The organism is Stakelama portus (assembly GCF_003171655.1).
Classification (GTDB): Bacteria; Pseudomonadota; Alphaproteobacteria; order Sphingomonadales; family Sphingomonadaceae; genus Sphingomonas; species Sphingomonas portus.
Window position 1 is genome coordinate 1 of the sequence record NZ_QFZL01000006.1, and the last position, 185,969, is coordinate 185,969.

The 185,969-nt window shown below is 64.0% G+C and carries 177 protein-coding genes, 2 tRNA genes and 3 pseudogenes; 77 read left to right on the forward strand and 105 right to left on the reverse strand.

Annotated elements, in window-relative coordinates:
* A partial coding sequence (locus tag DKB74_RS18960) for a hypothetical protein (RefSeq protein WP_205007890.1) occupies window positions 1-205 on the reverse strand: 205 nt, incomplete at its 3' end.
* Window positions 206-355: 150 nt separating this feature from the next.
* On the opposite strand from DKB74_RS18960, the gene DKB74_RS15190 reads away from it, so the two are divergent.
* Window positions 356-1,561 carry a toxic anion resistance protein gene (locus DKB74_RS15190; protein WP_109809044.1) on the forward strand — a complete coding sequence of 402 codons (1,206 nt, stop codon included), beginning with the start codon at window positions 356-358 and terminating at the stop codon, window positions 1,559-1,561.
* Window positions 1,562-1,567: 6 nt separating this feature from the next.
* A complete protein-coding gene (locus tag DKB74_RS15195; protein ID WP_109809045.1) occupies window positions 1,568-2,278 on the forward strand; it encodes an HAD family hydrolase in 711 nt (236 codons plus the stop codon).
* Here DKB74_RS15195 and DKB74_RS15200 read toward each other — a convergent pair.
* The 5 genes from DKB74_RS15200 to DKB74_RS15220 are packed head-to-tail and all read right to left on the reverse strand — an operon-like array spanning window position 2,254 to window position 6,707.
* On the reverse strand, window positions 2,254-3,375 hold the full coding sequence (locus tag DKB74_RS15200; RefSeq protein ID WP_109809046.1) for an FUSC family protein: 1,122 nt from the start codon (window positions 3,373-3,375) through the stop codon (window positions 2,254-2,256). The genes DKB74_RS15195 and DKB74_RS15200 overlap by 25 nt on opposite strands.
* Complete coding sequence (locus DKB74_RS15205) at window positions 3,372-4,151, reverse strand: 3'(2'),5'-bisphosphate nucleotidase CysQ (protein ID WP_109809047.1); 780 nt, start codon at window positions 4,149-4,151, stop codon at window positions 3,372-3,374. Before DKB74_RS15205 ends, DKB74_RS15200 begins: the two co-directional genes overlap by 4 nt.
* A complete protein-coding gene (locus DKB74_RS15210; RefSeq protein WP_109809048.1) occupies window positions 4,144-5,490 on the reverse strand; it encodes a TldD/PmbA family protein in 1,347 nt (448 codons plus the stop codon). Before DKB74_RS15210 ends, DKB74_RS15205 begins: the two co-directional genes overlap by 8 nt.
* A 45-nt stretch (window positions 5,491-5,535) precedes the next feature.
* On the reverse strand, window positions 5,536-6,444 hold the full coding sequence (ubiA, locus tag DKB74_RS15215) for a 4-hydroxybenzoate octaprenyltransferase (protein WP_109809049.1): 909 nt from the start codon (window positions 6,442-6,444) through the stop codon (window positions 5,536-5,538).
* Complete coding sequence (locus tag DKB74_RS15220) at window positions 6,441-6,707, reverse strand: hypothetical protein (protein WP_109809050.1); 267 nt, start codon at window positions 6,705-6,707, stop codon at window positions 6,441-6,443. The genes ubiA and DKB74_RS15220 overlap by 4 nt, the downstream gene beginning before the upstream one ends.
* A 385-nt stretch (window positions 6,708-7,092) precedes the next feature.
* Here DKB74_RS15220 and DKB74_RS15225 point away from each other — a divergent pair, with 385 nt between their 5' ends.
* The 3 genes from DKB74_RS15225 to DKB74_RS15235 all read left to right on the forward strand — a co-directional run bounded on the left by DKB74_RS15225 (window position 7,093) and on the right by DKB74_RS15235 (window position 9,940).
* Window positions 7,093-7,710 carry a 2OG-Fe(II) oxygenase gene (locus DKB74_RS15225; RefSeq protein WP_161956887.1) on the forward strand — a complete coding sequence of 206 codons (618 nt, stop codon included), beginning with the start codon at window positions 7,093-7,095 and terminating at the stop codon, window positions 7,708-7,710.
* A 40-nt stretch (window positions 7,711-7,750) separates the two neighbouring features.
* Window positions 7,751-8,494, forward strand: a complete 744-nt coding sequence (locus tag DKB74_RS15230) for a 16S rRNA (uracil(1498)-N(3))-methyltransferase (protein WP_109809052.1) — start codon at window positions 7,751-7,753, stop codon at window positions 8,492-8,494.
* Between the two features lie 72 nt (window positions 8,495-8,566).
* Complete coding sequence (locus DKB74_RS15235) at window positions 8,567-9,940, forward strand: glutamate--cysteine ligase (RefSeq protein ID WP_109809053.1); 1,374 nt, start codon at window positions 8,567-8,569, stop codon at window positions 9,938-9,940.
* A gap of 129 nt (window positions 9,941-10,069) precedes the next feature.
* On the opposite strand, the gene DKB74_RS15240 is transcribed toward DKB74_RS15235, so the two are convergent.
* Window positions 10,070-11,383, reverse strand: coding sequence for a methyltransferase family protein (locus DKB74_RS15240; RefSeq protein ID WP_193504482.1), 1,314 nt, complete (start codon window positions 11,381-11,383; stop codon window positions 10,070-10,072).
* Between the two features lie 333 nt (window positions 11,384-11,716).
* On the opposite strand from DKB74_RS15240, the gene DKB74_RS15245 reads away from it, so the two are divergent.
* On the forward strand, window positions 11,717-13,633 hold the full coding sequence (locus DKB74_RS15245; protein ID WP_109809054.1) for a M61 family metallopeptidase: 1,917 nt from the start codon (window positions 11,717-11,719) through the stop codon (window positions 13,631-13,633).
* Window positions 13,634-13,647: 14 nt separating this feature from the next.
* Window positions 13,648-14,187 carry an inorganic diphosphatase gene (gene ppa, locus DKB74_RS15250; RefSeq protein WP_109809055.1) on the forward strand — a complete coding sequence of 180 codons (540 nt, stop codon included), beginning with the start codon at window positions 13,648-13,650 and terminating at the stop codon, window positions 14,185-14,187.
* 69 nt (window positions 14,188-14,256) lie between these two features.
* Here the strand turns inward: ppa and DKB74_RS15255 are convergent, their stop codons facing one another.
* Genes DKB74_RS15255 through ispG form a run of 5 tightly spaced genes read right to left on the reverse strand, consistent with a single transcriptional unit; the run spans window position 14,257 to window position 17,859 of the window.
* The gene (locus DKB74_RS15255; protein WP_109809056.1) at window positions 14,257-14,607 is read right to left on the reverse strand and encodes a TfoX/Sxy family protein; all 351 of its coding nucleotides are present in this window, start codon (window positions 14,605-14,607) and stop codon (window positions 14,257-14,259) included.
* Window positions 14,594-15,508: a GNAT family N-acetyltransferase gene (locus tag DKB74_RS19100; RefSeq protein WP_109809057.1), complete on the reverse strand. Its 915-nt coding sequence runs from the start codon at window positions 15,506-15,508 to the stop codon at window positions 14,594-14,596. Before DKB74_RS19100 ends, DKB74_RS15255 begins: the two co-directional genes overlap by 14 nt.
* A complete protein-coding gene (locus DKB74_RS15265; protein ID WP_109809058.1) occupies window positions 15,505-16,395 on the reverse strand; it encodes a DMT family transporter in 891 nt (296 codons plus the stop codon). Before DKB74_RS15265 ends, DKB74_RS19100 begins: the two co-directional genes overlap by 4 nt.
* Before the next feature lie 5 nt (window positions 16,396-16,400).
* Window positions 16,401-16,718 (reverse strand): hypothetical protein, encoded by a 318-nt coding sequence (locus DKB74_RS15270; RefSeq protein ID WP_145961025.1) that lies wholly within the window; start codon window positions 16,716-16,718, stop codon window positions 16,401-16,403.
* Between the two features lie 10 nt (window positions 16,719-16,728).
* Window positions 16,729-17,859: a flavodoxin-dependent (E)-4-hydroxy-3-methylbut-2-enyl-diphosphate synthase gene (gene ispG, locus DKB74_RS15275; RefSeq protein ID WP_109809060.1), complete on the reverse strand. Its 1,131-nt coding sequence runs from the start codon at window positions 17,857-17,859 to the stop codon at window positions 16,729-16,731.
* A 98-nt stretch (window positions 17,860-17,957) separates the two neighbouring features.
* Between ispG and DKB74_RS15280 the strand changes: the two genes are divergently transcribed.
* The 3 genes from DKB74_RS15280 to DKB74_RS15290 all read left to right on the forward strand — a co-directional run bounded on the left by DKB74_RS15280 (window position 17,958) and on the right by DKB74_RS15290 (window position 21,132).
* Window positions 17,958-19,169, forward strand: coding sequence for an acyltransferase family protein (locus tag DKB74_RS15280; protein WP_109809061.1), 1,212 nt, complete (start codon window positions 17,958-17,960; stop codon window positions 19,167-19,169).
* 110 nt (window positions 19,170-19,279) lie between these two features.
* Window positions 19,280-20,260, forward strand: coding sequence for an isoaspartyl peptidase/L-asparaginase family protein (locus DKB74_RS15285; protein WP_109809199.1), 981 nt, complete (start codon window positions 19,280-19,282; stop codon window positions 20,258-20,260).
* A 23-nt stretch (window positions 20,261-20,283) separates the two neighbouring features.
* Complete coding sequence (locus DKB74_RS15290; RefSeq protein WP_109809200.1) at window positions 20,284-21,132, forward strand: S1/P1 nuclease; 849 nt, start codon at window positions 20,284-20,286, stop codon at window positions 21,130-21,132.
* A gap of 48 nt (window positions 21,133-21,180) precedes the next feature.
* On the opposite strand, the gene DKB74_RS15295 is transcribed toward DKB74_RS15290, so the two are convergent.
* The 11 genes from DKB74_RS15295 to DKB74_RS15345 form a co-directional block, all read right to left on the reverse strand.
* On the reverse strand, window positions 21,181-21,453 hold the full coding sequence (locus tag DKB74_RS15295) for a hypothetical protein (RefSeq protein WP_109809062.1): 273 nt from the start codon (window positions 21,451-21,453) through the stop codon (window positions 21,181-21,183).
* 117 nt (window positions 21,454-21,570) lie between these two features.
* Window positions 21,571-21,885, reverse strand: coding sequence for a hypothetical protein (locus tag DKB74_RS15300; protein WP_109809063.1), 315 nt, complete (start codon window positions 21,883-21,885; stop codon window positions 21,571-21,573).
* Window positions 21,882-22,094, reverse strand: a complete 213-nt coding sequence (locus DKB74_RS15305) for a type II toxin-antitoxin system antitoxin (RefSeq protein WP_109809064.1) — start codon at window positions 22,092-22,094, stop codon at window positions 21,882-21,884. Before DKB74_RS15305 ends, DKB74_RS15300 begins: the two co-directional genes overlap by 4 nt.
* Before the next feature lie 16 nt (window positions 22,095-22,110).
* The gene (locus DKB74_RS15310) at window positions 22,111-23,010 is read right to left on the reverse strand and encodes an SPFH domain-containing protein (protein ID WP_109809201.1); all 900 of its coding nucleotides are present in this window, start codon (window positions 23,008-23,010) and stop codon (window positions 22,111-22,113) included.
* Window positions 23,011-23,120: 110 nt separating this feature from the next.
* Window positions 23,121-24,092, reverse strand: a complete 972-nt coding sequence (locus DKB74_RS15315; protein ID WP_109809065.1) for a mechanosensitive ion channel family protein — start codon at window positions 24,090-24,092, stop codon at window positions 23,121-23,123.
* Window positions 24,093-24,205: 113 nt separating this feature from the next.
* A complete protein-coding gene (gene pal, locus DKB74_RS15320; protein ID WP_109809066.1) occupies window positions 24,206-24,718 on the reverse strand; it encodes a peptidoglycan-associated lipoprotein Pal in 513 nt (170 codons plus the stop codon).
* A gap of 77 nt (window positions 24,719-24,795) precedes the next feature.
* Window positions 24,796-26,202 (reverse strand): Tol-Pal system beta propeller repeat protein TolB, encoded by a 1,407-nt coding sequence (gene tolB / locus DKB74_RS15325; protein WP_109809202.1) that lies wholly within the window; start codon window positions 26,200-26,202, stop codon window positions 24,796-24,798.
* 62 nt (window positions 26,203-26,264) lie between these two features.
* Window positions 26,265-27,077, reverse strand: coding sequence for a cell envelope integrity TolA family protein (locus DKB74_RS15330; protein WP_109809067.1), 813 nt, complete (start codon window positions 27,075-27,077; stop codon window positions 26,265-26,267).
* Window positions 27,078-27,087: 10 nt separating this feature from the next.
* Complete coding sequence (tolR, locus tag DKB74_RS15335) at window positions 27,088-27,531, reverse strand: protein TolR (protein WP_109809068.1); 444 nt, start codon at window positions 27,529-27,531, stop codon at window positions 27,088-27,090.
* Window positions 27,531-28,229 (reverse strand): protein TolQ, encoded by a 699-nt coding sequence (gene tolQ / locus DKB74_RS15340; RefSeq protein WP_109809069.1) that lies wholly within the window; start codon window positions 28,227-28,229, stop codon window positions 27,531-27,533. The genes tolR and tolQ overlap by 1 nt, the downstream gene beginning before the upstream one ends.
* Before the next feature lie 6 nt (window positions 28,230-28,235).
* Window positions 28,236-28,694 carry a YbgC/FadM family acyl-CoA thioesterase gene (locus DKB74_RS15345; protein ID WP_109809070.1) on the reverse strand — a complete coding sequence of 153 codons (459 nt, stop codon included), beginning with the start codon at window positions 28,692-28,694 and terminating at the stop codon, window positions 28,236-28,238.
* A gap of 143 nt (window positions 28,695-28,837) precedes the next feature.
* Here DKB74_RS15345 and DKB74_RS15350 point away from each other — a divergent pair, with 143 nt between their 5' ends.
* From DKB74_RS15350 to DKB74_RS19055, 3 genes are all read left to right on the forward strand, one after another.
* The gene (locus DKB74_RS15350; protein WP_109809071.1) at window positions 28,838-29,254 is read left to right on the forward strand and encodes a hypothetical protein; all 417 of its coding nucleotides are present in this window, start codon (window positions 28,838-28,840) and stop codon (window positions 29,252-29,254) included.
* Between the two features lie 82 nt (window positions 29,255-29,336).
* Window positions 29,337-29,789, forward strand: a complete 453-nt coding sequence (locus DKB74_RS19050; RefSeq protein WP_109809072.1) for a hypothetical protein — start codon at window positions 29,337-29,339, stop codon at window positions 29,787-29,789.
* Window positions 29,782-29,988, forward strand: coding sequence for a helix-turn-helix transcriptional regulator (locus tag DKB74_RS19055; RefSeq protein WP_109809073.1), 207 nt, complete (start codon window positions 29,782-29,784; stop codon window positions 29,986-29,988). The genes DKB74_RS19050 and DKB74_RS19055 overlap by 8 nt, the downstream gene beginning before the upstream one ends.
* On the opposite strand, the gene ruvB is transcribed toward DKB74_RS19055, so the two are convergent.
* The 3 genes from ruvB to ruvA form a co-directional block, all read right to left on the reverse strand.
* Entirely contained in the window at window positions 29,989-31,017 is a 1,029-nt protein-coding gene (ruvB, locus tag DKB74_RS15365; RefSeq protein ID WP_109809074.1) for a Holliday junction branch migration DNA helicase RuvB, read from the reverse strand.
* A 103-nt stretch (window positions 31,018-31,120) separates the two neighbouring features.
* On the reverse strand, window positions 31,121-31,495 hold the full coding sequence (locus tag DKB74_RS15370; RefSeq protein WP_239987551.1) for a GIY-YIG nuclease family protein: 375 nt from the start codon (window positions 31,493-31,495) through the stop codon (window positions 31,121-31,123).
* Window positions 31,496-31,719: 224 nt separating this feature from the next.
* Complete coding sequence (ruvA, locus tag DKB74_RS15375) at window positions 31,720-32,319, reverse strand: Holliday junction branch migration protein RuvA (protein WP_109809075.1); 600 nt, start codon at window positions 32,317-32,319, stop codon at window positions 31,720-31,722.
* A 213-nt stretch (window positions 32,320-32,532) separates the two neighbouring features.
* On the opposite strand from ruvA, the gene DKB74_RS15380 reads away from it, so the two are divergent.
* Window positions 32,533-33,000 (forward strand): hypothetical protein, encoded by a 468-nt coding sequence (locus tag DKB74_RS15380; protein ID WP_109809076.1) that lies wholly within the window; start codon window positions 32,533-32,535, stop codon window positions 32,998-33,000.
* Here DKB74_RS15380 and ruvC read toward each other — a convergent pair.
* Complete coding sequence (ruvC, locus tag DKB74_RS15385) at window positions 32,970-33,485, reverse strand: crossover junction endodeoxyribonuclease RuvC (RefSeq protein WP_109809077.1); 516 nt, start codon at window positions 33,483-33,485, stop codon at window positions 32,970-32,972. The two genes, DKB74_RS15380 and ruvC, sit on opposite strands and share 31 nt — an antisense overlap.
* A 110-nt stretch (window positions 33,486-33,595) precedes the next feature.
* Between ruvC and DKB74_RS15390 the strand changes: the two genes are divergently transcribed.
* Window positions 33,596-34,159: a hemerythrin domain-containing protein gene (locus DKB74_RS15390; protein ID WP_109809078.1), complete on the forward strand. Its 564-nt coding sequence runs from the start codon at window positions 33,596-33,598 to the stop codon at window positions 34,157-34,159.
* A gap of 24 nt (window positions 34,160-34,183) precedes the next feature.
* Here DKB74_RS15390 and DKB74_RS15395 read toward each other — a convergent pair whose 3' ends face one another.
* The 3 genes from DKB74_RS15395 to DKB74_RS15405 all read right to left on the reverse strand — a co-directional run bounded on the left by DKB74_RS15395 (window position 34,184) and on the right by DKB74_RS15405 (window position 35,735).
* On the reverse strand, window positions 34,184-34,927 hold the full coding sequence (locus DKB74_RS15395) for a YebC/PmpR family DNA-binding transcriptional regulator (RefSeq protein WP_109809079.1): 744 nt from the start codon (window positions 34,925-34,927) through the stop codon (window positions 34,184-34,186).
* Between the two features lie 147 nt (window positions 34,928-35,074).
* Window positions 35,075-35,395, reverse strand: coding sequence for a heavy metal-binding domain-containing protein (locus DKB74_RS15400; RefSeq protein ID WP_109809080.1), 321 nt, complete (start codon window positions 35,393-35,395; stop codon window positions 35,075-35,077).
* 100 nt (window positions 35,396-35,495) lie between these two features.
* Complete coding sequence (locus tag DKB74_RS15405) at window positions 35,496-35,735, reverse strand: DUF2312 domain-containing protein (RefSeq protein WP_109809081.1); 240 nt, start codon at window positions 35,733-35,735, stop codon at window positions 35,496-35,498.
* 683 nt (window positions 35,736-36,418) lie between these two features.
* Here DKB74_RS15405 and DKB74_RS15415 point away from each other — a divergent pair.
* Window positions 36,419-36,928, forward strand: a complete 510-nt coding sequence (locus DKB74_RS15415; RefSeq protein ID WP_109809083.1) for an Lrp/AsnC family transcriptional regulator — start codon at window positions 36,419-36,421, stop codon at window positions 36,926-36,928.
* 93 nt (window positions 36,929-37,021) lie between these two features.
* Here DKB74_RS15415 and DKB74_RS15420 read toward each other — a convergent pair.
* Window positions 37,022-37,324, reverse strand: a pseudogene (locus DKB74_RS15420) (DUF1244 domain-containing protein); the annotation flags it as partial.
* Window positions 37,325-37,393: 69 nt separating this feature from the next.
* Here DKB74_RS15420 and pyk point away from each other — a divergent pair.
* Window positions 37,394-38,848, forward strand: coding sequence for a pyruvate kinase (gene pyk, locus DKB74_RS15425; RefSeq protein ID WP_109809085.1), 1,455 nt, complete (start codon window positions 37,394-37,396; stop codon window positions 38,846-38,848).
* Between the two features lie 146 nt (window positions 38,849-38,994).
* Complete coding sequence (locus DKB74_RS15430) at window positions 38,995-39,714, forward strand: NlpC/P60 family protein (protein WP_109809086.1); 720 nt, start codon at window positions 38,995-38,997, stop codon at window positions 39,712-39,714.
* A gap of 42 nt (window positions 39,715-39,756) precedes the next feature.
* On the opposite strand, the gene DKB74_RS15435 is transcribed toward DKB74_RS15430, so the two are convergent.
* Both DKB74_RS15435 and ykgO read right to left on the reverse strand, forming a co-directional pair.
* A complete protein-coding gene (locus DKB74_RS15435) occupies window positions 39,757-40,389 on the reverse strand; it encodes an HAD family hydrolase (protein WP_239987552.1) in 633 nt (210 codons plus the stop codon).
* A gap of 90 nt (window positions 40,390-40,479) precedes the next feature.
* Window positions 40,480-40,605 carry a type B 50S ribosomal protein L36 gene (gene ykgO, locus DKB74_RS15440; RefSeq protein ID WP_055755695.1) on the reverse strand — a complete coding sequence of 42 codons (126 nt, stop codon included), beginning with the start codon at window positions 40,603-40,605 and terminating at the stop codon, window positions 40,480-40,482.
* Between the two features lie 163 nt (window positions 40,606-40,768).
* Between ykgO and DKB74_RS15445 the strand changes: the two genes are divergently transcribed.
* The 4 genes from DKB74_RS15445 (at window position 40,769) to DKB74_RS15460 (ending at window position 43,510) form a co-directional block, all read left to right on the forward strand.
* Window positions 40,769-41,365, forward strand: coding sequence for a DUF4136 domain-containing protein (locus DKB74_RS15445; protein WP_109809087.1), 597 nt, complete (start codon window positions 40,769-40,771; stop codon window positions 41,363-41,365).
* Window positions 41,362-42,480 (forward strand): M14 family metallopeptidase, encoded by a 1,119-nt coding sequence (locus DKB74_RS15450; protein WP_109809088.1) that lies wholly within the window; start codon window positions 41,362-41,364, stop codon window positions 42,478-42,480. Before DKB74_RS15445 ends, DKB74_RS15450 begins: the two co-directional genes overlap by 4 nt.
* On the forward strand, window positions 42,480-42,935 hold the full coding sequence (locus DKB74_RS15455; protein ID WP_109809089.1) for a GNAT family N-acetyltransferase: 456 nt from the start codon (window positions 42,480-42,482) through the stop codon (window positions 42,933-42,935). Before DKB74_RS15450 ends, DKB74_RS15455 begins: the two co-directional genes overlap by 1 nt.
* Window positions 42,936-43,054: 119 nt before the next feature.
* Window positions 43,055-43,510, forward strand: a complete 456-nt coding sequence (locus DKB74_RS15460; protein WP_109809090.1) for a GNAT family N-acetyltransferase — start codon at window positions 43,055-43,057, stop codon at window positions 43,508-43,510.
* A 13-nt stretch (window positions 43,511-43,523) separates the two neighbouring features.
* On the opposite strand, the gene DKB74_RS15465 is transcribed toward DKB74_RS15460, so the two are convergent.
* A complete protein-coding gene (locus tag DKB74_RS15465; RefSeq protein WP_109809091.1) occupies window positions 43,524-44,249 on the reverse strand; it encodes a dienelactone hydrolase family protein in 726 nt (241 codons plus the stop codon).
* Window positions 44,250-44,408: 159 nt separating this feature from the next.
* Here DKB74_RS15465 and gpmA point away from each other — a divergent pair, with 159 nt between their 5' ends.
* From gpmA to DKB74_RS15480, 3 genes are all read left to right on the forward strand, one after another.
* A complete protein-coding gene (gpmA, locus tag DKB74_RS15470; RefSeq protein WP_109809092.1) occupies window positions 44,409-45,095 on the forward strand; it encodes a 2,3-diphosphoglycerate-dependent phosphoglycerate mutase in 687 nt (228 codons plus the stop codon).
* Window positions 45,096-45,172: 77 nt separating this feature from the next.
* Window positions 45,173-45,661 carry a 5-(carboxyamino)imidazole ribonucleotide mutase gene (gene purE / locus DKB74_RS15475; RefSeq protein ID WP_109809093.1) on the forward strand — a complete coding sequence of 163 codons (489 nt, stop codon included), beginning with the start codon at window positions 45,173-45,175 and terminating at the stop codon, window positions 45,659-45,661.
* Window positions 45,658-46,731, forward strand: coding sequence for a 5-(carboxyamino)imidazole ribonucleotide synthase (locus DKB74_RS15480; RefSeq protein ID WP_109809094.1), 1,074 nt, complete (start codon window positions 45,658-45,660; stop codon window positions 46,729-46,731). Before purE ends, DKB74_RS15480 begins: the two co-directional genes overlap by 4 nt.
* 112 nt (window positions 46,732-46,843) lie before the next feature.
* Here the strand turns inward: DKB74_RS15480 and DKB74_RS15485 are convergent, their stop codons facing one another.
* Window positions 46,844-47,143: a hypothetical protein gene (locus DKB74_RS15485; RefSeq protein ID WP_109809095.1), complete on the reverse strand. Its 300-nt coding sequence runs from the start codon at window positions 47,141-47,143 to the stop codon at window positions 46,844-46,846.
* 23 nt (window positions 47,144-47,166) lie between these two features.
* Window positions 47,167-50,040, reverse strand: coding sequence for a M16 family metallopeptidase (locus tag DKB74_RS15490; protein ID WP_109809096.1), 2,874 nt, complete (start codon window positions 50,038-50,040; stop codon window positions 47,167-47,169).
* Window positions 50,041-50,191: 151 nt separating this feature from the next.
* Between DKB74_RS15490 and DKB74_RS15495 the strand changes: the two genes are divergently transcribed.
* On the forward strand, window positions 50,192-51,850 hold the full coding sequence (locus DKB74_RS15495; protein ID WP_109809097.1) for a M28 family peptidase: 1,659 nt from the start codon (window positions 50,192-50,194) through the stop codon (window positions 51,848-51,850).
* A gap of 61 nt (window positions 51,851-51,911) precedes the next feature.
* Here DKB74_RS15495 and DKB74_RS15500 read toward each other — a convergent pair whose 3' ends face one another.
* Window positions 51,912-52,430 (reverse strand): hypothetical protein, encoded by a 519-nt coding sequence (locus DKB74_RS15500; RefSeq protein ID WP_109809098.1) that lies wholly within the window; start codon window positions 52,428-52,430, stop codon window positions 51,912-51,914.
* A gap of 67 nt (window positions 52,431-52,497) precedes the next feature.
* On the opposite strand from DKB74_RS15500, the gene clpB reads away from it, so the two are divergent.
* On the forward strand, window positions 52,498-55,077 hold the full coding sequence (gene clpB, locus DKB74_RS15505) for an ATP-dependent chaperone ClpB (RefSeq protein ID WP_109809099.1): 2,580 nt from the start codon (window positions 52,498-52,500) through the stop codon (window positions 55,075-55,077).
* Window positions 55,078-55,092: 15 nt separating this feature from the next.
* Here the strand turns inward: clpB and DKB74_RS15510 are convergent, their stop codons facing one another.
* The 6 genes from DKB74_RS15510 to xseA all read right to left on the reverse strand — a co-directional run bounded on the left by DKB74_RS15510 (window position 55,093) and on the right by xseA (window position 64,088).
* Window positions 55,093-56,544: a tetratricopeptide repeat-containing sulfotransferase family protein gene (locus DKB74_RS15510; RefSeq protein ID WP_109809100.1), complete on the reverse strand. Its 1,452-nt coding sequence runs from the start codon at window positions 56,542-56,544 to the stop codon at window positions 55,093-55,095.
* Window positions 56,545-56,596: 52 nt separating this feature from the next.
* Window positions 56,597-58,081 (reverse strand): tetratricopeptide repeat-containing sulfotransferase family protein, encoded by a 1,485-nt coding sequence (locus tag DKB74_RS15515; RefSeq protein ID WP_109809101.1) that lies wholly within the window; start codon window positions 58,079-58,081, stop codon window positions 56,597-56,599.
* 79 nt (window positions 58,082-58,160) lie between these two features.
* Entirely contained in the window at window positions 58,161-61,247 is a 3,087-nt protein-coding gene (locus tag DKB74_RS15520; protein WP_109809102.1) for a TonB-dependent receptor, read from the reverse strand.
* 302 nt (window positions 61,248-61,549) lie between these two features.
* Window positions 61,550-62,470, reverse strand: coding sequence for a M23 family metallopeptidase (locus DKB74_RS15525; RefSeq protein ID WP_239987553.1), 921 nt, complete (start codon window positions 62,468-62,470; stop codon window positions 61,550-61,552).
* 2 nt (window positions 62,471-62,472) lie between these two features.
* On the reverse strand, window positions 62,473-62,670 hold the full coding sequence (locus DKB74_RS15530; RefSeq protein ID WP_109809103.1) for a DUF2093 domain-containing protein: 198 nt from the start codon (window positions 62,668-62,670) through the stop codon (window positions 62,473-62,475).
* Window positions 62,671-62,708: 38 nt separating this feature from the next.
* A complete protein-coding gene (xseA, locus tag DKB74_RS15535) occupies window positions 62,709-64,088 on the reverse strand; it encodes an exodeoxyribonuclease VII large subunit (protein ID WP_109809104.1) in 1,380 nt (459 codons plus the stop codon).
* Here xseA and purD point away from each other — a divergent pair.
* Window positions 64,087-65,352 carry a phosphoribosylamine--glycine ligase gene (purD, locus tag DKB74_RS15540; RefSeq protein WP_109809105.1) on the forward strand — a complete coding sequence of 422 codons (1,266 nt, stop codon included), beginning with the start codon at window positions 64,087-64,089 and terminating at the stop codon, window positions 65,350-65,352. The two genes, xseA and purD, sit on opposite strands and share 2 nt — an antisense overlap.
* On the opposite strand, the gene DKB74_RS15545 is transcribed toward purD, so the two are convergent.
* Window positions 65,349-65,975, reverse strand: a complete 627-nt coding sequence (locus DKB74_RS15545) for a DUF998 domain-containing protein (protein WP_145961026.1) — start codon at window positions 65,973-65,975, stop codon at window positions 65,349-65,351. The genes purD and DKB74_RS15545 overlap by 4 nt on opposite strands.
* 155 nt (window positions 65,976-66,130) lie before the next feature.
* On the opposite strand from DKB74_RS15545, the pseudogene DKB74_RS15550 reads away from it, so the two are divergent.
* Window positions 66,131-67,786 (forward strand): annotated as a pseudogene (locus tag DKB74_RS15550) (M28 family metallopeptidase).
* A 220-nt stretch (window positions 67,787-68,006) separates the two neighbouring features.
* Complete coding sequence (locus tag DKB74_RS15555; RefSeq protein ID WP_109809107.1) at window positions 68,007-68,984, forward strand: agmatine deiminase family protein; 978 nt, start codon at window positions 68,007-68,009, stop codon at window positions 68,982-68,984.
* Here DKB74_RS15555 and DKB74_RS15560 read toward each other — a convergent pair.
* A complete protein-coding gene (locus DKB74_RS15560) occupies window positions 68,971-69,369 on the reverse strand; it encodes a low affinity iron permease family protein (RefSeq protein WP_109809108.1) in 399 nt (132 codons plus the stop codon). The genes DKB74_RS15555 and DKB74_RS15560 overlap by 14 nt on opposite strands.
* Before the next feature lie 114 nt (window positions 69,370-69,483).
* Here DKB74_RS15560 and DKB74_RS15565 point away from each other — a divergent pair, with 114 nt between their 5' ends.
* From DKB74_RS15565 to DKB74_RS15580, 4 genes are read left to right on the forward strand one after another with little or no spacing between them, the layout of a single operon-like run.
* On the forward strand, window positions 69,484-69,678 hold the full coding sequence (locus DKB74_RS15565) for a hypothetical protein (protein ID WP_109809109.1): 195 nt from the start codon (window positions 69,484-69,486) through the stop codon (window positions 69,676-69,678).
* Between the two features lie 44 nt (window positions 69,679-69,722).
* Complete coding sequence (aguB, locus tag DKB74_RS15570; RefSeq protein ID WP_109809110.1) at window positions 69,723-70,586, forward strand: N-carbamoylputrescine amidase; 864 nt, start codon at window positions 69,723-69,725, stop codon at window positions 70,584-70,586.
* A 2-nt stretch (window positions 70,587-70,588) separates the two neighbouring features.
* Window positions 70,589-71,302, forward strand: coding sequence for a VIT1/CCC1 transporter family protein (locus DKB74_RS15575; RefSeq protein ID WP_109809111.1), 714 nt, complete (start codon window positions 70,589-70,591; stop codon window positions 71,300-71,302).
* Window positions 71,303-71,323: 21 nt separating this feature from the next.
* Window positions 71,324-71,974: a sulfite oxidase-like oxidoreductase gene (locus DKB74_RS15580; RefSeq protein ID WP_109809112.1), complete on the forward strand. Its 651-nt coding sequence runs from the start codon at window positions 71,324-71,326 to the stop codon at window positions 71,972-71,974.
* A 6-nt stretch (window positions 71,975-71,980) separates the two neighbouring features.
* On the opposite strand, the gene DKB74_RS15585 is transcribed toward DKB74_RS15580, so the two are convergent.
* From DKB74_RS15585 to DKB74_RS15595, 3 genes are read right to left on the reverse strand one after another with little or no spacing between them, the layout of a single operon-like run.
* Complete coding sequence (locus DKB74_RS15585; RefSeq protein WP_109809113.1) at window positions 71,981-72,160, reverse strand: hypothetical protein; 180 nt, start codon at window positions 72,158-72,160, stop codon at window positions 71,981-71,983.
* Window positions 72,161-72,163: 3 nt separating this feature from the next.
* Window positions 72,164-72,502, reverse strand: coding sequence for a low molecular weight protein tyrosine phosphatase family protein (locus DKB74_RS15590; protein WP_109809114.1), 339 nt, complete (start codon window positions 72,500-72,502; stop codon window positions 72,164-72,166).
* Window positions 72,499-73,155: a uracil-DNA glycosylase gene (locus DKB74_RS15595; RefSeq protein WP_109809115.1), complete on the reverse strand. Its 657-nt coding sequence runs from the start codon at window positions 73,153-73,155 to the stop codon at window positions 72,499-72,501. Before DKB74_RS15595 ends, DKB74_RS15590 begins: the two co-directional genes overlap by 4 nt.
* Before the next feature lie 23 nt (window positions 73,156-73,178).
* Between DKB74_RS15595 and folK the strand changes: the two genes are divergently transcribed.
* The 3 genes from folK (at window position 73,179) to DKB74_RS15610 (ending at window position 75,944) form a co-directional block, all read left to right on the forward strand.
* Window positions 73,179-73,682: a 2-amino-4-hydroxy-6-hydroxymethyldihydropteridine diphosphokinase gene (gene folK / locus DKB74_RS15600; RefSeq protein ID WP_109809116.1), complete on the forward strand. Its 504-nt coding sequence runs from the start codon at window positions 73,179-73,181 to the stop codon at window positions 73,680-73,682.
* Window positions 73,673-73,748: transfer RNA gene (locus DKB74_RS15605), tRNA-Lys, on the forward strand. Before folK ends, DKB74_RS15605 begins: the two co-directional genes overlap by 10 nt.
* Window positions 73,749-73,874: 126 nt before the next feature.
* Window positions 73,875-75,944, forward strand: coding sequence for a TonB-dependent receptor (locus tag DKB74_RS15610; protein ID WP_109809117.1), 2,070 nt, complete (start codon window positions 73,875-73,877; stop codon window positions 75,942-75,944).
* A 183-nt stretch (window positions 75,945-76,127) separates the two neighbouring features.
* On the opposite strand, the gene galE is transcribed toward DKB74_RS15610, so the two are convergent.
* Window positions 76,128-77,126, reverse strand: coding sequence for a UDP-glucose 4-epimerase GalE (gene galE, locus DKB74_RS15615; RefSeq protein ID WP_109809206.1), 999 nt, complete (start codon window positions 77,124-77,126; stop codon window positions 76,128-76,130).
* A gap of 67 nt (window positions 77,127-77,193) precedes the next feature.
* On the opposite strand from galE, the gene msrA reads away from it, so the two are divergent.
* Window positions 77,194-77,745, forward strand: a complete 552-nt coding sequence (gene msrA / locus DKB74_RS15620; RefSeq protein ID WP_109809118.1) for a peptide-methionine (S)-S-oxide reductase MsrA — start codon at window positions 77,194-77,196, stop codon at window positions 77,743-77,745.
* Between the two features lie 16 nt (window positions 77,746-77,761).
* On the opposite strand, the gene aqpZ is transcribed toward msrA, so the two are convergent.
* Both aqpZ and DKB74_RS15630 read right to left on the reverse strand, forming a co-directional pair.
* Window positions 77,762-78,493: an aquaporin Z gene (aqpZ, locus tag DKB74_RS15625; RefSeq protein ID WP_109809207.1), complete on the reverse strand. Its 732-nt coding sequence runs from the start codon at window positions 78,491-78,493 to the stop codon at window positions 77,762-77,764.
* A 120-nt stretch (window positions 78,494-78,613) separates the two neighbouring features.
* On the reverse strand, window positions 78,614-79,567 hold the full coding sequence (locus DKB74_RS15630) for an L-threonylcarbamoyladenylate synthase (protein WP_109809208.1): 954 nt from the start codon (window positions 79,565-79,567) through the stop codon (window positions 78,614-78,616).
* Window positions 79,568-79,614: 47 nt separating this feature from the next.
* Between DKB74_RS15630 and DKB74_RS15635 the strand changes: the two genes are divergently transcribed.
* Window positions 79,615-81,330, forward strand: coding sequence for an acyl-CoA dehydrogenase family protein (locus tag DKB74_RS15635; protein WP_109809119.1), 1,716 nt, complete (start codon window positions 79,615-79,617; stop codon window positions 81,328-81,330).
* A 32-nt stretch (window positions 81,331-81,362) separates the two neighbouring features.
* On the opposite strand, the gene DKB74_RS15640 is transcribed toward DKB74_RS15635, so the two are convergent.
* Entirely contained in the window at window positions 81,363-81,779 is a 417-nt protein-coding gene (locus tag DKB74_RS15640) for a DUF1801 domain-containing protein (RefSeq protein ID WP_109809120.1), read from the reverse strand.
* A gap of 66 nt (window positions 81,780-81,845) precedes the next feature.
* On the opposite strand from DKB74_RS15640, the gene DKB74_RS15645 reads away from it, so the two are divergent.
* The 7 genes from DKB74_RS15645 to DKB74_RS15675 all read left to right on the forward strand — a co-directional run bounded on the left by DKB74_RS15645 (window position 81,846) and on the right by DKB74_RS15675 (window position 91,728).
* A complete protein-coding gene (locus DKB74_RS15645) occupies window positions 81,846-83,174 on the forward strand; it encodes an MATE family efflux transporter (RefSeq protein ID WP_239987554.1) in 1,329 nt (442 codons plus the stop codon).
* Between the two features lie 46 nt (window positions 83,175-83,220).
* Complete coding sequence (locus DKB74_RS15650) at window positions 83,221-84,438, forward strand: argininosuccinate synthase (RefSeq protein ID WP_109809121.1); 1,218 nt, start codon at window positions 83,221-83,223, stop codon at window positions 84,436-84,438.
* Window positions 84,362-84,871: a hypothetical protein gene (locus DKB74_RS15655; protein WP_161956888.1), complete on the forward strand. Its 510-nt coding sequence runs from the start codon at window positions 84,362-84,364 to the stop codon at window positions 84,869-84,871. Before DKB74_RS15650 ends, DKB74_RS15655 begins: the two co-directional genes overlap by 77 nt.
* A gap of 84 nt (window positions 84,872-84,955) precedes the next feature.
* Window positions 84,956-86,803 (forward strand): M61 family metallopeptidase, encoded by a 1,848-nt coding sequence (locus DKB74_RS15660; RefSeq protein ID WP_109809123.1) that lies wholly within the window; start codon window positions 84,956-84,958, stop codon window positions 86,801-86,803.
* 46 nt (window positions 86,804-86,849) lie between these two features.
* The gene (locus DKB74_RS15665) at window positions 86,850-88,565 is read left to right on the forward strand and encodes a hypothetical protein (protein ID WP_109809124.1); all 1,716 of its coding nucleotides are present in this window, start codon (window positions 86,850-86,852) and stop codon (window positions 88,563-88,565) included.
* Window positions 88,562-90,055, forward strand: coding sequence for a hypothetical protein (locus DKB74_RS15670; protein WP_109809125.1), 1,494 nt, complete (start codon window positions 88,562-88,564; stop codon window positions 90,053-90,055). The genes DKB74_RS15665 and DKB74_RS15670 overlap by 4 nt, the downstream gene beginning before the upstream one ends.
* Before the next feature lie 41 nt (window positions 90,056-90,096).
* Window positions 90,097-91,728 carry a hypothetical protein gene (locus tag DKB74_RS15675; protein ID WP_109809126.1) on the forward strand — a complete coding sequence of 544 codons (1,632 nt, stop codon included), beginning with the start codon at window positions 90,097-90,099 and terminating at the stop codon, window positions 91,726-91,728.
* Here DKB74_RS15675 and DKB74_RS15680 read toward each other — a convergent pair.
* The 4 genes from DKB74_RS15680 to DKB74_RS15695 form a co-directional block, all read right to left on the reverse strand.
* Window positions 91,709-92,860, reverse strand: coding sequence for a GNAT family N-acetyltransferase (locus DKB74_RS15680; RefSeq protein WP_109809127.1), 1,152 nt, complete (start codon window positions 92,858-92,860; stop codon window positions 91,709-91,711). The genes DKB74_RS15675 and DKB74_RS15680 overlap by 20 nt on opposite strands.
* A 422-nt stretch (window positions 92,861-93,282) precedes the next feature.
* Window positions 93,283-94,593, reverse strand: a complete 1,311-nt coding sequence (locus DKB74_RS15685) for a mechanosensitive ion channel family protein (RefSeq protein WP_109809128.1) — start codon at window positions 94,591-94,593, stop codon at window positions 93,283-93,285.
* Entirely contained in the window at window positions 94,590-95,783 is a 1,194-nt protein-coding gene (metC, locus tag DKB74_RS15690; RefSeq protein WP_239987555.1) for a cystathionine beta-lyase, read from the reverse strand. Before metC ends, DKB74_RS15685 begins: the two co-directional genes overlap by 4 nt.
* Complete coding sequence (locus DKB74_RS15695) at window positions 95,780-96,616, reverse strand: sulfurtransferase (RefSeq protein WP_109809130.1); 837 nt, start codon at window positions 96,614-96,616, stop codon at window positions 95,780-95,782. The genes metC and DKB74_RS15695 overlap by 4 nt, the downstream gene beginning before the upstream one ends.
* Window positions 96,617-96,713: 97 nt before the next feature.
* On the opposite strand from DKB74_RS15695, the gene queF reads away from it, so the two are divergent.
* The 3 genes from queF (at window position 96,714) to DKB74_RS15710 (ending at window position 100,897) form a co-directional block, all read left to right on the forward strand.
* Window positions 96,714-97,160, forward strand: coding sequence for a preQ(1) synthase (gene queF / locus DKB74_RS15700; protein WP_109809131.1), 447 nt, complete (start codon window positions 96,714-96,716; stop codon window positions 97,158-97,160).
* A 143-nt stretch (window positions 97,161-97,303) separates the two neighbouring features.
* Window positions 97,304-99,577 (forward strand): glycosyltransferase, encoded by a 2,274-nt coding sequence (locus tag DKB74_RS15705; RefSeq protein WP_109809132.1) that lies wholly within the window; start codon window positions 97,304-97,306, stop codon window positions 99,575-99,577.
* A 36-nt stretch (window positions 99,578-99,613) separates the two neighbouring features.
* Window positions 99,614-100,897, forward strand: a complete 1,284-nt coding sequence (locus DKB74_RS15710) for a glycoside hydrolase family 130 protein (RefSeq protein ID WP_109809133.1) — start codon at window positions 99,614-99,616, stop codon at window positions 100,895-100,897.
* Between the two features lie 88 nt (window positions 100,898-100,985).
* Here the strand turns inward: DKB74_RS15710 and DKB74_RS15715 are convergent, their stop codons facing one another.
* From DKB74_RS15715 to hflK, 3 genes are all read right to left on the reverse strand, one after another.
* Window positions 100,986-102,491, reverse strand: coding sequence for a Do family serine endopeptidase (locus DKB74_RS15715; protein ID WP_109809134.1), 1,506 nt, complete (start codon window positions 102,489-102,491; stop codon window positions 100,986-100,988).
* 108 nt (window positions 102,492-102,599) lie between these two features.
* Entirely contained in the window at window positions 102,600-103,466 is an 867-nt protein-coding gene (gene hflC / locus DKB74_RS15720) for a protease modulator HflC (protein ID WP_109809135.1), read from the reverse strand.
* Window positions 103,466-104,623 (reverse strand): protease modulator HflK, encoded by a 1,158-nt coding sequence (hflK, locus tag DKB74_RS15725; RefSeq protein WP_109809136.1) that lies wholly within the window; start codon window positions 104,621-104,623, stop codon window positions 103,466-103,468. The genes hflC and hflK overlap by 1 nt, the downstream gene beginning before the upstream one ends.
* Before the next feature lie 70 nt (window positions 104,624-104,693).
* Here hflK and DKB74_RS15730 point away from each other — a divergent pair, with 70 nt between their 5' ends.
* Window positions 104,694-105,632 (forward strand): Mrp/NBP35 family ATP-binding protein, encoded by a 939-nt coding sequence (locus DKB74_RS15730; RefSeq protein WP_109809137.1) that lies wholly within the window; start codon window positions 104,694-104,696, stop codon window positions 105,630-105,632.
* Window positions 105,633-105,642: 10 nt separating this feature from the next.
* A complete protein-coding gene (locus DKB74_RS15735; protein WP_109809138.1) occupies window positions 105,643-106,071 on the forward strand; it encodes a CoA-binding protein in 429 nt (142 codons plus the stop codon).
* 55 nt (window positions 106,072-106,126) lie between these two features.
* Here the strand turns inward: DKB74_RS15735 and DKB74_RS15740 are convergent, their stop codons facing one another.
* The 4 genes from DKB74_RS15740 to DKB74_RS15755 form a co-directional block, all read right to left on the reverse strand.
* Window positions 106,127-107,284, reverse strand: a complete 1,158-nt coding sequence (locus tag DKB74_RS15740) for an aminotransferase class V-fold PLP-dependent enzyme (RefSeq protein ID WP_161956889.1) — start codon at window positions 107,282-107,284, stop codon at window positions 106,127-106,129.
* A complete protein-coding gene (locus DKB74_RS15745; protein WP_109809139.1) occupies window positions 107,281-108,054 on the reverse strand; it encodes a tryptophan 2,3-dioxygenase in 774 nt (257 codons plus the stop codon). Before DKB74_RS15745 ends, DKB74_RS15740 begins: the two co-directional genes overlap by 4 nt.
* Before the next feature lie 76 nt (window positions 108,055-108,130).
* Window positions 108,131-108,952, reverse strand: a complete 822-nt coding sequence (dapD, locus tag DKB74_RS15750; protein WP_109809140.1) for a 2,3,4,5-tetrahydropyridine-2,6-dicarboxylate N-succinyltransferase — start codon at window positions 108,950-108,952, stop codon at window positions 108,131-108,133.
* On the reverse strand, window positions 108,949-109,620 hold the full coding sequence (locus DKB74_RS15755) for a pyrimidine 5'-nucleotidase (protein WP_109809141.1): 672 nt from the start codon (window positions 109,618-109,620) through the stop codon (window positions 108,949-108,951). The genes dapD and DKB74_RS15755 overlap by 4 nt, the downstream gene beginning before the upstream one ends.
* A gap of 131 nt (window positions 109,621-109,751) precedes the next feature.
* Between DKB74_RS15755 and DKB74_RS15760 the strand changes: the two genes are divergently transcribed.
* Both DKB74_RS15760 and DKB74_RS15765 read left to right on the forward strand, forming a co-directional pair.
* Complete coding sequence (locus DKB74_RS15760) at window positions 109,752-112,100, forward strand: S8 family peptidase (RefSeq protein WP_239987556.1); 2,349 nt, start codon at window positions 109,752-109,754, stop codon at window positions 112,098-112,100.
* Window positions 112,101-112,145: 45 nt separating this feature from the next.
* Window positions 112,146-113,144, forward strand: a complete 999-nt coding sequence (locus DKB74_RS15765; RefSeq protein ID WP_109809142.1) for an LLM class flavin-dependent oxidoreductase — start codon at window positions 112,146-112,148, stop codon at window positions 113,142-113,144.
* A gap of 54 nt (window positions 113,145-113,198) precedes the next feature.
* On the opposite strand, the gene DKB74_RS15770 is transcribed toward DKB74_RS15765, so the two are convergent.
* The 4 genes from DKB74_RS15770 to DKB74_RS15785 form a co-directional block, all read right to left on the reverse strand.
* Entirely contained in the window at window positions 113,199-114,656 is a 1,458-nt protein-coding gene (locus tag DKB74_RS15770) for a hypothetical protein (protein ID WP_109809143.1), read from the reverse strand.
* A gap of 118 nt (window positions 114,657-114,774) precedes the next feature.
* Entirely contained in the window at window positions 114,775-116,082 is a 1,308-nt protein-coding gene (locus DKB74_RS15775) for a sensor histidine kinase (RefSeq protein ID WP_109809212.1), read from the reverse strand.
* A gap of 113 nt (window positions 116,083-116,195) precedes the next feature.
* Window positions 116,196-116,870 carry a response regulator gene (locus DKB74_RS15780; protein WP_109809144.1) on the reverse strand — a complete coding sequence of 225 codons (675 nt, stop codon included), beginning with the start codon at window positions 116,868-116,870 and terminating at the stop codon, window positions 116,196-116,198.
* Window positions 116,871-116,893: 23 nt separating this feature from the next.
* Entirely contained in the window at window positions 116,894-117,238 is a 345-nt protein-coding gene (locus DKB74_RS15785; protein WP_109809213.1) for a hypothetical protein, read from the reverse strand.
* A 92-nt stretch (window positions 117,239-117,330) separates the two neighbouring features.
* On the opposite strand from DKB74_RS15785, the gene DKB74_RS15790 reads away from it, so the two are divergent.
* Together DKB74_RS15790 and DKB74_RS15795 are read left to right on the forward strand one after the other, a co-directional pair.
* Window positions 117,331-119,112: an ABC-F family ATP-binding cassette domain-containing protein gene (locus DKB74_RS15790; RefSeq protein ID WP_109809145.1), complete on the forward strand. Its 1,782-nt coding sequence runs from the start codon at window positions 117,331-117,333 to the stop codon at window positions 119,110-119,112.
* Window positions 119,113-119,197: 85 nt separating this feature from the next.
* Window positions 119,198-119,533, forward strand: coding sequence for a glycine zipper 2TM domain-containing protein (locus DKB74_RS15795; protein ID WP_109809146.1), 336 nt, complete (start codon window positions 119,198-119,200; stop codon window positions 119,531-119,533).
* 5 nt (window positions 119,534-119,538) lie between these two features.
* On the opposite strand, the gene DKB74_RS15800 is transcribed toward DKB74_RS15795, so the two are convergent.
* The 6 genes from DKB74_RS15800 to DKB74_RS15825 are packed head-to-tail and all read right to left on the reverse strand — an operon-like array spanning window position 119,539 to window position 128,260.
* Window positions 119,539-120,570, reverse strand: coding sequence for a sensor histidine kinase (locus tag DKB74_RS15800; RefSeq protein ID WP_109809147.1), 1,032 nt, complete (start codon window positions 120,568-120,570; stop codon window positions 119,539-119,541).
* A gap of 47 nt (window positions 120,571-120,617) precedes the next feature.
* Window positions 120,618-121,433, reverse strand: coding sequence for an ATP-binding protein (locus DKB74_RS15805; protein ID WP_109809148.1), 816 nt, complete (start codon window positions 121,431-121,433; stop codon window positions 120,618-120,620).
* 42 nt (window positions 121,434-121,475) lie between these two features.
* A complete protein-coding gene (locus tag DKB74_RS15810; protein WP_109809149.1) occupies window positions 121,476-123,476 on the reverse strand; it encodes a tetratricopeptide repeat protein in 2,001 nt (666 codons plus the stop codon).
* Window positions 123,460-124,818 carry a PEP-CTERM-box response regulator transcription factor gene (gene prsR, locus DKB74_RS15815; protein WP_109809150.1) on the reverse strand — a complete coding sequence of 453 codons (1,359 nt, stop codon included), beginning with the start codon at window positions 124,816-124,818 and terminating at the stop codon, window positions 123,460-123,462. The genes DKB74_RS15810 and prsR overlap by 17 nt, the downstream gene beginning before the upstream one ends.
* Entirely contained in the window at window positions 124,815-126,872 is a 2,058-nt protein-coding gene (prsK, locus tag DKB74_RS15820; protein WP_109809151.1) for an XrtA/PEP-CTERM system histidine kinase PrsK, read from the reverse strand. Before prsK ends, prsR begins: the two co-directional genes overlap by 4 nt.
* Complete coding sequence (locus DKB74_RS15825) at window positions 126,872-128,260, reverse strand: TIGR03013 family XrtA/PEP-CTERM system glycosyltransferase (protein ID WP_109809152.1); 1,389 nt, start codon at window positions 128,258-128,260, stop codon at window positions 126,872-126,874. The genes prsK and DKB74_RS15825 overlap by 1 nt, the downstream gene beginning before the upstream one ends.
* A 302-nt stretch (window positions 128,261-128,562) precedes the next feature.
* On the opposite strand from DKB74_RS15825, the gene DKB74_RS15830 reads away from it, so the two are divergent.
* Window positions 128,563-128,811: an HNH endonuclease gene (locus DKB74_RS15830; protein ID WP_109809214.1), complete on the forward strand. Its 249-nt coding sequence runs from the start codon at window positions 128,563-128,565 to the stop codon at window positions 128,809-128,811.
* 18 nt (window positions 128,812-128,829) lie between these two features.
* Here DKB74_RS15830 and DKB74_RS15835 read toward each other — a convergent pair whose 3' ends face one another.
* Window positions 128,830-130,455 (reverse strand): DUF6311 domain-containing protein, encoded by a 1,626-nt coding sequence (locus tag DKB74_RS15835; protein ID WP_109809153.1) that lies wholly within the window; start codon window positions 130,453-130,455, stop codon window positions 128,830-128,832.
* A 419-nt stretch (window positions 130,456-130,874) separates the two neighbouring features.
* On the opposite strand from DKB74_RS15835, the gene DKB74_RS15840 reads away from it, so the two are divergent.
* Complete coding sequence (locus DKB74_RS15840) at window positions 130,875-133,061, forward strand: TonB-dependent receptor (protein ID WP_239987557.1); 2,187 nt, start codon at window positions 130,875-130,877, stop codon at window positions 133,059-133,061.
* A gap of 69 nt (window positions 133,062-133,130) precedes the next feature.
* Entirely contained in the window at window positions 133,131-134,699 is a 1,569-nt protein-coding gene (locus DKB74_RS15845) for an alkaline phosphatase D family protein (protein ID WP_109809155.1), read from the forward strand.
* A gap of 114 nt (window positions 134,700-134,813) precedes the next feature.
* On the opposite strand, the gene groL is transcribed toward DKB74_RS15845, so the two are convergent.
* The gene (gene groL / locus DKB74_RS15850) at window positions 134,814-136,460 is read right to left on the reverse strand and encodes a chaperonin GroEL (protein ID WP_109809156.1); all 1,647 of its coding nucleotides are present in this window, start codon (window positions 136,458-136,460) and stop codon (window positions 134,814-134,816) included.
* Window positions 136,461-136,515: 55 nt separating this feature from the next.
* Window positions 136,516-136,803 carry a co-chaperone GroES gene (groES, locus tag DKB74_RS15855; protein WP_109809157.1) on the reverse strand — a complete coding sequence of 96 codons (288 nt, stop codon included), beginning with the start codon at window positions 136,801-136,803 and terminating at the stop codon, window positions 136,516-136,518.
* 331 nt (window positions 136,804-137,134) lie between these two features.
* On the opposite strand from groES, the gene sppA reads away from it, so the two are divergent.
* A complete protein-coding gene (sppA, locus tag DKB74_RS15860; protein WP_109809158.1) occupies window positions 137,135-139,027 on the forward strand; it encodes a signal peptide peptidase SppA in 1,893 nt (630 codons plus the stop codon).
* Entirely contained in the window at window positions 139,024-139,578 is a 555-nt protein-coding gene (locus DKB74_RS15865; protein WP_109809159.1) for a GNAT family N-acetyltransferase, read from the forward strand. Before sppA ends, DKB74_RS15865 begins: the two co-directional genes overlap by 4 nt.
* 3 nt (window positions 139,579-139,581) lie before the next feature.
* Here DKB74_RS15865 and DKB74_RS15870 read toward each other — a convergent pair whose 3' ends face one another.
* Entirely contained in the window at window positions 139,582-140,214 is a 633-nt protein-coding gene (locus tag DKB74_RS15870; protein WP_109809215.1) for a trimeric intracellular cation channel family protein, read from the reverse strand.
* Window positions 140,215-140,293: 79 nt separating this feature from the next.
* On the opposite strand from DKB74_RS15870, the gene DKB74_RS15875 reads away from it, so the two are divergent.
* Window positions 140,294-140,974 carry a YoaK family protein gene (locus DKB74_RS15875; protein ID WP_109809160.1) on the forward strand — a complete coding sequence of 227 codons (681 nt, stop codon included), beginning with the start codon at window positions 140,294-140,296 and terminating at the stop codon, window positions 140,972-140,974.
* Between the two features lie 3 nt (window positions 140,975-140,977).
* Here the strand turns inward: DKB74_RS15875 and DKB74_RS15880 are convergent, their stop codons facing one another.
* The 18 genes from DKB74_RS15880 to sdhC form a co-directional block, all read right to left on the reverse strand.
* Window positions 140,978-141,739: a hypothetical protein gene (locus tag DKB74_RS15880; RefSeq protein ID WP_109809161.1), complete on the reverse strand. Its 762-nt coding sequence runs from the start codon at window positions 141,737-141,739 to the stop codon at window positions 140,978-140,980.
* 45 nt (window positions 141,740-141,784) lie between these two features.
* Complete coding sequence (locus DKB74_RS15885) at window positions 141,785-142,270, reverse strand: DUF2314 domain-containing protein (protein WP_109809162.1); 486 nt, start codon at window positions 142,268-142,270, stop codon at window positions 141,785-141,787.
* Between the two features lie 28 nt (window positions 142,271-142,298).
* A complete protein-coding gene (lpdA, locus tag DKB74_RS15890; protein ID WP_109809163.1) occupies window positions 142,299-143,690 on the reverse strand; it encodes a dihydrolipoyl dehydrogenase in 1,392 nt (463 codons plus the stop codon).
* A 115-nt stretch (window positions 143,691-143,805) separates the two neighbouring features.
* Window positions 143,806-145,029 (reverse strand): 2-oxoglutarate dehydrogenase complex dihydrolipoyllysine-residue succinyltransferase, encoded by a 1,224-nt coding sequence (gene odhB / locus DKB74_RS15895; RefSeq protein WP_109809164.1) that lies wholly within the window; start codon window positions 145,027-145,029, stop codon window positions 143,806-143,808.
* A gap of 4 nt (window positions 145,030-145,033) precedes the next feature.
* Window positions 145,034-147,964 (reverse strand): 2-oxoglutarate dehydrogenase E1 component, encoded by a 2,931-nt coding sequence (locus DKB74_RS15900; protein WP_109809165.1) that lies wholly within the window; start codon window positions 147,962-147,964, stop codon window positions 145,034-145,036.
* A gap of 217 nt (window positions 147,965-148,181) precedes the next feature.
* Window positions 148,182-149,066: a succinate--CoA ligase subunit alpha gene (sucD, locus tag DKB74_RS15905; RefSeq protein ID WP_109809166.1), complete on the reverse strand. Its 885-nt coding sequence runs from the start codon at window positions 149,064-149,066 to the stop codon at window positions 148,182-148,184.
* A gap of 51 nt (window positions 149,067-149,117) precedes the next feature.
* Complete coding sequence (locus DKB74_RS15910; protein WP_275658174.1) at window positions 149,118-149,384, reverse strand: GIY-YIG nuclease family protein; 267 nt, start codon at window positions 149,382-149,384, stop codon at window positions 149,118-149,120.
* A gap of 111 nt (window positions 149,385-149,495) precedes the next feature.
* The gene (mdh, locus tag DKB74_RS15915) at window positions 149,496-150,458 is read right to left on the reverse strand and encodes a malate dehydrogenase (RefSeq protein WP_109809168.1); all 963 of its coding nucleotides are present in this window, start codon (window positions 150,456-150,458) and stop codon (window positions 149,496-149,498) included.
* A 185-nt stretch (window positions 150,459-150,643) separates the two neighbouring features.
* Window positions 150,644-151,210, reverse strand: coding sequence for a hypothetical protein (locus DKB74_RS15920; RefSeq protein WP_109809169.1), 567 nt, complete (start codon window positions 151,208-151,210; stop codon window positions 150,644-150,646).
* Window positions 151,211-151,219: 9 nt separating this feature from the next.
* On the reverse strand, window positions 151,220-152,335 hold the full coding sequence (gene zapE / locus DKB74_RS15925; RefSeq protein ID WP_109809170.1) for a cell division protein ZapE: 1,116 nt from the start codon (window positions 152,333-152,335) through the stop codon (window positions 151,220-151,222).
* On the reverse strand, window positions 152,332-152,778 hold the full coding sequence (locus DKB74_RS15930) for a PaaI family thioesterase (RefSeq protein WP_109809171.1): 447 nt from the start codon (window positions 152,776-152,778) through the stop codon (window positions 152,332-152,334). Before DKB74_RS15930 ends, zapE begins: the two co-directional genes overlap by 4 nt.
* Window positions 152,779-152,795: 17 nt before the next feature.
* The gene (locus DKB74_RS15935) at window positions 152,796-153,227 is read right to left on the reverse strand and encodes a GFA family protein (RefSeq protein WP_161956890.1); all 432 of its coding nucleotides are present in this window, start codon (window positions 153,225-153,227) and stop codon (window positions 152,796-152,798) included.
* A gap of 31 nt (window positions 153,228-153,258) precedes the next feature.
* Window positions 153,259-154,041, reverse strand: a complete 783-nt coding sequence (locus DKB74_RS15940; protein WP_109809173.1) for a succinate dehydrogenase iron-sulfur subunit — start codon at window positions 154,039-154,041, stop codon at window positions 153,259-153,261.
* Window positions 154,042-154,155: 114 nt separating this feature from the next.
* Complete coding sequence (locus DKB74_RS15945; RefSeq protein ID WP_476715123.1) at window positions 154,156-155,082, reverse strand: ATP-dependent Clp protease proteolytic subunit; 927 nt, start codon at window positions 155,080-155,082, stop codon at window positions 154,156-154,158.
* Window positions 155,083-155,090: 8 nt separating this feature from the next.
* Window positions 155,091-156,128, reverse strand: coding sequence for a C13 family peptidase (locus DKB74_RS15950; protein WP_109809174.1), 1,038 nt, complete (start codon window positions 156,126-156,128; stop codon window positions 155,091-155,093).
* A 363-nt stretch (window positions 156,129-156,491) separates the two neighbouring features.
* Entirely contained in the window at window positions 156,492-158,294 is a 1,803-nt protein-coding gene (sdhA, locus tag DKB74_RS15955) for a succinate dehydrogenase flavoprotein subunit (protein WP_109809175.1), read from the reverse strand.
* Window positions 158,294-158,680, reverse strand: coding sequence for a succinate dehydrogenase, hydrophobic membrane anchor protein (sdhD, locus tag DKB74_RS15960; RefSeq protein ID WP_109809176.1), 387 nt, complete (start codon window positions 158,678-158,680; stop codon window positions 158,294-158,296). The genes sdhA and sdhD overlap by 1 nt, the downstream gene beginning before the upstream one ends.
* A complete protein-coding gene (sdhC, locus tag DKB74_RS15965) occupies window positions 158,673-159,026 on the reverse strand; it encodes a succinate dehydrogenase, cytochrome b556 subunit (protein WP_239987558.1) in 354 nt (117 codons plus the stop codon). The genes sdhD and sdhC overlap by 8 nt, the downstream gene beginning before the upstream one ends.
* A 313-nt stretch (window positions 159,027-159,339) precedes the next feature.
* Between sdhC and DKB74_RS15970 the strand changes: the two genes are divergently transcribed.
* Genes DKB74_RS15970 through DKB74_RS15990 form a run of 5 tightly spaced genes read left to right on the forward strand, consistent with a single transcriptional unit; the run spans window position 159,340 to window position 164,668 of the window.
* Complete coding sequence (locus tag DKB74_RS15970) at window positions 159,340-160,665, forward strand: methyl-accepting chemotaxis protein (RefSeq protein WP_193504486.1); 1,326 nt, start codon at window positions 159,340-159,342, stop codon at window positions 160,663-160,665.
* Window positions 160,666-160,682: 17 nt separating this feature from the next.
* The gene (locus DKB74_RS15975; RefSeq protein WP_109809178.1) at window positions 160,683-162,047 is read left to right on the forward strand and encodes a methyl-accepting chemotaxis protein; all 1,365 of its coding nucleotides are present in this window, start codon (window positions 160,683-160,685) and stop codon (window positions 162,045-162,047) included.
* A 56-nt stretch (window positions 162,048-162,103) separates the two neighbouring features.
* Complete coding sequence (locus DKB74_RS15980; RefSeq protein WP_109809218.1) at window positions 162,104-162,805, forward strand: SDR family NAD(P)-dependent oxidoreductase; 702 nt, start codon at window positions 162,104-162,106, stop codon at window positions 162,803-162,805.
* Window positions 162,795-163,700, forward strand: a complete 906-nt coding sequence (gene bla, locus DKB74_RS15985; protein ID WP_239987559.1) for a subclass B3 metallo-beta-lactamase — start codon at window positions 162,795-162,797, stop codon at window positions 163,698-163,700. The genes DKB74_RS15980 and bla overlap by 11 nt, the downstream gene beginning before the upstream one ends.
* Window positions 163,697-164,668 (forward strand): 50S ribosomal protein L11 methyltransferase, encoded by a 972-nt coding sequence (locus DKB74_RS15990; RefSeq protein WP_109809180.1) that lies wholly within the window; start codon window positions 163,697-163,699, stop codon window positions 164,666-164,668. The genes bla and DKB74_RS15990 overlap by 4 nt, the downstream gene beginning before the upstream one ends.
* A 102-nt stretch (window positions 164,669-164,770) precedes the next feature.
* On the opposite strand, the gene phhA is transcribed toward DKB74_RS15990, so the two are convergent.
* Window positions 164,771-165,643: a phenylalanine 4-monooxygenase gene (gene phhA / locus DKB74_RS15995; RefSeq protein ID WP_109809181.1), complete on the reverse strand. Its 873-nt coding sequence runs from the start codon at window positions 165,641-165,643 to the stop codon at window positions 164,771-164,773.
* 40 nt (window positions 165,644-165,683) lie between these two features.
* Here phhA and DKB74_RS16000 point away from each other — a divergent pair, with 40 nt between their 5' ends.
* Window positions 165,684-166,361, forward strand: coding sequence for a TIGR02117 family protein (locus DKB74_RS16000; RefSeq protein ID WP_109809219.1), 678 nt, complete (start codon window positions 165,684-165,686; stop codon window positions 166,359-166,361).
* A complete protein-coding gene (locus DKB74_RS16005) occupies window positions 166,358-167,083 on the forward strand; it encodes an esterase/lipase family protein (RefSeq protein WP_239987560.1) in 726 nt (241 codons plus the stop codon). Before DKB74_RS16000 ends, DKB74_RS16005 begins: the two co-directional genes overlap by 4 nt.
* Window positions 167,084-167,096: 13 nt before the next feature.
* Here DKB74_RS16005 and DKB74_RS16010 read toward each other — a convergent pair whose 3' ends face one another.
* Window positions 167,097-167,378: a hypothetical protein gene (locus DKB74_RS16010; RefSeq protein ID WP_109809182.1), complete on the reverse strand. Its 282-nt coding sequence runs from the start codon at window positions 167,376-167,378 to the stop codon at window positions 167,097-167,099.
* Window positions 167,379-167,395: 17 nt separating this feature from the next.
* Window positions 167,396-168,406: a glycerophosphodiester phosphodiesterase gene (locus DKB74_RS16015; protein ID WP_109809183.1), complete on the reverse strand. Its 1,011-nt coding sequence runs from the start codon at window positions 168,404-168,406 to the stop codon at window positions 167,396-167,398.
* Between the two features lie 239 nt (window positions 168,407-168,645).
* Here DKB74_RS16015 and DKB74_RS16020 point away from each other — a divergent pair, with 239 nt between their 5' ends.
* On the forward strand, window positions 168,646-169,560 hold the full coding sequence (locus DKB74_RS16020; RefSeq protein WP_109809184.1) for an XdhC family protein: 915 nt from the start codon (window positions 168,646-168,648) through the stop codon (window positions 169,558-169,560).
* Window positions 169,550-170,131: a nucleotidyltransferase family protein gene (locus tag DKB74_RS16025; protein WP_109809185.1), complete on the forward strand. Its 582-nt coding sequence runs from the start codon at window positions 169,550-169,552 to the stop codon at window positions 170,129-170,131. Before DKB74_RS16020 ends, DKB74_RS16025 begins: the two co-directional genes overlap by 11 nt.
* A gap of 35 nt (window positions 170,132-170,166) precedes the next feature.
* Here the strand turns inward: DKB74_RS16025 and DKB74_RS16030 are convergent, their stop codons facing one another.
* From DKB74_RS16030 to DKB74_RS16045, 4 genes are read right to left on the reverse strand one after another with little or no spacing between them, the layout of a single operon-like run.
* On the reverse strand, window positions 170,167-171,369 hold the full coding sequence (locus DKB74_RS16030; protein WP_109809186.1) for an ABC transporter permease: 1,203 nt from the start codon (window positions 171,367-171,369) through the stop codon (window positions 170,167-170,169).
* Entirely contained in the window at window positions 171,369-172,085 is a 717-nt protein-coding gene (locus DKB74_RS16035) for an ABC transporter ATP-binding protein (RefSeq protein ID WP_109809187.1), read from the reverse strand. Before DKB74_RS16035 ends, DKB74_RS16030 begins: the two co-directional genes overlap by 1 nt.
* Window positions 172,078-173,388, reverse strand: coding sequence for an efflux RND transporter periplasmic adaptor subunit (locus DKB74_RS16040; RefSeq protein ID WP_109809188.1), 1,311 nt, complete (start codon window positions 173,386-173,388; stop codon window positions 172,078-172,080). Before DKB74_RS16040 ends, DKB74_RS16035 begins: the two co-directional genes overlap by 8 nt.
* Window positions 173,388-174,827, reverse strand: a complete 1,440-nt coding sequence (locus tag DKB74_RS16045) for an efflux transporter outer membrane subunit (RefSeq protein WP_109809189.1) — start codon at window positions 174,825-174,827, stop codon at window positions 173,388-173,390. The genes DKB74_RS16040 and DKB74_RS16045 overlap by 1 nt, the downstream gene beginning before the upstream one ends.
* A gap of 172 nt (window positions 174,828-174,999) precedes the next feature.
* Here DKB74_RS16045 and acs point away from each other — a divergent pair, with 172 nt between their 5' ends.
* Window positions 175,000-176,940, forward strand: coding sequence for an acetate--CoA ligase (acs, locus tag DKB74_RS16050; protein WP_109809190.1), 1,941 nt, complete (start codon window positions 175,000-175,002; stop codon window positions 176,938-176,940).
* Between the two features lie 292 nt (window positions 176,941-177,232).
* Window positions 177,233-179,668: a glycoside hydrolase family 3 protein gene (locus tag DKB74_RS16055; RefSeq protein ID WP_109809191.1), complete on the forward strand. Its 2,436-nt coding sequence runs from the start codon at window positions 177,233-177,235 to the stop codon at window positions 179,666-179,668.
* Window positions 179,669-179,677: 9 nt separating this feature from the next.
* On the opposite strand, the gene DKB74_RS16060 is transcribed toward DKB74_RS16055, so the two are convergent.
* On the reverse strand, window positions 179,678-180,403 hold the full coding sequence (locus tag DKB74_RS16060; protein WP_109809192.1) for an NAD-dependent deacylase: 726 nt from the start codon (window positions 180,401-180,403) through the stop codon (window positions 179,678-179,680).
* A 127-nt stretch (window positions 180,404-180,530) separates the two neighbouring features.
* Here DKB74_RS16060 and DKB74_RS16065 point away from each other — a divergent pair, with 127 nt between their 5' ends.
* Window positions 180,531-181,367 carry a tetratricopeptide repeat protein gene (locus DKB74_RS16065; protein ID WP_109809193.1) on the forward strand — a complete coding sequence of 279 codons (837 nt, stop codon included), beginning with the start codon at window positions 180,531-180,533 and terminating at the stop codon, window positions 181,365-181,367.
* Between the two features lie 67 nt (window positions 181,368-181,434).
* On the opposite strand, the gene DKB74_RS16070 is transcribed toward DKB74_RS16065, so the two are convergent.
* Window positions 181,435-182,349, reverse strand: a complete 915-nt coding sequence (locus tag DKB74_RS16070; protein WP_109809194.1) for a hypothetical protein — start codon at window positions 182,347-182,349, stop codon at window positions 181,435-181,437.
* 296 nt (window positions 182,350-182,645) lie between these two features.
* Here DKB74_RS16070 and dapB point away from each other — a divergent pair, with 296 nt between their 5' ends.
* The 4 genes from dapB (at window position 182,646) to DKB74_RS16090 (ending at window position 184,571) form a co-directional block, all read left to right on the forward strand.
* Entirely contained in the window at window positions 182,646-183,374 is a 729-nt protein-coding gene (gene dapB / locus DKB74_RS16075) for a 4-hydroxy-tetrahydrodipicolinate reductase (RefSeq protein ID WP_109809195.1), read from the forward strand.
* A 13-nt stretch (window positions 183,375-183,387) separates the two neighbouring features.
* Window positions 183,388-184,071 (forward strand): endonuclease III, encoded by a 684-nt coding sequence (gene nth, locus DKB74_RS16080; RefSeq protein WP_109809196.1) that lies wholly within the window; start codon window positions 183,388-183,390, stop codon window positions 184,069-184,071.
* Entirely contained in the window at window positions 184,068-184,436 is a 369-nt protein-coding gene (locus tag DKB74_RS16085) for a hypothetical protein (protein WP_239987561.1), read from the forward strand. The genes nth and DKB74_RS16085 overlap by 4 nt, the downstream gene beginning before the upstream one ends.
* A 58-nt stretch (window positions 184,437-184,494) precedes the next feature.
* Window positions 184,495-184,571, forward strand: a tRNA-Arg gene (locus DKB74_RS16090).
* 705 nt (window positions 184,572-185,276) lie between these two features.
* Here the strand turns inward: DKB74_RS16090 and DKB74_RS16095 are convergent.
* Window positions 185,277-185,837, reverse strand: a pseudogene (locus DKB74_RS16095) (recombinase family protein); the annotation flags it as partial.
* Window positions 185,838-185,969: the final 132 nt, after the last annotated feature.

The window sequence follows — 185,969 nt, forward strand, 5'->3', positions numbered from 1 at the left end:
CGGCGATATCCTGGTCTGGAAATTTGCGCGCAGACCAGGATATCGCCGTGGCACGAAACACTGCGATATGCAACGCAGGTCTGTCGGAACGCACAGCGAACGGCAGCACGCGCAGCGCCGATCGCAGCGCCATCGCCCTCGCCCAATCGACCGGCTTATTGTCTAGCCAGTCGCGCAGTTTTTCGTGGTTACGAATCGCGACCATCGCCTCTCCCCGGCCATCACCATGCCGCACCCCCGCACCCCCCGCAACGGCGCGCCCATTGCATCACCCTCCGTATTACCCATATAATACAGTTGAACGCATACCCCGGCGCAAACTATGGAAGGGCGAACAGATTTGGAGTCCGCGACAATGGCGACGACTGCGACCGCGACTGAAGAAGAAACGCTGAACCTCACGCCGCCCGATCCGGTGCCGGCGGTGAAGCCGGAAAAGGCGGCGGGGCTGGTGCCCGTCGACGATGCTAAAAAGACCGAACTGGAAGCCCGCGTCGATGATTTCATCGATCAGCTGGTGGCGCAGGACGTGAATTCGCCCGAATTCGGCAAGCGCGTCGATGCGATCACTGCGATGGGGCAAAAGGAAATCCGCGCCGCGGCCGGCCAGTCGAACCGTTTTCTCGATCGCCCGGTCAAGGCAATGGGCAAGGATGATGGCGTCGGCGCCGACCTCCTGCAGCTGCGCAAGACGGTCGAGGATCTCGATCCCAGCAAGAATGGCAAGCTGATCGGCGGCAAGGGCGGTTTCCTCAGCCGCGTGTTCGGTTCGCCGATGAAGACCTATTTCCGCAAATATCAAAGCTCGCAGACGCACATCAACGGCATCCTCAAGAGCCTGGCCAACGGCAAGGACGAGCTGTTGCAGGACAATGCCGCGATCGGCACCGAGCGCGAGAATCTGTGGAACGCGATGGGGCGGCTGGAACAGATGATCTATCTGTCCAAGGCGATGGACGAGAAGCTGACGGCCAAGGCCGAGGAGCTCGACGCGACCGATCCCGCCAAGGCCAAGGCGATCCGCGAAACCGCGCTCTTCTATGTCCGCCAGCGCACCCAGGACCTGCTGACGCAGATGGCGGTTACGGTGCAGGGCTATCTCGCGCTCGATCTGGTCAAGAAGAACAATGTCGAGCTGATCAAGGGCGTCGATCGCGCATCGACCACCACCGTCTCGGCGCTGCGCACGGCGGTAACGGTCGCGCAGGCGCTGACCAACCAACGCCTTGTGCTCGATCAGATCACTGCGCTGAACACGACCACTGCGGGCCTGATCGATTCGACCGGACAATTGCTCAAGAGCCAGTCGGCGGAGATCCACGAACAGGCGGCGTCCTCGACCATTCCGGTCGAAACGCTCCAGCGCGCGTTCCAGAATATCTATGACACGATGGATGCGATCGACACGTTCAAGCTGAAGGCGCTCGATTCGATGAAAACCACGGTCACCGTGCTGTCGGACGAAGTCGAAAAGTCGAAAGGCTATATCGCGCGTGCCGAAGGCGCGAACCAGAATGCAGTCGCGGGGCCGGACGAAACCTTCAAGCTGGAGGCACTGTAAGCCACCATGCCCACCGACGTCGATCGCCAGCTGGCGCGCAGCAGCGAGTTTCTGGATCGCACCCGCGAACGTTATGGGTCGCTCAGCAAGCGCGCCAGGAAGCGGCGCGATGCGGAGATATTGAAGCGGTTGGGCCGGATCGCGGGCGCCGATTTCGTCATCGTTATCGCTGCGATGGTCTTTGGCTGGTTCGTGCCGCTCGGCATGGGCGGCGCGCTGGTGGTGATGGCATTGTTGATCGCCGCGACGCTGGCATTCGCGGTATTCCCGCTGGTCGAGCCGCCGAGCGCCGAGAAACTGGTTCAGGTGCCGCTCAAGGCGCTGCCGCTGCGCACGGAGCAATGGCTGGAAACGCAGCGCCCCGCCCTGCCCGCGCCCGCCCGCACGCTCGCCGATTCGATCGGCGTGAAGCTGGAAACACTGTCGCCGCAGCTTGCCGAACTCAGCGAAGAAAGCCCGGCGGCGAACGAAGTCCGCAAGCTGGTCGGCGAACAACTGCCCGAACTGGTAAAGGGCTATCAGCGGGTTCCCGAACCGCTGCGCGCAGTGGAACGCAACGGCCGCACGCCCAATCAGCAGCTCGAGGACGGGCTCAAGCTGATCGATGATGAAATCGCACAGATGTCGGCACAGCTGGCCGAAGGCGATCTCGATCTGCTGGCGACCAAGGGCCGCTATCTCCAGATCAAATATCAGGGCGACGAAGGCATCGTCTGATCGCCACGCCGCCCGAACAGCCGATGCTGTGCGGGTTCGGCAGCGGCTTCGTCGATACGGGCGATCAGATCGGTAAAGTTGCGGTGCAATTGCTGGAGCGCGAAGATTTCGCCGAACAGCCGCCCGATCATTTCAAAATCGAGCCCCTTTGCGACCTGCGCCGCGCGCAGCTGGGCGATGGCGTCGGCGAATTCGGCATAGTGGCGCTCGCTGTCCAGCGGCACCACGCGTCTGCGTTCGGCAAATGCCTGACGGCACGCCGCAGCGACATCGGCTTCGTGGCGGAGCAAACGAGCTGCGGCGGGGTGAAAATAGGCACCGACCGCGTCCGGCAGCCGCGATTCAAGTCCGCGCGTGACATGCACCAGATCGTTCCGGATCCGCCATAATGTGCGCGGCACCGCGCGCGGCACGCCGTGATCGGCAAGCCGCGACTGACGCTCGCGCTCGGCATCCTTCATCGCCGTTTCCACTGCACCCAGCGCCGCGCGAAGCGGCGCCTGTTGCGGCACGCCGGGCGGCGAAGCCCCGCTCTCCATCGCATCGGCGGCAGACCGCATCAGCGATTCGCACTGTTCGAGCACGTCGCCGACACGCTGTGCCAGCACGCCACGCGACCGGGCCGGAAAGATGATCAGGCTGATCGCAACGCCGATCACGCCGCCCAGGGCGATCTCGGCGATCCGATCGACCGCAAATTGTCCGGGCGAATTCCCCGGCAGATTGCCGAGCAAGGCGATGATCGCAGTGACCGGCGCGATCCGCAATTGCGGCCGAACCGCCGCAGCATAGGCGGCAAGCGCGGTTACCAGCGCCAGCCCCACACCCGTCCCGATCAGGGTATGTGGCAACAACATCGCCGCGATTGCGCCGATGATCGCGCCGACAATCGTGCCGATCAGCCGGTCAAAGGCCGCGCCCATCGTTCCCCCGACCGAGCTTTGCAACACAAGCACGACCGTGATGACTGCCCAGAATCCCTGTTCGAGGTGCAACAGGCGATAGGCAAGATAGGCGATCACCGCGCCGACCATCACGCGCACTGCCTGCCGAAACTCGGTGCCGCGACCGACGAACAGGCCGCGCGGTTCGATCATCTTGCGGCGGCCGCCTGTGCCCGATCGGCGAGCCGCGCGACTGCTTCGGCATGAATGCCCGGCGTGGTTGCGAGTATCCCGAATGCCTGAGCCTGCGGCGTGTTGAAGGCGAGCGGCTGGCCAAGCGCGTCGCTGACCGTCGCGCCCGCTTCCTGTGCCACCAGCGTCGCGGCGGCGACATCCCACTCATATCCCCAGCGCAGCGTCGCGACCATATCGGCTTCGGCGGCAGCCACCATCGCGATACGCAGCGCGATCGAATTGGGCTTTGCGACCATGATAAGGTCGCGGTCGATCTTGGGCAGCGCATCGGCGGGCACACGCGCTCCCGACAGCAGGTTGCGTGTCGCCACCTGAATGCGCTCGCCGCCGCGATAGGCGCCTTTCCCGGCTTCGGCGCGCCAATGCTCGTTTCGGGCAGGCGCATCGAGGATTCCGATCACCGGACGGCCATCTTCGATCAACGCGACCGACACCGCCCAGCCCGTGCGCTCGCGCAGGAAATCGCGCGTGCCGTCGATCGGATCGACCACCCATAACCGTCTGGCGGCAAGCCGATCGTCATTGTCGACCGTCTCTTCGGATAGCCAGCCGGCATCGGGAAGCAACGCGCTCAGCCGGCCGCGAAGCATCGCGTCGACTTCCAGATCGACTTCGCACACCGGATTCCCGGGTGATTTCTCCCAACGGCGGAAATCGGTGCCGAACCGCGCCATCGCCAGTCTGCCGGCATCGGCGGCGACTGCCGCAACAGCGTCGGCAAGCGTGTCAGTCACCGGCGATCGTCATCCCGTCGACGCGCAGCGAAGGCGCATTGAGCCCATATCGGAAATCGAGATCGCTGGCGGGCGTCATCTGGCGGAACATGTCGGTCAGGTTGCCTGCGATGGTGATTTCCGAAACCGGACGCGTAATCTCCCCCTTCTCGATCAGGAACCCGGCCGCCCCGCGACTATAATCGCCGGTAACGCCATTGACGCCCTGTCCGATCAGTTCGGTCACCAATATGCCAAGCTCGATCTCTCCGATCAGCGTTTCGCGCGGCACATGTCCGGCGGCCATATAGAGATTGCTTGCCGAAGCGCCCGGATTGCCGCCGATCCCGCGCGCGGCATGCCCTGTCGGCTCAAGGCCGAGCTGGCGCGCGGCGGCACTGTCGAGCAGCCAGGTTTCGAGCATTCCGTCGGCAATGATCGCCATCGGCTGCACCGGCAGCCCCTCGCCATCGAACGCGCGGCTGCGCAGGCCGCGCGGAATATGCGGGTCGTCATGGATCGAAATGCCGCTGGCGAAGACCTGCGTTCCCAACGCGTCCTGAAGGAAGCTGGTCTTGCGCGTGATCGCACCGCCCGAAATCGCCGCCATCAAATGGCCGAGCATGCTCCCGGACACCCGCGGATCGAACACAACCGGCATCGCGCCGCTGGGCACCCGCGCCGGATTGAGGCGCGCAACGGCGCGCTGCCCCGCGCGCGTGCCGATGGTTTCGGGCGATTCGAGCATCGATTCGTGCCGCGCGCTATGATGCGCGTGATCGCGCTCCATCGCGCTGCCGCTGCCCGCCAGCACGCTTGCCGAAAGCCCGTGGCTGGTAACGGCATAGGCCCCCGCGAACCCGTGGCTGGTGGCAAGCGCGATGATCGTGCGGTTGGCGCCTGCGCCGGCGCCTTCGCTGTTGGTCACGCCGGGCACGGCACGCGCGGCTTCCTCGGCGATCAACGCGCGTTCCTTCAGCGCGTCGGGCTCGACTTCGGCGCCATCGTCCAGGTCGAGCAGCGGCGGATCGCCGTGCATCAGCCGATCCTGCGGGGCCAGGCCCGCCCAGCGATCCTCCGGCGCCTCGCGCGCCATCTTGAGCGCACGTTCGACTGCCTCGTCGAGCGCGTCGGGCACCAGGTCGGTGGTGGAAATCGTCGCGGAACGCTGGCCGACAAAAACGCGCACGCCCATTTCTTCGCTCTCGGAACGCCCGACATCCTCGAGCGCGCCCATGCGCACCGATACCGAAAGCGACCGGTTGCGCACCAGCATCGCATCGGCCGCGTCGGCCCCGGCGCGAACCGCCCGCGCAACTGCATCCTGAACGCGCTCGCGCGCCTTATCGATGGTCAACATCCCAGCGACTTAGGGAGCGTCGGGGCCAACGTCAAAGCGGTCCGCCTATAAGGAGAGCCCGACCACCGCGCAGGCAGCGAACATCAGCAGCCCCGCATTGCGATTCGAGCGGAAGCGCACCAGCGGATTGGCGCCATCGCGAGCGTCGAGCGTCAGCACCTGCCAGCCAAGGTGGCAAGCCATCGGCGCGAGTGCGAGCAGCGCAAGCAGATCGGGACGCATCGTCCAGATCGCCCCCGCCCACAGCCCGATCGCGGCAAGGTAGCAAAGCCCCACGCCGGGCTGAACGAATCGCCCCATCGCCCGTGCCGAAGAACGCACGCCGACCAGCGCGTCATCCTCCACATCCTGCAGCGCATAGATCGTGTCGTAACCGATCACCCAGAAGATACAGCCGGCATAGAGCAACAGCATCGGCGCGAGCACGCCGGTATCCATCTCCACCCACCCGACCGGTGCCGCCCAGGAAAAGACGAGACCCAGCCAGGCCTGCGGCCACCAGGTGATGCGCTTCATGAAGGGATAGGCAGCGACCAGCGCCAGGCTGGCGAGCGCGACCAGCGCCGCGGCGGGGCGCAGCTGCACCAGCACGATGAGCCCCACAAGGCTGAGCATGCCGAGCCATATCCACGCGCTTTTCAGCGATACCGCACCGCTCGCGAGCGGACGGCTCGCCGTGCGCGCCACCTGGCGATCCAGGTCGCGGTCGACGATGTCGTTATAAACGCACCCTGCCCCGCGCATCGCAATGCTGCCGAGCAGAAACCACAACAGCATGTCCCAGCGTTCACGCATATTGCCCGACAGGGCGATCGCCCAGGCACCGGGCCAGAAGAGCAGCCACCAGCCGATCGGCCGGTCGAACCGTGCCAACAACGCATAGGGCCGGGCGGCGGCGGGCAACAGCCCGATCAGGCCGCGATGCTGGGTATCGGGAAGCGTCTCGGCGCTCATGATTCACGCCCCGCGGCGCGATCGGCGGCCCAGGCGAAATCGCGTGCCGCAATGCGTTCCTGCGGATTCTCGAACGCGTCATCCGGATCGGGGGCGACTCCCAGCGCATGCAGCAGCGCCCAGAGCGCGAAACGCCGTCCCGGCTCCTGTTCCACGCCCATGTCCGTGCGCAACCGCGAAATGCCGGCCTCCAATGCCGCCGGGTTTTCAGCGTCGAGCCCTTCGGGACCGAAATAGTGATGAAGAAGCGTGTCGAGGTCCATCCGTTGCTGGTGGCCCCGGCCGCGACGCGACGCAACCCCAAAGCTGGCGGCGCGACGCCGGGACTCCCGCCCGACGCGCCACCGCCCGATATTTGCACAGACCGCATCGCGCGGCGCTTGTCCGGTCGCTGCAAGCGGCTATGGTGCGGGAATGTCTCTGCTCGACCGACTGCTGCGACGCAATTCCGCCGATGCGTCGGATTCGCAAGCGCCGGCATTGGATACGCCTCCTGTCGCGGAACCGGTAACGATACCGGCTGAACCGCAATATTTCCGTCCTCTGTTCGTGCTTCAGCATGGCGGACGCGCTTTCGACCCGCTGCCGGGATCCGACCCTTCCGCTCTGGCAGCTATTGGTTCGGCGACCGCACGCAGGCTCGATGCAATGCCGAACGCCGTCCGTGCTCCGGTCAACGGCCTGGCCATGTTCGCAATACCCGGTTTTCTGGACGATGCCGAATGCGATGCGCTGATCGCCCTGATAGATCTGGACGTGAAACCTTCAACCAGCCTGAACGCGGCCAAACGCAAGTCGCGGACAAGCGAGACCTGTCATTTGTCGAGTGACGATCCGCTGGTCACGCACGTCGAAACGCGAATGAATGCGATGCTTGGCCTTCCCGCGAGCCATGGCGAAACGGTACAGGGGCAGCGCTATCATCCCGGGCAGCAGTTCATGCTGCACAACGACTATTTCGCCGGCGGCCAGATCTATTCCGAAGCGGTCGCGTCCGAAGGGGGACAGCGAACCTGGACCGCAATGGTCTATCTCAACGAGCCTGAGGCCGGCGGCGAGACTCGCTTCCCCTATGCGATGATCGAAGGCGTGCCGACCCGTGGCACCTTGCTCACCTGGTTCAATCTCACGCCGCAGGGCCTGCCCAACAAATTGGCGCATCATCAGGGCTGCCCGGTCGAGGCCGGCGTGAAACATGTGCTCACCAAATGGTATCGCGAGCGCGAATGGCAGGGCAGCGCCGCATCGGACGCGCTACGCACCTGATACGTTGCGACGGACAGCACAGCGGCGTTAAAGGCAGCGGATGCCCGCAACCCCCGCCTGGCCGCCCGATTCGACTCCGCGGTTGTTCGTCACCGAGCCGATTTCGCCCGGCCAGATGCTACGCATCGATGCCGCGCAGGCGCATTATCTGATCGCGGTCATGCGACTGAAGCCGAACGATCCGGTGCGCCTGTTCGACAATGTCAGCGGCGAGTGGATCGGTATCGCGCGCGAAGTGCGCAAGCGCGACCTGACCCTCGAAGTCACCGAACATCTGACCGAGCGCGAGCCCGTCCCTGACCTCTGGCTATGCGCTGCGCCGATCAAGAAAGGCCGGATCGACTGGCTGATCGAAAAGGCATGCGAGCTGGGCGTCGATCGCGTCGTTCCGGTGTTCACCCGCCGCGCGGTGGTCGACCGGCTCAATCTCGATCGCCTCACCGCGCATATGATCGAAGCCGCCGAACAATGCGGGCGCACCGCGCTGCCCAGCCTTGCCGAACCGGTGAAACTCCCCGCATTGCTGCGCGACTGGCCGAGCGAGCGCGCCTTGTTTTTCGCGGATGAAGCAGGCGGCGTGAACGCGCTTGAAGCCATGGCCGCGTACAAGGGTCCGGCGGCGATCCTGATCGGCCCGGAAGGCGGGTTCGACGATGAGGAACGCGCCGCGATCAAGGCGTTGCCGCAAGCCGTCGGCATTGCGCTGGGGCCGCGCATCCTGCGTGCCGACACTGCCGCCGCCGCTGCGATTTCGCTGTGGATGGCGGCCGCGGGGGATTGGTAACGCGCCCCTCCCTCCCCATCTGAGGGCCGAGAGGGGCTGGCGCAGGGGCATGCCTCACCGTAAAGGGCGGCCATGAGCACGAAAACGGTTTCGGAAAGCAACGCACCGGTCATCGAGGATCATGCCCAGCTGATCGACTATTTCGCGAGCGGGGAAAAGCCGAAGGACCGCTGGCGCATCGGCACCGAGCATGAGAAATTCGTCTATCGCACCCAGGACCTGCGCGCGCCCAGCTATGACGAGCCGGGCGGCATCCGCGACCTGCTCAACGCACTGACCGAGTTCGGCTGGAAACCGGTCGAGGAAGGCGGCAAGGTGATTGCGCTTTCCGGCCCGGACGGCACGGTCAGCCTCGAACCGGCAGGCCAGCTCGAACTGTCGGGCGCGCCGCTCGAAACCATCCATCAGACCTGCGGCGAAGCCGATCGCCACCTTCAGCAGGTGAAGGCAGTCGGCGAGAAGCTGGGCCTGGGCTTCCTCGGCCTTGGCATGTGGCCGGACAAGGCGCGCGAAGACCTGCCGATCATGCCGAAGGGGCGGTACGGCATCATGCTGAACCATATGCCGCGCGTCGGCTCGCTCGGCCTCGACATGATGCTGCGCACCTGCACGATCCAGGTGAATCTCGATTATTCGAGCGAAGCCGACATGGCGAAGAAATTTCGTGTCGGCCTCGCGCTCCAGCCGCTGGCGACGGCATTGTTCGCCAACTCGCCCTTCACCGAAGGCAAGCCCAACGGCTTTCTGAGCTATCGCAGCCATATCTGGTCGGACACCGATCCGGCGCGCACCGGCATGCTGCCCTTCGTGTTCGAAGACGGCTTCGGATACGAACGCTATGCCGACTATGCGCTCGATGTGCCGATGTACTTCGTCTATCGCGACGGCAAATATATCGACGCGGCGGGCCTCAGTTTCCGCGATTTCCTGAAGGGACGCCTGCCGGTTCTCGAAGGCGAGCTGCCGACGATCGACGATTGGGCCGATCACCTGTCGACCGCCTTCCCCGAGGTGCGTCTCAAGACTTTCCTCGAAATGCGCGGCGCCGATGGCGGACCGTGGAACCGCATCTGCGCACTGCCCGCGCTCTGGGTCGGCTTGCTGTACGATCAGGGCGCGCTCGATGCTGCCTGGGATCTGGTCAAGGACTGGTCGATGGACGAGCGCGAGGCGCTGCGCAACGCGGTGCCCAGGCTCGCGCTCGATGCGCCGTTGCCGGGCGGTGGCAAATTGCGTGATATCGCCGGCGAGGTACTCGACATCGCCAATGCGGGGCTCACCGCGCGCGCGCGCCTCAACGCCTCGGGCGACAACGAAACCGGCTTCCTCGACCCGCTGCGCGAGATCGTGCGCACCGGCAAGGTGCCCGCGCAGGTGCTGCTCGAAAAATATGCCCGCGACTGGGATGGCGACGCTTGTGGCATTTATGGCGAGACGAAGTTCTGATCAGTTGGCGTCGGTCAGACTGTCCTGAAAAAATGTCAGCAACCGCTGGCGGAATTCGGGTGGGGTGGCGTGGCTATTGACGACCATCTCCGCCTGATTGTCGGGACGATCGCAGGACAAACGCGCGCTTCAGCCGGCGGGCCGTTCCGATTTCTTTCCAGTCAGCCATGCGAAGAACAGCGGCACCACGCCGTTGCGCTTCATCCATGCGTCATAGGCGACATAATCGGGATCGAGCTTCAGATGCTTTTCCTCGGTCTTGGCGCGCCAGTAATAGACCCCGCTCACCACGCCCATCAGCAACGTGTTGCGCACGGCGTCGGCAAGGCTGCCGGTCGTGGCGAGGAACGGAAGCGTCGCAACCCACCAGAACAGGTTCTTTGACAGATAGGCCGGGTGGCGGCTGAGCGCATAGGGACCATGGGTCAGGATGCCGCGATTGGTGAGGTTCGAAAAACGGAAGCCGAACGCCACCGTCGCCCAGGCATAGATGCCGGTTAGTGCCACCAGCACCGTGCCGAACGCCCACATCGCCGGCATGCTGTCGCCGAACCATTGGAACCAGCCATCCTGGCCATAGGTGCCCTGATGATAATCGAGCGGCCCGCCATCGCCCATCATGATGAAGGGCGGATAGCAGATCAACGCCGCCGCCCAGCCGCTGGCGAACGGATTGGCCGAACGGATATGCGAATCGAGCGGGCGAAAAGTAAGAATGTACCCCGCCGTCGCAAAGGCGACGTCGACGACGAACATGAAGCTGATCAGCCAGTTGGCGAGGCTGACCGGGTGCGCGAAGATGGCGCCGGTATCCCAGCGGATGAAATCGCCGAAATTGGGCGGCACGATCGCAAGCATGAAGGCGAGGAAGAAACCCTTCACTGCCCAGCTGCGCAGATGATTGGCGATCGCCGCGCGATCGACGCCTTGCTGATACCCCATCAGCCAGGCACCCAGCGACCAGCATCCGTCCTTCGGCTCCACCATCCGGCGGTCGAGCCACAGGACATAGGGTACCGACAGCACGAACAGCCAGGGCGCGGCCATTTCGAAACACCACATGGCAAAGGCGAAATTGCCTTCCCAATAAAAGCGCCCGGTCGCGTAGATCACGCCGATCCCGCCCCAGGTGAGCCAGAGCCCGGCCAGCTTGGTCAGGCTGATGTCGAATGTTTCGCGCCAGGGGCGCTTGATCGACCAGTCGATACCGGTCGAAGGGCTGCGATGCACCTTGTCGACGAAAATCGACCAGAGCACCATCGGCAAGGCACAGGCAAGGACGTTGGTCAGTGCCGAAAACGGCCCGTCCATCCCATAGGTGCGCGCAATCACCACCCAGGCGATCATACCCGCCATGCCGACGATCCCGACCGCGCCGCTTACCGCCGAACGGGGTCGCGGATCGGCCTTGGCCGGGGCTGCCAGTGCTGCATCATGATACATGAGCAAAGGCTGTACTCGCCAATGGTAAGCAAGCCGTGAAGGCCGTTTCGGGCGCGGGACGGGCCGAGATCGCCGTCGCCCCAGCGCAGGCAGGCCCATGACTTTCCAATTCGCATGACTGGCTGACACAGAAGCATTGGCTGATGTGTCGGTCGATGCGCGACGCGATCCCGACATGGGGGGCCCGCCTGCGCAGGAAGCGAAGAGCAAGGCGGAATCTCATGACGCCAGGCCAGGTCGTGAACCGATAAACGGCGCCGCCCCCTTTACCTTGTGCAGCGCAGCGGCTTAATTGCGCGCCATCCTTCTCCTTCCCCGAAAGGCAATTGCTTCATGCGCCGTTCGTTCGTTCTTGCCGCGCTCCTGTTCACTACGGTCACGCCCGCCTTCGCTCAGAACAGCGCTCCGCAGCCGGTGCCGATCGTCGACACGATCCCGGCGGCGAAGGATATTCCCTATCCCGGCACGATCACGCTGAACGTCGATGCGACCGATGTCGAACAGGGGATTTTCCGAGTCGAGGAGACCATTCCGGTGGCACAGGCCGGGCCTATGGTGCTGCTCTATCCATCGTGGCTGCCCGGCAAACATGCGTCGCGCGGCGAGATCGAGAAGCTGGCCGGCCTGACCATCACCGCCAATGGCAAGACGATTCCCTGGGTCCGCGATACGGTCGATGTATTCGCCTTTCACATCGACGTTCCTGAAGGAGCGGACAAGCTGGAGCTTTCCTTCCAGTTCACGTCCGCAGTGTCGGGCAGTCAGGGCCGCGTCGTCGTCGCGCCGAGCATGATGAACCTGCAATTCCCGTCGGTCAGCCTCTATCCGGCGGGTTATTTCGCGCGACAGATTCCGATCGAAGCGACCGTCACCTATCCCGAAGGCTGGACCGCGCGTTCGGGCCTTCCCGCGATCAATCAAGGCTCGGTCTATCGCTATCAGCCGACCAATTATCAGGTGCTGGTCGACTCCCCGGTCTTTGCCGGTCGTTATTTCCGCGAATGGGAACTGACGCCGCGCGTCGACCTCAATGTCTTTGCCGACAGCCAGGCGGATCTCGACGCCGCCAAGCCCGAAATGATCGATGCGCATCGCCGCCTGGTCGAACAGGCGGTCAAGCTGTTCGGCACCGAGCAATATGACCATTATGAATTCCTGCTGGCGATGACCGACGAAATGGGCGGCATCGGGCTGGAGCATCACCGCAGCTCGGAAAATGGCGTCGATCCCGACTATTTCCGGAACTGGGACAATGCGCTGGGCGACCGCGATCTGTTGCCGCATGAATTCACGCATAGCTGGAACGGCAAATATCGCCGCGGCGCGGATCTGTGGACGCCCGATTACCGCATGCCGATGCGGGACAGCCTGATGTGGGTCTATGAAGGCCAGACCCAATTCTGGGGCGTGGTGCTGGCGGCACGTTCGGGCATGCTGCCCAAGGACGATGTGCTCGGCCTGCTCGCTTATTATGCCGCGCTCTATGGAGAGGGCCGCCCCGGCCGCGAATGGCGCCCGCTGGTCGATACCACCAACGATCCGATCATCGCGGCGCGCCGGCCCAAGCCCTGGACCAGCTGGCAGCGTTCGGAGGATTATTATGTCGAAGGGCTGCTGATCTGGCTCGAAGCCGATGCCAAGATACGCGAGCTCTCCCATGGCACAAAGTCGATGGACGATTTCGCCCGCGCTTTCTTCGGCAGCGGCCGGGACGGCGACTGGGGCGAAGTCACTTATGATTTCGACACGGTGGTCGCGACGCTGAACAGCGTCGTCGCATGGGACTGGGGCAAATTCCTCACCGAACGCGTGCTCGACGTGAACCCGCAAGTGCCGCTCGCCGGCTTTACCGAAAATGGCTATCGCCTGATCTTCACCGACAAGCCCACTCACTGGATGCAGAATTACGAATCCTCGAGCGGTCGGGCGCATCTCGGCTTCTCGCTGGGTCTGGTCATGCGCAACAGCGGCAGCATTGCCGAAGTCGTCTGGGGAAGCCCCGCATTCGAAGCGGGAATCGACGTCGCCGACGAGATCGTGGCGGTAAACGGGGCCCCCTATAGCAACCAGGTTCTGAAGGACGCGGTGACCGCCGCAAAGGACAGCAAAGAGCCGATTCGGCTCGTCATCCGCTCCGAAGAACGCCTCCGCCAAGTCACCATCGACTATCATGGCGGCCTGCGCTATCCGCGCCTCGAAAAGACAGCCACGGGAGAGGCTGGCCTGGATCGGCTTCTGCAAGCCAAATAGGAACCGAAAACACAATGAGAATCGACATGGTGCCGGTGGGCGACAATCCGCCCCACAGCCTGAATGTGATCATCGAAGTTCCCATCGGCGGCGAGCCGGTGAAATATGAATTCGACAAGAGCTCAGGCGCTTTGTTCGTCGACCGGATTCTGCACACGCCGATGCGCTATCCGGCCAATTACGGCTTCGTGCCGCACACGCTGTCGCCCGACGGCGACCCGCTCGACGCGCTTGTCGTCGCGCGTTCGCCGTTCATTCCGGGCTGCGTGGTGCGCGCGCGTCCGATCGCGGTGCTCAACCTCGAAGACGAGCATGGCGGCGACGAAAAGCTGGTCTGCGTGCCGGTGGATTCGACCTTCCCTTATTATACGAAGGTCGAGGAAATGGAGGATCTGCCCGAAATCGTGTTCAAGCAGATCGAGCATTTCTTCACCCATTATAAGGACCTGGAAGCCGAAAAATGGGTGCGGGTCGGCACCTGGGGCGGCGCCAAGGAAGCGCAGCAGATCGTGATCGAAGCGATCGAGCGCGCGAAGCAAGCCAAGGCGGCCTGACATCGGATCTGTCCGTTGGTGCTAAGCTTGGCGACGCACCAACGGATTTTCCCTCCGCCAGCGCGCGGTTCAGCGTTTCCGCTTTTTTACCGGCGCCCGCAGGCCCGCTTCCAGCCCCAGAGCGGCCCAGCGCCGCATCGCATCGGCATCGTCATAGACATCGTCCGGCGCGCGACGATAATTCATCGACGTCGGCTTGCCCTTCATGTCCACGGTAAAGCGCTCGCAGCCCTCGGCATCCCAGAGCGCATCGCTTTCTGCGTCCGATTTGAACCACAGGCCACCATCGCTCGACTGAATCGCGAAGATGGTGCCATCGCAATAGAGCGTTGCGCCGCCCATCATGCGGCGCATGGTAACACGCCCCATCGGCTCCAGCGCCTCGCCGATCCACGCGATCAATGCGTCATCGACTGCCATCTTTGCCATTTCTTCTCTGGCCGGGAGCCTCCCCGCGCTGCGACATGCGATAGAGTTTTGCAGGCTTGATCGCTGCGCGCTCCTCCGAAATACGCTGTCGCATCCCAGCTTCCAACGCCAGCCGCGCCCATTTCAGAAATGCATCGGCATCCCGTAGCGCCTCGTCCGGCGCCGCACGATATCCCAGTTTCACATGGGTCCCGTCGCTGAACCGGACATGCCAGGGATCACAGCGGGCGGCATCCCAGACAGGCGCGGTTTCATCGTCCTCGACGAACCACAGTCCCGCTTCATCGACCAGAGCGAAATGGACGCCGTCGCAATCGAGCGCATGACCGAAACGCCAGCGCTTCGTGATCGTCCCCAGCGGCGCCCCCAGTACCGACACCCGATCGACCAGCTGCTCTTCCATCAACTTGTTGAAACGATAGGACAGATGGTAGAGCGAATCCCCGCCCAGGCGCCAATGCTCCCAATGGTCGCTCTGCTGCGCGGCGCCCATTTTGCGATAGAATTGCTTCGCCGGTTCGTTCCAGCTGAGCACCGACCAGTCGAGCCGGTCCGCACCGCGATCGACGGCGATCTCGGCTAGCCGCGACAGCAGCGCCAGACCGATATTGCGGCCGCGCATATCCTGATCGACGAACAGATCCTCCAGATAAACGCCCGGCCGCGCCGCAAAGGTGGAAAAGGTCTTGTAGAACAGCGCGAAACCGGCCGGTTTTCCCTCCCATTCGGCGATCAGCACCTCGGCAGAGGTACGTTCGCCGAACAGATGCTCGCCCAGCGTCGCTTCCTCGAACCGGATATCCGCTTCCATCCGCTCATATGTCGCGAGCTTGCGGATGAAGTCGGCGATGACCGCAAGATCTTCCGGCACTGCTTCGCGTATATGGATCATGGCATCGCCTCCGCTTCCTGAGGCGGTATTCGCCCCCCTGCGCCCCAGATGCAGCCGCCGATGATCAGCAATGCCCCTGCAAGCGTGAATAGCGAAACCTGCTCGCCGAAGAGCATCCAGCCATAGAAGGCCGCCCACAGAAAGGAAGTGAATTCCGTGGGCGCAAGATAACTCGCCTCGGCTCTGGCATAGGCCCAGCTGAGCAGCATCAGCGACAAGGTCGCCAGCCCCGCCCCCAACAGGATCGCCGGCCAATGTTCCGGCGCAGGGACCCCGCCCCAGAACGGCATGCCCAGCGCGAGGAACAGCGTTACGAAGACGCTTTGGAAAAAGGCGATTTCCAATGGCCCCGCCACCTGTGCCTGTTGCCGCATCAATATGATGTTCCAGCTATAGCAGATCGCCGAACCGAGGATCGCCAGCGCTCCCCAGAACGCCGCGTCGCCCAGATCCGCCCGCGCCTGTCCGATCAGGATCGTGCCGACTCCGGCTGCGGCGACCAGCGATGCGGCGATCGTCCGCCCGCGCACCCGCTCGCCCAGCAACAGCGCGGCAAGAAACAGGGCAATCAGCGGCGCGACATAGGTCAGCGCGATCGCCTGTGCCATCGGAACCCGCGCCAGCCCCCAGAAGAAAAGCAACGCCATCACCGTCGACACCGCGCTGCGCACCAGATGCAGCCGCAGCGCCACGCGCGAGGGCCGGGTGGCGCCTGCGATCCACCATGCGGCGCCGCCAAAGCCCACACCCGCCGCCGTCCGCCAGAACAAAGCCAGATAGACGCCGAGCGCGATGGTCAGCCCCTTCATCACGGCGTCCATCGCCGAAAACACGCCGATGCCCAGCGATGCGATCACGAAGGCAAAGGCCGGAGAGGCGGCGCGCATGGCTTTCAGCGGTTCCGGGAAAGGACCTGGCGGCGCGCCCGTCGCAAGAACGCGGCAATCGGTGCGTCCGCGAACGCGAGCAGCACGACCACCGCAAGGATCGCCATGCCGGCGACGAACAGGTCCGATCGCATCGCCGGGTCCGCGACACGGGAAGTCACTAGCATCCGCAACCCGGGCAACAGCGCGAACAGCGCGGCGATCCGGCCCGTCCAGCGGATCACCCGGCGTGGCATGCCGGGCACGAATATCAGCGAATGGCGCAGCAACAAAAGGATGGCAGCCGTCGCCAGTACATCCCCGGCGGCGGTCACATGCGCCATGGCCGGCATGTTATTCGGCGGCCTGCACCTGCGCCGCTGCCGCTTCGGCCGCATCGATCTCCGCCGCCTTGGCTTCGACCAGACTGACGATATGCTCGATCATGTCGGCATCCTGCACATGATGATCGGTGACGCCGGACAGATAGACCATATGTTTGCCCGCGCCGCCGCCGGTTATCCCGATATCGGTTTCGCGCGCCTCGCCGGGCCCGTTGACGACGCATCCCAGCACCGAAAGCGACATCGGCGTGCGAATATGGCTCAACCGTTCCTCGAGCGCCTGCACCGTGCGGATCACGTCGAAGCCCTGGCGGGCGCAGCTGGGGCAGCTGACGACACGGACGCCGCGATTGCGGATGCCGAGCGCCTTGAGGATTTCAAAGCCGACGCGCACTTCCTCTTCGGGTTCCGCCGACAGCGAAACACGGAGCGTGTCGCCGATGCCGAACCACAGCAGATTGCCGATGCCGATCGCGCTTTTCACCGTGCCGCCGACGAACCCGCCGGCTTCGGTGATGCCCAGATGCAGCGGGCAATCGACCGCTTCGGCAAGCTGCTGATAGGCGGCGACGGCCAGAAACACGTCCGACGCCTTCACCGCGACCTTGAATTCGTGGAAATCATGGTCCTGGAGCAGCTTGATATGATCGAGCGCGCTTTCGACCAGCGCCTCGGGACACGGCTCGCCATATTTTTCGAGCAGGTCCTTTTCGAGACTGCCGGCATTGACGCCGATGCGAATCGAACAGCCATTGGCCTTGGCCGCGTCGACCACTTCCTTCACGCGCGCCGCCGAACCGATATTTCCCGGATTGATCCGCAGGCAGGCCGCACCCGCCTCGGCCGCTTCGAGCGCGCGCTTATAATGGAAATGGATGTCCGCAACGATCGGCACCCGCGCGGCGCGGACGATCTGCTTGAGCGCGGTCGTGCTTGCGACATCGGGGCACGAAACGCGGATGATATCGGCGCCCGCTTCCTCGCACCGGCGAATCTGATCGATCGTCGCCTTCGCGTCGGCAGTGACCGTGTTGGTCATCGTCTGGACGCTGACGGGCGCATCGCCGCCGACGGGAACGTCGCCGACCATGATCTGGCGGCTTTTTCGGCGCGTGATATCGCGCCAGGGACGGACTGACATGAAAAGTTGCTCGCTAACGCTTCGCTTACATCTGTGCCTTATAGCGACCCGCAGCAGCACGTGAAAGGCGCCAGCGCGCCTTTAGAGAAAGACAATGGATGGACGCCAGCACGGGCACCATCGGGACCGCATTTCGAAGCCAGCGCCATTACGGGCTCGACTGGCTGCGCATAGCCGCGTTCGGGCTGCTGATCTTCTATCACATCGCCATGGTGTTCGTGCCGGGCAGCTGGGTGATCAAGAGCCAGACCACCTATAGCTGGCTGATCGTGCCGATGACGCTGCTCAGCCCCTGGCGGCTGACGCTGTTGTTCGCAGTGTCGGGTTTTGCGTCGGCGATGCTGCTGGCCCGTATGCCCAGCGTCGGCGCCTTTGCATGGTCGCGCGCAAAGCGGCTGCTGATCCCGCTCGCTTTCGGCATGGCCGTATTGGTGCCGGTCGAGATGTGGGTGCGCGTGCTCGAACATGGCTATGCGCACAGCTATCTCCATTTCTGGCTGGTCGATTACTGGCGCTGGGGCGACTGGATGGGGTATGAATTCCCCAGCTGGGAGCATCTGTGGTTCGTCGCCTATCTGGCGGCCTATACCTTTCTGCTCTCGCTGCTGCTGGCATGGCTGCCCGAGCGCATGGACCGGGCCGGCGACGCGCTCGCCGATTGGCTCGACTACAAGTCCCGGCTGCTCTGGGCCCCTGCCGCGCTGCTTGCGACGATGAAGCTGGGGCTGTTGTTCATCGTTCCCGAAAAACAGGGGCTGTTCACCGACTGGTCGGGGCATGCGCTCTATGTTCCGCCCTTTCTCTTCGGCTTTCTGCTCGCACGGCATCCCCGATTGTGGCGGCCGATGGAACGGCTGTGGAAACCCGCGCTGGCGGCATCGGCCGTGGCGGGAGCGATACTCGTGACGGTGGAGCTGATCTGGCAGGGCGACATATGGCCGCCGCACGCTGTGATGGCGCTCGACCGGGCCGCCCGTTCGGCGATGGGATGGACGATGACGATCGCGCTGTTCCGGCTGGCCGACCGGATGTGGAATCACGACCACCCGCTGCGCAAGACTCTGGGCGAAGCGGTATTCCCTTTCTACCTGATCCATCACGGCACGATCATCCTGACCGCTTGGTATCTGCTGCCGCTCGGGCTGTCGGCCCCGCTCGAGTTCCTGATCCTGTCGGCCGTCACCACTGCGGCATGCCTGATCTTCTATCTCGGCGGCCGTGAAATCGGGCCGCTGCGCCCGCTGATCGGGCTCGGCCCGCGTAAGGCGAAACCGACCCGGTCCGGCGATCCGGCCGTCTCTACAGCCTGAACGCAAAGCCCGATCGCCGGTCCGACGCAGCGCCCCGATCGCCCCGCTGCGGGTAGCCAAAGACACGCAATCTGCTAGGACTGCCCCGGCCCTCTGGCCCGGAGAGCATGATGCGTTTTCTACTATGGATCGGAGCCTTTTTGATGCCGCTCGCCGCTCAGGCACAGGACAAGCCGAAATGGACGCTGGTGATCCATGGCGGCGCGGGAATCATCCAGCGCGATCGGATGACGCCCGAACGCGAGGCAGCGACACAGGCCGGTCTTGAAGCGGCATTGAAGGCGGGATCGGACGTGCTCGCAAACGGCGGCAGCGCAATGGACGCCGTCGAGGCGGCGATCCGGGTGCTCGAGGACGACCCCAGTTTCAATGCCGGGCGCGGCGCCGTGTTCACCTGGGACGGACGCAACGAACTCGATGCGTCGATCATGGACGGCAGCAATCGCGCGGCGGGCGCGGTCGCGGGGCTGACCACCGTCCGCCACCCGATCAGCGCCGCACGCGCGGTGATGACGGACAGCCCGCACGTGCTGCTGAGCGGCGAAGGCGCCGAGCAATTCGCCCGTGGCGCGGAGCTTGAAATCGTCGATCCAAGCTGGTTCGCGACGCCGGAGCGTCTGCGCCAGCTGGAGGAATTCAAATCGCGCCGCGCCGACTGGTTCGACGTCGATCTGAAATATGGCACCGTGGGCGCTGTCGCGCTCGACAGCCAGGGCCATGTCGCGGCGGGCACATCGACCGGGGGCCTTACCGGCAAGCGCTGGGGCCGGATCGGCGATTCGCCGATCATCGGCGCGGGCACCTATGCCGATGATCGCGGCTGTGCGATCTCCGCCACCGGCGCGGGCGAGTTTTTCATCCGCGAGGGCGTCGCCCACGAAATCTGCGCGCGGGTGCGCTTTACCGGCGAAACGCTGAAACAGGCGGCCGATATCGTGCTGGGCGAAACCGAGGAACTGGGCGGAAAGGGCGGCGTGATCGTCACCGGCCCCAGCGGCGAAATGGCCTGGAGTTTCACTACGCCGGGCATGTATCGCGGACGCGTTTCGTCCGATACCGCGCCCGAAGTGGAATTTTACGAAGACGAATGAGTTCGAAAGGGTCGTTCCGGATCATGTTGCGTCGTTTTTTCCTGCCGCTGCTGGCGCTTGCCGGCGCTTTCGTGACCACGCCTGCCGCCGCCTATTGGGAATATGGGCATGAAACGGTGGCGGCGATCGCCTATCGCAACATCGACGCACGGACGCGCGCGGCGGTCGATCGGTTGCTGGCGCAATCTTCGCTGCTCGAGACGCCAAGCTGTCCGGCGCGGACGATCGAACAGGCGAGCGTGTGGGCCGACTGCATCAAGACGCTCGGGCCGCGGTTCAGCTATGCCTATAGCTGGCATTATCAGAACGTGAATATCTGCGAACCGTTCGACCTGAAAAGCGCGTGCAAGGACGGCAATTGCGTCTCCGCGCAGATCGAACGCGACATGAAATTGTTGCAGGACGACAGCGTGCCGCTGCGCGAAAAGGTTCAGGCGCTGGCGTTCCTGATCCATTTCGTCGGCGACCTGCACATGCCGCTGCATGCCGGCGACCATGATGATCTGGGCGGCAATCGCGTGCGCGCGGGATATGGCATCTATGTCACCGACCGGCTGAATCTGCACAGCATCTGGGACGGGCCGCTTGCCGAACGCGCGATTACCACGCCCCCTGCCATCGTCCGCCGCTATCCGGCGGCGGAAGCCGCGGAAATTGAAGCGGGCACTGTCGAGGACTGGAGCCGCGAAAGCTGGGAAGTCGCCCGCGACGTCGTCTATGCGAGTGCGATGGACAAGCCGTGCGAACCGCATGACGAACGCGTGATGCTGAGCAACGAGACGATCGACAAGCTGGTGCCGGTCGCGAAGCTGCAGATCGAGCGCGCCGGCCTGCGCCTCGCGCGCCTGTTGGGCGAAGCGCTGGGCAGCTGAGCAAGCGCGGAACCGGGGCGTCCCCCTGCACAGCCAGGGGCGGCGCCCTCACCGCTTGCGCGGCCCCCAGCTCCAGTGAAATCCGCCCTCGGTCTTGCGCCACACCAACAGCACGAAGCCGAGCGTGATCGGAACCGCCACCGCCAGCTTGATATAGCTGCCCGGCATGAACCGGACGGCTAGCAGCATGACTGCGGCATAGACAAAGGTAGCGAGCCACCCCTGCCAGGTGACCGGCGTAGCGCCCCAGCCGAACATTTTCGGCGCAAACCAATAGCCCGGCTTCACGTCATAATGCTCCCGTATGCGGCGCAGCTTCATGGCATCGCCACCATTGCGACTACCCCGCCGATCAGCAGCAATATCGCTGCCGCGAAAAGCAGGGGGCGATGCGATTTCTTTGCGAAAACAGCCATCAGCATTGCGTTTCTCCCTGGTTCAGCGGCGGCGGTTTTCCTGTTCCCGCCACGCTTTGAATTCGCGAAGGTCGCGTGCCATTTCGCGCAGGTCGATCACTTCGGCATGGCGCCGCGCGGTACGCAGCATCCAGAAGATCGCGACCGCGAAGAGAGCCAGATACAGCGCCAGCAGCCAATAGCTGACCGTGCTCGCCAGCCACATTACCAGCGGCAGCGGCACCAGCCCGCCGAGCAGCACGCCCAGGAACAGCGCCATTCCCTTGCGGCTCGTCGGCACCAGCCGATACTGGCCAGGACCGCGATACAGAGTGAACATCGGATCGCCGTCGCTCACTGACCCTCTCCTTCGCTTCTGGGCGGGCGGCCGCGTTTGCGCACGACCGGGTCCGCCAGCTTGACGCCACGTTTCGCCAGCGCCTCGCGCAGCAAAACCTCCACCTGCGCATTCACACTGCGCAGGTCGGAGGCCGCAGCGCGCTCGATCGCGGCATAGAGCGCCGGATCGAGCCGCAATGGAAACGCCTTTTTAGGAGGTGCTGCCATGCCCTACGCCTTACACCTACTGATAGAGCGAACCCGAGTTGATGACCGGCTGCGTGTCGCGTTCCGAACACAATACGACCATCAGGTTCGACACCATCGCGGCGCGTCGTTCGTCGTCCAGCTCGACCACTTGCTTCTCGGACAGTTGCGCGAGCGCCATTTCGACCATGCCCACCGCGCCTTCGACCAGCTTGGCGCGCGCCGCGACCACGGCTTCGGCCTGTTGCCGCCGCAGCATCGCCTGCGCGATTTCCGAGGCATAAGCGAGGTGCGTCAGCCGGCATTCCTCGATCGACACGCCCGCCAATGCGACACGGTCCTGAAGCTCCTGCTTGATCTCGTCGCTCACGATATCCGCGTCGCCGCGCAGCGTGATCTTGGCATCATCGAAATCGTCATAGGGATAGCGCGAACCAATCGCGCGCACTGCGCTTTCGATCTGGATGTTCACGAATTCCTTGTAATCATCGACGTCGAACAAGGCCTGTGCCGTATCGGCGACGCGCCACACGACGTTCGAAGCGATCTCGATCGGATTGCCGCGCAGGTCGTTCACTTTCAATCGCTCGGAAGTGATGTTGTGGATCCGCACCGAAATCTTCTGCTTGGTGAGCCATGGCCAGGTCCAGCGCAGGCCCGTCGTGCGGTCGCTCCCCTGATAATCGCCGAACAACAGGATCGCCGCAGCCTGATTGGGCTGAAGCAGATAAAATCCGGCCGCAACGAACAATATGGCAAACGCGCCGATGCCGATGCCGATCGCAACCATCCAGTTGGGCCAGACATCGATCTGAAGCGTTATCGAACCGGTGCCCAGCGCCAGCAACGCCGCCAGCGCAAGCATTCCGTACCCGCTTATCGTCCGCGCGCCGCGTTCCTTGCTGTGCCGCAGCGCATAGGCCGAGAAATCATTCATCTCCACCTCCATTAAAGTGATATCATATTTATATCGCTCAAAAGCGTTGCGCAAGCGAAATCGGATTGTTGAAGGACGAAAGGCCCCAGCCTGCGCAGGGGCGATGGCGGTTATTCCGCGCGCTCGTCCCGCTCCACGGCTGCCGTCCGCCGCGGCCTGGGCGGATTCCTGCCCGCCGGCCAGCCTTCGCGCTGGCGGGTACGGTCGCCATCGCTTTCCTCGGTCTGGTCGTGGAACAACAGCACCTGCGTCGGGAAGGGCAAGTCGATCCCATGCGCCTTGGCCGCTTCGTACACGCCCAGCACCACGCGCGAGCGCACATGGACGACATCGGTGCGCGTCGAATCGGTCCACCAGCGCAGCTTGAGCACCACCGCGCTGTCTTCGAGCGCCCAGGGCAGCACTTCCGGCGCGGGTTCAGGCACGACGCCGTCGGTTGTGCGCAACACGTCGAGAAACGCCTGCGCCGCTTCCATCGGATGATCGCCGAACCCGATTCCGACATCATATTCGTCGCGCCGCGTCGGCCAGGCGGTGTTCACGATCACCGGCGAGGTATAAATGTCGGCATTGGGAATGATGACGCGGCGGCCGTCATAGGTGCGCATCACCGTGGCGCGGCTTTCGATATGCTCGACCGTGCCTTCATACCCCTGCACCACGATCTGATCGCCGCGCAGAAAGGGCCGCCGCAACAGGATCAGGACGCCCGCGAACAGATTCTGCAATATGTCCTTGAAGGCGAAGCCGACCGCCACCGATCCGATGCCGAGCGCGGCAAGGATGTCGCCGGGATGGACACTGGGAAAGATGATCGCAGCCGCGACCATCAACGCCGCGATCATCGCGCTGCCAAAGGTCAGCGAAGCCAGCAGCTGGCCCAGGTCGGGCCGCCCCCTGCGGATCGCGACGCGCCGGACCACCAGTGCGAGCAGCTTGCCCAGAACCCAGGCGAGCAGCAGGAAAATAAGCCCGGCGATGATGTTGGGCAGCTGAATGTAAAAGCCGTCGATCCAGTCGCGAATCGTCCCGCTGACCAGATCGACTGGCGCACGGATATGAGCGGCGGCATCGGTGGACATCGCCACAGCCTAGCGAAGTCGTCGCGCAAGCGCGATGGCCCTTGGCACGAAAAAGGGGAGCGCCCGGCCGGGCACTCCCCTTTCAGTTCCCATGCCGCTGGAGCAGCGGGAGATCAGTTGATGACGATCGTCACCGCGCGGCGGTTCTGCGCCCAGGCCGCCTCGTTCGAACCGAGCGCGATCGGGCGTTCCTTGCCATAGCTGATCGTCGTGATGCGCGACGGCGAAACACCGCGTGCGGCGAGATAGTTCTTGGCCGCATTGGCACGGCGATCGCCGAGCGCGAGATTATATTCGCGCGTGCCGCGTTCATCGCAATGGCCTTCCAGCGTGATCCGGACGTTCGGATACTGGCGCAGCCAGTCGGCCTGGCTATCGAGAACCGCGCGCGATTCGGGATCGATATCATAGGCGTCGAGCGCGAAATGGATCGTGTCGCTGACCACGGTGCGACGGAAATCCTCCGCCGAACCCGGCACCACACCGGTTCCCGGCCCGGGACCCGGCGTCGGGGTGGGCGTGACGGGGCCGGGCGCGGGCGGCACGACATCGGGACGTTTCTTGGTGCAGCCGGCGGTGGCGACAAGCGCAGCACCGGCGACCAACGCAATCGTCAGCTTGTTCATTATGAAACTCCTCTTTGGTTTCCCTGTTCGATCCCGTTTCCTGCGGATCGCTACGCGCTACAGCTGGAAAGGTTCAATTATTCGCGGATCGGCCCCCAGCTCGGGTCCGATCCGTCTAGCGGCGTCGGAATGCGCCGCGCGTTCACGCCGGTGAGATCCACCGACCACAAATCCGCCTGTCCAGAGCCCTGGGACGAGCGGAAGAACATCAATACGCGCCCGTTGGGCGACCAGCTCGGGCCTTCGTCGCCCCAGCTGTTGGTCAGCAGGCGCTCGCCATCGCCGCGCGGGCTGATCACGCCCACCCGGAACGATCCGCCCGCGATCTTGGTAAAGGCGATCAGGTCGCCGCGCGGGCTCCACACCGGCGTTGCATAACGCCCGCCGCCGAAGCTGATGCGATGCTGGTTCGAACCATCCGAGTTCATCACATAGATTTGCTGCGAACCGCCGCGATCGCTTTCGAACACGATCTGGCTGCCGTCGGGCGAATAGCTGCCGCCGGTATCGATGCCGGGGGAATTGGTCAGCCGTTGCGGCGTGCCGCCCGAGGACGACACGCGATAGATATCGGCATTGCCGCCGACCGACATGGTGAACAACACCCAACGGCCATCGGGCGAGAAACGCGGTGCAAAGGAAAGGCTGACGTCACTGACCAGCAGCCGCTGCCGCCCGCTGCCCAGTTCATAGATGTACAGCGCCGGGCGATCGTTCTGATAGCTCATATATACGATCGACTGCTGATTGGGCGCGAAGCGCGGGGTCAGCACGATCGACTGGCCATTGGTCAGGAAGCGATGATTGGCGCCGTCCTGATCCATGATCGCCAGCCGCTTGATGCGATGATCCTTGGGTCCGGTTTCGGAGACATAGACGATGCGGCTGTCGAAATAGGGGCCTTCGCCGGTCAGCCGGGTATAGATGGCGTCGGCGCATTTATGCGCGGCACGGCGCCAGTCACCGGCACCGACAACGAAACCCTGCCGCACCAGCTCGCTCTGCAACGCGACGTCATACAGGTAACAGCCGACGGTCAGTCCGTCGCCATTCGCGCGGACATAGCCCTGCACCAGCGCCTGCGCCGATCCCGAATACCAGAAGGGGAAATCGGGGGCGGTTACCTGACCGTAGGGAATCTGCGGCGTCTGATCGGGGCCGATGGTGCGGAACAGGCCGGTATTGCGCAGATCGGCTTCGATCACCGAAGCGATCTGACGTCCCAGATCGGCAGTCGATCCCGCCGCCGTCTGCTGATTGGCGGAGGTCGGCATCGCGGGGATCGCGATGACGAGCTGGTCGGAGCCGACATCTGCCGTCACGTCGACCTGTAAACGACCGTCCTGTGAACGTCCGCCTTGCGTCGCGCCATCCTGTCCGCTCGAAGGCGAGGTCGGAACAGGACTTGGTACATCAACGTCCTGCGCCATCGCAGGGACAGCAACCAGCGACAGGCCAGCAGCAAGGGTAAGCAGGAACTTCATTGGATCGAGCCTTTTTGCCGGTTCGAGAAAATCGCGGATAAAATGACCGAAGCGATCGCGCATCACAATGCCAGCCGCTGATCGAGAGAAATGTCGAAATCTTTCCAGGCGTCATAAAACTGGTCTGGGAGCCGGAAGGGAGCAGCCAGCTCGACTGCGCGAATTGCACGCTCCTGATGCAGCGAGACCTGACCACGATTGCTGGCCGTCTGTCCCGTAGTACGGATCACCACCGGGCGTGAAGCAATCGTGCCATCGCGATTGAGGCGTACCCGCAGAAACGTCACCAACTTATCTGCATCGGCGCCGGTCGGCGGCGACCAGTGCGGCTTCAGCTGGCGGCGGATTTCGGCAATCAGCGAAGCTACTTCGCGATCGCCCAGCGTCGCTGCCGGAGCGGTGTTCGACCGGCTCTGCGACGCGGTGTCCGAACGCCCCACATCCAGCCCGTCCAGACGCCCGGTCGGCCGCACGTCGCGGCGTGTCGGCTGTTGCTGGGGCTGGCGGCGCGTGGTTTCGGCCGCGCGTGGCGGCTGGGTGGGTTGCGGCTGCGGGCGCGTTGTCGGCGCGCGCGTCGGGGCAGGCGGTTGCTCGGTACGCGGTTTCGGCACAGGCTCCGGTTCGGACTCGACCGGTTCGGGGACCGCATGTTCGACCGGCCCTTCCTCTTCGGCAAGGCGCGCTGCGGGCACTTCGGCATCGGGCACCTGCGACGCGCTGACCAGCGCAACGTCGTCGGTCAGCGATACCTCGATCGGCTGTTGTTCGAAACTGACCGGATTGGGCGTTGCCAGAAAGCCGAGCGAAAGCCCGCCGAACAGCAGGACGTGGCCGAGTACAGCTACTCCCAATCCGGTGCCCTCGCTGCTGTCCATCGCCGCGCCCCTACTCGCCGCCGGTTTGCGACGTGGTGACCAGCGACACGCGGTTCAGGCCCGCGCGATTAAGCTCGCCCATCACCTGCATCACCTTGCCATAGCCCAGCGTCTGATCGCCGCGCAGATAGATTTGCGGCGGCTTGCCATTGTCGCCGACCTTCGCCGCGATGGCGTCGAGCTTTGCAGCAAGGGCCGCCTGCGGCACGGCTTCGCGATCGATGAACACCGCGCCGGTATCGTCGATCGAAATCTGCACCGGCTCCTGATCCTGCTCCAGCGGCTTGGCGCGGCTTTCTGGCAAGTCGATCGGTACCCCGGCGGTGAGCAGCGGCGCGGTCACCATGAAGATGATCAGCAGCACCAGCATCACGTCGACCAGCGGCGTGACGTTGATATCCGCCATCGGCGCGCGCCGGCCCTTGCCGCGCTGCGAGGGAAGCTGCATCGCCATCAGCCTTCATTCTCCAGACGTCGGCTGAGCGTGGCATGGAACCCATCGGCAAAACGATTGAGCCGCGCCTCGACCTTGTTCACCCGGTGGCTGAACCGGTTATAGGCGATGACGGCGGGAATCGCGGCGAACAGGCCGATCGCCGTCGCGAACAGCGCCTCGGCAATGCCCGGCGCGACCACCGCGAGCGAGCTGTTCTGCTCCGCCGCGATGCTGGTGAAGCTGCGCATGATGCCCCAGACCGTGCCGAACAGCCCGACGAACGGCGCAACCGCCCCGATCGTCGCCAGCCAGTTGAGCCGATCGGCCAGCTTGTCGACTTCGGCGGCCACAGTCGCGCCCATCGCCGTCGCCAGCCGTTCGCGCGTGCCCTCGCGGTCGATCCCCTTGCCGGAGGTCGAGCGGCGCCATTCGGTTACGCCTGCGGAAAACACACGCGCGATCGGCGTATCGCGTCCGGCGACGCGGCGATGAAACTCGTCCATGTCGTCCGCATCGCGATATTCGTCTTCGAACTGGTCGATCCGCCGGCGCGTCTTTCCCATGCGCAGCGCAAAGCCGATGATGATCGCCCAGGTCCAGATGCTGGCAAGCAACAGGCCGATCATCACGCCCTTCACGACCCAGTCGGCCTGAAGGAACAGCGCGACCGGCGAAAGGGTCGCCGCTTCGGTATTCAGATTGGCGAAGACGTCCATCGAAATTCAGTTCCCCTTCCACACCAGCGGCTCGAACACCGCCATCCATTCGACCGGCTGGCGGCGCGGGCGACCGGATGGTGCGACGAACACCGCCTCGACTTCCGCTTCCGCCAATATGGTCTCCGCCCGCATGACTCGCTGATGAATAACTACCGCCGCAGAACGAAGTGCCATGACCCGACTCACCACCGTCAGCACGTCGCCGAGCCGGGCCGGCGCCGTGTATCGTATCGACAGGTCGCGTATCGCATAGGCGCCCAGCCCCGCCTCGAATGTCGCCCGCTGATCGATCCCGACAATTTCGAGCATATCGGAACGCGCGCGTTCCAAATAGCGCAGATAATTGGCGTGATAGACCACCCCGGTCAGGTCGGTGTCCTCGAAATAGACACGCAGGACAAAGCGGTGCTCGCCATCGGCGAAGCGGCCGGCAGGTGCAGATTCGTTCGCATCGGTCGCCATGAACCGGCCGCACTAGCCGACCAGCGAGGCGGAAGGAAGGCGGCGGCATGGCGCAGAAGGCTCGTTTCGGCGCGTAAAAACTTCCGCTTGACGATGTCACCCAAAGGTTACATGTAACGCAAAGGTTACATGGAGTCGTATCGATGAGTAATGTCGAACGGGCCGATCGGCTCGGCAATATCCGCGCGGTGCTGTTTCTGGCGATGGCCGGTCTGTTGGTGCTCAACCTTGCCATCAGCATAAACGAATTCGATCGCCCTGCCCGATTTGGCGCCTGGACGTTCATGGTCGGCATCATGGCGATGAACCTGACCGGCATCGGCGGCTGTTTCAAAAATCCCGGGCTGCGGCGCCTGCTCAACGATGAAGTAGTGCAGATGCACCGCCGTATCGCCGTGACGACCGGCTTCTGGGTGGGGCTGGTGAGCATGATTGCGGCACTGTTTGCGACCATCGCCGACCCGTCGCTCGCCATCCCCGCGCTGGCCACCGCGATCACCGCGACGCTGACGCTGGCGCTGCTGCATTTCGCCGTTCTGGAACTGCGCGCTGCATATTGAGCCACGGGGCCGATCTGCAGGCTGAAACAATCCCGGCGGAGCCGGTCAAACGGGCCGGGATACGCCCTTTGAGGAGAATATCATGTCCGCTGCAATCCATGAAAAAGCCGAGCGTCTGGGCCGCAAGCGCGTGCGGACATGGACGGTGCTTGCAATCCTCCTGCTCACGCAAGAGGCGGTCTATTTCACTTCGGATCGCCCCGATCTGATGCTGCGCGCGGGGGATTGGATGAAGACCGCCGCGTGGATGATCCTGTCGCTGGTGCTGCTGGCGGCATTGTGGACCGGCGGAACCTGGTTCGCCAGCCGCGCGATGCGCGCGCTGATCGACGATGAGGGCACCCGTGCCAACCGCGCGGATGCGCTCTCGCTCGGCTTTGGTGTCGCGATACTGACCGCGCTGGCAATCTATGCCGTCTCGCTGTTCGAACCGGTGCGGGCCAATCTGGTCGTGCATCTCGTGGTCAGCATGGGGCTGCTGTCGGCGGTGCTGCGCTTCGGACTCCTCGAACAGCGTGCCTATCGCGGTGGCTGAAACGCTGCGAAATGCCATCCGCGCTGCGCGCGAGGCGCGTGGATGGACACAGGCCGACCTCGCCGAGCGAGTCGGCGTGTCGCGAAAGACCGTCAACACCGTTGAAAACGGCGTGTTCGTGCCGTCCACAGTGATCGCGCTCAAGATGGCGCGCGCCTTTGACGTGGCGGTCGAGGATCTTTTCTCCCTCGAAGACTGATCAGCCGGCGTCGAACAGCCCGTCCTGACCGCCTTCGGGCGGGTTGAGGCCAAGATGCTTCCACCCCGCCGGGTTGAGACAGCGGCCGCGCGCCGTGCGGGCGATCATGCCGATCTGGATCAGATAGGGCTCGATCACTTCCTCGATCGTGTCGCGCGGTTCGGAAAGGCCTGCCGCGAGGGTTTCCACGCCGACCGGCCCGCCGCGATAAATGTCGGCAATCATGGTCAGATAGCGCCGGTCCATCGCATCGAGGCCCAGTGCATCGACTTCCAGCCGGTTGAGCGCACGGTCCGCCGTCGGTGCGTCGACGGTTTCGACACCCGCTACATTGGCGAAATCGCGCACCCGCCGCAGCAGCCGCCCCGAAATGCGCGGCGTACCGCGCGAGCGTTTGGCAATCTCCCGCGCACCATCGGGCGCGACATGCAGGTCGAGCAGATTGGCAGCGCGCGTCACCACCTTTTCCAGTTCCTCGACCGTGTAGAAATTGAGCCGCACCGGAATGCCGAAACGGTCGCGCAGCGGCGTCGACAACAGCCCCTGCCGCGTCGTCGCGCCGACAAGGGTGAAGCGCGGCAAATCGATCCGCACCGATCGCGCTGACGGCCCCTCGCCGATCATCAGGTCGAGCGCACGGTCCTCCATCGCGGGATAGAGCACTTCCTCGACCGCCGGATTGAGCCGGTGAATCTCGTCGATGAACAGGACGTCGCCGTCTTCCAGATTGGTGAGCAGCGCGGCGAGATCGCCCGATTTGGCAATCACCGGTCCGGACGTCGCGCGAAAACCGACACCCATTTCACGCGCCATGATCTGCGCCAGCGTCGTCTTGCCCAGCCCCGGCGGGCCGAAGAACAGGACATGGTCGAGCGCCTCGTCGCGCCCCTTCGCTGCCTGAATGAAGACGCGCAAATTATCACGCGCCGCCGCCTGCCCGACAAATTCGTCGAGCGATTTGGGCCGCAGCGCGGCGTCGACATCGTCGGCACGGCGCGCCGGCGTGAGGATGCGGTCGGGGTCAGTCATACGTGGCCAAACCGCCTGTGACATTCGTGGCGCATCAAGCGCAAGCTGCGGAGCGATGCTCCGAAAAAGCTCACCCGGCAAAAATCGTCATGCTGAACTTGTTTCAGCATCCACTTTTCCGCACATCCAACCTCGGCGCTTCGAACCCAAGCCCCACCGCCAGATCGAGCCAATCCGGATTGTCCGATTCGATCAGATTGAGTTTCCATTCGCGCCGCCAGCGTTTCAGCCGCTTCTCGCGCGCGATTGCTTGCTCCATTGTGCCAAACAGCTCGAAGCGAACCAGGCGATCGACGCTGTATTTCGACGTGAACCACGGCACGGTCCCGGCGCGGTGTTGATGCAGCCGCGCGATCAGATCGGATGTGACACCGATATAGATCGTCCCGACCCGACCACTCGCGAGAATGTAGACGCAGGGTTGCCTCTCCATGGTCCGCTCTCCGAGGCCGGGTGGATGCTGAAACAAGTTCAGCATGACGATGAAAGTCGAATAGCATCAGCTCGACGCTTGCCAGCGAGCGTCGGAAACGATTGCCCGGCAATGATAGCAAGCCGAACGATTGCCATCGTGATTATACCATTCGTGTTTTCCGCCAGCCGCTTCGCAGTCTCGGCCTTTGGGAAACAAGCCTATCCAAGACCACGGCATTTGCCGACGCAGGAATGTGCGCCACCGGTAGGGCCGCTTTGTATGCTCGCTCACTTCGCCGCCTTTCGCAGCGCCAGCCGCACCAGCGCGTCGAGGCTCGCGCCAATCCCCAGTTCGTCGTCCGCCGCCTTCACTGCCGCGCTTGCCTCGGCGGGTTTGAAGCCGAGGTTGAGCAGCGCCGACACGGCATCCTGCGCCGCGCCCGCCGCCGGAGCCGCCGCGCCTGCTTCCGCGCCGCCGCCCAGCGCGACGCCTGCCTTGTCCTTCAACTCGTTGCAGATGCGCTGCGCCAGTTTCGGGCCGACGCCGTTCGCCCGCGCGATCATCGCGCTGTCGGCCCGGGCGATCGCGCCTTGTACTTCGGCGGGGGCAAGGATCGAAAGGATCGCCAGCGCCACTTTCGCGCCCACGCCCTGCACGCTGGTGAGCAGGCGGAACCAGTCGCGTTCCTCGGCGCTGGCAAAGCCCATCAGCCGGATCGAATCCTCGCTGACCAGCATCTCGGTATGCACGGTCACATGGTCGCCGGTGATCCCGAGTTTCTCCAGCGTCTTGGCCGACGCCCCGACCAGATAGCCCACGCCGCCCACGTCGATCACCGCATGATCGGCGCCCGAAAAGGCAAGTTTGCCGGTAAGATGCGCGATCATGCCGGAGCCCGCAAAGACATGGCGAGAGAGAAAGTGCCGGAAATCATGCGCGGTACATAAGCGGAACGAAGGGTCCTGGGAAAGCGAAAAGCCGTATCGGGGAGATTACTTAAGGAGATCATCCGGGCAGAGAAGCGCCGCGCGGCAGGCTATAATCCTACGTGTCAGGGGAAGCTCCCCGACAAGCGCGTCAGGACGCGAGGGGATTACGGCATGTTCAGGGCGGAGATTCCGGCACAGGGCGAGCGCACACGGCTTCCGATATTCGTCTCGATGGACGATACTGCGGAAAGCACGGCGCTCGATATCCGCGCGACGTTCGAAGATGGCGTGCTCCGGGTCACCGGCAGCGGCGCCTGGAACCGCATGCAATTGACCGGGCATTTCGCCCGGCTGCACGAACTGATCCGCCCGGTCCGCGAACGCGGCGAGCCATTGCTGGCGCTTATCGACATGCGCGGCATCACCGAAATGCCCGATGAGATCGTAGCGGTGATCGATCGCGAAACCGCGCGCCTCTATCAGGAACAGGATCGCGTGGCGGTGATGGTCGCGTCGTCGCTGGTGAAGATGCAGATGAAGCGTGCCGCCGAAAAGGCGCAGCGCGAATTCTTTCTCTCTGCCAAGGCAGCACTCACCTGGCTCACTGCCTATCGCGATATTCCCGCCGGACGCGCCTGAACGCCCAGCGAACGCGCGCTCGCCAGGTGATGCGCGTGACAGATGGCGACCGCGAGCGCATCGGCGGCATCCGGCCCGTCAATCTTCACGCCCGGCAGCAATCGCGCGACCATCGCATGGACCTGCGCCTTTTCGGCATTCCCGACGCCCACCACCGATTTTTTGACGAGGCGGGCCGCATATTCGCCAACGCCGATCCCGGTCCGCGCCACTGCGCACAGGGCAACGCCGCGCGCCTGCCCCAGCTTTAGCGTCGATTGCGGGTTGGAATTGACGAACACTTCCTCGATCGCCGCGCCATCGGGCGCGTGATCGGCGATCAGCGCGGTGAGCATCGAATCGAGATGCGCCAGGCGCTGCGCAAGCGGGGCCTGCGTATCGGTTTTGAGCCGCCCATTGCCGATATGCGAAAGGCGATTGCCTTCCGCCCGGATGAGCCCCCAGCCGGTCGTCCCCAGGCCCGGATCGATACCGAGCAGGATCATGGATCCGCCCGCAGCCGCAACAGCAGAGATTTGAAAGTCGGTTTGAGACCGGTCCTGTCCATCAATTCGTCCTAAAAGACTCTGGAGGGCAGCTCCAGCCCCGCCTGGGAATGGCTCGCCGGCCTTTCCAGGCTGCCGATTTCAAGGACCCGTCGTTCAACGTGTCAAAGCTGGACATCTTCTTTGCCGAACACCGCAACCTGCGTGAACGTACCGCAGAAATGGAAGCATTGGCGACACAATTGGAACAACCGAGCATCGCCCAGCTCAACGATGCGCGCTGGCGCTTCACCCGTACGCTGCTGCGTACCCTGACGATGAAGGAACGCATCGTCTATCCTCGGCTGCGACTGCACCCCGACCCGAAGGCGCGCGAAATCGCAAGGCGATTCAGCGAATCGACTGCCGTCGATTATGAGCGGTTCGCCAACCATACAAAGCGCTTCCCACCCGAGACGGTGATCGATCACTGGCCAGCCTATGCTGCCGCCGTCCGGTTGCGAACCGCCGAAATGCACGAGCGCATGGATCGCGAGGAACGCGATCTTTTTCCGCTGCTCGAAAATGCGCCGGAAATCGACGCATTGCCGATCCCGGAGAAAAACTGGGCAGCCGATGGCTGGCGTGTCCGGGACATGCTGGGGCTCGACTCGCCCGACGACCGGGTGGCCTGACGCCGCCCGGCCAATCCAGACAAATCAGCCGAGCTTTTCCATCACCTCGTCGGGAACTTCGTAATTGCCCCACACGGTCTGGACGTCGTCATCATCGTCCAGAATGTCGATCAGCTTGAACAAGGTCTGCGCGTCGGATTCATCGAGCGTCACCACTGTCTGCGGACGCCAGGCGAGCTTTGCGCCTTCGGGTTCGCCGAGCACCGGTTCGAGCGCGCTGGCGACTTCGTGCAGGCCGTCGGCGGCGGTCCAGATTTCATGGCCGTCCTCGCTCGATTCGACATCTTCTGCGCCGGCTTCCAGCGCCGCCTCGAATATTTTTTCGGCGTCGCCCGCGCTGGCGGGATAGGAAATCAGGCCGAGCCGGTCGAACCCATGCGTCACCGATCCCGACGCGCCCAGATTGCCGCCATTCTTGCTCATCGCCGTGCGCACATTGGTCGCGGTGCGATTGCGATTGTCGGACAGTGCCTCGACGATCAGCGAAACCCCGCCCGGGCCGAAGCCTTCGTACCGGATCTCTTCATAATTGTCGGTGTCGCCGCCCGACGCCTTGTCGATCGCGCGCTGGATATTGTCCTTGGGCATCGACTGCGCCTTGGCGGCATTGACCGCCGCGCGCAGGCGCGGGTTCATGTCCGGATCGGGCGTACCCATTTTCGCGGCGACGGTGATTTCGCGGCTCAGCTTGGAAAAGAGCGAGCTGCGCTTCTTATCCTGCGCACCCTTGCGGTGCATGATGTTCTTGAATTTGGAATGGCCTGCCATTGGTGTTCCATGAAATCCATTTGGGCCGGGCCTGTCGAAGCCCCGCTCTTCTTCCGGCTCGCACTAGAAGAAAAACCGGGCCTTCGACAAGGCTCTGCCGCGCCTGCAGGCAGCACGCGCCGCAAGCGGCGCCTTGCCAAACCGGGATCAGCTGACGGTAACCGCCGTACCCGAAATCGACACCATCAGCATCGATCCCTGCTCGCCGATCACTTCATAATCGATGTCGATGCCGACGATCGCATTGGCGCCGACATCCTTGGCCTGATCCGAAATTTCCTCGAGCGCCATTTCGCGTGCCTTGCGCAGCGGCTTTTCATAACTGCCCGAACGCCCGCCGACGAAATCGCGAATGCCGGCGAAAATGTCGCGAAAGACATTGGCGCCCAGGATCACTTCCGATGCCACGATGCCGTGATAGCGGGTGATAGCCTTGCCTTCGATGCTGTTGGTCGTGCTGAGGATCATAGCGTCTCTCCCGATCTGGTCGCCTCGCCCACCAAGTTAGGCGGCGAGGCGTCCGGATCAAGCGAGCGGCAATGCGACGATCCAGGCCGGACGACCCCAATCAGTCGAGACCCAGCGCCGCCTTATAGGTTTCGAGCAGCGCTTCGGCTTCGTCGCGGTGATGTTTTTCCATTTTGCGCAGACGGACGATCGCACGCATCGTCTTGACGTCGAAACCGGTCGATTTGGCTTCGTTATAGACGTCCTTGATATCGTCGGCGATGCCCTTCTTCTCTTCCTCCAGCCGCTCGATGCGCTCGATGAACAGGCGCAGCTGATCGGCAGCGATGATCTCGCTCATGTCATGCTCCCAGATGGTGAGCGAGCGCGTCTAGGGCCAAGCGGTGCGAAGGGCAACGCCGCGAATCGATCAATGCGCCAGCGGAACGCGCCGGGCCATCGGTTCGCCCGGAACATGGCTGGCCGAAAGCGCCTCGGCCGGTTCGCGAGGGACGCCCGAAAGCACCAGCGCCTCGGTCAGCGCCTGTTCGGGCGCGACGGCGATATCGGGAACCGGCCCCTTCCCGGCCCTGGGTGCCGGGGAAATAGCTGTGGCCCAAGGGAATGAACGCGCTGTAGCCGCCGGGCAGATCGGCCGGCGCGCTATTGCAATGGCAGCCTGGGCTTGCCGCCGCAGGGATCCACCGCCATCAATATCATTCCCGTGCGACATGCTGGCTTGCGCTGCTCGCGCGCCTGCGCGCCCCGGCTCGCTGCGCGACCCTGCGCCTTGATTGTTGCCGTATCTGTCGTTGCGCTGGCCGCGCATCCCGACGCGGAGAGGTGGCGGTGGGAACCGTCGCCCGCATTGGCCGCAGCAGTGCAGGCAAATGTCGCCGCGATCAGTGCCGATACTCGATACGCTATCATTTTTCAGTCCCACGCTTCGTTTCGACTACGAATGTGGTCAACGTAGCGAATCTTGCTGCAGGCTGCAGGCGTTTTATCTAGGCAACACGCCTAAATTCGGCATAAAGTTTCAAAATGAGTAGCACATCCGTCACATTCCGTTCGTCCAACCGTCTCGACGCTTTCGATCTCCAATTGCTCGATCTTCTTCAGGCTGATGCGCTGATGACGGCGGAAAAGCTGGCCGATCACGTCGCTTTGTCGGCTTCGGCGATCACGCGACGGGTACGGCGAATGCGCGAAACCGGCGTGATTCGCGCCGACGTTGCGGTGCTGGCGCGCGAATTTACCGACATGCGGCTCAATGCGCTGGTGCTGGTGCAGGCCCGCGAACATGCCGAGGAGCGCGGCATCGCCGCGCTGCGCGCGCTGCTGACGGCGACACCCGAAGTGCAGACCGTCCTCGACATCAGCGGCGAATATGATCTGGCGCTGCAGATTTCGGCACGCGACATGAACGATTTCAACGCGCTGACCGATCGCCTGCTCCAGAGCAACGCCACCGTGCAGCGCTATGAAACGCGCTTCGTCAAGCGCACGCACAAGCAGAGCCTGTTCATTCCGATGGTCGCCGACGCCGACTGACCGAAACCGTCAGCGGGTGGGGTCGGTCATTGCCGGCGGGTCGCTTGCCGGGAAACTTTCGTCGAGCGCTTCGTCGAGCAGCGCCTCGTCATGCGCGTTCTTCGCCACGCTTTCCTGCATCCGCGCAAGCTGCTCGGGCGTGGCCTCGCCCTGATGCTCCGCCTTCCACTGGCTATAGGGCATGCCATAGATGATCGCGCGCGCATCGTCCTTGTCGAGCGGCGTACCCTGCGCAGCGCTCGCTTCGGCGATCCAGTCCGACAGACAGTTGCGACAAAAGCCCGACAGGCCCATCAAGTCCACATTCTGCGCATCGGTACGGTGACGCAAATGCCGGACAAGGCGACGGAATGCCGCCGCTGCCACCTTGTCGTCGAGCGAATTCAGGTCGGTCACTATCGCCTCCGTGGTTGATCCGTTCCGAGTTATGATTAGAGGCGGGCAGGTACAAGGCGAGGATGCCAGATGACCAAGGCGATGACCCCCCGATCGCGTAAAGTAAGAGTGTTGGCGACGCTGGGTCCGGCCAGCAATTCGCCGGAAATGATCGAGCGGCTGTTCGAGGCGGGCGCCGATGCGTTCCGCATCAATATGAGCCATGGCGATCAGGATTCGAAAATTCCGGTCATCAAGGCGATTCGCGGACTGGAAAAGCGGCTGGGCCGCCCGACCACGATTCTGGCCGACCTGCAGGGACCCAAGCTGCGCGTCGGCAAATTCGCCGAAGGATCGGCGATGCTCGCCGCTGGCCATGAATTCACGCTGGATCGCAATCCGGAACCGGGCGATGCGACCCGCGTCGAATTGCCGCACCGTGAGATTTTCGAAGCGATCGAGGAAGGCGCCCGGCTGTTGCTCGACGACGGCAAGCTGGTGCTGCGCGTCGTGTCGCACGGGCATGACTGGATCACGACGCGCGTCGAAGTCGGCGGCAAGCTTTCCAATTCGAAGGGCCTCAATGTGCCCGACGTGGTGCTGCCGATGGCCGCGCTCACCGACAAGGATCGCAGCGATCTGGCCTTTGCGATCGATCAGGGTGCGGACTGGATCGCGCTCTCCTTCGTCCAGCGCCCGGAGGATCTGGCCGAAGCGCGCAAGCTGATCGGCGGGCGCGCGGCGCTGCTGGCGAAGATCGAAAAGCCGAGCGCAGTGGCGCGGCTCGAGGAAATCGTCGAAATGTGCGACGGCGTAATGGTCGCGCGCGGCGATCTGGGCGTCGAACTGCCGCCCGAATCGGTGCCGCCGCTGCAGAAGCGCATTGTCGAAGTCGCGCGCCGCATGGGTCGCCCCGTGATCGTCGCGACGCAGATGCTCGAATCGATGATCACTGCGCCGACGCCGACCCGCGCCGAAGTGTCCGACGTCGCGACCGCCGTTTATGACGGCGCCGATGCGATCATGTTGTCGGCGGAAAGCGCGGCAGGCGATTTCCCGGTCGAATCGGTCGCGATGATGAATTCGATCGCCGATTCGGTCGAGCGCGATCCCGCGCATGGCGACCGCGTCCACTTCACCGTCACTCGGCCCGACCCGACCACCGCAGACGCGATCGCAGAGGCGGCGAAATCGATTTCGGCAACCGTTTCGGCAACTGCCATCGTGTGTTTCACCAGTTCGGGATCGACCGCGCGGCGTATCGCGCGCGAGCGTCCGGCGGTGCCGATCCTGGTCCTGACGCCGAGCCTCGAAACCGCGCGGCGGCTGGGGCTGCTATGGGGCGTCCATGCCGTCCATACCAAGGACGTCGGATCGTTCGAGGAAATGGTCGCCAAATCCAAGCGCATGGCGTTGCGGCACAATATCGCCGAGGCCGGAGACCGGATGGTCGTGTGTGCCGGTGTTCCGTTCGGCACGCCGGGCGCGACCAATGTGGTGCATGTCGTCCGCTTGCTGGGCGATGAGCTTCGCGGGCGCGACTGAAACCGTACAATATTGATATCGAATCAGCTTGGCGAAAGCTGCGGGAGGCTGGTACAGAGCCGTAACGAATAGTTCGGGCGCAAATAAAAGAATCTCGGGCGCATTGTATCTGCGTTTCCCAAACCCCGCATCAGGGAGCCGAGAGAATGCCCAGCTATTCGCGCGACGAAGTCGTCAAGATTCAACATACGCTCGCCCGCAAGGGCTTTGATCCCGGACCCGTCGATGGCGTCTGGGGACGCAGGACCGAAGCCGCCGTCCGCGCCTTTCAGGCCGCAAGCGGACTGATCGCCGACGGTATCGTCGGCCCCAGGACCCGCAAGGTCCTGTTCGGGGATGACAGCCAGCCGGCGCCGGTCGACGATCCGGGCTTTCCCTGGTTTCAGGAAGCCCGCCACCTGCTGGGCGTGCGCGAGGACACCTCGGCGCGCAGCAATCCGCAGATACTCGATTGGGCGAGCGATATCGGCATCCCCTATCGCTCGGACGATATCGCCTGGTGCGGGCTGTTCGTCGCGCATTGCGTCGCCGCGACGATGGCGCACGAACCATTGCCCACCAATCCGCTTGGCGCGCGCAACTGGCTGAAGTTCGGTGCGCCATGCCAGCCTCAGGTCGGGGCGGTCCTGGTCTTCTGGCGCGGCAGCGCTTCGGGCTGGAAAGGCCATGTCGGCTTCTATGCCGCACAGACGCCGGGCGGCGATTTCTATGTGCTTGGCGGCAACCAGTCCGACAAGGTCAGCATCGCCAAAATCGCCAGGAATCGGTTGCTCGGCGCACGATGGCCGGCCACCGCGCCCGAGCTGCATTCGGCGCCGCATGTGGCGGCCGACGACGGGAGCATATTTTCCACCGATGAATCCTAAGGGCCGCGCGCGCGGAAAGGCCGAACCAAGGGCGCCGGTGGCCTAGGTCGTGAGCAGGCCCAGGCGCACCAGTTCGGCGCGGAAATCGCTGCTGTCGGTAAACAGCACGGCGTGAATCCCCGCCGCGCGCGCCGCGTCCACATTGGGCGGCGAATCGTCGACGAACACGGCGTCCGGCCCGGCAAGTCCGAACCGTTCGAGCGCGAGCGCATAGATTGCCGGGTCGGGCTTCACCATTTTCTCGTCGCCCGAAACGACGATGTCGCGGAACGGCGCGAACAACGCGGCTTCGCGCGCACGAAAGGGCGGCCAGAATTCATGGCTGAAATTGGTGATGCCGAAAATCGGCACGCCTGCCGCATCAAGATCGGCGACGATCTGCGGCATGCCCGGCACCGGGCCGGGCAGTGTTTCGTTGAAACGCGGGCCCCATGCCGCGATCAGGTCGGCATGCTGCGGATATTGCGCGCTTAGTTCCGCGCTGGTGTCCGCGAAATCGCGCCCGGCATCATGCTGGAAATGCCATTCCTTGGTGCAGACATTTTCCAGAAACGCATCGAGCGCCTGATCGCTATCGATCAGACGCTCATAGAGAGCACGCGGCTCCCAGCGATACAGGACATTGCCGACGTCAAAAATGACGGCGTGCGGCATTTTCGTCGTTTGATTCGGCATCGGCCCACTCCCCCACCCGGCCTCCCAGCACGGCTACCCTGAAATGGGAGGCCGGGTGGGGGAGTGGGCCGGAGCGGTTACCCGTTCAAATCAGCCCTGGCGGGCCTTGAAACGACGGTTGGTCTTGTTGATGACATAGATGCGCCCACGACGACGGATCACGCGGTTGTCGCGATGCCGATCCTTGAGCGACTTCAGACTGTTCACGATCTTCATGACCGAGCTCACTTCTCGAATAAATTGGAATTGCCGGAAAGAGGCGACCGCCTATAGTCGCGTCCGCTCCGAGTCAAGGCAAACCGCACCAGGGAACCGACTCCCGCGGAGTCGGGTTGAAGCCAGGACATTGTTACGCATGCGCCACAGAAAGGGCCGCCCGATGACTCGCTTCGCCACCATTGCCGTTGCCCTTGCCGTGCTGGCAACCGGCGGATGCACTTCGACTGCCGCGCGTCTCCAGCCGGTCGACGTCTCGCGCTATCATCTGGGCACCCCGATGCCGCACGGCACGGTATCGATAGAGCCGCTGTCGAGCACGGATACGATCAGCATGAGCTATCAGGCCTATGCCGACGCCGTGGCGGCACAGCTTCAGGCACAGGGATTCACGCCGATGCCGGCGGGTAGCGATTCGGACTATATCGCCGGCGTGTCGTTCCGGCGCACCGACGCGGGCACCTATCGCGAGCGCTCGCCGGTGACGATCGGCATCGGCGGCGGAACGGCGCCGCGCAGCGGCCTGGGTATCGGCGGCGGGATCAGCACCGGGATCGGCGGCAAGGATCGCCGCGTCATCCTGTCCGAGCTGTCGGTCCACCTGCGCCGCCGCGGCGACGGCACCACCGTTTGGGAAGGCCGCGCCCAGACGCACTCGCTCGAAGGCGTCCCCGAAAGCCAGCCCAGCGCAGAACGTCTCGCATCGGCGTTGTTCAAGGGGTTTCCCGGAGAGTCAGGCATCACTATCACGGTGCCATGAGCATTCAGATCTGCGCCGCATTCGATAGCGGCAATATTCGCGTCGTCGGGATCGAAGGGGATCGGGTCGACCTGGAAATCGTCACCGATCACCAGTCCGATTTCTATCAATGGTTCCATTTCCGCGCCGCCGGCGCAAAGGGGCGGACGGTTACATTCCGTATCCTGAACGCGGGCGGATCGGCCTATGCGTTCGGCTGGCCGGGCTATCGCACCCGCGTGTCGACCGACCGCCGGGCATGGCGGATGACCGACACCAGCTATGCCGACGGCGTGCTGACCTTTACCCACAGTTTCGACAGCGACATCGCCTGGTTCGCTTATTTCGCGCCCTATTCGATGGAGCGGCATCACGATCTGGTTAGCCGCATCGCGCTGCAACCGGGCGTTACGCATCGCGAACTCGGCCGCACGCTCGACGATCAGCCACTCGATTGCCTGACGATCGGCGACGGCCCCAAACATGTCTGGCTCTATGCACGTCAGCACCCGGGCGAGAGCATGGCCGAATGGTGGATGGAAGGCGCGCTGGAAAAACTGACCGACGCCGGTGATGCGACCGCCAGCGCGCTGCGCGAAAAAGCAACGCTGCATATCGTGCCGAACATGAACCCGGACGGGTCGCGCCGCGGCCATCTGCGCACCAATGCAGCGGGCGTGAACCTCAACCGAGAATGGCATGCGCCGACCCCGGAACGGAGCCCCGAAGTGCTCGCCATACGCAACGCGATGGATAAGGCCGGCTGCGTCTTCGCCATGGACGTCCATGGCGACGAGGCGATCCCGGCAAATTTCCTCGCCGGTTTCGAAGGCATTCCGAGCTGGACCGACGAACTGGGCGGGAAATTCTACGAATATGGCCGCCGGCTGGCCGCCAACACACCGCTGTTCCAGCTCGAACAGGGTTATGACAAGGCCGCGCCGGGCAAGGCCAATCTGTCGATGTCGACCAATCAGGTTGCGGAGCGGTTCGGCGCCGTGGCGATGACGCTGGAAATGCCGTTCAAGGATCACGACCCCAGCCCCGATGCGGAATTCGGCTGGTCGCCCGACCGTTGCAAGCAGCTGGCGCATGCGTGCCTCGACACGCTGGCCGGGATGATCGACGAAATCTGATGGAGATACGCCAGGGCGGGCTAGACCATCCCGATGTGGTCGCATTGCTGCAGCTCCATTTCGAAGCGATGCTCGCCAATTCGCCGCCGGGCACGTGCCATTTCCTCGACCTGTCGGGGCTGGCGGGGCGCGACGTGCGTTTCTGGACCGTGTGGGATGGCGAGACGCTGCTCGGTTGCGGCGCGATGAAGCAACTCGCGCCCGACCATGGCGAGATCAAATCGATGCGGACGACGCCCGCTGCGTTGCGCCGGGGCGTGGCGACGGCATTGCTCGTCCATATCATGACCGATGCACGCCAGCGGGGGATCTGCCGGCTGAGCCTGGAAACCGGCACCGGTCCGGAATTCGAAGCCGCGCATGCATTGTATCGCCGCCATGGGTTCGAAGCGTGCGGCCCGTTCGGCGCCTATCAGGCGACCGATTTCAATACCTATATGACACGATCCATCTGATTTCCGCCTCTCGACATTTGCCGCATCGCAACGATAGGTTGATCTGAATCAACGATCCGGGGGGACGCAAAAATGATAAACAGGATCGCCGGAGCCCGGCGGACGGGTCTCGCGCACTAATGGAAATTCGTGAAGGCGGGCTGGACGAGCCCGCGGTGATGGCGCTGCTGGCAGCGCATCTTGAGGATGTGCGCAGCAATCCGACGCCCGGAGGCGTGCATGTGCGCAGCCGGGATCAGCTGAAGGCGGGCGACATCACCTTCTGGAGCGCATGGCGCGGCGATGCATTGCTGGGATGTGCGGCATTGCGCGAAATCGAGCCGGGCCATGGCGAGATCAAATCGATGCGCACCGCTCCCGATCAGCTGCGGCGCGGCGCGGGCGCCGGTCTGATGGCGCACATCCTGGGGGTCGCACGCCAGCGCGGTTATCGCAGGATCAGCCTGGAAACCGGCACTACGGCGGCGTTCGAAGCGGCGCAGGCGCTATATCGCCAGTTCGGCTTCACGCCGGGCGACGCATTTGGCGAATATTCGCCCGATCCGCAGAGCCTGTTCCTGACGCGCGTGCTCTGAACGCCGCGCCGGTTCAGGCGAAACATGCCTCCAGAAACGCCGCCATCGCCGCCCAGCTGCGGCGATCGGCGCGCGGTTCATAGGCGACGGCGGGATTGCCCGTATCCTTGCGGTCGACATCGGTGAAGGCGTGCCCGGCATTGCCATAGGCATGGAGCTGCCAGTCTGCGCCTGCCTCGGTCAGTTCGGCCGCCAGCGCGACGACCGCGTCGGGCGGCGCGATCGGATCGTCCCAGCCGTGACAGACAAGCAGCTTCGCCGTGATCGGACTCTGCGTCGCATAATCGGGACGATCATAGACGCCATGGAACAGGACACCGCCCAATATGGGTAGCCCGGCGCGCGCCATGTCGAGCACGCATTTGCCGCCGAAGCAGAAACCGATCGCAGCCAGCTTGTGCGCGTCGGTTTGCGGCAGGGATTTGAGCATATCGAGCGACGACGCCATCCGATCGCGGAGCAGCCCGCGATCGGCATTGAGTTCGTTCATATATCTCGCGCTGTCGGGCGCGCCGAGCTGTGTCCGCTTGCCCTGCCCGTACACATCGGCGGCAAGGACGGTATAGCCCAGCGATGCAACCGCTTCGGCCTTTACGAAATCGGCTTCCTTAAGCCCCAGCACATTGGGGAGCAGCAGCACCCCCGGACGCGGCCCCGGCGCATCGGCATCGAACACCGCCAGTGCTTCGAACGGACCGCCGGGTCCGTCATGAACGATCGTCTCGCGTTCGATACGCATGAAGCCGCTCCTTTTGTATGCTATCTATAACAAATGATCGCATCCGGTTTGGCATGCCGGCAATGACCGCGCAAGTTGCCCTTGGCGCAGCAGACGCTACAGAGGCGGCGAACCAAAGGCCCGTTGTCGCGGGCAGGCTGAACCAGACCGGGAGACATCATGCCCACGCTCGTCCTGATCCGCCATGGCCAGTCGGCCTGGAACCTGGAAAACCGCTTCACCGGATGGTGGGACGTCGACCTGACCGACAAGGGCGTGGCAGAGGCGAAGGCGGCGGGCGAAATGCTCGCCGAAAAGGGGTTCGATTTCGACCTCTGCTTCACCAGCTATCAGACGCGCGCGATCAAGACGCTCAACATCGCGCTTGAGGCGATGGGCCGGCTGTGGCTGCCGGTCGAAAAGGACTGGCGGCTGAACGAGCGCCATTATGGCGGGCTGACCGGCCTCAACAAGGCAGAGACCGCCGAAAAGCATGGCGATGAACAGGTGCATATCTGGCGCCGCAGCTTCGACACGCCGCCGCCGCCGATGGAGGATGGCAGCCCGTTCGATCTGCGCAAGGACCGCCGTTACGACGGCATCGACATCCCCGATACCGAAAGCCTGAAGGATACGATCGCGCGCGTCCTGCCTTATTGGCAAAGCCGCATCGTGCCCGAACTGAAAGCGGGCAAGCGTGTGGTAATTTCCGCCCATGGCAACTCGCTGCGCGCGCTGGTCAAGCATCTGTCGAACATTCCCGACGATGAAATCACCGGACTGGAAATCCCGACCGGCCAGCCGATCGTCTATCAACTCGACGATGCGATGGGCGCGACCGACCGTTATTATCTGAGCGAGCGCTGACCGCGGCGTTCACAGCCATTGCCCTGCCCCCGCACCGGCGATAGGAGGCAGGGCTTCTCATCGCAGCGCGGACGGCAATGACTGAACAAGCACCTCTTGTCGGCATCATCATGGGCAGCACTTCCGATTGGGAGACGATGTCGCATGCCGCCGAAAAGCTGACGGCGCTCGGCATCCCGCACGAATGCAAGGTCGTGTCGGCGCATCGCACGCCCCAGCGGCTGTACGATTATGCCAATGCGGCCGCCGGTCGCGGCCTGAAAGTCATCATCGCTGGCGCGGGCGGCGCTGCGCATCTGCCCGGCATGGCGGCATCGATGACGCATCTGCCGGTGCTGGGCGTGCCGGTACAGTCCAAGGCGCTGAAGGGTATGGATAGCCTGCTTTCGATCGTTCAGATGCCCGCCGGTATTCCGGTCGGCACGCTGGCGATCGGCAATGCGGGTGCGGCCAATGCGGGCCTTCTCGCCGCGGCGATCCTTGCCACCGGCGATCCGGATCTGGCGCAACGGCTGCAGGACTGGCGCGCGGCGCAGACCGAATCGGTGGCAGACGCGCCCGAATGAAGCCCCTCCCGCCCGGCACCACGATCGGTATCATCGGCAGCGGCCAGCTTGGCCGGATGTTGAGTGTCGCCGCCGCGCAACTGGGTTATCAGACGCACATCTTCGCCCCGGTGACCGGGCCGGCCAATGATGTCAGCGCGGGATTCACGCGCGGCGCCTATGACGATGAAGAAGCGTTGGGCGTGTTCGCCAGCCACGCCGATGTCGTCACCTATGAATTCGAGAATATCCCTGCCGACCCGATCCGGGAGCTGGCCAGACATGTGCCGGTTCACCCCTCCCCCGCAGCATTGGCGGTGGCGCAGGACCGGATCGCGGAAAAAAGCTTTGCCGAGAAGCTGGGCGGCCGCGCCGCGCCGTGGCGCCGGGTGGGCAATCAGCGCGAGCTGGAAGCCGCGCTGGGTGAGATCGGCTATCCCGCAATCCTGAAAACGACGCGCTTCGGCTATGACGGCAAGGGACAGGCGCGGCTGATGAAGCCCGAGGACGCGGTCGGCGCGTGGGACGCCATCGGCGGCCGCCCCGCGATCCTGGAAGGGTTCGTCACCTTCGAAGCCGAATTTTCGATCCTTCTCGCGCGCAGCACCGACGGCAGCATCGCCACCTGGCCCGCGCCGAAGAACGAGCATAAAAACGGCATCCTGGCGCTTTCCACCGTTCCCGCCTCACCCGAAATTGCTGCGCAGCATGCGGAAGCAGCCGGGCTGGCGAGCAGGATCGCGCAGGAACTCGATTATGTCGGTGTGCTGACGCTCGAATTCTTCGCTTCCGCCGATGGGCCGGTGTTCAACGAAATGGCGCCGCGCGTGCACAATAGCGGCCATTGGACGATCGAAGGCGCGGTTACGTCGCAGTTCGAAAACCATATTCGCGCGATTTGCGGCCTGCCGCTCGGCCCCACCGGCCTGACCGGCAAGAAGGTCAGCATGGAGAATCTGATCGGCGAGGATGCGCTGCCCGAAAATGTCGCGCATCTGCTCGCCGAACCGGGAGCGCATCTGCACCTCTACGGCAAGCATGAAGTCCGCGAAGGCCGCAAGATGGGGCATGTCACGCGCGTCAAACGCTGAACGCGCGCCGGGCGGCGATGCCGCGCGTTACCGACCGAAAGCGCACAGAAAAAAGGCCCGCTCCGGCATCCCGGAGCGGGCCTTTTCCGTTTCGATACCGGCCAGGCCGATGTCAGGCGCGGACACCCGTCAGCGGGAAGCTGCCGAACGCCCCGGCGGTTACCTTGCCCTCGAGCGAATCACCGTCGACAGTCGCTTCGCAATCGAGCGTCAGCGGCATCGGGACAGTGATGTCCATCTTCCAGGTCAGCGTATCGCCATTGACCTTGCCGTCCTTGACTTCGGCCGAACCCATCCCGCCGTTGAAATTGCCGGTGAAGGTGTCGCCCGAGCTGACCACGGTCAGCGTCGCCTTCTGGTCGCCCATCGGGGTCTTGGCCACCGTTTCCCAGCTTCCGTCCACATTCGCCATTGCCGTTACTCCAGTTGGGGGTGTTACTCTGCCGCGGGTTTTTCGCCCGCGACCTCTTCTGCGGAAATCACCTCAACAGGCAGCCCCAGACTGTCAAGCTGAGGCCGGACGGTTTCGGCGTCGCCGACCACCACCCAGACGAAGTTATCGGGGTCGAGAGCCTCGCGTGCCGCAGCGTCGAGCTCCTCACGCGACAGCGCGCGATATTTTTGCGCGATCGTGTCGTAATAATCGTCCGGACGGCCGAACAGGTCGTTGCTCTGCATCGCGCCAAGCACCGAGTCGCTGGTTTCGAACGCACCCGAAAGCTCGCGGATATTGCCCTTGATCGTCAGATCGAATTCCTCGGGCGTGATCCCCTTGGTCGACAGGAAGCTGGTGACGTCCTGCTGAAGCGAGGCGATCGATTCCCCGGTCTTGTCCGCCTGAACCGGCGCGACGATCATATAGGGGACGCTGTTTTCGTACCGGCGGAAGATGCCATAGGCGCCATAGGACCAGTGTTTTGCCTCACGCAGGTCCATGTTGATCCGGCTGAGGAAATCGCCGCCGAGCACATCGTTGGCAGTCAGCACCGGCAGCAATTCGCCCTGCGCGGAAAGCGATGTGAGCTGTCCGCCCAGAATCACCGACTGCGGCGAATCGGGACGATTCACCAACAGGATGTGCGGCGTCGACTGAACGGCGGCGGCGCTGAAATCCTTGACGCCGGCATCGCCGGTCGCGGTCCAGTTGCCGAAGCCGGCTTCAAGCGCCGACACGATTTCGGAAAGCGGCCGGTCCGATACGACGAAGACCTTCGCCTTGTCCGGGCGCACCCAGGCATCGTGGAAGGCGACGAGGTCGTCCCGCGACAATGCCGCGACCGCTGCGGGATCGCCGCGCCCTGCGCCCAGCTTCGCATAGGGCGAGGCCGAGCCGTACACGAGCGGCGGCAATGCACGCATCGCAATGCCCTGCGGATTGGTCAGCTCCTGCGAAATCGACGCAAGCAGCTGATTGCGCAGCCGTTCGACTTCCTCAGGCGCGAACGCCGGATTGCGGACGATATCGGAAAAGAGATCGACCGAAGCGGTGAGGTTCGGGCTGGGCGTCGACAATGTCGCGGTCGTACGATCGGCCGAAGCGCCAAGACTGATGCTCGCGCCAAGCCGCTCCTTGGCTTCGGCGAGCTGGATCGAATCCATGTCGTCGGTGCCTTCGTCCATGACGCTGAGCATCAGCGACTGGGTGCCGAGCGCATCGGCGGGATCCGCCACCATGCCCGCATCGAAGCTCAGGGCGATCTGTGTCACCGGCACCGCGTCGCGATGCGCGTAGATTACTTCGACGCCGTTCGACAGCGTCGTGCGCGTGACATCGGGGAAGTCGAGATCGGAAAGCTGGCCGACATCGGGCATCGGATCGCGCTTGACCGTCGCTTCCTGCTCGGCGGCAGGAGTTTCGGTGGCATCGGGCTCCGCCGAACGATCGGCCTGTTCGGACTCAGCATAGGCTTCGCGATCGCCCGGCGAAATGACCAGCTGATAATAAGGCTGTCCCAGCCATTTCTGTGCGGCGGCCTGCGCCATTTCCGGCGTCGTTGCAGCCAGCGCCTCGAGCTGCTTGGCATAGAAGCCCGGATCGTTCGAATAGAGTGCGCCTTCGGCAAGCGTCACTGCCTTGCCGCCGAAGCCACCGACCGATTCAAGGCTTTCGAGCTGGCTCGCCACGGTGCTGGTCGCATAGCGCTGCACTTCGTCCGCCGTGGGGCCGTTGGCGAGATAATCGGCGATGATCTCATCCAGCCGCTTTTCGACCAGCGCCGGATCGACGCCGGGGCGAACATTGATGATGATGTCGAACGTGCCCGCCTGCGCCATCGAATCGGCGCCCGCCTGGACGCTGACCGCGAGCTTTTCCTGACGCACGAGAATATTGTCGAGGCGCGAGGACGAGAGTCCACCCAGCACGCCGCCGGCGACCTGAAGCGGCACCGAATCGGGATCGTTGACGCCGGGAATCTGCCAGATGCGATAGATGCGCGTCGCGGCGACGTGATCGGTCATCGTTTCCTTGACCGTCTGCGTCATCGGCCGCGCCGTCACTTCGGGCAGCTCGCTTTTCGGCCCGCGCGGGATCGCACCGAAATATTTTTCGACCAGCGGGCGCGCTTCGGCCGCATCGATGTCGCCGGCGAGTACCAGCACCGCATTGTTCGGACCATAATGCGAGCGGAACCAGTTCTTCACCGTTTCCAGGCTGGCGGCATCGAGGTCGGCCATCGAACCGATGACATTGTGGCCATAGGGATTGTCGGGGCCGAACACCCCTTCCATGATCTTGTACCAGGCAAGGCCATAGGGGTTGTTGTCGCCCTGACGCTTTTCGTTCTGGACGACGCCGCGCTGTTCATCGAGCACGTCCTGAGTCACTGCGCCGAGCAGATAGCCCATGCGGTCGCTTTCCAGATACAGCGCCTTTTCGAGCGCCGGACGCGGGACCGTTTCGAAATAATTGGTGCGATCGAACGAGGTGGTGCCGTTCAGGTCGGTCGCGCCCACTTCGCGCAGCGGCGCGAAGAAATCGCCCGGTGCATTTTCCGATCCATTGAACATCAGATGTTCGAACAGATGCGCGAAACCCGTTTCGCCCTCCGGCTCATGCTTCGAACCGACATCATACCAGACCGAGAGCGCGACGATCGGCGCCTTGCGATCGGTGTGCACGATGACGCGCAGACCGTTGTCGAGCGTGAATTCCTGATAAGGAATGTCGATCGCCGAAACCAGTTCGGCCACCGACGCCGGTTCGGGAGCGTCAGCCTGCTGGGCGACGGCCACCGGCACGGCAAACGGAACAGCCGCGGCGACAAGCGCGCAGGCAGCCGCACGGCAAAGGAGATGCGAAGTTTTCATGAAGCGAGTCCCCGGTACTTGGAATGCCGGGGAACATACTCCGCGCAACGATTGCCGCAAGCGGTGACCGTATTATTTCCACAAATCACCCTTGCGGCGACGCGATTCAGCATTAGGGTCGCGCGCAACAATCAAATTTCCGGGGGCACCAATGCGATTTTCCTTATTCCTGACAGCCGTGTCGCTGGCGCTTGCGCCGACGATGGCGGTCGCCCAGACGGCCGAGGAGCCGACCTTCTCCGCCGAGCGGGTAAAGGCCGACATCACGTTCCTTGCGAGCGACGAGCTGGAGGGCCGCAATGCCGGCGACCGCGGTTATGACGTTGCCGCGCGCTTCGTCGCGACGCGCTTCGAATCGATGGGCCTTGTTCCCGGCGGCCCCGACGGCAGCTGGTATCAGATGGTTCCCTTTGCCGAAGTCGGGCTGGAAGGCACGCCGGTCATGACCGTCGACGGCAAGCCGCTGGAACAGGGCAAGGACATGCTGATCGGCGCGGGCAGCGCGCTGGATGGCGGCGAACAGTCAGTCGTCGGCAACGCGGTCTTCGTCGGCCATGGCATGGTTTCGGAAGAGCTGGGCATCGACGATTATGCCGGCATCGACGCGACCGGCAAGATCGTCGTCTATTTCGTCGGCCCGCCCGCCGACCTGACCCCGCAACAGGTCGGCGCGCTGCGTTCGGTCAACCGCGTTCAGGTTGCCGCCGATCACGGCGCGGTCGGCGTGCTGATGGTGCTGCGTCCCGAGGATGTGCGCATCCCGTGGGAAGAACTGGGCCATTATGTCACCGGTTCGAGCACGCAGCTGCTCAATGCCGATGGCACGTCGCGTCAGGAAGCGGCACCCGGCGGCATCAAGATGTCTGCCTATATCCGCCCCGAAACGCTGGCGCCGCTGTTTGAAGGTACCGACATGACCGTCGAAGGCGCGCTGGAAGCAGCCAAGAGCCTGGAGACGACTGCAGTCGAATTGCCGCATCAGGTGATGCTGTCGCGCAATGTGTCGGTCCGCCGGTTCCAGTCGCCCAACGTCATCGGCCTGTTGCCGGGTTCGGATCCCGTGCTGAAGAACGAATATGTGCTGCTGACCGCGCATCTCGATCACAACGGCATCGATCCGGGACTGGAAGGCGACCAGATCTATAACGGCGCGATGGACAATGCGTCGGGCACCGCGACGATGCTGGAGGCCGCGCGCGCCTTCATGTCGACCGGCACGGCGCCGCGCCGTTCGATCATGTTCGTGTCGCTGACGGCGGAAGAGGACGGCCTGCTCGGTTCGACCTTCCTTGCCAACAACTGGTTCGTCGAAGGCGGCAAGATGGTCGCCGACGTCAATCTCGACATGCCGGTGCTGACCTATGACTTCAAGGATGTGGTCGCGTTCGGTGCGGACCATTCGACGCTGGGCCCGATCGTCGCGGCCGCCACGGCCAAGGCGGATGTCAGCCTGTCGCCCGATCCGATGCCGGAGGAAAATCTGTTCGTCCGTTCGGACCACTACAGCTTCGTAAAAGCTGGCGTCCCGTCGGTATTCCTCGTCACCGGTTTCCAGAATGGCGGCGAGGAAGCGTTCCGCCACTTCCTGGCGACCGATTATCACAAGGTGAGCGATCAGATTGACCTTCCCTTCAACTGGGAAGCCGCCGCCAAGTTCGCGCGGATCAACTTCCTGATCGCCCGCGAAATCGCCAACGCCGATACGGCGCCGATGTGGTATGAAGGCGACGAATATGGCGACCGTTATGCGCCCGATGCACCCAAGGCACCGGCGCCCGCCGAGGAACCGGCAGCCGAAGCCGCCGAATAAGGCGCTTCACTATACCTGAAACGAAACGGCGCGTGTCCCCCGGGACGCGCGCCGTTTCGTTTCAGGGGTTGGCGGCGGGAGCCATGACCAGGCCGACCCGATCGATCAGGTCATGACCGCGAAGCACCTCCAGCGCCTGGGAAAGGCAGAGGTAGGAAGCGTCGCGATCGGCATGCAACTGCACTTTCACCTTACCCGCTTGCGCAGCGGCGGCCAGCGCGGGCAGATCCTCGATCGCCAGCGCGGCATCGTTTACGGTGAGCCGGCAAGGCGCCCCCGCCAGCACCGCGATCCGCAGGGGTTCAGGCTCGCGGACCTGTTCAACCCTTGCGATTCCCGCCTGCTGTAATGCGAACACCGTCGCCGTAACGCATGATTCCGGCGCGTCATCGCTATCCACCACGCGGACGTCCCGGTGATCGGCGGCCCAGCCAGACGCCCGCGCCATCACTTCGTCGACGCCGAATGGCTCACCATCCGAAACGACCGTGCATTGCGTGCCGTCAAACCCTATCTTCAGCGATACGAGCTCAGGTGCGTCCTGAAGCGTCGACAGGCCGAGCATCAGCGCAAAAATCATCGCACACCCCTCTTGTGTTGCAAATATACAACACCATCTTGAGCGCATAGGATAGCAGGGACATCTAATGAATCTCGAAAAATTCACCGATCGCGCCAAGGGCTTTCTCCAGTCGGCGCAGACCGTCGCGATCCGCATGAACCATCAGCGGATCACGCCCGACCATCTGCTCAAGGCGCTGCTCGAAGATAATGAGGGCATGGCCGCGGGGCTGATTCAGAAGGCCGGCGGCAATCCCGCACGCGCGGTACAGGAAACCGATGCCGCACTGGCGCGCATCCCCGCCGTTTCGGGGTCGGGCGCGCAGCAGACACCGGGGCTGGACAATGATGCCGTGCGCGTGCTCGATTCGGCCGAACAGGTCGCGCAAAAGGCCGGCGATTCCTATGTCACGGTCGAACGGCTGCTGCTCGCGCTGGTGCTCGCTTCCACGACCAATGCCGGCAAGGCACTGGCGGCGGCGGGCGTGAAGGCCGAAGCGCTCAACGCCGCGATCAACGAACTGCGCGGCGGCCGGACTGCCGACACCTCGAGCGCCGAGGACCGCTATGACGCGCTCAAGAAATTCGCGCGCGACCTGACCCAGGCGGCGCGCGACGGCAAGCTCGATCCGGTGATCGGCCGCGACGAGGAAATTCGCCGCACCGTCCAGATCCTTGCCCGCCGCACCAAGAACAACCCGGTGCTGATCGGCGAACCGGGCGTCGGCAAGACCGCCATCGCCGAAGGGCTGGCGCTGCGCATTGCCAATGGCGATGTGCCCGACAATCTGAAGGACCGGCAGCTGATGGCGCTCGACATGGGCAGCCTGATCGCCGGCGCCAAATATCGCGGCGAATTCGAAGAGCGGCTGAAGGGCGTGCTCGACGAAGTGAAAGGCGCCGAAGGGCAGATCATCCTGTTCATCGACGAGATGCACACGCTGATCGGCGCGGGCAAGACCGAAGGCGCGATGGATGCCGGCAACCTTTTGAAGCCCGCCCTCGCACGCGGCGAGCTGCATTGCATCGGCGCGACCACGCTCGAGGAATATCGCAAATATGTCGAGAAGGACGCGGCGCTCCAGCGGCGGTTCCAGCCCGTATTCGTGGGTGAACCCACGGTCGAGGATACCATTTCGATCCTGCGCGGCCTGAAGGAAAAATATGAGCTGCACCATGGCGTGCGGATCACCGATGGTGCGCTGGTTTCGGCGGCGACGCTTTCCAATCGCTACATCACCGACCGGTTCCTGCCCGACAAGGCGATCGACCTGATGGACGAGGCGGCGAGCCGCATCCGCATGGAAGTGGAGAGCAAGCCCGAAGAGATCGAAGCGCTCGACCGGCGGATCATCCAGCTCAAGATCGAGCGCGAGGCGCTGAAGAAGGAAACCGATGCGGCGTCGCGCGATCGGCTGGAAAAGCTCGAAGCCGAGCTCGACGGGCTGGAAAGCGAATCCGCGCAGCTGACCGAGCGCTGGCAGGCCGAGAAGGTGAAGATCCAGTCCGAAGCGAAGCTGAAGGAACAGCTCGATGCGGCGCGGCTGGAACTGGAACAGGCGCAGCGTTCGGGCGATCTGGCCCGCGCAGGCGAGCTTTCCTATGGCACCATCCCGGCGCTGGAAAAGCAGGTTGCCGAAGCGCAGGGCGCCACCGAAGGCGCGATGCTGCGCGAGGAAGTGACCAGCGACGATATCGCCGCGGTGGTGAGCCGCTGGACCGGCATTCCGGTCGACCGGATGCTGGAAGGCGAGCGCGAGAAGCTGCTCAACATGGAAAGCGCGCTCGGCGCGCGGGTGATCGGCCAGGCGGATGCCGTGAAGGCGGTGTCGACTGCCGTCCGCCGGAGCCGCGCGGGGCTTCAGGACCCGAACCGACCGCTGGGCAGCTTCCTGTTCCTGGGGCCGACCGGCGTCGGCAAGACCGAGCTGACCAAGGCGCTCGCCGAGTTCCTGTTCGACGATCCGAACGCGATGGTGCGCATCGACATGAGCGAATTCATGGAGAAGCACGCGGTTGCGCGGCTGATCGGCGCGCCTCCCGGCTATGTCGGCTATGAGGAAGGCGGCGTGTTGACCGAAGCGGTACGGCGGCGCCCTTATCAGGTCGTCCTGTTCGACGAAGTCGAGAAGGCGCATGGCGACGTGTTCAACATATTGTTGCAAGTGCTCGACGACGGGCGCCTGACCGACGGTCAGGGACGCACGGTCGATTTTTCGAACACGATCATCATCATGACATCGAATCTGGGATCGAACTTCCTCACCAATCTGGGCGAGGGCCAGTCGGTCGACAGCGTCGAACCCCAGGTGATGGAAGTCGTCCGGGCGCATTTCCGCCCCGAATTCCTCAATCGGCTGGACGAGATCATCCTGTTCCACCGGCTGGGCCAGGAACATATGGGTCCGATCGTCGATATTCAGGTCGCGCGGGTGCGCAAGCTGCTCAAGGATCGCAAGATCACGATCGATCTCAGCGATGCTGCGCGCGAATGGCTGGGGCGGGTCGGATACGACCCGGTCTATGGCGCTCGCCCGCTCAAACGCGCGGTACAACGCTATCTGCAGGATCCGCTCGCCGATCTGATCCTGAAGGGCGAAGTGAAGGACGGATCGACCGTGCAGGTCGGCGAAGGCGATGGTCAGCTGGTGCTGCGCGTCGAATGATCGGTGGGTTCGACGTCAGTCGTTGAGATAGGCATCGATAAAGGGTTGCAGATGGCTGCGATAGGGCTCGGCATTGCCGAGCCCGGCCCGATTGATCGGCTGGCGTACTTGCATCACGCTTGCAGTCGAGACAACCCGCTCGGTCTTGTGCGGAGCGAACGGAGCCTCCTCTTGTGCCAGGCCGCAAAAGTCGAGAATCCGGGCGATCTCATGCTCAGGATCAGTTACAAGCTGCGCATAGTCGACTGTCAGAATACGGTCGGGCAACAGCTGTGACCAATATGCATAGAGCGCGTCCTCAAGCTGGAAATAATAAGCGATATCAGCAAGCTTCCAGCTCCAGTCCACACCGCTGGCAAAATAGGTGCGGAACGCCGACCATGCGCAATCGAGCGGATCACGCCGTATCCAGATGACTGGGGATTGCGGCAGCAGGCTGGCGATAAGTCCTATGTGCCGCGAACTGTTGAGTCCCTTGTCGACGAAGCGCCCGCGTTCTGAAAAGCGCTCCCGGCAAAGATGAAGATACAGTCTACTCAGGGTATCAGCGGGACTGCGCGCCAGATATGCCTGTAGTCCGGCAATCGAATTTTCCGGAAGGTCGCGCACGACGATGTTCATCCGGCCAAGCTCTTCCCCGCCAATTACCGCCGAATGGCTGGCCAATATCTGTTCGACCAGCGTGGTGCCCGACCGGGGCAAGCCGGTGACGAAAATTGCATCACTGCTGTCGGCGCGAACGGTCGCGGCGATGCGATCGATCGCCGCGCGGCCGAATTCGGCACGGCTTTGCTCCGCGTCCTTGCGATCGGTCGCCCGATCATAGGGGCGCTGAGTAGCCGCCAAGCGAGCGCCCTCGGCAAAATGACCAAAGGCCGGTTCGACCGCCGTGCGATCGAAGTAAAGCGCGCCGGCGGCATAGTGATATTGGCTGCGCTCCAGCGGATGCGCCGTGGCAAGCTTCGGCCCGGCGTCGAGAATGCGCGCCGAGACGGGATCGTCCCACTCGCGTTTGCGGCATGCCGAAAGCGCAAGCATTGCCTGACCCGATTTAGGGTTCGCGTCGAGTGCGGTGAGTAGATGGCGCTCGGCATCGTCTATCCGCCCGAGATTGAGTGCGATGGTACCGAGCAGAAAGGCATGGCCGGCAGGATCGGGAATATGCGGCGGCAACGTCTGAAGGAGCGCCCGGGCATCGTCGAGCCTGCCGGTCTGCGCGGCCAGCGCGGCCTGCTCGAACACCAGCGAAGCGCTCCCGCGCCCCTGTGCAGCCAGAAGCTCCATGGCGCGGTTGGCGTCGCCAAGCTCGCCATTGGTCTGCATCACTTTCGCCACGGCCCGCCACTTTTCGCCAAGCGGCCCGCCGCGATCGATCAGGGTGCGCGCGGCATCGTTCACTGCGGCGCGGTTGCGGGACTGAAGCGCGGTAACAAACTGTCGCAGCAAGGTCAGATCAGGGTCGCTCACAATATCAGGTCGCTCTTGCAAAATCCTCTAAGATCAAGATACCCGTCCGACATCAATGGTGGGACTGGCTGCCGAAGGCGGGAAGCGCACTATCGCCGCAATAGGCCGATTCGAACGCAGCCATGAAGGGGCGATAGGGTTCCGAGACGCCTAGACCGCTCCTATTGACCGGACGGCGAACCTGCATCGCGCTGGCGGTCGTCACGGCGCTTTCATTGCGATGAAAATCGATCTGCTGCGCCTCGGGTTCAAGGCCGCAGTGCCGGGTGATCCGCTCCACCCACGCCGGAGGGTCGGCCACCAGTTCCCCATAGGGCACTTCCAGGAGCCTTCCGCCCAGTTGCTTGCGCCAATGCGCGAACAACTGATCCTCGATCAGCATATGATCGGCGATGTCGCCAAATTCCCATGCGCCAACGACGCTATTGGCCAGCCAAGCGCGATAGATCGACCAGGCATTGTCCATCGGGTCACGGCGCAGCCAGATGACCGGCGCATCGCGGAAGAGAACCGAAAACGGCCCGAGCGAACGGCTCTGGTTGAGGCTTTTGTCGATAAACATGCCGCTGCCCGACAGGCGCTCGGTTGCGAGCCGGAGATAGAGCTGGCGCAGCGTATCAATGTGGCCGCCGCTGCGCAGATACCGGTCGAAATCTTCCGGCGCAAAACCGTTGGCTGTTGCTTCGATCTGGACGGCCAGGCCGAGTTCTCCCCCACCGTCGACGCCGCTATGGGCGGAAAGAATCCGTTCGACCAGCGTCGTACCGCTCCGGGGGATCCCGCTAACGAAAATCGGCCTGCGCTCCGCCTCCGGCTGCGGCCGGGCGTATCTGGCGATAAGACCGGCATCCCATCGGCGCGCCACATTCGCTGACGCACGGTTGTCGGATGCATTGTATCGCAACAGCTTGCCGAGTATTTCGGTCGATTGGCGGTAATGCGCGAATGCCGCCGCATAATCGCCTCGGCCATGATCGAGGAGCCCCAGCGCGTTTTCGACCGCAGCCTGATCCGTCTCGCCCTTGAAAAGAGCAGATTGCGCCATCCTGCGCAGTTGCGCTTCTTCCTCTCTGGAAATCGGCCCGGACTGCGCCAATCCAAGCCATGAGCGGCCCGAGCCGTGATCAGCAGCAATAGCGCGACGGAACTGGCGCTGCGCTTCGGCAGCGTCGCCCAGATTGGTGGCAATCGATCCGCGCAAATAGGCATTTGCGACGATACTGGGCTGGTCATCCGGCATCCCCTTGAGGCAGGCGAGCGCCTCCGCGCTCCTGCCGCTTCGGGCCAGCAAAACAGCCTTTTCATGGTCGGCGGCAAATGCCGGCGCGCCCTGCTCGTTCCAGAAATGCAGCGCCTTGAGCGCAAGAGTAAGCTCCCCCCAGCGCGACAATTGCAGGGCCGCGCCCAGCCATTGCGAATTCAGCGGCGCCTTCTGGTCGATCAGAATGTTCGCAGCGGCAACGAGATTGGTGCGGTCGTCGCGCTGGAGCGCCTGCTTGAATTGAGCCGCAGCATTTTTGAGCAGTTCGATGTCCATCGCGCTTCCGTAGCAGATAAAAAAGGGGCGGCATCCTGCCGCCCCTTCCAGTTCGAGAAATATGGTCTCGGTGTGTCGATCAGTTGTCCCCACCGAAACGCAGGAACGCCGTCAGACGAACCGAACGCGGCGCTTGATAGCCGGTGACATACCCATAGTTGGGGTTGACACCGCCCTGCGTGATGTCGCCGAACTCGTTGCGATCGAGCACCGACTTCCAGTTGAAGACGTTGAACACGTCGACACGGAACTTCACGCCCGGCATAGTTTCCTGGAACGGAGCGATCGTGAAACCGAGGTCCACACTCTTGTTCCAATCCGATTCGAACGCCGTGCCGCGCGGGACGAGGACCGAACCGGTGCCCGTGCCGTCTGCCGGACCCGAGTCCAGACCATCGCCCCCGAAACGAGCCTGACGGCAATAGTAGGATGCGGCGCCGTACGAATATTCGAACGTGCTCGAGTCGTTCTGGTAATTACCGATGCAGCTGAATTTACGCGGCGATTCAACCACCACGTTCACGCCGATGTCGAGCCAGTCGGTCGGCATGATGTGCCCGTAGAACTTGAACGAATGTTCGCGACCGTTGGCGAGATCGCCATAGGCACCGTCCAGGAAGCCCGGCTGGTCGAAGTCCTGAGTCAGGCCGGTATCGGTCTGGTTGTTGTCGGACTTCACGCCACCTTCGAAGTTGCCGCGCAGACGCGTGAAGGTATAGTTGAAGGTGAAGCCATAAACGCCGTTGAAGGCCTTTTCGACTTCAAACTCGATGGCGTCATAGTTACGCGTAGCCGCCGGATAGCCCAGATCGGCTGCATTCAGCGTCACGACATCGCACTGACCAGCGATCGTGCAATCACCGTCCAGACGCACCGTCACGTCGCTGCCCGGGTTGAGCAGCGTGTACTGATGGAAACCGCTCCACACCGATGCGCAGCCCGCGATGCCGTTGGCATTGCAATATGCAATGACCGCGGCGTCGATGGCAGCGTCTTCGAGCGTGTCGCCCAGGCGACGGTTGATGTAGTTGATGCCGACACGCCAATCACCGAAGCGGTGCTCGGCACCGATGATGAATTCGTCGGTATAGCTCGGCTTCAGGCTCGCAGACACGAGCGTGTCGACCGCACCCAAGGTACCATCACCATAGACGGTGTAGCAAATTTCACCCGCATTCGGCGAACCGGCGGGGCAGATGTTGCCGCCAAAGTTCGACACGAAACCGACCATGTCGCCGTTCGCGTCCAGCGTGTAGAAATCAGGGATACCGTTGCCGTCAGCGTCGGTCGACGTACCGTAGTTGTCGATCTGGCGATAATAGGTTTCCGCACCGCCGAGACGAATGTTCGTATTCGTTGCGATCGGCAGGTAATAGCGGCCCCAATAGCCCTTGATCTTCGTACGACCGTCACCGAACACGTCGAACGACGCACCCAGACGCGGAGCCCAAAGGTCACCCGAGTCATAATATTTGTCACCATTGACGGTGTAGTTCTGGAAGCGGTCGTTACGAACGCCGAGCTGCAGGTTCAGGCGGCCGTCGAGCGCTGACCAGCTGTCCTGAATGTAGAAGGCGCGCTGATCCGTTTTGAACGAACCCACATTGTTATAGTAATAACGAATGTTGAGGTTCGAACGAACGTCGTAGCGATAACCCGTACCATTGTAGGTGGTGTTTTCTTCCGCCGCCAGCTTCTCGAGGTCGAAGCCGACACGGAAGTGATGCTCACCCAGGAAGTTGACATAGACGTCGGCGTCGGCGCGATAGATTTCGCGCTTATCCTTGTCGGCAAGCTTGCCGGTCACAGTACCGCCGGCCACAAACTGACCACCGATGCGCGACAGGATATAGGCTTGGTCGGGGTTGGCGACCTGCGTACCGATATTGTTGTACTGACCATAGGATGCCGACAGCGTCAGCCAATCGCTGAACTGGCCGGTATACGATCCGATGAAGTTGTCACCGCCATATTCGGAAATGACGCCGCCCTGCGAAGCGCCGATCGAATCGGTGGCAGCATCATATTCGTAATAATTGGTGTACTGAGTCGCACGGTCGCGGAAATAGGTACCTTCCAGACGGTGGCCGTCGGTGATCACGAAGTCGACCTTGCCGCCAAAGAACGGGCTGTTGTTCTCGGTGATCGTGTGGCGCCCGCCCGACGAGCTCGTGCTCTTCGTCTTCGTCCAGCGCGGGTTGTAGAGCGCATAGAAGAACAAGCGATCCTTGATGATCGGACCCGACAGGTAGAAATTAGCTTCGACCCGGTTCGAGTAATCGTCTTCGTTCAGCGCACCGATGACGTCACCGCTCGTCGCAGCAAGGTTATCTGCGTCGACATAGGTGTTCGGCGAATCGCTACGCAGGCCATCTGGCGAGTAGATCAGGACAGCACCGGCTTCGAGGTTATTCGAACCCGAACGCGTAACGGCCGAGGTCACACCACCGAGCGCGCGACCATATTCGGCCTGATAGCCGCCGGTTTTGACATCGATGGTGCGATAAAATTCGAACGGAATGATCGACGAACCCAGGAAGCTCCGGAAGTCCGTGATGTTCAGGCCGTTCACATAATAGGCATTTTCAGCAACGGTGGCGCCGCCGATCGAAGCTAGGTTGCCGAAACCGGCGTCACCGGCAGTCGTACCCGGAGCGAGCAGGATCAGCGAAGTCTGGTCGCGGCCAACGGGAACCGTTTCCGCAAGCGTGGCGACGTCGAGCGTCACACCGGTCTGGGTCGCCGCAAAGTCGTTAACTTCGACGCGCTGACCGACGACTGTGATTTCGTCACCCACGGCAACCGAGCTGTCCGAAACAGCGACATAGCGCGACGGGTTGGTCTGGCCGGCGACGACGCGAACGCTCGGATCGCTGGCGATAACCGAACCACCGCGCGTGATCGTCACCTGATAGGTGCCGGTCGGAAGGCCGTTGATGCGGAACGCACCCGAGCCATCGGTCATCGCGGTGTTCGTGAAGCCCTGTTCGTTCGAAGTGATCGAAACGGACGCTCCCGAAACCGGCACGCCGGCTTGGTCGACCACGGTGCCGCTCAGCGTACCGCGCGTGTAATCCTGCGCCGCAGCCGGAGCCGCGAACGCGACGGCTGCACCAGCACCCGCGCCGATGAGCGCAAGTGCTCGAAGCGCGGTCCCCGCGCGCAACGACTTGCGTGTGTTATGAAGAGTGTTCTTCACGATGTTTTCCCTCGTCTATTCCGGTCGACCCGCAAAGGAGCGCCCCTGACCGGAGTTTGCCCGTCTCTCAAAAAAAGCGCGCGAAAGCGCATTGAGAAACATGTTGCAGAGGGATGAAGGTCCGCTTTCCGGCTGTAAAGGTGACATTCAGGTTGAAGCACCGCCTTTTGGGTCAGGTGTAGCCAAAATGCCACAACTTCGTCGTCAGGCCGTCTCCGAACGCGCCTAGTGCAGCCGATTTTTTGTGCAGGTGCGAAAAGCCTGCCGCCTTATTGCGCAGCGGGCATCGGCCCGGCGATCAACAGCGGATCGATCCGCGCCGCGCGCCATTTCATGCTCCAGTGGAGATGCGGGCCGGTGGCAGATCCGGTCATCCCGATCGCGCCGACCGGCTGGCCACGGCGAACATGCTCACCCACCTTCACATCGATTCGCGACAAGTGGAGAAAGGCGCTGTTGAGCCCCATGCCATGGTCGAGCATCAGGAGATGCCCTTCGAGGGAAAAGGGCGTTTCGGCAGCCAGAATCACGACGCCGTCGGCGGGCGCAAGCACGGTGGTGCCAGTCGGCCGGGCGATATCGACTCCCGAATGATAGGAAGCCGGTTCGCCGCCATAGATGCGCTGGGAACCGAATAGACCCGAAATCCGGCCGGTTACGGGCCAGAGAAAGTCCTGGCGCCACCCGTCTGCGCCGGTCTGCATCGCACGCGCGGCGACGATCTGCTCGATTTCGCCTGCACGGCGCCGGCGCCACGCATCGGACACCTGTGAACGCGGCGGCAGCCGGTCGATTCGCTCGATATGCCAGGCGCGCGGGCTGACGGTCAGATCGTCGCGAACTTCGGTCCCGTCGCGCAGCCGCGCGACCAGCGTTGCGCTGCCCGCCGCATCCCGATCGAATGCGATCAGGAATTCGCCATCCGCAGCGACCGGCACCGAATCGCCGTTGAAGGTTAGGAACGTCGTGCCCTCCGGCGCCGTGCCTCGCACCACGCCGCCCTGAGTCATCGGCCCGTGCAGCGTGAAATGCGGCGCGGCCTGTTGCGGCGCGACAGGCGCAGGCGCGGCCGGCGCAACGACGGGCACCGACAGTGGCGCCGCCGCCACAGGTTCCCCCGCCGGCATTTTCATGCAGGTGGTCAGCGCAACAAGCGCGACGGCTCCGCCAATCAGCTTTCCCCCCGGCATCGTCAGCCCCTCATCGCCTTTCCGGCGATTTCGGCAGAGGCATAGGGCTCCTGCCTTTCCACGCTCCAATAGCGCAGCTCGTCGAGCGCGATATGTTCGCCCGACACGGCACAGACGACATGGTCGCCGGCGGTCAGCACCCGGAACCCATTGGCCATATAATGAAGCCGCGCGGCACGGCTGGACTTGGACATCAGCATCGCTGGCGACCTCCTGAAAAGACTTCGGATCATGCGCATCAGAGCAGCGTCGGCTGCTCGGCTTTGGGTTCAGGATAGGATCTGCCGCCCGATCGCTCAACCCGCGCGTCGACACTTCCGTCGATGAAGCGCAGCGTCAGCGCGCCGGCGGCGCGCGCCGCATCGGCATTGGGCAGCACCTTGCCGGTCCCGCGCCCCTCGACCCACGCATAGCCTTTTTCGAGCGGCCGGTTGGGGTGGACGAGATCGAGATGCCGTCCCACGCCCTCGAGCCGCTGGCGCGCAGCGGCGAGCCGCTGGACCAGCATCGCCGGGCGCAGCGCGCCCGCCGCGCGATCAAGGTCGCGGCGCCCGCGCGTCAGGCGGTTTTCGAGGCCGCGATCGAGCCGCGCACCGATATCGTCCAGCTTCTGCCGCTGCGGCCCGAGCAGCGCGTCGCGTTTCGGCAACACGCGCACCAGCGCCGCCAGCCGCTCGCCCGCGCGCTCGTGATAGCGCCGCGCACAGCGTTCGCTGCGCAGCCCCAGCGTCGCCAGGTTATTCGCCAGCTCTGCGAGAACCGGCACTGCGATTTCCGCCGCTGCCGTCGGCGTCGGCGCGCGCAGATCGGCGGCATAGTCGGACAGGCTGGTGTCGGTTTCATGCCCCACCGCCGAAATGATCGGGATGCGGCAATCGGCAATCGCGCGCACCACCGGCTCTTCGTTGAACGCCCAGAGATCCTCGATCGAACCGCCGCCCCGCGCGACGATCAGCAGATCGGGCTTTGTCACCGGGCCGTTGCCGGGCATCGCATCGAACCCGCGGATCGCGGCGGCGATTTCGGCCGCCGCGCCTTCCCCCTGCACCTTCACCGGCCAGAGCAGCACATGGCTGGGGCAGCGATCCTCAAGCCGGTGGAGAATGTCGCGGATCACTGCGCCGGTCGGCGACGTGACGACGCCGATGGTGCGCGGCATGAACGGCAGCGGCTGTTTGCGGTTTTCGTCGAACAGGCCTTCGCTCGCCAGCTGGCCCTTGAGCTTTTCGAACAGCGCCATCAGCGCGCCTTCGCCCGCCAGTTCCATCCGCTCGACCACCATCTGGTATTTCGACCGGCCGGGATAGGTAGTCAGCTTGCCGGTGACGACGACTTCGATCCCGTCCTGCGGATTGAAGGCGAGCCGCTGGGCCGTGCCGCGCCACATCACCGCGTCGATAACCGCATCGGCATCCTTCAGCGCCAGATAGCAATGGCCCGAAGCTGCTCTTTTCCATCCCGAAATTTCACCGCGCACGCGGACATGGCCGAACTCTCCCTCGACCAAGCGCTTGAGTCGCGAAGAGATTTCGCCGACGCTCCACGGCGCGGCGTTGTCCCCGGGCGCCTGCTCGGCTACCAGCCGTTGCGAATCTGAATCGAATGGGGAATCGGCCATGAACGTCCTGCTGATCGGGTCGGGAGGGCGCGAACATGCGCTGGCATGGAAGCTGGCGCAATCGCCGCTGCTCGACAAACTTTATGCCACGCCGGGCAATCCCGGCATCGGCAACCATGCCCAACTGGCCGATATCGCCGCCGAAGACCAGCGGTCGATCATCGATTTCTGTCTGCGCAATTCGATCGACTTCGTCGTGGTCGGACCGGAAGCGCCGCTGGTCGCCGGGCTTGCCGACAATCTGCGTACGATGAAGATCGGCGTGTTCGGGCCGGGCCGCGATGCCGCGCAGCTCGAAGGATCGAAGGGGTTCACCAAGGATCTGTGCCGCCGCGAAAAGATCCCGACCGCCGCCTACAGCTTCGTAACGTCAAAGGATGGCGCGCGCGCCGCGCTCGACGAATTCGGCATTCCGGTGGTGGTCAAGGCCGACGGCCTTGCCGCGGGCAAGGGCGTCACGGTCGCCCGCACGCGCGAAGAGGCAGAGCAGGCCATCGCCGCGATCTTTACCGGCCATGGCGCGACTGCCGTGATCGAGGAATTTCTGGAGGGCGAGGAAGCAAGCCTGTTCGTCCTGACCGATGGCAAGACGATCATGCCGATCGGTTCGGCGCAGGACCATAAATGCGTCGGCGAAGGCGATACCGGCCCCAATACCGGCGGCATGGGCGCGTACAGCCCCGCGCCGGTGCTGACGCCCGCGCTGGAACAGCAGGCGCTCGATACGATCGTGCGTCCGACGGTGGAAGCGCTGGCGCGGGCAGGGTCGCCCTATTCGGGCGTGCTCTATGCCGGGCTGATGCTGACTGCCGATGGTCCCAAGCTGATCGAATATAATGTCCGGTTCGGCGATCCCGAATGCCAGGTGCTGATGCCGCGGCTCAAAAACGATCTGCTGGCGATCATGGTCGCAATCGAGGAAGGGCGGCTCGCCGATCAGCCCGCGCCCGAATTTGTCGACGAGACTGCGTTGGGCGTCGTGCTGGCGGCGCGCGGCTATCCCGGCACCCCCGAAAAGGGCGGCGTCATCTCCGGTATCGACGCTGCCGAAGCGACCGGTGCGCTCGTTTTTCATGCGGGTACCGTTGCAGAGGACGGCGCGCTCAAGGCGAATGGCGGCCGCGTGCTGACGGTCGTCGGCACGGGCGGCGATATCCGCGCGGCGCAACAGGCGGCCTATCGCGGCGTCGATGCCATCGATTTCCCGACCGGCTTCTGCCGTCGCGATATCGGGTGGCGCGAAGTGGAACGGGCGGACGCTTAGGTCGACCAGTTCGCGCCGATGCGCCCCCGGTCGGAGCGACGCCAGAGCGAAAATGCCGCCAGGGCGAACCAGCCGAGCATCAGCAGCGCCAGTGCGCGTTCGTAAAGGCCATCCCATCCGGTCGGCATGAGATAGAGCGGCGGGGCAGCCACTGCCCAGATTGCTGCGAACAGGCGCAATGCCCATTTCGCGCGCGGGTCCGCCGTCAGTCCGCGCGACGTCAGCCATACCTCCAGTGGAAAGCAGATGGCGAGCAGGCCGACGAAATAGAGATGCAGATCGGGTCCGCCGCCGGGCCGGTTATAGGCTTCATAAGCGGCGATCGCGACCACGGCTCCGGCGAGCACGGCCAGCAATATCCGGCCGATCGCCCAGTCCCATCCCGCGACCTTCCAGAGCGAAATCCCGCCCGCGACTGCGAGCACCGCGACCACGAAGCTGTAAAGGCCGGCGTCTTCAAGCCAGTCATAGCGGCCACCTGCCGCGACATTGCTGATCGTCTCGGCAATCGGTCCGATATTGTGCGCCAGCGTGACTCCGATCAGGTCCGCACCGGCCACGATCGCACAGCCGATCAGCGCCACCACCCCGCATGCCTGTGCCAGTCTCTTCCGGTTCGTCATCGCGGCCCTTCGGGTTGGTTTCCGACTGGCAGAGCGATCGAGCGCGGCAAGTCGTTCCTCGGGCGATATGGTTGCGGCATTGCCGGCGGCGCCTTGTCGCGGCGGCACTGCGCTGTCATGATCGCGGCAATTCCCAATTTCGCTGAGGTATTTGCATGCGCCCGTTGATTGCTGCCCTGATGCTGTTGCCGCTCGCGGCCTGCACCACCGGTGACAAGCCCGAGACCGTCACGGCACCCGAAATCTCGCTGCAGACGCTGAAGGATGTCACCAAAACGCTGTCTTCAGACGCATTCGAAGGCCGCGCGCCGGGCAGTGCGGGCGAGGAAAAATCGCTCGCCTATATCGTCGAACAGTTCAAGGCGGCCGGGCTGCAACCGGGCAATAACGGCAGCTGGTTTCAGGACGTGCCGCTGGTCGAAATCAGCGCGAAGAATGTCTCGCCGCTGACCTTTACCGGCGGCAGCGAAAACCTCTCGCTCGCTTATGGTCCCGACATGGTCGTCAGCACCTATCGCGTCACCCCGCATATCGAAGTGAAGGACAGCCCGGTCGTCTTCGTCGGCTATGGCATCAACGCGCCCGAGCGCGGCTGGAACGATTATGAAGGCGTCGACGTCAAAGGCAAGACAGTCATCATATTGGTCAACGATCCCGATTGGGAAACCGAAGGGCTGGATGGCACATTCGGCGGCCGCGCCATGACCTATTATGGCCGCTGGACCTACAAATATGAAGAAGCCGCGCGTCAGGGCGCTGCGGCAGCGATCATCGTCCACCAGACCGAACCAGCCGCCTATGGCTGGAACGTCGTCCAGTCGAGCTGAACCGGTGCGCAACAGGTCGCCGATGCCGAAAACGGCCATATGGATCAGTCCGCCGCCGATGGTTGGATCCAGCTGGAATATGCCAAAAAACTGTTCGCCAGCGCGGGACAGAATTTCGACGAACTGGCGCAGGCCGCCAAGCAGCCGGGGTTCAAGGCCGTACCGCTGACCGGGGTGCAGGCATCGGTGTCGTTCGACAATGACATCCGCAAGCACAGCTCGAAAAACGTCATCGGCATCCTGCCCGGCAGCGAGCGGCCCGACGAATATGTCCTCTATGCTGCGCATTGGGATCATCTGGGCCACTGCGAAGCGGCGCCCGATGGCGATGACATCTGCAACGGCGCCGTGGACAATGCGACCGGCGTCGCATCGCTCGTCGCGCTGGCCAAGGCGAACAGCGAAGCCGGACCCGCGCCGCGCAGCCAGGTGTTCCTTGCCGTCACTGCCGAGGAATCGGGCCTGCTCGGTTCGGCCTATTATGGCGACCATCCGGTCTTTCCGCTGGCACAGACGGTGGGCGGCGTGAACATCGATGCGCTGCAGCCGGTCGGCCCGTCGCGCAACGTGGTCGTGGTCGGCAAGGGCAAGTCGGAACTCGACGGATTTCTGGAACGCGCGCTCACCACCCAGGGCCGGGTCGCGTCGGACGAACCGACGCCCGAAAAGGGCTTTTATTACCGGTCGGATCATTTCAGCTTCGCCAAACATGGCGTGCCGATGATCTATTTCGAAGGCGGCGAGGATCTGGTCGAAGGCGGCACCGAAGCCGGCAAGGCGGCAGCCGAGGATTATACCGAAAACCGCTATCATGGCCCCAAGGACGAATATTCGGACGATTGGGACTGGTCGGGAATTCTGCAGAACGAGCAGCTTTACTATCTCGTCGGACGGTCGCTGGCGGAATCGGACGCATGGCCCAATTGGGTCGAAGGCGACGAATTCCGCGCCATTCGCGACCGGAGCCGCGCGCAAGCGAAGTAACGCACGCCCTCAGCGTCGCCCCTGCGCAGGCAGGAGCCTGTCGCTGCCGGGTACACAGATATGGCTGACACAGACGCGCGCCGCCTGTGTCAGCCTATCCCCCTGACGCAATAGACATGGGCCCCTGCCTGCGCAGGGGCGACGGCCGATAGGGCAAGCTATCGGCACACATGAAGATCGCCCGTTTCCCTTCGCGCGCGGCGATACTAAATACCAGTCCATGACGACCCCGCCTCCCCCCGAATGGGCGCCGCACGATGCCGTATGGATCGGCTTTCCCAGCCATCCCGAACTGTGGCTGGAAGATCTGGATCCGGCGCGCGCCGAAGTGACGGCCTTTGCCCGCGCAGTGCATGCCGGCGGCAGGGGCGAGCGCGTGATCCTTGTCGCCGCCGACGAACAATCCGCTCAGGCCGCCCGCGACCATGCCGGCGATGCCGCCGAAGTGGTGGTCGCACCGTTCGGCGATATCTGGTTGCGCGACACCGGCTGCATCCTCGATGGCGACGGCGTCGCGCATGATTTTCAATTCAACGGCTGGGGCGGCAAATACGACCTGCCCGGCGACGATGATGTCGGTGCACGGCTGGCCGCGGCACGCAGCCTGCGCACGGTCGAGCATGACTGGATCCTCGAAGGCGGCGCGATCGACGGCGACGGCACCGGGCTGGTGGTGACGACCGAGCAATGCCTGCTCAACCGCAATCGCAACGCAACGCTGTCACAGACCGATGTCGAAGCGCGGTTGCTGAGCGATCTTGGCTATGATCGCGTGCTGTGGCTGGGCAACGGCCTCGCCAACGATCATACCGACGGGCATGTCGACAATCTTGCCCGCTTCGTCGGCCCCAACCGGTTGCTGATCCCCGAACCGGCGGAGAATGACCCCAATTGGCGCGTCTATCAGGATGCGGTTTCGCGGGCGCAGGCATTCGGTGTCGACGTCGTCCGCATGCCCTCGCCCGGTCGCGTGCTGAATGAGGACGGCGGCGTGATCCCGGCAAGCTATATGAACTTCTATATCGGCAATGCCGCCGTGGTGGTGCCGCTATACGGCCAGCCCAATGACGTGGCGGCGGTGACGACGCTCGAAGCGATCTTCCCCGATCGTCAGATCGTCGGAATGGAAGCCGGGCATATCCTGACCGGCGGCGGCAGCTTTCATTGCATCAGCCAGCAGATTCCTAGCGTCGGCTGAGGAAGCGCGCGAGCGCCGCAGTGCGAACGCTCCCGCTTCCGAATTCATTTTCGAGCAGGTGGCGTATCTTTTCCAGCTCCGCCTGCGTCAAATGCTCGATGCCGATGAATTCATCCCGTGCGCCGTCGACCGCGCGGATCAGCTCGTCGAGCTTGGCCTGCATCGCGCTGGCATCGCGATTCTGGGCGTTCTGGATCAGGAACACCATCAGGAAGGTGACAATCGTCGTCCCGGTGTTGATCACCAGCTGCCAGGTATCGGACCAGCGGAATATCGGGCCGCTCACGCCCCAGAACAGGATGACGCCCAACGCGACCACGAAGGCGAAGGGGCGTCCCGCCCATGCCGCCACCGCCTGCGCGAACCGTTCGAACGCTCGCTCCATATCGCACTCCGCACCCGGCGCCCGCGAATCGAACGCACGCCCCGAGACAATGCCGCCAAACGCGCCTAGGGCAAGCGTCCCGTCCGCATTCGTCCCGCAAAAGGAGGTTTTCCAATGACCGTTTTCACGATGCTGGTCCTCGCACTGGTGACCCTCTATTGTTTCGCGCGCGGCATCACCGATTTCCGGGCCGGTCGGCGCTATTGGGGAACCATCGGGATCATGCTGGGATTGGGCCTGGCACTCATACCGATGCCACAAACGGTGGTGTCCATAGATATTCCCGCGCGGACCCAGGCGCGTCAGTAACAACCGCCATTTGCCAGACGCGCGCGCTCGCTTACATAGCAGCCATGACCGACATTACCGTAGCCGCGCTCCAACTGGCATTCTCCAACGATATCGACGCCAATATCGCCGCCGTTTCGCAAATGGTGCGCGAAGCGGCGGGCAAGGGCGCGCAGGTCGTGCTGCCGCCCGAATTGTTCGAAGGCGAATATTTCTGCCGGGTCGAGGACGAAGGGTTGTTCGCCACCGCCAAGCCGACGGGCGAGCATAAGGCCGTGCTGGCGATGCAGAAGCTGGCGGCGGAGCTCGGCATCTGGATCCCCACCAGCTTTTTCGAAGCCGATGGCCCGCATCATTATAACAGCCTTGCGATGGTCAACCCCGACGGCAAGGTCGCGGGCGTGTACCGCAAGAGCCATATCCCCGACGGACCGGGATATGAGGAGAAATTCTATTTCCGCCCCGGCAATACCGGGTTCAAGATCTGGGACGGGCCGGCCGAAAACGGAAAGACGACGAAGCTGGGCGTCGGCATCTGCTGGGACCAATGGTATCCCGAAACCGCGCGCGCGATGATGCTGATGGGCGCGGAAATCCTGTTCTACCCCACTGCGATCGGCAGCGAACCGCATGATGAGGCGCTCGACACCGCGCGGCTGTGGCGCCGGGCGATGGTGGGCCACGCGGTATCCAATGTCGTGCCGGTGGTTGCCGCAAACCGTATCGGGAACGAGTATGGCCAGACATTCTACGGCACCAGCTTCATCACCGATGAACGCGGCGACATCCTCGCCGAACTGGGCCGTGAGGAAACCGGCGTGATCACCGCGACGCTCGATCTGGATCGCGTGAAGCGCCATCGCGCCGCCTTCGGCTTTTTCCGCGACCGCAGGCCCGAGCTCTACGGTCGGCTGGTGCAGGATATCTGAGCGTGTCGCGCGGCAGCAAATCACCGTCGCATTCCGAAGTGCATCTGGTTCACCGCATCGGCTGGCTGCGCGCGGCGGTGCTGGGTGCCAATGACGGGATCGTTTCGACCGCCAGCCTGATCGTCGGCGTCGCCGCCGCTACGCCCGATCATCAGTCGGTGCTGATCGCCGGGGTTTCGGCGCTGCTCGCCGGCGCACTGTCGATGGCGGCGGGCGAATATGTGTCGGTCAGCTCGCAGTCGGACACCGAAACTGCCGATCTGGAGCGGGAGAAGCGCGAACTGCGCGACGATCCCGAGTTCGAGCTGCAGGAACTGTCGCAAATCTATCGTGCGCGCGGGCTGGACGCCGATCTGGCGGACAAGGTGGCGGCACAGCTGATGGCGAAGGATGCGCTTCACGCCCATGCCCGTGACGAGCTGGGCATCAACGATGCGACTGTCGCGCGCCCGGTTCAGGCGGCGCTGACATCCGCGGTGACCTTTACATTGGGCGCCGCCGCGCCGTTGCTGGTCGCGCTGATCGCCCCGGTGTCGGCAATCGTTCCGGCGGTGTTCGTCGCGGCCCTGCTCTATCTCGCGCTGTTGGGCGCGATCGGCGCGCGTACCGGAGGCGCTCCGATCGCTCGCGCGGTACTGCGCGTCACCTTCTGGGGCGCACTGGCCATGGCAGTGACTGCGGGGATCGGCAGCCTGTTCGGCACCACGCCGGGCTGAACCAGCGCAAGGAGCGCAGCGATGGACGAGCTTCCCGAAGACAGCAAGCTGACGCGATCCAAGCGCGGATGGGCCGAGCAGGGCAAGTTCCTGACCGGACGGCATGCGCGACCCGAGGAAGAACGCCTGCCGCCCGGCCAGCATCTGGTGCGCGACTGGCCAGTGCTCGATCTGGGGCGTCAGCCGGACATTTCGCGCGATCGCTGGCGGCTGGAACTGCGCGGGATGGTCGAAGCGCCGCTGACGCTCGACTGGGCGGCACTGATGGCATTCCCCCAGAGCGACTTCACCAGCGACATCCACTGCGTCACCACCTGGTCGCGCTATGACAATCGCTGGCAGGGCGTGGCGACGCGCGACTTGATCGCGGCGGTGCGCCCGCGCGACGAAGCCGTCGCGGTGATGCTGCACGGCTATGACGGCTATACCACCAATGTGCCGCTCGCCGATTTCGCCGCGCCCGACGCGCTGATCGCGCATCATTGGGAGGGCAAGCCGCTGACTCGCGATCATGGCGGCCCGGCGCGGCTGGTGATCCCGCACCTCTATTTCTGGAAAAGCGCCAAATGGATTTCGGCCATCGAATTCATCGGCGCCGACAGGCCGGGCTTCTGGGAAGTCAACGGTTACCATATGCGCGGCGACCCATGGGCCGAGCAACGCTATCGCTGACGTGATTTAGCGTCGGGCGCCACGCGCCTTTCTGAGCGACAGGAACATCGCGACGGGGACAGCGCTGCCCAGCAGCACGCCGGCAACGCCGCCCCACAACGCGCCCTGCGATCCGCCCAGCACCGCGCCGAGCACGACACCGCCAAGCAGCAGGAAGACCGGAACGAAGCAACCGATCGCCGCCATCCGTCACGCCCCGACAGGAAGGCTGGGCAGATAGCGTGCCATGCGCGCATCGAGCAGCCGGATCAGACCGGGGTCCATGAAGTCATATTCGTCGGGAATATCGAGCACGATGATCCGCGCCCGCAATGCCCGGCGAAACCGCTTCTGGATTTTCGAACGGTGCTGACGCTCCATCGCGAAGATCAGATCGGCCCAGGCGACCAGTTCGTCGGTCAATGGATTTTCCACATCGTGGTTCGTCCCCGCCGAATCAACTTCGATATCGGGGCGCGCGGCGAAATGCTGTTCCGCGGTCGGGCTGCGCAGCCGGTTCTGGCTGCAGACGAACAGGACGCGCTTCATCGGTCGCGCAGCTCGAGCGCGCGGGCAAACACCGCCTCGAACATTTCGGGCGTCAGCCGCCCGGTATTCTGGTTGTAGCGGCTGCAATGATAGCTATCGATCAGGATGCGCCCGTCAGGCATGCGATGTTCGGCGAGATGACCGAAGCGGCATTTGGGCAGCTTTCCGCCCATCACTTTCACGGCCGACTGGTGCGCGATCTGGCCCAGCGCGACGAAGATGCGCGCGTTCGGCAACACCTCCGCCTGCCCCTCCAGGAACGGGCGACAGGTGCGGATTTCCTCGGGCGTCGGCTTGTTCTGCGGCGGCAGGCATTTGACTGCATTGATGATGATCGCGCCGCTAAGCGCCAGATCGTCCTCCGGCGTCCCGTCATAGCTGCCGGTCGCCAGCCCGTATTTGCCGAGCGTATCGAACAGCAGATCGCCCGAATAATCGCCGGTAAAGGGCCGCCCGGTGCGATTGGCGCCATGCTTGCCCGGCGCAAGGCCGACGATCGCCAGCCAGGCATCGGGATCGCCGAACGCATTGACCGGCGCATTCCACCAATCGGGATGTTCGTCCTGCAATTCGCGGCGCAGCGCCACCAGACGCGGGCAGCGCGGGCAATCGCGGGGCGGTTCGGTTTCGGGGATCGGGCTTGGCGCGAACATCGCAGCGGGATAGGCGCACGATCATGGTCGCATCAACCTATCTGATCGCGCTGGGATCGAATCGGCCGGGGAAGGCAGGGCCGCCGCGCGCGCAGCTTGCCGCCGCGCTGACGCGGATCGGCGGCGTCGTCGCGGCGTCGCGCATTCGCGATACGCCGCCGGTCGGCCCGTCGATCCGGCGCTTTGCCAATATGGCGGCGCTGGTGAAAAGCGACGCGAGCCCGCCCGAGATGCTGCGCCGCCTGAAACAGATCGAACGCGAATTCGGGCGGCGGCGCGGACAGCGCTGGGGTGCGCGGTCGCTCGATCTCGACATCATCCTCTGGTCGGGCGGCACCTGGGCTTCTCCCGGCCTTATCGTGCCGCATCCGGCCTTTCGCGAACGCGATTTCGTGATCGGCCCCGCCAGCGAAATCGCCGCCGACTGGCGCGACCCGATCAGCACCCTCTCGCTGCGACAGCTTCACGCCCGGTTGACCAGGCCGCGCCCGGCCCTTAGGTGCGTCCCGCTTGGTGCGGGTCCGTAGCTCAGTCGGTAGAGCAAGCGACTTTTAATCGAGAGGTCCCGGGTTCGAGCCCCGGCGGACCCACCAACACTTTCCCCTCGGACAAATCGAAGCGCAAAATGCGACGAGTCGCATTACCGAGCCAAATGCAGGACTTGATACTTTATATCATCACGTCTATTGCGACGCAGCAAATTCCATAAAGGGGTCTTCATGTTCCGTTTCGCGCTGCTTGCTTCCGCCTGTCTGATCGCCTTCCCCGCAGCCGCCCAGCAGGCACAGGATGACAGCAAACCCGATCCCCATCAGGAAGCATCTCCCGAAATCATCGTCACCGCTCCCTTTGCCCGGGCTCAGGCGGATGTATTGTCGGGAACCTCGATCGTTTCCGGCATCGACCTTACGCGCGCGCTGAAGCCCACCATCGGCGAAACGCTGGCATCGCAGCCGGGCGTTTCGGCTTCGAGCTTCGGCCCCAATGCCTCGCGCCCCGTGCTGCGCGGCTTTCAGGGCGGTCGCGTCGCGGTGATGACCGACGGGATCGGCAGCATCGACGCATCGACGGCGTCGGCCGACCATGCGGTCGTCATCAATCCGCTGACTGCCGAGCGTATCGAAGTGCTGCGCGGCCCCGCCGCGCTGCTGTACGGCAGCTCGGCGATCGGCGGCGTCGTCAACGTGATCGACAATCGCATCCCGCGCCGCGCGGCCGAAGTGCCGCTGCACCTTGATGCGATCGGCACGCTGGGCTCGGCGGCAAAGGAACGTTCGATCGGCGGCGTGGCGGATGTGCCCGTGGTCGGCCCGCTCCAGCTCCATCTCGACGGCAGCTTTTCCGAAACCGACGATCTGCGCACCGGCGGCTATATCCTGACGCCCGCACTGCGCGCGCAGGCCGCCGCCAGCGCCGATCCGGAGATTCAGGAACTGGCCGATCTGAAGGGCGACCTGCCCAACAGCGCCGCGCGCACCTGGGACGTGGGTGGCGGCCTGGCGGTTGTCGATGGCGATAATAATCTCGGCTTCGTCGTCAGCCATTATGACAGCCTGTATGGCGTTCCCATCCGCTATTCGCTCGACCCGGCGATCGAGGCAGAAGCGGTACAGCTTCATGTCCGCCAGACGCGGTTCGACATGCGCGGCGAAGTCGCCACCGGCGGCGGGCTGCTCGACAAGATCCGTCTGCGCGTGGGCGCCGCCGATTATCAGCACAGCGAAATCGAAGATACCGGCGAAGTCGGCACGACCTTTTATAATCAGGGCTATGAAGGCCGACTGGAACTCGTCCAGGCGCGCCATGGCGTATGGGAAGGCGCCGTCGGCGGCCAGTTCGTGATCCGCGACTTCAACGTGGTCGGCGAAGAGAAATTCCTGCCGCGCAACCGGACGCAGCAATATGGCGTCTTCACGCTCCAGTCGTTCGACTGGGGTGCGTTCAAGGCGGAAGCCGGCGCGCGCTATGAAACCGCCAGTCTGCACGCCTTTGCCGACTACGATCTGGGCAATCCCCAGATGCAGCGCGATTTCGACAGCGTTTCGCTTTCGGCCGGTGCCAGCTATGCCATCGCACAGGGGCTGCGGCTGGGCGTGAACCTGTCGCGCAGCGAGCGCGCACCTTCGGCTGAAGAGTTGTTCGCCGATGGCCCGCACGCCGGAACCCAGGCCTATGAAGTCGGCAATCCCGATTTCACCACCGAAAAAAGCTGGGGTGCCGAAGCGACGCTGAAGGGCAGCGGCGACGGCTGGTCGTTCGCCACCTCGCTCTATGCCGACTGGTTCCACGATTATATCTATGACGCGCCGACCGGCACGATCGAGGACGATCTGCCCGTCTTCGCCTATTTCCAGTCGGACGCCACCTATTACGGCTTCGAAGCCGAAGCATCGGTGCGCGTCGCCACGGTCGGCACCTATGCGATCAATGTCGACGGCCTGGCCGATTATGTCCACGCCGAACTGGACGACGGCAGCGCGGTGCCGCGCATCCCGCCGCTGCGCCTGCTCGGCGGGATCGAGGCCCAGTCCGATCTGTTCAACGCCCGGGTCGAAGTCGAACATAGTTTCGAACAGAATCGCATCACCGCGTTCGAGACACCGACCAACGGTTTCACGCTGGTCAACGCGTCGGTTTCGTGGAAACCGTGGGGAACCAACGGCACGAGCCTGACCTTGTCCGCGAATAATATCTTCGACGTTGTCGCACGCCGTCACGCCAGCATTCTCAAGGATTATGCTCCGCTGGCGGGTCGCGACATCCGGCTTACGGCGCGCATCCAGCTCTAAGAACAGAGCCGCGCCAGTCTTACTCCGTGTTCCCGCGCAATGGCGGGAACCCAGGGCTTCCTCCCCCCAATTCGGGCCCTGGGCTCCTGCTTTTGCGCAGGAGCACGGGGGCTGATGTAACCGGTTTCAAGGTCTGTCCTGCGAGACTGTAGCCGGCCCGGCGACTGCGCCTCGATACCGCAATCAGCCGTCGCGTTCGGAAAGCTTGCGTTCCCACGCCAGCGCATCGGATACGATCAGATCCAGATCGTCGCGCTGCGGCCGCCAGGGCAGCGTTGCCAGGATGCGGCTGTTGTCGGCCACCAGCTCGCCCGGATCGCCTGCACGCCGCGGGCCCATGCGACGGTCGAGTTTCCTGTTGGTGACGCGATCGACCGCATCGAGCACTTCGAGCACCGAATAGCCGCGGCCATAGCCGCAATTCATCCTGTGGCTTTCCGTCGGCCTGGCCATCAGCAGGTCGAGTGCATGGACATGCGCGGCGGCCAGATCGCTGACATGGATATAGTCGCGCACGCCGGTGCCGTCGCGCGTATCGTAATCGGTGCCGAACACGCTGACATGATCGCGCTTGCCGGTCGCGGCCTCGACTGCGATCTTGATGAGGTGCGTCGCACCGGCTGTCGACTGGCCGCTGCGCCCCTGCGGATCGGCGCCCGCGACATTGAAATAGCGCAGCGCGCAATAGTTGAAGCGATGCGCCGCCGCGACGTCGCGCAGCATCGTCTCCGTCATCAGCTTCGACATGCCATAGGGATTGATCGGCACCTGGGGCGAATCTTCGGCCACCGGCACGATTTCCGGCGTTCCATAGGTGGCGGCAGTCGAGGAAAAGATGAAATGCTTCACGCCGCAAACCACCGCGCTTTCGATCAGCGATCGGCTCGCCGCGGTATTGTTGCGATAATATTTGAGCGGATCGGAAACCGATTCAGGCACGACCACCGATCCGGCGAAATGCATCACTGCGCGGACGTCATGATCGCGCATCGTTGCGCGGACCAGCGCATCGTCCTCGATCGCGCCTTTCACCAGCGTGGCGCGGGAGTCCACGGCCCAGTCGAACCCGGTCACCAGATTGTCGATCACGACGACACGCCACCCCGCATCGAGCAGCGCCAGCACCGCGTGACTGCCGATATATCCCGCTCCGCCCGTGACGAGTATCGATCCCTCGCGCATCATGTTCCCCTGCCTGCGATTGCGCCTCGCCTAGCCCATCCTATGTTACAAGGCCAAGGAGACAATAATGGCAAGCGAACAGGCAATTCTCGCCGGAGGCTGCTTCTGGTGCACCGAAGCGGTGTTCAACGACGTTATCGGCGTCGAGAAAGTGGAAAGCGGCTATATCGGCGGAAGCGTCGACAATCCTACCTATAAGCAAGTGTGCGACGGCGATACCGGCCATGCCGAGGCGATCCGCGTCACCTATGATCCCGAACAAATCGGTTTCGACGAGCTGCTCGACATTTTCTTTGCGACTCACGACCCGACGCAGCTCAACCGTCAGGGCAACGATGTCGGCACGCAATATCGCAGCGCGATCTTCCCGCTTTCGACGCAGCAGGCGCAAAAGGCGATGATGGGGATCGAACGCAATCAGCGCGAATGGCCCCAGCCGATCGTCACCGGCATCGAACAGCCCGGCACGTGGTGGCCCGCCGAGGACTATCACCAGGAATATTGGGAAGGCGAAGGGCAGCGTAATCCCTATTGCCTGGCGGTGATACCGCCCAAGCTCCAGAAGCTGCGCAAAAGCTTCGCCAATCGCGTGAAGGAAGCGGGCGCCACCACCGCGTAGCAGCGCCCACTCGCCGTTATTCGGCGGGCAGCGCTTCCCCTTCGATCGGGGGACGCGTGCCCGCTTCGGCACCCAACGCCTTATAGGCCAGCCCGCCGAGCAGACCGCCGACGATCGGCGCGATCCAGAACCAGACAAGCTGGCTGAGGGCGATGCCGCCCTCGATCAGCGCCGGCCCGGTGCTGCGTGCGGGATTGACCGACGTATTGGTCACCGGAATCGAAATGAGGTGGATCAGCGTCAGTGCCAGACCGATGGCGATCGGTGCGAATCCCGCCGGTGCGCGCGTGTCGGTCGATCCCATGATGACCAGCAGGAAGATGAAGGTGAGCGTCACTTCGATCGTCATGCCGGCGGCAAAGCTGAAATTGCCGGGCGAATGTTCGCCGAACCCGTTCGTCGCGAGTCCGCCAGTATAGCCGGGCGCGCCCGAGGCGATGAAGTAGAGCAGCAACGCCGCGATAATCGCGCCGACCACCTGCGCCGCGACATAGAGCGGAATATCCTTTGCCGGGAACCGTCCGCCCGCCCAGAGTCCGATCGTCACGGCCGGATTGAGATGGCAGCCCGAAATATGGCCGATCGAATAGGCCATGGTGAGCACGGTAAGGCCGAATGCCAGCGAAACGCCGAGCAGGCCGATCCCGACATCGGGAAAAGCCGCGGCCAGCACCGCGCTGCCGCATCCGCCGAATACCAGCCAGAAAGTTCCGATAAGCTCTGCAAGTCCGCGCTGAACCGACGTCATGCGCATCTCCCCCATCGTCGCATGTTGTAGGAACGCGCACGCGATGCCGATGCTGCGACGCCATCGGAACCCCGGCCAGTCTAAACCTCGTTGCGAAGGTGTAAAGAAATTCAGCCCCGCTCAGCCGCGATGCGCGGCGCGACGCAGCCGGTCGTTGATCGCCGCGCCGATGCCGGTTTCGGGTATCGGCGCGACTGCGATCGCCATGGCCCGGGCGGCGTCCGCACGATGCAGCGCATCGAACAGGCGCGACGCCGCCTCGACCGGATCGCCGGCGGCAGACAGCGTATCGTCCCCGGCCACATCGCCATATCCGATCAGCCATTCGCCATCGCGCCGGTCGATCGCGTGCAGCCGCACCGGCTTTGACGGGGCATAATGGCTCGACAATTGACCGGGCGCTTCGATCGCGTCCCCCGCCCCACCGACCGGCTGATTCAGCAGCACGCCGATTTCCTCGGCAGTGATCGGGCCGGGGCGGAGCAGTCGCGGCACGGGCGATGGCGCGACGATGGTCGATTCGATGCCGCCCGGCGTCGGTCCGTCGTCAAGGATCAACGCGATCCGTCCGTTCAGGCTTTTGGCGACATGTTCGGCACGGGTCGGACTGATCGACCCGCTGGCATTGGCCGAGGGCGCGGCCAGCGGCACGCCGCTCTCGCGCAACAATGCCTGCATCGCGCGGTGGCTGGGCATGCGGATCGCCACGCTCGAAAGACCGGCAGTAACCAGGCTTGCCACCGCCGCATCGCTGCGCAACGGCAGCACCATGGTCAGCGGCCCCGGCCAGAAACGTTCCGCCAGCGCCTGGGCGGCATCGTCGAACACGCCGATCGCCCGGGCCGCGTCGAGATCGGGCACATGCACGATCAGCGGATTGAAGGAAGGGCGCCCCTTGGCGGCATAGATGCCCGCCACCGCCTGCGAATCGGTGGCGTCGGCGGCCAGGCCATAGACCGTTTCGGTGGGCACCGCCACGCAGCCGCCGGCGCGAATCACCGCTGCCGCCTCGGCCACAGCCGCGCTGCCGTAACGTAATATGCGAGTCGAAAAAGGCGGATTTGTGCCGGTCACAAAGGCGGCGCTATAGAGCCGCGCATTCGCCGACAAGAGAGGACATCATGACTTTCACGCCCGCCGTCACCGAACAACGCTTCGTGCTCGATCATGTCGCCGGGATCGCCGAGCTGGCGGAGAGCGAAAAGTTCGCCGATGCAACTCCCGATCTGGTCGAAGCCGTGCTCGAAGGCGTCGGTGCCTTTGCCGCGGGCGAATGGGCGCCGCTCGACCGGACGGGCGATACCGTCGGGGCGAAATGGACGCCCGAAGGCGTGGTGATGCCCGAAGGGTTCGGCGCCGCCTATCGCGCCTATGTCGAGGGGGGCTGGGGCACGATCGGCTCGCCGCCCGAATTTGGTGGCCAGGGGCTTCCCGCCGTGCTCACCGCAGCCACGCTCGAAACGCTGGGCAGCGCCAATGCCAGCTTCGCGCTGGCCCCGACGCTGACGGTCGGCGCGATCGAGGCGCTGATGCATCACGGCACGCCCGAACAGCAGGCAGCGTATCTGCCCAAACTCGCGACCGGCGAATGGACCGGCACGATGAACCTGACCGAGCCGCAGGCGGGCAGCGATGTCGGCGCGCTCAAAAGCCGGGCGGAGCCGGTGGGCGATGGCACGTTCAAAATTACGGGAACCAAGATCTTCATCAGCTTCGGCGATCACGACATGACGGACAATATTGTCCACCTCGTGCTTGCCCGCACGCCCGATGCCCCGGCGGGCACCAAGGGGCTGTCGCTGTTCCTCGTCCCCAAATACCGGCTCGATGCCGACGGCAATCCGGGCGAATTCAACAACGTCACCGTCGCGTCGATCGAGCATAAGATGGGGCTGCACGGTTCGCCGACCTGTGTCCTCAATTTCGGTGACAATGGCGATTGCATCGGCACGTTGATCGGACCCGAGCTGGGCGGCATCGCGGCGATGTTCACGATGATGAACAATGCCCGCCTCAATGTCGGGCTGGAAGGCGTGCAGGTCGCCGAACGCGCGACGCAGCGCGCCGTCGCCTTTGCCCGCGAACGCATCCAGTCGGCGCGCGCCGGCAGCCCCAGCCGCGACAGCGTGGCGATTATCGAACATCCCGACGTCCGCCGCATGCTGATGCGGATGAAGGCGCAGACGATGGCGTCGCGCGCGCTGGTCTATCGTGCCTTCGCGATGCTCGACCGCGCGCATCTGGGCGACAAGGCGGCAAAGAAGATGCTCGACCTGCTCACCCCGATGGCCAAGGCACATGCCACCGATCTGGGCAGCGAAGTCACCGATCTGGGCATTCAGGTCCATGGCGGCATGGGCTTTGTCGAGGAAACCGGCGCCGCGCAGCAATATCGCGATTGCCGCGTCTTCCGCATTTACGAAGGCACCAACGGCATTCAGGCTGCCGATCTGGTCGGCCGCAAGCTGAGCATGGACGGCGGCGAAACCGCTTTGGGCCTGATCGCGGCGATCAGGACCGCGGCGCAATCGCCCAATCTTGTCGCGCTTGCCGACGCGCTCGAGGAAATTACCAGGGGCCTGCTTACAGCCGAAGTCGATGACCGGCTGGCGGCAAGCTATCCCTATCTCACCATGTTCTCGGTCGCGACATGCGGCTGGCTGCTCGAAAAACAGGCGGCGGCGGCGACCGGCGACAGCGAATTCGAAGCGATGAAGCGCGCGGCAACGGCATTTTATGTCGATCAGATCGTGCCCGAAGCGTTGGGGCTGAAAGCCGCGGCAACCGCCAGAGCGGACGTCCTCTATTCGGTGAGCGCGGAGACGTTCGCGGCCTAGGTCGTGAACGGCGCAGCGTGGCGGTGCGTGTCCTATCCCGGATAGGTCGCGTCCATATGCGCGAGCGAGGCACGGATCAGTTCCTCGAGCACGGCCCCGTCCACATCGGCCAGCTTGCCGATATAGAGGCAGCCGCCGCCACGTTTATGCTTGCCGAGCCGCGACAGGATTTCATCCTTTTCCGGGCCCAGGAACAGATAAAGGGCGAGATTCGCCTTGCGCGGGCTGAACCCGATCCGCAGGAAATCCCCCTCGCGCCCGCTGTCATAGCGATAATGATAGCTGCCGAATCCGACGATCGACGCGCCCCACATCACCGGATCATGACCCGACAGCCGCTGCATCGTTGCGCATAATGCCTTGCCGTCGGCGCGGCGCACCGGATGATCGACGGCATCGAGAAATGCGTCGACGCTTGCATCGGTCGGCTGCGTCTTGTTGTCCGCCATCTGCCTCTCCCTGCCCGTGTCGCGGATATGCTATCGCAAGTCGCACCATTCGCCTAAGCGGCGCGGATGACGCCGGTTATGCTATCTCGCCGCTCGATCTTTGCGCAGGCCTGGCCGATCATGCTGGGGCAGGTGACGGTGCCGCTGGTCGGCATGGTCGATACGGTCGTGATCGGCCGCACCGGCGATGCAGTCGCGCTGGCCGGCGTTGCGCTGGGCGCGACGATCATCAATTTCCTGTTCTGGAGCTTCGGCTTTTTGCGCATGGGCATGACCGGCCTGACCGCGCAGGCCCAGGGCGCCGATGACGATACCGAAGTGCGCGCAATGCTGGCACGCGGGCTGTTGCTCGGACTGGGTCTCGGCATCCTGCTGTTCGCGCTGCAATGGGTGCTGGTGCCGCTCACGCTCGGGCTGTTCGCGGGCGGGGGCGAGCTCGATGCCGCTGCCGGCGGCTATATCACGGCGCGGTTCCTGGGCGCCCCGGCCAGCCTTGCGGTGTTCGCAGTCAATGGCTGGCTGCTCGGCCTGGGACGCACGCGATCCGCGTTGCTGCTCCAGATCGTCATGAACTGTTGCAACGGCATTCTCGACATCTGGTTCGTCTGGGGATTCGACATGGGCGCGGAGGGCGTGGGCCTGGGCACCGCGATCGCCGAATGGGTGGCGCTCGGCACCGGAATCGCCATTGCCGCCCGCATTCTGGGGCCGCGCGCCATTTCGGGGTTGCGCGCGCGGCTGTTCGATCTCGCGGCATTGAAACGGCTCTTCGCAGTCAATGCCGACATCATGATCCGCACCGTCTCGCTGCTGCTGTTGTTCGCCTGGTTCGCCAATGCCGGCGCGCGGCTGGGCACCGAAACGCTGGCCGCCAATCAGGTGCTGATGCAGTTCGTGTCGATAGCGGCATTCGTGCTCGACGGCTTTGCCTTCACGGCAGAATCGCGCGTCGGCAATGCGATTGGCCGCGGACAGGCGGAGGAGCTGAAACGGGCCATTCGCCTGATCGGTGAATTCTCGCTCGCGGCCGGCCTTTTCTTCGCATTGGCGACCGGCATCGCGGGAAGCTGGCTGATCGGACTGATCGCCACCGATCCCCAGGTGCGCGCACTGGCCCGCGACTTCCTTCCCTATACCGCGCTGGTCCCGCTGATCGGCGTACCCGCCTGGCTGCTCGACGGCATCTTCATCGGCGCAACGCGCGGCAAGGCGCTGCGCAATGCCGGCGTGGTCACGACCCTGCTCTACATCGCCACCGATTTCGCGCTTCGCCCGTTCGGCGCGCACGGCATCTGGATCGCGTTCCTGATCAGCTATGCCTATCGCGCGGGGACGTTGGGCGTCGCGCTTCCCGGCCTGATGCGCGGCATTGCGGAGCAGCGCGCATCGCCCTAATGCGCGGATCGATTTTTACCCAGAACCCCATTCCGGAGCTGCCGTCATGTCCGATCAGATCAAGCGCGTCGTCCTTGCCTATTCGGGCGGCCTCGACACCAGCGTGATCCTGAAATGGCTGCAGACCGAATATGGCTGCGAAGTGGTGACCTTCACTGCCGATCTGGGTCAGGGCGAAGAGCTGGAGCCTGCCCGCGCCAAGGCCGAACTGATGGGCATCAAGCCCGAACATATCTTCATCGACGATCTGCGCGAGGAATTCGTCCGCGATTTCGTTTTCCCGATGATGCGCGCCAATGCGCTGTATGAGGGGCTGTATCTGCTCGGCACGTCGATCGCGCGTCCGCTGATTTCCAAGCGCCTGATCGAAATCGCTCGGGAAGTCGGCGCCGACGCAATCGCCCATGGCGCGACCGGCAAGGGCAATGACCAGGTGCGGTTCGAACTTTCGGCCTATGCGCTCAACCCGGACATCAAGGTGATCGCGCCGTGGCGCGAATGGGATCTCACCAGCCGCACCGCGCTGATCGACTTTGCCGAAAAGCACCAGATTCCGGTGCCCAAGGACAAGCGCGGCGAATCGCCCTTTTCGACCGACGCGAACCTTCTCCACACTTCGTCCGAGGGCAAGGTGCTCGAGGATCCGTGGGAGGAAGTCCCCGATTATGTCTATTCGCGCACGGTCAATCCCGAAGACGCGCCCGACGAACCCGAATATATCACCATCGATTTCGAAAAGGGCGATGGCGTCGCACTGAACGGCGAGGCGATGAGCCCCGCCACGTTGCTCGCCGCGCTCAACGACCTCGGCCGCAAGCACGGCATCGGCCGGCTCGACCTGGTCGAGAACCGCTTCGTCGGCATGAAGTCGCGCGGCATGTACGAAACGCCGGGCGGCACCATCTATCACCTCGCCCATCGCGGGATCGAGCAGATCACGCTCGATCGCGGCGCCGCGCATCTGAAGGACGAGCTCGCCCCGCGCTATGCCGAGCTGATCTATAACGGCTTCTGGTTCGCCCCCGAGCGCGAGATGCTGCAGGCGGCGATCGACCACAGCCAGGCCAATGTGTCGGGCACAGTGCGGATGAAGCTCTACAAGGGCGGCTGCTATGTCGTCGGCCGCAAGTCGCCGAACACGCTCTACAGCGAAAAGGTGGTGACGTTCGAGGACGATGCCGGCGCATATGATCAGCGCGACGCGGCGGGTTTCATCAAGCTCAATGCGCTGCGCCTGCGCCTGCTGGGCCAGCGGTTCGATTGAGATGGGATGCCGCGGTGCTTCCGGAGCGGTTACGCACCGGCAACGCATCGCAGCACTGTATCCCTATTGGTACACCGTCGCGTATCGCGCGTGGATTCACGGGGTCAGTGAAGAAGCGGCACGCCAGCAGGGTGTTCTGGGATTGATGATTTTGACGGTGATCCCCTTGGCCTGGATCCCGGCATCGATAGAGCCCGTAACGGGCCGTTTCGGCTTCTGGATCGCGACAGCAGCAATCGTGATCGCGATGCTCAGGTCCGGTGTCGTGCATGAAAGGCTGCTGGTGAAGGACCGCATCGGCGTGCGCTATGCCGAAACGTTCGACGATCTCAGCCGCATCGAGAAGAACTGGATGCTGCTTTACGCCACGCTGTCGATATTCCTGCTCGCGTCCCCGACACTCATATGGATGGCGGCCACGCGGGGGTTCTGAGCGAGCAGCGTCGCACACTCTGGACGCCGCGCTGTCACCGCCGCATAACCCACCCCGTTCCAAGCCTATTCCGGGGAGTGCTTCATGCGGGCGATGTTGACGAGTGTTTCGGTTCTGGCGCTGTTCGCGACACCCGCTTTTGCGCAGGCCGGGGGTAACAACCCGCCCGTCGAATATACCGTCGACCTTTCCAATCGCGTCCATCACGAAGCGAAGATCACCGTCACCTATTCGGGTCTGGACAGCGAACCGATCACATTCCGCATGTCGCGCAGCTCGCCCGGCCGCTATGCGGTGCATGAATTCGCCAAGAACGTCTATTCGGTCTCCGCCGCCGATGCCGATGGCAATCCGCTGTCGATCACGCGGACCGATCCCTATAGCTGGACCGTCGCCGGCCATGGCGACACAGTGAGCCTCACCTATACGCTCTACGCCGATCATGGCGACGGCACCTATTCGCAGGTCGATCCCAGCCACGCGCATCTCAACATGCCCGCGACGTTCATGTGGGCGGACGGTTATGATGATCGCCCGCTCAAGGTGACGTTCGAGGATTTCGATCCGAGCTGGAAAATCGCGACGCAGCTGCCCACGGCACCGGGCGAGACCGCGACGTTCACCGCGCCCAACCTGCAATATTTCATGGACAGCCCGACCGAGCTGTCCAATTTCATGCTGCGCGAATGGCAAGTGACGAGCGGCGGCCACAACTACACGATCCGGCTCGCCATCCATCACCTCGGCACCGAGGAAGAAGCCGATCGCTTTGCCGAAATGGCGAAGAAGGTCGTCGCCGCCCAATATGAAATCTGGGGCGAGGCCGCGCCCTATGATTATGGCGTGTACACGTTCATCGCCGATTATGTGCCGTGGATCGACGGCGACGGCATGGAGCATCGCAATTCGACGATCATCGCGATGCCGCGCGGGCTGGCACAGGCCAATTATGCGCAGATCGGCACGCTCAGCCACGAATTCTTCCATAGCTGGAATGTCGAGCGGCTGCGCCCGACGGAACTGGAACCGTTCGATTTCACCAAGGCCAACCCGACCCCGTCTTTGTGGTTCGCCGAGGGCTTCACGCAATATTACGGCCCCGTCGCGCTGCGCCGCTCGGGCGTTTGGGACATGGATCAGTTCATCCGCAATCTGGGCGGAACGCTCAATTATGTGATCAATGCGCCGGGCCGCAGCTATGCCGGGCCTGCCGAAATGAGCCTGCGCGCGCCGTTCGTCGATGCCGCCACTGCGATCGACACGGTGAACCCCAATATCTTCACCTCCTACTATCCCTATGGCGCCGTGATCGCGCTCGCACTCGATCTGGAAATGCGCGGCAAATATCCGGGCAAGACGCTCGATGGTTTTATGCGCCACATGTGGGCCGAACATGGCTCGGTCGATCGCGCCTATACGATCGACGATCTCCAGAAAGGGCTGGGCGAATATCTGGGCGATGCTGCCTTCGCCGACGATTTCTTCGCCAGATCGATCCATGGCAATGCGCTGCCCGATTTCACGCCGTTGCTGGCGCAGGCCGGGCTCGAGTTGCGGCGATCGGGCGCTGACAGCGCCTATATCGGCAATGCGCAGTTCGATGACGATGGCGGCGCACTGACCATAGCGAGCAGCCCCGCTCCCGGCACCCCGCTCTATGATGCCGGACTCGATACCAGCGACGTCATCCTGACGATCGACGGCAAGGCGATCACGAGCAAGGCCGATCTGGGCAGCATCCTGCGTGCGCACAAGCCGGGCGACAAGCTGGCCATTACCTATCGCGAGCGCGACGTCGAGCGCGAGACGGTGCTGACGATCGGTTCCGATCCGTCGATCGAAATCATTGCCTATGAAAAGATCGGCAAGACGCCCACCGCAGAGCAACTGGCGTTCCGCAACGCCTGGATCGGCAGCGACGCCGCCGAATAAAGGCCGGGGAAACCACCCGTTAACCATAGTCGCGTAGCGCGTTTTCATGGAAACGCGCGCGCTTCGACCGGGATGGCGCGACCTTGCGGTCGCGTGCGCGCTGGCGCTTTTGCTTTCGCTCGCCTGGTGCGCGCGCGACTGGCATCAGCTTTCCGCGCTGTACCTGCCCGACACCGATGACGGGATGCGGCTGCAGCAGATTCGCGACTGGATTGCCGGGCAGCGCTTTTCCGATCTCACGCAATATCGCCTTGGCCCCGATGGCGTGGCGATGCACTGGTCGCGCATCCCCGATCTGGTGCCCGCCGCGATCATCGGCCTGCTGACGCCGCTGGTCGGCACCCATGGCGCCGAACTGACCGCCGTGATCCTGTGGCCGGCAATGTTGTTTGCCGGGGCACTATTGCTGGTGGGCGCGATTGCGCGGGCGCTGGGCGTGCAGCCTGCCGTGGCGCAGGTGATCGCCGCGCTCGCCTATCCCGCGACGACATTGTTCCTGCCCGGACGGATCGATCATCACGGGCTGCAGATCGTCCTGTTGCTGATCGTCGCGCTGATGCTGCTGCGCCCGCTGTCCTGGCGTGGCGCAGCGGCGGCGGGATTGGCGACTGCGCTCTCGCTTGCGATCGGGATGGAGACGGCACCGTTGCTGGCGGTCGCCGCCGCGATATTGGTGCTGCAATGGATCGCCGATGCGCCCGGATCCCAGCTGCGGCTCGGCGCATGGTCGATCGCGCTCACGCTCGCGCTGGCGGCACAGGCGGCATTGCTGCGGACCAATGGCTGGACAGTTGCGGCGTGCGATGGTTTCACTGCAACGATGTGGCAGGCCGCGCAGGGCGCGGCGATTGCACCGCTGCTGCTGACGCTGGCGGGATTCGTCGTACCTGGACGCGCGGCACGCGCCGCGCTGGCGGTTTTGGCGGGACTGAGCGTCCTTGCCCTGGTCGTGCTCGTCGCGCCGCAATGCCTGTCGCCCTATGCCGGGCTCGACGCGACATTGAGCAGCATCTGGCTTGCCAATGTCGCCGAAGCGCAACCGCTGTTCGCCGCCGATCCCGCCACGGCAATCGGCTATGCCGGGATCATGGTCGTCGGCATCGCCGCATCGGCGGCCTGCGCACGACGCGACACGCGCTGGCTGCCGTTACTCGCGCTGCAGCTGGCGTCGTTCGCCGTCGCCTGTATCCAGCTGCGCGGTGCCTATCCCGGTGCGATCCTCGCCGCGCCGGCGCTGGCGGCGCTGGTCGCATCGGCGCGCGTGCGCGGAACGGTGCAGCTGATCCTTGCGTGGATCGCTTCGGCGGGGATCGCCTATCCGGCGATGGCGACGGCGCTGATGCCGCGCGGCGAAGCCGGGCCGGCGCGCGAAGCGTCCGGCGGATGTCCCGCCGATATCGCCATTGCGCAACTTGGCGGCCTGCCGGCGGGGCGCGTGCTTGCCCCGGTCGATCTTTCCGCCGTCGCCCTGCCGGCCACCCGGCACAGCTTCCTGACCGGCCCCTATCACCGCAATCAGGCCGGCAATCTCGCGCTCTATCGCATCCTGTTCGCGACGCCGGAACATGCCCGCGCCGAAATCGCCGCGCTCGGCATCGATTATATCGTCTATTGCCCCGGCTCGTTCGGCGAAGCCGATGCGCGCGCCGGGCCGGACAGTCTGCTGACCGCGCTGCGCAGCGACGCGCCGCCGCGCTGGTTGCACTCTATTTCCGCGCCGGGCGCGCCGCTGATAATCCTCACGCCAAAGGGCGCATTATGACCGAATCCCAGGTCCAATGGTGGCAGCGGCGCTGGTTTCTCGCGCTGCTGATACTGGTCAGCGCGGTGCCATTGCTATGGCCGCCGCTGCCGCCGTTCACCGATCTGCCGGCGCATATGGGCCGCTATCGGGTGATGCTCGGCACCGATCCGGAGCTGGCGCAATGGTTCGGCTTTCAGTGGAAGCTGATCGGCTATGTCGGGTTCGACGCGCTCGTCGCGCTGATCGCGCCGCTGTTGGGGCTGGAACCGACGGTCAAGCTGCTGGTGATCCTGACCGCCGTCGCAACTGCATCGGGCATAATATGGATTTCGCGCGAAGTGCATGGGCGCGTCCAGCCGCTCGCGATCCTTGCGCTGCCCTTCGTCTATCACCTCGCCTTTCAGTTCGGCTTTCTGAACTATTGCCTGGCGATGGCGTGCACGCTCAACGCGTTCGCATATTGGTTGCGGCTCGGGCGAGTGCAGAAGCTTGGGCTGCGCGCGGCGATATTCGTGCCGATTTCCTGCGCGATCTGGCTGATCCATGTCGTCGCGTGGCTGGTGCTGGGCCTGTGCTGTTTCGTCGCCGAGCTGATCCATCAGCGCGAAAGCGGGCGCGACTGGCCGCGTTCGCTCTGGTGGGCGGGCATCGGCTGTATCCCGCTCGCCCTGCCCTTTCTGCGCTTTCTGGCCTGGCAGCCGGGGGGCGAAGGATCGGCCGACTGGGTCGCATCGCTGCGCTACAAGCCGAGCTGGTTCGCAATGGCGCTGCGCGACCGCTGGCAATGGTTCGATGTCGGCGCGATCGCGCTGGTGGCAGCGATGTTCTATCAGGCGATCCGTTCCCCCGACTCGCATTTCGACCGCACGCTGGGCGCGACGGCGGCCGGACTGCTGCTGCTGTTCGTCGCGATGCCGTTTCTGGCCGCCTATGCCGATGCGCGACTGGCGCCGTTCGTCATCATCCTCGCGCTGCTCGCGGTACGGTCCGAAGGCAGGACGGCGGGCCGTATCGCGCTGATCGCGCTGATATTCTTTGGCGTGCGCACGATCGGTACCACCGCCAGCCTCGCGATCGGCAGCGCCGACTGGAACAAGCGCCTGATCGCGCTCGATCATCTGCCGCGCGGACAGCGCGTGCTCGGGCTGATCACCGCGCCATGCGACCCGCAATGGGCGATGTATCGGATCCGCCATTTGACCGCGATGGCGATCGTCCGCCGCGCGAGCTTTACCAACGACCAGTTCGATCTGGGCAACAGCGCGTTGCTGACGATCACCGCGCCGGGCATTGCGGGTTTCGACAAGGATCCCTCGCACACCGTGGTTCCGCATCATTGCGGCCTCGGCGGATTCCGCACGGTTGACGATGCACTTGCCCAATTCCCCCGCGACCGGTTCGATTATGTCTGGCTGCTCGACGCACCGCCGCTCGACGCGCGGCAGACCGCCGGGCTCCAGCCGGTCTGGCAGGACGAACGCGACCGACTGTTCCGGATCGCGCGCTAACCGGCTTGTCTCGCGCGCCCGCAGCGCAGTAGAAGCACGCGATGCAAGGGGGCACCGCAGATCCGCGCCGATGGTGGCAAACACGCACATTCGTGCTGGTCGCCGCACTGATTACCGCCATCCCGCTGCTCTGGCCCGAAATACCGCCGCTGGTCGATCTGCCCGGCCATATGGGTCGATACCGGGTTCAGCTCGACCGCCATCTCTACCCCTGGTTCGCCGACTGGTATAATTTCGACTGGCAGCTGATCGGCAATCTGGGCGTCGACCTGCTGATCATTCCGCTAAGGCCGATCTTCGGGCTCGAATTGTCGGTGAAGCTGATCGTGATGGCGATCCCGGTGCTGACGGTCACCGGGCTGTTGTGGATCGCGCGCGAAGTCCATGGCCGCATTCCCGCAACCGCGCTGTTCGCGCTGCCGCTGGCCTATAGCTATCCGTTCCATTTCGGCTTTGTGAACTTCGCGCTGTCGATGGCGCTCGCGCTCAACGCCTTTGCGTGGTGGCTGCGACTGGCGCGTCAGGGGCGCTTCGCCCTGCGCAACATCGTGTTCGTGCCGATCTCCTGCCTGATCTGGGTGTGCCACACCTATGGCTGGGGCACGCTGGGCGTGCTTGCCTTTTCCGCCGAGCTTATCCGCCAGCACGACCTTGCCCGCAAACCCGGCGATCCGTGGAACAGGGATTTCGTTCGTGTCTGGGTGGTGCCGTGGTTCCGGGCGGGCGTTCAGTGCCTCGTCCTCGCCTTTCCGATGATCCTGATGCTGATGTGGCGCGCGGAATCGTCATCGGGGCAGACCGCGGACATGTTCAACTGGCGGGCCAAGGCGCGCTGGGTGACGATGGTGCTGCGCGACCGGTGGCAGCTGTTCGACATCGCCAGCCTGGGCGTGCTGTTCCTGATCGGCTTTCGCGGCATTCGCGATCCCAATATCGGCTATTCGCGCAATCTGGCGCTGTCGGCGCTGTTCCTGATTGCAGTCTATATCCTGCTGCCACGCATCATCTTCGGATCGGCCTATGCCGATATGCGGCTGGCGCCCTATATGCTCGCCATCGCGCTGATCGGGCTGCGGCCCAAGCCGGGGCTTTCGATCCGCGGGGCAGCGGTGGTCGCGGCGATCGGCGCTGCTTTCTTCCTTGTCCGCACCGCAGGAACGACAGTGAGCTTCCTGCTATATGACCGCACCTATCAGCGCGAGCTCGCCGCGCTCGATCACCTGCCGGTAGGGGCGCGGCTCGTCACGTTCGTCGGCGAAACCTGCTACAACGAATGGATGATGACCCGGTATCAGCATTTCCCGGGTCTCGCGCTCGAACGGCGCATGGCGTACGCCAACGACCAATGGTCGATGCCGGGCGGGCAATTGCTCACGGTGCGCTATCGCGCCGCGGGCCGATATGCGCATGACCCTTCGGAGCTGGTCACCGACGTGCAATGTCCGCGCGAATGGTGGCGTCCGATTGCCTGGTCGCTGACGCATTTCCCGCGCGATGCGTTCGATTATGTCTGGCTGATCCGTCCGCCCGCTTATGATCCCCGCCTGGAACAGGGGCTGGAGCCGGTGTGGCGCGACGGCGACAGCGCGCTGTTCCGCGTCAACCACGACGTGCCGCCCGCCGAACTGGTGCCCGAGGATCTGCCGCGACCGACTAAGTCGCTGCCTTTCTGAACGGCGTCAGCTCGCCCAGATATTCCTGTTCGTGCGCGACGGCGATCTTCTCCTGCTCCAGCCATTCGGCGATCGCGCTGCGGAAACCGGCATCGGGGATATAATGCGCCGACCAGGTGGGCACGGGCACATAACCGCGCGCCAGCTTGTGCTCGCCCTGCGCGCCGGCTTCGACGCGCGAAAGCCCGCGCGCGATGGCCGCGTCGATAGCCTGATAATAGCATAGCTCGAAATGGAGGAAGGGCACGTCCTGCGTGCAGCCCCAATAGCGGCCATAAAGCGCGTCGGCCCCGATCAGATTGAGCGCCCCGGCAATCGGGCGTCCGTCCCGTTCGGCAAGAATCAGCAGCACCTTGTCCGCCATCGCGGCGCCCAGCATCGAAAAGAACGGCCGCGTCAGATAGGGGCGCCCCCATTTGCGGCTGCCGGTATCCTGATAGAATTGCCAGAAGACATCCCAATGCGCCTCGGTAATTTCGGAACCGGTCAGGTGACGGATCGTCAGCCCTTCGACCGCGCGTTCGCGCTCCTTGCGGACCGCCTTGCGCTTGCGGCTGGCAAGGTCGCCCAGAAACGCGTCGAAACTGTCATACCCATCGTTATGCCAGTGAAACTGCGTCCCCTGGCGGATCAGCCATCCGGCGGCTTCGAACAGCGGGATCTGTGCAGCCTCGACGAAACTGGCATGCGCCGATGACAGCCCGTTCTGATCGGCGAACGCGGCGATACCCGCGATCAGCCCGGCGGCATAGGCATCGGGCATGTCGGGCCGGACCAGCAGCCGCGGGCCGGGCACGGGCGTAAAGGGTACCGCAACCTGCAGTTTGGGATAATAGCGGCGTCCCGAGCGCTCCCATGCATCCGCCCAGGCATGATCGAACACATATTCGCCCTGGCTGTGACCCTTGGCATAGACCGGAGCCACTGCCGCGGCGTGACCATCGGGACCGTCGATCACGACCGGCACCGGCTGCCACCCGGTCGACACGTCGGCCGAACCTGATTCTTCCAGAATCGACAGGAATGCATGGCTGAGGAACGGGTTGTCGCCACCCGCGCACGCATCCCATTGCGACGCCGGAATCGAAGCGATGCCATCGGCAATACGGGCAGTGATCCGGGGTGTCGTCACACGCTTAATGTAGCGTCTGTTCAGCGGCTTGCCACCCCGCCGCTCGCAGCCGCAGCACAAAATTTCGCAGTTTTCTGGGGATTTCGCTGCGGCGCAGCACATCGATTGCTTGCATTTTCAACAACCATGCGTCAGTCTTATGCATCTGACCGGAGCAAATCCGGCATGGGGAGAGGATGCTATGGCAACTATTGTTCGCCGGGTTCGCGGTTCCATCGATGTAGTATTGCTGACCGGGCTGTCGGTCGCGATGCTCGCCGTGACCTATATCCTGTTGCTGGACAAGGTGCATTAAGCGGTAACGCGCTCCGGCCCGATTCCCCCAGAGCCGCGCCGGAGCGCGCTCTTTTTTCCTGGTGGTAACACCATATCCTGAACCGCTGATCTTTGCAGAATGCGCAGCGAAGTCAGCGGCCAGCGGCTTAATCGCCGCCGCTTCCTCCCTCGGGTTTTGCCCCGCCCTCGCTGTTCGGCAACCCCTTCACCCACACGTCGCGCTGCGGGAAGGGGATTTCGACGCCATGTTCCTTGAACAGATTCCATAGCCGGTTGAGCACATCCGAACGGACATTGCCGACGCCGCCCTCCGGATCGTTGATCCAGGCCAGAATCTCGTGGTCGACCGAACTGTCGCCGAAACCGGCGAGCCAGACATTGGGCTTGGGATTGTCGAGCACGCGCGGGCTTTCCGTCGCGGCGCGCAGCATCAGTTCCTGTGCGAGTTTGAGGTCGCTCGAATACGCAACGCCGACCGGAATGCGCACACGGACATTCTTGTCCGAATAACTCCAGTTCTCGACTTCCTGAGTCATCAGATTCTCGTTGGGAATCAGATGCTCCTTGCCGTCGCGGGTGATCACCGAAACCGCGCGCACGCCGATCTTGTTGACCCAGCCGAAACTGTCGCCGACGACGATCACGTCGCCCGGCTTGATCGACCGGTCCATCAACAGGATGATCCCGGCGATCAGATTGCCCACCGTCTTCTGAAGGCCGAAGCCGACGGCGAGGCCCAGCGCACCCGAAAACACGGCAAAGGCCGTCAGGTCGACATCGAGCAAGTCGATGCCGATGAAAAAGGCGACGATCAGGATCACGATCCCCGCCAGCTTCTGGAACAACAGCTTCTGCGTCGGATCGAATCCCCGCGCGCTGGCGATGGTGTGGCTCGTCACGCGATTGGCCAGACGCACGACGGCGAAGATCACGATCAGCGTCACCGTGATGGTGAGCACCGAATAAAGCGAGAATCGCCGCTTGCCGACGTCGAAGCCCACGCGCTGCAATATCGCTTCGATCACGTCGAAGCCGCCGATCGCGTTGGCGAGGATCGAGACAAAGGCGATCAGACCCATCGTCCACGCCGCCCAGCGCGGGATGCTCAGCCCGCGCAGCACCGCCGCGATCACCATCCCGGCCGCGGCGCCGTCGGCAAAACCGATGCCCAGCGCCGACAGCGAATGCCAGGGCCAGGCCGCCGCCATGATCGCCAGCAGCATCGCGGCCAGCCCATGGCGGACGATGTCGCTCATCCGGGGGCCCAGCCCCTCGGCATGGCCGCCGACGCGCTTCTGCCAGAATTGCGTCGCGACCGGCCCGAGCTTTCGTCCCGCCAGCCAGCCGGCACTCAACGCAGCAACCGTCAGCGCAAAGGCAACGCCCGCTTCGATCAGTACCGGCGTGCCCGGTATCGTAATGCCTTGCGAAGCGAGCCAGTCGGTTACGCGCGTCATCCGATCGCCTCGCGAAATCGCATCAGTCCGGCGTCGAGATCGGTCATCAGATCCTCCGGGTCCTCAAGCCCGATCTGGAGCCGCACCACCGGCCCTTCGGCTTCCCAGGGCACAACGGTACGGATTTTCTCCGGATCGACCGGCAGCGCCAGGCTTTCATAGCCGCCCCAGCTGAACCCCAGTCCGAACAGCCGCAATCCGTCGATCAGCGCCGCGCGCTCACGCTCGCCCCCGCCGCGCAGGACGAAAGAGAACAGCCCGGCCGCGCCCTTGAAATCGCGTTCGAAAAATTCGTGCCCCGGACAGGAAGGCAGCGCGGGGTGCAGCACCCGCGCGACTTCGGGCCGGTCGGCAAGCCATCGGGCGATCCGCAACGCCGCCGCGCCCTGCGACTTCAGCCGCACGTCCATCGTCCGCAGGCCGCGCGCCCCAAGCCAGGCATCGTCGGGACTGGCGGTCTGGCCGAGCTGATAGCTCCCCTGCCGCAACGCGCCATATTTGCCCTTTGCCGCCGTCACCGATCCCAGCATCACATCCGAATGGCCAACGACATATTTGGTACACGCCAGGATCGAATAATCGATGCCGAACGAAATCGCCGGAAACAACAGCGGTGTGGCCCAGGTATTGTCGATCAGCGTCACCAGGCCCTTGTCCCTGGCGACGCCGACAATTGCGGGAATGTCCTGCACCTCAAAGGTGAGGCTGCCCGGGCTTTCCAGAAAGATCGCGCGCGTGCGATCGGTGACCAGGCTTGCGATCCCCTCGCCGATCATCGGGTCGTAATAGGTGGTGGTGACGCCGAACCGTTTGAGGAAATGGTCGGCAAAGCCGCGCGTCGGATCATAGACGCTGTCGGCAAGCAGCAATTCGTCGCCGGGCGAAAGCACCGACAGCAGGGCAGTCGACACTGCCGCCACGCCCGACGGATAGAGCAAGGTCGCTTCGGCGCCGGGCTCAAGCTCGGTCAGCGCTTCGGCAAGCGACCATTGTGTCGGCGTGCCGCGCCGCCCATAGAACAGGCGATGATGCGTATCGCGCCCGCCCGCGGCGCGCAGGTCCGCGACGCTGTCATACAGGATCGTCGAGGCACGCCAGACCGGCGGGTTGACGATACCCTGCGTCCATTCCGGGCGTCGCCCCGCGCCGACGATGCGGGTTGCCGGCTTGTCGTCTTCGCTTGCGCTCATGCTGCTCCTGTTGCTTTCGGCGTTTCGGGATGCGCGCCCCATTCGGCCCAGCTGCCATCGTAAAGCGCTATGTCATGGCCGAGCAGATGCGCGGCGAACACGATCACCGCCGCAGTAATGCCCGAGCCGCAGGTCGCAACCATCGGCTGCGCGGGATCGAGCCCGGCATCGGCAAATATCGCGCGCAACGCCGCACCCTGTTTCCAGCTGCCGTCGACATTGAAGAAACGCGCATAATGAAGGTTGCACGAACCGGGGATATGGCCCGGTTCGGTGTCCGGGCGGGTTTCGGGTTCGCTGCCTGCGAAGCGTGCAGGCGATCGTGCGTCGGCGACGCGTTCGCCACCGCTTTCGACATTGGCGAGCATCGCGGAAATATCGCGCACCGAAACCGATGGTTCGCGTGCCGCTCCCGGCTCACCTCCGACGGGCGGAGCACCTGTTTCGACCGGACGCCCTTCGCCCCGCCATTTGGCGAGCCCGCCGTCGAGCACCGCCGCTTCGATGCCGAACGCGCGCAGCATCCACCATGCGCGCGCCGCCGTGTGCAGCGGACTATCGTCATACACCACCACCTGCCGCGCATCCTGCAGGCCGGCAGCAGCGAGCCGCGCGGCAAAATGCGCCGCGCCGGGCAGCATCGACGGCAGTTCGCTGTCCGGGCGGGCGAAACTCGAAAGATCGAGAAACGCGGCGCCCGGAATATGCGCCTGCGCATATTCGGCGGCCGGATCACGACCCTGTTCGGGCAGGAAATAGCTTGCATCGGCGACCGCCAGCCCGGGCGTGCCGAGCGCGTCTGCCAGCCATTGCGTCGTTACCAGCGCGTCCAAGCCACATCCTCCCTTGCCCATCCTTAGCATCGCGGTCGCGTGCGTCGAGTACGCATCCGATTGATTATAAGGGGCTCCACGCTGTATCGGCGGGCATATGGACCCCGTATATCTCGGCAAGACGAGCGCATTGCCGACCTCTCCCCAAGAGGCGGTGCTCGATTATGTTCCCAATCCGCGCGCAGGCACGCGGTATCTGGTGCGGTTTGCCGCACCCGAATTCACGTCGCTCTGCCCGATCACCGGCGCGCCCGATTTCGCGCATCTGGTGATCGATTATGTGCCGCGCGACACGATCGTCGAATCCAAGTCGCTCAAGCTCTTCCTCGGCAGCTTTCGCAACCATGGCGCCTTTCACGAGGATTGCACCGTCGGCATCGGCGAGCGGCTGTTCCGCGAAATGGCTCCCGAATGGCTGCGGATCGGCGGATATTGGTATCCGCGCGGCGGCATTCCGATCGACGTGTTCTGGCAATCCGGCGCGCCGCCCGAAGGCGTCTGGATTCCCGATCAGCAAGTGCCGGGATATCGCGGGCGCGGCTGATTTGCGCGGCATTTGACACGACTCGTCGGCAAGGCGCATGCTGCACTGCGTCATCAGGCAACCTTTATCAGCCAGGAGCGTTCTGCAAATGGACCTAAGGGGCTGATTTCGCCCCGAAAGTCCCGATCTTTGAAGGGACCGCCGTGAAACCGCTACCGTCGCAGCATTCGTCCGTCGGCCATATCGCCCTGATCGGCAATTTTCTTCCGCGAAAATGCGGCATCGCCACCTTCACGACCGATGTGCGCGCGGCATTGAAGCAGCGCTATCCCGACCTGCGCGTCGATGTGTACGCGATGGACGATTTTCCCGGCCGCTACGACTATCCCGCCGAAGTCACGGGCACGATCGCACAGCATGAGCGCACTGCCTATCTGGCTGCAGCGCGCGAGATCGAAGCAAGCGGCGCGCAGGTGCTGTGGATCCAGCACGAATATGGCATTTATGGCGGCGCGGCAGGCGAACATCTGATCGCGCTGATCGATCGCGTCACTATTCCCGTCATCGCGACGCTGCACACCATCCTGGAACATCCCAGCGAAGACGAACGTCGCGTGATGGAAGCGCTGCTGCGCCGATGCAGCAAGGTCATCGTGATGGCCGAAAAGGGCCGCGAAATCCTGAAGCGCGTGCACGGCGCCGACGACCGCGCGATCGTGACCATCCCGCATGGTGTTCCCGACCGGGCCTTTGTCGAACCGGAAGCCATGAAGCCGCGATTCGGCTGGGAAGGCCGCAAGGTCATTCTGACCTTCGGATTGCTGGCCCCCAACAAGGGGATCGAAACGCTGATCGCGGCGATGCCGGATATCGTCGCCGCGGAACCGTCGGCGCTCTACGTCGTGCTCGGCGCGACGCACCCCAACCTGGTCGCGCATGAAGGCGAACTCTATCGCGACCGGCTGAAAGCGCTCGCCGCCGAGAAAGGCGTGGCGGATCACGTCGCTTTCGTCGACGCCTTTGTCGATCAGGAGGCGCTGCTCGATTATCTTCAGGCCGCCGACATATACGCCACGCCCTATTCCAATCCCGCGCAGATTACCTCGGGCACGCTGTCCTATGCCGTCGGCGTGGGCAAGGCAGTCGTCTCGACCCCCTATGTCCACGCTACCGAGATTCTGGCCGATCACCATGGCGTGCTGGTCGGCTTTGGCGACAGCGGCGGTTTCGCCCGCGAAATCCGGCGGCTGCTGACCAGCGACGCCGCGCGCCAGTCGCTTTCGCATCGCGCCTATGCGCTCGGTCGCACGATGCTGTGGTCGCGTTTTGCCGAACGGACGATGGCCGTGCTGGGCGATGCGCTGACCATCCGCCCGCGCCGCCTGACCAAGCGCGTTGCCGCCCTCGCGCCGCTCGAACCCGATATCAGCGCAGTCGAGCGGATGAGCGACACCACCGGCATGTTGCAGCATTCGATCTATTCGGTGCCCGATCGCAATCATGGCTATTGCATCGACGACAATGCCCGCGCGCTGATCCTGATGTGCCGGATCGAGCGGCTGGACCCGGTCGTGCGCGACAAATGGATCGGCATCTATGCCTCGTTCATCCAGTTCGCCTGGAACCCCGAAAAACAGCGTTTTCGCAACTTCATGAAGTTCGATCGCAGCTGGAGCGAGGAGGAAGGGTCGGAAGATTCGAACGGCCGGACGCTTTGGGCGCTGGGCGTCGCCGCCCATTGCGCGACACCGCGCAAGCATCGCGACTGGGCGCGGTCGCTCTACGACGCGACGGCGACGTTGGCGCTGAAACTGCGCAGCCCGCGTGCAATGGCGTTCGCAATGCTGGGCGCGACCGAAATGCTTGCGGCGCATCCCGGCCATTCGCTGTCGCGCGAAATGCTCACCCGCTTCGGCGAAGAGCTGATATCGCTGCTCGACAAGGCGCGACGACCCGAATGGAGCTGGTTCGAAATCGTCCTCGCCTATGACAATGCCCGGCTTCCCGAAGCGCTGCTGCGCGCGGGCAAGGCGCTCGAACGGGCCGATTTCATCGCCACGGGCATCGAAACGCTCGAATGGATTCGCGAACGGCAGATTTCGCCCGAAGGCCGGTTTCGCGCGGTCGGCACCGAAAGCTTCGGGCGGCCCTATGCAGAACCGCTGCCGTTCGACCAGCAGCCGCTGGAGGCTCAGGCGATGGTCGATGCCTGCGACGCCGCCTTCGCCGCGACCGGCGATCAGCGCTGGGTCGAGGAAGCGATGCGCGCCTATCGCTGGTATCTCGGCGCAAATGATCTGGAAGTGCCGCTGGTCACTGCCCAGGACGGGGGCTGTTTCGACGGGCTGATGCCCACCGGGCTCAACCGCAATCAGGGTGCGGAGTCGATATTGGCACTGCAACTCGCCTCCTGCACGATTTCAGCCCTTTCAAAGGTCGCCGGAAACGTGGCAGGACCAGAGATAGCCGTCGCCTGATACCAGCCGCCGGCAACGCACTGGTCGGGGACGCGCATGCTGGAATTATATCGCCATTCGCTTCGGCTCCATGCCGATCCTTCGCGAGTGGTGGTTCGACCCTTTCATATCTCCTGGCAATCGAACGGTTCCGGACCCAGTCGCAGCGAGCGGCTGGTGCAGGAAGTGCTCGACATGTCGCCCGGGCAGGCGCGCGCGCAGCTCGATACCGTGCTGAAGGATTTCGAAGCGCGCCACTGGCAAACGCGCCGCGTATTCATGACCCGCTATGAAGAGATCGAGGCGCAGCTCGGGCTCGACGGCGGCAATATCAGCGACGAGAAACGACAGCTGATCGGCGCCTATTTCTGCCACGAATACAGCTATGCCGCCGCTGCGCTGATGAACCCCAGCGCGGTCCCGCATCACGATCAGACCGGCATGCCCCGGGGCTCGCTGCGCGTCATCATGTCGCTGCGCGCGGTCGGCGAAGGGCATATTTCCTCGATCGCGTTTCGCGAAGGGATCATTACCGAACGCTGCGAAATGAAGCTGGCGCCCGAGCCGCCCTTTGCAACCGCGACCGACACGCATGGCGACGAGAATGACGTGCCGCAGGGGCCGATTACGGTGCACCGGCACCGCGATTCGACGCTGTCGGGCACCGTGATCTTCCCGATCACCGCCGCGCAATCCAATGGTCTGGAGGATCTGCGGCTATGCGATTTCCGGCATGATGACGGCAGCCAGGAATGGATCGGCACCTACACCGCCTATAACGGGTCGGTGATCCAGTCCGAAATGATGCGGACGACCGACTGGCGCGCGTTCGACATGGTGCCGATGACCGGAAGCGCCGCGCGGAACAAGGGCATGGCGCTGTTCCCGCGAAAGGTGGGTGGCCGTTACATGATGATCGGTCGCCAGGATGGTGAGAATATCTTCCTGATCGACAGCGACCGGCTCACCCATTGGGACGAAGGCCGGTTGCTGATCACGCCCGTCTATCCCTGGGAACTGGTGCAGATGGGCAATTGCGGCCCGCCGATCGAACTGGACGAGGGCTGGCTGCTGCTCACCCATGGCGTCGGCGCGATGCGCAAATATTCGATCGGCGCGGTGCTGCTCGACAAGGAAGATCCGTCGAAAGTGATCGGCCGGACGCGCGAGCCGATCCTGGCCGCCGCCGATCAGGACCGCGAAGGCTATGTCCCCAATGTCGTCTATACCTGCGGCGCGATCCGCCACGGCGACATGATCTTCATTCCCTATGGCGTCGCCGACAGCTCGGTCGCCTTCGCCTTTGTGCCGATTGCCTCGCTGCTCGAACAAATGAATTGAGGCCGCCGGGCGCTGATGCGTCCGACGGCCCCGAATGCCCGTTGGTCCCGAAAGCCGGTTGGCCCCGGATCCCTTTCGCGAAGTGCGATCAGCCGCCGACCTCAAGCGGGACGAAGCGGCCGACACGACCGCGCTGGATATAGACGACCACCGTGCCATTGCCCGACTGTTTGGCGCGCGCCGCAACGCTCGCCAGGTCGTCGGCCGATTTGACCGGCTGCCGATTCGCGCTCGAAATCACGTCCCCGCGCTGAATGCCCTTCTGTCCGGCATCGCTCGACGGATCGACGCGCAGCACGACCACGCCTTCGGTGTCGGGATCGATGCCGACGCTGCGCGCAATTTGCGGCGTCAGCGGCCGTACCAGCACGCCCAGCGAGGCGGCAGCCGCTTCGGGGCTCTGCGCCTCGGGGGCGGGCGATTCCGCATTGGGATCGAATCCGGCCAGTTCCTCATCGCTCGGCCGGTTGCCGAGCGTCACCTGCACCGTCTTGCGGTCGCCGTCGCGAATCAGCTCGACCGGCACGCGCGTGCCCGGCGAGATATTGGCCACCAGATAGCTGAGCGTCTGATCGGGAGTGACGTCCTTGCCGTTCACCTTGACGATCAGGTCGCCGGCCTTCAGCCCGGCCTTCGCCGCCGCCTGACCCGGCTCGACTCGCGCGATCAGCGTTCCCTTGCCCTTCGGCACGCCGAGCGCATCGGCCAGATCGTCGGTCAGATCCTGCATCTGCACGCCCAGATAGCCGCGCTGGATCGTGCCGCCCGAAATCAGCGTATCGATCACCGGCTTGGCTTCTTCGGCCGGAATGGCGAAGCCGATGCCGACATTGCCGCCCGTGGGCGAATAGATTTGCGAATTGATGCCGATCACATTGCCGTTGAGATCGAACATCGGGCCGCCCGAATTGCCGCGATTGATCGAGGCATCGGTCTGAATGAACCGGTCATAGGCGCCACCGCTGCCCGTCACACGGTGTACCGCGGAAATGATGCCGGCGGTAACCGTGCCGCCCAGACCGAACGGATTGCCGATCGCGACGACCCAGTCGCCGACCCGCGCCGCCGTCGAATCGCCGAAGCGGACGAAGGGAAGGCCTTCGCCCTTGATCTTGAGCACCGCCAGATCCGACTGAGCATCGCGGCCGACCAGATCGGCCTTGAATTCGCGCCCGTCGGCAAGCGTCACGGTGATCGCCTCGACCACCGCACTGGCATTGCCCGGCGCGACCACGTGATTGTTGGTCACGACATAGCCGTCATCGGAAATGATGAAGCCCGAACCGAGCGATTCGGCTTCCTGCGTGCGCGATCCGTTACCGCCGCGATTGCCGAAGAAATCGCCGAAGGGCGTGCCCGCGAACGGATTGTTGGGCACCTGTACGCGTTGCGTCGTCGAGATATTCACGACTGCCGGCTGAAGCTTTTCCACCATCTCGGCAAAGCTCATCGGCGCATTGGGGCGCGGCGCCTGCGCCTGAATCGCGCCGGGCTCATTCTGCGCCGTCTGCGCACCCGCCGGCTGATGAACCGTCATCGTGGCGGCCGCGCCGCCAAGCAGGAGAGCAGTCGTCAGTGCATATGCGTAGCGCACGGTTTCGTCCTTTTCGTCAGGTAACCAGCCCCCGGACGGAGGTTTTGCTCCCCGGATCCTGAACGCTGATTGAATATGAACAGATCGACAGTTTCGGTGTTCCCCCGATTATCTGCGCCCCCTGAACTCCCTCAGATATTCATTGTCCGGCGACAGGATGATCGACGGACGGCTGCCGTCGTCGCGATTGGTCGTGCCCTGTCCGGCAAAGGAATAGCGATAGGATTGCATGGCCCGGTAGAAGCCATAGAATTCCGGATCCTTGCCGAATGCGGCGGCATAGATTTTCGCGGCCTCGGCATCGGCATTGGCGCGAATGATCTGCGCGTCACGCTGGCCCTGTGCGGCGATCGTCACCGCTTCCTGGTTCCGCGCGGTACGCATCCGCTTGAACGCCGAATCGCGCGGCGATCCCGCGGGCAGGTCGGCATGCTTGATCCGCACGTCGACGATCTGGACCCCATATTGGCTGGCCTGCCGCTGCAACGCGCTCTGGATATTGTCCATCACCTGCCCGCGCTCGGGGCTCAGCAGCGCAGCGAACTCGCGCTTGCCCAGTTCGTTGCGCAACGCCGAGCCGAGCAGCGGCTGCAGCTTTTGCGCCACGCCCTGTTCGGTACGCGCCGTCACCACCATGCGTAGCGGATCGACGATCCGGTACCGTGCATAGGCATCGACTTCGAGGCGCAGCTGATCGGTCGACAGCACCGACTGGCCATCCAGCGTCACGCCCTGGACGCGCTTGTCCACCCACACGATGCGATCGAGGAACGGCACGCGGAAGTGAAGCCCCGCGCCGGTATTCTGGCCAAACGCTTCATTGGCGCGCCAGGCATTGATCGTCGCGACGGGTTTTTCGAAGCGCAGCACCACCGCCTGTTTGGTTTCGGGCACGATCGCGACCGAACTCATCAGTGCGATCAGCGCGAAAAGCACCACGACGCCGATCACCATCGGATTGCGGAGACCGGACATCACTTGCCTCCCCCCTGCTGGCCAGCCTGGGGCTGGGCCTGGGCCGGAGTCTGCTCGCCCGCTGCCGCGCGGCGGCGCAGTTCGGGAAGCGGCAGATAGGGGGTCACGCCCGGCGCTTCGACCACTGTCGTATCGGCATGTTCGAGCACGCGCTCCATCGTCTCATAATACATGCGGCGGCGCGTCACTTCGGGCGCGAGCCGATATTGTTCGTACAGCTTGTCGAACTCGGCGGCGTTGCCCTGAGCCTGTGCGACGATCTGCCCGGCATAGGCGCGGGCATTGTCGAGATCGGTCTGCACTTGCTGCTGCGCGGCGGTCACGGCCTTGAACGCGTCTTCGACTTCCGACGGCGGAGCGGCGTTCTTGATCGCCACACCGCGCACCTGAACGCCCGAATTATATTCGTCGAGAATATCCTGCATCATCTGCTGCACGCGCACTTCGATCACGTCGCGCCCGGCACCGAGCGTTTCGTCGAGCGTCGACGTGGCGACCACCGCGCGCATCGCGCTTTCGGCGACCGATCGCACCGTGTCCTCGGGATCTTCGATCTGAAAGATATAGGCTTCCGGATTGGCGATGTTCCAGCTCACCTGATAGGTCAGATCGACGATGTTCTGGTCGCCGGTGATCATCAGGTTGGTCTCTTCGCCCTTCGGGAAATTCTCCACCTGAATCTCGTCGACATTGACGATCGCGACCGACGCGAACGGTGCCGGCCAGGTGGGATAGATGCCCGGGCCGAGCACCCCGCCAAAGCGCCCGAGATAGGTGATGACGCCCCGCTGCTCGGGGCCGATCGTGTGAAAGCTGGTCAGCGCCACCCAGGCGAGGAGCAGACCGCCGATGATCAGCGCCCATATGCCCTTGCCACCGGGAAGCGTCGGCATGCCGCCCGACGGGCCGCCCGGACCGCCGCTGCCGCCACCGCGCCGCGCGCGTTTCAGCAATTCATCCAGCGTCGTGCTGCCGCCGGGACGGGGACGCTTGCCCTCGGGGGGAAAAGCCCAGGGGTTGCGCGGGCCGCCATTGCCCGAATCATTGCTGCCCGAATCGTCGGAGCCGCCCTTGCCGCCACCGCCGCCCCAGGGGCTCTTGGGCCCCTCGCTGTTCAAAATGCCTGCCCATTTACGCAGGCGAGATGCTGTTACCATGCGAGCCTTTATAGGGATGCAGTCGCGGAATTACAGTGGCAGCGGGCGATTTGTTCCCTATCTGGCCGCTATGACCGAACGAGCCACCCTGGAAGCCGCCCTCGCCCCCATATCCGCCGGGCGTGCCACTGCCCGCGTCGTCGACGGACGCGCCAATATCGTACTCGATGTGACGGGCCTGCCCGAATCGGCGCGCGATGCGCTGGAGGCCGACGTCAAAGCGGCGGCACAGGCATTGCCGGGCATTACCGAAGTCCGCGTCCTCCAGACCAGCGAACGCGTGCAGCGCCGCCTGATCGCCGTCGCCAGCGGCAAGGGCGGAGTCGGCAAATCGACTGTCGCCGCCAACCTTGCCATCGCACTGAAGGCCGCAGGGCGCCGGGTCGGCATGGTCGATGCCGATATCTATGGCCCTTCGCAGACCAAATTGTTGCGCAGGGAAGGCGTCAAGGCACAGGCGAAGGACGAAAAGCTGATCCCGCTCGATACGCCGCACGGCATTCCGCTGTTGTCGATGGGCGCGCTGGTGCCGGAGGGACAGGCGATCGCGTGGCGCGGTCCCATGGCGGGCGGCGCATTGGGCCAGCTGGTCGATGCGCATTGGGGCAATACCGATACACTGATCCTCGACCTCCCCCCGGGCACGGGCGACGTGCAGCTGACGATGGTGCAGAAGCACAAACCCGCCGGCGCCGTGATCGTATCGACGCCGCAGGATCTGGCGCTGATCGACGCCACTCGCGCGATCGACCTGTTCAACAAGGTCAATATTCCGATCATCGGGCTGATTGAAAACATGGCCGGCTATGCCTGCCCGCATTGCGGCGAAATCTCCGATCCGTTCGGGAGGGGCGGCGCGGAAGCGGCTGCGGAGAAGCTGGGAATCCCCTTTCTGGGCCGAATCCCGCTCGACATCGCGATCCGCACAGCGTCCGACGCCGGGAACGCAGCCGATGCCTCTGCGTTCGCTGAAATAGCGGGCAAGGTCGATCAATGGCTCGCGCAATAAGGAGCAAGCCATGCCGCTCACTCGCGACGAAGATATTGCCGCCCTGCTGAAGGAATCCCGTACGATCGCGATGATCGGCGCGTCCGACAATCCCGCGCGCGCATCCTATGGCGTGATGGAATATCTGCAGAAACAGGGATATCGCGTCATCCCGATCAATCCGACGATAACCGGCGAACATATCCATGGCGAGTTCGTGTTTCGCGAGCTTTCGCAGGTCGGCGAACCGATCGACATCGTCGATATCTTTCGCAATTCGCAAGCCGCCGGCGAGGCTGTCGATCAGGCAATCGAAGCAGGCGCCAAGGCGGTGTGGATGCAGCTGGGCGTGATCAACGCCGAAGCGGCAGCCCGCGCCGAAGCGGCAGGCCTCAAGGTCGTGATGGACCGGTGCCCCAAGATCGAGATTCCCCGGCTGGGCGTCGAACCGGTCGCATAAGCGCGACGACCGAAACCCGTTCGGGCTGCGCCAGTCGAAGTGCGAACGACGGTACTTAACGGCTATGCAGCCGCCCGAGTTCAGCCAGCAGCACAGCGATGTCGCGCGCGTCGTGATACAGGCCCAGCCCGATCCGCAGCACATCGCCGCGCACATCGGTAATCACATCCTGCGCCGCCAGCGCCTCCTGCCACCTGGCGGCATGCGGCGTGCGGAACGCCAGGAAACGCGCCTGCGGCCCTTCGCCCGGCGGATTGCGCAATTCGGCCTCGCCCAGTGCCGTATCGCCGATCCCGTCGAGCAATTGCGCGCGCAAGGTCGCGACATGCGCCGACACGGTGGCGGTGGTGATCCCTTCGTTCGCAAGCATGTCGCGCACCGCAACGAAGCGATAGAGCCCCGACGGGTCGAACGTCGCGCCCATATATCGCCGCGCATCGGGCGCATACCCCACGTGCCCCGGCGGCAGCGAAAGATCGTCGAATTCGGCATACCAGCCAGTGATTTCCGGCCTTGGCCCGAAACCCGGCGGGGCGTGCAAAATGCCAACCCCTTCCCCCGCCATCGCATATTTATACCCGCCGGCGAGATAGAAGGCGCTGGTGGCCAGCGGCGCGAAATTGGTCTCGACCGCCATGAAGCCATGATAGCCGTCGATCACCAGCCATGGCCCGTCGGGCCGCGACAGCGCGGCGAGCCGATCGAGCCCCTGCGTCACATGACCGGTGCCGAACATCACCTGGCTGATGAAGATCAGGTCATGGTCGCCCGACAGCGCGCGCTCGACGAACATCGCCTCGAACCCCTCGCGCACCGGGACGGTTTCGAGCACGACACGCCCTGCCTCTACCCAGCGCGCGACCTGGCGACGAAAGCTGTGAAACTCGCCATCGGTCGTCAGGATGTGCACCGGCGCCTTGCCGCGCGCCGACAGAATGCGGATCAGAAAATCATGCGTGTTGCCGGCGAAAACGACACTGGCCGGATCGGGCAAACCGATCTCGCGCGCGACATGCTCCTGCGCGGCGGGCCATAGTTCCTCCATCACCCGCGCCCATTTGCGATCGGCCAGCCGCGCCGCATCCTGCCACGCGGCAACCTGACCCACATAGCTGGCATCGGGCCAGAGATGATGGCTGTGCGCGGCGAAGTGCAGCCGGTCGGGCGCGGCGGCAAGGCTGCGCTGGAAAAGATGCTTGTAGCTGGCGCTCACAGCTGCGTCCGCAGCGTCCAGAGTTCGGGAAAGGCGCGTTTCGACAGTGTCGACTGCAGATAGGGCACGCCCGCCGTTCCGCCCGTCCCGCGCTTGCCGCCGATGATGCGGCTGACGGTCAGCACATGTTTGTGGCGCCAGGTCGCGAGCGCGTCGTCGATATCGACCAGCTTTTCGGCAAGCTGATAAAGGTCCCAATATTTGTCGGTGTCGCGATAGACCTGCGCCCACGCATCCTCGACTTCCGCCGACGGTTGATAGGGCGTGGCCCAGTCGCGGTTCAGCACGGCGTCGGACAATGCGAAACCGGCACGGGCAAGCGCCGCATTGGCGTCGTCCCACAGGCTGGGCATGCCCGCAAATTCCAGCGTCAGCGGGCCCGGCTCGCCGCCGCCACGCAGGCCCAGCAGCGTTTCGACCGCGCGAAACTGGTCCGACTGAAACCCCGACGACGTGCCGAGCACACCGCGAAATTCGCTGTAATCGCTCGGCGTCATCGTCGCCAATATCTCCCAGCTCAGCGTCATCACCGACTGGATGCGGCTGACGCGCGCCAGGCTTTTATAGGCTTCGATCAGCCGCCCCTCGCCGACCAGCGTCTTGGCGAGCAGGATCTCCGCGATCGTCTGCTTCAGCCACAATTCCTTGGTCTGGTGAATGACGATGAACAGCAGCTCGTCATGCTTTTCCGAAATCGGATGCTGCGCGGCAAGGAGGTCGTCGAGCGCCAGATAGCGCCCATAGGTCATGTCTTGAATATCGTTGGTCATGCCGGTCGCTTTAGCGCGCGCCGGGCGGACGCAACAGCCCGTGCTGCATCGCCTGGCCCCGGCGCGCTGCCAAGGATCAGTCGCGCAGCAATTCGTTGATGCTGGTCTTGCTGCGCGTCTGTTCGTCGACACGCTTGACGATCACCGCGCAATAGAGGCTGGGCTTTCCATCGCCGCCGCCCATGCTGCCGGGCACGACCACGGCATAGGGCGGCACTTCGCCGCGGAACACTTCGCCGGTCGCGCGATCGACGATCTTGGTCGATGCGCCCAGATAAACGCCCATCGACAGCACGGCGCCTTCGCCGACGCGGACGCCCTCGGCGACTTCCGCGCGCGCCCCAATGAACGCACCGTCGCCGATGATGACGGGGTCGGCCTGCAGCGGCTCGAGCACGCCGCCGATCCCGGCGCCGCCCGACAGATGCACATTCCTGCCGATCTGCGCGCAGCTGCCCACCGTCGCCCAGGTATCGACCATCGTGCCTTCACCGACATAGGCACCGATATTGACGAAGCTCGGCATCAGCACCGCGCCCTTGCCGATATGGCTGCCATGGCGGACGATGCTGCCGGGAACGGCGCGAAATCCCGCCTTGCGGAACGCTTCTTCGCCCCAGCCGTGAAACTTGCTCGGCACCTTGTCGAACCAGTTGGCGCCACCCGGCCCCGGCATCACGACATTGTCGTTGAGGCGAAAGCTGAGCAGCACGGCCTTTTTGAGCCACTGATTGACTTGCCAGCCGCCATCGCCCTTCGGCTCGGCGACGCGCGCCTGACCGCTGTCGAGCAGGTTCAGCGCCTCGGCTACTGCTTCGCGCACAGCACCTTGCGTCGAAGCGCCGATATCGGCCCGGGCTTCCCAGGCGGCGTCGATCGTTGCGGAAAGGTCGTTCACGCTTGTTCCTCCATGATGGCGTGCAGCCACGCCGCGAGATCGGACACAATATGATCGACATAGCTGCGGTCGGTGCAGTTCGGCGGCTGCTCCGATCCGTTGTCGACCCATAGGGTGGTCATCCCGATGTCCTTGGCGGGTTTCAGATTGCGGGCAAGATCCTCTGCGAAAAGCGATTGCGCGGGATCGAGGTCATAGGCATCGCACAGGCCGCGATACGCCACCGGATCGGGCTTTGGCCGATAGGCGCTGGCATGCACGTCGTGGATCGCTTCGAACGCGCCGGTCAGGCCCAGCCGATCGAGCACACGCTCGGCATAGGGCGCATCGGCATTGGTGAAGATCAGCTTGCGCCCGGGCAGTCGCGCGATCGCGCCGACGAGTGATTCGTCGCGGGCCAGTGCATCGAGTTCGATATCATGGACATCGGCATAGAATTCGTGCGGATCGACACCGTGATCGGCCATCAATCCGTTCAGCGTCGTGCCATGATGATGAAAATAATGTTTTTGTACGCGCCGCGCCTCGACCGGGTCGAGGTCAAGCAGGCGTGCAACATAGTCGCCGATCCGCCGATCGACGAGCGCGAACAGCCCCGTGCTCGCCGGATAGAGCGTATTGTCGAGATCGAAGATCCAGTTACGCACATGGGACAAGGAGGCTGGCATCGCGCGCCGTCTAGAACCTGAGGGATGGCGCCGCAACGGGCGAGCGGAAAAAGACGCTCGCGCGAATTTGCTGCTATCAGGGAATTAACCGATCCGCGGCATCACGGATCGATCGGGCACGGGAGATGGCGATGGGTTCGAAGTTGCGCGGACGGCTGTTTCAGTCAGCGGGGCTTGGCGGCGCGATGCTGGTTGCGGCGTGCAGCGGCGGCGGTGGCGGCGGCACCAGTTACACGCCACCACCCCCGCCTTCCCCGCCGACGACGCCAACTCCGCCGGATACGCCGACACCGACGCCCACCCCTACGCCGATCGACTATAACACTGCCGAATATCGCGCGACGGTGGGCGCGGTTTCGATGAACGCGCTCGCCGCCTATCAGGACGGCGCGACCGGCAACGGCATCCGCGTCGGCATCATCGACAGCGGCATCGACTTGCAAAGCGAGGAATTCGGCGATTGTTCGGGCGGAGTCGGTACGGGAAGCTGTCGCATCCTTTCGGTATCGAGCGACACGGCGGGAAACGGCACGCTCGACGATGAAGGGGGGCACGGTACCGCCGTCGCCTTCACGCTGGCGGGGCGCCGCAACGGCGCCGGAACCCATGGCGTCGCGTTCGACACGCAACTGATCGTGTTGCGCGCCGATTCGCCGGGAAGCTGCGCCACCTATGATCCGGCCGACGAAGACAGCGGCTGCAGTTTCGATGATCGCGACATTGCGCGCGGGCTCGACATCGCCCGGAACAACGGTGCGCGCGTCGTCAATATCTCGCTGGGCGGAAGCGCGCCGAGCGCGACCTTGATCCAGGCGATATCGCGCGCAACCGCAGCCGGGGTGATCATTGTGATCTCCGCCGGGAATGACAGCGAAGCCAATCCCGATCCCTTCACCTCGCCTGCGACCAACGCAGCCCAGTCGAACGGACTGATCATCATCGCTGGCTCGGTCGACGCCGGCGATACCATCTCCGATTTCAGCAACCGGGCGGGCACGGGCCAGAATGTCTATCTCGCCGCCGTCGGCGAATCGGTGCGCGCACCCGATGAGACCAACACCCCCTATCTCTGGTCGGGCACGTCCTTTGCCGCGCCGCAGATTGCCGGCGCAGTCGCGCTGCTCGCCCAGGCGTTTCCCAATCTGACCCCCGGCGAGATCGTCCAGCTGCTCTTCACCACGGCGCGCGATGCGGGCGCGACGGGCACCGACGCCATTTATGGCCGCGGCATCCTCGACCTCACCCGCGCATTCCAGCCGGTGGGAACGACATCGGTCGCGGGCACGCGCGCCGTGGCTTCGACCAGCGTCAACGCGACGCTTTCCTCACCAATGGGCGATGCACGACAGGGCACGCTCGGCATGGTGGTGCTCGACGGATTCGACCGTGCCTTTGCGATGGAGTTCGCCGGAACAATCCGTCGCGCCGCTCCGACAAAACGGCTTACCGGCGCGCTGGCGGGACGGCAGCAGGGCTTTTCGCTCGGCTATGGCGACATGGGTATTGCGGTGCGGATCGCGCCCGGCCGCGAAGGCATACGGATCGAACGGCTGGCCATCGGCACCCAGGATGCAGAGCGTGCGCGGCTGATCGCCGCGTCGATCACCGGACGGATGGGAAGCGACCTGCAATATGCGTTCGGCGCGTCGGAAAGCGGCGGCGCGCTGACCGCCCGGCTGGCGGGGCGTGAAGATCCGGCATTCCTGATCGCAAGCGATCCGACGACCGGATCGGGATTCGACAGCGACAGCGGAACCTCCGTCGCGCTGCGCCAGCGTTTCGGCCCCTGGGGCGTCAGCTTCGCCACCGAATATGGCGATGTACTCACACGCTCGATTGCGCAGGAACCCGATCTTGCGCGGCGACGCGACCGAATGGCCTATGACCGGATGACTCTCGCGCTCGACCGCCGGTTCGGCGATCTGCGGCTGGGCGTCACGGGGTCGCGGCTGCGCGAGGCAGACAGCGTGCTGGGCGCCCGGTTCAGCGGCGCGCTCGGTTCGGCAGGCGCGCAAAGCTGGTTCGTCGATCTCGCCGCGCGCTATCAGCTGGGCGATGGCTTCACGGCGGGCGCTTCGTGGCGTCAGGGCTGGACCCAGGCGCGGCTGCGCGGCGGCATTATCGGATCGGGCACGATCCGTACCAACGGCTTTGCCGCCGATATCGGCAAACAGGGGATCTTCGCGCGCTATGACCGGTTCGGCCTGCGCGTTTCGCAGCCCTTGCGAGTCAGCAGCGGCGGGCTGAACCTCACGCTGCCTGCCGGATGGGATTATGCCACCGAAACAGTCAGCGACTGGTCGCGACAACGCGTCAATCTGACGCCACAGGGTCGCGAAATCGATGTCGAAGCAAGCTATTGGACCGGGTTCGGTGGCGGAAACTGGGGCGCCAATCTCTTCTGGCGCCGCGATCCCGGCAATATCGCGGCGATGCCCGATGATGTCGGCGGTGCCATACAGGCAAAGTTTTCCTTCTGACGCAAGGAGTGGCGGAGCCGCGTCGGGCTCCCCATCTCTCCGTCCATGACCGATTATGCGATGCTCGATCTGGTTCCCGTCATTCAGGGCGGGACCGTTGGTAAAGCGCTGACAAGGGCCGCCGAACTCGCCGCCCATGCCGAAGCGACCGGATACAAACGCTATTGGGTTGCCGAACATCACGGCATGGCCGGGATCGCCAGCGCCGCGACGGCGGTGGTGATCGGCCATGTCGGCGCCGCCACGAAGAGCATCCGCATTGGCGCGGGCGGCATCATGCTTCCCAATCATGCCCCGCTGGTGATCGCCGAACAATTCGGCACGCTCGACGCGCTCTATCCCGGTCGCATCGACCTGGGGCTGGGCCGTGCGCCCGGATCGGACCAGCGCGTGGCACAGGCGCTGCGGCGAACGCTGACCAGCGACCCGCAGGCCTTTCCGCGCGATGTCATGGAACTGCAGAGCTATTTCGCCGATGACGGCGAAACCGGGATTCAGGCCGTGCCCGGCGCGGGCGCACGGCCCGGGCTGTGGATATTGGGATCGAGCCTGTTCGGTGCGCAGCTCGCCGCCGTACTGGGGCTCCCCTATGCGTTCGCTTCGCATTTCGCGCCGGGGCAGATGGACGAGGCGATCGAGACCTATCGCCGCAATTTCCGCCCGTCGCAGGTCCTAGAAAAGCCGCATGTGATGCTCGGCTTCAATGTCTTCGCCGCCGACACCGATGAGGAAGCCGCGCTGCTCGCCACGTCGGCGCAGCAGACCTTCGTTGCGATCCGCACTACCGGAAAAGGCATTCCGCTGCCCCCGCCGGTGCCCGGCTATCGCGAATCGCTGGGTCCCCGGGAAAACGCGGTGCTCGATTCGGTGCTTTCCTGCGCCGCGATCGGCAGCCCGGAAAGCGTCTCGCGACAGATCGCCGCCTTTATCGAACGCACGCAGGTCGACGAGATCATGTTCGTCAGCTCGATCTATGATTTCGAGGCCCGCAAGCGCAGCTTCGCGATTGCCGCCGAAGCAATGCGCGCGTTCGAACCGGCCTAGGTCGTGAACCCGTAAACGGCACCGCCGAGGCGCCGGAATGGCGAACATCTCGACCTAATCCGGCCGCAACCTCTCGATCGGCGCGGTCGTGCTGGTGGTCGCACTTGGACTTGCCCCTCCGAACAGCCAGTCGAGCCCAACGCGTATTCGGTCGGGATATGCGCCGACAGCGATCGTCAATGCCACGCTGACTGCGGAAACCAGCAACCCGGTCAATGTCGAGCGCTGCTTTTTCTCGGCATTGCTCTCCAGTCGCACCAGCGCCATCCGCGCCAGCACCCCCGCATTCTGAGGCGCCGATCCGCGCAACTCCATTTCGATGCTGACCAGGTCGTCAAAAATCTGGACCCGGTCGAGCCACCCGGGCAGCGCATCGACAATGGTTTCCCGCAAAACCTCTATGCCGGGATAAAATGGCACTTGCCGCTTTGCTCCGATCAGGTGGTCAAACCAGGTGGGCCAGTCCGCATGCGGCGGCGATTCCCCGTCCGCTGATTCAGGAGGCAGATAGATGTGCCGATTGGAAAGCCATTTGCGTCGTTGAAAGAAAAGCGTGCGCGGCGCCCAGCGCTCGAACGCATAAAAGCGGAGCATCTTGTCGTTCTTGAACATCTTGATCAGATGCGCGTTCAGGCGAAAGATCAGAAAGCTGCGTTGCCTTTCAAAAAGATCCGGCGACATTTGCAACGCCATCAACTCACTCGTTTCACGGTTCAGGCGGCGCGTCCCGGCGAGCATATCGTCGCTTTCGCTGCGGTAGCGCAAACTGCCTGCCCACAGGGGAAACAGCACGAACGCTACATACAGAATGAGAATCAGGATCGTGATCGACAGTGAACTGAGCGCTACGCCGCCCAAAACGATCTGGTGATCGACTCCCGCTTCCAGGAACGGATAGATTGCGCGCCACAATGCCAGTGCAAACGTGCCGATCGACGCGGCGGCAAGCACATTGCGCGTTACCGGCCCGATGAACGGGTCGAATGCCATCGACGCGATCTGACGCAACCCGATGACGACACCGGGCAGAGCACCAATGCTGAAATAAAGAAACAATGCCCGGGGCAACGCGCTTTCGTCGCCGGCATGATAGGCGAAGGATAGCCGGAACACCGCGACCAATATCGTCAGGAAAGCCGCTGCGCTCAGCGCGATCAACAAGGTTTCGACCTTTCCCGACGTAACGGTATTGGCCGTGGCCTGAACCAGATTCGCGCGCTGATTCTTTTCGTCGCTGAAGTTTCCCGACGCGACCTGGATGATCCATCCAAGCAGCGCCGCCCCGACCGCAACTGCGCATGCGACCGTCAGGAAAAAACCGTGCCAGACGCCGAACAGGAACCAGAATTTCGACGCCAGAAAGAAAGCCGAGACAATTCCGTACACGCCATTGAATATCACCGAAGGAATCTTGAATTCGGTGAAGAAGTTCAGAACTCCCAGCGCCAGCAGGATCGCAATCTCGGCGATGAAGAAGAGCGAGAAAACGGCGATTTCAACGGCGATGTGCACAGCGCTTCCCCCAAAGCTGCTGCGATCAGGATAGGCGCTCGGGCAATGACGACAAGATGGTTAACGCGGGACGCCTGTCACTCTTCGGCACAGTCCGAAAATTGGCTCGAAAGGATATTCAGCCCGCAAGCGGGAGCCTGAGCCGTACGAGCAGGCCGCCCAGATCCTCGCTTTCCTCGAGGCTGACCGTGCCGTCGTAAATCTCGGCGACGTCGCGGACGATCGCGAGACCCAGTCCCGTGCCCGGCTTGCCGCTGTCGAGCCGCACGCCGCGATCGAATATGCGCTGTCGGTCGGCCTCGGCAATCCCGGCGCCGTCGTCCTCGACCAGTATTTCGACGCATCCGGCCTGCGCACTGACGGTGACGAACACGCTGCCGCCGCCGTATTTCGCAGCATTTTCGACCAGATTGCCCAGCAGATCGTCAAGATCCTGACGTTCGATATGCGCGACCAGATCCTTTTGTCCGTCAATGTCGATCCGGACATTGGGATAGAGCCGCGCCACTGCGCGCTCGACTGCCTCGACCGCTGGCCAAATCTGCGCGCGGCTATGCGCGCTGCCGCGCCGCCCCACGGCGCGGGCGCGGGCAAGATGATGGTCGATCTGGCGCCGCATCGTCCGCGCCTCGCGAATCACGGCGTCGGGAAGGTCGGACTGGCCCGCAGCCGCCGCATTCATGATGACGCTGAGCGGCGTTTTGAGCGCATGGGCGAGGTTGCCCGCGTGCATGCGCGCTTCCTCCGCCTGTTTGTCATTATGTTCGACCAGTGCGTTCAGTTCCTCGACCATCGGCGCGACTTCGGCGGGCATCGGCCCTTCGATCCGCTTCGATTGTCCCGCGCGCATTTTCGCCAGTTCGGCGCGCACCTTGCGCAGCGGCCCAAGGCCATACCAGGTCTGCAGCGCGACCATCAGCATCAGCCCCAGCCCCAGAATCAGGAAGCTGCGCACCAGCGTACGGCGAAGCTGCGACAGCTGCGCATCCAGCGTCGCGCGCGATTCGGCGACCTGAAACCGCCAGCGTATCGGCGATCCGGGCAGCGTCAGGTCGCGTTCGGCAACGCGCAGATCCTGGTCGAACTGCGTGCTGTTATAGATGTGCATCGCCTGGTCGTTGTGATTTTCCTCGGTCGCGAGCCGCCAGTCCCACAGCGAACGCGACGGATAATAGATGCCGGTCTGGTCGCTGCTGATCTGGTAATAGGCGCCCGAAAAGGGTTCGAGAAAACGCTGATCGGCGGGCTCGCGGCTGAGCACCAGCCGTCCGTCGGGGCCGAATTCGGCCGAGGCGATGATCGAATAGAGCAGGAATTCGAGCTGATCGTCGAAATTCTTGGTGAAGGCGGCCGTCAGCACGCCGTTCAGCGCGATGCCGCCGCCGGTCAGCAACACCATGATCCACGCGGCAGCGACGAATATCATCCGGCGGCTGACCGATCCGGTCACCCGCAGATAGGAACGCGGCTGAAAACTGGGTTCGGCGTCGGCCACGGCGCAAACGTCTCCTGCCTGCTACCGCGCCCGCGGCGGCACCATCACGATGCCGCTTCGGCGGGTTCCTCGAGGCTGTAGCCCAGCCCGCGAATGGTGGTGATGGTATCGGCGCCGAGCTTCTTGCGGATGCGCGTCACGAACACTTCGATCGTGTTCGAATCGCGGTCGAAATCCTGATCATAGATATGTTCGATCAGCTCGGTACGGCTGACGACCTTGCCCTTGTGATGGAGCAGATAGCTGAGCAGCTTATATTCCTGCGCGGTCAGCTTCACTGGTTCGCCCGCCTTGGTCACCTTGCCCGAGCGGGTGTCGAGGCGGATGTCGCCGGCGGTCAATTCCGCCGAAGCATTGCCCGATGCGCGGCGAATCAGCGCCCGCAGCCGGGCGATCAGTTCTTCGGTCTGAAACGGCTTGGCGACATAATCATCGGCGCCGGCGTCGAGCCCGGCGACCTTGTCCGACCAGCTGTCGCGCGCCGTCAGGACCAGCACCGGCGTCGTCTTGCCTTCGCGGCGCCAGCGGTCGAGCACGGTCAGCCCGTCGACTTCGGGAAGGCCGAGGTCGAGCACCACGGCGTCATAGGTTTCCGTCGAACCCAGAAAATGCCCGTCCTCGCCATCGGTGGCGAGATCGACCGCATAGCCGGCACCTTCCAGCGCGTTGCGAAGCTGCTGGCCGAGCGTGGGTTCGTCTTCAACGATCAAAATGCGCATCTCGTCTTCCTGTCAGGACTTGCTCAGCGCGAACCGCCGGAGCGGCGGACGACCTGGCCGGTACGGCCATTGACGTCCACCCATATCACCGAATCATCGCGCAGGAATTTGAGCGTGTAAACGTTGGTTTCGGGATCATAGTCGAATCCCAGATACTGTGCGCCGCGCACCTGGGGAACGACCCGGCGCTCGATTTCGCGCGCGGGCAGATTCTGGCCGTTTTGCTGGCGTACCGCCGCCTGGCTCTGTGCATCCTGGCTGCTTGCAGGCACATATTTCGCCTGCGCATGCGCAGGCGCCGCGCTCCACAGCGCGATAGCTGTCACGCCTATGGACAGACAGGATTTCCAGACCATTGCCATCGACATTGCATAGAGGCGCCCCGTTGAATAGCCCATGAATGGGTGGGTAATGCGACGGTAACTTGCGCGCCGCCCGCCGGCACGATAGCGCGCCCGCCATGGCTGCCCCTGTTTTATCCTATGAGGGCCTTGGACTTGTTCAGGGTTCCGGCTGGCTGTTTCGCGGCCTCGACCTGCATATCGGCGCGCGCGACCGGCTTGCGCTGATCGGTCGCAACGGCGCCGGCAAGACGACGCTGCTGCGCCTGATCGCCGGTCAGATCGATTGCGACGAAGGCCGTCGCGTGATCGTCCCCGGCACACGCGTCGTGATGCTCGAACAGGAACCGCGCATGGACGGATGCGCGACATTGCTCGATTTCGTGCTGCAGGGCGACGACGCCCCGGCACAGCATGAAGCCGAAGCGATTGCCGATCAGCTGGGCATCGACTTGTCGCGCGAAGCCGCGACGGCATCGGGCGGGGAACGTCGCCGCGCCGCCATTGCCCGTGCGCTCGCGCAGGATCCGGACGTGTTGCTGCTCGACGAACCGACCAATCATCTCGATCTGGGCGCGATCGAATGGCTCGAATCCTGGCTGACGGGATATCGCGGCGCGTTCGTGGTCATCAGCCACGATCGTACTTTCCTCACGCGCCTCACCCGTCAGACGCTGTGGCTCGATCGCGGCGCGATTCGCCGCGCCGAAGTCGGTTTCGGCGGGTTCGAAGCCTGGACCGAACAGGTCTATGCCGAGGAAGAGCGCAATGCCGCGCGGCTCGATGCCAAGCTCAAGATCGAGGAGCACTGGCTCCAGCGCGGCGTCACCGGACGGCGGCGGCGCAATCAGGGGCGGCTGGAAAAACTCAAGGAAATGCGCGCCACCCGCGCGGCGATGCTGGGGCCCCAGGGCACTGCCAACCTCGCCACCGGCAGCGACGATACCCAGACCAAGGTAGTGATCGACGCCAAGAATGTGACCAAGCGTTTCGGCGACCGCACGATCCTGAAGGACTTTACCTTCCGCGTTACCAAGGGCGACCGGATCGGCATCGTCGGCGCCAATGGCGCCGGCAAATCGACTCTGCTCAAGCTGCTGACCGGGGAAATTCAGCCCGACGAAGGCAGCGTCCGGCTGGCCAAGACACTCGACGGCGTGATCATCGACCAGCAGCGCAGCCTGATGGACCCCGACAAGAGCGTCCGCGACGTGCTGGCGGACGGCGGCGACTGGATCGACGTGCTCGGTGCCCGCAAGCACATCCACGGCTATCTGAAGGAGTTTCTGTTCGATCCTTCGCTGGCCGATGCAAAGATCGGGACGCTTTCGGGCGGCGAGCGATCACGGTTGCTGCTCGCGCGCGAATTCGCGCGGCGCTCGAACCTGCTGGTGCTCGACGAACCGACCAACGATCTCGATCTCGAAACGCTCGACCTGCTTCAGGAAGTGATCGCCGATTATGACGGCACGGTGCTGATCGTCAGCCACGATCGCGACTTTCTGGACCGCACCGTTACCGTGACACTCGGCCTCGACGGCAGCGGAACTGTCGATGTGATCGCGGGCGGCTATGCCGATTGGGAAGCCAAGCGGAAACCGCGCTCCGAAAAAAAGGCTGCCGCGCGGTCGGCGCCCGCCACTCCGCCGCCGCCCAAACAGAAACCGACCAAACTGAGTTACAAGGACCAGCGCGACTATGATCTGTTGCCGGCACGGATCGAGGAACTCGACGCGGCGATCGCCCGCGACGAGGCGGCGCTCGCCGATCCCGATCTGTACGCGCGCGATCCTGGCAAGTTCGATGCGCTGACACGGGCAATCGAACAGGCGCAAGAGGCCAAAGATGCGGCCGAAATCCGATGGCTCGAACTCGCCGAACAGGTCGAATCGCTCGGCTGATCGCATTTCGCGATGGAAACAATTCGGCGTCCGGTCCGTTCGCACATCTCAACAACCATGAGAATGTCGCGAGGAGACCGGAACCATGCGTAACAAATTGATCGCCGCCGCCGCCATTGCCACCGCCGCCGTGCCGATGAGCGCGTGCACCCAGCAGGGCAATATCTTCGGCCCGGGCGAGCGCGTATATGACCAGCGGGCGATGAGCGACAATGTCACCATCTATCGCGATGCGCAGGGACGCTATTATTGCCGCCGCGAAGACGGTTCGACCGGTACGCTGGTCGGTGCGGCTGCGGGCGGCGTGCTGGGCAATCTGATCGCGCCGGGCGGATCGAAGACTATCGGCACGATCCTCGGCGCGCTTGCCGGCGGCGCCGCCGGTCGCACGATCGACCGTTCCGATCTCGCCTGCGAATAAGAAGATCAGGGCGCGAGGGTAAGCGTCGTCACCGTGCCGCCGGGGCCGCTTTCGGTGGAAAGCGTGCCCCCGGCCTGGCCGGCAAAGGCCGTCACCAGCCTCTGACCAAGACCGCCCTCGCGCCCTTTGATCTGCATTTCTTCGGGTATGCCGATGCCGTTATCGGCAATCCGCAACACCCAGCCATCGTCGTTCTGGGCAAAGCCCACGCGGATTATGCCCGCATCCCGCCCGACAAAGGCATGTTTGGCGGCATTGGTGACGAGTTCGTTGACGACCAGCCCGATCGAAACCGCACGGTCGCGCGGCATCGAAACATGGTCCGCATCGCAGCTGAGCGTGATCGTGGCGCGCAGGAACAACGCTTCGGACAGCGCCGCGCATAATTCGCGCAGATAGACATGCATATCGACGGTATCGACATTCGCACCGCGATAGAGGTGGCGGTGCGCGCGCGCGATGCTCTCGATCCGCATCTGGGCGCGTGACAACGCGTCGGCCGTGGCCGGATCCGCCGCGCGTCGCCGCTGAAGATCGAGCAGACTGGCGACCAGCGCGAAGTTGTTCTTCACGCGATGGTCGAATTCCTCAAGAAACAGGTCGCGGTCTGCCACTTCCCGGTCCCGTTCGGCAACAGCCCGGCGTCCCGCCCGGCGAAACAGCTCCGCAACGACGACAATCGCCGCATAGGTCGACGCATTGACCAGCGTGCGCGGACCATCCTGCACATTCTGAAACTCAAAACTGTCGAACACGGGCAGCACGAAATACCAGCTGTAGAGGATTGTCACGACAGCCGTGATCGCGCCGGCAAACCAGCGCGCGAACAATGTCGCCACCATTACCGCAAGATATCCGAGCGCATAGGGCCCGGCGGCGGGCGCCACCAGATCGAGCACGCCACGCACCGCCACAACGGCCGCAGCGCATAGCAACCCGAAACCGATCTGAGTCGCGATCGGGGGGACTGCCGGTGCAAGCCGGGCAGGAAGATCGAGTTCGCCGATACGCGCCATCGGCGCAATGATGGCGGTCATTTCCCGAACAAAGTCAAGCGATTCACCGCAATCTTGATGTGAATCAGCTAGATCGAAAGGCTCTTCCCGGAACGCCCCGCCAGTTCAACGACATATTGCCAGGCGACGCGACCCGAACGGCTGCCGCGCCGCGTCGCCCATTGCAGCGCGTCGGCCGGGTCGACTGCAAGCCCGTGCGCCTGCGCATAGCCGTGCACGATGTCGAGATAGATGTCCTGATCGATCGCATGAAAGCCCAGGCTCAGCCCGAACCGGTCGGCAAGCGCCAGATTGTCGTCGATGCTGTCGCGCGGATTGATCGCGCTTTCCTGCTCGGCAATGTCGCGCGGGATCAGATGGCGGCGATTGGAGGTGACGAACAGACGCGTATTGCCCGGCCGTGCCTCCGCACCCCCTTCGAGCAGCGAACGCAGCGCACGCGCGTCCGACGCGGCATCGAACCCCAGATCGTCGATGAACAGCGCGAAGCGGCGCGCGACCGGCGCAAGCAGTGCGAACAGCTCGGGCAGGGTTTCCAGATCGGCGGCACCGGTTTCGACCAGCGCCAGCGCCCCGCCCGCTTCCTGCACCGCCGCCACGGTGCTTTTCACCAATGCGGATTTGCCGGTGCCGCGCGCACCCCATAGCAACACGTCCTGCGCAGCATGACCCGCGGCCAGCCGCTGCATATTGGCGAGCAGCGTTTCGCGCTGACGGTCGACGCCGCGCAGCAGCACCAGCGGCAAGGGTGCGAATTCGCGCGCCGCCACCAACGTGCCACGCCGCCACACATAAGCGGGGCCGGTCATCGGATCGGCAGGCAGGGGAAGCGGCGGCGCCAGCCGTTCGAGCGCCTCGGCAATGCGCGTCATCGGATCGGTCATGCGGTGGCCTATAAATCGGAGATACGCGACGCGAAAGCCGCCTCAGCCGCGCGCCTTTGCCGCGCGCACGACATTCAGATGCCCTCGAATGCCGATATGATCGGGCGCCGTCCTGGCGGCCTTTGCCAGCAATTCCTCCGCGCCGTCGATATCGCCCGATTTGTAGAGCGCCCAGCCATAGGCATCGGCGGCTGCGGGATTGGCCGGCGAAACCGAATAGGCGGCGATTCCCGCATCGACCGCGGCGTCGACATCGCCGGTCGCGGCATAGGCCTGAGCCAGTTCGATATTGAGCGCGACATCGCGGTCGCCGATCCGCTCGCGCAGCCCCTCCAGCGTCGCGATGGCCGCGTCATATTCGCCTTCCGCCAGCTGCCAATGGCCGGTCAGGCGCAAGGCCGCGACATTATTGGGATTCTGCGACAGGAACAATGCGAGCACCCGCGCCGCCTCCTGGCGGTTGCCGCTCGCCTGATAGGCTTCGACGAGCCGCAGCATCGCCGTTTCGTCGAACAACAGCGACGCCGCGTCGCGATAGGCGCTGGCGGCAGCGGCAGGCTGGCCGGAGAGCATCAGGATGTCGCCCAGCAGCGTATGCGATCCCGGCGCGCCGGGATTGTCGCGCGCGACTTCGCGGGCGCGGGCCAGCGCACGATCGGTCTGCCCGGCATCGATCAGCGCGCGCAGATAGGGAATGATCGAATCGGGATCGCCGGGATTGTCTCTGGCGGCGATATCGGTGACGGCTACGCTGTCATCGGCGCTGAACGACGGCGACCCTCCGCGCGTGGGATAGGCGGCCCAGTCGAGGAAACGCGCCGCCAGCCCGCGATCGTCGATCCGTTCCAGCCCGCGCGCGACCAGCATTTTCGAATAGCTGTCGGCATCGGCGCGCGCGACCACCGGCTTCAGCACACTGATGCCGTCGCGCGAAGCGTCGCTGCGCAGATAGGCAAGCGCAAGCAGCTTGCGCGCAGTGATGTTCATCGGCTGCATCGCCACCAACTGGCCGAACTTGTCGATCGCCTGCGCATAGGCGCCCGCTTCGATGTCGAGCGTTCCGCCCAGCAACAACGCTCCCGGCAGATCGGCAAGCGCGTCTTCGGTACGCGCCATCAGCCCGCGCGCGAGATCGAGATTGTCGGCACGCGCGGCCAGCACCGCCATCAGATAATAGGCCTGCGGGCTGCCGGGCCGCGATTGCAGCGCGCGACGCGCGGCGTCGAGCATGTCGCGCGTGCGCCCCAGATCGCCCAAAGTCGCGGCATATTCGATCAGCGCGTCATGATCCCAGGGATCGCGTTTCAGTGCCGATTCGAACCATGGCAGCGACGCCACCAGCCCGAACTGCGTGCGCACCATCTGGCCACGCAGCACCAGCGCATTGGTATCGCCCGGCGCCAGTTCGACCGCGCGCTGCGATGCCGCGATCGCCCCGCCGATATCGCCCGCGCTCAGGCGGAACCGACCGATATCGGTCCAGACCGCCGGATCGCGCGGTGCCGCATCGACGGCGGCTCCCAATGCGTCGCGCGCAGCGGCCAGATCGCCCATCGCCGTCAGGATGCGCGCGCGTATCCGCAGGCCATGCACCCTGTCCTGCGGCGCGGTTTCCTGCACCAGCACCAGCGCGCGTTCGGGATTGCCCTGCAACAGCAGCGCCTGAGCACGCATATATTTGGTGCGGGCAGGATCATAGCCGTGCGATTCCGCCAGATCGAGCTCGGCCTCCGCGGCAAGGCCGTTGTCGAGTTCGAGCAAGGTCCGCGCGAGCATCGCATGCGCTGCGCCGGAACTCGGATCGGCGCGCACCGCCTGAAGGGCATGCGCCCGCGCCGCATTGGCGTTGCTTGCCTGAAACGCCGCGATGCTTTTGGCGAGTTCTGCCTGTGCGGCAGCGGGATCGCGATGCTCGGGCAACAGCCGGATGAAACCGAAAATGGCAAAGCCAAAGGCCGCCAGCCCGCCCAGAATGACGAGACCGCGGCGCAGGATCAGTTTGCGCGCATAGCGGGTGCGCCGCCGCCTAGGGCTGGAGGTCATAATTCTTCATCAGGTCATACAGGGTCGGTCGGCTGATCCCCAGCAGCCGCGCGGTGCCGGAGATATTGCCTTCGGCCCGCGCCAGCGCGTGGCGGATCGCCTTGCGGTCGGCGATTTCGCGTGCCGCCTTCAGGTTGATCGGGCCGCGTTCCTCGGCCGCGCTTTCCAGGTCGAGGTCGCCCGCCGAAACCGATTTGCCGTCGGCCATGATGACCGCGCGCTTCACGCGGTTTTCCAGCTCGCGGACATTGCCCGGCCAGTGCCAGGCATCGATCGCGGCAAGGGCGTCGGGCGCGAAATTCCGGACGCCCGTCTTCATCGAATCGGCATATTTGCGCAGGAAATGGCGCGCGAGCAGGCCCGCATCGCCCGGCCGTTCGGCAAGCGAAGGGATGCGCACGACGATTTCCGCGAGCCGATAGTAAAGATCTTCGCGAAAACGCCCGTCGGCGACCATGGCATCGATGTCCTGATGCGTCGCGCAGACGATGCGGGTGTCCACCGCGATCGGCTTGCGACCGCCGATCCGTTCGATCACCCGCTCCTGCAGAAAGCGCAGCAGCTTGACCTGCAATGCCAGCGGAATGTCGCCCACTTCGTCGAGGAACAAGGTCCCGCCATGGGCCATTTCGATCTTGCCCTCGGTGGTCTTGACTGCGCCGGTGAATGCGCCCTTTTCATGCCCGAACAGCTCGCTTTCGAGCAGCGTTTCGGGAATCGCGGCACAGTTGATCGCGACGAACGCGCCGCCCTTGCGCGGGCTGGCATCATGCAATCCGCGCGCGAGCAGTTCCTTGCCCGTGCCGCTGGCACCGAGCAGCATTACCGAGACATCGGCACCGGCGACCCGCTCGATCGTGCGTGTAACCTTGAGCATTTCCGGTGCGCCGGTGATCATGCCGCCCAGCACGGTTGCCGCCTCGGCCCGTTCGGCGAGGCGGCGATTTTCCGCCTCCAGCGCATGGACATGAAAGGCGCGCGCGACGATCAGCCCCAGCGCGTCGATATCGATCGGCTTCTGATAGAAATCCCACGCCCCCGCCGCGATGGCATGGAGCATCGATTCATGCGCGCCATGGCCCGAAGCGACGATCACTTTCGTGTCTGGCTGAAGCGAAAGGATCGTTTCCAGCGTCGCAAAGCCTTCGCTCGTCCCGTCGGGATCGGGCGGCAGGCCAAGGTCCAGCGTCACCACCGGCGGCTGTTCGGCGCGCAGCATCGCAATGGCGCTTTCCCGGTCGCCCGCGACCAGCACGTCATAATCCTCATACGCCCAGCGCAACTGACGCTGGAGGCCGGTATCGTCCTCGACGACCAGCAATTTGGGCCTGATATCGCTCACGCCGCCTGCTCCACATGGCTTGGCTGCGCCGGCTTCAGCGTCACGCGAAAGCGGCTGCCGCGCCCTTCCTGCGATTCCACATCGACCGTCCCGGCCATCGCGGCGGCAAGCTGGCGCGCCTCGAACGCACCGATGCCGAAGCCGCCGACTTTGGAAGAGACGAACGGTTTGAACAGCTTGTCGCGAACAAAGGCTGGCGACATGCCGCAGCCATGGTCGACCACATCGATCGTGACACGTCCCGCATCGGCGCGCGCGACGAGCTGAACCGGCGCGTCGGTCGCGCTCGCCTCGATCGCATTCTGCACCAGATGCTCGATCAGCTGTTCGAGCCGGACCGGATCGGCGAGCGCGACGACCGGTTCGAAAACCTCGATCGCAACCGGGTGCTGACTGCGCCGCGCCGCCGCGATCCGCGCCAGGATCGGCGCGACATCCACGGGCTGGGGCGCGTCGGCGCGACCGCGATTGGTCTGTGACAGGCGCGCCAGCAGCGCGTTCAGCCGATCGACCGAATCGCCCAGCGTCGCGACCATGTCGGCGCGGAATTCGGGATTGTCGGCATGGCGTTCGGCATTGCGCGCGACCAGCGTCAGCTGGCTCACCAGATTCTTGATATCGTGCAGGATGAAGGCAAAGCGGCGGTTGAATTCTTCGAACCGCTCCGCCTCGGCCAGGGCCTCCTGCGCGCGCGCTTCGGCAAGAAAGCTCGCCGCCTGACGCCCGGCGACCTTGAGCAGGTCGAAATCCTCCCAGTCGAACGGACGATTGATCGGCGGGCGGGCGAGCAGGATCGCACCGGCCAGCGCCCCGAAATGCGGCAGCGGGACGAGCACCCATGCACGCCCCATTGCGAGCAGGGCAGCGGGCACCGCCGCGCGATCGCCAGCATCGCCCGCATCGCCTTCGCGCAGCGAATCGAGTTCGATGATCCGTCCCGTCTCGGCAAGATGCTGCGCCAGCGCGGCGTCGAACCGCAGCGGAAGCCGCGCCGCATCCCAGTTCCAGCTGGCGCCCTGCGCAAGCCCGGAGCCTTCGGGCACCAGCAGGATGCCCGCGGGCGAATCGGTCATGTCGGCAATCGCCTTGACGATGCGTTCGTCGAGCGGCGCAGTCCCGTCGGGCTGGCCGAGCGTTTCGGTGAACCGCATCCATTCGGCGCGATAGTCATAGCGGTGGCGAAAGAAATGCTTGGCGAGCTTCACCTTCGCCCAGGCCCGAACCCAGGGCGAGGAAATCAGCGTCAGAACCGCGGCGGTCGAGCCGAAGACGAACGCAGTCTGAAGCAATCGCGCATGGCTGCCCCCCACGGTCGCCAGCGCGCTGGTCGCGAGCGCCACGAAAGCGAGATATGCGCCCATCCCGGCGAGCGACAGCGACTGATAGGCGACGGTGCGCGACACCTGCATCGTCCATTCGCCCTTGCGCTGCAGCCCGACGGCGACGCCGATCGCGACCACGCCCATCGCCAGCCCGCGCAGCGCCTGAAGATCGACGGGCAGGTGGCCGAGCAGATAGGCCACGCCGAGCATATTGAGATGAATGAGCCACAGCGCGCCGAGCGACAGCACGATCCAGCGCAGCCCGCGGCTGGCCGATGGCGCGACCGCCGAATGCAGCGCCTGCGTGAGCACCAGCGCGGCCACGGCGACCAGCATGCGCAGCAGCACGCTGGCATTGACGAATTGTTCGGCGAGCAGCGGCGCGGCGGCATAGGCAAGCAGGTTGAGCCCCGCCGCGACGATCGTGACCAGGCTGACCACACCGTAAACGGTCGCCAGCGCGAAACGCGGGCGCGCGGCGCCGTCGCGCCGATGCAGCACCAGCATGAAACCGAACCAGGCGATGTTGCGCGCCGCTTCGACCAGGCCGGTCACCATTTCGGCGCTGCCGATCCCGGCAACCGCCAGCGCCCACAGCGCCGTCATTGCCAGCGCAACGCCCAGCGGCCCGCGCGGCGCACCGCTTTCGGTGCGGCCGAACGCCCAGAGCGCGACCGCCCCGAACAGCATCGCGGCAAGCGCGTGCGTCCACAGGACGACCGTTGCCGCCATCAGCGCGCGCCTTCGGGGAAGAGCACCACGCGCAATGTCTGGAGGAGAATCAGAATGTCGAGAAAGGGCGAATAATTCTTCGCGTAGAACAGGTCATATTCCAGCTTCTGACGCGAATCGTCGATCGACGCGCCATAGGGGTAATTGATCTGTGCCCAGCCGGTGATCCCCGGCTTCACCATGTGCCGTTCGGCATAATAGGGCAGCTGCTGTTCCAGTTCCTCGACGAATTGCGGGCGTTCGGGGCGCGGGCCGACAAAGCTCATCTGGCCTTTCAGCACGGTCCAGCATTGCGGCAATTCGTCGATCCGCAGCTTGCGGATGATGCGGCCGACACGCGTGATGCGCGGATCGTCCTTTTCCGCCCAGACCGCGGTTCCGGCGACTTCGGCATCGATGCGCATCGAGCGCAGCTTGATGATATCGAACCCCTCGCCATACAGGCCGACGCGGCGCTGGCGATAGAAAGCCGGCCCCTTGCTGTCGATCTTGACCAGCAATGCCATGAACAGGATCACCGGCAGCGTCAGCACGAGCAACGTCAGGCTGGCCATCACGTCGAACAGCCGCTTGAACGCCGCAGAGAACATCCGGCCCGAGGAAAAACCGTCGGAGAAGATCAGCCAGCTGGGATTGACGCTGTCGAGATCGACTCGCCCCGTTTCGCGTTCCAGAAAGGTCGAGGTGTCGTTGACATGAACGCCGGTCGTCTTGATCCGCAACAGATCCTTGAGCGGCAGCGCATTGCGCCGTTCCTCAAGCGCCAGCACCACTTCACTGGCGTTCAGAAGGACGACATGATCGGCAAGATTATAGATGGCGTCGCGCGCGATCGCTTCGGGGATCACGTTGTTGGCCTCGCTCATCGCGACATAGCCGACGATGACGAATCCCGACCCCGGCGTGCGCGAAAGCGCCTTCAGCCGCGCCGCGCGCGGGCCGGCGCCCAGCACCACCACGCGCCGCTTGAAAATCTGACTGCCCAGCGTCGACCCAAGCAGGATCCGCAGCAGAATGAGCAGCGAAAGCGCCGCGATCATCGCGTAGAGCAGGTTCGACCGCCAGAAGCTGATCGCCGGTATCATGAAGGAAATGGCGCTGAGGAAAATGATCCCCAGCGAAATCGACACGATCAGCCGCGCGACCGCATGGCGCAGTGACTGCAGCGAATCCGATCCGTACACGCCGACCGCGCTCATCGCGACCTGCAGCGTGAATGCGAAGGTGACGAGTTGCGGAATGCGATCGACCAGCGGGTCGAGTTCCATGCCGATCTGGTGCGCGCGAATGATCCACCCGACTTCGCCCGCGACAAGCAGCATCGTCAGGTCAAGCAACCCCAGCAGCAATACTGCATTGGGGACATAATGATTGAACAAACGAATCATCGCGCGTTCGACACCCCGGTGTAAATTTTGCCGACAGGTGCGAGCTGTCGCGCAAATTGACGAAGAAATGCTGAACAAGCGCGAAGCCAATATCGATTCCGGCGGTTTTCGGGGCCGAAAAACCGCCATACACGATCGGTTCGATGGCGCCACGACAAGCGCGGCGGCAAACGCCCGCGGAGGCAGGATGCAACGTCCGGACGACGGCAACGGATACAGGCGATGCGCGGACGCGTGAAACGCAAGGCAGCGATTGCCGCGCTGGCGGGCGCCCCGCGCCGCCCGGCGACGATCGATGCGCATTGTGCGGACGTCCGCTCGGACATCGCGTCGAGCAACACCATCCGGTTCCCAAGAGCCAGGGCGGGCGCGACACCGTTGGGGTGCATCCGATCTGCCATCGCGCGATCCACGCGCAATTCACCAATGCCGAACTGGCGCGGATCGACGGCATCGCTGCGCTGCGCTCGCATCCCCGGCTTGCCGCGTTCCTCAAATGGATCGCAAACAAACCGCCCGATTTTCACGCGCCGACGCGCACGCGGCAATAAGCCTGTCCGGCCCGCCGCTCAGGAACGGAGTTCGGGCAGAATGATGCGCACGCCGTCGATGATCGTCACTTCGCGTTCGGGCGGGACGGGAGTGTCGCGGCCAAGGATGTAGAGCCGCCGCGGATCGAGCGCGCCACGTTCGAAATGCGCGGCATCGACGGCATCGCGCGCTTTCATTTGCCGCGAAATCCGCGCGGCATAGACATTGCGCATCGGCCGCCCGAATTTGACCGCGCGCCACGCGATTTCCTGATAAAGTTCCAGATCCTCCGTCACGTCCGCCGGCACGAACGCCACGTCGCGCGACGAACGGATGATGTCGTCCCAGCGCGGATCGGGCGTGCGATCATAGAGGCGATGGGTTTGGGCCATCGCACTGGTGCCGCGGATCGCCGTGAACATGCCGGCCAGATCGACCATCTGGATCGCGAACAGCGCGGTAAGCGCCAGCCCGACCCGTGCCCGCTTCATGCGATAGGCAAGCAGGATCGCCGCGAATACCAGGGTATAGGCGACGGGCCAGAACAGCCGCCCCGACGCGCGCACCATGTCGAGCATGGGCGCAAGGAAATCGGGCAACAGGAAACGCGGCAGCCTTTGTCCGGCGAAATCGGGATGGTTGCTCACCGCGACGGCCGTCAGCACGATCAATGCGGGCAACAGCCACGCCAGCCGGCGGAACACGCCGCGCTGCGCCTTGGCAGCGGGTTCGCGCACGGCAGCGAACAGCGCCAGCGGCATCAACAGCAACAGGCCAAGGCCCAGATACTGAAACCCCTCGAACCCGCGCCCTTCACGCTGCGCGATCGCGGGCAGGAAATTCGAATAGGACGAATTGCCCGGGTTCCACAGCGCGTCGAGCGGCATGGCGAAGGCACCATAGCTGCCGGTCAGATCATATCGGCCACCCGCGCCAAGCCACCATGCGAGCAGCGCAATCATCGCCAATATCGCTGCCGCCCCGGCAGCGAGACGCACCCGCGCCGCGCCGCCGCGTGCAGTGACCATCGCCGCGAGCATCGCGCTGCCCCAGATCGCAGCGACCATTACCAGCAGATAGGCATGGACCAACGTCGCCAGCGCGATCGGCGCGATCCACCAGCGATTGTCGCGCGCCCGTTTGGGATCGAGGAACAGCCACAGCGCCCAGAGGATCAGCCAATGCGCCATCAGATTGACGTGGACGAAGCGATTGAACAGCGTTGGCAGGGCAGTCATCAGCGCAGCGCCCGCCCATAGCGCCAGATCGCCCGGCGCATAGGGCGCCAGCAGCCTGCGCGCGAAATAGAGGTGGAGATACAGGCTGACGAGTACCCACCAGCCGACGAACTGCGCATCGGGCGGCAGCAGCGGCGTGAACGGCGCCGCGATCAGCGCGAGCAGCGGGTTGCTGTCGGTAAAGAGCAACGGTGTTCCGAACGGCGCGCCCAGCAAATCCGTCCGCAGCGCCAGACCCGCATCGGGATCGAGCAGCCAGGCGTGCAGCCCCAGCGCATTCTCGCCATTGTCGGTGCCCTGCAACAACCATCCGGCATTGGTGATGTCGAGCGTCGCGGGATGAAACAGCGCGAAATAAAGCCCCACCGGCAATAACAGCCAGGCGAACGGCATCAGCGCCGTGGCAAGGGCGGAGGAGCGAACCATCCTCTGCGGTTTGCACCATGTTGGTTAACAGCGCAGAAATGCCGGTTTTGCGCCGGAAATGCCGGCGGGCACAGCTTCCCTTCGCCGGGGCGATGGTGCGATCTGCAAATAATCGGCGTCTTTCCAACCCGATAGCGGCGATCATCGCCCCCGCACCACCAATGCCGCAACCGGGCTTGCTGTCGACCGGGCGTTTTCCCGAAACGAACGCCGCATGCGAAATATCGCGACTGACATCAAAGCTTCAACATCCCGAAGCGTTGCCGTCATCTTTGGGCCCTAGCGGACGCGAGCCCGGACGAACCTGGGTCGCCCCCTTTCCTGGCGGGCGCAATAACAAAGAAAACGGGGTCGCAATGTACCGAATTTTGCTGTCGCAAACGCATACGCGTTTGCTCCTTTCCTGCTGCGCGCTTGCCGTGGCTGCCGGAATCACCGCACCCGCCCTGGCACAGGATGCCAGTGTTTCGACCAATCAGGATGGATCGCGCATCGACGAGATCGTCGTTACCGCGCAGCATCGCGAACAGACCGAGCAGGACGTTCCCGCCGCGCTGACGGTGATCGGCGGCGACCAGCTGGAAAATCGCAATATCCAGACCGTATCCGACCTGGAAAACAGCGTCCCCAGCCTGGAAATCGATCAGCAGTTCGGCGGCGGCCAGCCGCAATTCCGCATGCGCGGCGTCGGCGGCACCGATTATGCGGCCAACAACACCAACACCGTCGGCGTCTATCTCGATGAAGTGCCGCTGACTTATGGCGTGATGACGCAGGACGTGATGTTCGACATCGATCGCATCGAAGTTCTGCGCGGTCCGCAGGGAACGCTCTATGGCCGCAACACCACCGGCGGTGCCGTGAATATCGTCACCGGTGCCCCGAGCCATGAATTCCATGCCGGTGTCGGCGTAAGCTATGGCAGCTTCGATGCCTTCGACCTTCAGGGCTATGTCACCGGCGGTTTGAGCGATACGCTGAGCGCGCGGCTGGCGGTGATGACTGCGCAGGGCGGCGCCTGGCAGGTCAATCGCGACACCGGCGAAGAACTGGGCGACCGCAATCAGAATGCAGCGCGCGTACGGCTGCGCTGGGATCCCAGCGCAGCGACCCGTATCGATTTCGAAGGCGATTACAGCCGGAACAAGTCAGACGGTCGCGGTCTCCAGCTGCTTCAGGATTTCACCGACGCCAGCGGCCGCTTTTACCCCGCAGACACCGATCACCGCATCACCGGCTGGGGCATTTCGTCCGAATTTGCGAGCATCATCGGCGCCAGCCCGAATGCCAAGCCGTTTCGCGACAATACCGGCTATGGCGGCTCGATCCGCCTGACCAGCGATTTCGGCTGGTCCACGCTTACCGCCATTGCCGCGCATCGCCATTTCGAACGGCGCGAATTCAATGACTGGGACAGCACCGCCTCGAACGAAGCCGGCACCTTCTTCTTCAACGATATCGATATCGACAGCGCGGAAGTCCGCCTGGCCTCACCGCAGAGCGGCGCGACCCGCTGGCTGCTCGGCACCTATTACGCCGCCGAGTCAGTCGATGGCGGCTTTTATTCCGACTTTTCGGATTATCCGTCGCTCGGCAACATCTGGAAAACCAGCTATCAGCAGCGCGTCCATACGCTGGCGGGCTTCGTCAATCTGGAACAGGATCTGACGCCGTCGCTGACGCTTTCGGGCGGTGTCCGCTTCGAGCATGAGGTTCGCAGGCTCAACAATTTCCGCAGCGAAATCCTGTGGCCCACCTATACGTTGCGGGCCAGCGCAAATCCGCGCCGGGAAATGAACGAATGGTCGGGCAAGGTCGCGCTCGACTGGCAAGTGGCACAGGACGCACATGCCTATGCCAGCATCTCCCGCGGCGTGAAGTCGGGCGGCTTCACCACCTATAACAGCGGCATTCCCCAACAGCTCGACCCCTATGACCCCGAATGGCTGATCGCCTATGAAGTCGGTGTCAAATCGGAGTTTCTGGACAATCGCCTGCGCGTGAACGCCGCCGGTTTCTATTACGACTATCACGATTATCAGCTTCAGGGCGTCATCTATACCGGCGCGAACACCCGCGTCGGACGCATCGTCAATGTGCCGCGTGCCAATATCTGGGGCGGCGAGCTGGAAATCACGGCGGTTCCGGTCGACGGCCTCCAGATCAGCCAGTCGGTCGCCTATAAGATCGGCCATTTTGACGAGTTCATGGCCCCCAGCACCGCCGTCACCGATCCGGTGACCGGCGAAACCACGATCACCTATGTCGATCGTGCCGGCGAACGCCTGCCGCTGCCGGGCCTCGACTACAAGGGCGCGATCTCATGGCGCCTGCCGGTCGCGAACTGGGCAGTGACGCCCGAAATCAACTGGAACCGCCGTGGCGACCGCTACAGCACGTCGGACCTGTCGGTGATCCCGGCCTTCTGGCTGGCCAATGCCAATCTGACGATTTCGCCGCCGGACGAGCGTTTTCAGGTCACCCTCTACGTCCGCAATCTGTTCGACGCCTATGTGCAGGAAACGCGCAACCGGTTCATTTCGGCGCGCACCGTGTCGACCAATCCCGTGCGTACCGTCGGCATTCGCCTGAACTACGTTTACTGAACCCGGGACCGGCAGCGTGGCGGGAGCATCGCTTTCGCCACGCTGCCGCTTCTTTTTCGGAGGTGAGCAATGGCTTCCCCGCTATTTTCAACCAACCGTCGTGCTGTTCTGCGAAGCGCCGGCATTGCCCCGGCGCTTTTGCTGTTCGGACGCAGCCTTGCGGCAAGCGACCCTTTCTCGCTCGGCGTGGCCAGCGGCGATCCGGCCGCCAACGGTTTTGTCATCTGGACGCGCATCGCGCCCGATCCGCTGGCCGAAGACGGTCTGGGCGGCGCAATCGAGGGACTTCCCGTGCAATGGGAGGTCGCGGCTGACCCGGCATTCCGCGCGATCGTGCGGAGCGGCGAAACCCGGACCCGGCTTGCCCTTGGCGGCGCGATCCATATCGAAGTCGACGGGCTGCAGCCTGATCGTCCCTATTGGTATCGCTTCATCGCCCAGGGCGTGAACAGCGACACCGGCCGCGCCTGGACGGCACCCGCCGCGCAGGCGACGCCGCAATCGGTGCGCTTTACCGCAGCAAGCTGTTCGCACTGGGAATATGGCTATTTCGCCGCCTATCGGCACATGGCAGCGGAAGAAGACAGCCGCTTCACGCTGTTTCTGGGCGACTATATCTATGAAAATGCCGGGCGGATGCCGGGCGATCGGCCGGGGATCATTCGCTCCTACGGCCTGCCGGAAGCGGACTCGCTGTCCAATTATCGCCGCCGCTATGCGTTGCATCGCACCGATCCGGATCTGCGCGCGCTCCATGCCGCAGCGCCGGCGATCGCGATCTGGGACGATCACGAGCTGCAGAATGACTATTCTGGCATCTGGTCGCAGGAACCGGCACTGACGCCTGCGAAATTCGCCGAACGTCGCCGCGCCGCCTATCGCGCCTTTTGCGAAAATCTGCCGATGCGGCTGTCGCGCGTGCTGCGCGGCGATGGCTATCGCATCTATCGGCGGATGCGCTGGGGCGACCTGGCGCAATTCGACATGCTCGATGGCCGCCAGTTCCGGTCGCCGCCCGCCTGCATCGAAGGCCAGGATAATTATCATGGCCATATGGCGCCGATCGACTGCGCCGATCTGACCGACCCGTCGCGCACCTTTCTGGGCTTCACCCAGGAGCGCTGGCTCTATGACGGCTGGGCGAACAGCCGCGCGCAGTGGAACCTGCTGGTGCAGAATCTGCTGGTCGCGCCGATGCTGTTCGATACCCCGGCCGGTCGCGTGATCTGGACCGATTCCTGGAACGGATTCGGCGCCGCACGCCAGCGCATGATCGACGCGATGGTCGAGACCGGGATTTCCAATCCCGTGACGCTGGCCGGCGATTATCATTCGTTCTGGACGAACAATCTCTATCGCGATTTCAACCGCGTCGACCAGCCGCCGGTCGCCGCCGAATTCGTGGTTTCCTCGATCACGTCCAGCGGACCGCCGCAGCAATTTTACGAAGCCGCAATGCCCGACAACCCGCAGATCCGCTTCTTCGATTCGCGCGAGCGCGGCTATATGCGTTTCGACCTCAATCGCGAGCGGCTTGCGGTCGACTGCATGAAGATCAGCGACCGCGCCGATCGCAACGCCGCACTGTCGATACTTCACAGCGCAACCGTCGAAAATGGCCGCCCCGGACTTGCATAGCTGCGACGGTCGATAGCGATAGCGATCGCGGTCGCCATTGCCCGGAAAACCAAAAAGGGCCGGCGGATCGCTCCGCCGGCCCTTCCTGTTTCGCGAAAGCGCGAACGGCGTGGCTTAGAAGCCCATGCCGCCCATGCCGCCCATGTCGGGCATGCCGCCGCCGGCCGAAGCCGACTTGTCTTCCGGCAGCTCGGCGACGGTCGCTTCCGTCGTGATGAGCAGACCGGCGACCGAGGCTGCGTTCTGCAGCGCGGTGCGCACGACCTTGGTCGGATCGATCACGCCGGCAGTCACGAGGTTTTCGTACGTGTCGGTCGCGGCGTTGAAGCCGAACGACGTGTCGGTCTGGTCGAGCAGCTTGCCCGAAACGACCGCACCGTCATGACCCGCATTCGCGGCGATCTGGCGAACCAGCGACGTCAGCGACTTGCGAACGATGTCGATGCCGCGGGTCTGGTCTTCATTCTCGCCCGAAGTGCCTTCCAGCGCCTTGGTAGCATAGAGAAGCGCCGTGCCGCCGCCGGGGACGATGCCTTCTTCAACGGCTGCGCGGGTTGCGTGCAGCGCGTCGTCGACGCGATCCTTGCGTTCCTTCACTTCGACTTCGGTCGCACCGCCGACCTTGATCACGGCCACACCGCCGGCGAGCTTGGCGAGACGCTCCTGGAGCTTTTCGCGGTCATAGTCGCTGGTGGTCTGTTCGATCTGCTGACGGATCTGCTCGGTGCGGGCCTTGATGGCATCCGCATCGCCAGCGCCGTCGACGATGGTGGTGTTGTCCTTGTCGATCGTCACGGTCTTCGCCGTGCCGAGCATGTTCAGCGTGACGGTCTCGAGCTTGATGCCCAGATCTTCGCTGACGACTTCGCCCTTGGTCAGGACGGCGATGTCCTCGAGCATCGCCTTGCGACGATCACCGAAGCCCGGCGCCTTGACCGCAGCAACCTTCAGGCCGCCGCGCAGCTTGTTGACGACGAGCGTTGCGAGCGCTTCGCCTTCGATGTCCTCGGCGATGATGAGGAGCGGACGGCCCGACTGGACCACCGCTTCGAGGATCGGAAGCATCGACTGAAGGTTCGACAGCTTCTTTTCATGGATAAGGATATACGGGTCGTTGAGTTCGACCTGCATCTTTTCCGGGTTGGTGATGAAATAGGGGCTGAGGTAGCCACGGTCGAACTGCATGCCTTCGACGACGTCGAGCTCGAAATCGAGACCCTTCGCCTCTTCGACGGTGATCACGCCTTCCTTGCCGACCTTTTCCATGGCTTCGGCGATCTTCTCGCCGACTTCCTTGTCGCCATTGGCCGAGATGGTGCCGACCTGGGCGACTTCGCTGGTGCCCGAAACCGGCTTCGAACGGCTCTTGATGTCCTCGACGACCTTGGTGGTGGCGAGGTCGATGCCGCGCTTGAGGTCCATCGGGTTCATGCCGGCCGCGACCGACTTCATGCCTTCGCGGACGATCGCCTGCGCCAGAACGGTCGCAGTCGTCGTGCCGTCACCGGCGACGTCGTTGGTCTTCGAGGCCACTTCGCGCACCATCTGTGCGCCCATATTCTCGAACTTGTCCTTGAGCTCGATTTCCTTGGCGACCGACACACCGTCCTTGGTGATGCGGGGCGCACCGAAGCTCTTTTCGATGACGACGTTGCGGCCCTTGGGGCCCAGCGTGACCTTGACCGCGTCGGCCAGGATGTCGACGCCCTTCATGATGCGTTCGCGTGCGTCACGCGAGAATTTCACGTCCTTGGCTGCCATGTGACTGCCCTTTCAGTTCGTGTGAATGGAGATAATTCGAAAAACGGTCAGCGAGTCACTCGACGATGCCGAGGATGTCGCTTTCCTTCATGATGAGCAGGTCTTCGCCGTTCACCTTCACTTCGGTGCCCGACCACTTGCCGAACAGGATGCGGTCGCCCGCCTTCACGTCGAGCGGAGTGACCTTGCCATCCTCGGCCTTGGCGCCGGCACCGGCGGCGACGACTTCGCCTTCCTGCGGCTTTTCCTTGGCCGAATCGGGGATGATGATCCCGCCAGCGGTCTTTTCCTCGGCTTCGACGCGGCGAACGAGCACGCGGTCGTGCAACGGACGAAAGTTCATGCGTCTGATCCCTTCAGTTCCTAATGTTGTACATTGCTTTAGCACTCATTCGAACCGAGTGCTAACAGGCGCCATATGTGATGCCGCCCCGATCGCGTCAACGGGCGGCGGCAGAGAATTTTTTCGCAGCGACCTTCGCCAGAGCTGGAAAGCGCGACACCGTTCCGCAACCCCCGCCCCCCCGGGGAAAGATGCACCGTCACGACAAAGCGCGTGCCCATGCCTCTCGCCATGGGACGAACGCGTATTAGGTCGCCAGTACAGGCGCTTTACGCCCGCACGGCGGTGCGATAGGCACGACGCCGCAATCCGCGGGATAGGGAAGTAGCCGGTGAAGCTGATCAAGGGCGCCTGGAAGATATTGGTCGGGATCAAGGACGCACTTGTCCTGGTCTTCATGCTTCTGTTCTTCTCCATATTGTTCATGGCGCTGTCGGCGCGTCCCAACGCCGCCGCGACGCATGACGGCGCGCTGGTAATCGCGCTCGACGGCACGCTGGTCGAGCAACCCGAACAAGCCGATCCGCTGAGCAGTCTGAGCGGTCGCGAAGTGCTTCAGCAAACGCGCGTCCGCGATGTCGTGCGCGCACTCGACACCGCGATCGACGATGATCGAGTCAAGGCCGTGGTGCTCGATCTCGACCGGTTCGTCGGCGGCTATCCGGTCGCGGTCCAGTCAGTCGCGGACGCAGTCGGCCGGGTTCGCGCGGGCGGCAAGAAAGTGCTCGCTTATGCCACCGGCTATACCGATGATTCCTATCTGATCGCGGCCAATGCCAGTGAAGTATGGGTCAATCCGATGGGTGGCGCATTGCTCGCCGGCCCCGGCGGCTCGCGCCTCTACTATAAGGGGCTGATCGACAAGCTGGGCATCAACGCCCATGTCTATCGCGTCGGCACGTACAAGTCCGCAGTCGAGCCCTATACGCGCGCCGACATGTCGCCCGAAGCGCGCCAGGCGAACGAGGCACTGTACGGCGCCATCCTGTCGCAATGGCGCGAAGCGGTGGTCAAGGCACGGCCGCAAGCCAAGATCGACCTGTTTCTCAACACCCCCGCCGAAGTGATCACGGCGGCCAAGGGCGATATCGCGCAGGCCAATCTCGCCCATGGGCTGGTCGACAAGGTCGGCGACCGCATCGCGTTCGGCAAGCGGGTTGCCGAACTGGTCGGTGCAGCCGATGGCCGCGCGGGCAATTTCAACATGATCCATATGCGCGACTGGATCGCCGCGCATCCCGAACCCAGCCGCGGCAACGCGATCGGCGTCATCACCATCGCGGGCGAAATCGTCGATGGCGAAGCCGGGCCGGGCACTGCCGGCGGCGATACGATCTCGCGCCTGCTGCTCAAGGGGCTGGCCGATCATGACTTCAAGGCGCTGGTCGTGCGCGTGGATTCGCCCGGCGGATCGGCGCTGGCATCCGAACAGATCCGGCAGGCGATCCTGCAGGCAAAGGCGCAGGGCATTCCCGTCGTCACGTCGATGGGGTCGCTCGCCGCGAGCGGCGGCTATTGGGTCTCGACCGCAGGCGATGTGATCTTTGCCGAGCCCAATACGATCACCGGATCGATCGGCATTTTCGGCATCATCCCGACCTTCGAAAACACGCTCAAGAAACTGGGCGTCACCACCGATGGCGTCGCGACCACGCCGCTGACCGGCCAGCCCGATGTGATGGGCGGCACCAACCCGGCTGCCGATCAGGTGATCCAGGCGGCAATCGAAAATGGCTATCGCCAGTTTATCACGCTGGTCGCCACGTCGCGCCGCATGTCGCCGCAACGAGTCGACAGCCTGGGCCAGGGGCGCGTGTGGATCGGCGGCATCGCGCGCCAAAATGGTCTGGTCGATCGCTTCGGCGGCCTTGACGACGCCATCGCGGAGGCCGCGCGCCGCGCCGGTGTGGATGCCGACAGCGTCTATCCGGTGTTCCTGCATGACGAGCCCAATGGCTGGGTGCAGTTCTTCGAATCGCTTGGCGAGGAAGAGCCCGACAACGACTGGGTGAGCAGCCCCGCCGGAGCGGATCTCGCGACGCGCATCGCCACGCGTCAGCGCGCGCTGGTCGAACAGGCGGTGTTCGATGCGCAGCGCATGACCGGGGGCGCAGCCATTCAGGCCCGCTGCATGGAATGCGTCGCTGCCGGACCGGGGCTGGTGCAGGTGCAACCGCATGGGCGAAGCCTGATCGAACTGTTCTTCGCCCGCCTGCTGGGATGACGCGAATCCGGGCGGCGGAGGCGCGCGACGCAGAGGCGGTCGCCGCCATCTATGCGCCGCACGTCGCCGATGGCTTCGTTTCTTTTGAGACCGAAGTCCCCGACGCCGAAGCGATGCGGCGGCGGATGGCGGCCAGCGACGGCTATTATCCGTGGATCATACTCGAAAGCGATGCGGCGGCAGTGCTCGGCTATGCCTATGCAGCGCGCTTTCGCGAACGCGCCGCCTATGGCCATGTCGTCGAAACCACCATCTATATGGCGCCGCAGATGCAGCGAAGCGGGCTGGGTCAGCGCCTCTATAGCGCGCTGCTGGCGACGCTGACGGCACAGGGCTTTACGCAGGCAATGGGCGTGATCGCGCTGCCCAACCCGGCATCGGTCGGGCTGCACGAGGCACTCGGCTTCGTGAAAGCGGGCCTGTTTCCCAGGGCCGGTTACAAGTTCGGCCAATGGGTCGATGTCGGATATTGGCAACGCCCGCTGCACGCCTCCACCGTCCCGGCGCCGACGGTGCGCAGCTTTCGCGAAACCGGCGTCCGCCTCGACTAGCGCTCAGCGCTTGCCGCGATAGGAGGGCAGCGCCAGCCGCCACTGAATCGCAGCCGCGCGCAATGCGAATCCCCCTGCCGCCGCGATCAGACCCGCCGCGAACGGCAGCAACGGCGTGAACGACAGCATAACATAAAGTGATGAGGATAGCGCTGCAGCTGTAACATAAAGTTCGGGCCGCATCAGGATCGACGGCTCACCCGCCATCATGTCGCGGATGATGCCGCCCGCACAGGCAGTCACCACGCCCATCACCATCGCCGGCACCGGCGGAATGCCATAGCCAAGCGACTTGGCCGCGCCGAACACCGCATAGGCGGCGAGCCCCATCGCATCGAGCCAGTCGAAGCCCTTGCCATGCCACCAGCGTTCCGGCGTGAACCAGATGACGAGCGCCGCACCAAGGCAGATCGCCGCGACGCTGCGGTCATGCACCCAAAAGACCGGTGCATCGATCAGCAAGTCGCGGATCGTACCCCCGCCAACCCCGGTCACCAGCGCAAAAAACGCCGCGGTGACGAAGGTCTGCCCGCGCCGCGCCGCCGCCAACGCGCCGGTCGCCGCGAAAACGGCGATACCGAACAAGTCGAGCCAGGGCAGGATCGGACCGATATAGCCGGGAACGGGAACATCCATGGGCTCCCCATAGAATTCCATGCGCCCGCGTCAAATCGGGGGGTGGCGAACCATGGGTCGAGGGTCCATGTAGGCGCGCATGTCTCGCACCGAACCCCGCTTCATCGCCCTCGCCGTCGCGCTGGCGGCGCTCGCCGGTTTCGTCGACGCGCTGGCCTATACCAGCTTCGGCGGCTTCTTCGCTTCGTTCATGAGCGGCAATACGACACGTCTGGGCGTCGAGCTTGGCAGCGGCATGGTCGGTAACGGCGTGATGGCGCTGGCATTGATCATGTGTTTCATCGCCGGCGTCATTCTGGCCACGGTGGTCGGCCGGGCATGGGAGAAATGGCGACAGCCGGCAATATTGGCGCTGGTCACCGCGCTGCTGATCGCTGCGGCGGGGCTGGCGATGGTGTATCCCGGCGCGCAGGTGCTGTTGCTGCTGGCCGCGGCGATGGGCGCCGAAAACGGCATGTTCGAGCGCGACGGCGAAGTGACGATCGGCGTCACCTATATGACCGGGTCGATCGTCCGCATCGGGCAGAAGCTCGCGCATGCGCTGATGGGTGACAAGGATCGCCTGGCCTGGGGACCGTGGCTGTTCCTGTGGCTGGGTTTCATCGGCGGCGTGTGGCTCGGCGCCAAGGCGCAGGCGAATCTGCACTGGCACGCATTGTGGCTGGCGGTGGTCGCCGCGGCGGTGCTGACCGGGATTGCCGCGCTGATCGGAAGGGCCGGACAGGCCAAGGTGCGGCAGGTCGTCGAGCCTCCGCAATAGCGCTCAGGCGCGGCCCAGCAGGTCTGTGCCCTGCACCAGTACGAATATGGCCCATATCGCGCTCATCGACGCGATCCATGTCCAGTTGCGCGGCACAGCGGCGCCCAGGCGTTGACGGCTGCGCGCGACGCTGGCGAGCGCGAGCCACATCGGCACTGCGGCAAGCCCGATCGCGAGAAATCCCTGCAACGCCGCCAATATCGGCGAAGCCTGAAATCCAAGCCCTGCCAGCGCCAGCGCCAGCGCGCCCGCGACATGGCCGATCGCCACGCGCCGCGCCAGATATCCGGGAGCATCGTCGCGCGCGGCGATACGCCGAAATCCGCGCACCATCAGGGGCTGAAACACGCCATAGAGAATGATCCCGGCGATCAGCGAAGCGACCCGCCAGATATCCGGCGCGCCCAGCATATCGGCGATGGCCGCATGATCGCCATGCCCGGCGATCGGCGCATAGACGAACCCGGCGGCGAACCAGCACAGGCTGAACGCTGCCAGCATCGCGCAGAAATAGCGCCCCGCCGCCGACATCAGCCGTCGCTGGATCGCCAGTGCCAGCAGGCCGGTGGCAAGGCAGATCAGCGGCCCGGCCAGCAGCGTGGCGACGCCGCCGCCATCGCATCCGAAAAAGGTGGTGGTCAGCAAGGTGATCCGCCCGCCTTCGATCAGGCAGGTGGCGCCATGGCCGACGCTTTCATGCGCGAACGCCGCGACGCAGGCCGCGCCGGCGGCTACCGCGCCGAGCGTCAGCGCGTCGTCGCGCATTCGCCCCGAACCGTCATCGTGCGGGCCCGGATGATACCCGCCGCGCTACCAGCCATAGCCGTGCCGCAACACCGCTGCGTCCTTTGCCGGCATCCGGTCGAGCAGGACGCGGATGGTATAGGCCCCGTGCAACACGTCATCCTGCCAGTAGGACCAGTCGTCGATCCAGCGATCCTCGACCACGACCTTCTGTCCGCGCACAAAGCCGGGATGGATCGGATCATTGGCGAGCACCGCCTCGGTCTGCGTGCCGACGTGCCGTACAACCTCAGCCCAGATGAATTCGACATCGCCGTCGGCACCACCGCGACTTAGGTCGAACTTGATCTTGAACGCGCTCTCGCCAGAGCGGGGCAAGGCAAGGAGCGCGAAGAAATCGTCCAGTTCTGAAACTGCCCGCTTTTCCGCAGCCGCCATCATCGGATCGTCGGCGGCAACATAATACGCCGATTTTTGCGCCTGTACGGGGAAAACCGCGACCAACGCCACGAACAGTGCCCCGGCCAGCAATCCCGTTCGGCGTGCGCGCATGCCGCTCCCCTCCCCCGAAGGCGTCCCGTCAGATGTGGATCGGCTTTCCGGTCACCGCCATCGCCGCTTCCTTGATCGCTTCGGAATGGGTGGGATGCGCATGGCAGGTATAGGCGATATCCTCGCTGGTCGCGCCGAACTCCATTGCCTGTGCCGCCTGGGCGATCATCGTGCCTGCCACCGAAGCGATGCACCACACGCCGAGCACGCGATCGGTCTTGGCATCGGCAATCACCTTCACGAAGCCGTCGGGCTCGTGATTGGTCTTGGCACGGCTGTTGGCGAGCATCGGGAATTTGCCGACCTTCACTTCGCCCCGTTCCTTCGCCGCTTCCTCGGTCAGTCCGACCCCGGCGATCTCGGGCCAGGTATAGACGACCGACGGGATGACATCATGGTTCACGATGCCGGTCTGGCCCGCGATATTCTCGGCAACCGCAATGCCTTCGTCCTCGGCCTTGTGCGCTAGCATCGGGCCGGGAATGACGTCGCCGATCGCCCAGACGCCATCGACCTTGGTACGGAACTGATGGTCGGTTTCGATCTGGCCGCGCTGGTTGGTTTCCAGCCCGATCTTGTCGAGCCCCAGGCCGTCGGTATTCGGCTTGCGCCCGATCGACACGAGCACGACATCCGCTTCCAGCGTTTCCGCTTCGCCGCCCTTGGCGGGTTCGATGGCGACCGTCGCCTTGCCCTTCTTCACCTCGACACCGGTCACCTTGGTGGCGGTTTTGAGAATCATGCCCTGTTTCTTGAAGATCTTGGCCGATTCCTTGCGGACATCGCCGTCGAAGCCGGGAAGGATCTGATCGAGATATTCGACCACCGTCACTTCGGCGCCCAGGCGGCGCCACACGCTGCCTAGTTCCAGGCCGATCACGCCACCGCCGATGACGACCATCTTGCCCGGCACCTTATCCAGCTCGAGCGCGCCGGTGGAATCGACCACCACCTTCTGGTCGATCTCGACACCCGGAAGCGGCGTCACCGACGAACCGGTGGCAATGACGATATTCTCCGCGCTGTGGCTGTCGTCGCCGACCTTGACCGTGTGGGCGTCCTCGAACGTCGCATGGCCCTTGAGCCAGGTCACCTTGTTCTTCTTGAACAGGAATTCGATGCCGCCGGTCAGTCCCTTGACCGCATCGACGCGCTGGCCCTGCATCGTATCGAGGTCGAGTTCGGGCTTCACCTTGATGCCCATCTTGGCCATCGCGCCATTGGCCGCCGCATCGAAATATTCGGACGCATGGAGCAGCGCCTTGGAAGGAATGCAGCCGACATTGAGACAGGTGCCGCCCAGCGTCGCGCGGCTTTCGACGCACGCGGTCTTGAGCCCCAGCTGTGCCGCGCGGATCGCCGCGACATAGCCGCCGGGGCCGGCGCCGATCACCAGGACGTCATAGTCATATTCTGCCATCTCACGCTCCGTTTGCCCTGAGCTTGTCGAAGGGCCGTACTTCTTTGCCACCGTTCGGGAAGAGCAGGGTTTCGACAGGCTCAGCCCGAACGGATGTGGGAAATGTCTCCCGGATTTACAGGTCGATCAGCAGCCGCGTCGGATCCTCGATCGCGTTCTTGACCGCGACGAGGAACGTGACCGCTTCGCGACCGTCGATCAGGCGATGGTCATAGCTCAATGCCATATACATCATCGGACGGATCACGATTTCGCCGTTCACGACGACCGGACGGTCCTCGATGCGGTGCAGGCCGAGCACGGCCGACTGCGGCGGATTGATGATCGGCGTCGACATCAGCGAACCGAACACGCCGCCATTGGAAATGGTGAAGGTGCCGCCCTTCATTTCTTCCATCTTGAGGTCGCCGGTCTTGGCGCGCTTGCCGAAGTCGCCGATCGTCCGCTCGATTTCGGCAACGCTCATCGCATCGGCCGAGCGGATGACGGGAACGACCAGACCCTGCGGCGCGGAAACCGCAACCGAGATATCGGCATAATCGTGATAGACGATTTCCTCGCCGTCGATCCGCGCATTGACCGCCGGAATATCCTTCAGCGCCATGCACACGGCCTTGGCGAAGAAGCCCATAAAGCCGAGGCGAACGCCATGCTTCTTTTCGAACAGGTCCTTGTACTTGGCCCGCGCTTCCATGACGGCGGTCATGTCGACATCGTTGAAGGTGGTCAGCAGCGCGGCGGTATCCTGCGCTTCCTTGAGGCGCTTGGCGATCGTCTGACGCAGGCGCGTCATCCGCACGCGTTCTTCGTTCCGACCGCCGGCCGGTGCCGAAGCCGCAGGTGCCGGCGCAGCCGCCGGAGCGGGTGTCGGGGCAGGCGCAGCGCCCTTGTTCGCGGCAGCAGCCTCGACATCTTCCTTGGTGATCCGACCGTCCTTGCCGGTGCCCTGAATCGTCGAGGGATCGACGCCATGTTCGAGCACCGCGCGACGCACCGACGGAGAGAGCGCGGCGGCAACATCGCCGCTGCTCGCCGGCGCCTGCTGCGCAGCTTCGGCGGGAGCGGGCGCAGGTGCCGGAGCAGCCTTGGCGCCGCCGCCGCTGCCTTCCTCGACCGAGGCGATCACGGCGCCGACTTCGACGGTATCGCCGGCCTGCACCTTGTGCGCGCCCATCACGCCGGCGACCGGCGCGGGAACTTCGACCGAAACCTTGTCGGTTTCCAGGCTTGCGATCGGCTCATCGGCGGCGACCGGATCGCCCGGCTGCTTCAGCCATTCGCCGAGCGTCGCTTCGGTGATCGATTCGCCCAAGGTGGGCACGGTGACGTCGGTTGCCATTGAATCAGCTTTCCTTGGTTCGGCGGATTTCTTCGCGGACATTGTGGCCGAGCGCATGCGCGATCAGCGCTGCCTGTTCGGCCTGATGACGCTTCATCAGACCCGTGGCAGGCGAGGCGGAGGCATGGCGGCCCGCATATTGGGCGCGCCGGGGCTTCACGCCGGCCTTGGCCAGCGCTTCCTCGATCAGCGGCTCGACGAAGAACCAGGCTCCGCCATTTTTCGGTTCTTCCTGTGCCCAGACCACGTCTTCGAGATTGGTCATCCGCGCGAGGCGCACGGCCAGCGGATCGCCCGGGAAGGGATAGAGTTGCTCGATGCGGACGATCTGGGTGTTCTTGTCCCCCGCCGCGTTGCGCGCCTCGATCAGGTCATAGGCGACCTTGCCGGTGCACAGAACCAGCCGCTTCGTATCCTTGTCGGCCGCCGGATTGGTGTCCGACAGGATGCGCATGAAATGGCTGTCGCCCTGGAAATCCCGCGCGGTGGAAACCGCCAGCTTGTGCCGCAACAGCGATTTGGGCGTCATCAACACCAGCGGCTTGCGGAAATTCCGATGCATCTGGCGGCGGAGCAGGTGGAAATAATTGGCCGGCGTGGTGCAGTTGGCGACCTGCATATTATCCTGCGCGCACAATTGCAGGAAGCGTTCGGGGCGCGCGGAGCTATGCTCGGGGCCCATGCCTTCATATCCGTGCGGCAACAGCATCACCAGGCCGTTGGCGCGCAGCCACTTGGCTTCGCCGGCGGCGATATACTGATCGATCATGATCTGCGCACCGTTGACGAAATCGCCGAACTGCGCCTCCCACAGCACCAGTGCCTTGGGGTCGGCCAGTGCATAGCCATATTCGAAACCGAGCACGCCATATTCGCTCAGCGGGCTGTCGAGCACTTCGAACCGGCCATGCGGAATTTCGTTGAGCGGCACATATTTATGCTCGTCGGTCTGATCGACCCACACCGCATGCCGCTGGCTGAACGTGCCGCGGCCCGAATCCTGGCCCGACAGGCGCACGCCATAGCCTTCCGACAGCAGCGCTCCGAAAGCGAGTGCCTCGCCGGTCGCCCAGTCGAAATTCTCGCCCGTTTCGAACATCGCCCGCTTGGCGTCGATGACGCGGCCCAGCGTCTTGTGGATCGTAAGGCCTTCGGGAATGTCGGTCAGCGTGCGGCCCAGCGAATCGAACAGCTTCTTGTCGATGCCGGTTTCGATGTTGCGGCGCGCATTTTCCGGATCCACCGGCGCGCCCAGGCCGCTCCAGCGCCCGCCGAACCAGTCCGCCTTGTTGGGCAGATAGGCTTTGCCTGCCTCGAATTCACCTTCGAGCAGCTCGGTGAAGTTCTTCGTGGTGGCATCGATGAAATTGCCGTCGATCACGCCTTCTTCCTGAAGACGCTTGCCATAGATACGGCTGACCGGCGGATGCTGTTTGATCGCCGCATACATCAGCGGCTGGGTAAAGCTCGGTTCGTCGCCTTCATTATGGCCGAAGCGGCGATAGCACCACATGTCGATGACGATGTCGCGCTTGAACCGCTGGCGGAATTCGATCGCCATCTTGCAGGCAAAGGTCACTGCTTCGGGATCATCGCCGTTCACATGGAAGATCGGCGCCTGCACGCCCTTTGCCACGTCCGACGGATAGGGCGAGGAGCGCGCGAATTGCGGGCTGGTGGTAAAGCCGATCTGGTTGTTGATGACGAAATGGATGCAGCCGCCGGTATTATATCCGCGGATGCCGGAAAAGCCGAGCGTCTCCCACACGATACCCTGCCCGGCGAACGCGGCGTCGCCGTGCAGCAGCACCGGCAGCGCTTCCTCATGCGCCTCCAGGTCGTTGCGCATCGTCTGAAGCGCGCGCACCTTGCCCAGCACGACCGGATCGACTGCTTCCAGATGCGAGGGATTGGCGACCAGCGACATATGGACGCTGATCCCGTCAAATTCGCGATCGGTGCTGGTGCCCAGGTGATATTTGACGTCGCCCGAACCGCCGACATCGTCGGGGTTCGCCGAACCGCCGGCAAATTCATGGAAGATCACGCGATAGGGCTTGCCCATCACATTGGCGAGCATGTTCAGGCGACCGCGATGCGCCATGCCGTACACGATTTCGCGCACGCCATATTGGCCGCCATATTTGATGATCGCTTCCATCGCCGGGATCATCGCTTCGCCGCCATCAAGGCCGAAACGCTTGGTGCCGACATATTTGCGGCCGAGGAACTTCTCCCATTCCTCGGCTTCGATCACCTTGTTCAGAATGGCTTTCTTGCCGTTCTCGGTGAATTCGATCGCCTTGTCGCGCCCTTCCATCCGCTCCTGGAGGAAGCGGCGCTCCTCGACATCGGCGATGTGCATATATTCCAGGCCGACATTGCCGCAGTAATTGGCGCGCAGGATGTTGACGAGTTCGCGGATCGTCGCGGTTTCGAGGCCCAGCGCACCGCCCAGATAGACTGGACGGTCAATGTCGCTGTCGGGAAAGCCGTGATATTCGGTCTTCAGATCCTCGGGCATTTCCGAATGGTGCAGGCCCAGCGGGTCGAGATTCGCCGCCAGATGCCCGCGCACGCGATAGGTGCGGATCAGCATCATCGCGCGGATCGAATCGCCGGCGGCCTGTTTCACCGCATCGACGGACGGCGCCGCGGCGGGCTCTGCCGCAGGCTTGCCACCCTTGGCGGGCTTGGCCGCAGGTTCCATCTGCGTCGGATCGAGCGCGGCGGTCAGCGCATCGGTATCGCTGAGCGGCCAGTTCTTGCGCTTCCAGCTCGGTCCCGAAACAGTGGTTTCCAGCCCGTCGAACCATTCGCGCCAGCCCGGTTCGACCGACGCGGGGTCGGCCTTGAACTTGGCGTAGAGCGTTTCGACAAAGGCGGGGCTCACCCCACCGGCGATATCTGCGAAATCCAGGCCTTCGTAGCCCATTGTCACTCTTCCCTGCCTCCTTCTCCCAAATCGGGAGAAGTTGCGGAACGCCGGTTCCGGCGCATCCGGAAACGGCAACAGCCGGTGTCAGCATGGGCAGGCACGGGACGGCGCACGCCGCCCCCCGGCCCATCTGATCGCGGCAACGAACGGATGGTTTAATGCCCGTTCGTTAAAGTCCCTCCCCCGGAGCAAACCCGGGAGAAGGGGATTTGGTTCAGCCCTTCAGGACTTCGACCAGCGTCTCGCCGAGCAGCGAGGGCGAAGGGGAAACGCGGATGCCCGCTTCCTCCATCGCCGCGATCTTGTCCTCGGCGCCGCCCTGACCGCCCGACACGATCGCGCCGGCATGGCCCATGCGACGGCCCGGAGGCGCCGTGCGACCCGCGATGAAGCCGACCATCGGCTTTTTGCGGCCCTTTTTGGCTTCGTCCTTCAGGAACTGCGCGGCTTCTTCTTCGGCGCTGCCGCCGATTTCGCCGATCATGATGATCGACTTGGTTTCGTCGTCGGCGAGGAATTTCTCGAGCACGTCGATGAAATTGGTGCCGTTGACCGGATCGCCGCCGATGCCGACGGCCGTGGTCTGGCCCAGGCCCGCATTGGTCGTCTGGAACACCGCTTCATAGGTGAGCGTGCCCGAGCGCGACACGACGCCGACCGATCCCTTGGAGAAGATGTTGCCCGGCATGATGCCGATCTTGCACTCGCCCGGCGTCAGCACGCCCGGGCAGTTCGGACCGATCAGGCGCGACTTCGAACCCGACAGCGCGCGCTTCACCTTGACCATGTCGAGCACCGGAATGCCTTCGGTGATGCACACGATCAGCGGGATTTCCGCGTCGATCGCTTCAAGGATCGAGTCCGCGGCAAAGGGCGGCGGCACATAGATGACCGACGCGTCGGCGCCGGTCTTGTCCTTGGCTTCGGCGACCGTGTCATAGACCGGCAGACCCAGGCAGGTCTCGCCGCCCTTCCCCGGAGTCACACCCGCCACCATCTGCGTGCCGTAATCGAGCGCCGCCTGGGTGTGGAACTGACCGGTCGCGCCGGTCATGCCCTGGGTGATGACCTTGGTATTCTTGTCGACGAGAATGCTCATCCGCCAGCCATTCCTTTCAGTCGTCACCCCGGCGTAGGCCGGGGTCCAGTTTTACATCAGCGTCGGAAAGAGATCGTGCCAATCGGGGTTCATTTCCTCGATCTCGCGCAATTTCCAAGCCCGCCGCCACTCCTTCATCTGCCTCTCTCGCCGGATCGCAGAATCGATACGATCATAGACCTCGAACCAGACCAAATATTTGCAGCCATAGCGTTTGGTGAAGCCATCAAGCGCACCTTCGCGGTGCTGCCATGCCCGTTTCACCAGATCGCCCGTCACTCCGATGTACAGCGTCCCGTTGCGTCCGCTGGCCATGATGTAGACGTAGCCGCTTCTCCACTTTCCCGTCCCTTCCCGGCACTACGCCCAGTTCTAATGTCGAACTGGACCCCGGCCTACGCCGGGGTGACGGTTGAACACGGATTGTTTCTACTTCAGGCTTTCGTCGATGCCCTTGCATGCGACCAGCAGTTCCTTGACCGCGTCGACCGACTTGTCGAAATTGGCCTTGGCCTCTTCCTTCAGTTCGATTTCGACGATCCGCTCGACGCCGTTCGCACCGATGATGATCGGCACGCCGACATAGAGGTCGTCGACGCCGTACTGGCCGGTCAGATGCGCGGCGCAGGGCAGCAGGCGCTTCTTGTCCTTCAGATAGCTTTCGGCCATCGCGATCGCCGAGGTTGCGGGCGCATAAAAGGCCGAGCCGGTCTTGAGCAGGCCGACGATTTCGCCGCCGCCCGAACGGGTGCGCTGCACGATCGCGTCGATCCGCTCCTGAGTCGACCAGCCCATCTTGATAAGGTCGGGGATCGGAATGCCCGCGACCGTCGAATATTCGACGACCGGAACCATCGTGTCGCCGTGGCCGCCAAGCACGAACGCCGTGACGTCTTCGACCGACACGTCGAATTCCTGTGCCAGGAACGTGCGGAAGCGCGCCGAATCGAGCACGCCCGCCATGCCGACGACCTTCTGGTGCGGCAGGCCCGAAAATTCGCGCAGCGCCCAAACCATCGCGTCGAGCGGGTTGGTGATGCAGATGACGAACGCATCGGGCGCATGGGCGGCAATGCCTTCGCCGACCGACTTCATCACCTTGAGGTTGATGCCGAGCAGGTCGTCGCGGCTCATGCCGGGCTTGCGCGGCACGCCGGCAGTGACGATCACTACATCGGCGCCGGCGATATCGGCATAGTCATTGGCGCCCTTCAGATCGGCGTCAAAACCTTCGACCGGGCCGGACTGGGAAAGGTCGAGCGCCTTGCCCTGCGGCATGCCTTCGGCAATGTCGAACAGGACGATATCGCCCAATTCCTTCATCGCGGCGAGGTGCGCGAGCGTGCCGCCAATCATACCGGAACCGATCAGCGCGATCTTCTTGCGGGCCATGGGATCTCCTAATCCGCTGCTGCCCCGCCATTGCGGGGCCGAAAATTCCCTTACGCGCGCGCCGGAAAATCCTCCCGCGCACGGAAGCGACGGCGGCTTAGGCCCTTTATAGAGCCGCCGCAACCCGCGATCCACCGTCCTAAGACATTATCTTTGCAACTAATTCGCAACTGCAATAAGCGCAGTCAGCGCGTGACCCGGGCGCTGGCAATCTGAAAGCCGACACCGCCCTGCGCCGCCGAGGTGCCTGGTTCGACGTACAGTGCGACGGTAAAATTCGCCTCGACCCGGACGCCGCCCGGCCAGAACCAGCTTGCCGCGCCCGAAGGCAGTGTCCGCACCTGCGGTGCGCGTCCCGCCCATTGCGTCAGCGGTTCGATATCGGGCGCGCCGCCCGTTTCATCGAGTATGCGGCACTCGACCGATCCGGCTCCGGACGTGGCACTGACCTGTGCGACGAACAACACACGGTCGCCATAGACAGCGTTTCGAAACGTGCGCGCGTCCAATGCGACTCCGGATTTCTCGGCAGCATCCTGCGTTATCGTCAGCAGCTTGCCTGCCGAACTATCCGCGTCGGGCGTGAAAGCGGTCCAGCCCGCAGTTTCTGCGCGTGCCGCAAGTCCATCCACGCTGTCCAGCGGGGCGCATTGCGCGTCAAACGCAGCGAGCGTCTCGTCGAGCCGCGTGTCGGCCTCGACCGGAGAGAGTGCCAGGAGAGGCAGCAGCGCCAGCGCAAAATATGGTATCATGACTCCACGCTAGCTCTCACCATGTCCCTGCGCCAGATATTCGTCCGATCCCATTTCGTGGATGCGACTGGCGGTACGTTCGAACTCGAAGGCACCATCGCCTGCGACATAAAGGTGATCGGGATCGGCATCGGCCGCAGCGAGCAGCTTTACCTTATGTTCGTAGAGCGCGTCGATCAGCGTGACGAACCGCGCGGCTTCGTTGCGATTTTCCGGACCGAGCCTTGGAATGCCGACGATGATGACGGTGTGATAACGCCGGGCAATCGCCAGATAATCGGGCGCGCCGCGCGCTTCGCCGCACAGCCGCTTGAACGAGAAGACGGCGACGCCCTTCAGGCTTTTGGGCACGAACAATGTGCGCCCGCCCGGCACATCGATTTCCTCCGACGGCACTTTCGCCCGATCCTCGACCGCATAATCGGTCAGGCGGAAAAATGCGTCGGACAGCGTCTGCGTGGCTTGCGGGCCATTGGGCGTCAGCCAGGTATCGATGCTGCCGAGCCGGGCCAGCCGATAATCGGTCGGCCCGTTGAGTTCGACCACGTCCATCTGAGTCTCGATCAGTTCGATGAACGGAAGGAACAGCGAGCGATTGAGCCCGTCCTTGTACAGATCGCGCGGCGGCCGGTTCGACGTCGCCACCACCGTGATGCCCAGATCCATCAATTCGGTGAACAGCCGCGAGAGGATCATCGCGTCGGCCGGGTTGTTGACCACCATCTCGTCAAAGGCGAGCACGCGCAAATTGGCGGCGAGATCGGCGGCGACGCGGGCGACCGGCTTGTCGGCTGCCTTGCGCCGCTGCACCTCGAGCGCGTCGTGCACTTCGAGCATGAATTCGTGGAAATGCACGCGGCGCTTGCGGTCGATCTTCAGACAGCCGCTGAACAGGTCCATCAGCATCGATTTGCCGCGCCCGACGCCACCCCACATATAAACGCCGCGCGGTGCCGGTTCCTTGCGCCCGCCGGCGATCCGCCACAACAGGCTGCCCTTGCGCGGCCCGCGTTCGAGTTCATAAGCCAGCTTGTCGAGCCGATGCGCAGCGGCGGATTGTTCGGCATCGGGGCGCAGTTCGCCTGCGGCCACCAGCGCCTCATATCGCGCGAGGACGCCGGTCACGGGCGCGGCGATGATTTGCGGACGGTGCCGGTGAAACTGGCAAGAACCGTATCGTCCTGTTTCACCAACCCGCGCATGAACAACAATCGCCCGGTCTCACGCAGCAATTCGACTTCCGCCACAATCGGATCGCCGATCCGGCTGGGGGCGATGAACTGCGCCGACAGGTCGAGCGTCACAGCCTCGGCGGCGGATATCGATCCGAACGTGCGCGCAGCGGCGAACAGGGCGACATCCATGAAGCCCAGCAGCGCGCCGCCATGCGTCGAATCGGCCAGGTTCGAATGGCGCCGCCCGGTCGTCATCCGCACCAGCGCCTTATCGCCCTCCATCCGGGTCAGGATCGGACCGAGAAAGGCGTTGAACCGCGTCGTATCGCGCAGTTCCCAGCGCATCCAGCCGGGATGTTCCGGGTCGGGGGCAAAGGAAAAGGGGTCGGACATAAGCGCGTACAGGCGGCTCAGACTCGCGTATGCATCGCTTCGAACCGGGGCAGGTCCGGATCGAAGCGGTCCCACGCCACCGCTTCCTTCATATAGATCACGGCCTCGGGCGAGATGACGTTGGGATCGTCCAGCGATCCGCTCTGCACCAGGATAATATCGCCGGGCAGGTCGCCTGAGGTGTAGATGCGGCCCGCGCATTCGCCGCAGAAATGGCGCGTAACCTTGCCGCCGGTTTCGCCGACATTGGTGAAGGTGCGCGGCGTGCCGTCAAGCGCGAGCTGGTCGCGATGGACGGCGATGATCGTGGTGTGGCCGGTGCCGGTCGCCTTTTGACAATCCTTGCAGCAGCATTGAACGACGCGGCGAGTCGGACCGGTCAACCGATAGCGCAGGGCGCCGCAAAGACACCCACCGTCAACTTCGACGCCCTCGGCAATTCCGGTCATTCGCTTCTCTCCGCGCGTTGCTCCCGACGGGTCAGACCAGACGTTCGGCTTCCATCTTCTTGATCTCCGCGATCGCCTTGGCCGGGCTAAGCCCCTTGGGACAGACATTCGCGCAGTTCATGATCGTGTGGCAGCGATAGAGCCGGAACGGGTCTTCCAGCGCGTCGAGCCGCTCGCCGGTGGCTTCGTCGCGGCTGTCGGCGAGCCAGCGATAGGCCTGAAGCAGGATCGCCGGGCCGAGAAACTTGTCGCTGTTCCACCAATAGCTGGGGCAGCTGGTCGAGCAGCAGGCGCACAGAATGCACTCATAAAGGCCATCAAGCTGTTCGCGCTGCTCGGGCGACTGGAGCCGTTCCTTGCCCGACGGCGTGGTCGACACGGTCTGCAGCCACGGCTTGATCGACGCATATTGCGCATAGAAATGCGTGAAATCGGGAACGAGGTCCTTGATCACGTCCATATGCGGCAGCGGCGTGATGCGGATTTCGCCGGGAATGTCCGCCATTGCAGTGGTGCAGGCAAGGCCGTTGCGGCCGCCCATGTTCATCGCGCACGATCCGCAAATGCCCTCACGGCACGAACGGCGGAAGGTGAGCGTCGGATCCTGTTCCGACTTGATCTTGATCAGCGCGTCGAGAACCATCGGCCCGCAATCGTCGAGATCGATCGCATAGCTGTCATAGCGCGGATTCTTGCCCGAGTCGGGGTCGTAGCGATAGATTTTGAACTTCTTGATCCGCTTTGCCCCTTCGGGCGCGGAATGGCTCGTGCCCGACTGGATCTTGCTGTTCTTGGGCAGGAAGAATTCGGCCATCTTTCTCTCGTCTCCGGATCGCCGCGTCGGGCGCGCGTGGCGACCGATACACAAGCAGGGGCCGTGTCGCAAACGCAATGGCGCGCCGCACCATCGCGGAACGCCCCCGATACGTCAGATCACGTCGAGCACCAGTCCCCGGTCGCGCGCTTCACCGGCTTCGATATACCAGTTTTCGGGGGCGCGCTTGCACACTTCGTCGAATGCGATTTCGGACCCGGCGACCAGATCGCGGAACCCTTCTTCCTCGATCCGCACGCTGTGTTCGATTTCGTGCAGCTTGGCGCGAAGCGTCGCCGTCAATGTCTTGAGCGGGCCGGACAGGTTGATCGTGCTGGTCATCAGCCGCTCGTGGATCATGATCCGCGTCTCCTTGGTCAGGAACCGCTTGTCGACCGGAAACGCCGCCATGAAGGTGGCGCCGGCGGAATAGACCGCGACCTTGCCGAGGAACAGGATTTCGCGCTGCTGATATTCGCGCATCAGCCGGATTTCATCGCCCATCAGCCGGGCAACTTCCGGATCGCCGCCGAGCGTCGAGATCGCGACGACCAGAGCCCCTTCCCTGGGCGCTTCCTTCAGCTGATCGCGGAAGCTGGTATACATGGTCTGGTCGACCGGACCGGACAGATGGATGTGCGGGCGGGCGAGCAGCGGATAGAGCCGCGCGCGGCTTTCCTGCGATATCGGCGCGGGCGGCGAAGATGCGGGCGCGGCGGGCGGTACGGGATCGTTCATACCGGGCGCAACCGTCTGAACGGGTACAGGTTCCGCCGAAACCGCATCGGGCGCCGGTTCGGGCGCGGCAAGTGCGGGCGCGGGCCATGCCGCCATCGGTTGCGTCGTTTCGTTGCGCAGCAGTTCGGGTTCGGCGGCGGCGGACAGCGCCTGACGCTTGGCTTCGCGCTTTTCGAGCATCCGCCGCACGACGACCGCAAGGCCGAGCGCGATCATCACCCCCAGGCCGATCCGCACCAGCTTGTTCGAGAAACTGTCCTTCAGCCAGCTCGGCAGCTCGGGCAATTCGATACCGCTTGCCATAAAATCCCCTAATGCTGCAGGTTTTCGAGCGCCGCCGTGGCGGGCTTGCCGACCGGCTGGGTTGCCGTTTGCGGCATTTGCGCTTCCAGCGGATCGAGCCACTGGCGCACCTTGGCGCCGATGCTGGTCTGCGGGTTCGATGCAGCGAGATGCGCGCCCGCTTCCCACCGCGCGATCATCCGCTGCGCATCGAGCGCGGCGTCGGCCAGCGGCACCGGTTTGCGCATCGCATGATTGATCAGCGCGTCGCCGAAAAAGGTCCAGTCATTCTCTGACATGCAACCGAATGAGGGGCGGTCGGCCGAAGCGGCAGTGAACAGCGCCGTGGTATCGCTGGCGAGCGCGGCGACGAACTGCCCCGAATAACAGGCGCTGAGGATCAGCAGCCGGTTGCGGATGCCCAGATCGTCGAGCATCGCTTTCAACCGTTCGGGCGAAATGAAGCCAAATCCTTCATCGCCGTCATGATAGACCAGCCCGAACCCGACGCCGCCATGGCTGGTGGAATAGAAAACCAGCACATCCTCTGGCTGCATCAGTTCGGCGATGCGCGCCAGCGCCTGTGCCAGTGTCTCGGGCGATCCGTTGGGCAAGTCGCTCGGCCCGCGACCGTCCGTCCCGGCGAGGACGATCGTGCGTCCGGCGGCGTTGTAGCGCCGTTCGAGCACCTTGCCCGCCTCGCGCGTTTCGCGTCCGAACACGGGATCGCTGTCGAGCCCGACCGCCAGCACGAACGCATCGACGCGCCCCGGCTGCCCCGGCTGAAGCCCGCCAAGCGCCTGCGCCATCTTGCGGTGCTGGCCAAGATACCATTGCGGCGAACGGCCGGTTTCCATCTGAGGCCCGCGATCGAGACTGGCGGCAAGTTCCGCCCGGCTCTTGCCGACGAGCAGCTTGGGGAAATCGCCCTGATGTTCGGGAATCGACCAGCCCTGTTCGCCCGGCGCCGTCTGCGCCGCGACCGAAACCGCCGCGATCAGCGCGACGCCCAGCGCCGCACCCAGGTCGCGCAGCCGCTGACGCAGCAGGTCAATCGATGGCTTCATGCCGATTTCCCCCGGATGGCCCTATCCCATGCAGTGTCGCGCTGCCGCGCGGCGAGTCAAGCGACCTGAAAACCGCCGGGCCCGATTTGGGTCAGCCACGAAAAACCACGCAAATCCGTACAAAGTTCGCACCGGTTCGCGACGTGATGCGCGCGCGGGCGTGTGCGCGATGGCCGATTCTAACGATAGCGCGAGCGGACGTGGCAGATTTGGGAAATGTAGGACAGCGGGTTTTTGCGGGCGCGCACCGGATCCGCAGACGATGCTTCGCCGATCCCAAAGCAAAAGTGCGCCGACGACCGGGCTGGTCGCGGCGCACTCTTTTCGTATCGACCGAAAGCCACGGCCTTCGGGCAGTTCAGCTCAGTAAACGCGCTTTTTCGGTTCGATATAGTTCACGTCGTCGGTCAGCGTGAAATCATGGACCGGGCGGTAATCGAGCGACACCGTGCCGCTGTTTCCGCCCCAGCCTTCGAACGTCGCCAGCGTGTGCTTCATCCAGTTGGCATCGTCGCGTTCAGGATAATCCTCATGCGCATGCGCGCCGCGGCTTTCCTTGCGGTTGGCGGCCGAACGGATCGTCACCAGCGCCTGGCACAGCAGATTGTCGAGCTCGAGCGTTTCGACCAGATCGGTGTTCCAGATCAGCGAACGATCGGTGACGTCGACGTCCTGCATCCGCGCATAGACCTTGTCCATATGCGCGATGCCTTCGTCCATCAGCTCCTGCGTGCGGAAGACGGCGGCATGTTTCTGCATCGTCTTCTGCATGTCGGCGCGGATGTCCGCCGTCGGCGATCCGCCCTTGGCGTTGCGGAAATGGTCGAGGCGGCCGAGCGCGAGCGCTTCGGAATCCTTGGGCAGCGGATTGTGCGGCGTGCCCGGCTTCACCGTTTCCTTGAGGCGCAGGCCGGTCGCGCGACCGAACACGACCAGATCGATCAGCGAGTTGGAGCCGAGCCGGTTGGCGCCGTGCACCGACACACAGGCCGCTTCGCCGACCGCGAACAGGCCGGGGACGACCGAGTCCGGATTGCCGTCCTTCAGATGGACGACTTCGCCATGATAATTGGTCGGAATGCCGCCCATATTATAATGGACGGTCGGCACCACCGGCAGCGCTTCGCGCGTCAGGTCGACGCCGGCGAAGATCTTGCCGGTTTCGGTGATGCCGGGCAGCCGTTCGTGCAGCACCTTGGGATCGATATGGTTGAGGTGAAGGAAGATATGATCCTTCTCCTTGCCGACGCCGCGCCCTTCGCGGATTTCCATCGCCATCGAGCGCGACACGACGTCGCGGCTCGCCAGATCCTTGGCCGAAGGGGCATAGCGTTCCATGAAACGCTCGCCTTCGGAATTGGTGAGATAGCCGCCCTCGCCGCGCGCACCTTCGGTGATCAGCACGCCCGCGCCGTAAATGCCGGTCGGGTGGAACTGGACGAATTCCATGTCCTGCAGCGGCAGCCCCGCGCGCAGCACCATCGCATTGCCGTCGCCGGTGCAGGTGTGCGCCGACGTCGCCGACTGATAGACGCGGCCATAGCCGCCGGTCGCCAGCACCACCGCATGGCTGCGGAAGCGATGGATCGAGCCGTCTTCCAGGCACAAGGCGATCACGCCGCGGCACGCGCCGTCTTCCATGATCAGGTCGAGCGCGAAATATTCGATATAGAAATCCGCGCTGTACTTCAGGCTCTGCTGATAGAGCGCGTGCAGCATGGCGTGGCCGGTGCGGTCCGCCGCGGCGCAGGTGCGCTGCACGGGGGGGCCTTCGCCCATATTCTGCATATGGCCGCCGAACGGGCGCTGATAGATGGTGCCATTGTCGTTGCGGCTGAACGGCACGCCGGCATGTTCGAGCTCGTACACTGCGGCCGGTGCCTCGCGGCACATATATTCGATCGCGTCCTGGTCGCCCAGCCAGTCCGACCCCTTGACGGTGTCGTACATGTGCCAGGTCCAGTGATCCGGCGTGTTGTTGCCCAGGCTCGCCGCGATGCCGCCCTGTGCGGCCACGGTGTGGCTGCGCGTCGGGAACACCTTGGTGATGCACGCGGTCTTGAGGCCCGCTTCGGCCGCGCCCATCGTCGCGCGCAGGCCCGATCCGCCCGCGCCCACCACGACGGCGTCATAGCTGTGGTCGATAATCTTGTACGCGTCCGCCATCAGGCCGCTCCCGCCGTGAAGGCGATCTTGAGGATGGAGAAGATCGCCAGCGCCGAGGCGGCGATCGTGAAGAAGTTGAGCAGCACGATCAGGACGATGCGCGATTCGTCGTGCTGATAATCCTCGATCACCACCTGGAGCCCCATGCGGAAGTGATAGAAGACGCTGACGACGAACAGGATCAGCGGCACGGCCACCCAGGGCGAGGCCATCCAGGTCGCGATGGTTTCATAGCTGTAATTGGGCAGCAGCAGCAGCGACACCATCAGCCACAGGACGAGCAGCAGGTTCGAACCCGCCGTCAGCCGCTGGTGCCACCAGTGATGCGCGCCTTCATGCGCCGAACCCAGGCCGCGCACGCGGCCGATGCTGGTTCCGTCACCCATTCCACTTCTCCAGCATGAGGAGCCAGAAGCCGAGCGTCAGCACCACCGACAGGATGAAGGTGAGATAGGCGGTGGTCTTGTTCGACTTGAGTTCGAAATTGGCGCCCATATCGAGGAACAGGTGCCGCAGGCCGCTCATCATGTGCTGAAACACACAGAAGGTCAGGCCGATGCCAAGCACCCAGCCGACGATATTGAGCGCGCCCGATTCGAGCGTGAACATGCCGGTGAAATCGGCATAGGTGCCGGGACCGCCGGCGGCAGCGACGAGCCACCAGACGAACAGGATCGTCCCGACAGTGGCGAGGCCGGAGCCGGTCGCGCGGTGAATGATCGAGACCGCCATCGACGGTCCCCACTTCCAGATGCTCAGGTGCGGCGACAGCGGACGCGCAGGTTTGCTGACATTGGCCAAGGAACGGGCTCCCCCTAACGGTAGACGGGCCTAATTAGACGCCATGCGCGCGGATGCAAGCCGCATCCGCGCTTCCACGCAGGAAGCACGCCGTCGCGATCGGAACGGATTGCGTAACTAACCTGCCTTTAACCTGTTTCGGTAATAGCTGCTGGCTGTTCCCGGCCCATGGCCGCCATGCGCAGTAAAAGGATGTGACGACGTGAGCGAAACGCTTCCCAGCGACTTGCCCGCTCCAGGCACGATGAGCCGCCGAATCGATGTCGGATCGCGCCTGCACATATTCGATTTCGAAGGCTCGCTGGTCGCGTCCGCACGCGACGCATGGGAAACGCTCGAACCGGAAATCCGCGCAGTTTCAGAGGCCTATTGGCTGCAATGGCAGCGTTGCTTCTCACATGAGGGCAGCTGGGCACCGCAGGAAACCGAAAAGATGATCGGCCTGGGGGTCACGTTCCTCAAGGACCGGTTCCTCAACACTTCGGAAATGGGCTGGATCGAATCGATCGAACGGTCGGTCGCCTCCGCTTATGCGGCGAAGGTACAGCCGATGGCGTTGTTGTCGATGATCAACGCCAGCGATCGCGCGGCGCTGGAAGTACTGACTCGGCGGCTGGAGCCGACCGACGCGCGCCTGCCCCGGCTGATCGACACGCTGATGCGGCTGTCGGCGCTGGAAGGCGACATCACCGTCGAAATCTATAACATGTATCGCGAACACACCGCCGCGATCGCGCGCGACAAGCTGGCCGGCGAATTCCGCGATTCGATCGGCAGCACGGTCGAGCGCGCGTCGCAGGAAGGCGATACGCTGCGCAATCAGGCCGAAACCACATCGGCCTCCGCGCGCGGCATGCTGGGCAAGGCGAGCGAAGTCGCCGCCGCCGCCGAACAATCCGCGGTCGCGATGCGCGAAGCGGCGCAGACCGCAGCCGGCCTGATCCGCGCGATCGAGGATGCGCGCGGCGAGGTCGAGGTTGCCGCCGAAATCGCCACCCGCGCATCGTCGCAGGCGGGCGACGCGGTCGGCATGTCCGAACTCCTGTCCGAACATGCCAAATCGATCGAATCGATCCTGGGCCTGATCCGCGACATTGCCGGCCAGACCAATTTGCTGGCGCTCAACGCGACGATCGAAGCCGCCCGTGCCGGCGATGCCGGGCGCGGCTTTGCCGTGGTGGCGCAGGAAGTGAAGAGCCTGGCCAACCAGACCGCGCGCGCCACCGACGATATCGCTGCCAAGATCGCGGCGATTCAGTCGGCCACGGCATCGACCGTCGAAACCAACGCATCGATCCGGTCGACGGTGAGCGAAGTACAGGACAGCGCGAACCGAATCCGTTCGGCGATGGAAGTCCAGGCGCAGACCGTGACTGCGATCACCGCCGCCGTCGACGAAACCGCGCTGGCGGCCGATTCGATGTCGGCGACCATCGCCGCGATCCGCGAGGATACCGAAGCCGTGGCATCGGAAATCGACCGGGTGGGAATGGGCTTTGCCACGCTCGACAGCGAGCTGGGCAGCCTGAAGAACAAAGCGAGCGACTTCGTCGGAAAGGTCGCAGCCTGACAACAGGGAGCGTAGCGATGGCGAGCCTTTCCCCTCACGCCGCGCCGGAAGAAACGGTTCGGGCGTTTTCCGCCCGGCTGCGCGGCTATGACTGGGACAATGCAATTGCGCCCGGTTGCGCCGAGCTGGCAGAATTGCTGCGCGACGAGTGGGAGACGGTCGCCCGCAGTTTCTGGGACCATTATATCTCGCTGCCCGCTGTCGCGCCGCTGCGTGCCGTACTCAATGACATGATGCTGCGCGATCTGATCAGCAACAGCAGCGATTATACCCGCGTCAAATATGTCGATCCCTTTGGCGAAGAATGGATGCAGATCGCTTGCGGTCATGTGCTTGCCGTGCGCAGTCGCGGAATTCCGGTTGTCGCCCTGCTCGCCGCCTTCGCCCATGCCCATAGCCGCACCCTGGCGCTGATCGCCGCCAAGATTCCCGATGATGCCGATCGCATGGCGCGGCTCGGCGATGTCGTGCAGCGGCTGGCGCTGGTCGAAGCGGATCTGATGACGTCGCACCTTGCCGCATGCGAACAGGCCGAACAGGTCGAAATCCGACGACGCGGTACCGAGCTTTTCCGCGCGGGCATCGCCGAATCGATCGAAGGCGCGACCGATCGCGGCAACCGCATGCGCGTGCAGGCGCAGAATGCCTCGCTATCGGTGCGTTCGATGCTGGGCAAGGCGAGCGAAGTCGCCGCCGCCGCCGAACAATCCGCCGTGGCGATGCGCGAAGCGGCGCAGACCGCAGCCGGCCTGATCCGCGCGATCGAGGATGCACGCGGCGAGGTTGAGGTTGCCGCCGAAATCGCCACCCGCGCATCGTCGCAGGCGGGCGACGCGGTCGGCATGTCCGAACTGCTGTCCGAACATGCCAAATCGATCGAATCGATCCTGGGCCTGATCCGCGACATTGCTGGCCAGACCAATTTGCTGGCGCTCAACGCGACGATCGAAGCCGCGCGTGCCGGCGATGCCGGGCGCGGCTTTGCCGTGGTGGCGCAGGAAGTGAAGAGCCTGGCCAACCAGACCGCGCGCGCCACCGACGATATCGCCGCCAAGATCGCGGCGATTCAGTCGGCCACGGCATCGACCGTCGAAACCAACGCATCGATCCGGTCGACGGTCAGCGAAGTACAGGAAAGCGCCGCGCGCATCCGTTCGGCGATGGAAGTCCAGGCGCAGACGGTGACTGCGATCACCGCCGCCGTCGACGAAACCGCGCTGGCGGCCGATTCGATGTCGGGCACGATCGTCGCGATCCGTGAGGATACGCATTCGATCACGGTCGAAATCGACACGCTGCAATGCGATGTGACCGATGTCGACGAACGGCTGCATCGGCTGCAGGAAGCGGCAGAGACATTCTCGGCATCGGTCGCGCCCTGAATCGCACCGCAAGACATCGGTTCTGATTTGCGCGCCGCCGCGCTATGAGCCGCGCGATGAACACCCATATCCTGTTGACCGGCAGCAGCCGGGGCATCGGCGCGGCGATCGCCGATGCGATGCAAACCAGCGGCAACCGACTGGTCGGCCATGGCACCAACAGCGGCATTCCGGCCGATTTTTCTCAACCCGGTGCTGCACAATCGCTTTGGGAGCGCGCACTGGAGACGCTCGACGGGCGAATCGATGTGCTGATCAACAATGCCGGGATTTTCGAACCCGTACCGCTCGAAACCGATCATGACGCATGGGTCGAAGGGTGGGAGCGGACGATGCGCGTCAACCTGACCGCTTCGGCCGAGCTCTGCCGCCTTGCCGTGCGCCATTGGCAGAGCGAAGGCCGTCCCGGCCGCATCGTCAACATCGCCAGCCGCGCCGCCTATCGCGGCGACAGCCCCGCCCATTGGCATTATGCCGCATCCAAGGCAGGGATGGTCGCGATGACCAAGACGATCGCGCGCGCCTATGCCCGCGAAGGGATTCTCGCCTTTGCCATTTGCCCCGGCTTCACCATGACCGGCATGGCCGAAGACTATCTGGAAAGCCGCGGCGGCGACAAGTTGCTGGCGGACATTCCGCTGGGCAAGGTCGCCATGCCCGAGGAAATCGCCCGCATCGCCAGATTCTGCGCGATCGAGGCGCCCGAATCGATGACCGGCGCAGTGATCGACGCCAATGGCGCGAGCTATGTCCGCTAACCGCTTTGCCGCAATGATGGCGCTTGTCGCGCTCGCCGGATGCGCGAAACCGGAGGCCGCGCCCGCCGCGCTGCAGATTGCCGACGCCTCGCCCGCGGCAAAGCTGACCGCCTGTGCCGGCAAGGACGGGTGGAGCGATGCAGCGCCGCCCGCGCATGTCTTTGCCAATGTCTATGATGTCGGCAGCTGCGGCATCACCGTGCTGCTGATCGCATCGGATGCCGGGCATATCCTGATCGACGGCGCGACCAGCGAAGCGGCGCCCGGCATCCTTGCCAATATTCGCGCGCTGGGGCTCGATCCTGTCGATGTCCGCATCCTGATCAACAGCCATGAGCATCTCGACCATGCCGGCGGGCTGGCGGCGCTGAAGGCCGCGACCGGCGCGCGGATGATCGCGCGGGCGGAAGCGAAACCGGGCCTCGAAACCGGGCTGGCCGGCGCGGGCGATCCGCAGGCGGGCGTCAACGAACCCTTTCCCGGCGTCGTGGTCGACCAGATCGTGACCGATGGCGAGACGATACGGCTCGGCCCGATCGCGCTGACCGCCCATGCCACGCCCGGCCATACGCCGGGATCGACCAGCTGGACCTGGCAAAGCTGCGATGGCGACACATGCCGCGCAATGGCCTATGTCGACAGTCTGACGGCGATATCGGCGGACGAGTATCGTTTCACCGACCACCCCGATTATGTCGCTGCGTTTCGGGATACGCTCGATCGCATCGACGGCTTCGATTGCGAGATACTGATTACCCCGCATCCGGGCGCGAGCAATTTGCGCGAGCGGATGGCGGGCAAGGCACCGCTGGTCGATCCGACCGGATGCAGAACCTATGCCCAAGCCGCACGCGTCCGCCTCGACGCGCGGCTGGCCAAAGAGAAGAACCAATGAGCTGGAAAATCACACTCCCCTGCACGCGCGCCGAAGCCGAAGCGCTGCAGATCGACGACATCGCCACAGTCGATCTCGATCCCCTGCCCGTTTTGATGACCAGCGAGCGCGTCGCCGACGATCCGATGCAGTGGCAACTCGACGCCTATTTCGAGGAACAGCCCGACAAACATGCGCTCGCCGCGCTGCGCACGCTGGTGCCGAGCGCCGCGCGCGCCAAGGCCGTGATCGAGGAGATTGTCGAGGCGGACTGGGTGACGATCAGCCAGGAAGGGCTGGAGCCGGTCCATGCCGGGCGCTTCTATGTCCATACCCAGGGCAACAAGGGCAAGGTGCCCGCCGATGCGCACCCGATCCGGATCGAGGCGAGCCGCGCTTTCGGCACCGGCACGCATGAGACGACAAGCGGCTGCCTGATTGCGCTGGACGGCCTCAAGCGACGCGGAGCGCGGTTCGACAATCTGCTCGATCTGGGCACCGGCACCGGGCTGCTCGCCTTTGCCGCGCTGCATCTGTGGCCGCGCGCGCATGCCACGGCATCGGATATCGACCCGGCGTCGATCGAGGTTACTCGCGAAAATGCGGCGATCAACGGCGTGCCGATCGGTGGCGGCGCGGGCGAACTGGCGCTCGCCGTGGCTTCGGGGATGCAGCACCCGCTGCTCACCCAATCGGCGCCCTATGACCTGATCATCGCCAACATCCTTGCCGGACCGCTGGTTGAACTGGCGCCGAGCGTTGCCGATGCGCTGGCCGAAGGCGGCACGCTGATCGTCGCGGGGCTGCTCGAACGCCATGTCGAGATGGTCGCGCGCGCCTATCGCGCGCAGGGGCTGCGGCTGGCGGGACGCGTCCCGCGCGGCGACTGGCCGACGCTGCGCTTCGTCAAGCGCGCCCGCTATGGCGCTCCGCGCACCCGGCGGCTGAGCCGCGGTTCAGGCGAGGCACCGGGTTTCGGGAGCTGGTGAACGCGTCACCCTCTTCGTCAAGACCCGGCCAGGCCGACCTTTCCGGGGCGCTATAGAAGAAGCCGGATCCCAGCCTGTGCGGGGATGACGGAAGAAGCAGCGTTATTCGGCCGCCTTCGCGCGCGCATATTCCTGGGTGCCGTTGGTCATCACCTCATCGCCGGGCAGGATCGTCGCGATCGGAATGTCGGGCAGGTCGCGGATCGAATCATAGAGCGGCGCGAAATCGGTTTCGACGGTCTGGCGCAGCAGATCGTCGAAACTGTCGATGACGAAATAATTCTGCTGGAAATCGTCGATCCGGTAATCGGTCCGCATCACCCGGCGCAGGTCGAAACCGATCCGGTTGGGGCTGTCGCTGTCGAGCGCGAAGCGGCTTTCCGCCGCGCTGGAAACAATGCCCGAGCCATAGATGCGCAGCCCTTCGGCTTCGCGTACCAGGCCGAATTCGACTGTGTACCAGTAAAGCCGCCCGAGCTGCTTCAACATGCCAAGATCGAGCGCGCGCAGACCGCCGCGGCCATAGGCCTCAAGATAATCGGCAAAGCGCGGATCGGCGAGCATCGGGACATGGCCGAACACGTCGTGAAAGACGTCGGGTTCCTGGATGTAATCGAGCTGATCCGGGCGGCGGATGAAATTGCCCGCGACGAAGCGGCGATTGGCCATATGGTCGAAAAAGACATCATCGGGGACGAGCCCCGGCACCGCCACCACCTGCCACCCGGTCAGCTTCATCAACCGTTCGGACAGCTCTTCGAAATTGGGGATGCCGGCTTCGGAAAGCCGCAGCGCTTCAAGGCCGTTCAGATAGGCCTGTGCCGCGCGTCCGGGCAGCAGCTTCATCTGGCGTTCGAACAGCGTGTCCCATACCTTATGGTCCTGCGCGCTATAGGCTTCCCAGTTCTGCGGTATCGTCCAATCGGCTGCCGCGCCATCGGGCGGGCAGGCCAAAACATGCGTTTCCTGAATCATGGAAATCCCATAGCATATCGCCCTGATGGCGGGAATTGCGATGAATCAAGCTGGCAGGCGGTCGTGGCATGTGCTGGCGTGGCTGGTGGTCATTGTCGCGGCCCTGTTCGCGCTGTGGAACGCGGCGGCGCTGGCGGGCACGCTGATCCCGGCAAATGCCGGGCGCATAGCGCCGGCGAACGGCATCCGCATCTTTGTCGAGGACAATGGCGTCCATACCGGAATCGTCATTCCCGCCGAGGCCGACGGGATCGGCTGGAGCGATCTGGTGCGGCCCGGCGACCTGCGCGATCCGCGCTATGCCGCGCATCCATGGCTGGCGATCGGATGGGGCGATCGTGGCTTCTATATGGAAACGCCGACATGGGCGGACATCCGTCCCGGGCGGACCGCCGCCGCGCTTGCGGGCATGGGCGATACCGTGCTGCATGTCGAACATATCGGGCAGCCGGTGGTGGGTGCCGATCGGCGCGAACTGATCCTTACGCCCGAGGAATATCGGCGGCTGACCGATTTCATCCGCGCGACCTTTGCCGATCTGCCCGAAAGCTGGCCCGGCTATGGCAGGCACGACGCATTTTATGCGGCGCGCGGACGCTATAATCTGTTCCGCACCTGTAACAGCTGGACCGGCGAGGCATTGCGCGCGGCGGGCGTGCCGATGGGCATATGGACGCCGCTATCGGCATCGGTGATGTACTGGATGCCGCAACCATGAGCGACGCCGCCCCTGTCGAAATATTGCCGCCGCCACGGCATCTGTTCCTGGCCGAATTGCCGCGCGCGGCGATGATGCTCGGTTCGTTCGCGCTGTCGCAGGGCAGGCTGAACGCCGCGCCGCGCGGCGATGGTCGCCCGGTGCTGGTGCTGCCGGGACTGGGCAATACCGACAATACGACGATCGTCATGCGCCGCTGGCTGAAGAAGATCGGCTATCGCAGCTATGGCTGGGAACTGGGCCGCAATCGCGGCGCGCGGACGATCGGCAGCGACGGCAACCGGCTCGAGGCGCGACTGGAGGCGATATATGCCGATGCCGGAGCGCCAGTGACGCTGGTCGGCATTTCGCTGGGCGGGATCATGGCGCGGATGATGGCGCATCGCCGCAGCGAGCTGGTCCGCGAAGTCGTCACGCTCAGCTCGCCCTTTGCCGGCCCGCCGACCGCGACCAATGTCTGGCGCGCGTTTCAATGGCTGTCGGGCGAGAAAATCGACGACCCCGCAGTTATCGCCAATCGGGCGGAAGCGGCAGCGCCGTTGCCGGTGCCGTCGACTGCGATCTGGAGCGCCAGCGACGGATTCGTCAACGGGGCGATCTGTCGCGAAGCCGACGGCGGCGCCGGTCGATCGATCGAAATCGAGAGCGGGCATCTGGGTGTGCATATGCATCCCGATGCGATGCTGGCGATCGCGCAGGCCCTGGCGGGCGAGACGAATTAAGACCAGCTACCGATCAGTTGCAGCGGCGCGGCTGATATCCGTTGCGGCGATCCTCGCGCGCTGCGCGTTCGCACGCTTCCTTCGCCTGTTTGGCGGCCTGACCGTCGCGGCGTTCCTGTTCGCGCACCTGGCGGCCGTAGTTGCGATCCGATTCTTCCTGGCTGGTCGTGGTCCAGTCGACCACCTGTGCCCCGGCGCGAACCGGCGCGGTGGCGACGCCCCACACCGTCTTGGCGACGCATCCGCCGGTAACCAGCGGCAAGACTGCGACCATCGGCATCACGAATTTCCGCATTGCCCCACTCCCCTTGTTCACTCCGCGCGGTCCGGCGCCAGTGCCGATTCGCGTGCCCGGACACCGAGATACGGGTAATCCGTGAAGAAACCATCGACGCCGATCCCGATATAGCGCGCGATTTCGCGCTCCATCGCGCCGTCGGGCGCCGTATCGGAACCGCGCAGCGCGGGCGGCAGGAACAGGTTTTCGGTGCGGAAGGTCCAGGGATGAACGCGCAGCCCCGCCGCATGCGCATCGGCGACCAGCGACGTCGGATCGCCGTTCCAATCGGGCAGGATCATCGATTTTTCAGGACCGATGCCGAACGCATAGGTCGCGATTTCCGCCAGCCCTGCGGGGGTGACCATCGCGGCATAGCTTTGCGCGCCGCCATCGGCGGGCTTGCCGAACGGCGCCACCAGCTGGATCAGCCGCACCGGCGTTTCGCGATGGAGCGCCTTCAGATTGTCGACTTCGAACGACTGGATGAAGACCGGCGCGTCGGCGCGGTCCCACCCCGCTTCGCGCAAAGCGGCGAGCAGCGGCGGTTCGAGCGGCAGACCGATCGACGCGAAATAGCCGGGGTGTTTGGTTTCGGGATAGATGCCGATCGTGCGCCCCAGCTCCGCCGAGCGGCGTTTGGCGAGTTCGATGATCTCCGCCAGCGTCGGGATCTGCGCCTGCCCGTCATAGCCGGTGTTGCCGGGGCGCAATTGCGGCAGCCGTTCCCTGACGCGCAGCGTGCGTAGTTCGGCAAGCGTGAAATCCTCGGTAAACCAGCCGGTTTCTTCGCGCCCGTCGATCAGTTTGGTGGTGCGACGGTCGGCGAATTCGGCGTGATCGGCGACATCGGTGGTGTCGGCGATATTGTTTTCATGCCGCGCGACCAGCACGCCGTCCTTCGTCGATACCAGATCGGGTTCGATGAAATCGGCGCCCTGGGTGATGGCAAGGTCATAGGAGAGCAAGCTATGTTCGGGCCGTTCGCCGCTCGCACCGCGATGCGCGATGACGATCGGCGGGCTGTCGGGCAATGTCTGCGCCATTGCGATATCCTGTATCGGGGAAAGAACCGAAACCAGTGCTGCCAGTGCAGCAAAGACATATCCTATTGGCATTCCCGATTTTCCACACCATTTGTGCCGAGCCTGTCGAAACACTGCCCGCCTCTCCGCCTGCGGTGGAAAAAGGGAGAACCGCCCTTCGGCAAGCTAAGCGTAAAAGGGGGGTCGTGCTTCCATGAACGCCCGCCCTAACCAGCCGATATGACGGGAGCGCGACAGCATTGAGCGAGAATGACCGGGTGATCGCCGCCGCGCGCGAATGGCGCGGCGCGAAAATGGCATTGGCGACGGTGGTCACGACCTGGGGATCGGCGCCGCGCCCGCGCGGCAGCCATATGCTGGTGCATGAAGACGGCCGGTTCGAAGGATCGGTGTCGGGCGGATGCGTCGAAACCGACATATTGGCCACCGCCACCGAAGTGATTGCCGGGGCGCCGGCCATCGTCAAACGCTATGGCGTTGCCGATGATGCAGCGTGGGAAGTCGGCCTGCCCTGTGGCGGCGAAATTGCAGTGTTCGTCCAGCCGGTATCGGCGCAGTGTTTTCCCCCCGAGCTGTTCGACGCAATCGCCGACGCCCGCGCGGCGGGACACTCGCTACCGGTCGCGTTCGATTTCGCCACAGGGCGAGCCGCACCGGGCGAGAAAGGCGATTTCGTCCACCGTTATGCGCCGCCGCACCGGCTGTTGATCGTCGGCGCGGTGCAGATCGCCCAGGCGCTGGCGGGGCTGGCGCGCGAACTGGGGATCGAAACGGTCGTCATCGACCCGCGCGGACGCTTTCTGACCGAAGAGCGGTTTCCCGGCACGACGACAGACGATCGCTGGCCCGACGAAGCAGTGTCGGCGTGGCGCCCCGGCGCGGCAACCGCCGTCGTCACGCTGAGCCATGATCCCAAGATCGACGATCCCGCACTGATCGCCGCGCTGCGGGCGCCGACCGGCTATGTCGCCGCGCTGGGATCGCGCAAGAGCCATGCGGCACGGATCGAGCGGCTGGCGGCGGCGGGCATAGCCGCGCCCGATCTTGCCCGGATCGACGGCCCCGCAGGGATCAACATCGGCGCGATCGGCCCGTCCGAAATCGCACTGTCGATCGCGGCGGGCATGGTGAAGGCGTTTCGCGATGCGCGCTGAGGATGTCGTGCTGCTGCTGCTCGCCGCCGGCCGGTCGGACCGGTTCGGCGACGCCGACAAGCTGGAACAGCCTTTCCTGCACAAGCCGCTGGCATTTCATGTCGTGACTGCACTGGAAGCCGTGCCGTTCAAGGCGCGGGTTGCAGTGGTTTCCCGCACCTCGCTGGATTTCGCCGCGCGCGGATATGACGTCGTGCACAATCCGCGGCCCGATGCCGGTCAGGGCCATTCGCTGGCGCTGTGCATGCAGGCAGCGCGCGTGCATGATGCCAAGGCGGTGCTGATCGCGCTCGCCGATATGCCGCGCGTCACCGCCGCGCATATCTGGCGACTGCTCGACGAAGCGAAGGGGCCGGACGCGGTGGTCGCTTCGAGCGACGGGCACGCCCCCTGCCCGCCCGCGCTGTTCGGCGCGAACCATTTCGACACGCTGGAAACCGTCGAGGGCGACCGGGGCGCCCGCGCGCTGATCCGCGCGGGCCATCATGTCATCGCATCGCCCGCCGAGCTGATCGATATCGACACGCCCCGGGATCTCGCCGAACTGCGCACCAAATATGGCGTCGATTGACGCCGGTCCTCCCCGAAACAGGTCGGGCGAGGCGCTTATTCGTGGCGCAGCGCGTCGATCGGATTGAGCTTGGCCGCGCGCCGGGCCGGGAAATAGCCGAACACCACGCCGATCAGTGCCGAAATCGCAAAGCTCAATATGTTGATCGACGGATCGAAGACGAAGGGCAGGTTGAGCGCCGAAGACGCACCCCAGGACGCGAAAAACGCCACCACGATCCCGATCAGCCCGCCCAGGCACGAAAGCGCCACTGCCTCGACCAGAAACTGCAGCAGCACTTCGCTGCCCAGCGCGCCGATGGCGAGGCGGATGCCGATTTCGCGCGTCCGTTCGGTCACCGACACCAGCATGATGTTCATGATGCCGATACCGCCGACGATCAGGCTGACCGCCGCGATCGCGGCGACGAACATCGTCATCTGCTGCGTCTGTTGAGTCAGCGTCGCGGCGAATTGCGCGCTGTCGAAAATGCGGAAATCATCCGGCTGACCACCGGCAAGATGCCGCCGCTCGCGCAGCAACGCGGTGATCGCTTTCTGCACCGATCCGGTGTCGAACCCGTCCTGCACCGACACGATCATCGCGCGGATCTGCTGATTGCCGGTGAAGCGGCGCTGCACGGCCTTGATCGGCATGATCACGGTGTTGTTGGGATCGTTGAAGCCGGAATTATCCTGCTTTTCGAGCACGCCGATCACTTCGCAGCTGACATTGCCCAGCCGGAAGCGCTGGCCGGTGGCGTCGCCGTCGGAAAACAGATTTTCGCGGATCGTGTCGCCAATCACGCACACCGCCTTGCCCGCGCTTTCCTCGGCCGAGGTAAAGGGCCGTCCGCTGGCGAATTTCAGGCTCTGCGATTCGAAATAATCGTTGCTGGTCCCGGTGATCGTCGTCGTCCAGTTCTGCGCGTTGCGCACCGCCAGCGCAGAGGACGTCACCTGGCCGGCAACGGTCTTTACCCCGCCAATCTGTTCGCGGATCGCATCGACATCGTCCTGTTCGAACGGCGGTGGCGGCGCCCCGCCGCCCCGGCCGGTGCCCGAACTGGGGAAGATGGTCAGCGTATTGGTGCCGAGCGAACTGATCGATTCCTGGACCGAGGCCGAAATGCCGTTGCCCAGCGTGACCATGGTGATCACTGCGAACACGCCGATGATGATGCCCAGCGTCGTCAGGAACGAGCGCAGCTTATGCCGCGCGATTTCGCGCAGCGACAGGAGAAGCGTGGTATAGAGCATCAGCGCATCTCCGCCGGAGCGCGGCCGGGACTGCGCTCGACCCGTTCGACCAGGCCATCCTTGAAATGGACGATGGTGCGCGCGAATTCGGCCATTTCCGGCTCATGCGTCACCATCAGCACGGTGATCCCGCCATTGCGGTTGAGGTCGGACAGCAATTCCATGATCTCGACCGAGCGTTCGCTGTCGAGATTGCCGGTCGGTTCGTCGGCGAGCAGCACATCGGGCTGAGTCACGATCGCACGGGCGATCGCCACACGCTGCTGCTGTCCGCCCGAAAGCTCCGCCGGGGTGTGATCGGCCCAGGGCGCGAGCCCCACCTTGTCGAGCGCGGCCATCGCCATGTCGTAGCGCACCTTGCGGTTTTCACCGCGATAGAGGAGCGGCAGTTCGACATTTTCGAGCGCAGTGGTGCGCGCGAGCAGATTGAACCCCTGGAACACGAAACCCAGATAGCGCCGCCGCAACAGCGCGCGCTGGTCGCGGTCGAGCCGTTCGACATGCACGCCGCGGAACAGATAGGTTCCGCCCGTCGGCACATCGAGACAGCCCAGGATGTTCATCGTCGTCGACTTGCCCGAACCGGACGCACCCATCACCGCGACGAAATCGCCGCGCTCGACAGTCATGTCCACGCCCTTCAGTGCCTGAAACGCAGTCGCGCCTTCACCGAAGGTCTTGGTCACGCCTTCCAGTCGGATGAGCGGATCAGTCATTGCCGCCCGCACTGGCGGCGCGGACGCCGACGATCACTTTCATGCCGGGCTTCAGGTCCTTGCCGGTGACTTCGGTACGGCTGCCGTCGCTGGCGCCGGTCACGACCTGGACGGGCTTGGGCTTGCCGTCCTCGCCCAGGACATAGATCGTCTGGCGGCTGCCTTCGCCGATCGTCTTTTCCTGTTCGCCGCCGCGCGGTCCAAAGCGCATCTGGAATCCGCCGCCGCCCGATTCGGCGCCGGCATCCGGCTTGAACCGCAAGGCACCGTTGGGGATCAGCATCACATTGCTGCGCTGCTCGGTCCGGATCGTCGCCGTCGCGGTCATGCCCGGACGCAGGATCAGGTCCGGATTGGAAACGCTGAGCGTCGCGGCATAGGAGACGACCTGCGAAGAACTGGCCGTCGATGTCGCGGAGGACGAGGATGAGGCAGTCAGGTTCGACCCCAGATCGACGCGCGTGATCTGTGCCGGGAAGGTGCGGCCGGGGAAGGCGTCGACCGTGAAGCTCGCATCCTGACCGGGCGCGACTTCGCCGACATCGGCTTCATCGACCGCGACTTCGAGCTTCATCGCGGTCAGATCCTCGGCGATCACGAACAAAGTCGCGACGTTGAACGATGCCGCCACCGTCTGACCGGCATCGACCTGACGCGCGAGCACCACGCCGTTGACGGGCGAGCGGATCACCGCCTTGTACCGCTTGGTCTGGTTCGAGGAGAGAGCGGCGCGCGCCGATACGACATTGGCCTGCGCTGCGCTGAGATTGGCGCGGGCACGCGCGACATTCGCCTCGGCCGACTGCATTTCGGTCTGCGACGGCACGCGTCCGCCCGACAACCGGCTTACTTCCTGGAAGCGCGCAAGCTGCGCCTGCGCTTCCTGCAGCGTCGCGCGTTGCTGAGCGACCGATGCGATATTGGCGTTGAGCGTCGCTTCGCTCTGCTTGATCGCATCGTCGAGCGTCGAAGGATCGATCACCGCAAGCGGCTGGCCCTTGGTCACGCGATCATTGACTTCCACCAGCACGCGTTCGACCAGGCCGGAGATTTCCGAACCGACATCGACCTGATTGGTCGGCGCCAGCTTGCCGGTCGCCGAAACGGTGACGGCAAGGTCGCCCTTCGTCACATCGGCAGTGGCATAGCTGGGCGGCGGCGACGGCGCGACGCAGCGCGCGATCAGCAGCAGCAACAGGATCACGCCGATCGCGGCCAGGATCCATTTCAGCCGAAAGAATCGCCGCCAGCGCGGCACCGGCTTTGCACCGAGAAATTCGTCGAGATTGGGTTCGTCGGCCATCAGCGTTCCTGACTGGTTGGCAAGGGCGCGGGCGGTTCATCGGGCGCCTGAGGGACAATCGAACTGTCCCAGCCGCCGCCGAGCGCGAGATAGAGCTGGATGATGGCGGTCGCCTGATCGGCGCGCGCCTGGGCAAGGCCGTTGCCCGCGCTGAGCAGCGAGGCTTCGGCCTGATTGAGCGTCGTGAAATCGGTCAGCCCGGTGCGATACTGGCTGCGCGACAGGATCGCGACATTGTTCGCGGCATCGAGCGCATCGGCATAATAGCGTTCGCGCTCGCGCGCGCTGCGCAATGCCGCCAGCGCGTTCTCGACATCTTCGAGCGAGGTCAGCACTGTTTGCTTATAGGCGAAAAAGGCGCCCTGGGCGGCGGCTTCGCTCGACCGGACCTGACTGCGGTTGCGGCCGCCGTCGAAAATCGTCTGCGCCAGGCTGGCGAAGAACTGGCCGGTGATGATGTCGGTCAGCGTGTCGAGCGAACTGGCGCTCGTATCGATATTGCCGCCCACCGATAGCGCGGGGAAAAGCTGGGCGCGCGCCACGCCGATCCGCGCCGTCGCGGCGGCAAGATTGCGTTCGGCGCTGCGAATGTCGGGGCGCTGGCGCAGCGTATCGGCGGGAATGCCGACAGGGATGGTGTCCGGCCCCTGCGGAATGGCCTTTGGCGTTTCCAGCTCCGCCTTCAGCGCGCCGGGCGACAGGCCGAGCAGCACCGCCAGCCGCGACACCGCGCTGTTATAGCTCGCCTCAAGCGACGGGATCGACGCCGCAGTCAGTGCGCGTTGCGATCGCGCCTGTTCGGAATCGAGCGAGGAAACGAGCCCCGCCTGCACGCGATATCCGGCGATCTCCAGATTATCGTCCTGGAGCGTGAGCGAGCGGCGGGCATTGTCGAGCTGTGCCTGGAGCAATCGCGCGGTCACGTAATTGCGCGCGATTTCCGCCTCGATCGAAATCAGGACCGAGGCATAGTCATAGCCGGCGGATTCATAATCGGCTCTGGCGGCGGCAACACTGCTGCCGGTTCCGCCGAACAGATCGACCTGATAGCTGGCATCGGCGCCGAGCGAGAAGCCGTCGCTCGACACGCTGGTCCCGCGCAGCCCTTCGGTACGCGAATAGCGGCCCGATCCGCTGACTGTCGGCAACAGGCCGGCGCGCGATTGCACCAGCGATTCGCGGGCCTGACGCAGGCGCGCAACCGCCTGGGCGATATCCAGATTGGCGGCACGCCCGCGCTCGACCAGATCGGCGAGCATCGGGTCGTCGAAATTCTGCCACCACTGTGTAATTTCAGCGGCTTGTTCCGAATCTGCAGGGACGGAATAGCTTTCCGGGACGCCCAGATCCGCGGGTGCGGCAGGGCGATATTCCGGCCCCTGCACACAAGCGGCAAGCAGCAGTCCCGGCAGCAATGGTGCGACTTTGCGGACAGTCATGGGTGGGTTACATAAATAAAACAGTGCTTCTTGCCACGATAAATTTGTCGCAAAATGTAACCGGCGCCGCAAAGTCGCCACCGCAACGACCGCAGCAAAGCTGATCTTCGCTTGCGCTTCGCCCCTTGGCAGGGGCATGGAGACGCCCGGAGAGCAAGAGCGGAGGCCATCGATGACCGATATCTATCCCGTGCCGGACCAATGGGCGAAACGGGCACGCGTCGACGCGGCGGGATATGAAAAGATGTACGGGCTTTCGCTGGCCGATCCGGGCAGCTTCTGGCTGGAACAGGCGCGGCGGCTCGACTGGATCAAGCGCCCCGAACTCGCCGGCGACTGGTCGTTCGACGAGGATGATTTCCACATCAGCTGGTTTGCCGACGGCAAGCTCAATGTGTCGGCCAATTGTATCGACCGCCATCTGGCAAAGCGCGGCGCGGCGACTGCGATCATCTGGGAACCCGATGATCCCGCAATGGCGCCGATCCGCCTATCCTATATCGAACTGCATCGCGAAGTGTGCCGCTTTGCCAATGTGCTCAAGGCACAGGGCGTCAAAAAGGGCGATCGCGTCACCATCTATATGCCGATGATCCCCGAGGCGGCGTTCGCGGTGCTTGCCTGTGCGCGCATCGGCGCGATCCATTCGGTGGTGTTCGGCGGCTTTTCGCCCGAAGCGCTGGCGGGGCGCATCACCGATTGCGATTCGAGCGTCTGCATCACGGCCGATGAAGGGCGGCGCGGCGGCAAGCGCGTTCCGTTGAAGGCCAATGTCGATGCGGCGGCGGGCCATGCGCCCGCGCTTGAAAAAGTGATCGTCATCCGTTCGACCGGCGGCGACATCGCCATGACCGAAGGGCGCGACATCTGGTATGACGAAGCGGTTGCCGATGTGTCGGACGATTGCCCGCCCGAGCCGATGGACGCCGAAGACCCGCTGTTCATCCTCTATACCTCCGGATCGACCGGCAAGCCCAAGGGCGTGCTGCACAGCAGCGGCGGATATCTTCTCTGGGCGAGCCTGACGCACGAGCTGTGTTTCGATTATCGCGAAGGCGAGATTTTCTGGTGCGCCGCCGATATCGGCTGGGTCACCGGGCACAGCTATATCCTGTACGGCCCGCTCGCCAATGGCGCGACGACGTTGATGTATGAAGGCGTGCCCAACTGGCCCGATGCCAGCCGCATCTGGCAGGTGGTCGACAAGCATCAGGTCAATACGCTGTTCACGGCGCCCACCGCGCTGCGCGCGCTGATGAAGGATGGCGACGACTATGTGAAGGCGACCAGCCGCAGCTCGCTGCGCCTGCTCGGCACGGTCGGCGAACCGATCAATCCCGAAGCGTGGCGCTGGTATCACGAAACGGTCGGCGAAGGCCGCTGCCCGATCATCGACACCTGGTGGCAGACCGAAACCGGCGGCGCGATGATCGCCCCCCTGCCCGGCGCGACCGACCTCAAGCCCGGCAGCGCGACCAAGCCGATGCCCGGCGTCGATCCGCAACTGGTCGATCCCGAAGGCGAAGTGCTGCACGGCGCGACATCGGGCAATCTGGTGATCGCGCGCAGCTGGCCGGGGCAGATGCGCACCGTGTGGAACGACCATGCGCGCTTTTTCGAAACCTATTTCACGACCTATCGCGGCAAATATTTCACCGGCGACGGGTGCCGCCGTGACGAAGACGGCTATTACTGGATCACCGGCCGCGTCGACGATGTGATCAACGTGTCGGGGCACCGCATGGGCACCGCCGAAGTCGAAAGCGCGCTGGTGCTGCATCCCAAGGTGGCCGAGGCCGCCGTGGTCGGCATGCCGCATGACGTGAAGGGTCAGGGCATCTATGCCTATGTGACGCTCAACGCGGGATGCGAACCGAGCGAGGCGCTGCGCAGCGAACTGGTCAAATGGGTCCGCACCGAAATCGGCCCGATCGCAACGCCCGACGCGCTGCAATTCGCACCGGGCCTGCCCAAGACGCGTTCGGGCAAGATCATGCGTCGCATCCTGCGCAAGATCGCCGAGAACGACGTGTCGAGCCTGGGCGATACCAGCACGCTCGCCGATCCGGCGGTGGTCGACGATCTGGTCGAAAACCGCGTGACGTCAAACTGACCGGAGCCGGACGGGAAAATTGCACCGCGGGCCGTTCGTCACTGCGGATTGCGTTGCTGTGATGCGTTCGGCGGTCGCATGGCTACACCGTTCCGCGTCGCGCTATCCGAGATTTCGTCTGGCCTTTTGCGCCCGATCGTTTATCGGTTTGGAGATAATTGTGAACGTTATCAGGCGCGGATAGCGTCTGTCTCGGGCCGATGTCCGGGGGCGTTCCCCCAAAAGATACAGACAAGCGGAGAGAAACCTGATGCGCGGAAGAACCTCCCTCTTCACCACGAGTTTTCTTGCCATGGCGTGCATTGCATCGATGCCCGCCAGTGCGCAGCAAACCGACGCCCCTTCGCCGGCGCAGGCGTCGGTCGCGCACCCCTATGCCTGGCCAGGCGTCGCCAATGCCGGGCTGATCGATCCCGAAATCGAAACACGGATCGACGCGCTGATGGCGCGCATGTCGCTGGAGGAAAAGGTCGGCCAGATGATCCAGGCCGACATCAGCACGATCACGCCCGAGGACCTGCGCGATTATCCGCTGGGATCGATCCTCGCCGGGGGCAGCTCCCCGCCGCTCGGCGCTCCCGACCGTTCGCCCGCCGCTCCCTGGCGCGCAACCGCCAGGGCGTTCGAATCCGTTGCGATGGAGGCCCGGCGCGGCCATGTGCCGATCCCGCTATTGTTCGGCATCGATGCGGTGCACGGAAACAACAATATCGTCGGCGCGACGCTGTTCCCGCACAATGTCGGCCTGGGTGCGACGCGTGACCCCGAACTGATCCACGCGATCGGCGTGGCGACCGCTGCCGAAACCGCGGCATCGGGCCCCAACTGGGCATTCGGACCCACGCTTGCCGTGCCGCGCGACCTGCGCTGGGGCCGGGCCTATGAGGGCTATTCCGAAGATCCCGCTCTGGTCGCCGAATATGCCGGAGCGATGGTGCGCGGCATTCAGGGCGAAACCGGCAAGGGCACTATCCAGAACGGCCATGTCCTTGCCTCTGCAAAGCATTTTCTGGCCGATGGCGGCACGCAGGACGGCGTCGATCAGGGTGACGCGCAAGTCAGCGAAGCCACGCTGATCGCCGTGCACAATGCCGGATATCCACCCGCGATCGAAGCGGGGGTGATGAGCGTGATGGCATCGTTCAGCAGCTGGAACGGCGCCAAGATGCACGGCAACAAATCGCTGCTGACCGACGTGCTCAAGGGTCGCATGGGCTTTGACGGGCTGGTCGTCGGCGACTGGAACGGGCACGGCCAGATTCCCGGCTGCACCAACACCGATTGCCCCCAGACCTTCCTTGCCGGACTCGACATGGCGATGGCTCCCGACAGCTGGAAGGGGCTGTATGAATCCACGCTCGCCCATGCGCGCGACGGAACGATCCCGATGGCGCGGATCGACGATGCGGTGCGGCGCATCCTGCGCGTCAAATTCCGCCTGGGCCTGTTCGACGCCGCCCGTCCCTATGCCGATCGCGACGATGTGATCGGTTCGGCCGACCATCGCGCGCTGGCACGCCGCGCCGTGCGCGAGTCGCTCGTATTGCTCAAAAATGACGGCGTGCTTCCGGTCAAATCGAGCGCGCATGTCCTGGTTGCCGGGCCGGGCGCCGACGACATCGCGATGCAATCGGGCGGCTGGACGCTCAGTTGGCAGGGTGACGGCAACAGCAATGCCGATTTCCCCAACGCCCAGTCGATCTGGGGCGGTATTTCGGAAGCGGTCGAGGCCGGCGGAGGCACGGCAACGCTCAGCGCCGACGGCAGCTGGACCGACAAGCCGGACGTGGCGATCGTCGTGTTCGGCGAAACGCCCTATGCCGAAATGCGCGGCGACGTGGCCACGCTGGAATTTCAGCCCGGAGACAAGGCCGCGCTGGCGATGCTCAAGCGGTTCAGGGCCGCCGGCATCCCCACCATATCGGTTTTCCTGTCGGGGCGTCCGCTCTGGGTGAATCCGGAAATCAACGCATCGGACGCGTTCGTCGCGGCATGGCTGCCGGGCAGCGAAGGCGGCGGGATTGCCGATGTGATTATCGGCGACGAAGCGGGGGCACCGCGGAACCAGTTCACCGGCACGCTGTCGTTCAGCTGGCCCAGAACCGCCGGGCAGTTCGTGCTCAATCGCGGCATGGCCGATTATGATCCGCTGTTCGCCTTTGGCTATGGTCTGCGATATGGCGACGATGGCGATGTCCCGACGCTGAGCGAAGAGCCAGGTCTTGTCTCCGGGATGCGCAATCGCGACGTCTTCTTTGAAAAGGGCAAGACCGCCGAGCCATGGAGCTTTGCAACCGACAGCGGCATCGCGCGCAATGCAGTCGATTCCGCAACTGCGCAGGAAGGCGCGGTGCAGCTGCGCTGGCCGGATCGCGAGGCGACGCTGCGTATCGGCGGCCCGGCGCTTGATCTGACGCGTGAGGCCAATGCCGATCTGTCGCTGCAATTCACCTATCGTCTCGACCGCGCGGCGGCGGGGCCGGTCTGGCTCTCAATGGGGAGCGGCGATCCCGCGCAGGGGCTGAATGCGGCGTCGCTTTTCACCGGGACGACGGGAAGCTGGCGGACCGTGAAGGTGCCGCTGCGCTGTTATGCCGATGCGGGGATCGATCTGTCGGATGTTGCCGCACCGCTGGTGCTGCGTGCATCCGGGCCGCTCAGCTTCTCGCTATCGGACCTTCGCCTCGTCGCCGATCCGCAAGGCGCAGCCTGTCCGCAGGCGCAATAGGCGCGAAACTCAGGCCGATGGTGGCGCCTGCCCGCCATCGGCCAGTATTTCGGCGACCCAAATGGGGACCAGTTCGCCCGCTCGCCCCAGGCGGCTTTCGTCGAACCAGCTACTGCCTTCCGATGGATCGAGATTGAGTTCGAGCGTCCGCGCGCCATAATGGTGCGCCAACCGCACGAACCCCGCCGCCGGATAGACCGCGCCCGACGTGCCGATCGAAACGAACAGATCGGCCTGCGCCAGCGCGGCTTCGATCTCGTCCATGCGATAGGGGATTTCGCCGAAGAAGACGATGTCGGGGCGCAGCGCCGCCATCCCGCACGCGCCGCATGCCTGCCCCGGCGGCATCGCCCCGGTCCAGCGCTGCCGCGCGCCGCAGCCTGCGCACAGCGCCGACAGAAGCTCGCCATGCATGTGCAGCATCCGCTTCGCGCCCGCCCGCTCGTGCAGGTCATCGACATTCTGGGTGACGATCAGCAATTCGCCCGGCCATTCGGCATCGAGCCGCGCGAGCGCATGATGCGCGGCATTGGGCTTTACCGTGCCCAGCTTCGCGCGGCGCATGTCGTAAAATTCATGCACCAGTGCCGGATCGGCGGCGAGCGCTTCGGGCGTGCACACATCCTCGACGCGATGCCCCTCCCACAACCCGTCGGGTCCGCGAAAAGTGGCAACGCCGCTCTCGGCGGAAATCCCGGCGCCGGTCAGGATGACGATGTTTCGAATGCTGGCCATGCCCCATCCCTAACCCAGGCGCGAATGCGGCCCAAGCCGTGCTGTGGCCCCGGCCATCGCATGCCAAAACTTGCAGCACCGGACGAACGCCGCCAAAATCGGGGAAAAGGCAGAGGGGAAGGTGCTCATGGCAGCGAAAAAGAAGAAAAAGACCGGCAGCAATCTGGGGCTGGTCGACCTGCTGGCGATCGGCGCCGTCGCATATGCCGCATTCAACTTTGTCCCTGCCTATGCCGACTGGACCGCCTATCGCTACGATCCGGTGCCTGGCGAGGAATGCGTTCGACAGATGGATGCGGTATGCGCGCGCAAGGCGTTCGACGAGGCCTATGGCCCAACCGGAGCCCCCTATTCGAAAAAGCTCGACCAGCAATGGGTCTGGGCGCTCCGGTTCATCGACACCGATGAGGATTATCGTCGCCAGCTTGATACCGTCTTCGAAGAGGGCAAGCGCAAGATCCTGGGTGCCGGCCTGAGCGAGGTCAAGGCAGGGGAACTGCTCGGCCTGGCCAACATCCTCTATCATATGGGTCGCGACAAGGAGGCTACCGCCTTTTTCGACGAAGTCGTCGAACGGCAGGAAGAAGCCGATGCCGACATCCCCGAACGGATGCGGCGCTATGGCCCGAGCCAGCTTGGGGGGCCGCCCAACTGTCTGCGAGGCGAAAAGGACCATCAGTCTCTGAGCAAAAGCGACAATTACGCGCAGCTCGATGTCGGCCGCGACTTTCAAAACCCCTGCTATCTGGAATATTTCCGGCGGCGCAGCGACATCGACCTGAAACCGGTGATCGAGCGCAGCCTTGCCACCATGCGCGCCAAGCGGCAGGCGCAAGGCGAAATGGACGCCTGGAATTATGAAGGCGAACCGATGACCCGCGACGAATATGAAGACAAGGTCGCGTTCCTCGCCACGCTGATCGCCTATCGCGAGCATAACGGCTGGGGCCGGTCGTTCGACTGACCGGCCAGGTGTCCAGGCCGTGAACCGATAAACGGCGCCTCGACCGCGCCGCTTATGGGTTCGCGACCTAATTCGCCTCCAGCCAGCGTGTGGCGCCCGCAAGCTGCCCTTCGAGCAGCTTGATCGCTTCGAGCCGTTCCGGCTGGGTTTCGGCAGGCACCCGGTGCCGATCGGCGGTGTTCGTGCCGAACGGCGAGCTGTTATAATAGGCCCGGTCCTTCGCCGCCTTTCCGCGCAGCAAAGCGACGTCGCCCGCAAAACCGACCCGCTTCTTTGCAGCGGCAACCGCTGCCTTGATCCGCGCATGCGACAGAAAGCGCAAAACCGCCGTTGCACCGACGATACCGATGCCCGCCACCATCAGCACCGGCGCGAGGAAGTAACTCGCATTCCCGTCCATCATTTTGAGCAACGACCCATCCCAAATGGCAGGCATCAGCGCGGCGAGGAACGTCAGGGCCAACCCCACAGCATAGAGCGCAACACCCGCCCGACCGAGCAGCCAGCTGCCCTTTTGTGCCTGATAGGCGGCCTCATAGACATATCCCTCCCGGATCTTGTTGATCAGATAGGGAAGCTGGATCAGATCCTGGATATGGCGCTCGCCATCCGGACCGAATTTCTCGACCAGTTTGTTGCGCCGATACACCAGATCGCGGCGCAAGTGATCGACCTTGCTCGCATAGTTGGGCCGGTCGAAATCCTCCGGGTCGTGATCGATCACTTCGAACGTGAGCAGCTCGGTTTCCAGATATTCGCGCGCCGAACCGTCGCGCACCATTTCACGATCGCGCATGAGGAATTTGTCGAATATCTTTTCCAGTTCAAGGTTCGCCATGAAAGCGAGCCCTTCGCGATCGGCCACGGGATCGCGTACCGGTCGGTTCAACTCATTCTCGATGCGTCGCAACTTGGCATTGGCGGAAGATACATCGAGATAGGTGAGCGTGTTGATGACCGAATTATAATCCCATTTGCTCATGATCTCCGCTGCCTCGCCCTTTCATCCATTCTCCAGCCGAAATCATTACGGAGATAGCCCGACGATGCAACTTCATCGGCAATTGCGCCGATTGCGGGCCGTGCCGCTGTGATTGCCCGCGCGCGCCATTCCCCCTGTCCTCCACGCCCCCTTTGTGTCACAGGGCTCGCGATGATTCAGACCCTCGCTTCGGGCCAGCGTGCCGCACATTCCCTTCACCACGCCGGGAAGGGGAAAAGCGGGGGGACGTACCGTCTCCTTTGTCTCTTTCGGGCCGAAAACGGGAGTGCCGCCGCATGACGAAACTGGGCATCTACGGCTGCCTCGGCCGCATGGGACGCGCGATTCAGGACGTCGCGCCCGAAGAAGGCGCAATGATCTGCGGCGGCGCGGATATGGGCGATGATCCCGCGGCACTGGCGCAGCAATGCGACGTGCTGGTCGATTTTTCCTCGCCGGCCGCGCTTGAAGCGCATCTTGCCGCCGCACGCGCTGCGGCCACGCCGATCGTGATCGGCACCACCGGCCTTTCGGCGCAGCATCATGCGATGATCGACGAAGCAGCCGGCGAAATCGCCGTGCTGCAGACCGGCAACACCTCGCTCGGCATCACCCTGCTCGCGCGGCTGGTGCGCGAAGCGGCGCAGCGGCTGAGCGCCGACTGGGACATCGAAATCGTCGAGATGCATCACCGCAACAAGGTGGATGCGCCGTCAGGCACTGCGCTGCTGCTCGGCGAGGCCGCGGCCGAAGGGATCGGCAGCACGCTTGCCGAAGCCGGCGTGATCGGGCGTGCGGGCCTTACCGGCGCGCGGGCCGAGGGTACGATCGGCATCGCCTCGCTGCGCGGCGGCAGCGTGATCGGCGATCATGGCGTGTTCTTCGCCGGCAATGGCGAGCGGATCGAATTGTCGCACCGCGCCGATGATCGCGCGATCTTTGCTCGCGGCGCAGTTCAGGCGGCGCTGTGGCTCGCAAACCAGCCCGCCGGTCGGTACGACATGGGCGCGGTGCTCGGGCTCTGAGGCAGGCGGCGCAGTGAAGAAAGCGGATGTCGTCGAATTTTTTGCCCGGCTGGCAGAGGCCAATCCGCATCCGGAAACCGAGCTTGAATCGGTCAACGATTACACGCTGCTCGTCGCAGTCGTCCTGTCCGCACAGGCAACCGATGCGGGCGTGAACAAGGCGACCCGACGGCTGTTCGCGCAAGTCGATACGCCCGAGAAAATGGTCGCGCTCGGCGAGGCGGGGCTCAAGGAGCATATCAAGACGATCGGCCTGTTCAACAGCAAGGCAAAGAATGTCATCGGCCTGAGCGAAGCACTGATCGCCGATCACGGCAGCAAGGTGCCCGCCGATCGCGACGCGCTCGAAAAACTGCCGGGCGTCGGGCGCAAGACCGCGAATGTGGTGATGAATGTCGCATTCGGCGCGGAAACCTTTGCGGTCGATACGCATATCTTTCGCGTCGGCAATCGCACCGGGCTCGCGCCGGGCAAGACGCCGCTGGCAGTCGAGAAAAAGCTGGAAAAGGCCGTCCCCCAGCCCTTTCGCCTCCACGCTCATCACTGGTTAATCTTGCATGGCCGATATGTCTGCAAGGCTCGGACCCCTGAATGCTGGCGATGCAACGTCGCCGATTTATGCGCGTTCAAGCCAAAGACGCCGCCTCCCGGCACCAAAGGCCCGGCGCGCGGCAAGCCCAGGAGTACCGCCCCGTGAAACGCTGGCTCATGATTCCCGCAACATTGCTGACTCTCGCCGCCACCGGCGCCGACCAGCGCATTCCCGAAGCAACGCCCGATGGCGAGCCGGTCAATTGCATCCGCGCCAGCCAGATCGATCATACCGTCGTCCACAGCGACTCGGTGATCGATTTCCACATGAAGGGGCGCAAGGTCTATCGCAACGAATTGCCGTCCGCCTGCCCCGGCCTGGGGTTCAACCGCACCATCCTGTACCAGGTGCGCGCGAACGACCTGTGTTCGGTCGATACGATCACCGTGCTCGAAACCCCGGGGCTGACGCGCGGCGCAACCTGTGGTCTGGGCACGTTCCAGCCGGTGACGCTGACGCCGGCAAACTAACCGCTGGCGCACGCGCCCACGCTTTGCTAGGCGCGCTCTTCGCAAGGGCCACGCCCACGCACCCGTAGCTCAGCTGGATAGAGCGCTGCCCTCCGAAGGCAGAGGCCACAGGTTCGAATCCTGTCGGGTGCGCCATTTTCCCATCACTGCTCACTAAGTCAGATAAAAGCCTGAATGGTGAAGCGGTTAGGGGTGTTCTAAACCCCGTTTCGCGGGCGTATTTCAGTCGACCGGAAAACGCGAGTTTTAGCACCATATATTTGTGCGCCAGTTCGCCCGATACCCATATTTTACAAGGGTTTGCGAGGAACGTCATCGCGGTTCTAAATGCCGTGTCAAAATCCGTTCGCGGCTGGGCGCATTTCGCCAGCGCTTCGGTCAGTTCAGCCTTCCGGCGCTCGGCTTCATGGATGCGATTCTCATAGGCGCTACGCAGCGTTTCGCTGCTGGCCTCGATGGCGCGATCGACCAGCTTATCGATCTCGGCTTCCGTTTCGGCGATCTGGCGGCGTAAGCCCTTCTTGCGCTCTTCGGCGTTCTTGGAGAGATCGTCCCACAGCGCACGCAGCACTTTATGGGTCAGCGCGAACATGTTGCGCGACGGGCGCATGGTTTGCAGCAGCGCCTCGAACTCGCCTTCGATCTTGTCGCGGCGGATTGACCGCCCATAGGCTTCGCAGTCGCGATTGAAGCAATGGTAATATGGGTGCCGCTGCTTCTTGCCTTTGGCCCAGCAGCTCGTGAGCGGCTTTCCGCAGCAAGCGCATTCGACATAGCGCGTAGCGGGAAATCGGCGCTGTTGTCGTTGCGGACCGTGCGCACAGGCGTCTTGAGTCGGTTCTGAATTTTCTGGAAGGTCGCGAAGTCGATCAGCGCCGGGTGATGGCTAGGGCGCAAAGACACGTCCCATGCCGGAACATGGACATAGCCCGCGTAGAGCGGATTGGTGAGCATGTCGGAGGCCTTCTGGTCGCTCACGCGCCCGCTTTTGCCACGCGGGTATTCCGGGTGCTCGTTGAGGAAGCGGGCGACCTCGGCCTGCGTCTCCAGGTGACCGCAAGCGTAGGCTTCGAGCGCACTTTGGATAATCGTTGCTGCGGGTTCGTTGCGCTCGATCAGCGCCCCTTGACCCTTCACCTTGTGGTATTTGTAGCCCGCCGGAAGCTGAAGGCACCAATAGCCGTTGAGGCATCGTGCCCGCATACGGTCGCGGGTCTGCTCGGCATTCTTGCGGCGATGCTCGCTGGCAAAAGCCGCCTCGATCACTTCGAGAATATCGTCTTCGGGATCGTCGGCAAAGGTGCGCTTGGGGGATTCAAGCTTGCCGCCCGCGGAGCCGATCGCATCTCGGATGGCGAAATGGGTGCGCACGCTTCTAGCAAGACGATTGAGGTCATCTATGAGGACTGACGTGACCCCCGGCTTTCATCCAGTGGCAACCAGAGACCGACTGTTGTTGTCGCGCAAGAGCGCGGGTGAAGCAACGGGCGGGGTTAACCCCGCCCGTTGCTTTTCGAGTTCGGCGGCGAATGC

Bases quoted from the DNA above. Each gene is read 5' to 3' on its own strand.
- DKB74_RS15635 (WP_109809119.1), top strand. From the start codon at position 79,615: ATGACTTTCACGCCCGCCGTCACCGAACAACGCTTCGTGCTCGATCAT.
- DKB74_RS15900 (WP_109809165.1), bottom strand. From the start codon at position 147,964: ATGGGCTACGAAGGCCTGGATTTCGCAGATATCGCCGGTGGGGTGAGC.
- DKB74_RS15530 (WP_109809103.1), bottom strand. From the start codon at position 62,670: ATGCTGATGTCCAAGTCCAGCCGTGCCGCGCGGCTTCATTATATGGCC.
- DKB74_RS15660 (WP_109809123.1), top strand. From the start codon at position 84,956: ATGCGGGCGATGTTGACGAGTGTTTCGGTTCTGGCGCTGTTCGCGACA.
- DKB74_RS15525 (WP_239987553.1), bottom strand. From the start codon at position 62,470: ATGCCGGGGGGAAAGCTGATTGGCGGAGCCGTCGCGCTTGTTGCGCTG.
- DKB74_RS15675 (WP_109809126.1), top strand. From the start codon at position 90,097: ATGCAAGGGGGCACCGCAGATCCGCGCCGATGGTGGCAAACACGCACA.
- DKB74_RS15735 (WP_109809138.1), top strand. From the start codon at position 105,643: ATGCCGCTCACTCGCGACGAAGATATTGCCGCCCTGCTGAAGGAATCC.
- DKB74_RS15980 (WP_109809218.1), top strand. From the start codon at position 162,104: ATGAACACCCATATCCTGTTGACCGGCAGCAGCCGGGGCATCGGCGCG.
- DKB74_RS15775 (WP_109809212.1), bottom strand. From the start codon at position 116,082: ATGATATTCGTCGCTGCCGCGTGGATCATGGTGTTGCTGACCGGCGGC.
- DKB74_RS15780 (WP_109809144.1), bottom strand. From the start codon at position 116,870: ATGCGCATTTTGATCGTTGAAGACGAACCCACGCTCGGCCAGCAGCTT.
- DKB74_RS15330 (WP_109809067.1), bottom strand. From the start codon at position 27,077: ATGGACAGCAGCGAGGGCACCGGATTGGGAGTAGCTGTACTCGGCCAC.
- msrA (WP_109809118.1), top strand. From the start codon at position 77,194: ATGGCAAGCGAACAGGCAATTCTCGCCGGAGGCTGCTTCTGGTGCACC.
- DKB74_RS15545 (WP_145961026.1), bottom strand. From the start codon at position 65,975: ATGACGAACCGGAAGAGACTGGCACAGGCATGCGGGGTGGTGGCGCTG.
- DKB74_RS15885 (WP_109809162.1), bottom strand. From the start codon at position 142,270: ATGCGCGCACGCCGAACGGGATTGCTGGCCGGGGCACTGTTCGTGGCG.
- DKB74_RS15805 (WP_109809148.1), bottom strand. From the start codon at position 121,433: ATGACCGATCCGATGACGCGCATTGCCGAGGCGCTCGAACGGCTGGCG.
- acs (WP_109809190.1), top strand. From the start codon at position 175,000: ATGACCGATATCTATCCCGTGCCGGACCAATGGGCGAAACGGGCACGC.
- DKB74_RS15230 (WP_109809052.1), top strand. From the start codon at position 7,751: ATGCCCGCAACCCCCGCCTGGCCGCCCGATTCGACTCCGCGGTTGTTC.
- DKB74_RS15285 (WP_109809199.1), top strand. From the start codon at position 19,280: ATGCGTTTTCTACTATGGATCGGAGCCTTTTTGATGCCGCTCGCCGCT.
- DKB74_RS15210 (WP_109809048.1), bottom strand. From the start codon at position 5,490: ATGTTGACCATCGATAAGGCGCGCGAGCGCGTTCAGGATGCAGTTGCG.
- DKB74_RS15190 (WP_109809044.1), top strand. From the start codon at position 356: ATGGCGACGACTGCGACCGCGACTGAAGAAGAAACGCTGAACCTCACG.
- DKB74_RS16040 (WP_109809188.1), bottom strand. From the start codon at position 173,388: ATGGCCGACGAACCCAATCTCGACGAATTTCTCGGTGCAAAGCCGGTG.
- hflK (WP_109809136.1), bottom strand. From the start codon at position 104,623: ATGGTAACAGCATCTCGCCTGCGTAAATGGGCAGGCATTTTGAACAGC.
- DKB74_RS15400 (WP_109809080.1), bottom strand. From the start codon at position 35,395: ATGATCCTCAGCACGACCAACAGCATCGAAGGCAAGGCTATCACCCGC.
- DKB74_RS15405 (WP_109809081.1), bottom strand. From the start codon at position 35,735: ATGAGCGAGATCATCGCTGCCGATCAGCTGCGCCTGTTCATCGAGCGC.
- folK (WP_109809116.1), top strand. From the start codon at position 73,179: ATGGTCGCATCAACCTATCTGATCGCGCTGGGATCGAATCGGCCGGGG.
- DKB74_RS15665 (WP_109809124.1), top strand. From the start codon at position 86,850: ATGGAAACGCGCGCGCTTCGACCGGGATGGCGCGACCTTGCGGTCGCG.
- DKB74_RS16005 (WP_239987560.1), top strand. From the start codon at position 166,358: ATGAGCGACGCCGCCCCTGTCGAAATATTGCCGCCGCCACGGCATCTG.
- ruvC (WP_109809077.1), bottom strand. From the start codon at position 33,485: ATGATCCTGCTCGGTATCGATCCGGGCCTGGGGACGACCGGCTGGGGG.
- DKB74_RS15305 (WP_109809064.1), bottom strand. From the start codon at position 22,094: ATGGCAGCACCTCCTAAAAAGGCGTTTCCATTGCGGCTCGATCCGGCG.
- DKB74_RS15270 (WP_145961025.1), bottom strand. From the start codon at position 16,718: ATGGCGCATGTGACCGCCGCCGGGGATGTACTGGCGACGGCTGCCATC.
- xseA (WP_109809104.1), bottom strand. From the start codon at position 64,088: ATGGCCGATTCCCCATTCGATTCAGATTCGCAACGGCTGGTAGCCGAG.
- ubiA (WP_109809049.1), bottom strand. From the start codon at position 6,444: ATGAGCGCCGAGACGCTTCCCGATACCCAGCATCGCGGCCTGATCGGG.
- DKB74_RS16015 (WP_109809183.1), bottom strand. From the start codon at position 168,406: ATGGCGCAGACATTGCCCGACAGCCCGCCGATCGTCATCGCGCATCGC.
- hflC (WP_109809135.1), bottom strand. From the start codon at position 103,466: ATGTCCGGTCTCCGCAATCCGATGGTGATCGGCGTCGTGGTGCTTTTC.
- DKB74_RS15485 (WP_109809095.1), bottom strand. From the start codon at position 47,143: ATGGCGAATGTGGACGGAAGCTGGGAAACGGTGGCCAAGACCCCGATG.
- dapB (WP_109809195.1), top strand. From the start codon at position 182,646: ATGACGAAACTGGGCATCTACGGCTGCCTCGGCCGCATGGGACGCGCG.
- DKB74_RS15560 (WP_109809108.1), bottom strand. From the start codon at position 69,369: ATGGAGCGAGCGTTCGAACGGTTCGCGCAGGCGGTGGCGGCATGGGCG.
- DKB74_RS16045 (WP_109809189.1), bottom strand. From the start codon at position 174,827: ATGACTGTCCGCAAAGTCGCACCATTGCTGCCGGGACTGCTGCTTGCC.
- DKB74_RS15990 (WP_109809180.1), top strand. From the start codon at position 163,697: ATGAGCTGGAAAATCACACTCCCCTGCACGCGCGCCGAAGCCGAAGCG.
- DKB74_RS15785 (WP_109809213.1), bottom strand. From the start codon at position 117,238: ATGTCGATGGCAATGGTCTGGAAATCCTGTCTGTCCATAGGCGTGACA.
- DKB74_RS15390 (WP_109809078.1), top strand. From the start codon at position 33,596: ATGGCTCGCCGGCCTTTCCAGGCTGCCGATTTCAAGGACCCGTCGTTC.
- DKB74_RS15455 (WP_109809089.1), top strand. From the start codon at position 42,480: ATGGAGATACGCCAGGGCGGGCTAGACCATCCCGATGTGGTCGCATTG.
- DKB74_RS15500 (WP_109809098.1), bottom strand. From the start codon at position 52,430: ATGATTTTTGCGCTGATGCTCGGCCTGTCGACGCTTCAGGACGCACCT.
- DKB74_RS15310 (WP_109809201.1), bottom strand. From the start codon at position 23,010: ATGAATGATTTCTCGGCCTATGCGCTGCGGCACAGCAAGGAACGCGGC.
- DKB74_RS15970 (WP_193504486.1), top strand. From the start codon at position 159,340: ATGAGCCGCCGAATCGATGTCGGATCGCGCCTGCACATATTCGATTTC.
- tolR (WP_109809068.1), bottom strand. From the start codon at position 27,531: ATGGCGATGCAGCTTCCCTCGCAGCGCGGCAAGGGCCGGCGCGCGCCG.
- DKB74_RS15245 (WP_109809054.1), top strand. From the start codon at position 11,717: ATGCGCCGTTCGTTCGTTCTTGCCGCGCTCCTGTTCACTACGGTCACG.
- DKB74_RS16030 (WP_109809186.1), bottom strand. From the start codon at position 171,369: ATGCTCTATACCACGCTTCTCCTGTCGCTGCGCGAAATCGCGCGGCAT.
- DKB74_RS15865 (WP_109809159.1), top strand. From the start codon at position 139,024: ATGACGCGAATCCGGGCGGCGGAGGCGCGCGACGCAGAGGCGGTCGCC.
- DKB74_RS15280 (WP_109809061.1), top strand. From the start codon at position 17,958: ATGGACGCCAGCACGGGCACCATCGGGACCGCATTTCGAAGCCAGCGC.
- aqpZ (WP_109809207.1), bottom strand. From the start codon at position 78,493: ATGACGTCGGTTCAGCGCGGACTTGCAGAGCTTATCGGAACTTTCTGG.
- DKB74_RS15595 (WP_109809115.1), bottom strand. From the start codon at position 73,155: ATGTTCGCGCCAAGCCCGATCCCCGAAACCGAACCGCCCCGCGATTGC.
- DKB74_RS15930 (WP_109809171.1), bottom strand. From the start codon at position 152,778: ATGTCCGACCCCTTTTCCTTTGCCCCCGACCCGGAACATCCCGGCTGG.
- DKB74_RS16065 (WP_109809193.1), top strand. From the start codon at position 180,531: ATGGCAGCGAAAAAGAAGAAAAAGACCGGCAGCAATCTGGGGCTGGTC.
- DKB74_RS15585 (WP_109809113.1), bottom strand. From the start codon at position 72,160: ATGGCGGCGATCGGTTGCTTCGTTCCGGTCTTCCTGCTGCTTGGCGGT.
- DKB74_RS15290 (WP_109809200.1), top strand. From the start codon at position 20,284: ATGTTGCGTCGTTTTTTCCTGCCGCTGCTGGCGCTTGCCGGCGCTTTC.
- DKB74_RS15195 (WP_109809045.1), top strand. From the start codon at position 1,568: ATGCCCACCGACGTCGATCGCCAGCTGGCGCGCAGCAGCGAGTTTCTG.
- aguB (WP_109809110.1), top strand. From the start codon at position 69,723: ATGACCGACATTACCGTAGCCGCGCTCCAACTGGCATTCTCCAACGAT.
- ruvA (WP_109809075.1), bottom strand. From the start codon at position 32,319: ATGATCGCGCATCTTACCGGCAAACTTGCCTTTTCGGGCGCCGATCAT.
- DKB74_RS15845 (WP_109809155.1), top strand. From the start codon at position 133,131: ATGGCTTCCCCGCTATTTTCAACCAACCGTCGTGCTGTTCTGCGAAGC.
- DKB74_RS15755 (WP_109809141.1), bottom strand. From the start codon at position 109,620: ATGCCAGCCTCCTTGTCCCATGTGCGTAACTGGATCTTCGATCTCGAC.
- DKB74_RS15870 (WP_109809215.1), bottom strand. From the start codon at position 140,214: ATGGATGTTCCCGTTCCCGGCTATATCGGTCCGATCCTGCCCTGGCTC.
- purE (WP_109809093.1), top strand. From the start codon at position 45,173: ATGACTGAACAAGCACCTCTTGTCGGCATCATCATGGGCAGCACTTCC.
- DKB74_RS15950 (WP_109809174.1), bottom strand. From the start codon at position 156,128: ATGAAGCCATCGATTGACCTGCTGCGTCAGCGGCTGCGCGACCTGGGT.
- DKB74_RS15800 (WP_109809147.1), bottom strand. From the start codon at position 120,570: ATGACCGCCATCATTGCGCCGATGGCGCGTATCGGCGAACTCGATCTT.
- DKB74_RS15650 (WP_109809121.1), top strand. From the start codon at position 83,221: ATGTCCGATCAGATCAAGCGCGTCGTCCTTGCCTATTCGGGCGGCCTC.
- DKB74_RS15445 (WP_109809087.1), top strand. From the start codon at position 40,769: ATGACTCGCTTCGCCACCATTGCCGTTGCCCTTGCCGTGCTGGCAACC.
- DKB74_RS15730 (WP_109809137.1), top strand. From the start codon at position 104,694: ATGACCGAACGAGCCACCCTGGAAGCCGCCCTCGCCCCCATATCCGCC.
- DKB74_RS15370 (WP_239987551.1), bottom strand. From the start codon at position 31,495: ATGCTGAACTTGTTTCAGCATCCACCCGGCCTCGGAGAGCGGACCATG.
- lpdA (WP_109809163.1), bottom strand. From the start codon at position 143,690: ATGGCAGAATATGACTATGACGTCCTGGTGATCGGCGCCGGCCCCGGC.
- DKB74_RS15480 (WP_109809094.1), top strand. From the start codon at position 45,658: ATGAAGCCCCTCCCGCCCGGCACCACGATCGGTATCATCGGCAGCGGC.
- DKB74_RS15295 (WP_109809062.1), bottom strand. From the start codon at position 21,453: ATGAAGCTGCGCCGCATACGGGAGCATTATGACGTGAAGCCGGGCTAT.
- DKB74_RS15225 (WP_161956887.1), top strand. From the start codon at position 7,093: ATGCCGAACGCCGTCCGTGCTCCGGTCAACGGCCTGGCCATGTTCGCA.
- DKB74_RS15655 (WP_161956888.1), top strand. From the start codon at position 84,362: ATGATCAGCGCGACGCGGCGGGTTTCATCAAGCTCAATGCGCTGCGCC.
- DKB74_RS15790 (WP_109809145.1), top strand. From the start codon at position 117,331: ATGGCTGCCCCTGTTTTATCCTATGAGGGCCTTGGACTTGTTCAGGGT.
- DKB74_RS15435 (WP_239987552.1), bottom strand. From the start codon at position 40,389: ATGCCGAATCAAACGACGAAAATGCCGCACGCCGTCATTTTTGACGTC.
- DKB74_RS15935 (WP_161956890.1), bottom strand. From the start codon at position 153,227: ATGACCGGAATTGCCGAGGGCGTCGAAGTTGACGGTGGGTGTCTTTGC.
- DKB74_RS15495 (WP_109809097.1), top strand. From the start codon at position 50,192: ATGCGATTTTCCTTATTCCTGACAGCCGTGTCGCTGGCGCTTGCGCCG.
- DKB74_RS15395 (WP_109809079.1), bottom strand. From the start codon at position 34,927: ATGGCAGGCCATTCCAAATTCAAGAACATCATGCACCGCAAGGGTGCG.
- DKB74_RS15610 (WP_109809117.1), top strand. From the start codon at position 73,875: ATGTTCCGTTTCGCGCTGCTTGCTTCCGCCTGTCTGATCGCCTTCCCC.
- mdh (WP_109809168.1), bottom strand. From the start codon at position 150,458: ATGGCCCGCAAGAAGATCGCGCTGATCGGTTCCGGTATGATTGGCGGC.
- phhA (WP_109809181.1), bottom strand. From the start codon at position 165,643: ATGATTCAGGAAACGCATGTTTTGGCCTGCCCGCCCGATGGCGCGGCA.
- DKB74_RS15745 (WP_109809139.1), bottom strand. From the start codon at position 108,054: ATGACCAACGATATTCAAGACATGACCTATGGGCGCTATCTGGCGCTC.
- sucD (WP_109809166.1), bottom strand. From the start codon at position 149,066: ATGAGCATTCTCGTCGACAAGAATACCAAGGTCATCACCCAGGGCATG.
- purD (WP_109809105.1), top strand. From the start codon at position 64,087: ATGAACGTCCTGCTGATCGGGTCGGGAGGGCGCGAACATGCGCTGGCA.
- ruvB (WP_109809074.1), bottom strand. From the start codon at position 31,017: ATGACTGACCCCGACCGCATCCTCACGCCGGCGCGCCGTGCCGACGAT.
- prsK (WP_109809151.1), bottom strand. From the start codon at position 126,872: ATGGCGGCAACGGTCGTCCTGTGGACGCACGCGCTTGCCGCGATGCTG.
- DKB74_RS15315 (WP_109809065.1), bottom strand. From the start codon at position 24,092: ATGTCCACCGATGCCGCCGCTCATATCCGTGCGCCAGTCGATCTGGTC.
- DKB74_RS15795 (WP_109809146.1), top strand. From the start codon at position 119,198: ATGCGTAACAAATTGATCGCCGCCGCCGCCATTGCCACCGCCGCCGTG.
- DKB74_RS15460 (WP_109809090.1), top strand. From the start codon at position 43,055: ATGGAAATTCGTGAAGGCGGGCTGGACGAGCCCGCGGTGATGGCGCTG.
- groL (WP_109809156.1), bottom strand. From the start codon at position 136,460: ATGGCAGCCAAGGACGTGAAATTCTCGCGTGACGCACGCGAACGCATC.
- DKB74_RS15945 (WP_476715123.1), bottom strand. From the start codon at position 155,082: ATGGCAAGCGGTATCGAATTGCCCGAGCTGCCGAGCTGGCTGAAGGAC.
- ispG (WP_109809060.1), bottom strand. From the start codon at position 17,859: ATGTCAGTCCGTCCCTGGCGCGATATCACGCGCCGAAAAAGCCGCCAG.
- DKB74_RS16000 (WP_109809219.1), top strand. From the start codon at position 165,684: ATGAATCAAGCTGGCAGGCGGTCGTGGCATGTGCTGGCGTGGCTGGTG.
- DKB74_RS16055 (WP_109809191.1), top strand. From the start codon at position 177,233: ATGGCGTGCATTGCATCGATGCCCGCCAGTGCGCAGCAAACCGACGCC.
- sdhD (WP_109809176.1), bottom strand. From the start codon at position 158,680: ATGGGTGACGGAACCAGCATCGGCCGCGTGCGCGGCCTGGGTTCGGCG.
- DKB74_RS15920 (WP_109809169.1), bottom strand. From the start codon at position 151,210: ATGATACCATATTTTGCGCTGGCGCTGCTGCCTCTCCTGGCACTCTCT.
- DKB74_RS15515 (WP_109809101.1), bottom strand. From the start codon at position 58,081: ATGGACATCGAACTGCTCAAAAATGCTGCGGCTCAATTCAAGCAGGCG.
- DKB74_RS16010 (WP_109809182.1), bottom strand. From the start codon at position 167,378: ATGCGGAAATTCGTGATGCCGATGGTCGCAGTCTTGCCGCTGGTTACC.
- DKB74_RS15255 (WP_109809056.1), bottom strand. From the start codon at position 14,607: ATGGCAGTCGATGACGCATTGATCGCGTGGATCGGCGAGGCGCTGGAG.
- ykgO (WP_055755695.1), bottom strand. From the start codon at position 40,605: ATGAAGATCGTGAACAGTCTGAAGTCGCTCAAGGATCGGCATCGCGAC.
- DKB74_RS15235 (WP_109809053.1), top strand. From the start codon at position 8,567: ATGAGCACGAAAACGGTTTCGGAAAGCAACGCACCGGTCATCGAGGAT.
- tolB (WP_109809202.1), bottom strand. From the start codon at position 26,202: ATGAAGTTCCTGCTTACCCTTGCTGCTGGCCTGTCGCTGGTTGCTGTC.
- DKB74_RS15765 (WP_109809142.1), top strand. From the start codon at position 112,146: ATGACCGATTATGCGATGCTCGATCTGGTTCCCGTCATTCAGGGCGGG.
- tolQ (WP_109809069.1), bottom strand. From the start codon at position 28,229: ATGGACGTCTTCGCCAATCTGAATACCGAAGCGGCGACCCTTTCGCCG.
- DKB74_RS15685 (WP_109809128.1), bottom strand. From the start codon at position 94,593: ATGACGCGCGTAACCGACTGGCTCGCTTCGCAAGGCATTACGATACCG.
- DKB74_RS15380 (WP_109809076.1), top strand. From the start codon at position 32,533: ATGTTCAGGGCGGAGATTCCGGCACAGGGCGAGCGCACACGGCTTCCG.
- DKB74_RS15810 (WP_109809149.1), bottom strand. From the start codon at position 123,476: ATGACCTCCAGCCCTAGGCGGCGGCGCACCCGCTATGCGCGCAAACTG.
- DKB74_RS15555 (WP_109809107.1), top strand. From the start codon at position 68,007: ATGACGACCCCGCCTCCCCCCGAATGGGCGCCGCACGATGCCGTATGG.
- sdhC (WP_239987558.1), bottom strand. From the start codon at position 159,026: ATGGCGGTCTCGATCATTCACCGCGCGACCGGCTCCGGCCTCGCCACT.
- DKB74_RS15345 (WP_109809070.1), bottom strand. From the start codon at position 28,694: ATGGCGACCGATGCGAACGAATCTGCACCTGCCGGCCGCTTCGCCGAT.
- DKB74_RS15565 (WP_109809109.1), top strand. From the start codon at position 69,484: ATGACCGTTTTCACGATGCTGGTCCTCGCACTGGTGACCCTCTATTGT.
- DKB74_RS15645 (WP_239987554.1), top strand. From the start codon at position 81,846: ATGACGCCGGTTATGCTATCTCGCCGCTCGATCTTTGCGCAGGCCTGG.
- DKB74_RS15825 (WP_109809152.1), bottom strand. From the start codon at position 128,260: ATGATTCGTTTGTTCAATCATTATGTCCCCAATGCAGTATTGCTGCTG.
- DKB74_RS15350 (WP_109809071.1), top strand. From the start codon at position 28,838: ATGAGTAATGTCGAACGGGCCGATCGGCTCGGCAATATCCGCGCGGTG.
- bla (WP_239987559.1), top strand. From the start codon at position 162,795: ATGTCCGCTAACCGCTTTGCCGCAATGATGGCGCTTGTCGCGCTCGCC.
- DKB74_RS19100 (WP_109809057.1), bottom strand. From the start codon at position 15,508: ATGATCCATATACGCGAAGCAGTGCCGGAAGATCTTGCGGTCATCGCC.
- galE (WP_109809206.1), bottom strand. From the start codon at position 77,126: ATGCGCGAGGGATCGATACTCGTCACGGGCGGAGCGGGATATATCGGC.
- DKB74_RS15640 (WP_109809120.1), bottom strand. From the start codon at position 81,779: ATGGCGGACAACAAGACGCAGCCGACCGATGCAAGCGTCGACGCATTT.
- ppa (WP_109809055.1), top strand. From the start codon at position 13,648: ATGAGAATCGACATGGTGCCGGTGGGCGACAATCCGCCCCACAGCCTG.
- DKB74_RS15220 (WP_109809050.1), bottom strand. From the start codon at position 6,707: ATGGACCTCGACACGCTTCTTCATCACTATTTCGGTCCCGAAGGGCTC.
- clpB (WP_109809099.1), top strand. From the start codon at position 52,498: ATGAATCTCGAAAAATTCACCGATCGCGCCAAGGGCTTTCTCCAGTCG.
- DKB74_RS16035 (WP_109809187.1), bottom strand. From the start codon at position 172,085: ATGACTGATCCGCTCATCCGACTGGAAGGCGTGACCAAGACCTTCGGT.
- DKB74_RS16070 (WP_109809194.1), bottom strand. From the start codon at position 182,349: ATGAGCAAATGGGATTATAATTCGGTCATCAACACGCTCACCTATCTC.
- odhB (WP_109809164.1), bottom strand. From the start codon at position 145,029: ATGGCAACCGACGTCACCGTGCCCACCTTGGGCGAATCGATCACCGAA.
- DKB74_RS15760 (WP_239987556.1), top strand. From the start codon at position 109,752: ATGGGTTCGAAGTTGCGCGGACGGCTGTTTCAGTCAGCGGGGCTTGGC.
- sdhA (WP_109809175.1), bottom strand. From the start codon at position 158,294: ATGGCGGACGCGTACAAGATTATCGACCACAGCTATGACGCCGTCGTG.
- DKB74_RS15875 (WP_109809160.1), top strand. From the start codon at position 140,294: ATGTCTCGCACCGAACCCCGCTTCATCGCCCTCGCCGTCGCGCTGGCG.
- pal (WP_109809066.1), bottom strand. From the start codon at position 24,718: ATGAACAAGCTGACGATTGCGTTGGTCGCCGGTGCTGCGCTTGTCGCC.
- DKB74_RS15200 (WP_109809046.1), bottom strand. From the start codon at position 3,375: ATGATCGAACCGCGCGGCCTGTTCGTCGGTCGCGGCACCGAGTTTCGG.
- DKB74_RS15670 (WP_109809125.1), top strand. From the start codon at position 88,562: ATGACCGAATCCCAGGTCCAATGGTGGCAGCGGCGCTGGTTTCTCGCG.
- DKB74_RS15590 (WP_109809114.1), bottom strand. From the start codon at position 72,502: ATGAAGCGCGTCCTGTTCGTCTGCAGCCAGAACCGGCTGCGCAGCCCG.
- DKB74_RS15975 (WP_109809178.1), top strand. From the start codon at position 160,683: ATGGCGAGCCTTTCCCCTCACGCCGCGCCGGAAGAAACGGTTCGGGCG.
- metC (WP_239987555.1), bottom strand. From the start codon at position 95,783: ATGAGCGCAAGCGAAGACGACAAGCCGGCAACCCGCATCGTCGGCGCG.
- DKB74_RS16025 (WP_109809185.1), top strand. From the start codon at position 169,550: ATGCGCGCTGAGGATGTCGTGCTGCTGCTGCTCGCCGCCGGCCGGTCG.
- groES (WP_109809157.1), bottom strand. From the start codon at position 136,803: ATGAACTTTCGTCCGTTGCACGACCGCGTGCTCGTTCGCCGCGTCGAA.
- gpmA (WP_109809092.1), top strand. From the start codon at position 44,409: ATGCCCACGCTCGTCCTGATCCGCCATGGCCAGTCGGCCTGGAACCTG.
- DKB74_RS15450 (WP_109809088.1), top strand. From the start codon at position 41,362: ATGAGCATTCAGATCTGCGCCGCATTCGATAGCGGCAATATTCGCGTC.
- DKB74_RS15835 (WP_109809153.1), bottom strand. From the start codon at position 130,455: ATGGTTCGCTCCTCCGCCCTTGCCACGGCGCTGATGCCGTTCGCCTGG.
- DKB74_RS15490 (WP_109809096.1), bottom strand. From the start codon at position 50,040: ATGAAAACTTCGCATCTCCTTTGCCGTGCGGCTGCCTGCGCGCTTGTC.
- DKB74_RS15465 (WP_109809091.1), bottom strand. From the start codon at position 44,249: ATGCGTATCGAACGCGAGACGATCGTTCATGACGGACCCGGCGGTCCG.
- DKB74_RS16060 (WP_109809192.1), bottom strand. From the start codon at position 180,403: ATGGCCAGCATTCGAAACATCGTCATCCTGACCGGCGCCGGGATTTCC.
- DKB74_RS15430 (WP_109809086.1), top strand. From the start codon at position 38,995: ATGCCCAGCTATTCGCGCGACGAAGTCGTCAAGATTCAACATACGCTC.
- DKB74_RS15710 (WP_109809133.1), top strand. From the start codon at position 99,614: ATGCTGGAATTATATCGCCATTCGCTTCGGCTCCATGCCGATCCTTCG.
- DKB74_RS15415 (WP_109809083.1), top strand. From the start codon at position 36,419: ATGAGTAGCACATCCGTCACATTCCGTTCGTCCAACCGTCTCGACGCT.
- DKB74_RS15240 (WP_193504482.1), bottom strand. From the start codon at position 11,383: ATGTATCATGATGCAGCACTGGCAGCCCCGGCCAAGGCCGATCCGCGA.
- DKB74_RS15580 (WP_109809112.1), top strand. From the start codon at position 71,324: ATGGACGAGCTTCCCGAAGACAGCAAGCTGACGCGATCCAAGCGCGGA.
- DKB74_RS19050 (WP_109809072.1), top strand. From the start codon at position 29,337: ATGTCCGCTGCAATCCATGAAAAAGCCGAGCGTCTGGGCCGCAAGCGC.
- DKB74_RS15265 (WP_109809058.1), bottom strand. From the start codon at position 16,395: ATGCGCGCCGCCTCTCCGGCCTTTGCCTTCGTGATCGCATCGCTGGGC.
- DKB74_RS15880 (WP_109809161.1), bottom strand. From the start codon at position 141,739: ATGCGCGACGACGCGCTGACGCTCGGCGCGGTAGCCGCCGGCGCGGCC.
- pyk (WP_109809085.1), top strand. From the start codon at position 37,394: ATGACCAAGGCGATGACCCCCCGATCGCGTAAAGTAAGAGTGTTGGCG.
- DKB74_RS15940 (WP_109809173.1), bottom strand. From the start codon at position 154,041: ATGGCCGAATTCTTCCTGCCCAAGAACAGCAAGATCCAGTCGGGCACG.
- queF (WP_109809131.1), top strand. From the start codon at position 96,714: ATGGACCCCGTATATCTCGGCAAGACGAGCGCATTGCCGACCTCTCCC.